Here is a 183,594-nt window from a genome sequence, read left to right on the forward strand (position 1 = left end):
GCACCGCGAACCGCATGCCGTGCTGCGCTTCTATCTTGTCTGGCCAAGGCTCGATCTGGCTGCCCGCTATGTCGTTGCCCGCTGGGGCGTCTGGGAGGGTGAGTTCTACGAGTTTCTTTTGCCTGCCGCCGAAGCGTTCGAAGCCGCCGATTATCCGGCGGCGGCAACCGCACTTTACCGTGCGCTTCTGGACCGTATCATCGGCCGGGGCCTGTCAGAGGCCTATGGGTATGGTGCCGATTATCTCGCACGGCTGTCAGCCCTGGCAAAACGCCCCCACGGCAATGACGGCCTGGTGTCCCACGCCGATTATGTCGCGGATCTGCGCAGGCAGCATATCCGCCGCCACGGTTTCTGGGACCGTATCCCGCCGGAAACCTACCGTTCCCAGTAGGGATCCGGCCCGTAGAGCCCGGCGAGGTAATCGATGAACAGCCGTACTTTGGCGGGCAGGAACTGGCGGCTGGGATAGAGCGCCGAGACGAACAGATTGCGGGAGCCCTCCCAGGCGGGCAGCACCTGCAAGAGCTTTCCCGATTTCAGGTCGCTGCCGACATCCCAGGTGGACCGGAGCGCGATGCCCGCGCCGGACAGCACCGCTTCGCGCACCACTTCGGAAGAATTGGTGATTAGTCTGCCTTGTGGCTTGTAGCTCATCGAGCCCGCCTCGCTTTCCAGCTTCCAGGTGTCGTGATTGTGCTGGCGCAGGCAGATGTGGTCGCCGAGATCGTCGATGGTCTCCGGCGTGCCGTAGCGTGCGATGTAGGCCGGTGAGGCGCAGAGGATACGCCTTACCGGCACCAGCTTGCGCGCCACCAGTGTCGAATCGCTGAGTTCGCCGATGCGGATGGCAAGGTCGAAACTCTCGGCGACGATGTCGGTGAACTCATCCGACAGCACGATATTCACAATGAGATCGGGATGGGCCTCGATGAAACGGGCGAGATGCGGCGCGACATGCATGCGGCCGAAGGAGGTGGGGGCGGTGATGCGCAGCGTGCCTTGCGGTTGGCCGGAGCGGCCGGAAGCAAAGGCCTCGGCTTCCTCGATCCCGGCCATGATCCCGAGCACGCGGTCATAAAAACCCTGTCCGGCTTCGGTCAGCGATATCTGCCGTGTGGTACGCTGGAAGAGCCGCGTTCCGAGCCGGTCTTCCAGCCGCTTGATGCGTTTGGAAATAACAGCTGGGGAAAACCCCAATGTCCGCCCCGCCGCCGACATACTGCCGGTGGATACGACACGCGTGAACACCTCAAGATCGCCCAGATTTGTCATCAATCTTGACCATTGTTTCGAAAACAGAAAAACTGATTAGCATTTGCTGCGTCGTCATGAAAGTGGTAAAGAAAAAATACCAATCATGCGCAGCGTGACTATGCCGGGAGGCCGATATGCCGGAAACGATTGCCTTTCTGGAGCCGAAACCATCCGTGCTTGCACGCCGCCAACAGATCGTCGAGGATCTGGCTGATATACTGCCACCCGGTTGTCTGATCAGTGAAAAACGTGGACTGGTTCCGTTTGAGACGGACGCCTTTATCGCCTATCGCCAGGTGCCGCTGGCCGTCGCGCTGCCGGAAACCACTGCGCAGGTGGCGGCCGTTCTGAAATATTGCAGCCGCTACGGCATTCCCGTCGTGCCGCGCGGGGCGGGCACCTCGCTGTCGGGCGGCGCCATTCCGCAATCCGACGCGGTGGTGATCGGCCTTTCGAAGATGTCGCGCATCCTCGATGTCGATTTTGCCAACCGCACCGCGACAGTGCAGGCGGGCGTCACCAATATCAATATTTCCGAAGCGGTCTCCGCTGACGGGTTTTTCTATGCGCCGGACCCGAGCTCGCAGCTTGCCTGCACCATCGGCGGCAATATCGGAATGAATTCCGGCGGCGCCCATTGCCTGAAATATGGCGTCACCACCAACAATCTGCTCGGCGTCAAGATGGTCCTCTTCGATGGCACGGTGATCGAGCTTGGCGGCAAGGCGCTGGATGCGCCGGGTTATGACCTGCTCGGCCTGGTCTGTGGCTCGGAAGGCCAGCTCGGTATCGTCACCGAGGCGACCGTGCGGCTGCTGGCCAAGCCGGAAGGGTCGCGGCCGGTTCTGTTCGGCTTCATGTCGTCGGAAGAGGCAGGGTCGTGCGTTGCCGAAGTCATCGGTTCCGGTATCATCCCGGTTGCCATCGAATTCATGGACAAGCCGGCGATCGGCATCTGCGAGGCGTTCGCGCAGGCAGGTTATCCGATGGATGTCGAGGCTCTTTTGATCGTCGAGGTCGAGGGATCGGAAGCCGAGATGGAGGCGATGCTGGCGAGCATCATCGCGATCGCCCGCCGCCATGGCGTCGCCACCATCCGCGAAAGCCAGTCGGCGGCGCAAGCGGCGCTGATCTGGAAAGGCCGCAAATCCGCCTTCGGCGCCACCGGCCGCATCGCCGATTATATCTGCATGGATGGCACGGTGCCGCTTGGGCAGCTGTCCTATGTCCTGAAGAAGACGAGTGAGATCATCGACAGCTATGGCCTGCGCGTCGCCAACGTCTTCCACGCCGGTGACGGCAACATGCACCCGCTGATCCTCTACAACATCAACGATCCGGAAGACGCCGCACGCGCCGAAGCGGCGGGCAATGACATTCTGAAGCTCTGCGTTGACGCTGGCGGTTGCCTGACCGGCGAACATGGCGTCGGCATCGAGAAACGTGACCTGATGCTGCACCAGTTCGAACAAGTCGATCTCAACCAGCAGATGGCGGCGCGCGCCGCCTTCGATCCGCAATGGATCATGAACCCTTCAAAGGTCTTTCCGCTGGAAGGACGCCCGGCCGCATGAGCATGAATTTCGAGCCGACATCAGAAGCGGAAGCCGCCGATATCATCCGGCAGGCCGCCGCACATGCAGTGCCGCTGGCAATAACCGGAGGCGGCACCCGTTCGGGCCTTGGAAATAGCGTCCGCGCAGAGAGGGGCCTCTCGACGCGAAGACTGTCTGGCATCCTCAGCTACAATCCCGCCGAGATGACGATGAGCGCCAGGGCGGGAACACCTATGCGGGAGATCGAGGCTGCACTTGCCGGCAATCGCCAGATGCTGGCGTTCGAGCCGATGGATCATCGCGGCGTCATGGGCACCAGCGGCGAGCCGACCATCGGCGGTGTGTTTGCCGCCAATGTCTCCGGCCCGCGCCGCATCACGGCCGGTGCCGCGCGCGATCATCTGCTTGGCATCCGTTTCATCAACGGTTCGGGCGAGGCGATCAAATCCGGCGGCCGGGTGATGAAAAATGTCACCGGGCTCGATCTGGTCAAGCTGCTCTGCGGCTCGCACGGCACGCTGGGGCTTCTGACCGAAGTCACGTTCAAGGTCCTGCCCCTGCCGCCCGCTGCGGCCACGATCGTGGCTTTTGGTCTCGACGATGCGCAGGCTGCCGCCGCCATGGCGCATGCGCTGGCGATGCCGGTCGAAGTATCCGGTGCCGCCCATCTGACGGAGAGCGTGCGGTACCGCTTTGTCGGCACCAGTCACCCGGAGGGCGCGGCAACGGTCCTGCGCCTTGAGGGGCTACCGGCCTCGGTCGCTGTCCGGGCGGAAAAGCTGAAAGCTGCCTTCGCCCAGGTCGCGCCCGCAACGGTGCTCGACCACGAGGCGACGGAAAAGCTGTGGCGGGATATCCGGGATGTCAAACCCTATGCTGACGGTACGCAAAAACCGCTCTGGCGCGTCTCGGTGGCGCCAACCGCCGGCCACCAGCTGGTCGCAGCTCTGCGGCTGCAAACCGGTGTCGATGCATTTTATGACTGGCAGGGCGGCCTTGTCTGGTTGCGCATGGAGGCCGACGCGGAGTCAGAGATGCTGCGCCGCTTCATCAAGGGTATCGGCGGCGGTCATGCGACACTGGTGCGCGCCTCGGATGCGGTTCGCGCGGCCACTCCGGCCTTCGAGCCGGAACCTGCTCCCGTTGCAGCGCTGTCGGTGCGGTTGAAGGAAAAATTTGATCCCAAGGGAATATTCAACCCGGGGAAGATGGGGTGATGATGAGTATGCAGCTTCCCCCCCTCTGTCACTGCGTGACATCTCCCCCACAAGGGGGGAGATCATTCTTTTCCCACGCCGGTTTCTCCGTAGGGCGGGCACAAAGCTTGCCGTCAATCTCCCCCCTTGTGGGGGAGATGTCCCGAAGGGACAGAGGGGGACTTGCCTCGGCACACTCGGAGCATCGCGCCTGATGCAGACCAATTTCACCCCCGAACAGCTCACCGATCCGCATGTTGCCGAATCCGAGGGGATCCTGCGAAAGTGCGTGCATTGCGGCTTCTGCACCGCCACCTGTCCGACCTATGTGACGCTCGGCAACGAGCTCGACAGTCCGCGCGGCCGGATTTATCTGATCAAGGACATGCTGGAAAACGGCCGTCCGGCCGATGAGGAAGTGGTCACCCATATCGACCGCTGCCTATCCTGCCTTGCCTGCATGACCACCTGTCCGTCCGGCGTCAACTACATGCACCTAGTCGATCATGCCCGTATTCATATTGAGCAGACTTACAAGCGCCCCTTGAAGGATCGGCTGGTGCGCAACGTGCTGGCGGCAGTCTTGCCCTATCCCGGGCGGTTCCGGCTCGCGCTGAAAGCAGCCCGGCTTGGCCAGCCACTTGCGGCGGCAATGAAGCGTGTGCCGTTTCTGAAAAGCTTCGGCATCATGCTGGATCTGGCGCCTGCAGGCATCGCCCCGGCATCCTCAGCTTCCACGCCCGGTATTCGCCCTGCCCAAACGGAGAAACGCGGCCGTGTCGCCATTCTCACCGGCTGCGCCCAGCCGGTGCTGAAACCCGGGATCAACGAGGCGACCATCCGCCTGTTGACACGGCTCGGCGTCGAGGTCGTGGTGCCGCAAGGCGAGGGTTGCTGCGGTGCGCTGGTGCATCATATGGGCCGCGAGGAACAGGCGCTTGCCGCCGCCCGCCGCAATGTCGATGTCTGGGGCAAGGCCGCAGATGCGGGCGGGCTTGATGCCATCATCATCACCGCGTCCGGCTGTGGCACCACCATTAAGGATTATGGCCATATGCTGCGGCTTGATCCGGCCTATGCGGAAAAGGCGGCGCGTGTCTCGGCGCTGGCCAAGGACATTACCGAATATCTGGCGACGCTCGACCTGCCGCGGCAGGAACCGAAGGCGATCATCGTCGCCTATCATTCCGCCTGCTCGATGCAGCACGGCCAGAAGATCACCATGGCACCGAAGATTCTGTTGAAGAATGCCGGCTTCACCGTGCGCGATCCGGCCGAGGGTCATCTCTGTTGCGGCTCGGCCGGCACCTACAATATCCTGCAGCCGGATATTTCAGCGACACTGAAGGCGCGAAAAGTGAAGAATATCGAGGCGACCAAGGCCGACATCATCGCCACCGGCAATATCGGCTGCATCACCCAGATCGCCACCGGCACTGACATGCCGATCCTGCACACGGTGGAACTGCTGGATTGGGCCTATGGCGGCGAAAAGCCGGCGGGCATTTTACCCTCCCCTTGAGGGTAGCCTATCGCTCCCCCTTCTCCCCAGCGGGGAGAAGGGGGAGCGAAGGGCCGGATGAGGGGGCGGTAGGCTCCGAATTTACCGAAGCATCCCCCTCATCGCCTCGCTACGCTCGGCACTTCTCCCCGCTGGGGAGAAGAGGGAGGCTGCGGTGACCCTCAGCCGCCAAAGATCGTCCGCAGGATATCGACGCCGCGGTCATTGTAGGACACGTTGCCCTGCTTGTTGCCGGGGCCGATGACGATCACCTTGGTGCCGATCGAAGCGCGTTCGTACAGATGCTCGACGTCCTTGTTCATCATGCGGATGCAGCCGGACGACATGTTGAGGCCGATCGTCCAGGGCTGGTTGGTGCCGTGGATACGGAAGCCGGAATCGTTCTTGCCCTTGTACAGATAGAGCGCGCGTGCGCCGAGCGGATTGTCGATGCCGCCTTCCTGGAAGGCCGGAAGGATATGGCCCTTCTTGGCCTCGCGGGCGATCATTTCCTTCGGCGGTGTCCAGCCCGGCCATTCGGCCTTGCGCTGTACCTTGACGACGCCCGACCAGCCAAAGCCTTCGCGGCCGACGCCGATACCGTAGCGGGTCGCCCGGTTCGGGCCTTCGATGTAATAGAGATACTTGTTATTGGTATCGACGATGATGGTGCCGGGCGCTTCATCCGTGCTCAGCCGCACCTTGGTGCGCCAGAACTTTTGGGCCGGCTTCTTCTCTGCCGCCACCAGCGTGACGTCGGAGTTGGACTTTGCCCCTGCCGGTTCGCCCGGCATGAAAGCCGATGCGCTTGAGGCGCCAAAAGTAACCGCGGCTGCAAACCCCATCGCGGCCAATGTCTGCAAGGCATATTTCATAGGCAGTTTCCCTCATCCTGTCCCCAGTTGCGAAACGCTATTGAATATCGCGTTTTACGCAAGTCTTACGGGTTCTGGTTAGGGCAAATGTGATCGGTCGGGCTGTAACCCAGGGAACCCCTGTTGCCGAAAGGCCACGATGTGGCCCTCCGGCGGGTCAACAAGAGCTTAGATGACGACGACTTTGGTGCCGACCTTCACGCGTTCGTAGAGATCGGTGACGTCCTCGTTACGCATGCGGATGCAACCCGAGGAAACAGCGTAGCCGATCGTCCAGGGCGCATTGGTTCCGTGGATGCGGTAGAGTGTCGAGCCGAGATACATGGCGCGTGCGCCGAGCGGGTTTTCCGGACCGCCGTCCATGCGGACAGGAAGGTAGTGCCCCTTGGCCGCCTCGCGGGCGCGCATTTCGGCTGGCGGCGTCCAGTTCGGCCACTCCGCCTTGCGGGTCACCTTGTGGGCGCCGGCCCATTCGAAACCCGGCTTGCCGACGCCGACGCCGTAGCGGCGGGCCTCGCCATTGCCGGTCACCAGATAAAGGAAGCGGTTGTTGGTATCGATGACGATCGTGCCGACCTTCTCCTTGCTGTCATAGGCAACGGTCTGCGGCAGGAATTGCGGATCCAGCTGGCGCACCGGCCGCTGGGCACGGGTCATCGCCACCGGCTGCGCGACACCGGCGCCGGAACGCTGGACACGCTTTTGAAACAGATACTGTTTTCGGGTGGCGGCCGGCTGTTGAACCGCGATAGGCCGCTGCTGGCGATAGACGACACGCTCGGGCTTGCCGCCCAGCTGGGTCACCCAGGGAGCGGTCAGGTCCGGGCTGATGACGACCGGGGGCCGGTTCTGGTAGCGGTCCTGCGCCTCGGCAAGACTGGTAAACGCAACGAGCATGGATGTGGCAAGGATCAGGGTTTTCTTCATCATCGGACGGACTCACTACCTTTCGCCGGAAACTCACAGCTTCGCCGTCCGCGGTGAAGGCGGATGACGAGCGGCATGGACGCCAAAAAAACATTGGCGGAATGGAGGGATCGTGGCACCCGGCAGCAACCGAATGGTAAATACCGGCTCATTAAAAGCCGCGCGTCCGGATAAAGCGTTGGGTAGGGTTATCGCCGGCTTTAGGACTATGGTTGGCAATTGGTAAAACGAGAGAATTCAGGGAGAAACGCATGACGGCAAAGGGTATCATCACCGGAGAGGACGGCGTTGACCGCTGCGGCTGGCATGCCAATCTGGCAGACTATCAGCGCTACCATGACGAGGAGTGGGGCAAGCCGATGGCCGATGATATCCGGCTGTTTGAAAAGATATGCCTCGAAGGCTTCCAGTCCGGTCTCTCCTGGCTGACCATCCTGCGCAAGCGCGAGGCGTTTCGCGCAGCCTTTGCCGGCTTTGATTTCGATGTTGTGGCACAATTTGGCGATGACGACATTGCCCGCTGCCTTGCCGATACCGGGATCGTGCGCCATCGCGGCAAGATCGTCTCGACCATCAACAATGCCAAACGGGCGCAGGAACTGAAGGCCGAGTTCGGCTCGCTGGCGCGCTATTTCTGGAGCCACGAGCCGGGCGGCAACGAGCGGCCGAAGGTCGTCACCTGGGAGGCGATCGCCGCCAACCCGACCACGCCGACCTCGACGCTGATATCAAAGGATTTGAAAAAGCGCGGCTGGACCTTTGTCGGGCCGACCACTGTCTATGCCTTCATGCAGGCGATGGGCCTCGTCAACGACCACATCGAGGGCTGCTACTGCCGCGGCAGGATTGAAGACCTGCGGCGGGCGTTCGTTCGGCCCTAGATATCTCGCCTCAGACGGACGTGACCTAAAAGAGATCGTCGGGCATGCCGTGCAGCCGGGTGGCGGGCCTGTTGTTCTGGTAGAGCAGCCCGATGGCGAAGATCACCAGCATGGCGCCGATCACCAGCCATTCGCCGTTGCCGGACATGGCCATGCCGGGAATGATGTTGGAACCTTGCAGCATCCAAAGGCCGCCGAGCAAGATGATGACGATGCCTGCGATATTCTTGAATACCTTCATGACGTCCTCCCACACACTGGAGGAAATTATGTGCCGAAGGATGCTTTCGGTCAATATTCGTCAAGCGGATGGTGGGTAGGCGCCGGAGACAGGCTCCGGCGCCCTGCTTCAGGGATCAGCCGCCGTTCTTGGCGAGCCACTCCGTCATCGTCTTGATCTCCGCTTCCTGGGCGGAAATGACGCCCTCTGCCAATTTACGCAGTTCGGCATCCTTGCCGTACTGAAGCTCGATCTTGGCCATGTCGATCGCGCCCTGATGATGGGCGATCATGCCGCGGACGAAGTCGACATCGGCGTTGCCGGTAAAGACAATATCCATGCCGCCGTGCATCTTCGCATTGGCCTCGGCAAAGGCCGTGCTGGAAGGGCCTGTGTCGCCCTTCGGCTGTGCCATGCCGTCCATTGTCATGGCGCCATGGTTCATCTTGCTGTGATCCATTTCCTGGGCGGCAAGGGGAGTGGTGAAGGTAATGGCCAGCAAGGTTGCAGCCGTGATCATTCTCAGAGACATGATGTGCTCTCTTTCATCTCTTGAAATCGCAATATGCGGGCTTTGGCCCGTATTCAGGAAAACGAGAGAGAGGTCTTGGGAGGCGGGAAACGCGGCTTGAGGGTCGTCGCCAGCATTGGCTTTTGCAATGCGGGAAGCACAGTACTGGCGGGAAGCTCGATCCGGTCGATGCCGTGCACATTCAGGACAACGGCAAAACAGGCCGAACAGGATATCGGATGCACCATTTTCGGCTGATGGGAGCAGGACTTTGCTGCCGCGCAACTATGCTCGCTGGCATGCGCCGAAACCGCGTGATGGGTCGAAGTCATCCCATGGTGACCCGTGCCATTGCCATTCAGGCCCTGGACCTGGGCAAGCGCGGCCGTCCAGCCGCTGATCAAGGCGCAGAAGAGAGCAAGGGTAAGGACGGCGAGACGCATAACACACAGATAGAGGCTGTCGATGTCGATTAAAAGGCTGGCGGCACAGACTTTTTTGGGCGGAGCGTCCAGTTAGCGCTCAAGGTTTGAAAATGCAAAGACGCCCTGCATACGGCCGGTAGCGGCCACCGCATCGATCGACGACGTTCCGATGCAGTAGAGCGGGCCAATGGAGGCATCCGCAATATCCGTGCAATAACAGAAGGATGATGCCGTAGCCGTGGCTTCTTCGAGAATAGCCAGCACGATCTTGCGATGGTTTTCCGCATATCCGCGAATGATGTCCAGCAACCCGCAAAGATTCTGCTCAAGCGCGTGAATATGCTGCGTCATCTCGCCGACGGAGAAGATGCCGGTTGAAAGATCACAGTGCCACCCTTCGATGACATAGTCATGGCCGGTGAGTTCGGCGATCCATCCTTCGTGGGCGCGAGCGTCCTCGGGAAGGATCGTACCGAAGCCCGGTTTCACGAATCTGAGCATGCTATTCCATTTTCAATGGCCGCCTGGATGCAGCATTTTCACGTCTGAGACACTTTCTGCACCGTGTTCGGCGCCCCCATCAAAAAGCGCTTTACCGGCAACCGGAAAAGCGCTGATCTCACGATGCGTCACAGCGTTGTAATCAGCAGAAATTGGTCTTCATGGTTTCAAAAAATAGTCGACAAAAGCTTTCGCCGAAACGGCGGCAATTGATCATTGATTCTCCCTTTAGCTCATAGAAATTACCGAATACAACTCTTGATTTCATGAAAGGGCGCATTCGGTGAATCTCATTCAGGGCGAATTGATCCAGCAATTACAGGCCTACCGGCTGAAGGCTGGGCTGACCCAGGCAGACATTGCCTGGAAGCTCGGCTTTTCTCTGCCAACGGTGTCCCGGTGGGAGCGCGGCGCGTGTACGCCTGACCTGCGCGCCATCGGCGCCATCGTCGATTTTCTGCGCCGTGCCGATGCGCATACGGAAAGGGCTCTGCTGCGATCGATCCTGTCAGCCAAGGACAGCCGCAATCTCTGGGAAGGGGAAGATATCCGCTATCTCGCCGGCTCCCGGCAGGAGTTTATCGATACACCGCTCATGCGGACGATGGTCGGCAAAAGCATCCGCCGCTACATGACCGGTCTCTACCACGATTTCATCGAGGATCAGGCAATCGTTGCGAGCCTAAAATCCGGCGAACTCGCCAGCATCGATTTCTACAGCGGTGCGGCGATGTCGGTGACCAGCATTCCCGATGGGTTCGTGCAATTCAAGCGGATGAGCTTCCAGTCGGAAGTCAGAGGCGTCATCCGCGGCGATAGCCATTCGATCCTCATTCCCGCGGCCGAAGCGCCGATGACAGAGGGCACGATCGTTCATACCTGGGATATGCTGTCACAGCCGCTTTAGGCCCGTGCCGTCAGCGCAAAGACTTGCCGCCTTGGCCTTGATCGGCTAGGGAAAGCGCCAATTGCCATGACGGATCGGACATGACCGATCGACGCTGAAAGTGCTGTTGCCATGAACGACAAAAAGAAGAAGCCACAGAAGCTGAAGGCCCGCCTGCCGCGTGGTTTCGTCGATCGCTCCGCCGCGGACATTCGCGCCGTCGATGAGATGACTGCGAAGATCCGCGAAGTCTACGAGCGTTACGGTTTCGATCCGGTCGAAACGCCGTTGTTCGAATATACCGACGCGCTCGGCAAATTCCTGCCCGACAGCGACCGTCCGAACGAAGGTGTGTTCTCGCTGCAGGATGACGACGAACAGTGGATGAGCGCCCGCTACGACCTGACGGCGCCGCTCGCCCGCCATGTTGCGGAAAATTTCAACGATATCCAGCTGCCCTACCGCACCTATCGCGCCGGCTACGTTTTCCGCAACGAAAAGCCAGGCCCCGGCCGCTTCCGTCAGTTCATGCAGTTTGACGCCGATACGGTTGGCGCCGCGGGTGTCCAGGCGGATGCCGAAATGTGCATGATGATGGCCGACACGATGGAAGCGCTGGGCATTGCCCGCGGCGACTATGTGATCCGGGTCAACAACCGCAAGGTACTTGATGGTGTGCTCGAAGCCATTGGTCTTGGCGGCGACGAAAATGCCAATGCACGGCTGACCGTGCTGCGTGCCATCGACAAGCTCGATAAGTTCGGTCCGGAGGGCGTCAAGCTGCTGCTCGGCCCTGGCCGCAAGGACGAGAGTGGCGATTTCACCAAGGGAGCTGGGCTGAATGAAGACCAGATCGCCAAGGTGATCTTCTTCATCGGCATCACCGACTATGCGGCAAGCGCCGCCGATCTGGCCGCGCTGGTTGCCGGAACGTCGAAAGGCGCTGAGGGCGTTGAAGAATTGAACCTAATCGGCAGCCTGGTGACAAGCGCCGGTTACGATTCCGGCCGCATCAAGATCGACCCATCCGTCGTCCGTGGTCTCGAATATTACACGGGACCCGTTTTCGAAGCCGAACTGCAGTTCGCCGTCACCAACGAAAAGGGTGAAAAGGTCGTCTTCGGCTCGGTCGGCGGCGGTGGCCGCTATGATGGGCTCGTCTCTCGCTTCATGGGCCAGCCGGTGCCGGCCACCGGCTTTTCCATCGGCGTCTCGCGCCTCATGACGGCGCTGAAGAACCTCGGCAAGCTCGGTATGGAAGAGGTCATTGCCCCGGTCGTTGTCTGCGTTATGGACCGCGACACCGAAAGCCTCGGCAAGTACCAGCAGTTCACACAGGCGCTGCGCCACGCTGGCATTCGGGCCGAAATGTATCAGGGCAACAAGAAGAACTTTGGCGACCAGCTGAAATATGCCGACCGCCGCGGCTCGCCGCTTGCCATCATCCAGGGCGGCGATGAACGCGCACAGGGCCTCGTGCAGATCAAGGACCTGATCGAAGGCAAGCGCCTGTCCGGCGAGATCGAGGACAACACCACCTGGCGCGAAGCCCGCGTGGCGCAGGTCTCGGTGCCGGAAGGTGACCTCGTCGCCAAGGTCCGTGAAATGCTGGCCGAGCAGGCGGAAGACCGGGCGCGCGGCTAAGATGTGTAAGGTTGCGCCGGTAATCAGACCCCTCCCCAACCCTCCCCACAAGGGGGAGGGAGTGGTTTTGTACGCGCCGACAATATCATTCACCACAACAACCGACCGCAAGTTGCCATCGAGAGCGAAGCTAGGTGACGGCTTGCGAGCTGTCATTCCCAGAGTTTTGGATATGCAGAACGGTCGGTTCAGCAAATTAACTCCCTCCCCCTTGTGGGGAGGGTTGGGGAGGGGCATTCCCGCACCCACCTGCGTTGCGAGTTTCCCATGCCCCTGATCAACCTCCCAGCCTTCGCCGCTGACCTTCTGGCCGATTTCGAGCGGCTGGGAACGCTGCGTGTCGACACCCCCGTTATCCAGCCGGCCGAACCCTTCCTCGACATGGCCGGGGAGGATCTGCGCCGCCGTATCTTCCTCACCCAGAGCGAGACCGGCGAAAACCTGTGCCTGCGCCCGGAATTCACCATTCCCGTCTGCATGCGCCATATCGAAACCGCGACCGGGACACCGAAGCGTTATTCCTATCTCGGCGAAGTCTTCCGCCAGCGCCGCGAAGGCGGCAGCGAGTTTTATCAGGCTGGCATCGAGGATCTCGGTACCCGCGATGCGGCGAGCGCCGATGCTCGCGCTGTGGCCGATGCCGTGACGATCCTCGGCCGGCTTCTGCCAGAGCGGCCGTTTGCCGTCACCATGGGTGATCAGGCGATGTTCGAAGCGGTCGTCGCAGCGCTCGGCCTGCCCGGCGGCTGGCAGAAACGCCTGATCCGTGCCTTCGGCGAGCAGACGCAGCTGGAAGCCCTGATGCTGCGGCTGGCAAAGCCCGAGCAGGTTGCCGGCCTTGGCGCCGAGGTCGAAGCGCTGCTCGCCAAGGGGGATGAGCAAGGTCTCGTTGCCCATATCGACGGTGTGATGGAGGCGACCGGCTATCTCACCAATGCCAGCCGCTCACCGAAGGAAATAGCCTTCCGGTTGAAGGAAAAGCTGGCGCTGGCCGGCACTTCGCTCGATCCCGGCAAGCTCGATGTGCTCCGGGAATTCCTGTCGCTCGATGTCAGCCTGCGCTACGCGCCGGGTGTACTTGCCGATTTCGCCAAGAGCACTGGACTGCCGCTGCAGGCTGCCGTCGATCGTTTCGATGCCCGCGTCGCGGCCTTCACCGCTGCCGGCGTCAAGCTGGCGGATATCACCTGGCGGGCCGCCTTCGGCCGTCCGCTCGATTATTACACCGGCCTCGTCTTCGAGGTCACCTTGCGCAACGATCACCGGGTACTGGCTGGTGGCGGCCGCTATGACGGCATGCTGACGCTGCTCGGTGCCGAGGAAAACATCCCGGCCGTCGGCTTCTCGCTGTGGCTCGACCGGATCGAGGCGGTGAGGGGAGAGCACTGATGATCACCATAGCCTTGCCCTCCAAGGGCCGGATGAAGGACGATGCCTCCGCCATCTTCGAAAAAGCGGGCCTGAAGATCGTCGCCGTCGGCAACGATCGCTCCTATCGCGGCCGTGTCGAAGGCCTTGATGACGTCGAGATCGCCTTTCTTTCTGCGTCGGAAATTTCCCGCGAAATCGGCAGCGGCTCGATCGATTTCGGCGTCACCGGCGAAGATCTGATCCGCGAGGGTCTGTCGGAGGCCGATGCGCGCGTTGAATTCTGCGCCCGGCTCGGCTTCGGCCATGCCGATGTCGTCGTTGCCGTGCCGGAAATCTGGCTCGATGTCGATACCATGGCCGATCTTGGCGATGTCGCTGCTGACTTTCGTGCCCGTCATGGCCGCCGCTTGGCGATCGCCACCAAATACTGGCGCCTGACCCAGCAGTTCTTCTCGTCGCAGCATGGGATACAGCTCTACCGCATCGTCGAAAGCCTCGGCGCTACAGAAGGTGCACCGGCCTCCGGTTCGGCCGATATCATCGTCGATATCACCTCGACCGGCTCGACGCTGAAGGCCAACCATCTGAAGATCCTGTCGGATGGCATCATCCTGCGGTCGCAGGCCTGCCTGGTGCGGGCACGCAAGGCCGAGCATACGGGTGATCCCCTGGTGGCAAAGATCATTGATGCGGTAAACGGCGCGCTCGCCTGAGGCCTGCGCGTCAGGGCCATGTATGGGCAGGTCCTAAAAAACCTCCGGCCAAATGCATGCGGCAGTCTAACATTCTGGACACATCTGTCCTATGTTCGAACTCCCACCACAAGGAGTTCCGCATGGCCGACCTCAGTGCTTTTCCGATCACCACCCGCTGGCCCGCCCAAAACCCTGATATCATTCAGCTCTACTCGTTGCCGACGCCCAACGGGGTGAAGGTTTCCATCGCTCTGGAAGAACTCGGCCTGGCGTACGAACCCCATCTGATTTCCTTCGGCACCAACGATCAGAAATCACCGGAATTCGTTTCGCTCAACCCGAATGGCCGCATTCCGGCGATCATCGATCCGAATGGTCCGGACGGAAAGCCGATCGGTCTGTTCGAATCCGGCGCCATTCTCGTCTATCTCGCCGAAAAGACCGGCAAGCTCATTCCGGCCGATGCGGCCGGACGTTACGAGACGCTCGCATGGGTGATGTTCCAGATGGGCGGCGTCGGGCCGATGTTCGGCCAGTTCGGCCATTTCTTCAAATTCGCAGCCGATAAGGTCGCCAACAATTCCTATCCGATGGAGCGCTACCGCGATGAGGCCAAGCGGCTTCTCGGCATTCTGGAGACGCGTCTTGAAGGCCGTCAGTGGCTGATGGGCGATCAGTACACCATCGCCGATATCGCCACCTATCCGTGGATCGAAGGTGCCCGCAAGTTCTACGGCGGCGCCGACGTGCTGGAATACAAGAGTTTCCCGAATGTCATGGCATGGGTCGATCGCGGCCTTGCCCGTCCGGCGGCACAGAAGGGCATGGAGATCCCCAAGCGCGACTGATCGCGTCAAATGCTGCCGTCCGTCCGAGTTGACGGCACTCGGGCGGACAGGCTACGTCTTGGGAAAAGAAGCATTTTCGACGGGTGAACACACGTGACAGGTAGACTTGTTGTGGTTGGCGGCGGTCAGGCCGCCTTTGCGTTGGTGGCCAAATTGCGGGCCTTGAAGGACGAGCGTCCGATCACGATCGTCGCGGCGGAAGCAAGCCATCCCTATCAACGCCCGCCTCTGTCGAAGAAATACCTGCTGCGCGAAATGGATCTGGACCGGCTGCTCTACCGGCCGGAAAGCTGGTACGCCGAACACAACATCGATATCCGCCTATCCACGTCGGTCACGGCGATTGACCGGCCTGCCAAGACCGTCACTCTCAGCGATGGCTCGATGCTGGACTATGACGTGCTGGCGCTCGCCACCGGCTCGACCCCGCGCAAACTGCCTGCCAGTGTTGGCGGAGATCTCGACGGTGTCTTCGTGGTGCGCGATTTTACTGATGCCGATCGCCTTGCCGATGAGATGAAGCCCGGCAAACGCGCGCTGATCATCGGCGGTGGTTATATCGGCCTCGAAGCAGCCGCCGTGGCGCGCTCGAGCGGGCTTGATGTGACCGTCATCGAAATGGCCGATCGTATCCTGCAGCGGGTTGCCTCCGTTGCCACCTCCTATCTCGTCAAGGACATCCATACATCGCGCGGCGTTGATATCCGCGAAGGCACTGGCCTCGTCCGCTTGGTCGGCACCAGTGGCCGGGTGACAGCGGCGGAACTGACGGATGGCTCGACCATTCCGGTTGACCTGGTGATTGTCGGTATCGGCGTGACGGCCAATGATGCGCTGGCTCACGGCGCCGATCTCGAAGTGGCCAACGGTATTGTCGTCGATTGCTTCGGGCGGACATCTGACCCGGCCATCCATGCGATGGGCGATTGTGCTGTGCTGCCGTGGAAAGACATGCGGATCCGGCTGGAATCCGTCCAGAACGCCGTCGATCAGGCCGAAGCGGTGGCCGCACTGCTGGCTGGCGGCGAGGCGCCCTATGCGCCGAAGCCGTGGTTCTGGTCGGATCAGTATGACGTGAAGCTGCAGATCGCCGGCTTTGGCCAGGGTCATGACGAGACGGTGGTGCGCAAGGGACAGCGCGAGGGCAGCATTTCGGTCTGGTATTTCACGGCGGGCAAGCTGGTGGCCGTCGATGCGCTCAACGACGCGAAAGCCTATGTCACCGGCAAGAAGCTGCTCGATCTCGGCCTGACGCCCGACCGGGCCCTTCTCGAAGACCCGCTGACCGATCTGAAGACGCTGCTGCCGTAATCTCCCGGCGTTTGTTGCCGGTTATTGATGGTGGGTGAAAACGTGTCTGCGTGCTTCCAGCTGGAAGCGCGGGAAGAAGAACACGCCGAGGATCGAGCCTGAATAGCGCTGTTCCAGTCCGGTGGATTCGCCAATGCAGAAAACCGGCTGTTTCTGGCCGGACGCCAGGATGATCGTCGTCGAAAAGCAGAAGGACGACGAGGTCGTGGCCGCCTGCTCGAAAAGCGCCAGCACGTGATTGCGGTCGGCGCTGTCATAGCAGCGGATCAGATTGAGCAGGCCGCATTCGGCCTGATTGAGGCCGTGCATGGCAGCTGCATTTTCGCCGAGACGGAACAGGCCGTTCGACAAGTCGCCGGACCAACCTTCGGAAGAGCAGAATTGAACGAGCATATCCAGCTCGCTTTCGCCACGGGCAAAAGAATCAGCGCCCCGGGGCTGTGAAAGGCCTGTTCTTGCAATTTTAAACAAGGCTGACCCCGGTATATTCACAAAATCCGAAATTCATTCGTCCGTTCCCGTAAGTGTTCACAAGAAACAGCTTCCATTTTTCAACAGAATTAGACGACACGACAAATACATGACGAGGCGTAGTTTACTGAGAAAGATAGAAAACTCAATTTTCAGGTCTTGGGCGTGTGTACCGGCAAGACAAAACAAATTGTAGGCAAGGAAAATCTATAGGCATTGCGGTCTGGAATCAAAACAATGTTGGGCAGACAGTTAATGCGGAAAAATTGAACTTCTTTATCGTCAATTCGTCCAAGTTCTTGATCCCTGTGAATCTGGGGTTCACTTGGAGCGTTGTTATAATTGCTTTTTCTCTGGCTTCAATGGTCTTTTGAGAAATATTTTGTGATCCGAGATAAATATTCCCGATTGCACCGGTTCGGTCACCGTACAATCAGAGCATGATATTGAGGTTCGTGCAATGCGCCTGAGGGGAGGGGCGTGATGTCGTCCGCAACTCTGTTTGGTGCGAACGAAAAAAGGGCAGACCTTGCGGCCTGCCCCTTCTCAATCCGGAAACCCGGAAAGATCGATGGTCGTCATTGGTAATAAGGCAAACGCCTTATTACATCATGCCGCCCATGCCACCCATGCCGCCCATGTCAGGCATGCCGCCGCCGGCAGCTTCCTTCTTCGGCAGTTCGGCAATCATGGCTTCCGTGGTGATCAGCAGCGAGGCAACCGAAGCTGCGTTCTGCAGAGCCGTACGGACAACCTTGACCGGATCGACGATACCCATGGCGATCATGTCGCCAAATTCGCCGGTCTGGGCGTTGTAGCCGAAGTTGTCGGTGTTGCTTTCGAGGATCTTGCCAACGATGATCGAGCCTTCGTCGCCTGCGTTTTCAGCGATCTGGCGAACCAGCGACTGAAGTGCCTTGCGGATGATGCTGATACCGGCGGTCTGATCGTCGTTTGCGCCCTTGAGGTCGAGAACGATCGAGGCGCGGAGCAGAGCCGTACCACCGCCAGGAACGATACCTTCCTGAACAGCGGCGCGCGTTGCGTTGAGCGCGTCGTCGATACGGTCCTTCTTTTCCTTGACTTCGATTTCAGTCGCACCGCCGACGCGGATGACGGCAACGCCACCAGCGAGCTTGGCAAGGCGTTCCTGCAGCTTTTCGCGGTCGTAGTCCGAAGTGGTTTCTTCGATCTGGCCCTTGATCTGGGCAACGCGGCCTTCGATTTCAGCCTTCTTGCCGGAACCGTCGACGATCGTGGTGTTTTCCTTCGAGATCGAAACCTTCTTCGCACGGCCGAGCATTTCGAGCGTGACGTTTTCCAGCTTGATGCCGATGTCTTCGGAGATGACCTGGCCACCGGTCAGGATCGCGATGTCTTCGAGCATGGCCTTGCGGCGATCGCCGAAGCCAGGAGCCTTGACGGCAGCGATCTTCAGGCCGCCACGCAGCTTGTTGACGACCAGCGTAGCAAGAGCTTCGCCTTCAACGTCTTCCGAGATGATGAGGAGCGGCTTGCCGGTCTGAACGACGGCTTCGAGAACCGGAAGCATCGCCTGCAGGTTGGAGAGCTTCTTCTCATGGAGAAGGATGTAAGCGTCTTCCAGTTCGGCAACCATCTTTTCCGGGTTGGTCACGAAGTAGGGCGAGAGGTAGCCGCGGTCGAACTGCATGCCTTCGACGACTTCGAGTTCGGTTTCGGCGGTCTTGGCTTCTTCAACCGTGATGACGCCTTCATTGCCGACCTTCTGCATCGCTTCAGCGATGTACTGGCCGATTTCCTTTTCGCCGTTGGCGGAGATCGTGCCGACCTGGGCCACTTCGTCCGAAGTGCTGATCTTCTTTGCCTTGGCAACGAGGTCCTTGACGATGGCTGCGACTGCGAGGTCGATGCCGCGCTTCAGGTCCATCGGGTTCATGCCGGCTGCAACGGCCTTGCCGCCTTCGCGAACGATGGCCTGCGCAAGAACGGTAGCAGTCGTGGTGCCGTCGCCGGCGATGTCGTTGGTCTTCGAAGCAACTTCACGGACCATCTGCGCGCCCATGTTCTCGAACTTGTCTTCAAGTTCGATTTCCTTGGCGACGGAAACGCCGTCCTTGGTGATGCGCGGTGCGCCGAAGGACTTGTCGATGATGACGTTGCGGCCCTTAGGACCCAGCGTTACCTTCACTGCGTCTGCGAGGATGTCGACGCCGCGCAGCATCTTTTCGCGCGCGGTACGGCCGAACTTAATTTCTTTGGCTGCCATGTTAAAAACTCCCGGGCTGGTGCCCAATTGGTTTTATGGAAAGTGAAAAGGCGGGAACCGGCTAAATCAGCCGATGATGCCCATGATGTCGGCTTCCTTCATGATCAGAAGGTCTTCGCCGTTGAGCTTGACTTCGGTGCCCGACCACTTGCCGAACAGAACGCGATCGCCAGCCTTGACGTCGAGCGCGATGAGCGTGCCCTTGTCGTCACGGGTACCGGTGCCAACAGCGACGATTTCGCCTTCCTGCGGCTTTTCCTTGGCGGTATCCGGAATGATGATGCCGCCCTTGGTCTTGGCTTCAGACTCGACGCGACGTACAACGACGCGGTCATGTAGCGGGCGGAAATTGGTGCTTGTCATTGTCTAATCCCTCGATCAAATGACTTCACGGACCGTCTTTGCGATCCGATGGATGGATGTTAGCACTCCTATTGCTTGAGTGCTAGCGGCTTGGAGATAAGGACGGCATCGAGGTGAGTCAAGAACGGCCCGGCAAGATTCTTTGCATCGGGAAATATGGTTGACTTGGTTTCCGCTTTTTTGTCTAACTTGCGCATGGGGTCTGCGAACTGCCCCACGAGGCGTCATGCCATCACTTCGCGTCCAATCCCACGAAAAGGACGTAAACCATGGCCTCGTATAACGCTATTTCCACCGAAAAACTTGCCCGCCTGATCGGCACGGCCAAAGGGCCGGTCGTCATAGATGTGCGCGACGATGAAGACTTCGCCGCCCAGCCGTTTCTTGTCCCATCGTCTTTCCGGCGTCCTTACGCCGACGTGCGGCGATGGGGGGCGGATTATCGCGGTCGCTGGGTGGTTGTGATTTGCCAGAAGGGTAAGAAGCTCTCCGAAGGCGTCGCTGCATGGCTCAGAAATGCCGGTGCCACGGCAGAGACGCTGGAAGGCGGATTCGAAGCCTGGCAGGCTGCTCGCCTGCCGCTCGTTCCAGTCGCTGCCCTACCGGGTGAAAACACGAATGGCGGAACAGTCTGGGTCACGCGCTCTCGCCCCAAGATCGATCGTATTGCTTGCCCGTGGCTGATTCGCCGCTTCGTCGATCCGGCCGCGACATTCCTCTTTGTCGCTGCCCCTGAGGTTGAGGCCGTAGCAGATCGTTTCGATGCAACACCGTTTGATGTGGAAAATGTCTTCTGGAGCCACAGGGGAGAGAACTGCACCTTCGATACGATGGTCAAGGAATTTGGTCTGGCATTTCCGGCACTTCAGCATCTCGCCCTGATCGTCCGCGCCGCCGACACCGACAGGCTCGATCTGGTTTCCGAAGCCGCCGGACTGCTCGCGGCGTCGCTCGGTTTCTCGCGGATGTTCGCCGACGATCTGGAACAGCTGGAAGCGGGCATGACGCTCTACGATGCCTTCTATCGCTGGGCGCGCGACGCCACACAGGAAAAGCACGAATGGGTGCAGCACATCGCGAAGAAGGCCAAAGGCCATGAATGAGGCGGTAACCGTCATCCTGCCGCCATCGCATCCGACATTCGGCGAAGCCACCAAAGTCTGGGCGAAGATCGGTTTGCTCAGTTTTGGCGGCCCGGCCGGGCAGATCGCATTGATGCATAGGGAGTTGGTGGAGGAACGCCGCTGGATCTCCGAGAGCCGGTTCCTGCATGCGCTGAATTTCTGCATGCTCCTGCCGGGGCCGGAGGCGCAGCAGCTTGCCACCTATATCGGCTGGCTGCTGCACGGCACACGCGGTGGCATCGTTGCCGGGTTGCTGTTCATTTTGCCGGGCTTTTTCGTCATCCTCGGCTTGTCGTCGGCCTATGCGCTGTTTCATGAGACCGACTGGCTGACAAGCCTGTTCTTCGGGCTGAAGGCGGCGGTGCTGGCCATCGTCGTCGAGGCGGTCATCCGCGTCGGCCGCCGCGCGCTCAAAACCCGCTTTGCGCTCATCGTTGCAGCGTTCGCCTTCGCAGCCCTGTTCTTTTTTGATCTGCCATTCCCGCTTGTCGTGCTGGCGGCCGGCATTGCCGGATATCTTGCCACGCGCCTGCAGCCCGCAACTGGCGAAAAAGCCATGGCGGCGGCGGCAAAGCAGATACTTGCCGATAAACCGTCGGTCATCGACAGCAGCTTTCCCGATGGTGCTTCAAGCTGGGGCCGCACGTTTCAGCTTCTTGCCACCTGGCTGGCGCTGTGGATCGCGCCGTTCGCCGTCATCGGTGTGATGCTTGGATTTGACACCGTTTACAGCGCCATCGGGCTGTTCTTCTCCAAGATGGCCGTGGTGACCTTCGGTGGGGCCTATGCGGTTCTTGCCTATGTCGCGCAGCAGGCGGTCGAGACCTATCATTGGCTCAAGCCCGGCGAGATGCTGGATGGTCTGGCGTTGGCCGAAACTACGCCGGGACCGTTGGTGCTGGTACTGTCCTTCGTCGGCTTCATGGCGGCCTTCCGTGCACCGCTCGGGCTCGATCCGCTTATGTCCGGCCTGCTCGGGGCGACGCTCGCCACATGGGTGACTTTCGTGCCCTGTTTCCTCTGGATTTTTCTGGGCGCTCCTTATGTCGAGGCCTTGCGCAACAACAGGGCTTTGTCCGGCGCGCTGGCGGCCATTTCGGCAGCGGTCACCGGCGTTATCCTCAATCTGGCCATCTGGTTCGGTCTGCACGTTCTCTTTTCCAGCGTGGAGCGCTTTGCTGCAGGGCCTGTTTCCATGCCGCTCCCCGTCTGGCAGACCTTCCAGCTACCGTCCTTCTGCCTGGCACTTCTGGCAGCCGCGCTGCTGTTTTTCTTCAAGCGCGGCGTCGTGACAACGCTTGTCCTCTGCGCGGCCGCCGGTTGGCTGATCCGCGGATTTTAGTGGTTCGATCCCGTTGCGCGCCGGAAACCTTGGAATTCCGCCGCCATTTTTCCCATGGAGACTTGTGTTTTTAACGTCTGCCTGCGATGTCAGCCCGACCATTTCTTTTCTGCGGGAAGCCAGCATGGCCGTTCGGATCAACAGTTTTCGCGACATTGCCAGCCGTTATGACGTCGTGCTCTGCGATGTCTGGGGCGTGCTGCACAATGGCGTCGAGGCGTTCAAAGGCGCCTGCGTGGCGCTGACGGAAGCGCGCGCCAAGGGGCTGACCGTCGTGTTGATCACCAACTCGCCCCGCCCGCATCCCGGCGTCATCGTCCAGATCCGCGGCCTTGGCGTGCCGGACAGCGCCTATGACCGGATCGTCACGTCAGGCGATGTCACCCGCGCACTGATTTCGGCCGGCCCGAAGAAGATCTATTTCATCGGCGCCGAAAAGGACCTGCCGCTGCTCGAAGGCCTGGGCGTCAGCATGGTTTCCTCCGAGGAGGCCGAGATCATTGTCTGCGCCGGCTTTTTTGACGACGAAAGCGAGACTGCCGAGGATTACCGCGCAACGCTGACCGGCCTTGCCAGGCGCAAGGTGCCGTTCATCTGCGCCAATCCGGATCTGGTGGTGGAGCGTGGCCACAAGCTCATTCCGTGCGCTGGCGCCATTGCCAAGGTTTACGAAGAACTTGGCGGCGAAACCCGGATTTCCGGAAAACCTTATGTGCCGATTTACCGGGCGTCCCTGACGGAAGCCAAGGCCGCGCGCGGCGGGCTCGACCTGTCACGGGTGATCGCGATTGGTGACGGCATGCCGACGGATGTCAAGGGCGCGCAGGATTTCGGTCTCGACGTCCTTTATATCAGCGCGGGCATTCACGCCGCCGAATATATGACCGGTGAAAAGACCGACGAATCCAAGCTGACGGCATTCTTGAAAAACGAAGGCGTCACGCCAAAATGGTGGATGCCGAGACTGGCTTGACGGATTGGCGCGATCGGCCCGCACGAGAGACGACTGGCGAACGGACATGACAGTTTTTCATCGCAACGAGACCCGCGAACCTCTTCCCGAAGCGCTGCGCGGCGGCGTCATCGCCATCGGTAATTTCGATGGCGTGCATCGTGGTCATCAATCGGTTCTGAACCGGGCGCTGGAAGAAGCGCAGGCGCGGGGCGTTCCGGCGCTGGTTCTCACCTTCGAGCCGCATCCCCGCAGCGTCTTCCGGCCGGACCAGCCGGTATTCCGGCTGACGCCGGCACCGCTGAAGGCACGCATCCTTGAAGGCATGGGTTTTTCCGCCGTCATCGAATATCCGTTCGACAAGACGTTCTCGCAGCTGTCCGCATCCGATTTCATCCGCTCCATCCTGATGGACTGGCTGCATGCGAGCCATGTGGTCACCGGTTTCGATTTCCATTTCGGCAAGGGCAGGGAAGGCGGCCCTGCCTTCCTCATGGCTGCCGGTGGCGAAAACGGCTTTGGCGTGACGCTGGTCGATGCGTTTCGGGATGAGAACGCCTCGGTGATCTCCTCCAGCCATATTCGCGGATTGCTGGGCGAGGGCGATGTCACCCAGGCGGCCGGTCTGCTCGGCTACCGCTATACGGTGGAAGCGGAAGTCATCGGCGGCAAGAAGCTTGGCCGCACGCTGGGTTATCCCACCGCCAACATGCAGCTGCCGCCGGAAGTTGAATTGCGCAACGGTATCTACGCCGTGCGCTTCCGCCGCGCCGATGGCAGCCTTCATGATGGTGTGGCGAGCTTCGGCAAGCGCCCGACGGTCGATAGCGACGGCATTGCCCTGCTCGAAACCTTCGTCTTCGATTTCTCCGGCGATCTCTATGGTGAAATCTGTTCGGTCTCCTTCTTCGGCCATCTGCGCGATGAGCTGAAGTTCGATGGTCTCGATCCGCTGGTGGTGCAGATGAAGCAGGATGATGCGGAAGCCCGCGCCTTGCTTTCCGGCGTCAAGCCGCTCAGTGTGATCGACAGCAAAATCGCATTCGGTCCGGATGCCAATTCCTAAAGGATAATGCCGATGGCTACCACGCCCCGCCGGCCCGTCAGCGCCATGGATGCTGCAGAGGCCCTGTTCAAACCGGCCAAGAAGGCACCGGCACCAGCCGTCGAAAAGCGCGCTCTGCCGGAAACCAAGGAACTGGTGTCGATCAAGCTCGACAGCGCCGTGTTGCATTATTTCCAGGACGATGGCCCCGGCTGGCAGGACCGCATCAACGATGCACTGCGCGCCGCAATGCAGGCGAATCCGAAGGACTGAGTCAGCTTATCCGATTTGTCCGATACGGTTCGCTTCGTCGCTTCCAGTGAGGCCGTATCAAAGCTTGCGGTCGGATCCCGCAGTCTTGAGAATGGCGTTCGCAGTATGGCGGCTTTTCAAATTTCGCGGAACGAGCACCATTTTACCGGTGGCACGCGATTGCCATTTCTCGTGTGAGCCTTTGGCATTTGTTAGATATTCGTAGCCGAGGGCAAGGAGGATATCACAGACCAGCCTGTAGTATCCTTGCACCATTATGCCGCCACCGGAAACGCTGGTCTCTGCCAGAGAATGGCTGGAATGAGGTCACGTAACGGCGTTCCGGCAAGGTCGGGCAGGCTGATATGGTTCGCCACAATCAGGTCGATCGCCGTACCGAAAATAATCTCTTCGAACTCGTCGATCGTGGTGGCTTCGATGTGGAAACCTTCGATGTCGCTTTCCGAATAAAACACCATTGCCTCAGGGTCCCAGACCGCCTTTACAAAAAATGTCCGCTTGACCATCTGTTGCTCCCGTTTCGACCTTGCTATCGGCGATGCGCTATCTGATCCAATATCATATAATGCAGTGGAAATTACGTTTCATCACAATGAACCATATCGTTCTTTGAAACTTTGCCGTTGTCATCTTCCTTTTCGCGCAAAAACCGCTTAAACAACCGGCCACCATGACCCGATATCGTCGATTGATACGTGATCAGCGAATTATTGGCCCGGCCTTCTGAGCGCTCTGACTGCAGCCGGAAGGTCCGGGTTTTCGGCGTTCGGCCTGAACGCCACCGTTTCCCTTATGATATCCCGTTCGCACGCGCGGCGACACGCGCCCAGATATGATTGCTGAAACCATGACCGATACCGTTGAAAAGCTCGATTATTCCAAGACCCTCTATCTGCCGGAAACCGAATTTCCGATGCGCGCCGGCCTGCCGCAGAAGGAGCCGGAAACGGTTGCCCGCTGGCGTGAGATGGACCTCTACAAGAAGCTGCGGGCTTCCGCCGCTGGCCGCGAAAAGTTCGTCCTGCATGACGGCCCTCCCTATGCCAACGGCAACATCCACATCGGCCACGCGCTGAACAAGATCCTGAAAGACGTCATCACCCGCTCGTTCCAGATGCGCGGCTATGATAGTAACTATGTTCCGGGCTGGGATTGCCACGGTCTGCCGATCGAGTGGAAGATCGAAGAGGAAAACTACCGGGCCAAGGGCAAGGCCAAGCCAGACCTGAAGCAGCCGGACGCGATGATCGAGTTCCGCAAGGAATGCCGCGCCTACGCTGAAAAATGGATCAAGATCCAGGGCGACGAGTTCAAGCGCCTCGGCATCATCGGCGATTTCGACAATCCGTACCTGACGATGAATTTTCACGCGGAAAGCCGCATCGCCGGCGAACTCCTGAAGATCGCCATGAGCGGCCAGCTCTACCGAGGCTCTAAGCCGATCATGTGGTCGGTTGTCGAGCGCACGGCGCTGGCGGAAGCCGAGGTCGAGTATCATGAATATGAGAGCGATGCGATCTGGGTGAAGTTCCCGGTGGCTGCCGGTGCGCCGGCTCTCGTCGGCGCCCATGTTGTCATCTGGACGACTACGCCCTGGACGATCCCGGGCAACCGCGCCGTCGCCTATTCGCCGAAGGTCTCCTATGGCCTGTACGAAGTGACGGCTGCCGAGAACGACTTTGGTCCGCGTCCGGGCGAGAAGCTGATCTTCGCCGATGCGCTTGCAGACGAATCCGCCGCCAAGTCCAAGCTGACGTTCAAGCGTCTGCTCGACGTGTCGGCAGACGATCTTGCGGGTCTCACGGCTGCCCACCCACTCAAGGATCTCGGCTACGACTTCGTCGTCCCACTCCTCCCAGGTGATCACGTCACTGACGATGCCGGTACTGGCTTCGTCCACACCGCGCCGTCGCACGGCCGCGAAGACTTCGAGGCCTGGATGTCGGGCGTCAAGGAACTCGAAGCCCGTGGCATCGACACGCGCATCCCGTTCCCGGTCGATGACTCGGGCACCTACACCGCCGACGCTCCCGGTTTTGAGGGCGCCCGCGTCATGGACGACAACGGCAAGAAGGGTGATGCCAACGACCGCGTCATCAAGGCGCTGATCGAGCGCAACGCGCTGTTTGCCCGCGGCCGCCTGAAGCACCAGTATCCGCACAGCTGGCGCTCCAAGAAGCCGATCATCTTCCGCAATACGCCGCAGTGGTTCGTCTATATGGACAAGGACCTGACGGACGGCACGACGCTGCGCACCCGCGCCCTGACCGCGATCGACGACACCCGTTTCGTGCCGGCTGCCGGCCAGAACCGCCTGCGCGCCATGATCGAACAGCGCCCGGACTGGGTTCTGTCGCGTCAGCGCGCCTGGGGCGTGCCGATCTGCGTCTTTGCCGACGAAGAAGGCAATGTCCTGCAGGATGCCGAGGTCAATGCCCGCATCCTCGAGGCCTTCGATGCCGAAGGTGCGGATGCCTGGTTTGCCGCCGGTGCCAAGGAGCGTTTCCTCGGCAACAAGCATGACGCATCCAAGTGGACACAGGTCATGGACATCCTTGACGTCTGGTTTGACAGTGGCTCGACCCACACCTTCACGCTGGAAGACCGCCCGGACCTGAAATGGCCGGCGGACGTCTATCTGGAAGGTTCCGACCAGCATCGCGGCTGGTTCCATTCCTCGCTGCTCGAATCCGCCGCCACCCGCGGCCGCGCGCCCTACGATACGGTCATCACCCATGGCTTCACCATGGACGAAAAGGGCCAGAAGATGTCGAAGTCGCTTGGCAACGTCGTCTCGCCGCAGGACGTGATGAAGGATTCTGGCGCCGATATCCTGCGTCTCTGGGTCATGACCACGGATTATTGGGAGGACCAGCGTCTCGGCAAGACGATCATCCAGACCAATGTCGATGCGTACCGCAAGCTACGCAACACCATCCGCTGGATGCTCGGCACGCTCGCCCATGACAAGGGCGAGGAGATCGCTCTCGCTGACATGCCCGAACTCGAACGCCTGATGCTGCATCGCCTGGCCGAACTCGACCAGTTGGTACGCGAGGGCTACGACGCCTTCGACTTCAAGAAGATCGCCCGCGCGCTGATCGACTTCTCGAATGTCGAGCTCTCGGCCTTCTACTTCGATATCCGCAAGGACGCGCTCTATTGCGACGCGCCGTCGAGCCTGCGTCGCCGTGCCTCGCTTGCGGTCATCCGCAAGCTGTTCGAGTGCCTCGTGACCTGGCTTGCGCCGATGCTGCCCTTCACCACGGAAGAGGCCTGGTTGTCGCGTGATCCGTCTGCGGTCTCCGTGCATCTGGAACAGTTCCCGATCGTGCCGGCCGAGTGGCGCGACGAGGCTCTGGCCGAGAAGTGGAAGAAGATCCGCGACGTTCGCCGCGCCGTCACCGGTGCTCTGGAAATCGAGCGCCGCGACAAGCGGATCGGCTCTTCGCTGGAAGCGGCCCCGGTGGTGCACGTTGCCGATGCGGATCTGATGCAGGCATTGGATGGTCAGGATTTTGCAGAAATCTGCATCACTTCCGGCGTCACCATCGTTGCGGGCATGGGACCGGCCGGCGCCTTCTCGCTTGGCGATCTGGCATCAGTCAGCGTCGAGCCCGTGCTTGCCGAAGGCGTCAAATGCGCCCGGTCCTGGCGCATCACGGCCGATGTCGGCTCCGATCCGGCATTCCCCGATGTCTCCGCCCGCGATGCCATTGCGCTTCGCGAGCTCGGATACGCTTCTTAAGGGATTGTTTACCGGATGAATTGCGTAATTGCGGTTCATCCGGTAAACCTGCCTGAAAATCGGCGGATTTATCCGTCATGGGCGCAGCAATGCCGCTCAAGTATCGATCGTGCCGGCACCGCTGGAAGGGTTTTCATGGGAATGACGCGAGAGTTTCGACTGTATGCCGGCCTGTTCGGCATTGTAACCGGCAGCTTTGTCTTGACCGGCTGCATCGGCGGCCCGACCTACGGCACGGACAAGACCGCCGGCGAGCATCTGGTCGATGACCTTGGCAGTGCAGTCAGCATCGCGCCGTCCAATCCCAACAACGTCAAGTATCAGCCGCGCCCCGGCCTGGTGTTGCCGCCCTCGAGCGAAACGGCGCAACTCGTGCAGCCGCAGCAAAACCTGGCGACCAAAGACAATCCGCAGTGGCTCGAATCGCCGGAAGACACGCGCCAGCGTCTGCGCGAGGAAGCCGACGCCAATGCCGATAATCCGAACTACGTTTCGCCGCTGGCCAAGGCGAGTGCCAACGGTCGGGCCTTGACCAAGAGCGAGCAGACACAGGCCTATCGCGAGGCCCGCAAGATCCAGATGGGCGCCTATGCCGACAAGCGCCGGTTCCTCAGCGACCCGCCGCTCGAATACCGCAAGCTGCCGGAAGAGGCGACGGCGGATCTGGGCGAGCCGGAACAGGTCAAGGAGCGCCGCCGCAAGAAGGAAGCCGCGATCAAGGGCAGCGGCAAGAAGTGGTACCAGGTTTTCTGATCCGGCATGTTCAAGATCCGCGCGGCCACACCTGACGACGCAGGCACGATCCTGCGTTTCATCACCGAATTGGCAATCTACGAGAAGGCCGGCCACGAGGTCGAGGCGACCGTTCAGTCGGTCACCTCTTCGCTGTTCGGCGAAAATTCCGTTTCGCATGCGGCGATCTGCGAGCGCGATGGCGTTCCCGTCGGTTTCGCCGTGTGGTTCTTCAGCTATTCCACATGGCTGGCGCGCAACGGGCTTTATCTCGAAGACCTGTATATCACGCCGGACCAGCGCGGATCGGGCGCCGGGCGCACGATGCTGCGCTATCTGGCGCAGATCGCGGTCGAGAAGGGATGCGGCCGCTTCGAGTGGAGCGTGCTCGACTGGAACGAGCCGGCGATCAAGGCCTATGAGGCAATCGGCGCCGAGCCGCTGTCGGAATGGACACGCTATCGCCTGTCCGGCGCGGCTCTTGAAAGCTTTGCTGCCGGATAGGATTTCCTGTTTGGCTGTTTAGCGTCTTCCGGCAAAGAACGCCCTGAGGATATCTGCCGCACTCTGACCGGAAAGACCGGAATACACATCCGGCGCATGATGGCAGGTCGGTTGATGGAAGAAGCGGACGCCATTGTCGACGCCGCCGCCCTTCGGATCTTCGGCGCCATAATATACCCGGCGCAGACGGGCAAACGAAATCGCTGCCGCGCACATGGTGCAGGGCTCCAGCGTGACGTAGAGATCGGCACCGTTCAGCCGTTCTGCCCCGATGGCGCCTGCTGCCGCGCGGATCACTTCGATTTCGGCATGCGCGGTGACATCGTTGCGCTCGCGCGTGCGGTTTCCGGCGCTGGCGATGACCGCGCCATTGACGACAAGGACGGCGCCGACCGGCACTTCGCCACGCGCCGCCGCCATTCTGGCTTCTTCCAAGGCCAAATCCATAAACCGGCTCGTTTCAGCCATCGTTAAGACCCGTGATAATTTCTCTTAACCCAAGGGCCGTGACCTGATAGGACAGCCCAAAAGGCAGGCAACACAAATGACATTCAAAGACAAGCCCCAGCGGCCTGGCGGCAAGCCCGTACGGTCCGACAAGAAGCCCCATACCGGCGCGCGCAAGACCGCTGCCGATCATTCGGGCGAAACGAACGAAACGGAAAAGCCGCGCAAGCCACGGCCGGCGGCGGCAGAAACCGTCGGCGCCGATGTGCCGCAGCGTATTTCCAAGATCATGGCGCGCGCTGGCGTGGCCTCGCGCCGCGATATCGAGCGCATGATCATGGAAGGCCGCGTTTCGCTGAACGGCAAGCTGCTCGACAGCCCGGTCGTCAACGCGACGCTCGCCGATCACATTGAAGTGGATGGCCAGCCGATCCGCGGCATCGAACGCACTCGCCTCTGGCTCTATCACAAGCCGTCTGGCCTGGTGACCACCAATTCCGATCCGGAAGGCCGCCCGACGGTTTTTGACAACTTGCCGGAAGACCTGCCGCGCGTCCTGTCCATCGGCCGTCTCGACATCAACACCGAAGGCCTGCTGCTGCTCACCAATGATGGCGGTCTGGCTCGTGTTCTCGAACTGCCCGCCACTGGCTGGCTGCGCCGCTACCGCGTCCGCGCGCATGGTTCGATCGACCAAGCGGCGCTCGACAAGCTGAAGGACGGCATTGCCGTCGACGGCGTGCTCTACGGCGCCATCGATGCGACGCTCGACAAGGTTCAGGGTTCCAACGTCTGGATCACCATGGGCCTGCGCGAAGGCAAGAACCGCGAAATCAAGAACGTCATGGGCGCGCTCGGCCTCGACGTGAACCGGTTGATCCGCATTTCCTACGGTCCGTTCCAGCTCGGCGAACTGCCGGAAGGCCAGGCGCAGGAAATCCGTGGCCGCACGCTGCGCGACCAGCTGGGTCCTCGCCTGATCGAGGATGCCAAGGCGAATTTCGATGCACCGATCTTCGACGCTGCCGCCGAAGACGAAAAGCCGCAGAAGAACGAATGGGCCGCCGGAAAGCCGGAAGCCCGCGAACGCGGTGGTTTCAAGGAAAAGGCCGGCGACAAGCGCGAGCGGGCGCTGTCGCGCCTCGATACAACACGGCGTGATGACCGCAGCGGCGGCCGTGGTGACCGCAATGACCGTGGCGGACGTGATGCGCCGGCTGCGAAATTCGACGAGCCGAAGCGTGAACCGGGTTTTCGCGCCCGCAAGGCCAATGTCTGGATGGCGCCCGGCGCCAAGCCGCTGGCGGAAAAGAAGCCGAAGGACGCACAGGCTGCCGATGGTGCCGAGAAGCCAGTCCGCCGCGAGCGCCCGGAAGGCGCGCCGACGAGCAAGCGCTACGGCCGCAACAAGGACGGCGTCGCGACCAAGTCCAACAGGAAGTTCGATCCGGACCGCAAGAAGGCGTCGGTCTACGACCGCCCCGACCGTGGCCCGCGTGTGATCGTGACCCGTGATTCCGACGACAACGATTGGATCCGCGCAACTGACGAGCCAAGCCGCGATGAAGGCCGTGGCAGCGACCGCAGGCGTTCCGGTGGTGATGATCGTGGTGGCCGCAGTTTTGGCGACCGCGCCCCGCGTGGCGATCGTCCTCAGGGGGATCGTCCGCCGCGTCGCGATGGCGACAAGCCGTTCGGTGCTCGCAAACCGCGTGCCGAAGGCGCCCGTTCGTTCTCCGACCGGCCCAGAAGCGATCGGCCTGCCGGTGATCGCCCGCAAGGCGACCGCCCGCGCAAGCCCTTTGGCGAAAAGTCGTTCTCGCGTGAGGATGGCGACCGCAAGCCGCGTGATTTCGGTGATCGTCCACCGCGTGGGGATCGTCCCCAGGGCGACCGCCCGCCGCGTCGCGACGGTGACCGTCCGTTCGGTGGCAAGCCCTCTGGCGACCGGCCTTCCGGTGGAAAATCGTTTGGCGGCAAGCCGGGTGGCGCAAAGCCGTTCGGCGCCAAGACCGGTGGTCCGCGCAAGCCCGGCACGGGCGGCGGCAAGCCTTCGGGGGGCCGTCCGGCCGGTGGTGGTAAGCCACGCGGACGCGGGAACTAAGCGCCGGTGCGGATCGTCGGTGGCGAGTTTCGCGGGCGCGGGCTCGCAACGCCCAATTCCAACGACATCCGGCCGACCACGGACCGGACGCGCGAAAGCCTGTTCAACATCCTGAGCCATTCCTATCCGGAAGCGCTCGGCGGCCGTGTTCTCGATCTCTTTGCCGGCACTGGCGCGGTCGGGCTTGAAGCCCTGTCGCGCGGCTGCCGACAGGCGCTGTTCGTTGAAATGGGCGCTGAGGGCAGGGGACTGCTGCGCACCAATATCGAAGCGTTCGGCCTGACCGGTCGGGCACGTGTCTTCCGTCGCGATGCGACCGATCTCGGTCCGGCCGGCACCGTCGAGCCGTTCAATTTCCTGTTTGCCGATCCGCCCTATGGCAAGGGCTTCGGAGAAAAGGCACTTGCGTCGGCTGCGAGTGGCGGCTGGCTGGTGCCGGGTGCACTTGCCGTGCTCGAAGAGCGGGCCGATGTGCATCCCGTCTTGCAGACTGGGTTCGACTTCATCGACGACCGCCTATTCGGCGAAACCAAGATGCATTTCTACCGTTACCGCGCCGCGTGATACCGGAAAGACGCTGAGCATGACGCAAGGCTTCGAAACATTGAAAAAATCGGCGGATCCGACCGTTGCCATCGCCTTTGGCGGTGGCGGCGCGCGCGGCCTCGCCCATATTCACGTCATCGAAACGCTGAACGAACTCGGTATTCGCCCGGTTGCCATTGCTGGCTCATCCATTGGGGCGATCATGGGGGCGGGCATGGCGGCGGGCCTCACAGGTGCCGACATCCGCGACCATACGCTTGCGACCGTTGGCCGCCGCAAGGAGATCGTCAACCGCCTCTGGAGTCTACGCCCGTCGAGCTTCACGCAGGCCGTGGCCGGTGGCTTCCGGTTCGGGCAGTTCAATCTGGAGAGAATTCTGCCCGCTTTCCTGCCGGAGGCGATCCCGAAAGACTTTGGCGAACTCGGTATTCCGCTGCAGATTGCCGTGACGGATTATTACGGGCAGGCGGAACATGTCTGCCAGAGCGGCGATCTTCATCAAGCTCTGGCTGCATCGGCGGCAATCCCGGCCATGTTCATGCCCGTCCGGATTAACGGGCGTGTGATGATCGATGGTGGCATCTACAATCCGGTTCCCTTCGATCACCTGATGGGCCGTGCCGATATCGTCATTGGCGTCGACGTGGTCGGCGGCCCGGATGGCGACGGCGAGACCATGCCGAGCCGCATCGACAGTCTGTTCGGGGCAAGCCAGCTGATGATGCAATCGATCATTGCCATGAAGGTGAAGGCGCATCCGCCGCACATTCTGCTGCGCCCGGAGGTCAACCGTTTCCGGGTGATGGATTTCTTGAAGGCGCAGGAAGTGCTGACCGCGACTGTTGCGGTGAAGGATCAGCTGAAGACAGCGCTTGATGCCGCCTTCAGCGCGAGAGCCCGGGGCTGAGACGGATCAATCGGCTCCGGCCAGAGCGTCGTTTGCAGGCTTTGCCTTGCTGGCAGGGCCTGACGGCAGGATGTCGTCATCGGCTGCCAGCGAGGATGCTGTCTCGCGCTTCGGCTTGATCAGTGGCTCTGGCTTGACCGGTTCGAAATGCAGCATGTCGCGCCCGGCGGTGATGCCCTCCGCTTCCTGCACCACCAGCCGGGCCTCGTCGCGACGGCGAATATCGTTCATGATTTCTTGCGTCTCGTTGTCGGCGATCCCCAATCCTTCCAGCGTCTTGCGGCCGAACACCAGGCCGGACTCGAACGTCTCGCGCAACTCGTAATCGACGCCGCGGGCGCGCAGCGACAGGGTGTGCAGCCGGTCATAGGCGCGTGCGTAAATCCGGGCATTCGGATATTCCGCCTGCACCATATCGACGATCCTGTCGGTGATTGCCTGTTTCTGGGTGCAGACGGCGACGATCTTGGCTCGCTCGATCCCGGCCGCGCGCAGCACGTCCAGCCGTGTTCCATCGCCGAAATAGATGCGGAATCCGAAAGTTGCCGCCTGCCGGACGCGGGCGGCGGAATGATCGATGATTGTCACTTCTCGGCCACCTGCCAGAAGGATCTGCGAGGCGATCTGGCCGAAGCGGGAAAACCCGATCATCAGCACATCGGCACCGGCGCCGTCGAAATCCTCTTCCAGCTCTTCCGTTGCTTCTTCCTGATCCTGCATGAGCAGCCCGGCCAAGGCGGAGGCTGCAGGCGTCAGCGCCATCGACAGGGTAACGACGACGATCAGGAGCGAGGCCCAGCTGTCGGGAAACACGCCTGCAGTGGCCGCCGCCGTGAACAGCACGAAACCGAATTCGCCTCCCTGTGGCAGGAGCAGGCCGATGCGCACGGCATCATTATGCGGCGAGCCAGTGATCCGGCAGAGCGTATAGATGGCCACGGCCTTGACCAGCATCAGCAAGGGGACGGCGATCAGGATCAGCACATAGTTTCCGGTGATGACACGCAGGTCCAGTGACAGCCCGACCGCCATGAAAAACAGGGCGAGCAGCAGTCCGCGGAAAGGCTCGATATCGGCTTCGAGCTCATGCCGATAGGACGACTCCGCCAGAAGCACGCCGGCGAGAAAGGCTCCCATCGCCATGGAAAGCCCTGCGAGCTGCATCAGCGTGGCGGCCCCCAGGACGATAAGCAGCGCTGCTGCGATCATGACTTCGCGCGCCCCGGTGCGGGCAATGACCTGGAAGAGTGGGTTGAGCAGATAGCGGCCGGCAATGACCAGGATCAGGATTGCGCCAATGGCTACGGCGAAATCCTGAAGCGGCGGTGTCGTATCTTCAGGGGCCTGTAGCGCGACCAGTGGGATGAGTGCCAAAAGCGGCACGATCGCCAGATCCTGCAAGAGGAGGACGGAAAAGGCACGCTGACCGTAGCGCGTATTGGTATCGCCCTTTTCATCGAGAATCTGCAGCGCAAAGGCCGTCGATGACAGCGCCAGTCCGAAACCGGTGATGATGCTGCCGCTCCAGTCCAACAGGCCGCTGCAGAAAACGATCGCCGAGATCACGGTGCCGGTCACAAGGACCTGTGCGGTGCCAAGCCCAAAGATATCGCGCCGCATCTGCCAGAGCCGGGATGGCTTCAGCTCCAGTCCGATGAGGAAAAGCAGGAAGACAACGCCGAGCTCGGCAAATCCGAGGATCTGCTCGCCATCGCTGATCTGGTGGAGCAGCGGGCCGATGATGATACCGGCCGCAAGATAGCCGAGAACGGTGCCGAGCCCGAGTTTCTTGAAGATCGGCGCTGCCGCGACGGCGCCGCCGAGCAAGAGCAGAGCCTGTGAGGTAAGGGCGGGTGTCGTCGACATTACGTGTTCTTTCCTGGCGCGCAGCTGCATGTTGCAGCTCTGGCGTGTCTGGGCGGGCAGGAGTCGCCCTAAATTCGGCATTTGGCCGGAGGCGGCGATCAAGAATCAGGATATGCCCTTGATGCCGGTCCTACTGCACAATAAATGGAGCGGGAATGAAAGGCTAAATCATGTCCGATATTATCGATTCCGGTGTTCTGCAGACAAGGGCGGCAGCGCTCATCGATTTGGCGCTGAAAGCGGGGGCCGACCAGGCGGATGCCGTGGTGGTCCGGGGACGCTCACGGTCCGTTTCCGTTCGCCTCGGCAAGGTCGAGGGCACCGATGCCTCGGAAAGTGATGATTTCTCGTTGCGGGTTTTCGTTGGCCGTCGTGTCGCCAGCGTTTCTGCCAATCCGGGGTTCGATCTCAAGGTCTTGGCCGAGCGTGCCGTGGCGATGGCCAAGGCCTCTCCTGAAGACCCGTATGCAAGCCTTGCAGACAGCGAGCGGCTGGCAAAATCCTACCCTGACCTCGAACTTTACGATTCAACGGAAGTCTCGACGGAAACGTTGACCGCTGCAGCACTCGAGGCTGAAGAGGCAGCGCTTGCCGTCAGCGGCGTTACCAACTCCAGCGGTGCAGGCGCCTCCGCCGGCATGGGCGGCCTAGTACTGGTCACGTCGCATGGTTTTTCCGGTGCCTATATGGGCACGCGTTTCGGCCGTTCCGTCAGCGCCATTGCCGGCGACGGCACCAAGATGGAGCGCGACTACGACTTCGACAGCCGCCTTTATTTCGCCGACCTGAAATCCGCAGCCGAGATCGGCCGCACGGCTGGCGAACGGGCAGTTGCGCGCATTGGTCCGCGCCAGGTGCCGACGCAGAAAAACGTCACTGTCGTGTTTGATCCGCGCATGTCGCGCGGTTTTGCCGGACACATTGCCGGTGCGATCAATGGTGCGTCGGTTGCCCGCAAGACCTCGTTCCTGCGCGACATGATGGGAAAGCCGGTGATGAAGGCCGGGATTACGGTCACCGATGATCCGTTGGTGGTGCGCGGTTCGTCGTCCCGCCCGTTCGACGGCGAAGGTGTCACCGGGCAGAAATTGTCGATGATCGAGGATGGCGTGCTGCAGCAGTGGTTCCTGTCCACATCGACCGGCCGGGAATTGGGTCTGGAGACCAACGGGCGCGGCGTGCGCGGCGGCACCGCGGTCTCCCCTTCTGCGACCAACTTTGCGCTGGAACCCGGCAATATCTCGCGCGAAGACCTGATCCGCAGCATCGGAACGGGTTTTTATGTGACCGAACTGATCGGTCAGGGCGTCAATATGCTGACCGGCGAATACAGCCGTGGTGCATCCGGTTTCTGGATCGAGAATGGCGAATTGACCTTCCCGGTCTCGGAGGTAACGATTGCTTCCAATCTCAAGCAGATGTTCTTTGCCATCACGCTTGCCGACGATATTGACCGCAAGTTCGGCATAGCTGCCCCGACGCTTGCTATTGAAGGCATGACGCTCGCCGGTAAGTAAGCGCTACTACACGCATCTTTAACGCGGCGGATGCCGCGGGAAACGGAAGTTTGACATGAATGCCGTTCGCCCATCGCCGGAGCAATGGTCCAGTGATCTGGAGTTGATCACGATGGCGGCGAAGGCTGCGGGTGAAAAGGCGATGTCCTACTTCCGCAAGGATCCGGACGTCCAGTGGAAGAACGGCGGCCGCTCGCCTGTCAGCGAGGCGGATTTCGCTGCCAACGATATCCTCAAGGAAAAGCTTCTGGCAGCCCGGCCAAACTATGGCTGGCTGTCGGAGGAAACCGACGATGACGAGGCGAGGCTCGGCTGCGATACCGTCTTCGTTGTCGATCCGATCGATGGCACTCGCGCCTTTATCGCCGGCAAGGATGTCTGGTGCGTCAGCGTCGCTGTCGTGCATCTTGGCCGGCCTGTCGCTGGCGTTCTTTTCGCTCCGGCGCTTGGCGAACTGTTTCAGGCGACAGCGTCGGGCGAGGTGCTGAAGAACGGCGAACCGATTACCGTCAGGCCGATGGGCGCGGAGATGTTGCGGATTGCACTTGCCGAAGAAACCGTCGGCTTGCTGGAGCCCGGCTTCCGGGCCAGCGTGTCGCGCATCCCCCATGTGCCGTCGCTGGCCTACCGGATTGCGATGATCGCCGATGGCCGGATCGACGGCACTGTCGTCAAGAAGAATTCGCATGATTGGGATCTGGCAGCGGCCGATCTGATCCTGGAGCGGGCGGGTGGGGCAGTTTTTAACCTGGACGGACAGCCGCTTTCCTACAATCGCCCCAATGTTCGCCATACGGTCCTGTGTGCGGCGGCAAAGCCTGCATTACCGGCGTTGATTGCCGCGTCACGGGGGCTGGAGGGCCATTGACCTTTCCGGCTGAATGCCGCAAACCACAAGAAAATACGACAAGAAAATTGGAAGGTCTGATGGCTCAGAATTTGGAAACTAAGCAGCGTCTGCATCTGGTGTTCGGCGGTGAACTGACAACGCTGACCGGTGTTGAGTTCCGCGATCTGGAAAAACTCGATGTCGTCGGCATCTACCCTGACTATGACAGTGCCCTCACGGCCTGGAAGTCCAAGGCCCAGTTGACCGTCGACAACGCCCATATGCGCTATTTCATCGTGCACATGCACCGGCTGCTGGATCCGGAACAGGCTTGATGCCAAGGCGTTTTGGGCAGGTAAACCGCGCGGCTGAACGGGCCGCCGCCGCACACGCGGATAGCCTTCGTGGCCGCCGCTGCGCGGGGGGCCTGTCCATATGACCCGTATGCTCGCCCGGCTGGCGCTGTCCAGCTATCGCTGGATCGGCACCGCGGTCTATCCGTTGGTCTGGGGCTACCTCGCCGCCCGGGCCGCCAAGGGCAAGGAAGACAGTGCCCGCCGCCAGGAGCGCTATGGCCATGCCAGCGCACCACGCCCGCAAGGGCCGCTGGTCTGGTTTCATGCGGCCAGCGTCGGCGAAACCACTGCCATCATCCCGCTGATCAATGAAGTCGCGCGCCGCGGCATCTCGGTGGTCTTGACCACGGGTACGAAGACATCGGCGCGCATTGTCGCCGATCGGCTCGGCTCACGCGTCATTCATCAATATGTGCCGCTCGATTTCAAACCGGCTGTCAGCCGGTTCCTCGATTATTGGGAGCCGGATCTGGCAATCATCGCGGAGTCGGAGATCTGGCCGATGACGATGATGGAGCTTGGTCGGCGCCATATTCCACAGGTTCTCGTCAACGGCCGCCTGTCGGACCGGACCTTCGGCCGCTGGAAGAAGCGCCTCTGGCTGGCTGACGCGCTCTTTGAAAACCTGGCGCTTGTCATTGCCCAGTCCGAGGCCGATGCTGAACGCTTCCGCACGCTCGGCGCGCTGCCGGTCATGGTGTCGGGTAATCTGAAGGTCGATACCGATGCGCCGCCGTATGACAACCAGGCGCTGAAGCACTACCGCCAGCAAATTCGTGACCGCAAGACCTGGGCTGCCATCTCCACGTTCGAGGGCGAGGAAAATGCCGCCGGTATCGTTCATCGCGCCCTGAAGGAACGCACCGGCCTCCTGACCATCATTGTACCCCGCCATCCCGAGCGCTGCGATGCGATCGAGGCGATGCTCACGTCCAAGGGGCTGACGGTCGCGCGGCGCACCCGCAACGACCCGATCACGCCGGAAACCGATATCTTTCTCGGAGATACGATCGGGGAGATGGGGCTCTATCTGCGTTTGACCGAGGTTGCCTTTGTCGGCCGCTCGTTGTTTGGCGAAGGCGGGCAGAACCCGCTGGAGCCGGCCATGCTTGGCTGCGCCATCCTTTCGGGCGGCAATGTCCAGAATTTCCGCGATACCTACCAGATGCTCGCCAAGAACGGCAGCGCCAAGATCATCCGTGATGTCGAGATGTTGGCCAAGGGCGTGAATTATCTTCTCGTCAACGACGAGGTTCGTCGCAAGATGATCGATGCCGGGCTCGAAACCGTGCATGAAATGCGCGGAGCGCTGTCGGCGACGATCCGGGGCCTGGAGCCTTATATCAATCCGCTGACGGTGAAGGCGCGGCTGCAGCCACGCGGTGATAACTGACACTTTCTTCCGGTGGGGCATCCATGACGACCGACAAGACCATTTCCGGCATTCTCTTCGACAAGGACGGGACGCTGCTCGACTATGTGAAGAGCTGGGTGCCGGTGAACTATGAAGTCGCCAGCATCGCCGCCAATGGCGACGCCGAACTGGCAAAGCGACTGCTGGTCGCCGGTGGCATGGATCCCGACACCGGCCACGTCCTGCCCGACAGCCTGCTGGCCGCAGGCAATACCGTGGAGATTGCCACCGGCATGGTCGCGGCGGGCGCGCCCTATACGGTTGAGGCACTGACGGTGAAGCTCGACGGACTGTTTTCCAATTCGGCTGGATATGCGGTGCCGGTCACCGATCTCGCCACGTTCTTTGCCAATCTGCATGCCAAGGGCTATCGTCTTGGCGTCGCCTCCAGCGACAATGAACGCTCGATCCGCGAAACCGCCAAGCGTTTCGGTTTCGACGGGTACCTGCACTATGTCGCAGGTTATGACAGCGGGTTCGGCACCAAGCCCCAGCCGGGCATGGTGCACGGTTTCTGCGCGGCGACGGGGCTTGAGCCCCACCAGGTCGCCGTCGTCGGTGATAACAATCACGACCTGCACATGGGCCGCAATGCTGGTGTCGGCCTGACGGTTGCCGTTCTGACTGGCACCGGCTCGCCGCAATCGCTCGCGGCGGCATCGGATCATTGCTTGAACGACATCACCGAACTTGAGACGGTACTGGTCTAACGCCCACCCCAGCCGTCAGCGGAACAGCTGCATCAGCAGTGACGGCGCGTTGTTGGCGATGTTGAGCGCCTGAACCGCCAGCTGGACCTGTGCCTGGACGGCCTTGAGCTTGGTCGAGGCATCGCTCATGTCGGCGTCCACCAGGCGGCCGATACCCTTCTGGATCGTCGCGGTCAGGGTCCTGTTGAAATCCGTCTGCATGTCGATGCGCATGCTGAGCGATCCAAGCGTTGCTGCCCGGTCGGTCAGCGTCTTGTGGATATCGTCATAGCGCTTCAGCAGCAGATCGGTTGCTGTTTCAACGAGATCGGCAGGGACCTCGCCCATATGCGAGGCGCTGAACATATCGTCGGTGCCAAGGCCGATCTGGGTGCGGCCGTTGAAGGCTGGCAGCCATGCGGTGGTCTTGGCCGGGTCCGGGTGCGGCACGCCGCCGGTCATGCCGTCGGCTTGCGGGGTATCGACCAACCCGTTCTGCGCCGACGTGCTGCCGTCGGCGTTCTTGTAGGTGGCAGGGCCGAACACATTGAGGTTGCTGTCGCCATAGATGTTGATGATGCCGACCGTGCCTTTGGTATAGCTTGCAACGATGCCGCCAAAGGCGACATTGGTGTCCGGGGGGCTCATCTCGATATAGTTCAACGTCTTGCCGTTGCCGTCGACATAGCTTTTCTCGGTATAGTGCAGTTCGCCGGGCGCCAGAAGGTTGCGCCCGTTGAATGACGACGACTGCGTCGTCGAGAGAAACTGTTTTTCCAGTTCGTAAATCTCGGCGCTGACCTTGTAGCGATCGACGCCAGGCTCCTTCATCGCCATGATCTTGGTCTTGATCTCGGATGTGATGGAGATCAGGTCCTCCATCCCCTGATAGGACACATCGACCAGCGCGGCACCCAGTTCAAGTGCGTCGATTACGGTGCTCGTGGCCTTGGTGGTGTTGCGCATATCGGTGGCGATCGACCAATAGGCAGCATTGTCGGCGGCTTCCGATATCCGCATGCCGGTGGTGATGACATCCTGCATCTTGGCATGAGTGCTGTCATTATGGCGCAGAATCGCCAAAGCGGCGGTGGCCGCCGAGTTGAAACTTATATTCATTTTTAGATCCGCTACGAAAAACAAGAAAACGGAGGGCACCAAACCTGGTTAATCGAGAGTGCCGTAGTCTGGTTAATACTCGGTATACCGCCTGGGTTGTGGCAGGCGCCGCAGGCATGCTTGGCAGTGCTGCGTCAACAGCCGATCGGGCCTGCTGGTACGCCCGCGGCTTGCAATTCCCGGCGATCTGACGTTTGGTGTCGCGGATCGGGAGTGTTTTCTCTGCTGAGAAAATGTTTTCGATAGGACACGAATTTGCCGCGCAGAAGATTGCGAAAACCGGGAGTGACCGGCCGGCGCGGGAGGCCTGGAAGGACTGATGGTTTCTGATGCACCGCCATTCTGGTGGACAAAAGCGGATTGGCGCGCCTACGGACTCTGGCCGTTTTCCTGGATTTACGGGCGTATTTCCGGCTCGCGCATGGATCACGCGCGGCGCGCATCCGTGCCAGTTCCGGTCATTTGCGTGGGCAATTTCACCGTTGGTGGAGCAGGCAAGACGCCGACCGCAATCGCGCTTGCCCGGGCTGCCCGTCAGCGCGGGTTGAAACCCGGCTTCCTCAGCCGCGGTTATGGCGGTTCGCTTGATGTCACGACCGTGGTCGATCCGGCGCATCACCGGGCCCGCGACGTCGGCGACGAACCGCTGCTTCTCGCCCGCGAGGGGCTGGCCGTGGTTTGCCGCAAACGCGTCGAAGGCGCGCGCCGGCTGGTGGCTGAGGGCGCCGACCTCATCATCATGGACGACGGTTTTCAGAGCGCCCGGCTGACATTCGATTTTTCCCTGCTGGTGATCGATAGCCGCCGTGGCATCGGCAACGGCTTCCTGATCCCTGCCGGTCCTGTGCGGGCGCCGATCCCCCAGCAGATCCGTCATGCCTCCGCGCTGTTGAAGATCGGCAACGGCGATCGCGCCGATGCCCTGATCCGCCGCTCCGCCCGCGCCGGCAAGCAGATTTATGCCGCCAATGTCGAACATCTCGATGATGGTGGGCTGAAGGATGTGCAGGTTTTGGCTTGGGCCGGTATTGCCGATCCGGAAAAATTCTTCCGTACGGTTCGCGAAACGGGGGCGGTCATCGCCGAAACCCGCAGCTTTCCCGATCATCATCATTTTACCGAGGACGAGATCGGCGATCTTCTCGACCATGCCGCCGCCCACGGCTATCAGTTGGTGACCACTGCCAAGGACATGGTGCGACTGGAACCCGGGCATGGACGTGCCGGAGAACTGATGGAAAAAAGCCGGGTGATCGAAGTGGAAGTCCGTTTCGACGATCCCGGATCACCGGCTAAGATCATCGACGCAGCCGTCAACGCGGCCCGCACCCGAAACCTGCGCAAGTCGTAAGCGCAGGCTGCAAGAGGTGATCCGGTAGGAATGAAGCAGATTTACTTCTGGTTTGGCAGGATGCCGGCACGCTTGTCGGCCTCATAGGAGGCTTCGGCGTCGGCATAGGGCTCTTGCCGCGCAACGCTCCAGTAACGCAACTCATCGACGGGGATGACCGCGCCGGTCATCGCGCAGATGACATGCGATCCGGGCAGCACGATCTGGAAGTCGCCGTCGAGATAGCGGATTTTGGCTTCCCGGTTGCTGTTGCCCTCAAATCTGTTCATCGTCCTGCGACCCCGCATCACTTGTCGTCCGCTCTTTGGTGGCGCTGTCTCGACGGGCATCCGGATGAACGCGTCAAGACGAGCGTTCCAGCGTCATCTGTTGTGACCATGCTCTAGCGCGACATTGCCGAGATTTCCAGCGCAATTGACGGACTGGCTGCTTAACTGCGCCCGAACAGCCGTTCGATATCGGAAAGCTTCAGCTCGATATAGGTCGGTCGTCCGTGGTTGCACTGGCCAGAACCGGGCGTCGCCTCCATCTGCCTGAGCAGCGCGTTCATTTCCTCGGGGCGCAGCCGCCGTCCGGAACGCACCGAGCCGTGGCAGGCCATCGTAGCAGCGAGATAATCGAGCCGGCTGGCAAGACCGTTGGCGGTATCCCATTCGGCCAGTTCGTCGGCCAGTTGCCGTACCAGCCCAACCGCATCCATCTCGCCGAGCATGGAAGGTGTCTCGCGGATGGCGATGGCACCCGGGCCGAACCGTTCGATGCCGAGCCCGAGCCTTGAGAATTCGGCCGAATGGCTGATCAACCGGTCGCAATCGTCTTCCGGCAGATCGACGATCTCGGGAATGAGCAGGGCCTGGGCCGGGATCGGCCGCGAATTCAGGCCCTTGCGCAATTCCTCGAACACCAGCCGTTCATGGGCGGCATGCTGATCGACGATGACGAGGCCGTCTTCGGTCTGGGCAACGATGTAGTTTTCGTGCAGCTGTGCCCGCGCCGCACCCAGCGGGTGGGCTTTATCCGGTTGCGGAGCCGCCGCCAGTTCGGGTTCGCTCATTGGGGCGCGAGCGGACGGTATCGCCATTTCGGCAAAGGCTGCCTGCGGCCGTTCGCTGAAGCCATTGGACTCCGAGCCGAAATCCATAGGCCGGTAGGGGGAGGAGGCGGCCGTCCAGTTTGCGTTTTGCCTTTGCGGCTCCGGCCGGAAGGCTCGCATCAGCCCGCTGGCACCGGTGGTCGAAGCCCGGTCGCCATCTTGAGCCAGCGCCTGGCGGATCGCGCCGATGATCAGGCCGCGTATCATTCCCGGATCACGGAAGCGGACGTCGGACTTTGCCGGGTGCACGTTGACATCGACGACATCCGGATCGATCGTCAGTGACAATACGGCCACCGGATAGCGCCCCTGCGGGATGGTCTCGGCATAGGCGGCCCGCAATGCCGACCAGATCAGTTTGTCCTGTACCGGACGGCCATTGACGAAGGCATATTGCTGCAATGAATTGCCACGATTGAAAGTCGGTACTCCGGCAAAGCCGGTCAGCCGCGCGCCCTCGCGCTCGGCATCGATCTCGATCGCATTGTCGCGGAAATCCCGGCCCAGCACCTGGGCGATGCGGGCCAGCCGGTCATCACCGGTAGAAGCGAATTCCAGCGTCGTGCGATCAGAGCCGGACAGCACGAAACGCACCTCCGGAAAGGCGATCGCCATGCGCCGCACGACCTCGGAGATGGCGGATGCTTCCGCCCGTTCGGTCTTCATGAAGTTGAGCCGTGCCGGCGTCGCGAAAAAGAGATCGCGGACTTCGACCACGGTACCCTGGTTGACGGCGGCGGGTTTCACCGGCTGCAGCTTGCCACCGAAAACGCCGATCTCGGCACCGTGGCTGGCACCACCAGGCCGGCTGGTGATCGTCAGCCGGGCAACCGAACCGATCGATGGCAGAGCTTCGCCACGAAACCCGAGCGTGCGGATATCGAGAAGATTGTCATCGAGCTTGGACGTGCAATGGCGACGCACCGCCAGTTCCAGATCGTCCGGCCCCATGCCGCAGCCATTGTCAGTCACCCGCAACAAGGTCTTGCCGCCGCCCGCAGTGGCGATTTCGATACGGGTGGCGCCCGCATCGAGCGCATTCTCGATCAGTTCCTTGGCCGCGCTGGCAGGGCGTTCAATGACCTCACCGGCGGCGATCTGATTGATGAGGGTTTCCGAAAGTTGCTTGATGGCCATGGTCTATTGTCGGGGATTCGGCTGCACATGGAAAGTGTGATCGAGGGTCTATCCCCGGCTGTGTCGAGGTGTAGGCCCCATGACAAATTTAGCCGGGTTTAATCTGGCCTTAATACAAAGCTGCGAGGTTCGGCGACAGCCTGAATGAGCACAGGTTTTGTCATTTGGAGCCTGTGGCGCAGCTGTCCGCCCGGGAACGGAACCCCAGATACGGCCTGATCGGCGCGTTCGTCAGCATGTCCCCGGAAAAAGAAGCCGCCAAGGTTATATGAGGGCTATGCAATGAATGATGTAGCGTCTTTCGGCGCGAACATCCAGAAAACGGTGCTTGAGGCGACGTCTGACGCGCTCGGCTTGGCCATTCTTGTCTGCGACAAGAATGATGAGATTGTTTTTGCCACACGCCCCATTCTCCAGTTCTATCCCATTCCGGCGCATTTTCTGGAGGCTGGAACACGGCTGAAGGATTTTCTCGGCGCGATCTTCGATTCCGGCGTTCGCAGCGGCACGGCGCCCGAGAGCAGCCGCCGCCATGCCAATCGTGAGGAATGGATTTCCGAACATCTGTCGCACCATTGGCGCGAGCGTTTCGATGTGGTCGAACGCATCGGCCGCCACCGCTGGATCAACGTGCGCACGCGGCGCTTGTCGAACGGTCTCGGCATCGTCGCAATCAACGATGTTTCCGAGCAGAAAAAGCGCGACGAGCAGATGCAGCTCGATATGGAACGCGTCGAACTGACCGAGGGCATTCTCGATTGCCTGCCCAACCCGCTCTGCGTGAAAGATCGCAACCTCAGCTATATCGCCGTCAACAAGGCCTTCTGTGACCTCCACGGCATGACCCCGGACGCCATCCTTGGTCGGTCCGTCTGGGATCTTCTCGAGCCGGATCTGGCCGAAAAATTCGAACGCTCCGACCGCGTAACGCTGGAGAGCGGCGTTATCCATTGCCAGCCGGAGCAGATTGTGAAGGCGGATGGCGAGGATCTCTGGGTCGTCACCCGCAAGTTCCGTGTCGGCGATCCCGGCAAACATCTGCTGGTCACCTGCATGAACGACGTGACCGATCTGGTCGTGGGATATGACGGGCTGGATGGCATCACGTCCGGCCGGTCGCCGTTGCAAGTCAAGGATTACAGCACCTTTGCCCCGGCGCAGAATTGCTACGACCCCTTCCGCTCGATTGACATGCAGCATCTGGTCGAGGCGGGTGCCATCATCGACCCCGACATGAGGGGCAGGCAGAAAATCCTCTTGATGACGGCCGCCGCTGCTCTTGAAATCAACCTGGTGCCGCAGCTGCGCCGCTGGGGTTTTGATGCCTGCGCGGTCAGAAACGCCACTGAGCTTGCAGCGTTCAAGGATGCGTGTACAGCGCGCGGGATCACGATCGATGCCCTTCTGATCGACGGCACGATGGCCCATGCACTGGCGACGCTTGCGAACTGGACGGTGTCTCCCTCCCTGTTGATCGCCAAGGATTGGAAAGCCGTCGAATTGCGCGCCAGCATTACGGCGTTATGCGAACACGGCATCGGCGCGTTGCCGTCGGTGGAAGCCGAAGGCCCTGCCGATTGGGATATTATTGTGCCGGAAGCCAACCTGACCGGCCGGCCCATGCCGGAAGTCGAAGTCGTGGTCGCCGAGGACAACGAAATCAACCAGTTCGTCTTTGCCCAGATTCTCGAAGGGATCGGCATATCCTATCGTATCGCCGCCAACGGCGAGGAGGCCGTCAAGCTGTGGCAGCAATACCGGCCGAACCTTGTGCTGATGGACGTCTCGATGCCGGTGATGAATGGATTTGACGCGACACGCGCCATCCGCGCTCTTGAGAAAAATGCAGTGTTCCAGACGCCCATCATCGCCGTCACGGCGCAGGCGCTCGACATCGATATAGAACAAAGCAAGCTGGCCGGCATGGATGACTATATCACCAAGCCGATCAGCCCAGACATGATCGAGGCCGTCTACCGCAAGTTCGTCAACGCGAAAACTGAACGCATGGCGGGGTAATCGCTCACCAAGTTTGCAATCTCTAAAATAAGGCGGGAAAGCCAAGCAAAAGCACGGGTTTGAACCATATTTATGTCAACTCCCTAGAATTAGGGAGAAGGATGCGGAAAGAGGGCAAGAGGCGCTTTCGAAATTTTAACTCTCCATGCCCATCGTCTGTTCCTGAGACTGCCTGAATCCAAATCCTGGGAATGCGTTTATGAATTCTGCTGAAACACCGTCTCAGCACATCAGCCGGAATGACCTGCATGCAATGGCCTATACCGATCCGCTGACCGGGCTGGGCAATTCCTACAGACTGCGTGACAAGGTGCGTGAAATCGCCGCCGATCGCGCCAGCGATCCCGCGCCGTTCACGATCGGCCTTGCCAATCTCGACGGATTCAAGCCTATCAACGATCTCTTCGGTCCCAATGCCGGCGATGAAATCCTGTGCCAGGTGGCAAGCCGCCTTCTGGCCTGCGTACCGGATGGTGCAACGGTCATCCGCGCTGGCGGCGACGAGTTCGCCTTCGTCTTGCCGCTGGTCTTCGAGCGCAAGGCCGCCGAAAAGATCGGCCAGATGCTGAAAGAGGTTTTGTCGGCCCCCTTTGATCTGGGCGAGCGCAATGTTCGCCTGTCCGCCTCCTTCGGATTCGCCGTTTATCCGTTCGCCGGTGAGGAATTCGAGGACCTCTTGAAAAGCGCCGATACGGCGCTCTACCGTTCCAAACGTCGCGGCCGTGGCCAGATCACCGTCTATTCCCAGGAAATCGCCCAGGAGATGAAGCGCGCGACGCAGCTGGAGCAGGCGCTGCGCAATGCAATCATCGCCGATGAGGTCGATGTCCATTTTCAGCCGATCGTCAATTTGAAGACTGAAATGGTGGTGGGTTTCGAAGCGCTCGCCCGCTGGTGTGATCCGGATCTGGGCTATGTCTCTCCCGCCGTTTTCGTGCCGCTCGCCGAAGAGCGCGGCTTCATCGATTCCCTGTCCGAGACCCTGCTGCGCAAGGCGGCTGAGACGGCACTGCTCTGGCCGAAGGAGCTGTTTTTATCCTTCAATCTGTCGTCGGCGCAGCTGATGGACCCGATGACGGCCACCAATGTCCTGTCGATCATCCAGCGTGCGGGACTTGATCCACGTCGGCTGGAACTCGAAATCACCGAGACCGCTGTGATGACCGATGCGGATGTTGCCCAGAGGATCGTCACCGAACTGCGCGCCGCCGGCGTTCGCATCTCGCTCGACGATTTCGGCACGGGGCAATCAAGTCTTGGGCGCCTGCGGGATTTCTCCTTCGACAAGGTCAAGGTCGATCGCGCCTTCGTTTCGCGCATCTCCGCCGACCGCGCGTCCGAGCATATCGTCAAGGCGATCATCGCCATGTGCGAGGGGCTCAACCTCGAGGTCGTTGCCGAGGGGATCGAGGATTTCTCCGAGGCGCTGAAGCTCAAAGGGCTTGGCTGCGGCATGGGGCAGGGCTATTTTTACGGCAAGCCAGCAGACTCTGTCACGACGCTGCGTTATCTCGCTGAGAAATATCGCGAGACCAGCCCCGCACTCTCCGTCGCGGTCTGAGCCTTCAACTCTCCCGCTCCCGGCGTCCTTCCTCCAGGAGCCAATCGCGCACCCGGCGTGCCTGTTGGTTGAGTTCGCGTGAGCGCGGCCAGACGACGTAAAAGGCCAGATCGGTCTTCAGCACATGATTGCCGACCGGAACCAGCGCGCCCGAGCGAACCTGCCGCTCGATCAGATGGTTCCATCCAAGCGCGACGCCTTCACCGGCCAGCACCGCCTGGATCACCAGGACATAATCGTTCAGCGTCAACCGCCGTGCCTTGGCGGGGTAGGAAACGCCGGCACTGGCAAACCATTCCTGCCAGCTGTAGGCTTGCCTGACTGGTTCTTCCAGATGGATCAACGGGTGCTTCAACAAATCGGCCGGCCGTTGCGGCATGCCGTTGGCCTCGACGAAGGCGGGTGATGCGACGGCGCAGATCACCTCGGGCGCCAGAAGTGCGGTATGGTAGCGCGGCCAGTTGACCGGATCGCCGCCGCCGCGGATGGCAAGCGGGATCGGCTCTTCCTCAAGATCGAGATCGCGCACGCTGGTCTGGATGCGCAGGTCGATCTCGGGCAGGTCTTCACGCAGTTTCGTCAGCCGTGGCAGCATCCACATCGAGGCAAAGGCTGTGGATGCGGCGAGCGTCACATTGGTCTCGCGCCGCTTGGCCCGGATTTCTTCGGCCGATTTCTGGATGCGCGACAGTCCGAGCGACACGTCGGCATGGAACTTTTCGCCCGCTTCCGTCAATTGCACCGCGCGATGAACCCGGTGAAACAACGGCACGCCCAGTTGTTCCTCCAGGCCACGAATGGCATAGGAAACGGCGGCCTGCGTCATTGCCAGCTCATTGGCGGCACGCGTGAAGTTCTGATGTCGCCCGGCCGCCTCAAAGACGATCAGACTGGAGGCAGAAGGCAGCAGGCGGCGCAGAGTTTCCATAAATACAGCTTATATCATGTCTCCAATTTTTCCAGCGTTACACTGATCTTTTTCGCGGCTAGCCTCGACTGAGAAAAGGGGAGGCATCCGATGGAAACGCTTGTGGCTAACGAAGCAGAACCGGCAAGACGTTCACGCTCGGCGCGACCGGCAAGGCGTGACAATTCGGCCAGGATTACGGGCGTCCCCTATATCGCCCGCAACATCCCGACCTATGATATCCTCAGCGAGGAAAACCTTCAGAAGATCGAGCGGGTCGCCGATCGCATCCTGTCTGAGGTTGGCATCGAGTTCCGCGACGATCCCGCATCGATCGACCACTGGAAGCGGGCAGGGGCGAAGGTCGATGGTCTGCTTGTCCGCTTCGAGCCCGGCATGCTGAACGAGATCGTTTCCACTGCACCCGCCCAGTTTACCCAGCACGCCCGCAATCCCGCCCATAATGTCGAGATCGGCGGCAGGAATGTTGTCTTCTCCCCGGCCTATGGCTCGCCCTTCGTCATGGACCTCGACAAGGGCCGCCGTTACGGCACGCTGGAAGATTTCCGCAATTTCATCAAGCTCGCCCAGTCGAGCCCCTGGCTGCACCATTCCGGCGGTACGATCTGCGAGCCGGTCGATGTGCCGGTCAATAAGCGCCATCTCGACATGGTCTACAGCCATATCAAATATTCCGATCGCGCCTTCATGGGGTCGATCACCGCCGAAGACCGGGCGGAGGATTCGATCGACATGGCGCGGATCGTCTTCGGCCGTGATTTCGTCGATCAGAACTGCGTCATCCTTGGCAATGTCAACGTCAACTCGCCGCTCGTCTGGGATGGCACCATGACGAAATCGCTGCGCGCCTATGCCCGTGCCAATCAGGCTGCCGTCATCGTGCCGTTCATTCTCGGTGGCGCCATGGGGCCGGTCACCAATGCCGGAGCGATTGCCCAGTCTTACGCTGAGACGCTGGCCGGCTGTGCGTTGACCCAGCTGGAGCGCAAGGGCGCGCCGGTGATCTTCGGCAATTTCCTGTCGTCCATGTCGCTGCGCTCGGGATCGCCGACCTTCGGCACACCGGAACCGGCCATAGGCTCGATGGTGATCGGCCAACTCGCCCGGCGGCTGAAATTGCCGCTGCGCTGCGCCGGCAATTTCTCCAATTCGAAGCTGCCGGATGCACAGGCAATGCAGGAAGGCGTCATGTCGATGCTGTCTGCCGTGCATTGCGGCGCCAACTTCATCCTGCATTCCGCCGGCTTCCTCGATGGGCTGCTGGCGATGTCCTACGAGAAATTCGTCATGGACACGGATTTTTGCGGCGCATTGCATTCCTACCTCGCGGGTGTCGTGGTGGACGACAATACGCTGGCCATGGACGCCTTCCTGCAGGTGGGACCGGGTAGCCATTTTCTCGGCTGCGATCACACCATGCGCAACTATCAAACCGCATTTTGGGATTCCGCTCTCTCCGACAACGAACCTTTTGAAAAATGGAGCGAGGAGGGCGGCTCGACCGACATGGCGGCGCGCGCCAACAAGCGCTGGAAAAAGACGCTGGCCGAATATGAAGCGCCGCCGCTGGATGTGGCAATCGACGAGGCGTTGGACGACTATATGACACGACGCAAGAGCAGCATGGCCGATGCCTGGTATTGATACCGGGCATCTCGCCTCCCGGGAAAACAGAATGACCTCGACGAAAGATCCGTTGCTCCAGCCCTATCAGCTCAGGCATCTGACATTGAAAAACCGGATCATGTCGACCTCGCATGAGCCGGCCTATTCCGAAGACGGCATGCCGAAAGACCGCTACCGGCTCTATCATCTCGAAAAGGCCAAGGGCGGCATCGCGCTGACCATGACGGCGGGTTCGGCGATCGTCTCGGAGGATTCGCCGCCGGCCTTTGGCAATCTCTATGCCTATTCCGATGAGATCGTGCCATGGCTGAAGAAGATTGCTGACGACTGTCATGAGCACGGCGCCGCCGTGATGATCCAGCTTACCCATCTGGGCCGCCGCACCGGCTGGAACAAGGGCGACTGGCTGCCGGTGCTGTCGCCGTCACCCGTGCGCGAAGCCGCCCATCGGGCGTTTCCAAAGGAGATCGAGGATTGGGATATCGAGCGCATCGTTGGCGATTATGCCAGCGCCGCTCAGCGCATGCAGGCGGCAGGGCTGGACGGCATAGAGTTCGAAGCCTACGGCCATCTGATGGATGGTTTCTGGTCTCCCGCGACCAACCATCGCGACGACGAATTCGGCGGTTCGCTCGATAACCGCATGCGCTTTTCCGACATGGTTCTCGATGCGGTGCGCAAGGCTGTCGGCCCGGATTTCATCGTCGGTATCCGCATGGTGGCGGATGAGCAATGGGATATCGGCCTCTCGCGCGAGGAAGGCGTCGCGATCGCCAAACGGCTGGCCGGGTCCGGCAAGGTCGATTTCCTGAACATCATCCGCGGTCATATCGATCACGATGCGCATCTGACCAATGTTATCCCGATCCAGGGCATGGTCGCATCGCCGCATCTGGATTTCGCAGGCGAGGTTCGCACCGCCACCAAATTCCCGGTCTTCCACGCCGCCCGCATTGCCGATGTCGCGACCGCCCGCCATGCGATCGCCGAAGGCAAGCTCGATATGGTGGGCATGACGCGCGCCCATATCGCCGATCCGCATATCGTCAAGAAAATCATCGAAGGCCGCGAAAACCAGATCCGCCCATGCGTCGGCGCCACGTATTGTCTTGATCGCATTTACGAGGGCGGCGGTGCGCTCTGTATTCACAATGCGGCGACAGGCCGTGAGGCAACCATCCCGCATGTGATTTCGAAGACAATCGGACCTCTGCGGAAAGCCGTCGTGGTCGGAGCGGGGCCGGCGGGACTTGAGGCCGCACGGGTTCTGGCGGAGCGTGGTCATTCCGTCGAAGTGCTCGAGGCGACCGGGGAGGCCGGGGGCCAGATCCTGCTCGCAGCCCGCAATCCGCGCCGCAAGGAAATGATCGGCATCGTTGACTGGCGCCTGTCCGAGCTGGAGCGTCTCGGCGTTCCTATTCATTTCAATGTCTTTGCCGAAGCTGAGGATATCGTGGAGCGAAAGCCGGATCTGGTGGTCATCGCCACCGGCGGCATCGCACAAAATCCGGTTCTCGAAGCGGGCGAAGACCTGGTGGTCTCCAGCTGGGATATCATCGCCGGTGTTATCAAGCCGGAAGGTCCCGTCCTGCTCTACGATGACAATGGCGCCCATACCGGCATGACAGCGGCGGAATTGATTGCGGCAAGTGGTGCCGAACTGGAGATCGTCTCCCCGGAACGCATGTTCGCCCCGGAAATCGGCGGCATGAACCATGTTCCCTATGCCAAGGCATTTGCCGAAAAGAATGTCCGGGTGACGATCAATACAAGGCTGAAATCGGTGCGCCGCGAGGGCAACCAATTGGTTGCTGTGCTTGGCTCTGACTATTCGGAAAGGGCCGCGGTCGAACGGCGGGTGGCGCAGGTCGTGGTCGAACACGGAACCCTGCCGATGGCCGACCTCTATCTCGCGCTGAAGCCGCTGTCGCGCAATCTCGGTGCGGTGGACTACAAGGCGCTGATCCGCCAGGAAAATCCGATCAAGACTCGTAATCCGGACGGGGAGTTCGATCTTTTCCGCATCGGCGACGCCGTTGCCAGCCGCAATATTCACGCGGGCATCTATGACGCGCTTCGCTACGGGGTACTGTTCTAAACAGAAACGGCGGCGCTTTCGCACCGCCGTTTCGCCTCACCCAGCCCTCTACGGGATTACGGGTTGGTCGCAGGCTGTTCAGCCGGCTTCATTGCAGGATCCGCTGCCGGAGCCGTTGACGACGTGGTTGTCGTATCAACCGGCGTATTGGCATTCTGTTCAGCTACCTGCTGCGACTTGGTCTTGAATTCCGGCGCTGCCTTCAGCGTATCGGCGGTTTCCGCCGTGGTCAGCTTCAGGTCGTCGGAGTTCGGTACATCGGCAACCGTAATCGTATCCAGCGGAACGGCGACGTTCTTTTCACCGATCCCCAGGAAGCCACCAACGCCGATGACAGCCGCTTCGACCGAGCCGTCCTTGGTGAAGATCACGTCATTGATCTCACCGATGCTTTCATCCGAAGCATTGTAGACGGACTGGCCGATATAGGTGCTGGCCGCAATCTGGTCTGCTCCCTGTTCGGTCAGGTAACCGGAACCTGCGGCTGGCGTGGTTGCGGCCGCCTGGTCCATCGGCTTCTTCATCGCGTCAGCCGGCTGCTCGGTGCCGCTCATTGGCGTTTCCATGGTCTGCGGCTGAGCCGACGGCTGTGTTGTTTCCTGAGCAAAACTCATGGGTGCGAATACGGTGACGCCAGCAAAAAGTGCACCTGCGGCGACGGAAGCTACGAGTTTCTTGGTCATTGTAAACCTACCTTTTCGTTCTCTTTGTCGATCAAAGCGCGGGGTTCAAATCCTTGCCGCCGCACCGGTGATGCAAACACAACGGCTCAGGTGGAGGGTGGTTCCGTAAAAAAATATGCAATTGGAGGAGGAACTTTTCGTTTTATAAGCAGGCTACGGAAGCTGGCTTCAGCCAGAACGGAAAGGAATTCGGCCAATACGCTTGAACCAGGTAATGCTGGCTACTTCTATTTTGGCGGGAATTTTTCGGCGTTTTTATCTCATCGCACTTCTTTTGGCAGGAAAAAGTAACCAAGTCCTGCAACTGTGCGCTGCAGATTGGGCGTGTCATTCCAGCGGCAAGACTGGAATTCACGCTCCGCTCAAACACTAAAATTAAAAATTTTTACCGGCTTGGGGCTGTGCTGCAAAGACGGCCGTTTTTTGATCCCCGCTATGGAGTTGTATCAATTGAAGTGGATGTTGTTGGAGCGCGTGTTGCAGTTGCATGTGTTGCGCATGGGCATTGTCTCGCTCGCCGTGATGGCTGCCATGTTCGTTTATGAACACGCCTTTCTCGGTGTCAGCTACAACACCGAAAGGGCGCCGCGCCTGCACCCCTATGATCTTTTCCGGTCGTTCGTCGCCTTTCTCCTGTCGACGGCTTTGGTCCGCGCGCTTTGGAAAGATGGCGTGCCGCATGGGGGACCGGCTGTGCCGCGGCTGCCACTGGAATCGATTTTGATCAGCGCTGGGGTGACGGTTTTTGCCCTCTGGTGCGCCTGGTTGTTCTCGCGTAACCCTCAGCGTTTCAATGCTTTATCGCTGGAAGATGGTCCTTTCGAATGGCTGTCGGCGCTCTTCCTCTTCATTGCGTCAGCCTTTTTCGTGCTTGTTGCGATCGGACAATTGGCTGGAACACGACCCGGCGGCGGGCGTCCGGTCTGGCTCGCCGGTTTTGCTGGTATGTTCGCTCTGGTTTTCTTCGTCATCGGTATGGAAGAGATTTCGTGGATGCAGCGCGTCTTCAATGTGGCGACACCGCAGGCATTCGCGGCCCTGAACGACCAGAAGGAATTCAACTTCCACAACATAGCAACCGGAGCATCCGAGCTCATCTATTATAGTGGCGCTTTTTTCCTTTTGGTGTTTGTTCCTTTCGTTGGCCTGTTTTTGCGGCGGTGGTTGAAGGGCAGCACTGGTGCTGCGGTGATGCCCAGCGTCTTCGTGCTCGCGGCCAGTGCCCCCATGGTCGCGTTCAACAGCGGACGATGGGGTGTGCTGCCAACACAGATATCGGTGATGATGACCGTGATCATCCTTCTCGTTCTGGTCAATCTGGCGCTGCGGCATGGTCTGTGGAAAGAGTTTCTACTGTATGCCATTCTGGCAATCTCGATCGTTGCGGTGCAGCAACTGTTCCTGGCCGAATCCGACCGCCTGCTGCGGCTCTGGGATCCGACTGAGTACAAGGAACTCTTCATCGCCGCAGGCCTGGCGATTTATGCCGGCGAGACCTGGTGGCGGCTGCGGCCGTCTCGACCGGCCGCTTCACACGCCTGACATGCTGATAACAAAGAAAAAGCCGGGCAAATGTCCGGCTTTTTCGTTCACTCTTCAAGCAAAACAGGAGTTCCGCTTCAGAGCTTGTAGCCCGGCTCGAAACGGCCATTGACCGCCACGCCGAGTTCGAACGTCTTGCCGGCATTCGGATCGGCCTTGCGGGCGGCGTCATCCATGTCCTGCCAGGCGGATGTCACCAGCAGGCGGTCTGCCTTGGCACCGATGAAGGCGGGGCAGCTCGACTGGGTGGCGGGCAGTGCATGGCGGGCAACCCGCGTGCCGTCAGGCGTATAGACATCGACGGCGCCCTGACCCCAGCGTGCATTCCAGATCCGGCCATCGGCGTCACAGACGGAACCATCGACATCGCCAGGGTTGTCGCTCTGGTCGCTGAACACGGTTGCTTCGCCGACCGGCAGACCTGTCGCCGGATCGAGATCGACCCGCATGATGTGGTTGATAGCGCTATCGACGAAATAGCCGATACTGCCGTCGGGCGAAAAGCAGATGCCGTTGGGAATGCTGATACCGCCGTAAAGCCGTGTCACCGCGCCCTTGGCGACGTGATAGATGGCACCGGCTTCCTTTTCGGCCTTGCGGCCCATGGTGCTGACCCAAATGCTGCCGGATGGATGTACGCGGCCGTCATTCGAGCGGTTGCCCGGGTTGCTTTCCAGAGCTGCGTAGGCGCTCAGCTCTCCGGTTTTGGTGTCGCGGATGAACAGGCCTTTGTCCGATGCGATCAACTGGCGTTGCGGATCGATGACCGCCAGCACGCTGCCCATGAAGGGCAGGACATGCAGGGTTTTGCGGCCGCTTTCCAGATGCAGTTCATGCAGTTCGCGGCCCTTGATGTTGAACCACCAGGCGGTGCCGGTGGCGGGGTCGAAGGTCGGGCCTTCGCCGAGTTCGAGTGTCAACTCGCTGAGGATCCGGCCGGAAAAGGGAATAGTTTCGCTCATGCTCCGTACACCGCATCATAGGCCTTGATCGTCACCCGCGCCCGCTCCGCAACCTCGGCAGCGGTCATACCGGCCTTGTAGAGGCTGGAACCGAGGCCGAAGCTCTTGATGCCGATCGCGGCATAGTCGCCGAAATTGGTATCGGAAACGCCACCGACGGCGGCGATTTCGAGGTCTGTTGGCAGGATGGTGCGGATCGCCGCGATGCCGGCCGGGCCAAGCACGCTGGCCGGAAAAAACTTGAGGCCGGTTGCGCCGGCATGGGCGGCAGCGAGCGCTTCGGTCGGAGTGAGGACGCCCGGCATGGTGACCATGCCGCGTGCCGCAGCAAGGGCGATCACGTCGGTCTCGACATTCGGACTGACCATAAGCTTGCCGCCGACGCCATCGAGCTTTTCAACCTGCTCGGTGGTCAAGACTGTACCTGCGCCGATCAGGCAACCGGCCGGCGCCATCTTTACGGCAATCTCGATCGACCGGAACGGATCGGGTGAATTGAGCGGAATCTCGATGGCGGTAAATCCGGCTTCGATCAGCGCGCCGACGACGCCCTGCGTTTCCTCGGGCTTCAGGCCGCGCAGGATGGCGATCAGCGGATATTTCATTGGTGGAAAGGGTATGCGGTTCATGCGGGTCGTCCTTCAGGCTGGCCAGATGGCGTTGGCCGCGGCGGCAAGGCCGTGGCGAACGGCTTCATCGGCATCGATGATAACGGGATTGAGAGTGAGAGCGGTCAGCGCCGATTGATACAGCCCTGCAAGGCCGCCCGACGCCACCAGGCAGACGCTGCTGCCGGGTTTGGCGGTGGCAAGCGCACCGGCGATTTCCAGGCCGATCAGCGTGCCGGACAAGCGAGCCTTGGCATCACCAGCAGGCAGGCCATGCAGCAGCTGGCCGCTGCGCACGGTAAAGACCAGATTGGTGGCAAGGGCCGGGTTTTTCACCGTCTTGGCAACCGCGCCAAGAAAGGCCGGGTCATCATTGGCAAAGGAACCGGCATCGGCGATGGCGTGGCTGAGGATCGAATGCTTGGCGATGACGTCGAACAATTCGCCGGTCATGAAGGTCGAGAAACCATCGACAATGCCGCCGGTCACGCGCACCCATTTGCTGTGTGTACCAGGCATGCAGACGAGATGGCTGCCGCCCCCGAGCTGCGAGATCGCGCCGAGCAGCTGGGTTTCCTCACCGCGAATCACGTCCGGCGCCTCCTCGCTTCTTTGGGCAAGGCCAGGCAGGATGCGAATATCGCGGTTGGCATCGGGCACGGTAACGGCCGCCTTGACGATGGCGCTGAGTGGGGCAGGTGTATCCAGATAACCTGCCTCGACCCAGCCCTGACGGGCACCGGCCATGCCGCAGACGATCACCGGCAGATGCGGCGGTGCTGCAACGGCGGCAAGGTGGGATTCAAGTATGCCGGAAAAACCTGTCTTTACGGCGGTCGTCATGCCTTCGCTGCTACGGCGCTCCGCCAGAACCGCGCCGCTCTCGCTGATGACCCAGAGGCGGAAACTCGAGGTTCCCCAATCCACTGCCGCATAGGATGCTGCCGTCATTAAAATACTCCTCCGTCGATGATCATGGCCTGTGCCGTCATCCGCGCCGAACAGTCGGAAGCGAGATACAGGCAGGGGCCAACCATGTCGTCCGCGACGAGCATGTTTTTCAGGCATTGTTTTTCGATCATGCCGGCAATCGCGGCATCGCTGATCCAGAGCTTCTTCTGCCGCTCGGTCACCACCATGCCCGGCAAAACCGCGTTGACGCGGATATTGTCGGGACCAAGCTTGCCGGCAAGCGACTTGGTCAGGCCGACAATCCCGGCCTTGGCGGTCGCGTAGGCCGGGATTTCGCCCATGTTGAGCATGAAGGCGATCGACGAGAAATTGACGATCGAGCCGCCGCCCGCCCGGCGCATATGCGGGGCAGCGGCCTGGCAGGTGAAAAACACATGCCGCAGATTGACCGCCTGGCTTTCGTCCCAGCTCGCTTCGGTGACGTCCTCAAGCTGCTGGCGGTCGTCGCGCGCGGCATTGTTGATGAGGATACTGAGTGACCCCATTGCGCTGGCAGCCTGATCGACGGCGGACTTTATCGCCGCAATGTCGCGCAGATCGGCCTGGATGAAAACCGGGACATGATCGACAGTGGGAGCGAGCCGTTCCACCAGCGCCCGGCTATCGGTTTCGGCAATGTCGAGAAAGGCAACACGCGCACCCTGCCGGGCAAAGCCTTCGACCAAAGCGGCGCCGATGCCCGAACCGCCACCGGTGATCAGGACGCCACGCCCTTTAAGGTCGTGAAATTGCGCGGCTGGCAAGGCCATGATGGTGTGCTCTCCCGAATGCAAGCCATCTGAAGGCTGCTTGATTTTATATCCGTCTTGTTCCACAATATGGAACTGACTCTTATTATTTGGAATTATCGCGCTGGAGGCGTTGGCTTGTCAAGGTCGAAGCCGGGGCGTGCGGCAAATGGACAGCAATGATGAAACAGGATCTGCCGGATATTTCTTCGTCCGCTTTTGCACACAATAGCGGCACCGGTACGCTGGGCAAGGTTCTTTCCGTGCTGGAGACGGTCGTGACATCCGACCGGCCGCTCCGGTTCAGCGATATTCTGGCACTATCGGGTCAGCCGCGCGGCACTCTGCACAGGCAACTTTCCCATCTCGTCGAGGAAGGACTTCTGACGCAAGGGCGCGACCTTTGCTACGAACCCGGCCTGCGGCTGCTGAAATTTGCCTACCGGTCCTGGTCTAAAAACCAGTTCCGCACAGTCGCGGCGCCGCATCTGCGCCGGTTGCATGAAGAAACCGGCGAGACGGTTCATTTGGGCGTGTTGCGCGGCACCGAGATCATCTATGTCGACAAGGTGGAAAGCCGCCAGACGGTGCGGATGGAATCGCAGATCGGCAATGCTTCTCCGGTTTACTGCACCGGCCTTGGGAAAGCGGCGCTGTCCGTGCTGCCGCCGGAACGGCTCGCCGATACACTGAGCCAACTGACATTCCATCGTTTTACCGCCAATACACATCTTTCCGTAGCGTCTTTGACACGTGATCTGGACGAGGCCCGCTTGCAGGGCTATGCCTTTGATCGCGAGGAACATGAAACGGAAATCCGCTGTGTTGCCGCTCCGATCCATGATGCCGGGTTCGATCTTGTCGCCGGTATCTCGGTTACGGGGCCGGCATATCGGGTGACGATGGAGCAGCTGGAAAACTGGGCGCGCCCGGTTCGACAGGTGGCGATGGCCATCAGCGAAGACGTCGAAATCCGTCTCGGTCCTGGCCGTTAGACTTTCGTGATACCTTTACGGTTAATTAGGTGAATCGACTGGACGTGGGAAAATCGGAGCTGTAGTTTTAATATATCAGATTCTGTGCCTGCCGACGCTCGAACTCCCGCCTCGAAAGACGGGTCGCTGGGATTTGACCGGTGAGAATGCCTGGGGTGGTGTCGCAACGGGTTTTCGTGACGCCTGATCCATTGGGCGCGAGCCTGGAAGAGGTAGAAAATGGTGGATTTCAGCGGACATCTATCACCCGGAACGGTTGCCGTTGGCCAGCGGGGAACTGAGGAGATGACGCGTGAAGCGGATATCCGCCAGGCGCTGGAGAAAGTCTCGCGTCTGTATGGTTTTCAAGGTTTTCTAGTGATGGTCGTGCCGGGGAAAACATGCGCCAGTCTGTCCGATACAGTCGTCATGACCAACTGGCCCACTGATTTCCTGATCAACTACGATGCGGCCAACATGATGGCAGGCAGCCCGGTCATCGCACGTCTGCGCAAAAGCACCATTCCCTTTACCTACGATACCACTCTTGATTCCCATCGGCGCTCCGACGGCAAGGGAAACGAGGTCCTTAGCTTGTTCGAACGGGTCAACCTGCGGCGCGGTGTCTACATTCCGGTTCATGATGTGCATGGCACCTGCGGTGCGATCGCTTTCGGCGGCAATCGCGACGTGGTCAGTTCCGCCGAGTTGAAGGAACTGACCTACGAGGCCGGTTACCTGTTCGGCCGGCTGAGTGAAATCAAGGAGATCCGCTCGCCCATGCCCGCAGTGCTGTCGCGCCGTGAAGTCGAATGCCTGCATTGGGCAGCGGCCGGCAAGACGACCACGGAAATGGCGAAAATCCTGGATCTGTCGGAATATACAGTCAATCACTACCTCAGCCGCGCCACCCGCAAACTGGATTCTGTCAATCGCGTGCAAACCGTGGCAAAAGCGATACGGGCCGGGTTGATCAATTGAGAAATGTTTATGAATGCAAGCAGGAAACCGGCATGATGAATAGAGTGAAATATCGGGCAAGCCTCGGGGCGCTTGGCCGGCAACGCACTCGGATGTGCGGTGGAGTTTGTGAATGCGCGATACGTTGATGGCTGAACCGGTTGAAAAAGAGCAGTCGCGCGGCGGCGATTTCGCCTCGGATATCGCAGCACTGGAAACCCAGTTCGACGCGATCCGCTATATGAAGAAGATCACGCAGGCCTTCGGCTTCAAGGCGTTCCTTGTCTGCATGGTTCCGTCTTTCGATGCGGAAAAGCTGTCCAGCACCTCGATCCTGTCCAATATGCCGGCCGATCTGGTCAATGCATATGACAGTATCTCGCTCCTGAAGCATTCGACCGGCATTCGCCGTCTGAGGGAGACTACGACACCCTTCCAGTTGACAGTGGATGAGTGGGAGAAAGAGAGCGGCCGCCTGCCTCAGACAAATGGCTATATCACCCTGTTGCGCGAGCACGGGATTTTGCAGGCCAACTATTTCCCGGTCCACGACGCCGACGGCAGCCGGGCGACCGTCATCTGGATGGGACGGCGGGCTGACTTGCCGATGTCTGTGATGATGGAACTGCAGATGATCGCCATCCACGTCTACAATCGCCTGACCGAAATCGGTTCGTTCTGGAAGGGGGCTCCCGTCACCCTGTCGGAGCGTGAAATCCAATGTCTCAACTGGACCGCCGCCGGCAAGACGAGTTCTGAGATTGCGGGGATCCTCGGTCTGTCCGAGCACACGGTCAATCATTACCTCAACCATGTCAGCAAAAAGCTGGATGCGGTCAACCGTACTCAGGCTGTCGTTAAGGCCATGAAGAAGGGTTACATCAGCTGAGTGCAATCCTTCGCCTGCCGCGAAGAATTAAGCAGCGGTTGCAATTATCACTGGCATTTTAGATGAACATTAAGATTTGCGGCGCACTTTTACTGCCGGTGAAATGATTTCACTGGGAGGGTGCGTGAACATTCCTGTCTCCGATCTTTATCGGGGAGGGATCGTGAAACGCTTTTACGTTGCCGGCATTGTTCGTCTGGAAGGACGAACTTTACTGTCGCATGAACGATATCCTCCGCACCTTTTTTCCAGAATGATATTCATGTGACGTAGCAACACTTGAGGCATTCGCCCGTTGCCGTCGCGCTTGCGAGGATACGAGATGCTGTTCAAGACTGCGACCTCCCGTAATATATTCTCCGTTGTTGCTACCGGGCTTTTTGCCACGGTGGTAACGGCGGGCACCCTGTTCTGGATCTCCTATTCCGAAGTCAAACGGCGCAGTGTCGATGAAATGAACGCTGCGGCTGCGCTGACGGCTGCTGATCTGAAGGGGCAGATGTCGCAGGGACTGCAACTCGTCGCCACCTTCCAGAGCGTTTTTTCAGCGCTCGAAACATCCGGTACCGCGAACCGGACCTCGGCGGATGCGATGATGAAGAAGGCGCTGGAGGATAGTCCGTTTGCGCTTGGCGTCTGGACTGGCTGGGAGCCGAATGCCTTCGACGGCAAGGATGCGGATTACGTCAACAAGCCGGGACATGATGCGACCGGCCGCTTCGTACCGTACTGGGTGCGCTCCGGCGGCAAGATCGAGGTGACGCCGCTGGTCGATTACGACAAGCCAGGCCCCGGCGATTATTACCAGTTGCCCTTCAAGGCACAGAAGATGGTGGTGATCGAGCCCTACAAATACGTCATCGACGGCAAGGACGTGATGATGACCACGCTCGTCGGTCCCGTCACCGTCGATGGCAAGCCGCTCGGCGTGACCGGTATCGACATTGCGCTCGACAGCCTGACATCGAAACTCGCCGACATGAAGCCACTGGGTGATGGTAATGTCGCGTTGATCTCGCAAGGTGGACACTTCCTCAGTCATGTCAACGCCGCCAATCTTGGCAAGGCCTTCAAGGATAGCAGCATCGATGCCGCCACCTGGCAGCAGATGATCGACAATCCGGGCAAGCCGGTCGATGTCACAGGCGAGGATGGGACCGCTTTCCTTTCCGTCGCGGTTCCCGTGCAACTGCTGCCGGATACCGCCTGGTACGCGATCGTCTCCGTTCCGAAATCGACAGTCTTTGCCTACCTCACCCATATGGCCTGGATCTCCGTCATCATCATTGGCGTCGCCTCGGTTCTGCTCGTGTTGCTTGGCGTAATGATCTCCAACCGCTTCCGGCGCCGTCTCGAGGCCATCGTCAATGCAACCGGCGAAATCGCACGGGGTAATACAGGCATCGTTATTGCCGACGCCGAGCGCAACGACGAGATCGGCGACATGGCCCGCTCGCTTGCCATTCTGCGTGACGCGACGATCGCCAAGCAGCGTCTGGAGGCTGAAGCTGCCGAAACCCGCACGCTTGGCGAGGAAGAACGCCAGCGCCGCGCTGCGGAGACACAGGAAAACGAACGCCAGATGCGCTTTGCTGTCACCGAACTTGGTACAGGCCTACAGCGGTTGGCCGATGGCGACGTGACGTTCCGCCTGATGACGCCGTTCATCGGCTCGCTCGATGCGCTGCGCGAAGACTTCAACAGTTCAATGGGCACCCTGCAGCAGACCCTGCAATCGGTTGGCAACAATGCACTCGGCATTCAGGCCGGGTCGGCAGAAATCCGCACCTCGGCCGACGATCTGGCCCGACGCACGGAACAGCAGGCTGCCTCTGTCGAGGAAACAGCCGCGGCCCTCGACCAGATCACCGCTTCGGTGCGCGATTCGACGGTGCGGGCCGAGGAGGCAGGCCAGCTGGTTGCCAAGGCGAAATCCGGCGCGCAGACATCGAGCGCTGTCGTCAAAAGCGCTATTGATGCCGTCGGCCAGATTGAAACGTCGTCGCAGGAAATCTCCAGCATCATCGGCGTGATCGATGAGATCGCTTTCCAGACCAATCTGCTTGCGCTCAACGCCGGTGTCGAAGCCGCGCGTGCAGGCGATGCGGGCAAGGGCTTTGCGGTCGTTGCCCAGGAAGTGCGTGAACTGGCTCAGCGCTCGGCCAATGCCGCCAAGGAAATCAAGGCGTTGATTTCGAAGTCCGGCCAGCAGGTCAAGACCGGTGTCGAGTTGGTCGGGCAGGCCGGCAAGGCGCTGGAAGTGATCGTCCATGAGGTCGACGAGATCAATCTGCGCGTTTCCTCGATCGTCGAGGCGGCCCGCGAACAGTCGATCGGCCTCAACGACATCAACCGTGCTGTCAACGTCATGGATCAGGGTACACAGCAGAATGCCGCCATGGTCGAGGAATCGACCGCTGCCAGCCACACGCTTGCGGCGGAAGCTTCGGCACTGACGGCGCTCTTGGCGAACTTCCAGCTTGGAGAGGTGTCGCAGGCGAACATGCACCGCGCTGCGGCCGAGGCGGGCTCGCACCGGGCTCCGGCCGCTCCGATCCGCAGTTCCTCCCTGTCAAAGCCCGGCATCCGCCCGGCCTCGGTGACAACACCGGCTGTGCAATCACCGGCCCGGTCGCTCGGTCAAAAGCTCGCCGGCGCGTTTCAGGGGCATGGTAGTGCTGCAGCGGCGCCAGCCAATGACGGCTGGGATGAATTCTGAATGAAAACAGGGGCGCCGCCCGCCGGCGCTCCTGTCGCAAAATCCGGCAATGCGGAAATCTGGACAACGCAACTGCACAATAAGTAGTCGAAATCGATGCTGCATCGCAGTGGTGCTGATCATCAAACGCTGGTTTTCAGCGGCTTTCCCAAACTGGCACGGTTCCTGCTTTGTAAAAAGCATGTCCAGAGGGGACTGCAATAAAGACTGCGCCCAAGAAGGTCGCGACAGGTAAGGCCGCTCTCCGCCAAAGGTGATCCCGGATGTACGGACACCCCCCGGCAGAGAGCGGCCTTTTCTTTTGTGCCGGTTTTTCTGATCCACCTCATTGGCGAAACACTCCGGCTCGATTATCTAATACCAAGTTTCGATGATGGGCTTTCATCAGCGCGGCTTCGTATGAACGTCAGCGCATAACGCATGGCAGAGACAGCAGGGCGAACCAGCCGCGCTGGCGGCAGGAGTGAATGACATGACCGACGTGACCAAGGAACAGGTTCTCGACAAGCTCAGAGGCGTTCGCGGACCGGATATGGACGGCAATATCGTCGATATGGGCCTGGTCTCGGATGTCTTCATCTCTGATTCCAAGGTCTATTTCTCGATCACGGTTCCGGCCGAGCGCGCCCGCGAACTGGATCCCTTGCGGGCAGCAGCCGAGCGGGTGGTCAAGGATATGCCGGGCGTCAAGGGTGCCATGGTAGCCCTGACCGCCGACAAGAAGGGCGCTTCGTCTTCCGCCCCGGTTCAACGGCCTGCCGCTGCACCATCCCAGACCGGCCATTCGCATGCCGGTCATTCCCATGCGGGCCATAGCCATGCGCCCGCCGCCCCGCGCACACCGACGGCTGCGGCAAAAGCCGGCATTCCGGGTGTCGGCGCGATCATTGCGGTTGCCTCGGGCAAGGGCGGTGTCGGCAAGTCCACCACATCGGTCAACCTTGCCCTTGCCCTGAAGGCCAACGGCCTGCGCGTCGGCATTCTCGACGCTGATATCTACGGCCCGTCGATGCCGCGCCTCATGAAGATTTCCGGGCGGCCGCAGCAGATCGAGGGCCGGATGATCCGGCCAATGGAAAATTATGGCCTGAAGGTCATGTCGATGGGTTTCCTCGTTGATGAGGAGGTCGCGATGATCTGGCGCGGCCCGATGATCCAATCGGCACTTCTGCAGATGCTGCGCGAAGTCGCCTGGGGCGATCTCGACGTGCTGGTGGTCGATATGCCGCCGGGTACGGGCGATGCGCAGCTGACCATGGCGCAGCAGGTGCCGCTGGCTGGCGCCGTCATCGTCTCGACGCCGCAGGACCTGGCACTGATCGATGCCCGCAAGGGGCTGGCGATGTTCCGCAAGGTTGAGGTGCCGGTGCTCGGCATCGTCGAGAACATGAGTTATTTCATCGCGCCCGATACGGGTAAGCGCTACGACATCTTCGGTCATGGTGGTGCCCGCAAGGAGGCCGAGCGTATCGGTGTGCCGTTCCTCGGTGAAGTGCCGTTGACCATGGGCATCCGCGAGACATCCGATGCAGGAACACCCGTCGTTGCGTCGGAGCCCGACAGCGAAATCACCCGCGTCTATCGCGAGATCGCCAAGAAGGTCTGGGAACAGGTTGGCGCCCACCAGGGGGATAAGGCCCGGACCATGCCGAACATCGTGTTCGAGTAGATGCCGAAGAAACCAGTCGGTCTCCCATATCTGTTGTAACACTGAGTGAAAACAGCGCTGACAAACGCTCGCTGTTGACATTCGGGCGGGGAGCGTCGTTAAGTCTTTAGGCGAGAATGTGGCGTCGTGCCACTTTCTGCATTGATTTTGAACGTGCCTTGCTCCATATGCCTCCCCGCATCCGAAAGGATGCACCAGCGGTGCTGCCCTCCGTCGGGCTCCGCATGACCGTGATGACCGTTTGAGGGTTTGTCGTTAACGACGAGAGTTTCCATATGGATCTGCCGCGCGCAGCTTTGATGTCATACGGCCGGTTGATTCTGGTTCGCCACAATCCGGCTCTTTCTACCGACTGTCTCCACAGCGCTGCGGTCATGGGCCGTGCCTGGGCCGATGGCGCCCATGCAAGGGCCGCAGCATGATCACTGCCTATCGTGAGAATGGTGAAGCCGTGGTCATCAGCGCGGCGACGCCGCCTGCATCCCTGCCGTCCGGTGTGGTCTGGATCGACATGCTGCGCCCGGACAAGGCGGAGGATCTGCTTGTCGAAGGTTTTCTCGGCATCGAAGTACCCACCCGCGACGACCTGAAGGATATTGAGCCCTCCAGCCGCCTTTACACGGCGAAGGACGCAGTGTTCATGACCGCCTCGCTCGTCTGCAAGGCTGAAAGCGGTCATCCGGAACTGACGGATGTGGCCTTCGTTCTGGCGCGCGGCATGCTGATCACGATCCGCTATGATGAGCCCAAGGCCTTTGATCTGTTCACGGCAGCGATGCACCGCATTCCCGGCGGTTGCGCCACTGGAACGGTTCTGGTGACGCGATTGTTTGAAACGATCGTCGATCGCACCGCGGAAATCCTTGAGATCGCTGTTGCCCGGATCGACGGCCTGTCGTTGCAGGTTTTTGGTGACCGCCCCGTCGGCAAACGCCGGCCGCCGCATTATCTGGAAGCCAAGCTGATGGATGTGGCGTCGCATCACCGGCTGGTGGCCAAGACCCGAGACAGCCTTGCGTCGCTCTCCCGCGTCCTGACATTCCTCTATACCGTCCCGTCGGTGCAGGAAAACCGCGAGACCAAGGAACTTTGCCGGACGATTTCGCGCGATATCCAGTCGCTGTCGGAACATGCTTCGTTCATCTCTGGAAACATCACCTTCCTGCTCGATGCTTCGCTCGGGCTGATCAATGTCGAGCAGAACGCCATTATCAAGATTTTCTCGATTGCGGCCGTCGTGTTTCTTCCGCCGACCCTGGTCGCTTCGCTCTACGGCATGAACTTCGATTTCATGCCTGAACTGAAATGGGCATTTGGTTATCCCATGGCCGTGATCGGCATGGTGATTTCGGCCATCGTCCCCTACTACTTCTTTCGCTGGAAAGGCTGGCTCTGAGAGCCCGAAAATATTCAGATGTCTCATTCTGCAGCTAAACCAGAGACGCGCGACAAGGAGATACGGAAGCTTCTGGCTCTGTCCCTGGGGTCGATCGGCGTCGTCTATGGTGATATCGGCACCAGCCCGCTTTACGCCTTTCGCGAAGCCTTGCGTCCGGTCGCCGCCGACGGGGTAACGCGCCTGGAGATCATCGGGTTGATCTCGCTGATGATCTGGACGCTGACGATTATCGTCACCTTGAAATACGTGCTGTTCCTGCTGCGCGCCGACAACAATGGCGAAGGCGGGACGCTGTCGCTCCTGGCGCTGTTGATGAAATATTCCAGCAAGCGTGCAAACCGACTGTTCTTCCTCGGTATTGCCGGCGCAGCCCTGTTCATCGGCGATGCGATCATTGCACCAGCGCTGTCGGTTCTGTCCGCTGTCGAAGGCCTGAAACTCGTCACCCCAACGCTCTCGCCCTATGTGGTGCCGATCTCGGTGGTCATTCTGCTGCTGCTGTTTGCCGTCCAGTCGCGCGGTACGGCGGCGGTGTCAAAATTCTTCGGCCCGATCATGGCTCTGTGGTTCATCGTTCTCGCCGTTGCCGGCCTCAGCCACATTACCGATGACTACGGCATTCTAGCCGCGTTTAACCCCTATTATGCCGTTCATTTCCTCATTCATGCCGGTTATGTCGGCATTGTCGTGCTCGGTGCGGTGTTCCTGACGGTCACCGGTGCCGAGGCGCTTTATGCTGACCTTGGCCATTTCGGCCGCAAGCCCATCCAATGGGCGTGGATCGGCCTCGTCTTTCCGGCGCTGGCTCTGAACTATCTGGGGCAGGGGGCTCTGGTTCTGAAACATCCGGAAGCGATGTCCGATCCATTCTATCTGATGTTTCCGGAATGGGCTCTGCTGCCGGTCGTTATCCTCGCCACCTGCGCGACGATCATCGCCGCCCAGGCGGTCATCACCGGTGCGTTCTCGCTGACCCGTCAGGCGATCCACCTCGGCTTCCTGCCGCGCATGGCTATTTTCCACACGTCGGAAACCCAGACCGGCCAGATCTATCTTCCCAACGTCAACATGCTGTTGATGTTCGGCGTCATGTTGCTGGTCTTCGTCTTCGGCTCGTCCGAATCGCTGGCCACCGCCTATGGCATCTCGGTCACTGGTGCGATGGTCGTCGATACGTTCTTGGCCTACGAGTTCGTCCGGGTGCGCTGGCGCTGGCCGCTCTATCTGGCGATCGCGACATTGCTGCCGCTGCTTGCTCTGGAAATGATCTTCTTCGGCGCCAATATGCTGAAGATCCATGATGGTGGTTATGTGCCGGTGCTGATTGCGGCTGCGATCATCGTCATCATGTGGACATGGCGGCGCGGCACCAAGATCCTGCACGACAAGACGCGCCATACCGATATCCCGCTTGCCTCCTTCGTCAAGTCGATCGAGCGCAAGAGCGAGCACGCGCCGGTTTCAGTGCCGGGAACGGCGATCTTCCTGACCAGCGATCCTGAATCGACGCCGGCGGCGCTGCTGCATAATATCAAACACAACCATGTGCTTCATTCGCAGAACTTCATCCTGACGATCCGCACGCTCAACACGCCTGTTGTGTCCAAGGATCAGCGCGTCACGGCCAGCAGCCTGTCCGAGCGCTTCAGCCTGCTCGAAATGCGGTTCGGTTACATGGAGACCCAGAATGTCTCCCAGGCGCTCGGCCTGTTCCGCAAGACCGGTCTGAAATTCGATATCATGTCGACCTCGTTCTATCTCGGACGGCGCAAACTCGTGCCGGATGCGCAATCGGGGATGCCGCACTGGCAAGACAGGCTTTTCATCGGCCTTGCCAACGCTGCCATCGACCCGTCCGACTATTTCCGCCTGCCGACCAACCGCGTGGTGGAACTGGGCTCGCACGTCATCATCTGACGAGGCCCTTGTCTCAAAAAGCCTCCCGCGCCTGACGGCCGGGAGGCTTTTTGCGTTCTGGTCCCACATTCCCGGCAGATGCCATTAACCAACCATCAAGGTTAATGCTTCATTGTCAGGGCAGTTGAAGCGGTAAACGCGCGATTGAGTGCGACATCACTGCTTGTCCGATTCACTTCCGCGGGAAAAGACGGTCCGGGTATTTTTGCCGGATGGAGACCCGCGTCTATCAGTGCGTGGAGTACGGTTGGTGCGTAAGAGTAAAGTGTTGCGTTTCCCGTCCGGTTTGCCGTCCGCGCGCTGGGCTGCCCCCTTGATGCTTGGCATCGGCCTCTTCGCCGGTTTTCCCTCGGTGGCCGCTCATTCCGACCTCGCAACCTTCCTCTCCGGTATCAACCGCGGCGGCGAGCGCTGGCGCATGCACATGACCCGCTCGCCGGCGGGCTCGCTGCATCAGGTGGAGATGACCTTCAATGATCCGGTCATTACCGGTGCGATCGGTGATGGAGCAGGGATCGAATTGCCCGGCGGCGGCAAGGTGTCCCTGACGGCCGAGCAGAAGCGGGCCGATCCGCGCCCGGATGAAGACCGCGTCAACCGCAAGGACAAGAAAGGCCGCATCATCGCCGTGGCGCCGGTGACGCCGCCTAAGGATTTTACCGCAGGCTCAATCCTGCAGCGCACCAGTTCGCTCACTGACCCGCTGTTCGATACCGAGGAGCGGATGGTCTTTTCCAAGTCCAAGATCAAGGGCAAGGAAATCAAGATCGCCACGGCCTTCTACAAGAAGAAGGCCCCGAAAGCCGATCCCGGCGTGTCGCCCATGCTGGCAAGCCTGGTGACCAACCCGTCCGCCGATGTCCTTGCGACTGCCTATGCACCGGCCGAGCCGGATTATGCCCGCCAGTCGCCGTTTGATTCGATCCTGCGGGAAAACAAGTCTGCCGGCCGCTTCATTCCCGATATAGCGCCAGAGGACCATGCCTGGGCCGCCAATCCGCTGCCCGCCACGGTCTTTTCCGAAGCCGAACAAAAATGCCTGACATCGGGCATCTATTTCGAATCGCGCGGTGAAACGTTGAAGGGACAGGCAGCCGTCGCCCAGGTCATTCTCAACCGCGTCCGCAATCCCGCCTATCCGTCGACTGTCTGCGGTGTCGTCTATCAGAACAAGGATTGGTATAACCGTTGCCAGTTCTCGTTTGCCTGCGACCGCATTCCTGATATCGTCTGGTCGCGTTCCGCGTGGGCGACGGCCAAGGAGATTGCCTTGGCCGTTACCGCCGGCAAGATCTGGTTTCCCGAAGTCGGTTCGGCGACACATTATCACGCGACGTATGTGAAGCCCGACTGGGGTCCGACGATGAAGCGGGTCTCCAAGATCGGCAAGCACATCTTCTACCGCACCTATGGCGGCGGATGGAGCTGATAGCCTGCCAAGCGGCAGCAGTGGGCCGGACTCATTCCCGCGATCACCGAGTAAAGCCCCGCGGTGATTCCCTCAGAATCCGGCCAAGCGTTCGCTTTTATACAGTAAGATATTGTTTTAATTCATTAATATTGTGGCCTAACAAGGCCTGCAGGTGCCTTGACTATACAGGCCCCTAAAACTATGTTGCGGCCGACTTCAGAACGGGCCGTGCGGGTGGCTTCAAATCCGGCCTTTGTATGACCAAGCTCATGGTTTATCACCGTGACGGGCAGCAAAAGGGAGGATGCCACATGACGGATAACCGGAAAGAGGGTCTGGAAGACCGGCTAAAACGCCTCGGGTCCGAGCTGTCTGAAAAGCGCAAGGAAGATCCGAAATACGCTGCGGATGAGGCGCGCGCTGCGCAGAACCGCAAGGGTTATCAGGTCGCAATAAAGCTTTCGAGCGAATTTGTGGCGGCGATCATTGTCGGTGCACTTCTGGGCTATCTTTTGGACCATTTTGCGGGTACAGGGCCGTGGGGGATGATTGTGCTTCTCCTGCTTGGTTTTTGTGCCGGTGTGCTGAACGTCCTGCGTTCGGCGGGCATGGTGGCAGCGCCTCATCCCGCAGATCAGCTGGGCAAGGGCATCAGGAACAAGAGTGACGACGCGTAAGCGCGCTGTTTGTCGCAGGTTTAAATGTTCGCCTCATGGGCGGTAAGTAACGAGAGAGAGCGGCTGTGGCAGGCGATAAGGTAGATCCGGTACACCAGTTTGTGGTCAACAAGATCGTTCCGATCGAAATTGGCGGTATTGATTTCTCTTTCACCAATGCATCGCTGTTCATGGTGGCAACGCTCGCGGTTGCGACCTGCTTCCTCTACTTCACGACGTCGACGCGCAGCCTGGTTCCGGGCCGCATGCAGTCCGTCTCCGAGATTTCCTATGAATTCATCGCCTCGATGCTGCGCGAAGGCGCAGGCTCCCACGGCATGAAATTCTTCCCGATGGTGTTCTCGCTGTTCATGTTCATCCTGACAGCAAACATGCTCGGCATGGTTCCCTACTTCTTCACCGTCACCAGCCAGATCATCGTGACCTTTGCGCTTGCGCTCTTCGTCATCGGTACTGTGGTGTTCTACGGTTTCTATAAGCACGGCCTTGGCTTCCTCAATGTGTTCGTGCCCTCTGGCGTACCTGGTATCCTTCTGCCTTTGGTTATTGCAATCGAAGTGATCTCCTTCCTGTCCCGTCCGATCAGCCTTTCCGTTCGTCTCTTCGCGAACATGCTGGCCGGCCACATCACGCTGAAAGTGTTCGCAGGCTTCGTTGCCTCGCTTGGAACCCTCGGCGCGCTGGGTATCGGTGGTGCGATCCTTCCGCTCATCATGACCGTTGCCCTCACGGGTCTCGAATTCCTCGTATCCTTCCTCCAGGCCTATGTCTTTGCGGTGCTGACTTGCATGTACCTCAACGACGCAGTGCATCCGGGTGGCCACTAAGGAATAAAGTCGTGGGGCTTTCTCGCTCCGGATCGTTCTTCGGTCCTGATCGGTGAAAGTACCAAAGTTAGCCGCAACAACCATTTCAAGGAGAAAATCATGGACGCGGAAGCAGCAAAGTACATCGGCGCAGGTCTCGCTTGCCTCGGTATGGCCGGCACGGCTCTCGGCCTCGGCAACATTTTCGGTAGCTACCTGTCGGGCGCCCTGCGCAACCCGTCGGCAGCAGACAGCCAGTTCGGCCGTCTCGTATTCGGCTTCGCCGTTACGGAAGCTCTGGGCATCTTCTCGCTGCTCGTAGCTCTGCTTCTCCTTTTCGCGGTCTAAGACCGGCTTGAAGGCAGGGCCGCGGTTTCGGTCGCGGCCCGCATCTTTTCTGAATGCACCTGGAGGTGAGCATGTTTGTGACCGCGGCATACGCCCAGTCAACCACCACCGAAGGCGCAGAGACCCACGACGCCGCTGCCGGCGAGGTCCACACCGAAACCGGTGTTGCCCAAGAAGGCGGACATGGCTCGGGAGTGTTCCCGCCCTTCGATTCTTCGACATTTGCGTCGCAGCTGCTTTGGCTGGCGATTACTTTCGGTCTTTTCTACCTTCTGATGTCGAAGGTCGTCATGCCGCGCATCGGTGGTATCCTCGAAACGCGTAACGATACGATCGCACGCGACCTCGATGATGCATCCCGTTCGAAGGCAGAGGCGGACGCCGCCATTGCTGCCTACGAGCAGGAACTGGCCGCTGCCAAGGCCAAGGGCAACGCGATCGCCTCCGAGGCGCGCGAAGCTGCAAAGACAAAGGCTGCTGCCGATCGTACTGCGGTCGAAGCCAGCCTGAACAACAAGATTTCCGCTGCGGAAGCCCGCATCGCCGATATCAAGACGAAGGCTCTGGCCGACGTCGGCGCAATCGCTGAAGAAACTGCGGCAGCCGTTGTCGAGCAGTTGATCGGCGGCAAGGCATCGAAGGCCGAGATCGCTTCTGCGGTCAAGGCAACGGCGAAGTAAGGAGAGCATCATGGATTTGACCTCACTGGCCACATTCTGGGCCACCGTCGGCTTGGTGCTTTTCCTCGCTCTCGTCGTCTACCTCAAGGTTCCGGGCATGCTGGCAAAGTCGCTCGACGAGCGCGCTGGCCGTATCACCAACGAACTGGCCGAAGCCAAGCGCCTGCGCGCCGAAGCCCAGGCTCTGCTGGTCGAATACCAGAAGAAGCGCAAGGACGCTGAAGCTGAAGCCGCCAACATCGTTGCCGCTGCTGAACGCGAAGCCGAAATGCTGACTGCCGAAGCCAAGCAGAAGACCGACGAATTCGTCGCTCGCCGCACGGCCCTGTCGGAACAGAAGATCAAGCAGGCCGAAACCGACGCGATCAATTCGGTTCGCGCCACTGCCGTCGACATCGCCATTGCTGCCGCCGAAAGCGTCATCACGGCAAAGTCGGACGCGGCAACACAGGCAGCGCTGTTCGCCAAGGCGCTCAGCGACGTCAAGACCCGCCTGAACTGATTGTCTGCACAATAGAGATTTGAAAAGGCTGGCTCGCGCCGGCCTTTTTTGTGTCTGCTGACGGGATCGTCTGCGGATATTGATCCGGGTAAGCGACCCCGCAGGCGTGCCGCCGCCAGCGAAGTTTCTTCGGGGCGGATGCTTGCCGGTCAAAAAGTGAAACGTTGCGGGATAAACCTTTTAGTTATCCATGCTCGCAGTCGGTGCCATCGTCAGGCAGGCCTGCGCGAACTCCTGCATCGTCTCAGGGCTGTTGTCCTCAGCCAGGACTGCGTCGGTAGCCATATTGCCTGCATCATCCGGCGTCGCGTCATCATAGACGAATGACTGGATGTAATAGGCAAGCCCACCCTTCCAGACCTTGCGGCCGTCGATATCCTTGCAGCTATAGGCGGTCTGCAGATCCAATTGGAGGGCGTCCGCGGTTGGTTCCGGCGTTGCTGGAATGCTGGCCCCTGCTGTCGCAGCGATGAAAATCAGTCCAAAAAACACGGTTCGAACCTTTCACGGGAATCGCGGGTAGATATTGTTCTTGGTTCTATAACCCGTCCGCCCGGTTGTTTGTTACCCGCGGCACGCCGCACACAAGAAAAACCGCGGCTGTGTCTTTTTATGTCAATGACCGGTGTATTAAACGCTGGACACGCGGTGTTGTTCCAAGCCGGTGCAGTCACGTTTTCAGGCGGGCAACTCTTCATTCGGTATTTCAGCGCCGTCTTGCCGCAATGGCCTGAAACTCATCCGGTGGAGCGGGCAGGGGCCATGATCGCCGATGGCATTGCGATGGCGCTGCGTGGCGTAACCGGCATGGGTGGCAAAACCGTAGGCGGGGAAAACCAGGTCGGCACGGGTCATCATGCGGTCGCGTGCTACCTTGGCAATGATCGATGCGGCCGCAATCGACAGCGACCGGGCATCGCCCTTGACGACAGCCTTGCCCATGCAAGCAAGGCCAGGTGGTATGTCGCGGCCGTCGGCCAGCACCAGCGCCGGTGCCTGTGACAGGCCCGCTACAGCCCGGCGCATCGCGTCGAGGCTTGCCTTGCGGATATCCGTGTCGTCAATCCTGCCTGCTCCGGACGAGGCGATCGAGACGATGGAAGTGCACAGGATGATCTCGAACAATTCCTCGCGGCGGGCGATCGACAGCTGCTTGCTGTCGTTCAGGCCTTCGGGAATGTTGTCGGGGTCGAGGATGACGGCGGCGGCAACGACCGGGCCTGCGAGGGGACCGCGTCCGGCTTCATCGGTTCCTGCGACTGGCCACAATCCATCGCGGCGTCCAGCCAGCTCGAAGCTGAAATCGGGGCCTTCAATGGTGTCGAAAAGAAAGGGGGAATCGGGCGGTGTGCGTCGTGACATGCGGCGAAACTCGCATACAAGCCCGATTCCCTGCAAGTCCTTCGGCAATGAGGCGGTTGCCGGAGGATGACCCATGCTGCCTCGGGGCAAGAAGCAGCATCGGTATTCGATCTTCGGGATTGCGCCCGGATCAATCCTGTTGCCCGTCAGAGAAGTGACAGTTGAACACCGGTCCCCAACGGCGGCACAAACAGATCGCAGTTCAGCGGGCGCCGGGTGAAATTCAGTTCCAGCCGCTTGGCGGCCAGCTCGAAACGGCGGCCGATCTGCCAGGCATAGGGACCGGCACCCTTCATGCGCTTGCCAAATTCCGCGTCGTAATCCTTGCCGCCGCGCATCGAGCGGACCAGCGACATGACGTGGCGGTAGCGATCCGGATAATTGCGCAGCAGCCAATCGCGAAACAGCGGGCTGACTTCGATCGGTAGGCGCAACAGCACGTAGCTCGCACTCGTTGCTCCAGCGGTCTTGCCCGCATCCAGCACCCGTTCGATCTCATGGTCGTTGAGGGCCGGAATGACCGGCGCCATCATCACCGTTGAGGGAATGCCGGCTTCGGACAGCGCCTTGATGGCTTCCAGCCGCTTGGATGGCGTCGAGGCCCGTGGCTCCATCAGGCGGGCAAGCTTGCGGTCGAGCGTCGTCACCGACAGACCGACTTTCGCCAGGCCTTTCTCAGCCATCGGGGCCAGGATATCGATGTCACGCATCACCATCGCCGATTTGGTGACGATCATCACCGGATGATCAGCGGCTTTCAAAACTTCGAGAATCTGGCGCATGATCCGCCATTCCTTCTCGACCGGCTGGTAGGGATCGGTATTCGTGCCGATGGCGATCGGACGGACCTTGTAGCCGGGCTTGGCCAGTTCCCGCTCCAGCAGCTTTGCAGCGTCCGGCTTGGCAAACAGCTTTGCCTCGAAATCGAGCCCCGGCGACAGGCCCATATAGGCGTGGGTCGGGCGGGCGAAGCAATAGATGCAGCCATGCTCGCATCCCCGATAGGGGTTGACGGAGCGGTCGAAAGGAATGTCGGGTGAATCGTTGCGGCTGATGATCGAACGCGGTTTCTCCACTTGGACTTCGGTCTTGAAGACCGGCAGGTCCTCCAGTGAATCCCAGCCGTCATCTTCGAGCTGCCGCGACACCTGTTCGAACCGGCCGGACGAATTGATCGCCGCGCCACGTCCACGCCGCCGGTCGATCTCGATGCGCAGCCCGGAGCTGGCAATCATCGCTTCGGCCATATCTGCCGTATTGGCAGGCGCCAAAGCGCCCTGCCTGATCTGAGACAGCTCGTTCATGGGTTTCTCCGGGAGACAGTCGGTACAGACTCTCCGATGTCCTCTGATTATTTTCCTATCGCGAAAATGAGAACAATGCAAGAACAAAAATCCGATGCATGGCTCGGATACGGGTAATCGTTCCTGGGTGCGAATGCCGGTGCATTCATCATGAATCAAAAGTTAATCGCCCGGGGAAGAAGGGCGTGTGGAAAATTTGTGTGCAATGCGGTATGGACGGCAATGCTGACGATCATCACCGAAACCCGCGATAATGAAGCTGAACTGGCGCAGACACTTTCGGCGCTGGTGGCGGGTGCCGTGGAAGGGCTGGTGAGCGACGTGATTATTCTCGATCATGCCTCACAGGATGGTTCGAGCCGTGTGGCAGATGCTGCGGGCGCCCGTTTCTGTACGAGCTGGGACATGACCGACATCGTCCGTTCCGCGCGTGGCAATTGGCTGCTTTTGCTTGAAGCAGGCGCCAGGCCGGCGGGGCGCTGGATCGACGACGTGGCGGAATATATGTCGCTGAACAAGATGCCGGCGCGTTTCTCACCTTCGAGGCAGTATCGCCGGCCATTCCTGCAGCGCATCGTCACCCGTCCGGCACCGCTGGAACAGGGATTGCTGCTATCGAAACAGCAGGCGGCAGCGATCGCCAAAACATCGATGCAGCTTGCTGATTTTGCCAATGGCCGGGCGGCACGCAAGCTTGGCAGCGAACTGGTGCCGGCATGGGTGGCCATCGCCAACCGCCCGGGTGCGGAAAACCTGTAGGCGCGGCCCACCGCAAAAAGAGCAGGCCCTTTCGGACCTGCCCTGCCGTCATGAAAAAATGAACCGTTAAAATGGCTTGCCGCGTCAAACCCAGCCGCCGCGTCGTATCGCTTTGCGGGACGGCTTTCGAAACGTGAAATCCGCCGCCTTCATGCTGTCTGCCGAGATCTGGATGGGGAGGGAGGTCGCATCACCGGTGGGTGAGCCTGCCATTCTGTCCTCCTCATTCCGTCTCCCGATGAGGACAGTTCTACGATGCTGCATCGTGGCGCGCTGTTACGAATGGAACAGGAAGGATTGGGCCGTTTGAAAAGTGGCGGTCAGCCGCGTTTCAGGTGCTCGTCCAGCCGGGGCATGATCTCGACGAAGTTGCACGGCATGTGCCGGTAGTCGAGCTGCTGCTTGAGGATGCCGTCCCAGGCGTCCTTGCAGGCGCCGGGCGAGCCCGGCAGCACGAAGATGAAGGTGGCATTGGCAACGCCGCCGGTGGCGCGTGACTGGATCGTCGAGGTGCCGATCTTGTCATAGGAAATCCGGTGGAAGACCTCGGAAAAGCCGTCCATGCGCTTTTCAAACAGAGGCTCCAGCGCCTCAGGCGTCACGTCGCGTCCGGTAAAACCCGTGCCGCCGGTGGTGATCACCACGTCGATCGTGTCGGTCAACGTCCAGGCCTTCACCTGTGCCGCGATCCTCTGCTTGTCGTCCGGAACGATGGCGCGGGCCTCGAGCCGGTGTCCGGCATCGGTGATGCGGGCGGCCAGCGTATCGCCGGAACGGTCGTCAGCCAGCGTGCGGGTATCGGAGACGGTGAGCACCGCGATCCCGACCGGAACGAAAGGTCTTGGCGATTTAGCCTCGGTCATCGTGGTCTCCATCAACGCTGTTGCAGGCCAGAACGTACCAGTTAGGGTGTTGCCTGGAAAGAACAGCTGCCGCTTCGTCCCGGGCTTCAGTGCTTGCGTAAAGGCCGAAGCAGGAGGCACCCGATCCGGACATCCGGACAAGACAGGCCTCCGTCAGACCAAGCGCCTCAGAGACTGAAGTGATGTCCGGCTCGAGTTCGCGGGCGGGCGGCTCCAGATCGTTGCGCAGGCCTGTCAGCGCATCGATCCAGCCGTCACGCGATCGCCTGCCCGGCGGCATCAAAAGCGGCGGCTTGGTCTTGTCCTTCAAGAGCTTGAAAATCACCGGCGTCGAGACCGCCTTCAGCGGGTTGACGATCAGCATCGGGAAGGCCGGAAATTCGGCAATCGCATCGATGTCTTCCCCGATGCGGCGCGCAACCAGCGGTCGGCCATGAAGACACATCGGCACATCGGCGCCAAGCTTTAGCGCGATCTCCTGCAGGCTCCCTGGATTGATGGACGCCTGCCACAATTCAAGCAACCCAAGAAGCGTGGCAGCCGCATCGGCCGAGCCGCCGCCGATACCAGAAGCGACCGGCAGGTTCTTTTCGAGATGCAGGTGAACTGGGCCCGCCTTGATGCCCTTTTCGCTGAGATGGCCCCGCAACAGGTCACGCGCCTTAAGCACCAGGTTCCCCGCCGCAGCCTCGCCGGCAAGCGGCAGATCGGCGGAAAAGCGGCCGGAGATGGTAAACCGGTCTTCATCTGAAAGGGAAAAGCCGATGCGGTCTCCCGCATCGGCAAAGGTCACGAGGCTTTCCAGCAGATGATAACCGTCGGCCCGCTGGCCAACGACGTGCAAAGCCAGATTGATTTTCGCCGGCGCGGTCCGCGTCAGCGAAAATCCTAAAATTCCATCCTCACTTGCCATTGAAAGGCGAAATCAGGATTTCTTGCCGGCAGCGACGTCCGGAGCCACTTTCTTCGGCTGGGTATCGCCTGCCTCGGCGGCGGCCGGCACCTTGACCTCAACCGGCGGCAAGCCGCTTTCGATCTTCGCCTTGATCTTCGGGATTTCCGCTTCCTCGGGCTTCAGCGCCAGGGCCTGGTTCCACTGGAACACGGCTTCGAGCTTGCGGCCGACGCGCCAATAGGCATCGCCCAGATGGTCGTTGATGGTCGCATCACCCGCCATCAGCTCGACCGCGCGCTCCAGCTCGACCGCAGCGTCGTCAAAACGGCCCATCCGGAAATAGGCCCAGCCGAGCGAATCGACGATGTAGCCGTCGTCCGGCTTCAGATCGACGGCCTTGCGGATCATGCCGAGGCCTTCCTCGAGATTGATGTTCATATCGACCCAGGAATAGCCGAGATAGTTCAGCACCTGCGGCTGGTCAGGATTGAGGTCGAGCGCCTTCTTGAAGCTCGGCTCGGCCTTGTCCCACATTTTCTGGCGCTCATAGGCGATGCCGCGCTGGAAGAAGATCGTCCAGTCGCTGCGCTGCGGCACCGGGCCGATCGCCGCGACGGCACGGTCATAGACCAGGCCCATCTCCTTGTAGTCCTTGGCGTCCGACAGCACGCTGCCATAGGCGAGGTAGCTGCGCACGTCCTTCGGGTCGAGGTCGATCAGTTCCTTCAGATGCTGCTTGGCTTCATCGACCTTGCCGATCGAGGCAAGGCTGAGACCCAGCTGCATTTCCGACAGGCGCCGCATCGGCGAATTTTCCGGCACGCTCTTGTAGAGCGCGATGGCCCGCTCGGGCTTTTTCAGGTTTTCCGCGATACCGCCGAGCATGACGAGGATATCGGCGCTTTCCGGATCCAGCGCCCGCGCGGTCTGCAGATAGAGCGAAACAATGTCTTCCGCGCCATCGCGGTTCAGTGCCGCGCCGATCGAAAACAGCACGGCGGCGGCTCCTTGGGTGGCGCTGCGAACCTGCTGCTCCTGCGGCTTGCCTTCTTCAATGCTGGTGCGCAGCGCCTTCAGCGGCGCATAATTGCTGATGAAGCCTTCGCCGACCGAAACCGCATCAAGCGCCTTCTGCTTGTTGCCGTCGCGGGCCTCAAGCTTTGCCAGCGCGACGACGGCACGCATGAAGGTATCGGGGGCAGCACTGCCGCCTTCACGGTCTAGAACGGCGTCGTTCAACTTCGAGCGGGCCGTCGACTTGTCGCCGGCGGCCAGCGCAATGGCGCCCTGATGGTAGGATTTGAAGATGCGGAACCACTCCGGCCCTTCCATCGCCTGGATTTCAGCGATCGCGTCCTTGGGCTTGCCTTCGCCGGCTTTCGCCCATCCGAGAAGGAGGCCGTTCATCAGCCGGTCGAGATCGTTCGGGCCTTCGTAATTGAGGATTTTCTGCGCGTGGCGATATTCCCGCTTGCGGATGGCCTCGACGGCGCGGGTGATCGTGGTGATCCGCTCGACGGAGCTGTCAGACTTCAATTCTTCGGCAATCTTGGCGCCGCCCTCGAAATCGCCGTTCATCAGCGACGTGATCATCAGTCGCTGCTTGACGTCGACATTGTCAGGTTCGAATTCAAGCGCCGTGCGGTAGAGCTTGGTCGCGGTATCGAGATCGTGATCGACATCCGCAGTGCGGGCAGCGAGAAACGCGCCGGAAAAGCTGTTGACCGAATTCAGATCGAATGGCTTGCTTTCTTCGACCGCAGGCTTTTCCTCGGCAAAGCTTGGGGCTGCGCCGGAAAAGGACGCCAAGGCGAGGAAGGCAGCACCGCTGAGCAGGCGAAGAAGGTGTTTTTGCCGCATGACAAGCCTTTCGTTACGGGCGACGCCCCTTGGCGCCGGCGCCGGATTCGCGCGGAATCAATCCTAAATCAATAACGCATAACCCGGCAAACCGGAATCGGTTTGAACGCAAGGCAAAACGCAATTCGACATCCCGCCGTCAATTTCCGCTCACTCGATCGTGAGCGCTTTCGACGGCAGCCGGAGCATGAATGGATAGAATGGCTTTTTTGGCGCAGTGCGGCAAGAAATTCCTCAAGCCTACAGCTGGTCCTTGCAAAGACCGGTCAGCTGACCCGGTCGATGCAGAAATCGATGACCTCGAGAAGCGCGTCCTTCCAGGGGGATTCCGGCAACGGTGCAAGCGCATCTCGGGCAATCGTGCCGTAATGCTGGGCCCGGGCGATAGTGTCGGTCAAGCCGCCATAGCGGGTGATCAACCCCAGTGCCTTTTCCAGGTTCTGGTCGTTGCTCTCACCGCCTTCGATCGCCTGCCGCCAGAAGCTGCGCTCATCGGCCGTGCCGCGGCGGTAGGACAGAATGACGGGCAGGGTGATCTTGCCTTCGCGGAAATCGTCGCCGGTGTTCTTGCCGAGATCGGCGGCCTTGCCACCATAATCGAGCACGTCATCGACCAGCTGGAAGGCAAGGCCAAGATTCATGCCGTAGGATTTCAGCGCGTTGCGGCTGGCCTTGTCTGTCTTGGCGACGATCGGGCCGACTTCGGAGGCCGCTGCAAACAGGGCGGCCGTCTTGGCGCGAATGACGGAAAGGTAATCGTCTTCCGTCGTTTCCATGTTCTTGGCGACGGAAAGCTGCAGCACTTCGCCTTCGGCAATGACGGACGCGGCGGTGGAAAGCACGTCGAGCGCATCGAGCGAACCGACATCGACCATCATGCGGAAAGCCTGGCCAAGCAGGAAATCGCCGACAAGCACGCTGGCCTGGTTGCCCCAGATCATCCGTGCCGTTGATTTGCCGCGGCGCAGATCGCTCTCGTCGACCACATCGTCATGCAGCAGGGTGGCCGTGTGCATGAACTCGACTGCGGTCGCAAGCTTGATATGCGCATCGCCGGTAAAGCCGAACATGGCGGCGGAGGCCAGCGTCAGCATCGGGCGCAGGCGCTTCCCGCCGGAGGAGATCAGGTGGTTGGCCACTTCCGGAATCATCTGGACGTCGGAGCCGGCCTTGGACAGGATCAGCTGGTTGACGCGCTCCATGTCCGCCTTCGTCAGGTCGACGAGCGGCTTGACCGATGCTTGTTTGTTTTTGCTGTCTTCCAGCGGTATCACTACGCCCAACACAAGGGACTCCTGTTCAAATTCCAGTTCGGACAATAGAAAGGGGGGCTTGTGGCGGCAAGAGGCGAATTGTCCCGCTTGCTCAAATAAGGCAGGAAAACGACCCGGAATGAAGGAATTGATCCGTACCAATGACGCCGTCGTACTCTCGTTTGCTCAAAGTCTCATGAAGGATGCCGGTATCGGCTGCTTCATCGCCGATCAGGGCATGAGCATTCTTGAAGGGTCTCTCGGCCTGTTACCCCGCCGACTTCTGGTCGATGAGGACGATGAACAAGAGGCAAGGCAGGTCCTGATCGATGCCGGACTAGAGGCGGAATTGCGCGACGCATGACGACGACGGCCACCGAAACCATCGATAGCTTTCACCGCGGTCAATTTCAGGTGATCCAGCCGTTAGGGCAGGGGCATCGATCCGGCATGGATGCGATGTTGCTTGCCTCGCTGGTCGTCTCGGAAAAGCCCTGCCGTGTCGCCGACCTCGGCGCTGGCGCCGGAGCAGCCGGCATGGCCGTTGCCTCGCGGCTGGAAAAGGCCGAAGTGGTTCTGGTCGAGCGGTCGCCACTGATGGCGCAGTTTGCCAGGCGAAGCCTGGAGCTTGCGGACAATGCCCGGTTTGGCGGCCGGATATCCGTTCTCGAAGCCGACGTGTCGCTGACCGGCCGGGCCAGGGTTGCGGCGGGTCTCGCCGACTACAGTTTCGATCACGTCATCATGAACCCGCCCTTCAACGATGCCTCGGACCGCAAGACGCCGGATGCCTTGAAGGCCGAGGCGCATGCGATGACCGAAGGCCTGTTCGATACCTGGATCCGGACGGCAGGCGCGATTTCAAGGCCGGGTGGGCAATTGTCGCTGATCGCCCGGCCCGAATCGATTGCCGAGATCATTTCGGCCTGCGGCGGCCGTTTTGGCGGTATGGAAATTACGCCCCTGCATCCGCGCGCTGGTGAAAATGCGGTGCGTATTCTTGTGACGGCGATCAAACAGAGCCGCGCGCGGTTGACGCTGCGGGCGCCGCTGATCGTGCATGAGGCGGAGACGCACAGGTTCGCCACCGTCGTCGACGATATGAACAATGGCCGCGCCGCCTATCACCGCAATCGATGATTTTCATGGCATCGCCATTGCGTTTGCCGCGCCAGTGCATACATGCCAACACGCATAATGATTGCCAATACGTACAATGAATGCAGGGAGTTCAGATGGCCGGACTGTTCAGGAAGCTGTTGCCGAAACGTTTTCGCAAAGAAGGCGTGACGATCCCGGTTGTCCGGCTGCATGGTGCGATCATGGCAGGCGGCAGCCAGTTCCGCCCGGCGCTCAATCTGGCGGCGGTGGCACCCGTGCTTGAAAAAGCCTTTTCGGTGAAAGGCGCCCCAGCGGTTGCCATTTCGATCAATTCTCCCGGCGGCTCGCCCGTTCAGTCACGGCTGATCTACCAGCGCATCCGAGACCTGGCCGAGGAAAAGAAGAAGCGCGTCATCATCTTTGTTGAGGATGTGGCGGCGTCCGGCGGCTACATGATCGCGCTTGCCGGCGACGAGATCATTGCCGACCCCACCTCGATCGTCGGATCCATCGGCGTCGTGTCCGGCGGCTTTGGCTTTCCGGAACTCCTGAAGAAGATCGGCGTCGAGCGGCGGGTCTATACGGCCGGTTCCAACAAGGTGATGCTCGATCCCTTCCAGCCGGAAAAGGAGAGGGACATCGAGTTCCTGAAAGGGTTGCAGCTCGAAATCCACGACATTTTCATCAGCATGGTCAAGGCGCGGCGCGGCCATCTTTTGGCCGATACGCCTGACATTTTCTCCGGCCTGTTCTGGACCGGTAAGCGCGGTCAGGAGCTGGGTCTGGTCGACAGCCTTGGCGACATGCGTGGTGAGTTGAAGAAGCGGTTTGGTGCAAAGGCCCAACTGCAACTGATCTCCGCTTCGCGCGGCCTGTTCGGCCGCCGCCAGCCGGGCGCGTCTGTGGCCAGCGGCATGGCCGAACGCTTTGCTGTATCAGCCGTTTCCGGACTTGCCGAGGTGGCCGAGGAAAGAGCATTATGGGGTCGCTTCGGTCTTTGATAATCTAGCGGAAACGGGGGAGAGCGCATGCCGCAATTGATTTTACTGCTGCTGTTTGCAGCCATCGCCTGGTTCGGCTACCGCAAATTCGTGGCCGACGCGGAAAAGCTGAGCCGCCGCCAGCAGGAAGCCCGCCGCCGCGAGGAAACCGGCACGCAAGGCACGCTGGTCAAGGATCCGGTAACAGGCGAATACCGGCTGAAGAAACCGGAGTGATGGCTTCAATTTATTGAGCGTTCATCCTGTCTATGATATACATTATTTTCCGTAGATCATGGAGTCGGCGATGCAGGTCTCTAAATGGGGTAACAGTCTGGCAATTCGCATTCCTTCCTCGGTTGTGGAGGTTTTGCAGCTGAAGGAGGGCGACGAGGTGGCCGTGCGCATCGCCGGCGAACGTACCTTCGAGCTGGAGCGCAATACCGCACGTGAGGACGCGCTTGAGCGTATCAAGGCGTTTGCGAGGCCTTTGCCTGCTGATTGGAAATTCGACCGCGACGAGGCAAATGCGCGGTGACTGCGCCCCTGCTTGATACCAACATTCTCTTCTATGCTTTCACCAACGATGCCCGGGCTGCCAAGGCGCAGAAACTTCTTTCTGAACCTTTTATTTTGAGCGTTCAGGCTCTCAATGAGTTTGCCAATGTCGCTCCTCGCAAACTCAGGATGAGTTGGCCGGAAGTGCGAAGCGCCATAGAGGACGTAAGCGGACTTGCCGTTGCCATCCAACCTATTGATCGCGAATGTAATTTACAGGCGCTCAATTTGGTCGAGCGGTTCAATTTTTCTTTCTACGATGCTTTAATGATTGCCGCTGCCCTTCTGGCGGGTTCGAAGCACGTTTTTTCCGAAGATATGCAGCATGAGCTGATTGTTGACGGACGGATGACGATCCTCAACCCTTTCACGGGTATGAGCGGATAATTTTTGCAAAGGTAATCCTTACGCCACCGGGGTCTTCTGCCCTTGACCCTCTTCGCCCATCATGGCACCAGACAGCCAGATATCTTCAATCTGGACTGATGCCATGACCGCCGCCGCTCTCCCGGACCATATGAACCCCCAGCGCTCCTTTCAGGCGCTGATCCTGACGCTGCACGCTTACTGGGCGGACAAGGGATGCGCGGTTCTGCAGCCTTATGATATGGAGGTCGGCGCCGGCACCTTTCATCCGGCAACGACATTGCGCGCGCTTGGTCCCAAGCCGTGGCGGGCTGCCTATGTACAGCCGTCGCGCCGGCCGTCCGATGGCCGCTATGGCGAAAACCCCAACCGGCTGCAGCACTATTATCAGTATCAGGTCATCCTGAAGCCCAATCCGCCGAACCTGCAGGAACTCTATCTCGGTTCGCTCGCCGCCATCGGTCTCGATCCGCTGCTGCATGATATCCGCTTTGTCGAGGACGACTGGGCAAGCCCGACGCTGGGCGCCTGGGGTCTTGGCTGGGAATGCTGGTGTGACGGCATGGAAGTCTCGCAGTTCACCTATTTCCAGCAGGTCTGCGGCATTGAGTGCTCGCCTGTCTCCGGCGAGTTGACTTACGGCCTCGAGCGCCTCGCCATGTATGTCCAGGGCGTCGATAACGTCTATGACCTGAACTTCAACGGCCGCGAAGGTGACGAGAAGATCAGCTATGGCGATGTCTTCCTGCAGGCCGAGCAGGAATATTCGCGGCACAATTTCGAATTTGCCAATACGGCCATGCTGCAGCAGCATTTCGTCGATGCCGAAAAGGAATGCATGGCGCTTCTGGCCGCCGGTGCGCCTGATACCAGCGCCAATGCGGTCCTGCACAAATGCGTCTTTCCGGCCTATGACCAGTGCATCAAGGCCAGCCATGTCTTCAACCTGCTCGATGCGCGCGGCGTGATTTCCGTGACCGAGCGCCAGAGCTACATTCTGCGCGTGCGCACGCTGGCGACAGCCTGTGGCGAAGCCTTCCTGCTGACCGATGCCGGTGGCATCAATCTGGCGAAAGACGCCGCCTAAACCCAGCAGCGGGCGGACCCGATCCGTTGTATGAAACGGCCGTGATCGGCCGCCGGGCCACTCTGCTGTCAGTTCCGGACTAGCACGCCCGGTCTCGTCATCAGATGCCGTATGGCTGGCGTATGACCGGCGTGCCGTCTGAACGCAGTGATCTGCCGCGAAATTGCAGCTTTTGAGTGAAGTGTCATATGCCTCTCCTTCAAGGCGTAAAATCAATTGCTTGATCCCGCTTGGTTGTTCAGTAAGCGTTTAAGGAGTTTGTTCTAGGCTTTGTCCAAGTGACTAAGTTCAGGACGCATGATGGACGACGAGGATATTCTGCCCCCGGAAGTGTTGGCTTCGATGTTGATGCGAATGTTCGAGTTCGCGCCGATTGCGATGGCGATTACCACCAGTGATACCAAGACCTCGAGCTATGCCAAGGTCAACGATGCCTATCTGAAGCTGACGGGCCTGAAATGGGAAAACATCCGCGGCAAAAAACTGACATCGGATGGCGCCGCGATCGATAATCCGGCGCGTGATCGCCGCCACCGTCTGCTTGCAGAAGTGGGCTCCTATGAACTGGAGGAAGTCGATCTCGTCTACGCCGACGGTACGATCATCCCGACACTGATTTCGGCGCAGAGAACCTGGGTCGATGGCGTTTCCTTTGATGTCGAAGTTATCGTCGACGTCTCGGCGCGTGTCCGGCAGCAGCGGGAAATCGAGAACGCTTTGCGCGCATCGGCGCGCACCGACGCCCTGTCCGGCCTTCCGAACCGGGCCTGTTTCGATGAAGTGGTCGTTGATGCCGTCGAACGCAGCATGCAGAATGACCGTAAGCTCGCGCTGGCCTTCATCGACCTTAACGGCTTCAAGACGGTCAATGACAAGCTGGGACATGCCGCCGGCGATGAGGTTTTGAGAACCATCGCCAGCCGCCTTCGTGAAAGCTTTCGCGCCACGGATTTCATCGCCAGAATTGGCGGCGACGAATTCGTGGTGCTGCTCGATATTGACCTGAAGCTGGCGGCCGATGTTCAGCAGAATGTCCAGGATGCCATGGAGCGGGTTTTCAAACCGATCGCGATAGAGGGCAAGGTGACCTATACCGGCGCGGCCGTCGGCGTCACGTTCCTGCAACCGGACGATACAGTCGCATCCTTTGTGCGCCGGGCCGACGAGTATATGTATATCGCCAAGACCAGCGAACAACGGGTGGCGGTTGTCTGTTTCGGGCAGATCCTGGAGACGGTCCCTTCGGCGGAAGATACGGTCGAATGGGCTAGATTAGGCCGGTCTTGAAAGGTAACCTTCGAGGTTTGAGGCGCCGATGAGCGGATATCCTCATTTTGCAAAATCGCAAAGTGCTCTTGACCTGAACTTTACTTGAGGTCCTAGAACTGCATCTGCGGGGTCGCGCTGGGCGTCCTCTATTGAAGAGAGATGCAGATGGATATTCACCACGCAAGCGGCAAGGCGCTTTATCGCATTAACAAATTTTCGGTTCCGGCAGAAAACCGTGATGCCTTCCTTGAACTGATGGCAAAGACGCATGCGGTCTTGCGGCGGCAGGAAGGCGTGGTGACGGATCAGATTCTGGAGCAGCACTCCGGACCGGGCGTGTTCAATTTCGTCGCGATCATCGCCTTTACCGGGCCTGCTGTGATCGATTCTGTGGTCTCCGGCGTGGCTGCGTATGACCGGGAGACCGGCATCGATCGTCAGCAGATAATGACTGCACTCAACATCAAGACCGACATGGGGCTCTATCACAATCTGGATATCTGACGGCTGGCGAGGAGAGTTCATCCAGTGCCGTGTCAGGAATGGTGCCGCGGCTTAAATCAAGTCGCCCGCCTCAGCGCCAATCTGCCAGATCGGCTTGGCGGTTGGAAACGCGCCGGTTGAAAGCTGGCCGGCATAGGTCTGCAAGGCACGGCGAACACCGGCAGGTTTCTCGACGGTGCCTACGCTCGCATAGGCAAAAAACAAAGCCGAAAAGGCGATGACGTTGATGAGGGCTGCGAGCGTTTTCATGGGGCCGGTACTTTTCGGGTTCAGCGTTGATTTGATGCCCCACTATCGATCAGGCGCAGCCATTGCGCGGTTCCCCCAGGAACAGGCTGGTGCAGCCGGAACGGGAAAACCGGCAGGGTGAAGCGGGTGGCTGAAATTTGTCTTTCAACGGCGGCGTTCGATCCCTAAGCTGCGGCAAAATCAAGCGGCGGAGGGAAAACTGATGATTGGTCTGGCCATTGGTGCGGTGGTGATCCTGTACCTGATTTTCATCTATAACGGCCTGGTCAAGGCGCGGCAGGTGAAGGAGGAGGCATGGTCCGGCATCGACGTGCAGTTGAAGCGGCGGGCAGACCTGATCCCCAATCTGATCGAGACCGTCAAAGGCTATGCCGCCCACGAAAAAGGCACGCTGGAAGAGGTTATCGCCCTTCGAAACAAGGCGCAGGCGCTGCCGGCAGGCGATGTTGCCGGACGCGCTGCAACCGAAGGCATGCTGAGTCAGGCGCTCGGCAAGCTGTTCGCGCTGGCGGAAGCCTATCCAGACCTCAAGGCCAACCAGAACTTTTCCGAGTTGCAGCAATCGCTGGAAAGCATCGAGGGGGAAGTGCAGATGGCCCGCCGCTACTACAATGGTGCGGCCCGCGACTTGAACGTCAAGGTCGAGAGTTTCCCGTCGAATTTCATCGCCGGCCCCTTCGGTTTTACCAAGGCGGCCTTCTTCGAGATCACCAACGAGACTGATCGCGCCGTGCCGGTGGTGAAGTTTTAATCTAGCCGGAAAAGCCATTCCGTCGTAGACGGCTATCCACTATCGACAAGTGTGCACGGCCGTGGACAGGCGGTGCTGAAGGCATGAAGAGACAAGAGCATGAACGCCGCAGACCAGAAACTGACCATTCTTCCGCCCGGCCATCCGCTTGAAGGGCGCGTCAGTCCGCCCGGCTCGAAGTCGATCACCAACCGGGCGCTGCTGCTGGCGGGTCTTGCCAAAGGCACCAGCCGCCTGACGGGCGCGCTGAAAAGCGATGATACCCGCTATATGGCCGACGCCCTGCGCGCCATGGGCGTGGAGATTTCCGAGCCGGACGATACCACGTTCATCGTCACCGGATCCGGCAAACTCCTGCCACCCGAAAAGCCGCTTTTCCTCGGCAATGCCGGGACTGCGACCCGCTTTCTGACCGCGGCTGCGGCTCTCGTCGATGGCATGGTGATCGTCGATGGCGACCAGCATATGCGCAAGCGGCCGATCGCGCCGCTTGTGACTGCGCTGCGCTCGCTCGGCGTCACGGTGGAAGCCGAAACCGGTTGTCCGCCGGTCACCGTCTCCGGGACTGGCGATTTTGCCAGGGACCACGTCACCATCGATGCTGGCCTTTCCAGCCAGTATGTATCGGCCCTGCTGATGGCGGCTGCCGGCTCGTCCCACCCTATCAATATCGAGCTGGCCGGCGAAGAGATCGGTGCGCGCGGCTATATCGATCTGACAGTTGCCGCCATGAAGGCTTTCGGTGCGCAGGTGACGCAAATCAGCCCGTCGATCTGGCAAGTGGCCCCGACCGGTTATCACGCCATCGACTATCTGATCGAGCCGGATGCATCCGCTGCGACCTATCTCTGGGCGGCGGAAGTGCTGACCGGCGGCCGGATCGATCTCGGCGTCGCGGCAACATCGTTCTCGCAGCCGGATGCGAAGGCCTATGAGGTAATCGCTACGTTCCCGCATATGCCGGCCGTCATCGATGGCTCGCAGATGCAGGATGCGATCCCGACGCTTGCCGTGCTTGCGGCCTTCAACGAGACGCCGGTGCGGTTCGTCGGCATAGAGAACCTGCGCGTCAAGGAATGCGACCGCATCCGTGCGCTGTCCACCGGCCTCACCAATATTCGCCCCGGTCTCGGCATCGAGGAGGGCGACGATCTGCTGGTTGCGTCGGATCCGGCGCTGGTCGGCCAGACACTGCCTGCCGACATCGACACATTCGCCGATCACCGCATCGCCATGAGCTTTGCGCTGGCGGGGTTGAAGATCAACGGCATAACCATTCTCGACCCCGGCTGTGTTGCAAAAACCTATCCGCGCTATTGGGACGAGCTTGCCTCGCTCGGCGTCGGTCTTGAGGGCGACCGGCCTTAACCGGACGGAACATACGGCGCAGCGCCGAGGAGGGATCGATCGCATGAAACGTGTGTTTGCGGCGCTGGGATGGCTCTCTCTCTTCCTCACCCTCCTGCTCGTCACGGGTGGGGTTGCGCGGGCCGAAGAGGTGTTTACCGCCTACCGCTCCGAGATCGATGTTGCCAAAAGCGGCGTGCTGAGCGTCACCGAGACGATCACTGCCAATGTCGAGGGAGACCGCATCAAGCGTGGCATCTACCGCGATTTTCCGCTGACCGTGACCGACGCAGGCGGCCGTGCTGTCCGGGTCGATTTCAAGCTGGTTTCCGTCGAGCGGGACGGTGCCGCAGAACCATACCGTACCGAAAACATCAGCGGCGGTATCCGCATCTATACCGGCGACAAGGACGTGTTTCTGGCCGATGGTCAACATACATTCCAGTTCACCTATGAGACTGCCCGCCAGATCCGGTTCTTTCCCGATCATGATGAGCTCTACTGGAATGTGACAGGCAACCAATGGGCGCTTCCGATCGAGGAGGCCTCCGCCACGGTTGCCTTGCCTTCAGGCGTGAAGGCCGAAGCGCTCAATGTCTTCACCGGTGGCCAGGGGGCGACCGGCAAGAATGCCCGCTCACTTGAAGATGGCGACCGGCTGGTCTTCACCACGACGCGCCGGCTCGAGGCCAATGAAGGGCTGACCATCGCCGTCAAGATGCCGAAGGGCAGCATCGATCCGCCATCGATATCGCAGCAAAGGACCTGGTGGTTTTTCGATCATCTGCCGCCGATCCTCGCCATGACCGGCTTCGTCGTCGCCGCGCTTTACTATTCGCGCATGTGGCTGAAGGTCGGCCGCGATCCGGCTCGTGGTGTCATCGTGCCGCGCTGGGACGCGCCGGACGGGATCTCCCCGGCGCTGGTCAACTATATCGACAACAAGGGGTTTTCCGGCCAGGGCTGGACGGCGCTATCCGCTGCTGCGCTCAATCTCGCCGTCGGCGGCTATGTCGTCCTGAAGGATTTCAAGAATTCGCTGGTGATCACCCGCACCGACAAGCCAAAGCCGCCGTCCTTGCCGACCGGCGAGGCCACGGTGCTGGCGGCGGTGCAGCGCAATGGCGGTGAATTGACGATCGACAGGACGAATGGCCCGGCGGTACAGAAGGCCGGAGCCGATTTCCGCACGGCCATGGAAAAGGAACATCGCAACAAATACTATCATGCCAACACCGCCTATGTGGTTGGCGGCATCGCGATCTCGATGCTGTTTCTGCTGGCCATTTGCATCGCAGGCGTTGCCGACGGCGCGACCGTCGCGCTGGTCATCGTGCCGGTTTTCGCTTCGATCGTCATCTCGGTGTTTGCGCTTGCCATCGGCAAGGTGTTCAACAAGAAGGGCAGCCTGTTTGTCCGCATCGGCTCGCTGATTGCGGCCGCCTTTCTGACGTTCTTCGTTATCGCCGTCGCGCTCAGCGTTCTGGCTGTCCTTGTCAGTATGGCGCTGGAGGCGCATCAGGTGCCGCTTTTGATCGGCGTCGGCGGCATCGTGCTCGTCAACATGCTGTTCTTCCATCTGATGGGTGCTCCGACGCCGATTGGCTCGAAGATGATGGATGGCATCGATGGCCTGCGGCAATATCTGACGCTTGCGGAAAAAGAACGCATGAACATGGCCGACGCACCGGAGATGTCGCCGCAGCATTTCGAAAAGCTTCTGCCCTATGCCGTGGCGCTGGGCGTCGAAAAACCCTGGTCGGAAACCTTCGACCGCTGGCTTCTGGCCGCTGCCGCTGGTGCTGCCGCCTACCAGCCGGCCTGGTATACCGGCAACAATTTCGCCGCCGGCTCCTTCGGTGACCGTATGGGCGGATTTGCAGGCTCGATGGCCAGCACTATGTCCTCTTCGCTACCCCCGCCACCCAGCTCCTCATCCTCCGGCTTTTCCTCCGGCGGCGGCTTTTCGGGCGGCGGCGGCGGCGGCGGTGGCGGAGGGGGATGGTAACCCTTTCACCTCCCCCTTGAGGGGGGAGGTCGCGACGCAGTCGCGGGTGGGGGTGATTACCGCGAATACTACGGTCAATTGCATATGCCGCAAGTCACCCCACCCCGTCGCTTCGCGCCGACCCTCCCCCTCAAGGGGAGGGTGTTGCCATCCGGCATGCTTCTCTTCAATCTAGGCGGGAGGAGAAGCGCATGACAAAGCCACCGTCAAAACTGGATCGCTTCAGAATTGCCAACAGCCGTCGCCTGCGCAATGGCGCGACGGGTGCCGAGATAAAACTCTGGCGCCATCTCGAACGCATTCCGCTCGAAGGAACCCATTTCCGCCGTCAGGTCCCCATCGGTCCGTATTTTTGCTGATTTCGCATGCCATCAGATCGGCTTGATCATTGAGCTCGACGGAAGCCAGCACGCATCTGATGCTGGGCTCCAGCGAGACGAAAGAAGAACCGCTTTTCTGGAGAACGAAGGTTATCATGTGCTTCGCTTCTGGAATTCCGATGTCTTTGAGGACCTCAATGCGGTGCTCGACACGATTTTTGCCATTGTGCAGCAACGTCAAATTTTGCTAGCAGAAGCCAACCATTTTCACCCCACCCCGGCACGTCGTGCCGCCCCTCTCCATCGAGGAGAGGGTGAGGAAGAAATCTGATGCCCGATCTTCTGCTTGAACTCCGCTCCGAGGAAATCCCGGCCCGTATGCAGCGCAAGGCTGCCGGTGATCTGAAGAAGCTCTTGACCGATGCGCTGGTCGAGGCGGGGCTGACCTATGAGGGCGCCAGGGAATACTGGACGCCGCGCCGGCTGACGCTCGATATCCGTGGTTTGAACACCCGCTCCGCCGATGTGCGCGAAGACCGAAAGGGCCCGCGCACCGATGCCAATGAAAAGGCCATCGAAGGCTTTTTGCGCGGTGCCGGTCTCACATCAATCGATCAGGCGCATGTCCATAGCGACCCGAAGAAGGGCGATTTCTATGTTGCCCACATCGTCAAGCCTGGCCGTCCGGCAGAAGAGATCATTGCCGAGGTGATGCCCGGCATCATCCGCACGTTCCCCTGGGGCAACCCGATGCGTTGGGGTGCAGCTTCAGCCAAGCCTGGTTCGTTGCGCTGGGTGCGGCCGCTGCAGACGATCGTCTGCCTGTTCGGCCCCGAACATGAGGAAACCCATGTCATCCCGTTCGAGGTCGATGGCATCGTTGCCTCCAACGTCACCTATGGACACCGTTTCCACGCGCCGGAAGCCATCACCGTGCGCCGCTTTGCCGATTACATCGAGAAGCTGGAAAAGGCCAAGGTCATCCTCGATGCCGAGCGCCGCAAGCAGATCATCGCTGCCGACGCCGCCAATATCGCCTTTGCCAGCGGCCTCGAACTCGTCGAGGACGAGGCGCTGCTGGAGGAAGTCTCCGGTCTCGTCGAATGGCCGCAGGTGCTGATGGGCGCCTTCGAGGAGGATTATCTAGCGATCCCGTCGGAAATCATCCGGCTCACCATCAAGACCAACCAGAAGTGTTTCGTCACCCGCCGGCCGGGCGAGGAAACCCTGTCGAACAAGTTCATCCTCGTCGCCAATATCGAGGCCAAGGACGGCGGCAAGGAAATCATCCACGGCAACGGCAAGGTTGTTCGCGCGCGTCTTTCGGACGCCAAGCACTTCTGGACCCGCGACCAGGGCAACCTGCCGGACCTCGAAACGCTGGAAGCGTCGGCGGCAAAATTCGATCTGGACCTGAAGAAGCCGCTCGACCAGCGCATGGCCAAGCTCGACGCACTAAACGTCACCTTCCATGCCAAGCTCGGCTCGCAGGGCGAACGCGTCCAGCGCATCCGCACACTGGCCGCCGAACTGGCCAAGGTCACTGGTGCAGACGCAGCTCTCGTCGACCGCGCCGTGGTGCTGGCGAAAGCCGACCTGCGCACCGAAGCCGTCGGCGAATTCCCCGAGCTTCAGGGCATCATGGGCCGCAAATATGCCGTCCTGCAGGGCGAAGACGCCTCCGTCGCTGCCGCGATTGAAGACCACTGGAAGCCGCAAGGCCCGTCCGATCGTCTTCCCGCCGATGCCGTTGGCCTGACGGTCGCGCTTGCGGACAAGCTCGACACCCTGATCGGCTTCTGGGCCATCGACGAGAAGCCGACAGGCTCGAAGGATCCCTATGCGCTGCGCCGCGCGGCATTGGGTGTCGTGCGGGTATTGCTGGAGCGGAAGGCGCGCCTGCCGCTTTCCGCGGTTGTGAAGGATGGCGACCTCGTCTCCTTCTTCCACGACCGCCTGAAAGTCTACCTTCGCGATCTCGGCGCCCGCCATGACCTGATCGATGCCGTTCTGACCCCGGATGCCGACGACCTGCTGATGGTCGCCCGCCGCGTCGAAGCGCTGACGGCCTTCGTCACCTCGGAAGAGGGGCTCAACCTGCTCGCCGGCGCCAAGCGCGCCACGCAGCTCCTGGCAGCGGAAGAAAAGAAGGGCACGCAGGTCGCTGCAACCGTCGATCCGGCTCTCTTGAAGCTTGATGCCGAAAAGGCGCTCTATGCCGCCGTAACGCAAGCCTCCGCCGAGGCAAGCGCTGCCATCGCCAGCGAAGACTTCCGCTCGGCCATGGAGGCCTTGTCGAAGCTGCGCGGCCCGGTCGACGAATTCTTCGCCGACGTCCTCGTCAATGATGACGACCCGGCCATCCGCGCCAATCGTCTTGCCCTGCTCGGCTTGATCCGCGCGGCGACCGGAACAGTTGCGGATTTCTCGAAGATTTCGGGCTGAGAGGGGGGCGATGAGGGCAAAAATCCTCGTCAGTGCCTGTCTCATGGGCCATGCCGTCCGCTATGACGGGCAGGCCAAGCCGCTTGTGCATCCGGCGCTCGACCGTTGGCGCGAGGAGGGGCGGCTGGTGACGATCTGTCCGGAGATGTCGGCGGGCATGCCCGTGCCGCGTCTGCCGGCGGAGATTGCGGCGGGAAGAGTAGGTGCCGACGTCCTGTCCGGGGCGGCGCGCGTGCTGGAAAGCCATGGCGGTGATGTCACGGATGCATTTCGTCAAGCCGCTGAAAACGCGCTTGCACTGGCTCGTGAGGCCGGCTGCTCTTATGCTCTGTTGATCGACGGTAGCCCGTCCTGCGGCTCGGGCTTCATCTATGACGGCAGTTTTACCGGCCGCCGCCTGAAGGGCGAGGGTGTTACGGCTGCGCTGCTGCGGCAGAACGGTATCCAGGTGTTTTCCGACCGGCAGGTCGATGAACTGGTGGCCGCCGCCGGCGCGTGAACGCGATCCCGAAAATTGCCTGGCCTGCTCAACCCTTATAGTCGAGGGTGAGAGTGGTGATGCCAAGGAAGGCGATCCAGGAGACGATAAAGGCTAAGACCGTTAGCGCCGCCGAGGTCCCGCTCGATTTCCCGACTTGCCCCCTGAAGAAAAAGAAGTTTGATACGAGTAGCCAGATCTGGGCGGCAATCAATGCCACCAGATAGGCGATGTTGCCGGTATGCGGGTAGAGAATGAAGCTCAGCGATGTGACCAGCGTAAATGGCGCGCAGATATAGCATTGCTGGTTGAATGGTATTTTCAGGCTATTGCGGGTCACCTGCCCGGGTGTGATCAGATCGTAGATCAGGGCGAAGGTGATCGGGAAGATCGAAAAAACCGCCATCCGGAAGAACAGGAGATTGATCCAGGACTGGGTGATGTATTGTCCTGTCTGGCTGCCCTTGATCGTTGCAAGATCCGCCGGCGCGAGCGGAGCGAAAAAGGCGGCAATGACGATCGACAGAAATAGGAAGATCGACGGCTTCATGCCGCTGTCGAACGACACATCCTCGTCCCTGACGGTTTCCTGCCGTGCATATTCGAGCATGTAGCCGGGCTGGAAGATGACCCTAAACAGCGTGTAGGGATAAAAGATCAGCCACATCAGAAGCTCGAAGATGAACTTCTCGATGGATTTGGCGATGTTGAAGACGTCCATACTATCCCCGCTGGACCATGTTACAGGACGTGGCCGCAGTGCCAGCAGACCGGATCAAGCCCGGGAATGTCAAGTGCAGCAGGTAGAAGGGTACCCCACAAAAAATTGCGCCCCTGCTTCTCTCAGGGACGCAATCTTTCGCCTGGAGGGCGAATACCCGGTCAACCTTCTTGCGTGCGGCTGGTTAGGGCAGGGACAGGAACTTCACGGTTATTTTAGCCGAAGTTGGAAATTTTCCAGATCAACTTCTTGTGATCGACTGTCTTGCGGCGTGACTGCTGTCATTGCAGCCGGCGATCCCATGTCGAGAGAGGCAGTTTTCGCAGCCATATCGACGATCTCAAGAGTGGCCGTTGCCTGGGCTTCCACAGGCGGCGCGTCCACCGTTGCGGCCTTCGCCAGATCGCCTGCAGCGGGCTTTTGAGCTTGAGCCTGCTTGATGTCTGCATCCGTCGCCTTGCTGATGAAGACGACCGGCGAGCCGCCAAGCCAGGCTTCAGTACGAACCAGTTTCATTTCACCGTTGATTTCCTTCAACTCGACCCGGTCAGTCCCCGGCACCATGTCCGGAACGACGTAGCTGGTTTTCTTCTTGACCACCAATGGCGGGCACTGATCACAGGAAAGCTGCGAAATACTCTTGTCGATATTTTTGCCGGAGATGATGTTTTCGAGCGAAGATGCGCCGGCTGTGCTGGCTGCTACCAGGCTGGTGAGCGTGAACAAAAGGGCGCGCATCGGCTTTCTCCTCTGAAATCGCTACGGCGCCGCGGGTCAATCATGACGCGCAAGGGTCGCAGTAGCACTTATTCAGTCAGGGAAAATAGCCGTTCTCCGTTACGTTCCCGTCAGGAGAATTGGTAAAAATTGAATGACTCCCGCGATTGGAGCGCCGTGGCCGCTCAGACCTTTTCGCGCTCGACCGCCTGCCAGCCGATGTCGCGGCGGCAAAAGCCGTTGTCCCACTCCACCTTATCAAGCGCCGCATAGGCCTTGTCTTTTGCCGCGCTGACGCTGCCGCCCATCGCTGTAACGTTGAGCACACGGCCGCCAGTGGCAACCAGTTGCCCGTCCTTCAGCGCTGTTCCGGCATGGAACACCTTGGTTCCGGCGTCCGCCTGCGGGATTGCGGCTATGGGCGTGTTCTTCTCGTAGGCAGCCGGATATCCCTTCGAGGCCATGACCACGGTCAGCGCCGCCTCGTCGCGCCATTCGGCGCTGACGGTGGCGAGCGTGCCGGTGGCGGCAGCATGGAGCAGCGGCAGGAGATCGCTTTTCAGCCGCATCATCAGAACCTGGCATTCCGGATCGCCGAAGCGGACATTGTATTCGATCAGTTCCGGGCCTTTGGCGGTGATCATCAGGCCGGCAAACAGCACGCCGGTGAAAGGGTGGCCGCTATCGGCCATGCCTGAAATCGTCGGTTCGATGATCTCGCGCATGGTGCGCTCGACCATATCAGGCGTCATCACGGGGGCTGGCGAATAGGCGCCCATGCCGCCGGTGTTCGGGCCGGTGTCGCCATCGCCGACGCGCTTGTGATCCTGCGCTGACGCCAGAGCCAGAGCCGTCTTGCCATCGCAAAGGCAGAAGAAGCTGGCTTCCTCGCCGTCAAGGTAAGCTTCCACCACCACCTCGGCTCCAGCTGCGCCGAAGGCGCCGGAAAAGCAGCTGTCGACGGCGTCAAGCGCCTCGTCGAGTGTCATGGCAACGGTGACGCCCTTGCCCGCAGCCAGCCCGTCGGCCTTGATGACGATGGGCGCGCCCTGCTCGCGAATATAGGCCTTGGCCGGTTCCGCCGACGTGAAGCGCTGATAGGCGCCGGTCGGGATGTTGTATTTGGCGCAGATGTCCTTGGTAAAACCCTTGGAGCCTTCCAGTTGCGCGGCGGCCGCAGACGGGCCGAAGACAGCGATGCCAGCGTCGCGCAAAGTATCGGCAAGACCCGCAACGAGTGGCGCTTCCGGGCCGACGACGACAAAATCGATTGTTTCCGTGCGGCAGAAATCCAGAACGGCGGCGTTATCCGCGGTATCGATATCGACAAGCGTTGCCTCTTCGGCGATGCCCGGATTGCCGGGAGCGGCATAGAGTGCCGTCAGGCGTGGCGATTGTCTTAGCTTCCATGCCAGCGCATGTTCACGCCCGCCCGATCCGATCAACAGAACTTTCATCGCCTACTCCCGCAATCCGCAGTGTTGAGGTGCGGTTAAGGCGAGGGCGCCCCAAGGTCAAGGCGAAATCTCTGCAAGGATCGCGATACCGGCGTTTCAGGGGAGGCTTGAGGCTTCGGCGAGGAGGCTGGCGTCAGTGAAGGCGATGCCATCGTTGGCACAAGCGGCCATTTTCACCGTCTGCTTCAGTGCCCAGATGGCAAGGTCTGCGGGTACCAGTGGCTTGCTGATCAGGTAGCCCTGAAAATGATCGCAGCCGGCCGCCGTCAGCATCGCGAGCTTTTCGGGCGTATCCACCCCTTCGCCAACCACGGCCATGTTCTGCGCGTGGCAGAGGGCAATCATTGCCTTCAGGGCCGGCAGGGATTCCTCGTTGGCAAGGTTTTGCACCAGTGCCCGGTCGAGTTTGATGGTGTCGGCGGTATATTCGATGATCTGCTGCACGGAGGTATAACCGGCGCCGAAATCATCGATGGAGATACGGAAGCCCCGTTCGCGCAGGGTCTCGATGTTCCGGTGCACCTGGTCGCCAAGCTTGACGGCATAGGTTTCCGTCAGTTCGATCTCGATGGTGCGCGCATCCAGCCCATGCCGGGCAAGGCAGTCGCAGAAATAATCGCTGATCGACTTGGAATGCAGTTCCGCCGACGAGATGTTGATCGCAAGAATGGTTTCCGGTCCGAACAGCTGTTTCAGCCGGTTGTGTTCCGACATCGCCCGGTTGATCACCCACCAGTCGATTTTGGTGAAAAGGCCGGTGCTTTCGGCGATCGGGACGAATTCGTCGGGCGTGACGTTGCCAAGCATTGGCGAGACCCAGCGCAACAGGGCCTCGCAACCGATTACCTTGCCGCCGGTATTGACGATCGGCATGTAGACCAGATGGAACTGCTCGTCGGGATCGACCTGTTGCAACTCCTCCTGAATATGGCGGATGCGGTCGCGCTTGTCCTGAAGCGCCCGCGAGAAGCGCGAGGAACGGTTCTTGCCGTTGGTCTTGGCCTGATACATCGCCGCGTCGGCATTGGAGATCAATTCGGCAAGGTTGGTGGCATCCGTCGGGCAGATGGCGACGCCGATGCTGGCGGTGACCGGATAATATTTCCCGCGCACTTCGAAACCGTTTGAAAACAAGGCAAGGATCGCCGCACACATTTCCCGGATGGTGCCGTCTCCCGGCTTTGATTGTATGAGAACAGCAAATTCGTCGCCGGACAGGCGGGCAAAAACGGCCGGTGTCATCTGCCGCCGCGCTGCGATCACGCTGATAGCAGCCTCGATCCGCAGCGCTAGCGTCTTCAACAGGTCGTCGCCGACCTCATGGCCATACTTGTCGTTGACGAACTTGAAGTGGTCGATGTCAATGAAGAGAAGACTGCAATGGCCACCCTGCGTCGAGACCTGTTGGATGACATCCGCAGCCAGCATGTTGAAATGAGCGCGATTGCTGATGCCGGTCAGCGTATCGGTCCAGGACGTCTGCTGCACCAGTTTCAATGCCCGCTGCGACTGATCGTGCAATTGCTTGATATTGCCGGTCAACCGGCCGATTTCGCCCTCGGCGCCGGTTTCCTTGATGCCTTCGTTTTCACCGCTCATCACCTTGGTCACCTGACGATCAAGAGCCGAGATCGGGTTGGTGATGAACCGGCGGATCAACGCGATCATCAGCCCGACGGAGATAAAGCTCATCACCAGTGCGCCAAAGATCAGGAGCAGTTTCAATTGGCCCATATTGCCGGATCCGTGGGATGGCGGCACGGTCAGCGTTGCAAACAGGGATGGCGCCATCCGGACGGATGCGGAAAGGTCGCCAGGCGGTTGCAGCTGTGGCGCGGTCTCGAAATTGAGTTCTGTTTCATACTCGTTCTGCAATGCGCGCTGCATGCCGAGGAACTGTGTCGGCTCGATCGCCACTTGCACCAGAAGCGCGTCTGCCTTGGCGCTTGGCAGCGGGCGGCTGAAGGTTATGGGATCGATAAACTCCGAATAGACGATCAGCTGGCGTGTCTCGGCATCGTGCAGAAAAGTCCAATCCCGCAACTGGCTGCCACCGGCAAGCCGGCTGGCCAGGGCAAACTGCGGCGCGCCGATCTCCGCGAACGGATCATCGCTGTTCTCGAAATAATAGCCGGGCGTCAGGTCGGGATTGAGAATCGCGAAGGAGATGAATTTCTTCGGATCGTCAGACAGCGAGCGCACACTCTGCTGTAGCCGCAGGCCAAGCGCATTGTTGCGGTAGGCCTCGTCCGGTTCCGACACGAACAGGCGGACGGCGTTGCCTTCCAGGATCGAATAGAGAAAGCTCCGGCTCTGGCTGACCTCGTTGCGAAACAGCGCGGCCATGTGGTCGAGCTGTTGCGAAAGCCGTGTCCGCTCCAAAGCCAGAACAGAGTGTCCCTGAACAAAATAGACCGAAAGGGCAGCCAGCAGATAACCCGCCAGAACGACCGGAAAGATCAGGAAAAACGCGCGTTTGCCAAGTGTCACTGGAAGTTTGCCATCGAGCTGATGATGCGGCGGCGCGTCTGTATCGATTGGATCGACAGTTCCTTCTGGTACTGGCTCTTGGCCAGGATGTCGGCCGGCGGATATATTTCCTGGTTGGACCGCATCTCGGCGGGGATGAGTTCAAGCGCCTTTTCGCTGGCGGTGGGCATCGTCAAGGCGGCGGCGTTATCAGCAGCACTTTGCGGCGAGCCAATAAAGTCGACCAGCTGCAGCGCGAGCGCCTTGCGCGGCGAGGCAGCGGTGACGGCCATGCAATCGAGCCAGGAAAGGGTGCCTTCCTTCGGCACCGCGTAGCGCCAGACGCCGGGCGTGCCTGCCTTGTCGTTGAGCACGTGCTGATCGCCGCTATAGGCAAGCGCCATGTAGATATTCTTGCCGTTTTCAGGGCTCTGGATCGAGGTGATCACATAATCGTAGGTGAGAACGAAGGGCGCCTGCTTCTTCATGACCTCAAAGGCCGCTTTCAGCGTCTCGTTGTCATTGGCGTTGATGGATTTGCCCAGCATGGACAGCGGCGCAACAAAGGCCTCGTTGTGATCGTCATACATGGCGATATGTTTTGTCAGGGCCGGATCCGGCGACATCAGGTCGTTCCACGACGTCGGCGTGGTCTTGACCATGTCCGAGCGGTAGACGATGCCCATCGTGCCCCAGAGATAGGGCATGGCATAGCCGGCGCAGCGGGACGTCCAGGCGGGCTTGTAATCCTTCATCGAGGCGACGTTCTTGTCTGACAACGGCTCGAGCACGCCACGCTTGCCAAACAGCTCTGCTCCGTTTTCGCCGATCACGGCAATATCGATATTGCTGCCGGGATCCGAAAGCACCTCGTCGCGCGCATCGCCGCTATCATAATAGACCTGATGCACCCCAACGCCGGTCTTTTCGGTCCAGCGATCGAGGATCTTCTGATCGATATAGGATTCCCAGATCAACAGGTTCAGCGTTTCCGCATGTGCGGGCGCTGACGCGATCGATACGCCGAGCGCAGTAGAAACTGCAACGAACGTTTTGCGCATTGAATTTACCCCGATAGTCCCCAGGGTGAACCTTAGCGTTCAATGCTTGACGAATACTTACAATGAGATGCGCTGGGTTGCAGTTTGGCCGGGATGCCACCGCTCCGAATGCTTTGCCGGAGCAGGGCATGTCGCTGCGACCCGGCGAGGGACTTGCCGCCCCTCGTCGGGTTGTCGAGTTACCGGTGGCTTGGAAGCTTCGGCAGGAAGATCGTCAAGAGGCCCAGCAGCGGCATGTAGGAGCAGAGCTTATAGACGAACTCGATGCCGTTGCGATCTGCGAAGATACCGAGGACTGCAGCGCCGATGCCGCCGAAGCCGAAGGCAAAGCCGAAGAACATGCCGGCGATCAGACCGACGCGGCCGGGCACCAGTTCCTGCGCAAAGACCACGATGGCCGAGAACGCCGAGGAGAAGATGAAGCCAATGATGATCACCAGCGCCGCCGTCCAGAACAGGTTGGCATAGGGCAAAAGCAGCGCGAAGGGGATGACGCCGAGGATAGAGAACCAGATAACGAAGCGAGCGCCAAAACGGTCGCCGATCGGTCCGCCGAAGATCACACCGGCAGCCGATGCGCCAAGGAACAGGAACAGCAGCATCTGCGCTTCCTGAACGCCAACACCGAACTTCTCGATGGTGAAGAAGGTGAAGTAGCTGGACAGGCTGGAGAGATAGGCGTTCTTCGTCGCGGTCAGGATGACGAGAACGATCAGGGTCCAGATAACCTGGTTGCGCGGCAATGGCAGCGTCCGGCTGACCGGCTTGCGGCCGGCCGAGCTGCGGCGATGACGGGTATACCAGACACTCACCCAGGACAGCACCATGAAGCCGGTCAATGCAACGACGGAGAACCAGCTGAGGCTGCCCTGGCCCTGCGGAATGACGATGAAGGCGGCGAGCAACGGCCCGATTGCCGTGCCGGTATTGCCGCCGACCTGGAACAGCGACTGGGCAAGGCCGTGGCGTCCGCCAGAGGCCAACCGCGCGACGCGCGATGCTTCCGGATGGAAGATCGCCGAGCCGATGCCGATCAGGCAAGCGCCGAGGACCAGAACATAGAAATGATGGGCATTGGCAAGCGTGATCAGGCCGGCGCAGGTCGACAGCATCGCCGCCGGAAGCGAAAATGGCATCGGCCAGCGATCGGTGACGACACCGACGGCGGGTTGCAGCAGCGATGCGGTGACCTGGAATGCGAAGGTCAGAAGGCCGATCTGTACGAAATCGAGCGCATAGTTTTCCTTCAGCAGCGGATAGAGCGAGGTGAGCAGCGACTGCATGATATCGTTCAGCATATGGCAGAAGCTGACGGCCACGATGACGGAAACCGCAGTCTTTTCCGGGCTGATGCCTGTAGGTGATGTGATGCTCGCCATGCTGTCTTCCTCGCCGGACGGATAGTGTAAACACGAATATGCGTTGTCTCTACATCGCTTGAGTATGGCCTGCTTTTGTGCTCTGGTCGCATTCTTTCGAGAGTGGGCCAAATGCAGAAGAACGACGTGAAATCGGGGGATCCTGCAGGCGATGATATGCATCGCGCGAACCTTTTGTGGATCGACCTGAATGACGATCCCATTACGGCGCTTGGGCGACATTATCCGGCCGGCTCCCGGGGGCTGCCGCACAGCCATACCAAGACACAGCTCTGGTGTGCCCGCCGGGGGGTGGTTCTGGTCAATACCGCAGGCGGGCGCTGGATGATCCCGCCCGGTCACGGTTTGCTCATCCCTGCCGGCCTCGAGCATTTCAGCGAGATGATCAGCGATGTCGAGATGCACTCTATTTACGCCGACCCTTCGGTGATTTCTGCCGAGCAGCCGCGCGTTCTGGAAGTGACGCCACTCGCCTCCAGCCTGATGGAAGAATTGGTGCTATCGGACGAAAAACCACTGACCCCGCGCCGCAAACGGCTGATCATCGAGCTTTTGCTGGACGAAATCAGCCAACTGCCGGAGCGGCCGCTTGGCCTGCCGTTCCCGGTTGACGCGCGGCTGGGGCGCCTGTGCCGGCATTTTCTGCAGTCACCCGACGCCAATGCCGGTATTGACGAATGGGCGAGTGGCCTAGGAATGAGCCGCCGCTCCTTCACCCGGTTGTTTCGTGCCGAAACCGGCGTCAGTTTCGTCACCTGGCGCCAGCAGGCCTGCATTTTTGCCTCGCTGCCGCGTCTGGCCGAGGGAGAACCGGTGACCAATGTTGCGCTCGATGCCGGTTATGAAAATATCGCCGCGTTCACCACGATGTTCCGGCGGATGCTGGGCAGTTCACCCAGTACCTATCTGAAGTCACGGATGGCGTGATATCCGCCCTGCCGCTTTCGAGTGAAAATACGTTTCCAATTCGCCGTAATCTGCGGTCGAATATCGGAAAATCTGTCGAGCGTGTAGTGCTGGATTTTTATAAGGTATTGTAAAATATAGATATTGCCTTGAAATCACCGTCCCGTATGGAAAACAAAGGCTGAAATCTCCTGGTTAACGAGATGGTAGTGAGGCGGCGCCTATAAGGCCCGGAACGAACCGTTTTTTGTCTGGAGTTCCAACGTGTTCAACCGATCCTTGTTTGCCCTTTCCGCCGGGCTGTTTCTTGCCGCTTCCGTTTCCGCCCAGGCGCAGGAGCGCCAGCATTTCTGGTCCGGGGACTGGTACCTGAAAGTCGGCGCCACCGGCTTCATCGGCCCCAAATATGACGGCTCATCCGATCGCCTTTTCCAGGCTGCGCCTCTGATTTCGCTCGGCCGGGCCGGCAGCACGGTGCGGTTTTCGTCGCGCAACGACAATCCGGCCTTCGCCTTCGTCGACAAGGGAGCGTTTCGCGCCGGTGTCGTCGGCAAGCTGATCTTTGACCGGGACGAGGATACTTCGTCCGACCTCAAGGGGCTCGATCCCGTGAAGTTTGGCGGCGAACTCGGCGGTTTCGCCGAAGTCTATCCAACCGACTGGCTGCGCATCCGCGCGGAGTTGCGCCAGGGTATCCGCAGCCATCACGGTCTGGTCGCGGATGTTGCCGCCGATGGTTTCGTTGACGTCAGCAGCAATGTCCGCGTCTCCGCCGGTCCGCGCCTGTCGGCTGCGACAAGCGACTATTTCGATGCTTATTATGGCGTCAGTTCATCGGAGGCGGCCAAGTCAAGCTATTCGAAATATACGCCATCCGGTGGCCTGAATTCGATTGGAGCGGGTGCGGCGATTACGTGGCAAGCGACCGAAAAACTCGAAACCAGCGCCTTTGCCGAATACAAGCGGCTGATGGGCCCGGCGGCGGATTCAAGCCTCGTCAAGGAAGGTGGCAGCCGCAACCAGCTCCTGTTCGGCCTGTCCGCCACCTACCGTTTCGATTTCACGCTGGAATAGCCGTTCGCTTGCCGTGCGGCGGTCTGTCGGCTTGACCGCGGACCGCTTGCGCTGCAAACAAACGGTATGAACACACGTCCAGCCGATTCCGGGCGCGTCTTTGATGCGCCGTCCAACAACTGGGTTTATCGCGTGCTGCCAAGGCCGCTCTGGCCCTATGCGCAGCTTGCCCGCTGGGACAGGCCGATCGGCTGGCAATTGCTGATGTGGCCCTGCTTCTGGTCGGCAGCGCTGGCTGCCAATGCGGCCGCGGCGCTCAGCACGTTTTCGCCCGGCCGCTTCGCCCTTCATCTTCTGTTGTTCTTCATCGGCGCTGTCGCCATGCGCGGTGCCGGCTGTACCTATAACGATATTGTCGACCACGACATCGACATGGAAGTGGCGCGCACTCGCTCGCGGCCATTGCCGTCGGGCCGTGTCACACGGCTTCAGGCCAAGATCTTCATGGTATTGCAAGCGCTTGCCGGTTTGATCGTGCTGTTGCAGTTCAACGGATTTTCCATTTTCCTTGGCGTCTTCTCGCTGGTCTTCGTCGCCATCTATCCGTTCGCCAAGCGGTTTACCGACTGGCCGCAGTTCTTCCTCGGGCTCGCCTTTTCCTGGGGCGCGATCATGGGCTGGTCGGCGGAGTTCGGGACGATCACATGGGCATCGATCATGCTTTATGCTGCAGCCATCGCATGGACGGTCGGCTACGACACGATCTATGCCTATCAGGACAAGGAGGATGACGAGCTGATCGGCGTTCGCTCGACGGCGCGGCGGTTCGGTGATCACCCGCGGCCATGGCTGTTTGGCCTTTATGGGCTGACGATCCTGTTGTTGTTTGTCTCGTTTGCGCTCGCGGGGGCGGGGCTGTTGGCCTATATCGGCCTGCTGGTTGCAGCGATCCTGCTGTTTTACCAGATCCTCGTGCTCGACATTCACGATGCCGCACAGTGCCTGGCCCTGTTCAAGTTCAACAATGTTGTCGGACTGATTCTCTTTGTTGGTCTTTGCGCGGCGCTACTGGTCCGGTTGGCATAAAAAAGCCCTCCGGATGGCCGGAGGGCAGGGGTCCACCGCAGTAAAACGGTCAATCGCGCCGCGCTTTGAAGCGCAAGGCCAGCGAGCTTTGAAAACTCAAGCCCAGCTCAGTTTCTCGTCGCGGTTCTTCTTTGTCTTGGCAAAACGTGCGGAAAAGGCGGCAATGGCCGCAAGAACGAATGTGCGCATGGTCTGTCTCCTTCTCGTGCCGGCAATGTGCTAGCTGCCTGTGGCATCAAAAAGGCGCTTCCAAGGTTTTCCAAAGGCTCGATTAAGAGGCTGAAAACACAAACAAAAAACCGGCCGCAGGGACAGCCGGTCTTTTGCACTGGAGGAAGGCTTGGAGAATGTGTCGAAAATCAGTTGCGGGCGATGATTTCGCGGCCGCCGATCTTCATGTTGACACCCAGACTGCCAGTCGCGCGGCGCATCAGGAAGCGCGGGCGGCGATCGTTGAACAGCGAGTGACGGCGGCGCGGCTTGATATCGCGGGTGCGGACTTCACCGAGATGATCTTCCAACGGGCGGGCGACGCCGTCTGCTTCGACCATCAGCATGGGAATCCGGTAGGCTTCCGACCACGTGCGCCAGTCGGCGGCAATGTCGGCAAGATCGTGGGCGACCAGAAGCGGGATGCAGAGATCCGGGTCGTCATGATGCAGTTCTAGCGTCACGGTTACTTCTCCGTCTCCATGGTCTATCGCGCGGGCCGCCACACCTTTGAAAGCGCGTGCCGGTAGCGCGATCGACAGTGGCAGGCCGCTGGATGGCAGAACCTTGCGCAGCACCGCTCCACGTTCGTCCAAGCTTATGGTGACATTGCTGGACTGTCCGTGCAAGGTGTAGCTTGCCTGCTGGGGAAAGCGTTTCGGGTCCATTCGCAGTGTGTTTTCAACCCAAGCCGGTTGTGAAAGTGTTTTCAGCATTTCAATCGCCCTTGTTTTCCTTGAGAGCCGGTTCCCGGTCTTCTCGTCGGGACTTTTCGTCCTCTGTGGCCCAAGGATAGGCGGGGCGAGTTTGAGACCACTTAAAAATCGCAGTTAAAAAACTTTGCATTTCCTGATGGTTAGCAAAAGCCGACGCAGCAGGGTTTCTCAAATCTGAAGAAAATCGGCAGAATTTTGCCAATCCCCCGACCCTGCGCACCCGGGTTGAGGAAAAGCCACGCGCAAGCAAGACCAGCGATTGTATCGCGGATTATGGCCGCACTGCGCGGCTTTGCGTCCATTCGGGCGCCTTAGCGTCGGGCAATTTCAGGCGATCGGCAGAGCGGCAATGGTTTCCACATATATCGACTATAATCTCCTCACGCGCGATATGAAGACGAGCCTTCAGCGCACGGCGCAGCAGACGCTGGTCGCCCGCGAAACCGAGTATTACAAGGCCAATATCGGCAACGTCACCTCGATCGACGAGTTTCTGGGAGACTACCGGCTCTATGCCTATGCCATGAAGGCACACGGCCTTGAAGACATGACTTATGCCAAGGCCTTCATGCGAAAGGTGCTGGAGAGCGACCTCAGCGACGACAACAGCTACGCCAATATGCTGACGGACGAGCGCTACCAGAATTTCGCCAGGGCGTTCAGTTTCTCCCAGTCGACCGAGGTGGTCCAAAGTGGTGCACAGGAAGATGCGCTGATCGGCCTGTATAACCAGACCATCGCCAACGTCGATTCGAAAATGGCCGAGGAGACGCGCTACTACGATACAATGATGGACACGATCACCAACGTGGATCAGTTCCTGCAGAACGATAGGTTACGATCCTATGCGTTCCGGGTGTTCGGCGTTGACGAGAAGTATTTCAATTTTGCAGACGTGCGCGGCGCGCTGGTCAGCGATCTCAATGATCCGAACAGCTACTTCAATACAAAATTTGAGCCTGCTCTCACGGAGGCTCTGGCGACCAAGGCCTCGTCCGATCAGGCTCTTTCCGCCCTGTCGAGCCGTGTTCAGTCGCAGTCGCGCATAACGGCGATCGACGCCCTCATGGCACTGCCTGAGACGTCGGACGAGGACAAGGTAACGCTGCAGGCGGAAAAGACGACCCTGCAGAACAACATTGCCACGATCAATGCCGCCTTCCCGGAAATGACCAGCAACATCGATGCATATGCCGGTGTCGAGGCCGAGATCAGTGGTCTCCGGACGCAGATGGCCGATCCGGATCTCACCGAGGCGGAGCGGGCCGCATTGCAGGCGCAGATCGATCAGCGTCAGACCACGCTCAGTACCATGAAGGGCGTAAACTTCTACGCCGCCGATTTAAAGACCAAGCAGTCGGAGAGTACTGCCACGATCGGGCGGCTCGCCGTTTTCAAGGATTTGGCCCTGATGTACGATTTCGCGGCGGATGGCTCTGTGCCAGCTGGCGGAACGGCACAGGCTGAAGACAGCCGGAAGGCAACCAAGGAAGTCTACGCCTACAAGGCGCCGCGTGCCACAACGTCGGTCGCCCTGCTGCACAAGGCCTATTACGAGGATACGATCGGGACCATTACCACGGTTGCGCAGATCAAGAGCGACAGCCGGCTGTATTCCTACATCCTCACGGCTGCCGGCCTGCCGTCCAGCACCACGGTGGCGACGCTCGAAAGCATTCTCACGAGTGATCCGAACGACCCGGCGAGCTTCGTGAACACAAAGGGGGGGGAATACAACGCTGCCTACAAGGAGTTGAGGGCGGCGTTCAATTTCCAGACCGATGGTACATTGGCGGCCGGCGATAAACCGCAGACGGCGGCGCAAACCAAATGGACCTCGGACAACTACATGGTGCGTTACAACGACGCCGATGAAGCTGCCGATGCGAGCCTGATCAAGTCCTTCAAGAGCCTGATGAGCGTTGTCTCGAATGTTGACGACCTGCTCTCCGACACCAAGATCATGAAACTGGCGCTCACTGCTGTCGGCCTCGAAAACGAGGGCGACACCGTGCGCAAGATGAAAAAGGTGCTGACCAGCGATCTCACCGATCCGAAGAGCTATGTCTATACGCTGAAGGACGACCGTTATCTTCAGCTGGCAAAGGCGTTCAACTTCAATGCGGACGGGTCCGCCGGTGTGCCGATGCTGGCGCAGGCTGAATCGGAAATCCTCAACACTGCCAAATCCTATGTCATCGAAAAGAGCCGTTTCGCTACGGAGGATGAAAAGACCAAGGCGACTGCGGAATCGAAATATTACAGCGCCGAAATCGAAAAGATCAAATCGCTCGATGATCTCCTGTCCAACCGCCGGCTGGTCGATTTCGTTCTTGTCGCCGCCAAGCTCGACCCGGAAACGGTGACGACCGACTATCTGCGCAAGATGTTCGAAGCGGATCCGAACGATCCGAACAGCTTCATCAATACCGAGCCGAACACGACGATCTACAAGGAGCTTGTCGCTTCCTACAACTTCGGCAATACGGGCGATCTCGTCCGCCCGGAATTTGGCATACAGACCAAGCGCGGATTGCTGGAGACCGAGGATCTCTACCTCAACCAGACCCTTGAGCAGCAAAGGGGCGAGGAAAACGCAGGCGTCCGTCTCGCGCTCTATTTCCGCCGTCAGGCGTCAACTATCAACACGGCCTACGATCTCCTGGCCGACAGCGCGCTGATGCAGGTCGTCCGGACGACGTTCAGCATCCCGGAAGCCATGTCGACGGCCGATGTCGATATCCAATATGCCTATATCAACCGCGTGCTCGACGTGAAGGATCTGCAGGATCCGGAAAAGCTGGAGAAGCTGCTGCTGCGCTTTACGGCTCTTTATGACGTGGAAAACAATGTCGATATGTCCGGCGCCCAGATTATCCTGTCGGGCGGCGGTGGCGGTATCAGTGCCGACACGTTGTTCAGCCTGTCACAATTGCGCCTTGGCGGCTTCTGACCCTGGCCTTTCAGGCCTTCAACACCTTGCCGGGGTTCATGATCCCGGCGGGATCGAAGGCATGCTTGATCCGCTGCATCAGGTCGATCTCGATCGGTGAGCGGACCTCTGCCAGTTCATCGCGCTTCAATTGGCCGATACCGTGCTCGGCCGAGATCGAGCCGTTGTATTTCAGGACGATGCCATGAACGATGGTGTTCATCTCGCGCCAGCGGCCGATGAACTGATCCTTGTTGGCCCCGACGGGCTGAGAGATGTTGTAGTGGATATTGCCGTCGCCCATGTGACCGAACGAGCAGATGCGGGCCCCCGGAATGGCTTTCATCACCGCCGCATCGGCCTCCGCCATGAAGGCCGGAATGCTGGAAACCGGCACCGATACGTCGTGCTTGATCGACCCACCCTCCGGCTTCTGCGCCTGTGACATGCTTTCGCGCATATGCCAGAGGCTCTTGCGCTGGGCTTCGCTGGCCGCCACCACGGCATTTTCGATGAGGCCGCTGGAAATCTCCGTCTCGAGCAGTGACTGCATCATCCGCTCGGCACTTTCGGCCGAATCCGAGGTCGAGATATCGATCAGCGCATACCACGCGTGAACCGTCTCCATCGGATCGCGGACGCCGGGAATATGCTTTGCGGTGAATTCGACGCCGAGGCGCGGCATCAGTTCAAAACCGGTCAGCGCCGGGCCGCAGAGGCTTGAGGCCTTGTCGAACAAGGCAAGTGCATCGCCAACACTTTTCAAGCCGGCAAAGGCGACCTGGTGGCCGCGCGGCTGTGGAAACAGTTTGAGAACCGCGCCGGTGATGATGCCCAGCGTGCCTTCGGCGCCGATGAACAGGTCGCGCAGGTCGTAGCCGGTATTGTCCTTCTTCAGCCGCCGCAGCCCGTCCCAGATCTCGCCGGTCGGTAGAACGACTTCGAGGCCAAGGCAGAGCTGCCGCATGTTGCCATAGGCCAGCACCGCGGTGCCGCCGGCATTGGTGGAGAGATTGCCGCCGATCCGGCAGGAGCCCTCTGAGCCGAGCGACAGCGGAAACAGCCGGTCATGCGCTTCCGCCGCCTTCTGGATATCGGCAAGAATGCAGCCGGCATCAGCGACGATGACATTGCCGACGGGATCGATATCGCGAATGCGGTTGAGCCGTTGCAGCGACAGGACGATATCGGCTGCTCCGGTGCGCGGGATTTGCCCTGCCACATGGCCGGTATTGCCGCCCTGCGGCACGATCGCCACGCCGGTTTCGCTGGCAAGCCTGAGGATTTGCGAGACCTCTTCGACACTGCCGGGCCGGAGCACCAGCGGGGCATTGCCCGTGTAGAGGCCGCGGGATTCGACGAGATAGGGCGCAATGTCGGCCTGGTCCGTCAATGCATTCGCGCCACCGACGATGGCAGCGAAGCGGGCGATCAGGTCAGCAGAGGGGAGGGCATTGGTCATAGGGTCATTCCCGTGGAGCAGCAGCGCGTTCGATCCGGTCGAGGATTGCTTCGCCAAGCCCCTCGTTCGGGATCGTACCGAAGGCAATGGTTTTGGCGCCGGACGCATCGGCCTGTTTCATAAAGGCAAACAGATTGGCAGCCGCTTCGCGCAGGTTTGCGGACGGGCTGAGGTCGAGGATAACAACCGCGTTTTCCTCGCCGGCCAAGGGCTTCCCGCCGAAACGGATCAGCGCTTCTCCCGGTTTGACATCCGTCGCATTCAGCCGCACTGCAGCACCCGGTGCATAATGCGACGCCAGCATGCCCGGCGCTTCGATCACTGCACCCGCAGTTTCGGGACGCAAAACCGTCTTGCCGGTCAGTGCCTCGATGTCGGCGACGTCCAGACCGCCTGGACGCAACAGCCGGATGTCATCGCCATCGACCTTGATGATGGTTGATTCCAGTCCAATTTCGGCTGAGCCGGCGTCAAGGATGAGCGCCAGCTTGCCGCCAAGATCTGCTTCGACATGGGCTGCGCTGGTCGGGCTGATCTTGCCTGAGGTATTGGCGCTCGGTGCTGCCAGCGGTCTGCCAAAACGGGCGATCACCTGGCGGGAAAACCCTTCCGGCATGCGGAGGCCGAGCGTGTCGAGGCCAGCGGATGCCAGCGGATGCACGCTGCTCTCCAGCTTGATCGGCAGGATCAGCGTCAGCGGTCCCGGCCAGAAGGCCTCGGCCAGCTTTCGCGACAACGGATCGAAGCTGACATGTGCCTCGGCCATCGCAAAATCGGCGACGTGGCAGATCAATGGATTGAAGCGAGGACGGCCCTTCATTTCATAAATGCGGCTGATCGCATCGGGATTGGTGGCATCGGCCGCCAGCCCGTAGACCGTCTCGGTCGGGATCGCCACCGGCAGACCTTCGCCAAGCGTCTCGCAGGCAATCGCCAGGGCACGCTCCGGCTCGGTCCGTGTGTCTATGATCAGCGCCATCAAGCTTCCAAACGTCAATGCGCCCTCACCGGGAGGCAGGCGGGCGCTCCGGCGTTTCCTTTACAGGGCGAAGCCGGACATTGCCAAGCGCATTTGAAATGCACGTGCCAACTGTCCCTCTTTGCAACACCCAAAATTAAGCTTTCTTAAAATGCGACAGGTCCGGTTAGCGGCGGAGAAAGTTGCCTATGCTAGCTGTCTGATCCTGCACCTAGCCGGAGCCCCTATGGCCAACAAGAAATCCATGCCGACCGACCTTGCCCTGCGCATCGCCACCGCCATGCATCAGATGGGCATCGATGCCATCCCCCGGAATTACGAACTGGTCTACGAAGCCTATGGTGGCGCCAATCCGGACCTGGTGCGCGACTTCATTGCGCTCGGCAAATACAAGTCGCAATCGGCGCTCGACGAACTTGGCCGCAAATATCTGCCGCATCATCATGAAGCCAGCGTATTGGCGCGGTCGACGACGATCGTGCGCGACGAGATGAGCAATTTCATGAACCTCTTGTCGCGTGAAAAAGACCAGCTCGATGATTATGGGCGGCTGATCAGCGAGGCAACCAAGGCGCTGGTCGTTTCCGGCGGCGAAAGCCAGATGGCGCTGCAGAACTCCATTCAGGCTCTGAAGCGGGCCACCGAGCGGCAGGTGTCGCACAATGCCGAAATGGAGCAGAGCGTCACCGCGCAATCCACCGTGATCGCCGGAGTGCAGAAAGACCTTGCCGATTTCGAGGCGCGGAAATTTTCCGATGCGGTCACCGGGCTCGCCAATCGCCGGGCCTTCAACAAGGCGCTCGCCAAGGTCTACGCTGATCCCGATCTGCCGCTTGCTTGTGGTATTGCCGTTGCCGAGCCCGATACCAGCCGGCGGCTGTCGGGAGAACAGGCGGCCGCATTGGCCGAACCGCTTGCCCGGCATATCGGTGGCATTATCCAGCAAGCGTTTCCCTCAAGCGAACTGGTCGCCCGTTTCGACGGAACCCGTTTCGGTTTTCTGGTGGGGACGGGTGAGGAACGGGAAGTGGTGCGGCTCGTGGCGCTGCTGCGCTCGGCCCTGCGCAGCACGCATTTTACGCATCCGAAAACCGGGCGCGATCTCGGCTGTGTCACGCTATCGGTCGGCATCTGCATGTCGGATGACGCCACCAATGCCTTCGATCTCGTTAATACGGCCGAAAAGGCGCTCGCCAGGGCGCAGGGCAAAGGTGGCGATCAGACGATCGTGCATGGCGCCGAGAGTGAGCCGCTGCCCGGGCGAGACTGGCTGATCTACAAGCAGTGATCAAAGGCTACCGATGATCTTGCGGAGCTCTGCATTGCGGGCGCCGAGCAGAAGCACGTTCTTCAATGCCTCCTTGGGGTCGCGGGTGCGAAACAGCAGTCCGTTGTCATGCACCGCACGGTTGACGGTCAACTTGCCGGCCTCTGCGTCCATCTCCGTCGCCACCGCGAAATACATCCGTGAATAGCCAAGCTTGATCTTCTCGAAGAAGTGCTGGTCGTCGCCGATATCGGAAAAGAAATTGGCAATATAGAACGACCAGCGGACGTCCTCGAACTTGGCGAATTTCGTCCGCGCGGCCGTGACATGGCAATAGCCGAGATGCGGGCTATCGGCCAGCGTCCGGTGAAAAAGCAGTTTTGGGAAGCGGATCGACCGGTGAAAGCTGTTGATCCGGTCATGTGTGACGGAGCCGGCCGTTTCCAGTTTCTTGCCGGTGCGGGCAGCGACTTCCTGGTGGGTCAGGTAGCGCTTCTCGGCCGCGCTCCATTGCTGCTGGTGCCGGTTGATCCGTCCTGTGCGCAGGAATTCGGTATAGACCGCGGCCTTCGGCGATGGTTCCGGCTTCTTGACCACAGCGGTATCGAAATATCTCAAGTTTGACATCGGCCTGTACCAGACTGCGGGTGTGTCGACAAAACACACCGGGACGGAATCGCTTATGAGCCAAAGCTACTGCGTTATGGTTAATGCAGTCTTGCTGGCTGTCAGCCTTTTGCCTCGACCGTGTGCGATGGCGATGGCAGTGTTTTCGCCGTGAAGTGTCGCAAAAGGGCTGCATCCGTGCCGATTGCCGAAGCGCTGGGCGGAAAACCGGATTTTTGCTTCAAATTCAGCCGATCACATTGTTTCTGCTTATAAAATAGTCAGGTTGACGGCGACGCCACGCAATATTTTCCGTGTCGTCTTTCTGGAATCGGATGTCGTTAACTGGCGGCTGTTTTCCAAGGTCTGAGGATTAGATGAAGACACTCAAGGTGCCGCCTTTATAGGGAAGGGCGGAGAATTGGGAAGCCGGTCGAAATCCGGCGCTGCCCCCGCAACGGTGGTGGAGCGAAACCTCGGCAAAAGGCCACTGGAGAAATCCGGGAAGGCGCCGGGACAGTCCGCAAGGACAGCTCCAGAGCCCGGAAACCAGCCTTGTGATGAAATTGATATCTGGGTTGCGGCGGGCAGCCGGAAGGAGAACCACATTAACCACGCGCTCTCCCGGCGCGGCGGTGGTTCCTTTCCTGCCTGCTGCCACCGTAAAAGTTGGCGAGCACAAGGAAATGACCATGGATCTCCGCAGCGAAGTCCTCCGAAAATTGATGAACCGCCGTGACACACATAGTCTCGAGCAGGCCTTCTATACCGATCCCGATCTGTACAAGCTCGACATGGAGCAGATCTGGTACAAGGACTGGCTGTTCATCGGCCACGATTGTGAAATCCCGAAGGCGGGCAATTATTTCACCGCCCAGGTCGGCGAATATCCGGTTGTTATCGTACGCGACCGCACCGGCACCGTCCGCGCGTTGCACAATTCCTGCCGCCATCGCGGCTCGCGCGTCTGCGCCGGCGCCAAGGGCTCATCGGCCAAGCTTGTCTGTCCCTATCACCAGTGGACCTACGAACTGGACGGCAAGCTCCTGTTTGCGCGCCAGATGGGCGAAGACTTCGACAAGAACCAGCACGGCCTGAAACCGATCCATTGTGAAACCATCGGCGGCTACATTTTTATCTGCCTGGCCGACGAGGCGATGGACTTCCAGCCGATGCGCGACATGGTCTCGTCCTATCTGACGCCGCACAATCTCAAGGACACCAAGGTGGCCTTCGAAAGCACGATCATCGAGAAGGGCAACTGGAAGCTCGTCTGGGAAAACAACCGCGAGTGCTATCACTGTGCGGCGAACCATCCGGAACTCTGCCGCACCTATCCGGAGGCGCCGACGGCGACCGGCGTGCAGGGCGCCAAGGACGATCCGGTCATCGCCGCCCATTGGGCGCATTGCGAAGCGTCGGGTTTGCCAAGCGAGTTCAAGATGGATCAGAGCGGCCAGTTCCGCGTCGCCCGCATGCCGCTAATCGAGGGTGCGGAAAGCTACACCATGTCCGGCAAGCGCGCCGTCAAGCGCCAGCTTTCCGACGATGTCAGTCAGAGCCATATCGGCACGCTGCTGCTGTTCCATTACCCTAGTACCTGGAACCATGTGCTGGCCGATCACGCCATCACCTTCCGCGTCCTGCCGCTTGGTCCGGAACTGACCCAGGTCACCACAAAGTGGCTGGTGCACAAGGATGCCGTCGAGGGAGTCGATTACAACCTTGAAGAATTGACCCATGTCTGGACGGAAACCAACGACCAGGACCGCCAAATCGTAGAGGAAAACGCCTTCGGCATCCGCTCGCCCGCCTATCAGCCCGGACCCTATTCGCCGGAGCACGAAGGTGGCGTGATGCAGTTCGTCGAATGGTACACCAACTTCATGCAGGGCCGGCTCAAGGGCATTGCGACGTCGCCATCTCTGGTTCGGGTTGCTTGACATGACGATTGTTTCCTCCTTCCGGCACTTCGACGAGCTGCAGCCGTTCAACGATCGCCAGCAATTGCTGGAGTGCATTTCCGTTACCGCGGAAGGGCCGGACGTGATGACGTTCGGCTTCAAGGCGGACAAGGACAGCTGGTTCCGTTATCTGCCGGGCCAGTTCGTCACACTCGAACTGCCGGTGACGCCGGACGATCCGGTGATGCGCACCTACACCCTGTCCTCGACGCCGTCGCGGCCGTTTTCGGTGGCCGTGACCGTCAAGGCCCAGGCATCCAGCATTGGTACACGCTGGATGTTCGACCACCTAAAGCCGGGCATGAAGCTGAAGGCTTTCGGGCCGCTCGGCGATTTTTCCTTCGTGCGTCATCCCGGTGAAAAATATCTGTTCATCTCCGCCGGTTCCGGGATCACGCCGATGATGTCGATGACCCGCTGGATGGCCGATTGCGCGCCGCAGACGGATGTCTCGTTCCTGTCCTGCGCCCGCCAGCCGGATGATCTGCTGTTCCGCGACGAGCTGGAAAACATCTCGCGCAACATGCCGAACCTCAATCTCGGCTTCATCGTCGAGACCCATGCGCCGCGTCACAGCTGGCACGGGCTGCGCGGCCGCATCGAGACGTCCAAGCTGGCACTGCTGGCGCCGGATTTCCGCGACCGCACCGTCTTCTGCTGTGGTCCCGAGCCGTTCATGCGCGGCGTCAAATCGATGCTGGAAAGCGTCGGCTTCGACATGAACCGCTATCATGAGGAGAGCTTTCAGCCAGCCAGCGCGCCGGATCCGGCCGAGCTTGCCATCCGGGCCGGTGCGGGCGAGGCGGATGCTTCCGCTGTGTCCACCATCACGTTTACGATGGCGGGCAAGGACGCCAAGTGCCAGCCCGGCCAGACCATCCTGCAAACGGCGCGCGCCGCAGGTGTGCGTATCGGGGCTGCCTGCGAGGGCGGGTTGTGCGGCACCTGCCGGGTGATGAAGATTTCGGGCGAGGTCGAGATGAACCACAATGGCGGCATCCTCGATGATGAAATCGATGAGGGCTACATCCTCGCCTGCTGTTCGCGCCCGATCGGGGACGTGCAAATCGAGGCATGACGGTCTGTAAATACGCAGTTTGAACGGCCGCTGCTCCTCACGCCCGGCCGGGCGTGAGGAGCAGCCAATCGTACAAGGGGCATGCCCTGAAAGGCCGACGCGGCCGAGTTCGTCTATCGGCTGAAATACCCCTGGATCAGGATTCCGGCACGACCGGGTTTGCCACTGCGGCCGAGCGGCAGGCTGCAAACACGTCAAGCGCCGGATTGTAGACCTTGGTGATGACGTTCATCATTCCCAGGACGGTATGAAACAGGTTGTCATGCGAAGTCGGGGCGTCGGCATAGGTTTGGAGGCAGCTCCGATCGAGGTTTGTCAGCTGAGCATACTGGTCTGAGAACCAGGCGATGAAGGGTACGTGCGTCTGCTCCGCTGGCGCGAACATGTAAGGCGCGCCATGAAGGAACAAGCCGTTCTCGCCGAGCGACTCGCCGTGGTCCGACATGTAGATCATCGCGCCATCGACAGTGCCCTGATGCTTCTTCAGAAGCTTGATCACTTCGGCGAGGTTATGATCGGTGTAGAGGATCGAGTTGTCATAGGCATTGACGATCTCCTCGCGTGAACAGTCGGAGAGCTGCGCGGTGCGGCAATCGGGCGTGAAGCGGCGGAATTTTTCCGGATAGCGCTGATAATAGGCCGGGCCATGGCTGCCGAGCTGGTGCAGAACGATGACGGTATTCTTGGTGATGCCGGCAAGTTTTTCATCGAGTTTGCCGAGGAAAATATCGTCCAGGCATCCATCGTCCTTGCACAGCGGGCTGTTCTTCTGCTTGGTCAGGCTGGCAAAGCTGACGAGATCGGCAATGCCCTTGCTGCCGGTATTGTTGTCCCACCAATAGCCGTCAACACCAGCGCGGCGCAGAACATCCATCAGCGTATCGGTAGAGCGGGCCTTGCGGTCGGAATAGTTTTGCCTGCCATAGACGGAAAACATGCAAGGCAGCGAAACGGCCGTTGCGGTTCCGCAGCTGGTCGTCTTGGTAAAATTCGTCACGCCAAGCGTTTTCAGTTCCGGATTGGTCTCCCTGTCATAGCCATTGAGCGAAAAGTTCATGGCCCGGGCAGTTTCGCCAGCGACGATGATGGTGACGACAGGTTTCTTCGTTTGCGCGTACATGGGGCCGAGTTTGGCGTCTGTGCCGAGCGGAGCCCGCACGATGCCGATATCGCGATAGGTGCTGACCCCAAGGCCGATCGCGGAGGTGATGGCTGCAAACGGCGTCAGCTTCGCCATCATGTCGCGATGTTCGCGGATATTCGAAGAAATTCCCGAATAGTTCGAGACAATCAGCCCGATGCACAGGGACAGGCAGATGGAAATGACCGCGAGGTTGACAAAGAACTTGCCGATGAAAGGACGGTGAGTGATCCGTGTCAGGCAGACCAAAATGGCCGGCACAATTCCGTAGAAGAAGACATGCAGGACGAACGTGACCGTGATCAGAGGGCCGGCTTCCGCCGGCGTTGTTACCACGGCGTTGCGGATCATTTCCTTGTCGATCACCACACCGAAGAAATCCGTGTAGTAGGAGGCCATCGCACCAGCGATCAGGAGGAAGACCAGAAACGGTTTGATCAGGTACTTGACCGAGAACAGCACGACGCCTGCGAAGACAAGCAGGGCGATGGCCGCCACGAACGTATAGAAGCCCAGGTGGAAGCCGCCGAACACATAGAAGGCTTCATTCCAGAACGTCAAATTCTGGAGGCTCAGGATGAAGAGGACGACCAGCAGGCTGAGCGGTATGCTGCCCATGGTGGGCCGCTTGATAGAGCGAAAATTCAAAACAGGCTCCGGCAATCAAGGCAGGGATGATGACTATTCCCTTCTCTTGCGCTCGCCGGCTGACAGGAGGCTGAACGTCTGCAACAGGTGTATTCTGGCCTGAAAAACCCGCAGACGTGGCGATGGAAGCCGTGGCCGGATCGTTTTGGGGGCGGAAACCAGTTGGCGCGGCGCACTGCTCAGTGCCCCGCCCTTATCCCTCAGAACAGAAAATCACCGGCATCCAGTGCGGCCATCTTCACATTCTTCAAGAGGATACTATCGCCGTGCAGTCCATCGATGAAGACGTCCTTGCCGACCTGCTTCATGTGGTGCTGCACCAGATCCTTGTAATCGGTGATGCTGGCCAGGCCGCTGAGGTCGAGGATGTCGTGGCTTGAACCGGTGGCGGCAAAGTCTGTGATCGTGTCCTTGCCGTCTCCGGTGGCAAAGACGAACTGGTCGGCGCCGGCGCCGCCGGTCAGGATATCGGCGCCGCCATGACCCCAGATCATGTCATTGCCTGCCTTGCCGTCGATAATGTTCTTGCCGTTATTGCCGTGCAACTGGTTTGCCAGCGCATTGCCGGTGCCATTGATGGCCGCCGTGCCGTTCAGCGTCAGGTTTTCGAAGTAGTTGCCGAGCGTAAAGGAAACCATTGTTTTGACGAGATCGGTGCCGCCGCGGGCAGCCTCCGAGAGTTTGATCTTGGCATCGCTGATCACATAGACGTCGTTGCCGTTGCCGCCGTAGATCGTGCCGTTGACCTTGCCGCCCGTGCCGTCGAAATAGTCGTTGCCGTTGCCGAGCTTGATCGCGCCAGTGATCGTGCCTTTGTTGAACAGCGTATCCGCACTATTGCCGCCCAGAAATGCGGTTCCAGCCGATTTGATCAGGCCGCTGTTTTGCAGGATTGCTTTGCTCGCACCGGAAAAATCGATCGTGGCCAGCGATGCAACCGTGCCGGTGACGGTGCCGTAATTGGTCACCGTCTCGCCGGCTCCGGCCACCTTGATACCGCCGCCTGCCGTGATCGTCTTATTGTTGGTAATGATCGTATCGTCGGCCGAGACCGCAATGGCGTATCCGGAGGTCTTGATCAGGCCGTTATTGGTGATCGTTCCGCCATCACCAGCAACTGTGATCGCGTTCTTCAGTGCCGTGACCGTGCCGCTATTGGTGATGATGGCCGCAATGCCGGTTGCGAGGATCGCGCCAGCCTTCGCCGAGATGACTGCCCCATCATTGGTGATCGTCGCGTTGGCACCGGAAGAGGAGATGGTTGTTCCATAACCGGTCGCGGTACCGTGATTGGTCAACACCGCAGCCTTGCCGCTGGAAACGATCGCCGAGGCCTTGTCGGAGCGAAGTTCACCATTGTTGGTCAAAAGTGCCGAGGCGCCGCTCAGGGTCACCGCATTCGACGCTGCGCGCGCCGTTCCATGGTTGATGATTTCGGCGCTGCTGCCGGAAGAGGCGATGGCGATGCCGGCCGTGGATTCGATCAGGCCGGTATTGACGAGTTTGGTGGCCTGTCCAGCAGCCGTGACCGCAGTCAGGCGTGCAGCGACGGTGCCGTCATTGATCAGTTCCAGGCCGCCGCTATCGATCCTCAGGCCATATCCCTTGCCGGAAACATTTCCTGATTTGCTGACGACGAACGTACTCTTGCTATCAGCCACCGCGGTCGTGCCGAACTGGAAAGCATATCCGGATGCCGAAAGCACCGTGCCGTTGATATAGAAGTCACGCGCCGTCGCTGTGCCGGTGGCCAGAATGGCAGTCGCAGCCGTGCTGAGCGTGATCCCCTTGTTCAGGATAAACATGCTGCCTGTTTCAAGCACCGGCACCGGTTCGGTGCGGTTGCTGCTGATTACGATTTTTTCGGTCATCTGCCCATCATGTGCAGTGTCATTGCCTTGGTTTCAGGTTCTCATACGGCAAAGAGGTAAACAGGCTACCCCCGACACGGCATTTCCAGCCTTATGGTAAATTCGTGGCGGCATCGCAATGGCGATTTCTAGCGAAGGCCGAGCGGAATTGACATTTTGGCGATCGATCCCGTCACGGTCATATCGACGCCTATGCCAGCGCCCGAAAAAGAAACTGCTTTGCCCGAGGCGATCATGACCGGTCTTTCCAACGGTTTTTCCGGCAGCAGTTCGCCCTTGGCCCAGACCGCCTTGAGCGCCGTGGCACTCATCGCTGCGACGTTGACGTCGATATCCGTCAACGTCCCCGCGACGCGATAGGGGCAGCGCCGCTTGCCGCAGTTGGATGCTGCTGAGAACTGCCAGAGCGCGTAGCTATCCCAGTTTCCCATCGGAAAGACATTGCGGATTCCTGGCTTGTAACGGGCATACCAGAGCGGCAGACGCGACAGGATCGGGAAGCGGTCGCGATTGGCAGCAATATATCTGGCAGTGGCGTGATTGGTGTAGAGCATCGGGTAACGGCCGGTGCGGGTCCTGATATGACCGGCGAAAATGGCCGCATCCTCCAGCGACATGTATTTTTCCGGGTCGATCCCCTCGATATCGAGCACCATCAGTTCGTCGTCGCGCGGCTGGGCATAGTCGAGGAAGTGATTGGCCTGGTCGACTGGATTGCCGGGACGGGCGAGATGGTAGGCCCCCCAGAGCAGGCCGCTTGCCCGGGCAATCAGCCGCCGTGTCTGGTAAAGTTCGCGGCTGACGGCATATTTGCGCCACATCGTCTTGCAGTGGGCCACCGTGTCGCCCGCGTGATCGCCGGTACAGGCAAAGCTTTCCGGTAGTCCGTCGGATGCCTTGGAGATGAAACCGGCAATGCGCTTGTCCTTCAGCATTGCATCCCAGTCGATAATGTTGAGTTCGTAGGCGTCGATCACCAGGGCATGGTCCGGTGATTTCCACGGGGTGACGTCGCGGGCCAGTGTTTTGGGGATCAGGCCGCCGCCAGAAAACAGCGCGACGCCGAGGCAAGCGGCGAGGCGGAAAAACTTGCCCAAGCGTGCTGTCCGGCGCTTTTCCATCTGAAGAGGGTGCGCAAAGATGGTTAACGGAGGATTAAGCCTCAAACCTCTTCACCGCGACCCGGGCATAACACATCTGGCGCGTGTGCGCCGGACATGCTTAGTTGTGGTGCCGTGGAACAAAACCAGGCGCAAAGCGTTCTACCGGCAAGACAATATTGTCCGAAAGCAGTTGATGGAGGAGCCCCGCATGGGTGTTTTCAAATTAAAGGTGGCATCGTTGGCGCTGTCTGCCGTTTTGCTGGCAACGTCGTTTACGCCATCGCAGGCCTTTACCCAGATCCCGGTTCCGGTCGCCGCTGAACGGTCGAATGTTGAAGCCGTGCAATATAATCGCTACGGTGAGCGCCACTACAACAACCGGCCGCGCTACAACAACAACAGGCGCTACTACAATAACAACAGGCATGGCTATTATCGCCATGGCGGATATTCTTATTACAACGGTCATCGCGGCTATAACTATTATCGCCCCGGATACCGCGAATATAACGGCTTCTGGTTCCCGCTGGGTGCCTTTGCCGCCGGTGCCGTGATCGGTGGGGCTATTGCCCAGCCGCCAGTCCGGTATGGCGGCAGCCATGTCGAGTGGTGCTACAATCGCTATCGCAGCTACCGTGCTTACGACAATACCTATCAGCCGAACAACGGCCCACGCAGGCAGTGCAATTCACCCTACTGACGGGACGCGTTGATCAGCACAGACTATCGGCCGGGGACCTCGTCTCCGGCTTTTTTTGTCAGAGAATTCCGATCCGCTTCAATATCGTCCAGGCCACGCCCATCGACATCATGATCAGGAAACCTGCCAGAAGGGTGCCGTGAATGCCTTCGGCAAAAGGCAGGCCGCTGGTGTTCATGCCGAAAAAGCCGGTGACAAGCGTCGGCGGCAGGAGGAAGGCCGTCATCAGCGACAGGATGTAGAGATGGCGGTTTGTCTCTGACGACAGCTTGCTGTCGATCTCTTCATGCAACAGGCGGGCGCGTTCCTGCAACGCGAAGACATCGCGGTCGACCGCTTCCAGCCTGTCAGACAGGCGTTCGGCAACGTCAATGAAGCCTTCCGGCACTTCGTCCTCCTCAGAGGTTCCAGCCCGGCGTAGCAGCGCCAGCAATGTGCGCAAATGCCGGTGCAGCCGAACGGCGGTGCGTCGCAGCGGCGCCAGCCGCGGCTGATGATTATGCCCGGCCTCGCCATAAACATCATCCTCGATGATGTTGAGGTCTTCCGTTAATTCCAGAACCAGGCTGATCAGCGTGCGCTGGAATTCGACCACCATCATCTCGAACAGATCGATCGGCCGGCCGCAGCGGGCATTCTTTTCAATTGCGGCCTTGACCCTGTCGATACTGCGCAGCGGGTGCAGCCGCGTGGTAATGATGATTTTTTCGGTGACGGCAAAATGCAGCCAGCCAATGGTTTTCGTCTCCGTATCGAACGTGCGTTCGAAATCGACCAGTGTGCCATAGACGATATCGTCGGATATCGTCACTGCCGCTTGCGTGTCATGGCTGGTCAGCGTTGAAAGCGCATTTGCGGGCAAGGTGGTGATGCGTTCGATCAGGCCGGGGGTGCGCGCATCGCTCAGTGCCAGATGCAGCCACACCCAGCCGTCGCCTTCCATCAGAGCGTCGATGGACGAATCAGCGGCGATCCGCACGCAGCGGCTGTCGCCCGGCAGGAAGCGATAGGCCCAGACGAGCCCCGGTATTTCGGACGAGATCAGGTTCATGCTGCATTGTTCCGGCAAAGGGCCAGACTTCGCTGTATGCGGGTTTCATGACAGTTTTGTTACGGTGCGATCTGAAGGGCAGGGAGAGCGTGAGCAGATCGAATATTGACGTTTACGTAAAAATCAATAATTTCTCGGTCCAACGACGACGCCGCTGCTGGACTGCCATGCAGCAATGTTATCATGTAAGTGCGGGAGGAGACCAATATGTACAAGGCGCCGGTTGACGAAGTTCTGTTCACGCTGAAGCATGTGGCCGGGCTTGGCGAGGATCTGGCTGCAGGTATTTTCGGCGACCTCGACGAGGATCTCGTTGATGCGATCGTTGGTGAAGCTGGGCGCTTTGCCACCGAAGAAGTGGCACCGCTGGCCGATGTCGGCGATCGACAGGGCTCGAAGCTCGTTGATGGCAAGGTGCAGGTGCCGGACGGCTGGGCCGGTCTCTATCGCGACTGGGCGGCCGGCGGCTGGAACAGCCTGACGGCCCCGGAAGAATTCGGCGGCCAGGCGCTGCCGCATATGCTGCATATTGCCGCCATGGAATTCTGGAATGCCGGCTCGATGGCCTTCGCTCTGGCCCCGATGCTGACCATGGGCGCCGTTGATGCGCTTGAAAAACATGGGTCACCGGCACTCAAGGCCACCTTCCTCACCAAGATGATCTCGGGTGAATGGACCGGCACGATGAACCTGACCGAGCCGCATGCCGGTTCCGACCTCGGCGTGCTCAAGACCCGTGCCGAGCGCCGGGACGATGGCACCTACCGGATTTTCGGCCAGAAGATCTTCATCACCTGGGGCGATCATGAGGTTACAGACAATATCATTCACCTGGTGCTGGCGCGGATCGCCGGGGCTCCCGAAGGGACGCGCGGCATCTCGCTGTTCCTGGTGCCGAAATTCCTCGTTAACGCGGATGGTTCGCTCGGCGCCCGCAATGATTTGTTCTGCCATTCGCTGGAGCACAAGCTTGGCATCCATGCCTCGCCGACCTGCACCATGGTCTATGGCGATGGCCGCTTCGGTGATGACAAGGGCGCCGTCGGTTATCTCATCGGCGAGGAGAACAAGGGCCTCAACTGCATGTTCACGATGATGAACAATGCCCGTCTTGCCGTCGGTATCCAGGGCGTGGCGATGGCCGATGCTGCCACCCAGCATGCTTTGAACTATGCCCGCGAGCGCACGCAGGGCAAGGCGCCGGGCTGGAAGGGCACGGGTATGAGCCCGATCATCGAGCACCCGGATATCGCCCGCACGCTTTTGACCATGAAGGCGCTGACACAGGGCGCCCGCGCCATCGCGCTGAGCTGCGCCCATGCGGTCGATCGGGCGCATGTCTCTGAAGGCGACGAGGCCCGTCACTGGCAGGAACGCTCCAGTCTCCTGACGCCGATCGCCAAGTCCTTCGGCACCGATGTCGGCGTCGATGCTGCCTCCATGGGCATCCAGGTACATGGCGGCATGGGCTTCATCGAGGAGACCGGTGCGGCGCGCTATCTGCGCGATGCCCGGATCGCGCCGATCTATGAAGGCACCAACGGCATTCAGGCGATCGATCTCGTCACCCGCAAGCTGCCCCTGTCGGATGGCGGCCATGTGCGCGGCTTCATTGCCGAGTTGAAGGCGGTGGCTGAAGAGGCCGGTTCCTCCAATCTTGCCGATTTCGGGGAAACCGGCAGCCGTCTCGATGATGCGATCGCCGATCTGGAAGAGACGACGGAATGGCTTTTGGCGCGTCTTGCCGAAGGCAAATCCGCCGAAGCGCTTTCCGGTGCCACCGCCTATCAGCGGCTGTTCGGCTTGACATTGACGGGTGTCTATCTCGCCAAGGGCGGATTGGCAGAGGTGGACGACGGTGGCCGCGATGTCCGCATCGCGCTCTGCCGGTTTGCCGCTGAAAACCTTCTATCCGAAACGCGCGCGCTCAAAGACAGCATTGTCACCGGTGCAGCAAGCCTTGCCAGCGCCCGTATCGCTCTTGCCTAATTGAACACTGGCCTGATCAAAGGAGATGACCATGACCGATGATGTGCTGATCGAGCGGCCCGAGGCCTATGCGGGCGTTCAGGTCATCCGCTTCAACCGGCCGGCCAAAAAGAACGCCATCACCCGGGCGATGTACGCGAAGATGGCCAATGCACTTACTGTCGCCGGAACCGACGAGGCCATCCGCGTCACGGCTTTTCTCGGCACCGAAGGCTGCTTTTCGGCCGGTAACGACATGGCTGATTTCATGGCCTTTGCCATGGGCGGATCGATGGGGCAGGAAGTCATCGAGTTCCTGAAGGCGCTGGCGAGTGCGGCGAAACCTGTTGTTTCCGGCGTCGATGGCCTGGCGATCGGCATCGGCACGACCATCCATCTCCATTGCGATCTGACGATCGCCTCTGAGCGCTCGACCTTCAAGACGCCCTTCGTCGATCTGGCCCTGGTGCCGGAGGCAGCCTCCAGCCTGATCGTGCCGCGCATCGCCGGTCATCAGCGCGCCTTTGCGCTTCTCGCCGCCGGTGAACCCTTCACCGCCGCAGAGGCGCAGGAAGCGGGGCTGATCTGGAAGATCGCCGGTGCCGATGCCATCGAGGAGGAGGTGCTGGCGCTGGCCGCAAGCCTGGCGAAAAAGCCACCGGAAGCCCTGCGCATCGCCCGCGACCTTATTCGGGGTGACCGCTCCGATGTGCTGGCGCGAATCGACGAGGAGGCCAAACATTTTGCCGCGCAGTTGAAGAGTGCCGAAGCCCGCGCTGCTTTCGAGGCTTTCATGCGGCGTTGATTGGGCTTCAAAGATTAAGTTTAGTGCTTTCCGCATCCCCCTCTGTCGGCGACGCCGACATCTCCCCCACAAGGGGGGAGATTAGCCGCAGGCTTTTAGGCTTTTTGGGAAAAGAATGATCTCCCCCCCTTGTGGGGGAGATGTCACGAAGTGACAGAGGGGGGTACTCCGCGCCGGAAGCCGACCGTAGGAATAATCCCTCACAACCTTGCCGGATCGCGGGACAGGCCCATATAATCTCTGTGCGTGGAGGAATTTCGGCATCGGAGGCATGCCGCCAACCGAGGATTCGTCCATGCGGTCTCGTTTCATGTTTTCCCTGTCCGATATGTTCAAGCAACATCGGCGTTGGGAGAAGACCATTGCCAAGGCCGTCAAGGTCACGCGCAAGGCGCTCGCGTCCCCAGCCTCCACCAAGCTGCCGTCAGCACGGCCAACCGCAATGCCGCGCTCAACCACCCGTCTGGAAGAGGTCAAGGCTTTCGGCAGCAATCCCGGCCGTCTGCGGATGTTTCGCTACGTGCCGGCGGACCTGCCGAAAAAGTCGCCGCTCGTTGTCGTCCTGCATGGCTGTCACCAGAGCGCCGAAGCCTATGATAAGGGCAGCGGCTGGTCGACTTTGGCTCGGGAACGCGGTTTTGCCGTCGTCTATGCCGAGCAGAAGCGTTCCAACAATGCCAATCTCTGTTTCAACTGGTTCCGCCCGAGCAATGTCACACGCGACCGCGGCGAGGTGATGTCGATCCGCCAGATGGTCGCGAAGATGGCGTCGGCGCACGGCATCGACCACAAGCGTGTCTTCGTCACCGGCCTGTCCGCGGGCGGGGCGATGACTGCGGCGATGCTTGCAACCTACCCGGATATCTTTCGCGGTGGCGGCGTTATCGCCGGGCTGCCCTATGGCGCCGCGCGTGACGTGCACCGGGCGCTGGCCGCGATGAAGTCCGCACCGGAACGGTCCGGTCAGGAATGGGGTGATCTCGTGCGGGCCGCATCGCCGGTGGTGCGCGGTTTTCCCACCGTATCGATCTGGCATGGAACCAAGGATCACACGGTATCCCTCAACAATGCGGATGCGCTCGTGCAGCAATGGCTGGATGTGCATGACCTGGACAGCGGCGCCTACGCGCAAAACGAAGTCGATGGCCACCTTCACCGCGTCTGGAAGGATGCCTCCGGCAAGCTTGCCGTCGAACTCTACCTGATCGACGGCATGGGCCACGGAACGCCGCTGAAGCCGCGGCCGTCATCGCGGGTCAAGGCGGATACGCCCGGCCCCTACATGCTGGACGCCGGTATTTCCTCGTCCATGCATCTGGCGACTGCCTGGGGTCTGAAGAAATCACCGCCGCTTTCCGCGCTGAAACCGGCGAAGAACCCTTAAAGCCCTCACTTTTCCTGCAATGAAAATTTAACCCTGCTTTAAGTGGCCATCCGTATGGTCCGGGCAATCAGGGGCCCAGTCTGCCGGCCTTTGCCGGGCGCATGAGGCGCGCCGTCTGCGCCCCCGTGGCATGTCATCCCATCCCCGCATTCTGGAACGGTCTCGCGCTATAGCGCCGGCCGCCGGTCCCGCGCGCGGATACGTTCAAGCCTCCGCCCGGCGTCATCGCCGGTGCGCATTAGGGAAGTCTGCCTTGAAAAGATCCAATCTCATGACGCGTATCCTTGTCGCCGCGTCCCTTGTCGTCGTTGCCGCCTTTGCCGGCTTTTCCGTCTATATCGACAGCCTCCAGCATGACACGACGACCCGCGCCGTCGAGGAGAACATTTCTTCCTCCGGCAAGCAGGCCGCCCAGAGTGTTGCCAACTGGCTGAACGGCCGCGTCACGCTCACTGCGATGGTGGCTGATGCTGCAGGAGACACCGCCGATCAGGCCGGGCTCGAAGCCACGCTCAACAACGATGTACTCGTCAAGGAGTTCATCAGCACCTATGTCGGCGACGAAACCGGAAAATTCACCACGTGGCCGATTAACCCGATGCCGGAAGGCTACGATCCGCGCAAACGCCCATGGTATCAGGATGCTGTCAAGGCTGGTGGCAATGTGCTGACCGACCCCTATATCGATGCATCGAGCGGCGATCTCATCATCAGCGCTGCAGCGCCGGTCAAGAAAGATGGCAAGCTGATCGGCGTTGCCGGCAGCGATTTCTCGCTGAAGACGTTGGTCTCGATGGTCAAGGACATCGATGTCGGCGGCGAAGGCTTTGCCTTCCTCGTCAACAAATCCGGCCAGATCCTGGTTCATCCGGATGCCAAGCTGGTCACCAAGACACTCGCCGATGCTTTCCCGGTGGAGACACCTTCGATCGCTTCGACGATTATGCAGACCGAGCTGGACGGCAAGCCGCAGCTCGTCAGCTTCGTACCCGTCGCCGGTCTGCCAACGGTTGAATGGTATGTTGGTTTCGTCGTCGATGCCGACGTCGCCTATTCCGCCATCGGCAAGTTCCGGATTGCCGCCACCGTTGCCACGCTTCTGGCCGTCGGTGTGATGATCGCCTTCCTCGCAACCCTGCTCAGCCGTCTCGTCATCCGCCCGGTCACCGATATGACCGGCGCCATGGAGCATCTTGCCGCCGGTGACCTGGAGGCCGACATTCCCGGCCAGGAACGCCGCGACCAGATCGGTTCGATGGCCGCTGCCGTTGCCGTCTTCCGCGCCAACGCCATCGAGCGCGCGCGCCTCGAAGGCGAAGCCGAAACCGGCCGTTCGCTGTCTGAGCAGGAGCGCCGCGAGCGCGAAGCGTTGAAGGCAAAAGAAACCGCCGACATCCAGCAGGCCGTCGAGGCCTTGGCAACCGGTCTTGGCCGTCTTGCCGATGGCGATCTCGGATACCGCATCTCGGTTCCGTTCGTCATGCATCTCGATCGTCTGCGCGCCGACTTCAACAATTCGGTGACCAAGCTGCACCAGACGCTGCAGGCCGTTGGCGCCAATGCTCGCGCCATCGATGCCGGTGCCATGGAAATCCGCACGGCCGCCGACGATCTTGCCCGCCGCACCGAACAGCAGGCAGCTTCCGTCGAAGAGACAGCCGCAGCTCTCGAGCAGATCACCACGACGGTCAAGGACAGCGCCCGCCGCGCCGAAGAGGTCGGCCAGCTGGTTGCCCGCACCCGCGCCGGTGCCGAAAAGTCCGGTGAAGTGGTCCGCAATGCCGTTAACGCCATGCAGGGTATCGAAAAATCCTCCGGCGAGATTTCCAACATCATCGGCGTCATCGACGATATCGCGTTCCAAACCAACCTGTTGGCCCTGAATGCTGGCGTCGAGGCCGCCCGTGCAGGCGATGCCGGTAAGGGTTTCGCCGTCGTTGCTCAGGAAGTGCGCGAGCTTGCCCAGCGCTCGGCCAATGCGGCCAAGGAGATCAAGGCACTGATCACCACCTCGGGCGATCAGGTCCGTGCCGGTGTGACACTGGTCGGCGAAACCGGCCAGTCGTTGGAAGCCATCGTCTCCGAGGTTCAGGAAATCAACACGCATATCAGCGCCATCGTCACCTCCACCCGCGAACAATCGACCGGGTTGCAGGAGATCAACACGGCGGTCAACACGATGGACCAGGGCACCCAGCAGAATGCCGCCATGGTCGAGGAACAGACCGCAGCAAGCCATGGCCTTGCCTCGGAAGCGGCAGCGCTCAACGACCTGCTCGCGCAGTTCAACATGGGTGACACGCAGTCGTCGGCTCCGGTTGTAAGGCACGCAAACTACGCCCGCCGCGCCGCCTGATCAGCGAAGCGATCGTATCTGAAAACACCCGCACCGGTCCTCCGGTGCGGGTGTTTGTGTATTCAGCCGCATCCGCGATCCGTCTTGAATATAGTTTCATATTAAACTATATAGTTCTCCATTAAACCAAATGGAGGTTGGTATGGCAGTGACACGGCGGCGGTTTATCAACATAGTCGGGGGAGGCGTGGTGTTGGCGGCGGCGAGTGGTGGCCTCTGGGCAGCCACCCGCGATCCGCTTGCGGCAAGAAGGCCGTGGCAGGATGCAGGTCAGGGGGAAACCGATCTGCGGCGCAGGCTGTTGTCCTTCGCCATATTGGCGCCCAACCCGCACAACCGGCAGCCCTGGCTTGCCAACCTGTCAACCAGCGACGAAATCACGCTCTATTGCCAAAGCGATCGCCGCCTGCCGCAAACTGACCCGTATGACCGGCAGATCACCATTGGCCTTGGCTGCTTCCTCGAACTGTTGGCACAAGCGGCCGCTGAAGAAGGTTATCATGCCGAGATCACGCTGTTTCCCGAGGGCGAGCCACAACCCCGGCTGGATGCCCGCCCGGTAGCCCACATCCGGCTTGTTCAGGATGATGCGATCAAAGCAGATCCGCTGTTCGCACAGGTCCTGTCGCGCCGTTCGAACAAGGAGCCCTATGATACCGCCCGGCCCGTCGCTGCCGGCAAGCTGGTTGAGATCGCTTCAGCCGCCCGCACCGCATCTATTGCCTATACCAATGATCCCGCCCGGGTTGCAGCGTTGCGAAGACTTGCGTGGGACGCCTATCATACGGAGATCACCACGCCGAGGACGCTGAAAGAGAGTATCGATCTCGTCCGGGTCGGCCGCACCGCGATCGAAGCCAATCCGGATGGTATTGATCTGTCCGGTCCGTTGATCGAGGGACTGTCGATGGCCGGCCTCCTGTCGCGCCAAGCCATGCTCGACCAGACGTCAACGGCGTTCCAGCAGCAGATTCCGGTCTTGAAGGAGCCGGTCGATACGGCGAGGGCATTCCTGTGGTTGAAGACCGCCGGAAACAGCCGCGCCGATCAGATCGCCGCCGGGCGCGATTACATCCGCCTCAACCTGGCTGCGACAGCGGCGGGCGTGTCGATGCACCCGCTCAGCCAGGCACTGCAGGAATTCGCAGAAATGCGTCCGCTCTTTCTTGCCATGCGTGAAGCGCTTGTGGTGCGGGACAATGAAACGCTTCAAATGTTTGCGCGTCTCGGTTACGGTCCGGCCGTTGAGGGCGCACCCCGCTGGCCCGTGGATACCCGGATCAGGAGCGTATGACGGCAAGCGAAAACGATCTGCAAACGCTGTTCCGGTTCCTCAACGAAATCGGCATCGTCGCGCAATTGTCAGCCACTGCCTTTGAGAAGGTTATGCCTGCGGGCATGACCTTGCCGCAATTCGTTGTGCTCAATCATCTCGTCCGGTTGGGGGATGGGCGCACGCCTTTGTCGATTGCGCAGGCTATGCAGGTGACCAAGGGCGCCATGACCAATACGCTCGGCCATCTTGAGGGTAAGCGTTTCATCGCTATCGCACCGGATGCGCATGATGGCCGCTCGAAGCGGGTTTCATTGACAGAAGAGGGCAGGGCTGCCCGCGATGCGGCAATCAAGGCTCTCGGACCGGAACTCGCCGGCATCGCCGGTGAAATCGCGATGGCGGGGATTATCGAAGCGCTTCCAGCTATTGAAAGCCTGCGCAAGGTGCTGGATACAAGGCGCAATCCGAAGACCTGACGTCTCCGGATCCGCTCCATATTCACTTTTCCAGCGTTGCCACGACTTCCACGTGCGATGACCAGAGGAACTGGTCGATCGGCGTCACCGAGGTGATCCGGTATCCGGCATCAACCAAAATGCGCAGGTCGCGCACCAGCGTCACCGGATTGCAGGAAACGGCGACGATCTTCTTGGCGCCGGAGCGCGCCATTTCCTTCGTCTGGACTTCGGCACCCGCGCGCGGCGGGTCGAAGACGATCGCGTCATAGGCCTTCAGTTCCGAAGCCATCATCGGGCGGCGGAAGAGATCGCGTTTCTCGACGGTAACGGGCTTCAGGCCTTGGGTGTTGCGCGCCGCAAAATCCAGCGCCTTCAGCGGCTTGTCTTCACCTTCGACGGCGTGAACGCGCGCCTTGCGGGCGATACGCAGCGAGAATGTGCCGGAGCCTGCAAAAAGATCGACGACGCGTTTCGATTTGCCGAGATGCGCCATCACCAGCTCCGCCATCGCCTCTTCGGCGGGTTTCGTCGCCTGGGTGAAACTGCCGGGCGGCGGGGAGACGGAAACACCCCCGAAATCGATCACCGGCTTGACGGGTTCGACGAGGATTTCGCCATTGAGGCTGAGGCGGGCAATGCTCTTCAGGCCGAGAACAGTCTCCACCGCCATGCGCCGCTGCCGGTCGTCCATTTTCTTGATGCCGTCGAAGGCCAGATCAAGGCCGGAGAGCGTTTCAAGCACGGTGATGCGGAACGGCTCGGCATTGACGGCCATGGCGTTGGCAATCGTCCGGATGGTTGCAAGCCGCGACACGATGCCGGGGCTTGCGATGGGACATTCCGATATCGCCACGATGTGATGGCTTTCGGCCTGGTTGTAACCAAGCAGCAGTTCCTTTTCGGTGCGCCGGGCGGTGAACACCGTGCGCCGCCGCTCACCGGGATAGGCAAGCACCAGCGGCGCGACCTCGGCCTGCAACGCTTTCGATTTCAACGCGTCGAGAACCAGCTGCCGCTTGAAGTGCTGGTAAAGGCTGTCGCTGGCATGTTGCAGGCTGCAGCCGCCGCAGGTGCCGTTCTCGCCGTCCGGTCCGAAATGCCGGCATTTCGGCTCGACACGCTCGGGCGAGATCTCGGACATCGACATGACCGTGCCCTTGTCGCGGTTGACCGCCAGCGCCACGGTTTCGCCCGGCAGTGTAAACGATACATAGACAGGGCCGAATGGACCTCTGGTGATACCGTCGCCCGACTGGCCCAGCTTCTCGATGGTCAGCGTTTCCGTGCTCATGCGTCTTCGTCCGCATCGTCATCCAGAGGCTTGTAACCGGCCAGCAGATATTCCTCGTTGCCGTCACCGCCTGAGATCGGCGAGGGGATGAGGCCAAGGCTCGTCCAGCCCATGTCCTCGACGAGCCAGCGTTCCAACTCGGCTGCAACCGCAGGCGCGGTTGTAGGGTCCTTGAGCAGGCCAGCCTTGCTGATCGCCTCGCGGCCGGCTTCGAACTGCGGCTTGACGAGCAGGATGCAATGGGCGCCGGGTGCCGCGAGATCGAGCGCGGGCGGCAGTGCCAGTTTCAGCGAGATGAACGAGACGTCGGAAACGACGAAACCGATCTCGCGGTCTTCCAGGTGATCCTCATCCAGCACGCGGGCATTCAGGCCCTCGATATTGGTGACGCGGGGATCGGCGTCCAGGCGTGGATGAAACTGGCCATGGCCGACGTCGATGGAGATGACGTGCTCAGCACCCGCGTGCAGCAGGACTTCGGTAAAGCCGCCGGTCGAGGCGCCGATATCCAGACAGTCCAGGCCTTCCGGCGAAAGTTTGAAATGTTCAAGTCCCGCTTTCAGCTTCAGCGCCGCGCGCGAAACATAGGGCTGGACCGGATCGTCGATGGCGATCGTCACATCCTCGGGAAAGGTGGAGCTTGCCTTGGTGACGACACGGCCATTGACGGTGACGGTGCCACGCTGGATCGCATCGCGCGCGCGCGAACGGCTGGCGACAAGCCCCAGGTTCAAAAGCAGCTGATCGAGACGGACGGAGGTTTTTGGTTCGTTTGACATGGGTTCTCATGGCGCGTCAGGCCCGTGATGGCAAGGGCCATGCGGCCGGCTACGCTCAAATAGTGCCGAAAGAGGCTGCCCAGCCAGTCCGTAAGGGATGCGGCGGACAAAAGGTCCAGTCTGCTGCGCGGTATTCACCAGTAAAGGTGTATGGGTTTTTTACCGATATTTAATTGGCGCGCCCTAATCCGGCGAGCCTTACGTCACACATTTTCGGATGTGCGATACCGGGCATGCAGCACCGGTGAATTTGCTTGAAGAGTTCGCTTCACCGGCATGTTCCAAGGCCCATCCCGCATCACGGGATCAGGCATATATCCAGATTTTTTCACACTGTTTGCGTCCCGGCCAGTCTGGCCGGGCAATATGGAGTCCCTATGCGTCTTAGGTTGTCCCACAAGATTGGCCTGCTCGTCCCGATCGCTGTTGCCGGCATTCTGTCGATCGTTGCCATTTTCATCGTCGAACAGGCAATCGAGCAATCCTTCCGGGAAAAGGAGCGCATGATTGAGGCATCGGACAAGGCGCTCTTGGTCCTTGAAAACAAGATGCTTGAAGAGCGGGCTGCGGAAAAGGATTTCCTGCTGCAACAGAGCGAGGAGGCCGTCCTGCACCACGAGGAGTTTTCCGTTGAAACCCGCGAACAGCTGGAACTGTTGCGGCTGACGGTTCCAGATGCCTCGGTCCAGCAGAAACTGCAGGCCATTGGCGCCGGGCTCGATGTGTATCTTGATCAATTCAAGTCGCTCGTGGCAGTCCATACGGAGCTCGGGCTCGATCCTTCGAAGGGCCGCGAAGGCGAAATGCGCAGGGCCGTGCATTCCATCGAACAGCTGCTGACCGATGTTGAAGACACCGGATTGAAGGCGAGCATGCTGACGATGCGGCGGCATGAGAAGGATTTCATCATGCGCCGCGAGGCCAAATATGTGGCGGGCCATGCGGCGGAGGCCAAGGTTTTTGCTTCCTTTACACCTGCACGTTTCGGGTCAGAGGAAGCCTATGATTCCGTCATGAAGGCTCTGCAAATGTATCAGGCGGCATTCAACGCCTATGCTACGACAGCCGGGATCGAGAGCAGCACACGGCTGAATGTTTCCAAGGCCTTCGCAGATATGGAACCGCTTCTGGCGGGACTGGCACAGGACCTTACCGGCCTGCGCCACTCGGGCGAAGCAGAGAATGCACAGATGATAGCACGCACGCAGAACGTTGGAATTGCGGCGGTGATTGTTGCGATCTTGCTGCTGGCACTCACCGTCTATTTTGTCGGGCGCGGCATCTCCAGGCCGATTGCCGCAACCACCCGGGCGATGACCGGCCTTGCCGGTGGCGATACCACGAGCACCATCCCCTTTACAGACCGCAAGGATGAGATCGGCGAAATGGCCGGTGCCGTCGAGATTTTCCGCCAGGCTGCGATTGCCAACCACCGGCTGGAGCAAGAAGCGCAGGAAGCGCGGAGGCAGGCCGAAGCCGACCGTGTTCGCCTGACGCAGGAAGCCGAAGCAGCAGCGCAAGCGCGTCTGCAGCAGGCGACATCAGGCCTGGCTGCCGGTCTGCGCCGTCTTGCTGCCGGGGACCTGTCCTTCCAGCTCCACGATGCCTTCGCCCCGGATTTTGAGGCTCTGCGTCACGATTTGAACGCGGCCATCAAGCAATTGGGCAATACGCTGACCGCGGTCACCCAGTCGGCCGGTTCGATCGATGACGGCACACGCGAGATCAGCCAGAGCTCGGACGATCTGTCCCGCCGCACCGAACAGCAGGCGGCGTCGCTGGAGGAAACCGCGGCAGCCCTTGATCAGATCACGGTCAATGTCTCCAACGCCTCCAAGCGCGCCGACGAGGCCCGCAGTGTTGCGGTACAGGCCAATGCCAGTGCCGCCCAGTCCGGCGCAGTCGTTGCCAATGCGGTCGAAGCAATGCGCCGGATCGAGGATTCTGCAAGCCAGATTTCCAATATCATCGGCGTCATCGACGAGATCGCCTTCCAGACCAATCTGCTGGCGTTGAATGCCGGCGTCGAGGCTGCGCGTGCCGGCGATGCCGGCAAGGGTTTTGCCGTTGTTGCCCAGGAGGTGCGTGAACTGGCACAGCGCTCGGCAAGGGCTGCCAAGGAAATCAAGGAATTGATCCGCAATTCCAGCGTCGAGGTCGAAGGCGGCGTCAAGCTGGTGCGGGAAACCGGCGATGCCCTCAAGACCATCGAAACCTATGTCGTGACCATCAATCAGCATATGGACGCAATTGCCACATCGGCCCGCGAACAGTCGGTCGGTCTTGCCGAGGTCAATACCGCAGTCAACCAGATGGATCAGGTGACCCAGCAGAACGCCGCCATGGTCGAGGAAACCAACGCGGCAAGCGCTACGCTTGCCAACGAGGCCAGCCGCCTGCGCGAACTGATCGCCGAGTTCCAGCTCGACAGCGGCAGGGGGGCGCTCGCGATGGCAGCGTACAACCTACGCCGCGCAGCGTAAGACTGCGGAAGAAGCCTGGACGGAGAACCCCGGGACTTTGCCGGGGTTCAGTCCATCGGCAAGACCAGGCATCATGAGCGGCAGGTCATTGGGCCGAAAGGAACGTTGACCCGGCGGCGGCCGGGGCTGGATGCCTGTCACAAGGTGGGCATGAGGGAAAGTGATACCGGCCTCCACGGAGTGGTCGATTTAAAATGATCAATCGCTAAAATTGTACCGGTGATATCAGGCGGGAGAGTAACGGTTTTGCTTTAGGACGGGTTGATCGCGCCTGCCGCGATGGTGGCAACCTGGAACCCAGAGATGAACGGCGAACGGGAGAACAGAATAGACCTGCTGCGGGGCTTGTCGCTTCTGCTCATTTTCATCGGTCATGCAGAGTTCACGTTTTCGCCAACGTTCCAGCAGTCGCGCGGATTTTCCGACGCCTCCGAAGTCTTCGTACTATTGGCCGGCATGTCCTGCGCGCTCGCCTATTATCGTCCGTATGCCAGCCTGCAGCTGGAGCGGCCATGGAAGCGGGCCTTGCGCCTCTACTTCGTGCATCTCATACTTTTCGCGATCATGATGACAATATCGGCTTTTGTCATCGGAACCTTTGACCAGACTGCGTGGCCTGCCGACATGACGGATTTTTGGCTGGATCCGCTCCATCATGGTCTTCAGGCCCTGTCGCTGAGTTATATGCCTGGCAATCTCGATATCCTGCCGATGTACGTCGTCCTGCTGTTGATCGCTCCTTTCGCGTTTCTGCTGCATGACCGGTCGAAAAGTGCGCTTTTGGGGCTTTCCTGCCTCATCTGGTTCGTTGCGGGCCTTGGCCATATCAATTTCCCCAACGCAGCCCTCGAAGGAGAGGCCTGGTTTTTCGATCCTCTGTCGTGGCAGTTCATCTTCGTGATCGGCATATATTTGGGGGCACGCATGAAATGCGGCCAGTCCGTCTTGTCTTACAATGGCCCGGTATTCGCAGCCGCCGCAGTTTTTGCTATCGCTGCCATTCCGCTCAATCTGGCTTTTCATCTCGGGGCCGTGGATTCGCCGTTTGGTGAACTTCACCATCAGCTGGTGTCCAAGATCAATGACGGCCCTTTGCGGATCATCAATGTTCTGGCGATCCTTTATCTCGCCTGGAATATTCGCGCCGTCAAAGCCACCGCCGATCATCCGGCCATGAGGCTCGTCTGTGCCGCCGGGCGGCACAGCCTGGCCGTCTTTTCTGCCGGTATCCTTCTGTCGTTCGGTGCCGTGGTGTTGATGACACTCGATCCCGGCATGCCGATCGCGCTGCAACTGTTGTTGCTTGCCATCGGTTGTGCGCTGCAGCTGGCAATCGGCTGGATGCTCGAAGTCCGAAGGACTGCCCGGGTTGGAGCCGCATCTTATGGCTTGCGCCGCGCCATCTGAATTCAGCGCCTGTGGGGACCTGCTTTATCGCGGTGCGGTCAGTGCGTCCCAGGCGGCCATTGCCGCATCTGCCGTGCTTTGGAGCGAAGCCAGAGTCGCGCCGTCGCGCGCGGTAATCGACATGCCGTGCTGGACCGTTGCATAAAAATCGGCGATTTTCTGGCAATCTGCCGTAGGCGCAATCTCGCCGTCGCGGACGCCTTCCTCCAGCCGCGCGCGCAGCAGGGTGGCGTTTTCCAACCGGCAATGCCGCAACAATTCACAGGTGGAAACGGCGTCCGTGTCGCCATTCAGGACACCAAGCGCAATCATGCAGCCGCGTGGCGTATCCGGCTGGGCATAGGCCAGGGCAGTCTGCTGCAGGAAATCGGCAAAGGCCTGCCGTGCCGTCACAGCCTTTGACAGGGCGTTCCATATCTCCAGCCCGATCTCGGCCTTGTAGGTCTTGAGAGCTGCTGCGAACAGATCGGCCTTGTTGCCGAAGGCTGCATAAAGGCTCGGCGCACCGATCTGCATCGCCGCCGTCAGATCGGCCATGGATGTCGCCTCATAGCCTTTTTCCCAGAAGACCAGCATTGCCCGCCTCAGTGCTGCATCGCTGTCGAAGGTGCGCGGGCGGCCTCTTTGAGACATCGAAATTCCTTTCTGTATCATTCGATACATAAATCAATTGACGACGGCAGGCAATGCTGACTACATATATGTATCGATCGTTACAAAAGGAAATGTCGTGTCTCGCTTGAACAATAAAGTTGCTTTCGTCACCGGTGGTAGCCGGGGGATCGGTGCGGCCATTGCGCTGGCACTTGCCAGGGATGGTGCCGATGTCGCCATCACCTATGCAAGCGCTCCCGGCAAGGCAGAGGAAGTCGTCAGCGCTATCGAGAAACTCGGGCGCAGGGCGCTTGCCATCAAGGCCGACAATCTCGATGCGGCAGCCGTCGAGGCGGCCGTGGCAGAGGCTCACGCGAGGCTTGGCAGTCTCGATATTCTCGTCAACAGCGCCGGCGTCTTCTCGGTCGATACGATCGATACCGCGACGCTGGAAGAGTTTGACCGCGTCATGAGCATTCACGTCCGCGCCAGCTTCGTCGCCTCCAAGGCGGCAGCAGCGGTGATGGGGCAGGGCGGCCGCATCATCTTCATCGGCAGCAATCTCGGAGAACAGGTGCCATTCTCCGGCCTCAGTATCTATTCAACCAGCAAGTTCGCGCTGGTCGGGCTGACCAAGGCCTTGGCACGCGATCTCGGGCCGCAAGAGATCACTGTCAACATCGTCCAGCCTGGCTCCACCGACACCGACATGAATCCGGCCCATGGTGATCACGCCGAACCGCAGCTTGCCCTGATGGCCATTCCTCGCTTCGGCAAGGCCCAGGACATCGCTGCTCTGGTGACATTTCTTGCTGGAGAGGAAAGCCGCTTCATCACCGGCTCAAGCATTACCATTGATGGTGGTGCCAATATCTGATCGGTGCGACCCTTTGCGCTGAACCAAAAAAAAGACCAGCCCTGCGTATGTCGCGCAGGGCTGGTATCGTTGATATCGGTAAAACCGGTCGTGTGAGCCAATGCCCAGCAATCAGCCTGCGACGCTTGAGCCGATCTGCTGCTTCTGCCCGAGCGTCTTGAACACGGTCGAAACGATGCCGGCGCGGTCGAGGCCCGACCTGGCATACATGGCTTCAGGCTTGGCCTGTTCCATCCAGATATCCGGAAGAACCAGCGGCCGGATTTTCAGGCCGTTGTCGAGCAGGCCTTCATGGGCGAGGAATTGCAGCACATGGCTGCCGAAGCCGCCGACGGCGCCTTCCTCGATAGTGATCAGCACTTCGTGATGCCTGGCCAACTGGCGGATCAGATCGTGGTCGAGCGGTTTTGCAAAGCGGGCATCGACGACCGTCGTCGAAAGCCCGGCGGCATCGAGATCTTCGGCGGCAAGCAGGCAATCGGCGAGACGCGTACCGAACGAAAGCAGCGCCACCTTCGAGCCCTGCTTCATCACTCGGCCCTTGCCGATTTCAAGGATCTGGCCACGCTCCGGCATTTCCACGCCAACGCCCTCGCCACGTGGATAACGGAACGAGATCGGACCTGCGTCATAGGCTGCGGCGGTGCGCACCATATGCTTGAGTTCCGCTTCGTCGGCGGCCGCCATCACGACGAAGCCGGGCAGGGTGGCGAGATAGGTCGTATCGAACGAACCGGCATGGGTCGGGCCATCGGCGCCGACAAAGCCGGCACGGTCGATCGGGAAACGGACCGGCAGGCCCTGGATCGCCACGTCATGCACCACCTGGTCATACCCGCGCTGCAGGAAGGTGGAATAGAGCGCACAGAACGGCCTGTAGCCTTCAGACGCCAGCCCCGCCGCAAAGGTGACCGCATGCTGCTCGGCAATGCCGACATCGAAACAGCGGGAGGGATGGGCCAGCGCAAACTTGTCGAGGCCGGTGCCGGACGGCATGGCGGCGGTAACCGCGACGATCTTGTCGTCATAGCCCGCTTCCTGCGTCAGCGCCTCGGCAAAGACGGATGTATAGGCCGGGGCATTCGGCTTGGCTTTCGCCTGCGCGCCGGTGATGACGTCGAATGTGTTGACGCCGTGATACTTGTCCGCTGCAGCTTCGGCGGGCGGGTAACCCTTGCCCTTCTGTGTCACCACATGGATCAGCACCGGACCATTGGAATTGTCGCGCACATTGCGCAGCACCGGCAACAGATGCTCGAAGGAATGGCCGTCAATCGGGCCGATATGGTAAAAGCCCATCTCTTCGAATAGTGTTCCGCCCGTGACATAACCGCGCGCGTGCTCGACGGCGCGGGTAATCGCCCGGTCGACCTTCTTGCCGAGATAGGCCGTCAGCTTTTTGCCGAGATCGCGAAAGCCCATGTAGGTGCGGCCGGAGGCAAGGCGGGCCAGATAGGCGCTCATCGCGCCTGTCGGCGGGGCGATCGACATGTCGTTGTCATTGAGAATGACGATCAGCCGCGCATCCAGCGCGCCGGCATTGTTGAGTGCCTCGTAGGCCATGCCGGCCGACATTGCGCCATCGCCGATGACGGAAATGACATTGCGATGCTCGCCGGAGAGATCGGCTGCCACCGCCATGCCGAGACCGGCGGAAATCGAGGTCGAGGAATGGGCCGCGCCAAAGGGGTCGTATTCGCTTTCGGCGCGCCGTGTGAAGCCGGACAAGCCGTCCTCCTGGCGCAACGTGCGGATACGGTCACGGCGGCCGGTGAGGATCTTGTGCGGATAACATTGATGACCGACATCGAAGATCAGCCGGTCATGCGGTGTGTTGAAGACCTTGTGGATGGCGATGGTCAGTTCGACGACGCCAAGACCGGCACCCAGATGGCCGCCGGTACGCGACACCGCATCGATCATCTCCGAGCGCAGTTCGGCTGCCAGTTGCGGCAAGTCCTTGTCTTCGATCCTCTTCAAATCATCGGGATAAACAACCTGATCGAGAAGAGGGGTCGCCGGCATTGGATGGACTGGCAATTGTGTCACGCTAAGGCCTTCGTTCTCGCGCCTTCAAGGGAACCGCGATGTCTAGTGTTGGTGTCCGCTGGGAACCGCGTCTTTAAACAGAATCGTTATGGATTGCAAAAACCGGTTTTCTTGCGGCACGCTGCGAGTTTAACCAATATTACCGCTCCGGCAAAGGGATAAACTCTTCCTCGTCCCCCGGGACGATGTCGAAACGGCCCGTTCGCCATTCCTCCTTGGCCTGTTCGATCCGCTCCTTGGACGAGGAAACGAAATTCCACCAGATATGCCGGGCAGAGCCAAGGGCGGCACCCCCGAACAGCATGATATGACAGCCCGCTAGGCCCGCCGTGATCGTGATCGCATCGCCCGCCCGCAAAACCAGCAGTTGATTGTCGGCAAAATGATCGCCCGCAATGATCGCCTCGCCCTCAAGGATATAGAGCGCGCGCTCTTCCCACTCGGCAGCAAACGGCGCGCTCCGGCCAGGCTCGATCCGCAGATCGACATAGATCGTGTCGGAAAACACCGAAACCGGCGACCTCATCCCTTCGAACTGGCCGATGACGACCCGACCTTCCAGCCCGTCCATGTTGAAGGAGGGCAGGTCGCGTTTTTCGGTATGGGCAAAGATCGGATCGATTTCCTCGTATTGGTCGGGCAGGGCAAGCCAGGTCTGCAGGCCGGAGATCGATTGCGGTTTGCCGCGCAGGTTTTCGGGCGAGCGCTCGGAGTGCACGATACCGCGCCCCGCCGTCATCAGGTTGAGGTCGCCGGGCGCGATAACCATTTCGGTGCCGAGGCTATCGCGATGCTTGATCTCACCGTCGAACAGGTAGGTGACCGTCGAAAGCCCGATATGCGGATGCGGCCGCACGTCCAGCGCTTGTCCTGCCTTGAGAAGCGCCGGTCCCATCCGGTCAAAGAAGATGAACGGCCCGACCAGCCGCCGCTTTGCCGTCGGCAACGCCCGGCGTACCTGCAGATTGCCGATGTCGCTGGTGCGCGGAATGATCAGATGCTCGATCGCATCACAGGCCGGTGCATCACCAGCTTCGGGGTCTGGTCCGGGAAAGAAGCTCATGGGCTGGTCCTCGTCGGTTCATATTGACCCTAAGGTAGGCCCGCAGCAGGAAAACTACCAGTGTCCTCTCACGTATTTATGGCGCTTGACGCCATATGGCGTCACATGACATATTTTGAAGAATGAAAGCGACATTGATCATCCGTGATCGGCTAATTTTTCAGGATGGTGCGATCCTTGAGATCAAGGTTTGGCACGTGCCGGTATCCGTTCCGCCAGCGTCGCACTTTCTCAAATATTCTCTGTTTTACGGCCGCCCAGGCGAGAGAATTGTTGGATATGACAACGAGCGCGGCAAGGGCGATCATCGCCACTATGATGACCGCGAAGAGGGTTATGCGTTTGTTTCCATTGAACAGCTGCTGGCCGATTTCCGGCTGGATGTCGAAAAAGTAAGAGGAGAACGGATATGAGCAAGGACGTACAGCTTCATATTGGCGGCTCTTTTGATGACCTTCAGAAGAGGGTCGCGGACGCATGGCATCGCGCGGAAAAGGGCGAGGCTGTTTCGGAAGATCACCTGACCTTTGTGAACTGGGATGCGTTGTCACAGACAATGACGACAAAACGTCTTGAGCTGCTGCGTCATCTGCGCCGTCATCCACAGGCCAGCATTGCCGCACTGGCGCGCAGCCTGGGCCGGGACTATCGGCGTGTTCACGAGGATGTGGAGATTTTGTCGAAAGCCGGCCTGATCGAACACGATGCCAAAGGCCTGCATGCAGGCTATGATGAAATCAGAACGACAATCGCCCTATAGCTTGGGAACCGCTTACTCCCCGTCAAGCGGCTCGACGCCCTGCGGCTTTCCGGCCCGGTCGAGCCTGATCTTTTCGATGCGGTTTTCGGCGGCGCCGAGTAGCGCCTCGCAATGTTTCTTCAGCGCTTCGCCGCGCTCGTAGATCTCGATCGACTTGTCGAGCGCCACGTCACCGCGCTCCAGTGCCGAGACGATGGCTTCGAGTTCTTCGACGGCCTTTTCGAAGGAGAGGGTGGATACGTCGGTTTGTGCAGCGGTGGTCATGGTCATCCTCTCATCAGGCGGTAGATGTGGGTCGCGGCCGATTCGGCCAGCCCTTGAAGATCGTAGCCGCCTTCCAGCAAGCTGACGATGCGGTTGTTTGCGGTTTTTCCAGCGACGTCGAGCAGGCGCCCGGTCGCCCAGTCGAAATCCTCGGCGGTGAGATTGATCTGTGCCAAGGGGTCGCGGTGATGGGCGTCGAACCCGGCCGAGATCAGAATGAAATCCGGGCGGAAATCATCCAGCGCCGTCAGGACGCGCGACTTGAACGCCTCGCGAAAATGCTCGCTGCCGGTGTCGGGCGACAGTGGCGCATTGACGATATTGCCGGCACCCGTCTCGGTCTTGGCGCCGCTGCCGGGATAAAGCGGCATCTGGTGCGTCGAGCAGAACAGCACCGATGGATCATCCCAGAAGATGTCCTGCGTGCCGTTGCCGTGATGCACGTCCCAGTCAACGATCGCGATACGCTCGGCCCCATATCTCTGCTGGGCATGGCGGGCGGCGATGGCGATGTTGTTGAAGAAGCAGAAGCCCATCGCCTTGTTCTTCTCGGCATGATGGCCGGGCGGGCGCGAGGCGACGAAGACATTGTCGGCCTTGCCGGAAAACACCGCATCGACTGCCGCGACAGCGCCACCAATCCCGCTCAGTGCGGCCTGCAGGCTGGCGGGACTGGCATAGGTGTCGGCCTCTACGGCGTTGATGCCTTCTTCTGGTATGGCGGACATGACGGTGCGCAGATGCTGCTCCGGATGGGCAAGCAGCACCAGATCCTCATTGCCCTGCGGCGCCTCAAGCCGCGACAGCGGCGAAAACCGCTCATGCTCCAGCGCAAGGTTGAGCGCCTTCAGCCGGTCGGGCCGCTCCGGATGGCCTTCCGGAACCTTGTGTTCCAGAAAGATCGGGTTTTCGAACAGGATCGTGGTCATGGCGGGAACCTATGGCTTCAGGGGGTCGAGGTCCATGCTTTAGGTAGGGCGTTTGCGGTGTTTTCAACAGCGCGGGTCAAGGAGGATCTTGCCGCGCCGGTCTGGGGCGCTCTGGTGGACAAGTGCCTCGTCAAGCCGCGACAACGGATAGGTCGCGGCGATGTGGCTCACCATCGAGCCGTCGCGGATCCCGTCAAAACACTGGGCAAGCGCATTGGAAATTGCCTGTCTTCCAGCCGCGTGAATGAAGGAGCGCAGCCAAAGGAAGGAGAAGCGCACATCCGGCCGCGCCGAAATGGCTGACTGGGCAATCGGTGCGCCGCTGAGCGCGCCATATTGCAGGAAGGCTCCGCCGGGAGAGAGATGATGCCGGAGCAGGTGGCCGCCGGTCTCGCCTCCGACGGCATCGACGAGCGCGTCGAAAACCACATCCTTGCCGGCCAGTTGCTGCCCGGTCACCCAGGTTTGAAGACCCGGCAGGGCTGGCAGACGGGCAGCGGTTGCTTCACTGCGAACGATGGCGATCACCTCGGCACCCTCGGCAGACAGTGTCATTAGCAGCATCCGCCCGATCGCGGAGCCGGCCGCTGTGACGCCGATCCTGCGGCCCGAAAGTCCGTAAGAACCACCAAAATGAGCCTTCAATTCCGCGATCAGCCGCAACGTGGTCATCGGATTGATATAGGCGGTTGTGGCCTGGTCGGCCGAAAGGTCATCCGGAACAGCAAAACACCACTCTGCCGGGCGCTGGACATAGCTCTGCCACAGGCCACTCGCCCCGAGCGGCAGCACGCGGTCGCCGGATTTCAGGCCGCTGACACCGGCGCCGATGCGGCTAACGGTGCCGACGCCCTCGAAGCCGGGAACGAACGGCAGTACGGTGCGATTGCTATAGGCGCCGGTCACGGGGATCAGATCGGAAGGATTGACCGCCGCACGTTCGATGGCGATTTCCACCATGCCCGGTGCAAGGTCCGGGCGCGGCCGTCTGGCAAGCCGGATTACATCCTCCGGCCGACCATAATTTTCCACAACGGCTGCAAGATGAACGGCCACGGCGCTCAGGCGCGTGCGTGCAGCAGCGGATAACCGGCGAGAACCGCGCGGGCGGCCAATGTTGCAATCACGGCCTTGACGATGTCGCCCGGAATGAAGGCAAGCGAACCCGTAGCGACGGCTGACAGCGGCGTACCGGTGACGGCAGTCACCCAGGGCATGCCGATGGCATAGAGCACGCCAATGCCGCCGATGACTGAGGCAATGAAGAAGCCGGCAAACTGCCTGACTTCGCTCTGGCCTTCCTTGACCAGCCGCTCGGCGATCAGGCCGGTAACGAAGGTGGCAACGATCCAGCCAAGCACGAAGCCGCCGGTCGGACCCTGGATGATGGCCAAGCCGCCACGGCCGCCGGAGAGAACCGGCAGCCCGATCGCGACCAGCAGCACCAGAAGCACATAGGCGAGCGCGCCGCGCTTGGCGCCGATGATGCAGCCTGCCAGCATCACGCCCATCGACTGAGCGGTGATCGGCACGGGAATGAAGCCCAGCGTCACCGGCGGAATGAGGCCGAGAACGACGATGATGGCGGTGAATAGGGCAATGAGAACGAGGTCTCTGGTGGTCATGGCAGGTCCTTTGTCTATCGATATATGTGCATGCGTGCGGCCATCGCCGGATCGGGACAGAGACGGAAGAATGCGTTCTCCATCAACGAAGCCTCTCGCGCGGCCGCCGGAAACCGCGGGCGTCGATCGCCATGGCGATCGTGTCGGCGTCCTTCAGCGTCAGGATGATCAACGGCGCCAGAATCGTCAACGGCCGCACCTTCAGCCCGCGCGCCCGGTGCGCCTCGCGTATCGACTGGTAGTGGTTGAAAATATCCGGAACGAAGCGCAGCACCAGCCCGAAGGCAAGCCCGACATCGGCGGCCCGCACCAGGCCGAGCCTGTCGAGCGGCTGCAGCAGCCGGGTGATCTCGTCGATGAATGCACCGGTCGCCGTCGTCGCGGTCACAGCACCTGCAAACAGCACGATCGCCATCAACCGGAAAAAGCTTTCGGCCGCCTCGCGTATCGACGTGAGGTAGGCGGTGGCTATCAACAGGATCAGAATGGTGAAGAGGATGGGTTTTAGCCGCGACACGGCCTCGCGGAAGGCGAGGCCGGTGGTGAAGTAGATGACGGCAGCAATGACGAAAGCCGGGACAAGGACGAAGAACGAGGACACGGCATAAAGCGCAAGCCCGCAGACGAGCAGGATGGCGAGCTTCATCCGCACCGACATCCGGTGCAGCGGCGTCGTGCCTTCGATGTCCAGCCCGTTCAGCAACCGGCCACCTCATGGTAGGCACGGATGCTTTCATTCGCCGGGCCATCGGCGATCAACCTGCCGTCGTGGAACAGAAGAACGCGGTCGAATTTTTCGATCAGCGGCAGGTCATGGCTGATGACGATCGTGTGCTCGTCAAGCCCGGCAATGGTACGTTCCACCAGTCCACGGTTCTTAAGGTCCAACTGGTTGGTTGGCTCGTCGAGAATGAGGATGCCGGGGCCGGTGACGAGCACGCTGGCGATGGCGGCAAGCTGCGTTTCGCCGCCCGAGAGTTCATGCACGCGCCGCTTGGCCAGATGGCTGATGCCGAACCGTTCGAGCACGGCGGCTGTGCGTCGCTCGATCTCGTCCGCCTTCAATCCGCGGTTCTTCAAGCCAAACGCGATATCCTCATGCACGATCGGCATGATGATCTGGTGCTGTGGGTTCTGGAAGATGAAGCCGGCCTCAGCCAGCGCTGCGCTTGCATCGTTGACGGTATCAAGACCGTTCACGGTCACGGTGCCGGTGGCCGGCTTGACCAACCCGTTGATCAGCCGCGCAAATGTGGTCTTGCCCGAGCCGTTCAGCCCGACAATGCCGATACGGCGCTCGGTCAGCGACAGCGTCAGCGGCTGAAGAACCGTGCGTCCGCCAAAACTGACGGACACGCTGGAAAAGCGTATGTCCAATCCGCGTCCCCCGCGTTCGAATGTCGAGGCTCTATAGGACGATTTCTTGGCGGATGGAAAGAGGCTCCGGTTTTGGGCTTGAACAAAGTGTGAACATTTGCCTAGATTGTTGCATGGCGATTCCTGTTTCAAACCGTGATGCCCGGCGCATCTTCCTCAACAAGCAAGGCCTAGCCGCTGCTCCAAACCGGTCGCTCGGCAAGCAGGGCTTACTCGATCTCATCCACGAAATCGGCTTTGTCCAGGTCGACAGCATCTCGACCGTCGAGCGCGCCCATCACCAGATCCTGTTTTCGCGCAACCAGACCTATAGGCGCGAGCACCTGACGGAGCTTTTGGAAAAGGACGGGGCGCTGTTCGAACACTGGACGCATGACGCCTCGATCCTGCCGTCGGAGTTTTTCCGCTACTGGAAGCACCGCTTTGTACGGCGCGAGGCGGTTATGCGCGAGCGCTGGCTGAAATGGCGCGGCGAAGGCTTCGACAGTACTTTCGAAGAAACATTCCAGCGCATCGCCCAGGGCGGCGCAAAGCTGTCGCGGGACTTGAAGGCCGACGACCACAAATCGGGCGGCTGGTGGAACTGGCATCCCAACAAGACGGCGCTCGAATACTACTGGCATACCGGCAAGCTCGCTATCGCCGGCCGCCAGAATTTCCAGAAAATCTACGATCTCACCGAGCGCGTCATTCCCGGCCACCACTATGAGCCGGAGGTCAGTCACGATGCCTTCCTCGACTGGGCCTGCCGCGCAGCGCTCGACCGGCTGGGCTTTGCCACACACGGCGAAATCGCCGCCTTCTTCGATCTGGTCTCGCCAGACGAGGCAAAGGCCTGGGTTATGCAGCATCGCGACGAACTGACCGAAGTGATGATCGAGCCTGCCGATGGCGACAAGCCGCGCCTTTCCTATGCCTTCGCCGGTTTCCCCGAAAACCTCGGCGACCTCGCAGAGGCGCCCGCCCGCATCCGTGTGCTCAGCCCCTTTGACCCGCTGATCCGCAACCGCAATCGCACCGAACGCCTGTTCGGCTTCTATTACCGCATCGAGGTTTTCGTTCCCGAACCGAAACGGGAATACGGCTATTACGTTTTCCCGCTGCTGGAGGGTGACAGACTTGTCGGCCGGATCGACATGAAGGCGGACCGCAAGACAGGGACGCTCGCCGTCAAGCGGCTCTGGTGGGAAAAGGGTGTGCGCTCATCCACCGGCCGCATGGAGCGGCTGGAGGCGGAACTGGCACGGCTGGCGAAATTTGCTGGTGTTGAGAAGGTGGTGTTTTTAGAGGGGTGGGACGGTTAGCCACCGCTCCATTCCGAGCGCGTCAGCTCGTACCAGACCTCGCCATGCTCGCTGCCCACGATAGGGTCCGGCCCGTCGTACATGACTGTGCGTGCATAGCTCAGGCCGATCTTTTCCATGACGCGGCGCGATCCGAGGTTAATTGCCATCGTCGTTGCAGCAATCCTGTCGTACTGACCGCTTTCAAAGCCCCAGTTGACCAGGGCCAGCGCCCCCTCCGAGGCAAGCCCCTGACCCCACTCCATCCGGCGCAGGCGGTATCCGAGTTCGGCCAGCCTCTCACCCTCCGGCCATAGACAGAACCACCCGACGAACGCACCGTTTGCAGTACGGCGCGCCGTCCAGATATAGGGCTCCATCCCTGTCGGCATGAGGAATGTCGCATCCGGACTCGTCGTCTCACGATTGACCGCATACCCGCCGTTCAGAAAGCGCATGACCTCCGGGTCACGCTCAAGATCGATGAAATCGGCGCGGTCACTTGGGGTGCATGGACTGAGCGTCAGCCGCATCGTCTGCAAAACAGTCATTGTCGAATATCCATCCATCACTGAAGCAGGCATGGCCTGATTTGCCGGTCGTCTTACACCGGAAACCTGTGCCGGTTATTCTATCGATAAAACAAGAAAGGCCACCGGTCATGTCCTGACCGGTGGCCTTGAAAATTCAGTGGGCGCAGGCGCTCAGATAATCTCGGTCGCCGCGATCTCGATGCCGAAACCTTCCAGGCCGACATAGTGGCGTTCGCGTGAGGAGAGCAGCCGGATCGAGGTGATGCCGAGATCTTTGAGGATCTGGGCGCCGAGGCCGATTTCCAGCCATTCGCTTTCGCGGGCCTGTGCTTCGCTATGCTCTTCGCGCTCATGCTTGCCGGTGCGCGCCGTTGTCGAGACGCCAACGCCGACCGAACCTTCACGCAGGTAAACGATGACGCCGCGGCCCTGTTCGGACATGCGCTGCATAATCGGATCGAGCTGGCAAGCCTTGCCGAAGACGTCTGCGGCAACGTTTTCGAGGTGCAGGCGCACCGGAATATCGATGCCATCCCGGATATCGCCGAAAACAACAGCGAGATGCTGCATAGGATCCCAGGGCAGGGAATAGGCATGCGCCTTGGCCTTGCCATAGGCGGTATCGACATCGAACGTTGCCTCAAGGTTGATTAGCGTTTCCTTGCGCTGGCGGTAGGCGATGAGATCGGCGACCGAGACCTGCTTCAGGCCGTGTTTTTCGGCAAACTCGGTGACCTGCGGGCCGCGGGTGACCGTGCCGTCGTCGTTGACCAGTTCGCAGATAACGCCGATCGGCGGCAGGCTGGCAAGGCGGCAGAGGTCGACGGCAGCTTCCGTATGGCCGGACCGCATCAACACGCCGCCTTCGCGGGCAACCAGCGGGAAGATGTGGCCGGGACGGGTGAAGTCGGCAGCGCCGACATTCGGGTTGGCAAGGTTGCGCACCGTCAGCGTCCGGTCTTCGGCCGAAATGCCGGTCGTCGTGCCGTGCTTGAAATCGACGGTGACGGTGAAGGCCGTCGTATGGGCCGAATCGTTTTCTGCCACCATGGCGTTGAGGTTGAGGCGCTTGGCCTCTTCCTTTGGCATCGGAGTGCAGACGATGCCAGAGGTGTGGCGCACGATGAAGGCCATCTTTTCCGGCGTGCAATGCACGGCCGCGACGATCAGGTCGCCTTCGTTCTCACGGCCGTCATCATCGGTGACGACAACGATTTCGCCGGCCTCGAAGGCCCGGATGGCATCGGCAACGCGCTTCTGGTCAAAGGGCATGGGGTTCTTCCTTGAATTTACTTCAACCGGCCGGTCTGGCCACGGTCACGCAGGTAATGATCGGCAATGGTGCAGGCAAGCATCGCTTCGCCGATCGGCACGGCGCGGATGCCGACGCAGGGGTCATGGCGGCCCTTGGTGCGGATATCGACATTGTTGCCGTCGCTATCGATCGACTGACGCTCGGTCAGGATCGAAGAGGTCGGCTTGATGGCGAAGCGGGCGATCACCGGCTGGCCGGTCGAGATGCCGCCCAGGATGCCGCCGGCATGGTTCGACAGGAAGATCGGGTTGCCGTCATTGCCCATGCGCATCTCGTCGGCATTTTCCTCGCCGGTGATTTCGGCAGCGCCAAAGCCGTTGCCGATCTCCACGCCCTTGACGGCGTTGATCGACATCAGGTTGGAGGCGATGTCCTGATCGAGCTTGGCATAGATCGGCGCGCCGATGCCGGCCGGTACACCTTCTGCTATCACCTCGACGACGGCGCCGACCGACGAACCCGACTTGCGGATGCTGTCGAGATATTCTTCCCAGACCGGGACGATGGCCGGATCGGGTGCGAAGAACGGATTGTTGCCGACTTCGTTCCAGTCCCAGTTGTCGCGATTGATCTTGTGCTTGCCGATCTGCACCAGCGCGCCGCGCACCAGAAGCCCCGGGACCACCTTGCGGGCAAGGCCGCCGGCTGCCACACGAGCGGCAGTTTCACGCGCCGACGAGCGGCCGCCGCCGCGATAGTCGCGGATGCCGTATTTGACATCATAGGTATAGTCGGCATGGCCCGGCCGGTAGCTCTTGGAAATTTCAGAGTAATCCTTGGAGCGCTGGTCGGTGTTTTCGATCATCATCGAGACCGGCGTGCCAGTGGTGATCATTGTCTCGCCGTCCGCGTCCAGCATCACGCCGGAGAGGATCTTCACCAGATCGTCCTCGCGGCGCTGGGTGACGAAGCGCGACTGGCCGGGCTTGCGCTTGTCGAGCCAGGCCTGCAGCTCGGGCAGGGTGAAACGGATGCCGGGAGGGCAGCCGTCGATGACGCAGCCGAGCGCCGGACCGTGGCTTTCGCCCCAGGTGGTAACGCGGAAAAGATGACCGAAAGTATTGTGCGACATGGATCAGGCAACCGGATATGAGGCCAAGCGCATCCGGGCGAGCCGCTGCGCCATTCAGTAGCGCACTCATAGTGGAAAACGCCGGAAAGGGAAAACCTTTCTGGCGAAATATCATGATTGCGTCGTGAACAGTGTGTCCTGTCGCGAAAGCCAATCAGGACGCCAGTTGCAGGGCATCCTTGTTGGCGAATTCCACGAACTTGTCGAAGCTCAAGGGCTTGGCGAAAGCATAACCCTGCAGGAGATCACAACCGAGCAGGCCGAGCATTTCCGCATGTTCCATGGTTTCGACGCCCTCGGCGACCGTTTCGATGCCGAGTGAGCGGCCGATCTCGATGATCGAACGGATCAATGCCTGTTCGTTGCGGGAGTTGAGAATGGGCGCAACCAGCTGCCTGTCGATCTTCAGCCGCTTCGGCTTGATCTTCAGCAGGCTGACGATCGAGGTATGGCCGGTGCCGAAATCGTCGATTTCGATATCGATGCCGAGCTTCTTGATGCCCTCGATATTGGCGGTAACGATATCGTCGCTCTCGTCGAGGAAGATCGATTCCACCAGTTCGAACGACAGCTGACCCGGTTTGAACGACAGGCCTTGCAGCGAGTTCAACAGCAGGTCGTCGCTAAGCCGCTTGGCCGAGACGTTGACGGAGATCTTCGGAACGTCGATACCCAGCGCTGCCCAGCGCATCGCGTCGATCAGCGACCGGTCGAGCACGATACGGTCGATCGTTGCCACCACATTCAGCTCCTCGGCGATATGCAGGAACTTGTCTGGCGTCAGAACGCCCTCGCGCGGATGGTTCCAGCGTACCAGTGCCTCGACGCCGGAAAGGCGCAGCGTACCGGCGTCGAACTGCGGCTGATACCAGGCAACGAACTGGTTCTGCTCAATGCCTTCAAGAATCTCATCGGCAATCCGCTTGGTCGTGATGATTTCGGCCTGCAGCGCTTCGGTGAAGAATTCATGCCGGTTGCGGCCGCTTTCCTTGGCCCGGTAGAGTGCGATATCGGCGTTGACCAGCAGCTGGCGTTCGTCGATCGCCATGTTACCGGCACAGGCAATGCCGATGCTGACACCGAAGCGGCAGGGAAAGCCGTTGTAATCGACGGGCTGGCGCATCTGGGCAATGATGCGCTCGGACAAACTGGACAGGAAAATCTTGCTCGGCGGATTGGCGGCCAGCACGACGAACTCGTCGCCACCGATGCGCGCCACGATGTCGCCGGCACGCACGTTTGCGCGCAGGATCTTCGAGGCATGCACCAGCATCGCGTCACCCGCCGCATGGCCGAGCGTATCGTTGATCTGCTTGAAGCGATCGAGGTCGATATGGAGGATCGCGATGTTCTGCAGACCATCCTTGCGGGCGGCCGACAGCGCTTCAAGTTCCTTGTCGAGCATGCGGCGATTGCCAAGGCCCGTCAGCGGATCGTGCAGGGCATTGTGTTCGATACGGTCCTTGGCATCGGCCAGTTCGCCGTTCTTGGCTTCGGCCATTGCCTTTGCGGTGCGCAGTTCATCGGTCAAAAGCACGTCATCGCTGATATCGAAGGCAATGCCGATCAGCTTCCGGTTACCGCCGGGCGCCTCGTGGATCTTGCCGACGGAGCGGATATGCCGGATTGTTCCGTCTGTCAGCACCACCCTGGAGGCCTGCACATAAGGGAGGCCGGTCGAAATGGTGTGGCCCACGCTTGAAAGTGTCTCTTCGCGGTCATCGGGATGGATCGTGTTGATCCAGGTTTCATGTGACGTTATGCCGTCGACATAGGTCAGCCCGTAAAGCTGATGCATGCGCTCGTCCCAGTAGGTGACGCCCGCGTCGAGATCGGCTTCCCACATGCCACACTGATAGGAATCGAGCGCCAGATCGAGGCGTCTGGTGATCGCCTCCAGCTGTTGTTCGCGTTCCGACAGACCGGTAAGGGCATCTTCCAGTTCGGCGTTCTTTTGGTCGGCAACGGCTTTTGCCGTTCGCAGCTGCTCCGTCATCATGACGTCGTCGGTGACATCCCAGCTGATGCCGGTGATCTTGGCTTTGCCATCGGCACCCACATGCGTGGAGCCGGCATTGCGGACGTGATGGATTCTGCCGTCGGCCATGACGACGCGATACTGCGACCGATATTCCAGATCTTCATCCAACGCCCTGAACAGGGTCAGGGATGCCGCCCTGATATCGTCCTGATGCACCGAGCCGCGCCATTCCGCGTAGCTTGGATCCCCGCCGCCCGGTGGCAGGCCATGCAGATGGTACATGCGCTCATCCCAGGAGCGTGTCTGCGTGTCGAGGTCAATTTCCCAGATGCCGATCTTGGAGGATTCAAGCGCCAGATTGAGCCGATGTGACACGGTCAGCAGTTCCCGCTCGCGTGCGCGAAGCTTGGCGATGTTGCGCTGGCGCTCGTTGACGAAACCGCCGGTCAGAAAGATCGGGATGATGATGATCGCGGCAGCGATGAAGATCGCGGTTTCCAGCCATGTGCTGTTGGCGGGCTCCTGCGCCCAGCCGTCGGCTGGGATCGCCGCCAGTTCCCATGTTCCGCCGGGCAGCTGCAATTGGCGGATGACAGGCGATTTTTCGAAGAGATCGGTATCGCCGAAGAATGCATCCTGGATGCTGTTTTTCACCGAGACATCGCGGATTGCCAGCTGGATATTGGTATGCCGGTGGCCGCCATCAGCTTCGTCACTATGCTTGCCTGCGTCGATGAGGCCCGCATTGGTGTAGATATCCCGTTCGTCGATGACGGCTTCCATGAAGCCCCAAAAGACCAGGCTGTTGTCAGTCCTGGTGAAGACCGGCGAAAACAGATTGAAGCCGGTCCGGCCGCTCGGAAGCCTGACTGGGCCGGCCAGAATGGGCTTGGCCCTCGATTCGGCCCGGTCGATGGCGACCCGGGAGGAACGGAATTTCTTGAAGTCGGTGCCGATCATCCGCTCGTTTCCTTTGAGGGGAAATGTCATTCGGATGACGGCATCGGGTGCAGCGCTGACGCGCACCATCTGCGGATTCTGGATCAGCAGCTTGGTCGCCAACTGGTCGAAAAGCGGCTGGGCCATGTTCGGATCGACGGCGAAACTGTTGGCAAAACCGCGTAGCGCCGTGATGTTGTTGTTGATCTCGCTCTGCAGGCGCAGGGAAACAAGATTGAGCTCGTTCTGGACGTTGCTATTCAGCTCGTTGCGGAAGTTTTCGCGGTTCTGCTGCTCGAAGAAGTAGCCGCCGGTGAAAACGACGGCAACGGCGATGAAGGCGGGAAAAAGCGACGGTTTCGCCAGCCTGGCAAGCGCCCAGGCGCGATGACGGATTGTAGCGCTTTTAGTCAACGGCCATGCACCCCATATTCCCCGGCCTCACGGTAGAGAGGGAGTCTTAAGATTGGCTTTAGAGGCTGTTCCTGCTATGAAATCGGCTCTTCGGCGGGAGGGACGCTGTCGATCAGGATTTGGTTAACCATGAGCTTTCTAAAGAGCGGTCCAAATTCGGTAAAATTTTAAATGACACGGCAGCGGGCGATTTTTGCCACAATCGGAGATCAAACAGTGGGCACAACAAAATTGAATGAATCACTGAAGAGGGCAAGACAGATGCGTTTCATCGTTGCTACGTTGATGGCCGCAGCCGGTTTCTTTTCGCCGCTTGCCGCGTTCGCCGAGAGTGCCGATGTCGAGGCCGTGATCACCGGCGTCGATACCGACAAGCTGAGCCTGTCGCTGGACGACGGCAAGAACTACCAGGCACCGGAAGAATTCAACTTTGATGGCCTGAAGCAGGGCGTCAAGGTTCTGGTTTTCTACACCGAAGTCGATGGCAAGCGCGTCATCAATGATCTGGAAATCGTGCAGTAAGACTGCAGTCGCGGCACTGGCTCAGTGCCGCATCATTCGGGTGGCGGGCTGATTGAACAATCCGCCGCTTTTCCCACCTTCGGCCAAAGGCAGCCTAGAGCCAGCCGATTGTGCCGTTCTCAATTTTCAAGATTCGATCCTGTGGAATGGCGCCGAGTGCTGCTTCCTCCGCATCCATGGCGCCGCATAGCTTGAACAGCGTGCGGATGACGCCGCCATGGCTGACACAGACGGTCGGCCCGGACACGCTGGAAAGCCAGGCGCCGATGCGCCAGGACAGGATTTCATAACTTTCAGCATCCGCCCCCGGCGGGATGAAATCCCACTTCGCCAATTCACGTTCCGCCACCCGTTCGGGCATCTCCCGCTCGAGTTCGGCCATCGTGTAACCCTCCCAATCACCGAAGGAGACTTCCTTCAGCCGGTCGTCCATGCGGTAGCCGTTGCGGGCAAGCCCCATGGCTTCGCGAATGAGTTCCATGGTCTCGCGGGTGCGGTGAAGCGGGCTGGCGACGAAGTCGAATTTTTCAACATCCTGCCCGAGAATGGCAAGAAGTGACCGGCCATTGCCGCTCGCCTGGCGGCGGCCGGTATCGTTGAGCGGAATGTCCTTCTGGCCCTGCATGCGGATTTGCGCATTCCAGTCGGTCTGTCCGTGGCGGATCATGTAAATGGTCACGGAGAAACTCCGGGGCAGGGGGCTTGGCCCCAAGGCAGGAGCCGGGGCGCCCGCTACACGAGAGCCCCGGAATTCTTTCGGAGGCGTATCAGTCCTTGACGACGGCGATATCCGGCGCATCGACGGCCTTCATGCCGATGACATGGTAGCCGCTGTCGGCGTGATGAACTTCACCGGTGACCGAACGCGACAGGTCCGACAGCATGTAGAGGCCGACATCACCGACTTCCTCGATGGTGACGGTGCGGCGCAGTGGCGCGTTGTATTCGTTCCACTTCAGGATATAGCGGAAATCGCCGATGCCGGACGCAGCAAGCGTCTTGATCGGGCCAGCCGAAATCGCGTTGACGCGGATGTTCTTCGGGCCGAGATCGACGGCAAGATACTTGACGCTGGCTTCCAAGGCCGCCTTGGCAACACCCATGACGTTATAGTTCGGCATGACCTTTTCGGCGCCGTAATAGGTCATGGTCAGCATCGAGCCGCCATCGGTCATCAGCTTTTCCGCACGCCGCGCGACGGCGGTGAAGGAATAGACCGAGATGTTCATCGTCAGGGCGAAGTTTGCGGCCGACGTATCGACATAACGGCCGGTCAACTCGTCCTTGTCGGAAAAGCCGATGGCGTGCACGATGAAGTCGATCTTGCCCCAGATTTTTTCCAGGTTGTCGAAAACGGCGTCGATCGTGGATTCGTCACTGACATCACAATGGCCGGCCATGACGGCACCGAGTTCTTCGGCCAGCGGTTCGACCCGCTTCTTCAAGGCGTCGCCCTGATAGGTGAATGCCAGTTCGCCGCCCTGTGCGCGAATTGCCTTGGCAATGCCCCATGCGATCGACCGGTTGTTTGCGACACCCATGATAAGGCCGCGTTTGCCCTTCATCAGACCGGATGTTTGCGACATGATGTTATGCCCCCAATAAAGCCTATGCTTTCGTCAGTCAGGCATTGGCCGACTGGAAATTCGCATATGTTGAACCTGCCGGAGCCTTCGCGCCCCTTGCGGTCGCGTCGGCTCTGAATTTTTCGAGCATTGGCTATGACATAGCCGTCCCGGTGGTTCAAGCGCGGGGGAGATCAGGAAGTGTTAGTCCCCGTAATATTGGGTCAGTGGCCATATTGCTGGCAGCGATCCACGGCGTTTGTCGCAAAATCTTTACAGAAACAGGCCATTGCGCAGGCTGCGCATCAGGTCGGTGATCTTTTCATCCGGCTTTTCCCACAGCATCAGCCGCAGTTCCACCAGTAGATCGCCGCGTTTGCCCTCCGCTGTCGGCAGGCCGTGACCCTCAAGCCGGATCACATGGTCGGAGCCGGACCATGCCGGGATGGTTACCCTGATGGCCCCGGTAAGGGTCTCGACCGTCATCTCGCATCCGAGGATGGCATCCTGGATATTGACTGGCAAAGTGGTCCGCAGGTCGGTCCCGTCGCTGCGGAAGCGGCCGTCCTCCAGCACGCGCACGGTAACAACGACATCGCCGCGCTGCATGCCGTTCAAGCGGTAACCCATTTCCTTGAGACGGACGACGCTGCCGTCGGTCGTGCCGGCGGGCAGAGTGACCTTCAATGTCTGTCCGTCGGGCAGCGTTGCCGTTGCCTTTTCACGGCGGAAGATCTCCTCGATCGAGACCGTGACGTCGCAGAAGATATCGGGCACCTTTTCCAGTGCGGGTTTGCTGGCCGCGCCGCGGATGCGCCGGACGATCGCCGAAACAAGGTCTGCTGCCGGTGCTGCGGCGCGTGGGAAGCCGCCGAACATGGGCGTCCTGTCGCCCTCGACTTTCTGTTCCGGCTTGGCTTCGGATTCCGGCACAGCTTCTGCCTTGGGCTCCGGTCGGGCTTCCGGCGCCGGTTCGGCCTTTGCCTGCGGCGCAGCCGTTGCCGGCTTCTTCTCTGGCGGCTTTGCGTTCTGCGCCCGTGCCCTGTCCTTGGTCTCGAAAATGCGCGAAATCATCTCTTCGGCGGTTTCCGGGTCGATGGTTTCCTCTTCCGGTCCCCGCGCCTTGCGCTTCATTTCTTCCATGCGGCGCAGTTCAGCCTCACGGCGGGCGTGGTCGTAGCGGTTGCGCAGCTTCGGGTCCTTCAGCACCTCGTAGGCGCGTCCAGCCTCGGCAAAGCGCTGGGTGGCGAGCGGATCATCCTTGTTCTGGTCGGGATGCACGGCTTTTGCCACGGACCGCCAGGCGGCCTTGATCTCGTCCGGTCCGGCATTGCGTCTGACGCCGAGCACTGAATAGGGATCACGCATGCCTGTCACCGCCCTTGAAGACTGAGGTGCCGCATTTCGCGGTTCGTTTCAGCCTGTTGAAACAATCGGGGAGCCGCGTCCCGGCGGTCTTCTCCCTATGCCGGTGATGATGAGAAGCTGCTGCTTAAATTACGGTTAGCTGTGGGCGTGCGCCGGTTGTGTTCGTGGCTTCGCGCCGCGTCTTTGTTGTGGCGTGGTTAATACGCGGTAGCGAAGCGTGCCAATCCCGATATCAGCTGCGGGGGCCAAAGCTGGTGAGATACCATTGGCCATTGCCGAGCAGGCAGGTATTGCCGTCAAACTTGGCGATGCCCTGATAGGAATGGCGGGTGGTGGTGAACCGGCGGCAGGTGGTGCCGTTCACCTGTTCCTCGGAGATGCTGCTGATCACACCGGTGCTGCCCGAACTGGAGTTCGCCCAGGGAATGGGGTTTCCGGCAATCCGTGTCACATCGGCTGACGACACCGCATTTTTGACGGTGAGTGCGTCGGAATTGTCTTCGTCACTCCGGACGGAGGGCACGGAATTTGTCGAGACGGTTCGGTCGACCTCGGGTGTTCCGGAAAAATCGAGACCGCCAAGGCATCCCGAAAGAATGGTCGCGGCCAGGCACACTGCGGCAATGCCGCTCAACCGGGATAAACCCTTTGTGTCCTTGATCCACTTTGCTATGTCTTGCAACGGCATACCTGTCAGACTGGAAAGAGCGGCTTCAAGGTCCTAAGACGCAACGTGCAAGCTCTGACATTTTTCGTTCGGCGGGCGGAAACTGCGTTCGCGCCACACATTACGGCATTGGATGGCAATATGAGTGAGACTGGGTTAACAACTGGTGACTTCACGCAAGAGAATGAGCCCTTTTCCCTTTTTGGCACGTGGCTGAAAGAGGCGCAGGCCGCAGAAATCAACGATCCCAATGCCTTGGCACTGGCGACGGTAGATGCAGATGGCCTGCCGGATGTGCGTATGGTGCTGCTGAAGGATTTCGACGAGCGCGGCTTCGTCTTCTACACCAATTTCGAAAGCCACAAGGGCCAGGAAATTCTTGGCAGCATGAAGGCTGCGATGTGCTTTCACTGGAAAACGCTGCGCCGCCAAGTGCGCGTGCGCGGCCCGGTGGAGATCGTCAGCAATGAAGAGGCCGACGAATATTACAAGACCCGTGCGCGCGGCAGCCGGATCGGCGCCTGGGCGTCAAAACAGTCGCGGCCGCTGGAAAGCCGGTTTGCGCTGGAAAAGGCCGTTGCCGAATATACGCTGAAATATGCCATCGGCGAGATTCCGCGCCCCGATCACTGGTCGGGTTTCCGCATCAAGCCGACGTCGATCGAGTTCTGGAAGGATGGCGCTTTTCGCCTGCACGACCGGATCGAGTTCCGCCGCGATGCGCCGGAAGGCGATTGGTCGAAGGTGCGCATGTATCCCTGATCGAAGGTGCTCAGCGCGCGCCCATCAACCTGAAGGCAATGCCCGAGGCAAGCGCGCTGACATATCCAGCCTTTTGAAAATGACCGTTCAGCGAAATGCGAGGCAGAGCGGCGGTGTTGACCGCATTGGACAGCGTTCCTGGCTGCGTCGTCACGGCGGTGCTGAAGCCAAGACCGGCGGCCAAACGGTGATCGCGGGCCGAGACGGCGGTGGCAAAGCCATAGGGATAGGCAAGCGATGTCGGCCGGCGTCCGGTGATTTGTTCCACCCTGCGGGCCGAAAGGTCCATTTCAGCGCTTGCCGTTTCGTCGCTGAGGCGTGTGACCGAACGATGGCTGATCGTGTGCGCGCCAAGGCTGGCGAGCGGGTTTTCGATCAGTGTTTTGAGGCCTGCCTCGTCCAGCGTCAAAGCAGTGGTGATCCCTATGGCATCGATGCCGGATGCCTGCGCTATCCGGTTCAGCCGGTCGATCGCCGTGGCTTCGTCGATAGAATGCAGGAAGGCGGCAAACCGGTCGAAGGTGCTCTGCTTCTGCGGCAGGCTGCCAAGCGGCAGGGTTTCGTCACCTGCACCGAAATCGAAGGTCAGGCTTGACTGCTGTTCCAGAAGATCGGCAAGCGTTTCCCACCAGAGCGTATGGGTGCGATCGATGAAGCCGCCGGCAACAAATACCGTGAAGGGTACACTGTGTCTGGAAAACACCGGCGCGGCATGGTCGAGATTGTTGCGATAGCCGTCATCCAGCGTGAAAACGGCAGCCGGTTGGGGATCCTTCGAGGCAAGATGGGCAGCCAGCGCATCGAGGGCAATAAACCGGTAGCCATCGCGTTTCAATGTCGAGATCGCTGTATCCAGAAATTCCGGGGTGATCTCCAGATGGGCGTTGGGATCAAAGGTGCGAGGCCGTTTCGGGCGAACATGATGCAGCGTGAAGATCGCGCCGCGACCGCGCGCCTGCCGCATCAGCCCGCCAGCATGCAGCAACCCGGCAACGGTCAAGCCACCCGTAATGGCCGTGCGTTTGACGGCTTGTCGCAGCATGTTTTTCAAGTGCATCCCCTAGCGCAAAATCGACCGCGACATTAGCCATCCTGGCGTTAACACCGGCTGAATGGCAGATTGGGCAACGAAAAGGCGGATCGCTTTCGCGGCCCGCCTTATAATATTATTCCAATGGTTGTTGGCAGTTAACGCGGCAACACCCCATCGACTTCATCACGCTGGCGGCCGCCGAGTGCCGCACCGACTGCGGCGACAAAGCCACCGATCAACAGGGACAGCGCGCCAAACAGCGCGACGGATGCGCTGGCCTTGCGTGCCGTCTCGGCCGCTTCCGTCGCAGCCACCTTGGCTTCATCGACGCTTTTCAAAACGGCATCGACGCGGGCCTTGGCATCCGGTTCCGACAAGCCCGTTTTGGCAGCAACGAGCTGATCGAGGTAAGTTCGGTCACCGGTCGACATTTCGCCGTTGGCAGCGCTGGTGAGGAGGATACGGGACACCTGACCTGCCGTATCGTCCGCCCCCGCGCCAGCCTGTGCTGCAGCAGGTGTGGCCGGGCGCAGCAGGTTATCGACAAAGTAGGACGTCGCATTGCTGCCCGCATCTGACGAGGCTGCCGCGGCACCCGCCGCTGTCGCGCCTGCTGTCACCGTCGCCGTGGCCTGCACACCAGTGCCGACTGCGGATGATACAGCTGAACCCAATGCACCGGCGACGATCAACGTTGCGAGCGCCCAGGCGAGCACACCATGGGCTGTGTCGCGAAAGAACACCTCGTCGCGGTTAACGCCGGTCCATTTCGTCCGCAGGCGGCCGGCAATATATCCGCCGAATGCGGCAGAGGCCCATTGCACGACGATGAACCAGATCGCCGCGGTGACGGCAAAGGTTGTCAAGGATGCGCCCTGTGACGAAAAGGGGGAGGCCATGCTCAGCCCGATGCCGGAGCCGAGCAGCGAGAGAACGATCGTAATCGCCGCCGCCGCCACGGCACCTGCGATGATCGCGCCCCAGCTGACGGCGGAATCCGAGGATTCGATGGTGGTGCCTGACGGTACCGTTGAAACCGGGATTGTCATCGCGCCACCTATCGGAAGAAGAGGGCGAGTAGGATGATAATGGGGATCGGAACCCCCAGCAGCCAGAGTAGAATTCCGCGTCCCATGATGTAACTCCCTTGCATTGAACCGGCCGCTTTTTCAAACGGTTATGCGGCGTGTCCGGTAAACGCGGGCAGGGGGGATTGGTTCCGTAACGGCCATGCCCGGTTACTGAGGTGCAGTGTTAGAGCGCCTGTTGCCTTTGGCCGGCCGGCCGGCGGCAACGTTAATTCTTCGTTTACCACTGCGATAAAAGTAGTGCCGGATAGGCGCATTCCGCCGCAAAGTTGCAGCAAAGACACGGCTCTGTCGCAAAATGACGCAAAACCGCGCCCGCTCAAGGGTGCCAGCGAATGGGGACCGGCATGACAACTTTTCGATGCCTGCTTTGGGCAATGTTTACTTTTGCCTTCGGACCGGCGGTGGCCTTTGCAGGCAGCGCCTCGATCATTCTCGATGCCCGCACGGGCAAGGTGCTGTCGGCGGAAAATCCCGACACGCTCAACCATCCAGCCTCGCTGACCAAGATGATGTCGCTCTACCTCACCTTCGAGGCGCTTCACCGCGGCACCATCAAATGGGACAGCCAAATCAAGGTGTCGAAGACGGCGGCGGCCAAACCACCGATGCGGCTGGGGCTCAAGGCGGGGATGAAGCTGACGGTACGCGAGGCGGTCCTCGGCATGATCGTGCGCTCGGGCAATGATGCGGCAGCCGCGATGGCAGAGAAGCTCGGTGGAACGGAAGCCAAATTCGCCCAGATGATGACGAAGAAGGCGCGCCAGCTCGGTATGAGCCGGACCGTCTTCATCAACGCGTCCGGCCTGCCGGCACGCGCCCAGGTGACGACGGCGCGCGACATGTCGACGCTCGCGATCGCACTGATGCGTGACTTTCCCAAGGAGTACAGGCTGTTTGCCACCGAGAGCTTTGTGTTCCGTGGCCGCAAGGTCCGCGGCCACAACAACCTGATGTACCGCTATGACGGCATGGACGGGATCAAGACCGGCTATACCAATGCCTCGGGTTTCAATCTCGTCAGCGCCGTCCGGGACGGCAATCGGCGGGTCATCGGCGTCGTGCTTGGCGGCCGCACTGCTCGAAGCCGCGACGACAAGATGGCTGCGTTGCTCGATCGCCATATCGGCAAGGCGTCGCGCACGGGCAGCCGTGCGCTGGTGGCTGCCGCAAAGACCCGCGGCCCTGTGGAGGTCGCCGCCCTCGGCGCGTCCGATGTGCCACTGCCTTTTGCGGCGCCGGAGCGCCGGAGCAGCGATGCGGTCGCCGCACTGATCGCCAGCTCGTCGTCGCATTCAGCAATCCCAGCCGAGCGCCCGGCGGCGATGAATGAGCTCGAAAACACCGCGGATGTTCTTCCGGCCGGTGCCTGGCAGATCCAGATTTCAGCAGCGCCGTCTCAAGAGGCAGCGCGTGCCCTGCTGGCGCAGGCGAGTGTTGCTGCAGGCCACACGCTGCAGTCAGCCTCGCCGTATACCGAGGCCGTCGGCAACGGTGCCGGCCGGGTCTATCGCGCCCGCTTCGTCGGTTTTTCCAGCCGGGAGGACGCTGCCGCTGCTTGCAGCAGGCTGAAACAGCGCTCGTATGACTGCATGCTGTTGCCGTCCCGCGGCTGAGGCGGGAAGGCGCCTGGCGGCCGCAGGGCCGTTCTTGGACGATCAGGCCTGCGTGCCGCCCACAGTCATGTCGTTCATGCGCAAATGCGGCTGGCCGACGCCGACAGGCACCCACTGGCCGCCCTTGCCGCAATTGCCCATGCCGGTATCGAGCTTCATGTCGTTACCGATCATGGTGATGCGCTGCATGGCGTCGGGCCCGTTACCGATCAACATCGCGCCCTTGACCGGCGCGCCGATCTTGCCGTTATCGATCAGATAAGCCTCGGTGCAGCCGAAGACGAACTTGCCGGAGGTGATATCCACCTGGCCGCCACCGAAGGAGACGGCATAGATGCCCTTCTTGACCGAGGCGATGATTTCTTCCGGGCTCTTGTCGCCGCCGAGCATGTAGGTGTTGGTCATGCGCGGCATCGGCACATGCGCATAGGATTCGCGCCGACCGTTGCCGGTCGCCTTCATGCCCATCAGCCGGGCGTTCTGGCGGTCCTGCATGTAACCAACCAACTTGCCGTCATCGATCAGGACGTTGTAGCCGGATGGCGTGCCTTCGTCGTCGATGGTCAGCGAACCGCGGCGGCTTTCGATCGTACCGTCATCAACGACGGTCACGCCCTTGGCCGCAACCGTCTGGCCCATCAGGCCGGCAAAGGCTGAGGTCTTCTTGCGATTGAAATCGCCTTCCAGTCCGTGACCGACCGCCTCATGCAGCATCACACCCGGCCATCCCGATGAGAGAACGACATCCATGGTGCCGGCCGGAGCATCGACGGCTTCGAGATTGACAAGCGCTTGCCGAAGAGCTTCGTCAGCGCCGCGCCGCCAGTTGTCCACGGTGACAAAATCGCCAAAACCGCGGCGGCCGCCGACACCGTAGGATCCGGCCTCCTGCCGGTCGCCTTCGCCGACGACGACGGAAATGTTGAGGCGCGTCATCGGCCGGATATCATGCATGCGTTCGCCATCGGCGCGCAGGATATCGACCACCTGCCAGCTGGCGGCGATCGAGGCGGTCACCTGCCGGACCTTGGGATCCTTGGCCCGCAGATAGACGTCGATTTCCTGCAGCAACGAAACCTTGGCCTCAAAACTCGGCTCACCGATCGGGTTTTCGTCGCCATAGAGTTTCTTGTTGGTGCGCTGCGGGGCTGCAGCATAGGTGCCGGAATAGCCGCGTGTGACGGCGCCGACCGCATCGGCTGCCCGTTTCAGCGCGGAGAGCGATAGATCGCCCGCATGCGCATAGCCGACCGCTTCGCCAGCCACCGCCCGCAGGCCAAACCCCTGGTCGGTATTGAAACTGCCGCCCTTCAGGCGGCCATTGTCGAAGGACAGCGATTCCGACTGGCTGTGTTCGATGAACAGTTCGCCATCATCAGCACCCGACAAGGTCTGCGCCAGAACTTCGCGAATGGCAGCCTCGTCGCTGTCGAACAGTTTGATGAGATCGGTGTTCATGGGCGAGGGCTCCAGATACGAAGGAATATGGTGCTTTATGTAGGGACAGGTGCGGTGAGGGGCAAGCGCAGATGTCAAGACGCTCCCGCCAGGAAGCATCGGTTTGCCAATGTGTGCAAAGGTCTGCGGTTTTTCTTCTCCCCGGCGGGGAGAAGGTGGCGCGTCGCGCCGGATGAGGGGAGCCACACAGGCGGTCCGTACTGTTGGCCCCTCATCGCCTCACTTACGTTCGGCACTTCTCCCCCGTTGGGGAGAAGTGGAAGGGAAACCGCTTACGGCAGCGCGTCGTAGCCTTCGCCAAAACCCTTCAAGTCGACCGGAATGCCGATGCCTTCTTCCGGAGACTGGAAGACGATGAAGGTTGCCTGTGCGCCGGACCGGAAGGTTTTCAAGAGCTCGTCTTCCAGAACCACTTCCGCATAGCAGCCGTCGGAGAAGCAGCGGACGAAATAGGCGCGGCCGATATCCTTGCCGTCTACATTCAGGCCAAGACCGTTTGGCAAGAGAACGCCGAGCGGGGCCAGAACGCGCAGGATTTTTGCCTTGCGGTCTGCGGTCTTGAGGACGACAACCGAAAGGCCGACCTCCGGCCGGTCCTCGGCAATAACGTTCTGCATCAGGGCGCACTGTTCGGCCGTTGCTCCTGCCGGCTGGTCGCAGACGATCGACCACGCGCCATGGTTCGACTTCACCGTGCCGGGTGTGCCTGGCTGTTGTGCTCCGGGTTGCTGGGCCGCCGCCGTATGGGAAAGAAGGGCGGCAGCTAGTCCGAACGCCGCGATCGGCAGCCGGGAAAGGAGGGACAGGCCCATGAAAACCTCAAACTTAAGAATCAGTCTGGCTATTCTTGAAGCGCGTAGCCGCAAATGAAAAGCCCCGCGCGGTACATTCCAGCCCGGTGTGGCGGAAATGGGGCTTCTAAACTGGACCAAAACGGCAAATCAGCCGCAAAACTCCGGTGTATGCGCGCCGGCGGAGTGCCGGTCGTCTCTTATGTATGGTATAGGGGGCGGGGAGAGTGGAGTAAATGTCGGGTGCCTCGGCGTGCTTTTGCGGCTGCCGGCATCTCTAAGGCCTGCGAGGCCTTAACAGTTTGTGTGAAAAGCGTCATTTGCGCAAAATGCCGCATGGGCTTGAATGGACAGATGTTGCGGCCATCATCAAACTGTGGTTTGAAGCGCTTCAGTATGGCTAAGGATTCTGCGTTACGGTTTGATCCTGATCAAGCGCCCAGGGAGACACTATAGTGAAAAACAAGGCTTTTGCAGTTTTGGCATCGACTGCCTGTCTGCTCTTTGCTTCGAATGCTTTGGCTGACAAGCCGGTCGCATGGCAGACCAACTTTCAGACCGCAGCAACCGGAATCATGGAAGAAATTACATGGTTCGAGCATTACACGCTCTGGTTCATCATTCCGATCACGCTTTTTGTCCTGGCGCTGCTGATCTGGATCGTGGTCCGTTTCCGCGAAAGCAAGAATCCGGTTCCATCCAAGACCAGCCATAACACGGCAATCGAAATCGTCTGGACGCTCGGTCCGGTGATTGTTCTGTTGTTTCTGGCGATCCCATCCTTCCAGCTGCTGACTGCGCAGCTGACGCCGCCGGAAAATCCGGATATCACCCTGAAGGCGACCGGTAACCAGTGGTATTGGTCCTACGAATACGAAGTCGGCGAAACCCCGCTCTCCTTCGACAGCCTGATGATGAAGGAAGAAGACCGCGCCTCGCTCGGCAAGGAAGACAAGCACGAATATCCGCGTCTTCTCGCCGTCGACAACGAGGTCGTCGTTCCCGTTGGCAAGACGGTTCGCGTTCTGGTCACCGCTGCCGACGTCATCCACGCCTTCGCCATGCCGGCCTTCGGTGTGAAGATCGACGCTGTTCCTGGCCGTCTCAACGAAACCTGGTTCAAGGCTGAGCGCGAAGGTCTCTACTACGGCCAGTGTTCCGAGCTCTGCGGCAAGGATCACGCCTATATGCCGATCGCCATCCGGGTCGTCAGCGAAGACAAGTACAACACTTGGCTCGCTGCCGCCGCCACCAATGTTGGTGAGGCGAACAAGGCACTCATGGCTTCCATCGACGGCGCGGCTAAGACCGTAGACGTCGCTGAAAACGCCGCACAGTAATTCGAAGGGGAGCTCGACCCAATGGCCGGAACAACCGCGCAACACGATCACCTTCATGACCATGCCCACGATCACGGGCACGACCATGACCACGCACACAAGCCGCTGACCTTCTTTCAGCGCTGGTTCCTCTCGACCAACCACAAGGATATCGGCACGCTCTACCTGATCTTCGCGATTTTCGCGGGCATCATCGGCGGCACGCTGTCGGTCTTCATGCGCGCCGAGCTGCAGGAGCCGGGCATCCAGATCTTCCACGGTCTGGCGCAGATGGTTTACGGCTTCGAAGGCGATGCTGCCATCGATGGCGGCAAGCAGATGTTCAACGTCTTCACGACAGCACATGCTCTGATCATGATCTTCTTCATGGTCATGCCCGCGCTGATCGGCGGCTTTGCCAACTGGATGGTTCCGATCATGATCGGCGCGCCGGACATGGCGTTCCCGCGCATGAACAACATCTCCTTCTGGCTGATCATCCCGGCCTTCCTGCTGGTTCTGCTCTCGATGTTCGTCGAAGGTCCTGCAGGCGGTTATGGCGCGGGTGGCGGTTGGACGATCTATCCACCGTTCTCGACATCGGGTCAGCCGGGGCCTGCCATGGACCTTGTGATCCTGGGCCTGCACATTGCCGGTGCCTCGTCGATCCTCGGTGCGATCAACTTCATCACCACGATCCTCAACATGCGCGCTCCGGGCATGACGCTGCACAAGATGCCGCTGTTTGCCTGGTCCGTTCTGATCACTGCCTTCCTGCTGCTTCTGTCGCTGCCGGTTCTGGCAGGCGGCATCACCATGCTGCTCACCGACCGCAACTTCGGCACGGCCTTCTTCGCGCCTGAAGGCGGCGGCGACCCAATCCTGTTCCAGCACCTGTTCTGGTTCTTCGGTCACCCGGAAGTGTACATCCTGATCCTGCCCGGTTTCGGCATCGTCAGCCACATCGTCTCGACCTTCTCGCGCAAGCCGATCTTCGGTTACCTCGGCATGGCCTATGCCATGGTTGCGATCGGCGCCGTCGGCTTCATCGTCTGGGCGCACCACATGTACACCGTTGGCATGTCGCTCGACACGCAGCGCTACTTCGTCTTCGCCACGATGGTTATCGCGGTTCCGACCGGCGTGAAGATCTTCTCCTGGATCGCGACGATGTGGGGTGGTTCGATCCGCTTCACCACGCCGATGGTCTGGGCGATCGGCTTCATCTTCCTGTTCACCGTGGGCGGCGTCACCGGCGTTCAGCTCGCCAATGCCGGCCTCGACCGTTCGCTGCACGACACCTATTACGTGGTTGCCCACTTCCACTACGTTCTGTCGCTCGGCGCCGTGTTCGCGATCTTCGCCGGCTGGTACTACTGGTTCCCGAAGATGACCGGCTACATGTATTCGGAATTCGTCGGCAAGCTGCACTTCTGGGTCATGTTCATCGGCGTCAACCTGGTGTTCTTCCCGCAGCACTTCCTCGGCCTTGCCGGTATGCCGCGCCGTTACATCGACTATCCGGATGCCTATGCAGGCTGGAATGCCGTGTCGTCCTACGGTTCGTACATCTCGGCCTTTGCCGTGCTGATCTTCCTGTTCGGCGTCTTCGAAGCCTTCTCCAAGAAGCGCGTTGCCGGCAACAACCCATGGGGCGAGGGCGCAAACACGCTCGAATGGCAGCTCACATCGCCGCCGCCATTCCACCAGTGGGAACAGCTGCCGCGCATCAAGTAAGCGTCGCAATCGATCCGAAGCCGCCGGAAACGGCGGCTTCGTTCAACGTCGGGCCGAAGCCGCCCGCAAAGGCGGCTTCTCTCAACGCCGGGTATGCCCGGCAACACGGCGCATGGATGCGCCGGATAAATCCAAGGACTGGACATGCGGGTTATCGACAATCACGAAGCAAGCGGCACGGAAGGCGTCGTTCGTCTCTCTGAAGCCTCTGCGCGCGATTACTTCGAGCTGCTGAAGCCGCGCGTTATGTCGCTGGTGGTGTTTACGGGCCTCGCCGGCATGGTGATGGCACCCGGGCACATCAACCCTTTCATCGGTTTCATTGCGATACTCTGTATCGCCGTGGGTGCTGGAGCTTCCGGTGCCCTCAACATGTGGTACGACGCGGATATCGACGCGATCATGACCCGCACGGCAAAGCGGCCGATCCCGGCTGGCAAGATCACGGCGCAGGAAGCGCTGTCGTTCGGATTGACGCTGTCGGCTTTCTCGGTCTGCATCCTCGGCATCGTCGTCAACTGGCTGTCGGCCGGTCTGCTCGCCTTCACGATTTTCTTCTACGCCGTCATCTATACGATGTGGCTGAAGCGCTCGACGCCGCAGAACATCGTCATCGGCGGCGCGGCCGGCGCTTTCCCGCCGATGATCGGCTGGGCCTGCGTCACCAATGGCATCGCCGTCGAAAGCATCGTGCTTTTCCTGATTACCTTCCTGTGGACGCCGGCCCATTTTTGGGCGCTGGCTCTGTTCAAGATGCGCGATTATGAGGCGGTCGGCGTGCCGATGCTGCCGAATGTCTCGGGCGAGGCGACCACCAAGACGCAGATTGTCATCTATGCCGTCCTGACCGCGATCATCGGCGTCGTGCCGACGATCCTCGGTTTCTCAAGCTACTATTACGGCGCTTTTGCCGCAGCGCTGGGCCTCGGCTTCATCTGGTATTCTATCGGCGTCCATCGCATGCCGGAGGGTGACGAGAAGATGATCCCTGCCAAGAAGCTGTTTGCGTTCTCGATCCTCTATCTCTTCGCGATCTTCTCCGCGCTGATGGTCGATCATCTGATTGCCACGCTGTGGCTCACTGCCGGAAAGGTTGCCTGATGGAACTCGTGACACTCACGGACGCCCAGAAGAAGTCGCGCCGCGGCCGTAATATCGCGCTTTGTGCCGTTCTCTTCGGTCTCGTTGCCATTTTCTATGTCGTGACGCTGATCAAGTTCAGCAACGGCATGGTCCAGTAAGGAGCGATCATGGCACCGATCAAAACGCCAGAACAGAAGAAGGAACGGGCAAACGGCGTCATCGTGGCGTCCTGTCTCGCCTTCGTCGTCGGCATGACCGGCATGGCCTATGCCGCCGTGCCGCTCTACGACATGTTCTGCCGGGTAACCGGCTATAACGGCACGACCAAGCGGGTCGAGCAGGCTTCCGATGTTATCCTCGACAAGAAGATCAAGGTGACGTTCGATGCCAATATCGCATCCGACCTGCCCTGGAGCTTCAAGCCGGTGCAGCGTGAGATCGAACTGAAGATCGGCGAAACCGTGCAGATCGAGTTCGAAGCAACCAACATGGCGAAAACGGCGACGACCGGTCAGGCGGTCTTCAACGTGACGCCAATGGCGGCTGGCGCCTATTTCAACAAGGTCGAGTGCTTCTGCTTTACCGAGACGACATTGCAGCCGGGGGAAGACATGAAGATGCCGGTGGTGTTCTTCGTCGATCCGGAAATCGTCAAGGCGGTCGAGACCAAGGGGATCAACACACTGACCTTGTCCTACACGTTCTACGCCCGCGAACCATCAAAGCCGGTCGCGGCGCTGACGGGAAAGCCTGCTGAAACTGACAACAAACTTTGACAGATCACAGTTTTCGGCTAAGCCGGAAATGACGACATGAGAAAGACTTATCGGGGATAGTCCACATGGCCGATGCGCACCAGAAAAACCACGACTACCACATTATTGATCCGAGCCCATGGCCGCTGCTTGCCTCGATCGGCGCCTTCGTCATGGCCTTCGGCGGTGTCGGCTATATGCGATACCTGTCGGGCGGCACGCTGCACCTGTTCGGTCTCGACTGGGCGCATCCGTGGTTCTTCTTCATCGGTCTCGCCGTCGTTCTCTACACGATGTACGGCTGGTGGTCGGATACCATCAAGGAAGCGCATGAGGGCCATCATACCCGCGTCGTGTCGCTGCATCTGCGCTATGGCATGATCATGTTCATCGCTTCGGAAGTGATGTTCTTCGTCGCCTGGTTCTGGGCCTATTTCGATGCCAGCCTGTTCCCGGGCGAAGCGATCCAGGCAACCCGCGCCGCGTTCACCGGCGGTGTCTGGCCGCCGAAGGGCATCGAGGTTCTCGATCCGTGGCACCTGCCGCTCTACAACACCGTTATCCTGCTGCTGTCCGGCACCACCGTCACCTGGGCACACCACGCGCTGCTGCACGGTGACCGCAAGGGCCTGATCAACGGCCTGACGCTGACCGTGCTGCTCGGCGCCCTGTTCTCCTATGTTCAGGTCTACGAATACATGCACGCTCCGTTCGCCTTCAAGGATTCGATCTACGGCGCGACCTTCTTCATGGCGACCGGTTTCCACGGCTTCCACGTCCTGGTCGGCACGATCTTCCTCCTGGTCTGCCTCATCCGCGCAGTGAAGGGCGACTTTACCCCGAAGCAGCATTTCGGCTTCGAAGCCGCCGCCTGGTACTGGCACTTCGTCGACGTGGTCTGGCTGTTCCTGTTCTTCTCGATCTACATCTGGGGTGGCTGGGGTGCCCCGGTCGCTCATATGTGATCGGGCTCTGAACCGAAAAATTGTGAAGGCGGGTGCATATGCGCCCGCCTTTTTCTTTGCCGGAACGACGGCGTGCCGATGGGCCCAAAGGTCGCGGTGGCCGATATATCGCTGCTGGTGCGAATGGGTTATGGAAAAGCAGCGCAAGAAGGAACACGACGACATGCACGCAGACAGCGCACATTTCCCGCCGGTCGAGCCGGTCAAGGCCGGGCTTAAAGGGCTTTGCCCGCGATGCGGTCAGGGTAAGCTGTTCGACGGATTTTTGACGATGAAACCGTCCTGCGCCAACTGCGGTCTTGATTATGGTTTTGCCGATGCGGGCGATGGTCCGGTGGTCTTTGTCATCCTGATTGTCGGTTTCATCGTGGTTGGGGCGGCACTCTGGATGGAGGTCAATATCAATCCACCGCTCTGGGTGCATTTCCTGTTGTGGATACCGCTCGCCATCGCCTTCAGCCTGGTTCTCATGCGCATGCTCAAGGGCGTTCTGATCAATGTGCAATTCCGCAACAATGCACGCCAGGGCGAGATCGATCGTGGCTGATACGGTATCGGATAAAAAGCGCGGCGGGCTGGTTGGCCGCGTCGTCGGCATCGTTTTGGTTCTCATCGCGCTCGCGATCCTTCTGGGCCTCGGCACATGGCAGATGGAACGGCTGGCCTGGAAGGAAGGGCTGTTGGCATCGATCGCCGAACGCCGCGCCGCGCCGCCTGCCGATTTGGCTGCCATCGAGGCTCTGGCAAAGGCGGGGGAGGATGTCGACTATCGCACCGTGCGCGTCACCGGCATCTATCTCAACAACAAGGAACGGCATTTCTTCGCCACCTATGGCGGCCGCACCGGCTATTACGTCTACACGCCCCTGCAACTGGCCGACGGCCAGATCGTCCTTGTCAACCGCGGCTTCGTCACCTTCGAAGCCAAAGAGCCGGAAATGCGCAAGCTGGGCCAGTTGACCGATGAGCAGACCGTTACCGGGCTTTCCCGCGCCAAGCTGCTGCAAAAGCCATCCTGGGCGGTACCAGACAACGATATCGCCAAGAACATCTTCTATTGGAAGGACCTCGATGTCATGGCCTCGAGCGTTGGCCTTGATCCGGCAAAGGTCGTGCCCTTCTTCATCGATGCCGACGCAACGTCACATGAGGGCGGCATGCCGATTGGTGGCGTGACGCAGTTCGACCTGCCGAACAGCCATCTGCAATACGCGATGACCTGGTACGGACTGGCTGCCGCACTGGTCGTCATCAGCGGGATTTTCATCTTTCGCAGAAAGCCATAGGGTCGGCGCAATAGCATTCTTGGGGACATCGAATGGCCATTCTCGCAAACATCCTGATCGCCCTGACGGCTCTGATGCATATCGGTTTTCTGGTGCTCGAAATGTTTCTCTGGACTGGACCACAGGGGCGGAAAGTGTTCCGGATGACGCCGGAACAGGCTGAAGCAACCAAGGCTCTGGCGGCCAATCAGGGGCTCTATAATGGCTTCCTCGCGGCTGGACTTGTCTGGTCGCTGATCGCCTCTCCACCGGAATTTGCATTCCAGTTGAAGCTGTTCTTCCTTGTGTGCGTGATCGTTGCCGCTATATATGGCGCATGGTCGGTCAAGCCGCGCATCCTTCTGGTGCAGGGCGGCCCGGCAATTCTCGCCCTCGTGTTTACTCTACTGGCATTCTGATAAATGGCGGCTTCCCTTCCAGCAAAGATCCCGATCACCCTGCGCCTCTGCGGCCCGCGCGGCTTTTGCGCCGGTGTCGACCGGGCGATCCAGATCGTCGTTCTGGCGCTGAAGGAATATGGCGCCCCGGTCTATGTCCGCCACGAGATCGTCCACAATCGCTATGTCGTCGAAGGGCTCGAGGCCAAAGGCGCGATCTTCGTCGAAGAATTGGATGAGATCCCGCCGGAGCACCGCAAGCAGCCGGTGGTCTTCTCGGCTCATGGCGTGCCGAAATCCGTGCCTGCCGATGCCACCGAGCGTAACCTGTTTTACCTCGACGCGACATGCCCGCTGGTCTCCAAGGTGCACAAGCAGGCGATGCGCCACCAGAAGCTCGGCCGTCATGTCGTGCTGATCGGCCATGCCGGGCATCCGGAGGTCATCGGCACGATGGGACAATTGCCCGAAGGCGCGGTGTCGCTGGTCGAGACGGTCGAGGACGCCGAAACCTACATGCCGCCGGACACGGAAAACCTTGGCTTCGTCACCCAGACGACGCTGTCGGTCGATGATACCGCCGGTGTCATCAAGCGGCTGCACGAACGCTTCCCGAACCTGACGGCGCCTGCCGCCGATTCGATCTGCTATGCGACGACCAACCGTCAGGAAGCCGTGAAACAGGCAGCGCCCGGCTGTGACCATTTCATCATCGTCGGTGCTCCCAATTCGTCGAACTCCAAGCGTCTGGTCGAAGTGGCGCTGCGGGCCGGTGCAAAAAAATCGGTGCTGGTCCAGCGCGCGTCGGAAATCGACTGGGATGATTTCGCCGATATCTCTACGGTTGGCCTGTCGGCCGGTGCGTCGGCGCCGGAGGTCATCGTCAACGAGATCATCGAGGCTTTTCGCGCGCGTTATGATGCCGCCGTGGAGCTTGCCGATACGGTCGAGGAAACCGAAAACTTCCTCGTCAACCGCGAACTCCGCCATGTGCCGCTGACGACGCAGGACATGGCATTCGTGAACGGCGATTGAAACGCGCTGCACCTCCCAGTTTCCCCGCGCTCAGCCGGGTGCGATAGAATAACAAATCCCGAAAAAGAGTGGAACGATCGTGGCAGTTTACACCGACATCACCGAAGACGATCTCGCCCGCTTTCTGACCGCCTATGACGTCGGCACGCTGACGTCCTACAAGGGCATTGCCGAAGGCGTCGAAAACACCAACTTCCTGCTGCACACGACCAAGGGCTCCTACATCCTGACGCTTTATGAAAAGCGCGTGGACCAGAACGACCTGCCGTTCTTCCTCGGCCTGATGCACCATCTCGCAGACAAGGGACTTTCCTGCCCACTGCCGCTGCCGCGCGCTGATGGCAAGCTGCTCGGCCACCTGTCCGGCCGTTCAGCCGCTGTCATTTCCTTCCTTGAAGGCATGTGGCTGCGCAAGCCCGACGCCAATCACTGCCGTGAAGTCGGCAAGGCGCTGGCGGCCATGCACGTGGCAAGCGAGGGGTTCGAGATCCGCCGCACAAATGCGCTCTCCGTCGGCGGCTGGCGGCCGCTGTGGAATAATTCAAGCGCCCGCGCCGACGAGGTGCAGCCGGGCTTGCAGACCGAGATTGCAGCCGAGCTGGATTTCCTCGAAGCCAACTGGCCAAAGGACCTGCCGGAAGGCGTCATCCATGCCGATCTCTTCCCCGACAACGTCTTCTTCCTTGGTGACGAGCTTTCCGGCCTGATCGACTTCTACTTCGCCTGCAACGATCTGCTCGCCTATGACGTTTCCGTCTGCCTGAACGCCTGGTGCTTCGAAAAGGATGGCGCCTTCAACATCACCAAGGGTATGGCGCTGCTGTCGGGTTATCAGAGCGTGCGGCCCCTGACCGCGGGCGAGATCGAAGCCCTGCCGCTGCTTGCCCGCGGCTCCGCCCTGCGTTTCTTCCTGACCCGGCTCTACGATTGGCTGATGACACCGGCGGGCGCCCTGGTGGTCAAAAAAGACCCGCTCGAATACCTGAAAAAACTGCAATTCCACCGCTCCGTTGCAACCGCTGCGGAATATGGCTTGACCAACGAGACACTGCCCGCATGAAACATGTCGATATCTTCACCGATGGTGCCTGCTCCGGAAATCCAGGACCGGGCGGCTGGGGCGCTGTGCTGCGCTATGGCGAGACTGAGAAGGACCTGTGCGGCGGCGAAGCCGAAACCACCAACAACCGCATGGAGCTTCTGGCCGCGATCACCGCGCTGACCAGCCTGAAGACCCCATGCGAGGTCGATCTCTACACCGACAGCAAATATGTCATGGACGGCATCTCGAAGTGGATCCATGGCTGGAAGAAGAATGGCTGGAAGACCGCCGACAAGAAACCGGTGAAGAACGGCGAACTATGGCAGGCGCTCGATGCCGCAAACCGGACCCACAAAGTCACCTGGCACTGGGTCAAGGGCCATGCAGGCCATCCGGAGAACGAACGCGCTGATGAGCTTGCCCGCAAGGGCATGGAGCCGTTCAAGAAGAAGCGCTGAAGCTCAACGGCCGTCCGTGAACTGCACCAGATCCCACAGGGTTCCGTAGAGATCTTCGAACACGGCGACGATGCCGTAGGGTGCCTCCTTCGGCTCGCGGGTGAAACGGATGCCGGTCTCGATCATCTTGTTGTAATCCCGCCAGAAATCGTCCGTCTGGAGAAACAGGGAGACCCGGCCGCCTGCCTGGTTGCCGATGAATGTTTCCTGATGCTCCGAAGAGGCGCGCGCTATGAGCAGGGATGTGCTGCCTTCACCGGGCGGGCGGACGACCACCCATCGCTTGTCCTGCTCCGGCTGATAGCTATCCTCAACCAGCACAAATCCAAGCTTGGTGACATAGAAGTCGATCGCTTCGTCATAGTCGCGAACGACAAGGGCGATCAGGGCGATGCTCTGTTTCATGGGGCCTTTTTATGAAATCACTTGACCGTGCAAATGCCGTTGGCGCCGCCTTTGCCGGTATAGCTGACAGAGGCCGATCCATCGGGATTGATGCTGATCGAGATTGTCACGCCACTGCCCTTGGCCTCGTAATAGTTTTCGTTGAAGATCTTCAGCTTGCCTTCCTTGCCGTTGATATAGACCGGCCCGCCCTGATCGGCGTGAACCTCGATCTTGCCGGGGCAGGTGGCGTTGATCAGTGGAATTTTGGCGGCGGCCTGTCCCGCCAGCAACAGCGCGGCGGCCGGGGCTGCAATCCGCAAAAACGCATTCATCGTAATCTCCCGAACTCTTGGCGTAAATGCCGAGTGCAGCCGCAGGTAGCGGCGGTCTCAACGTGACAGGATGTCTGTCCAAGTCAAGGCTGCCGGCACATCGAATTACTTAGCCATTGCGCTAAGTAATTCGATGTGATACTTAGCTTTATGGATCAGTATTCTAGTCAACTCGACAGCATTTTCCAGGCTCTGGCAGACCCCACCCGCCGTGCTGTTCTAGCGCGGTTGGGCACAGGACCAGCTAGCATCAGCGACCTTGCCGAGCCTTTCGATATGGCCCTGCCGTCGTTCATGAAACACATCCATTTTCTCGAAGGCAGCGGCCTGATCCAAACCCACAAGCAGGGCCGGGTCCGGACCTGCACTATCGAGAAGCAGCAGTTCACGGCTGTGGAAGCCTGGCTGTCACAACAGCGCTCGCTGTGGGAAGGCCGCACAGACAGGCTCGAGCAATTCGTCACCAAGGCACAGGCAGAAGGAGATTGATCATGACCGCATCACCCAATCCCGAACTCGATCTGACGATTTCGCGCATAATCAAGGCACCGCGATCGCTGATCTGGAGCGCCTGGACTGATCCGGCTCGCTTCGAAAAATGGTGGGTTCCGGAACCTGCCCGCTGTAAGGTCGCTGAAATGGAGTTGCGCCCGGGCGGCACGTTCAAGACGCGGATCAGCGAAAATGGCGGCGCGTTCCAGCCGCATCTGGATGCCTGTTTTCTTGCTGTCGAAGAAGGCCGGAAAATCGTCTTCACCAATGCGCTGACCGGTGGCTGGCGTCCTGCCGAACAACCCTTCATGACGGCGGTCATCACGCTCACCGATCACCCGGAAGGCACCGATTACCACGCCCATGTCATGCACAAGAGCAATGCCGACCGGAACATGCATGAGGAGGCGGGTTTCTTCGACGGCTGGGGAACTGTTATCGGGCAACTTGCGCGGCTCGTTGAGCATCGCGTGAAGTAGCGGAGGGTATACAAAAGCCCGCATGTGTTCCAACAGGCGGGCTTTCTGGTCGCTATCTGTTATTTGGCTGGCTTTCGCTCAGATCTGCTCGAGCATCGCCGCAGCGGCCGAAACAGTCGCCTGGCCAGGGCTCTCTTCAACATTCAGCGTCTTGACCACGCCGTCTTCCACCAGCATCGAATAACGCTTCGAGCGCAGGCCGAGCGTACCGGCGGAGAGGTCGATATCCATGCCGAGCGCCTTGGTGAAGGCGGCGTTCCAGTCGGAGAGAAAGTGGATCTTGCCCATGCCGCCCGATTGGGTTGCCCAGGCGCCCATCACGTGCAGGTCGTTGACCGCAACAACAGCGATATCGTCGACGCCGCGGGCAAGGATCGCATCGCGGTTTTCAAGATAGCCCGGCAGATGGTTGAGCGAGCAGGTTGGCGTGAAGGCGCCGGGAACGGCGAACAGAACGACCTTCTTTCCGGCAAACAGCTGGTCTGTGGTAATTTCGACCGGGCCATCGGCGGTCTTTTCCTTGAAGGTGGCGGCTGGCAGCTTGTCTCCGACGGAAATGGTCACGGTCTTAACTCCTTGAGGTCGTTTGGGGAAAGCGTGAGCATCGCGGCTCAGCAGGGATCGGATGGGAATATAGATTTGGTTCAGTCAAAGGCAAGCGGGGTTTCCATGCTCTGGTCGCCGGACCGGGCAACAAGCATGACCGTACCACTTTTCAAAGCGCCGCCCTTTGCCGGAACGCGTACCGGAATCTCCGCGGTGACCTTACCGTTTTCCACCGTGACATTCTCCGCCTTGCCAAAACTGAAACCGGGAGGACCGGACAGGAAAAACTCCGCCGGTTTTGCTGCCACTGGCGTTTGCAGCGACAGGTGCAGGCGTTTTTCAGCGGCATCGAAGGAGGCGCCCGTCACTCTGAACGCGCCGGATGGCTGCATCGGCAGGGCTGCGACCGCGTCGTCGATCCGCGCCCGGTCGAGCGGGTTTTCCGCAAGCCCTTCCGGCAGGGAAAGATGGATATCGGCCTGAACCGGAATGCAGATATCCTTGCAGATACCGAGGAAAACCGAGGCTTTCAGGTTGAGGTCTCCGCTCTTTTCGCGCTTTAGCGACAACGGAAACGCGACTGAACGGTCGTAGCCGGTATAGCTTGCAATCCCGTCGTGAAAGGCCTTCGGAGCGGGAAAGCGTAGCCCGGAAAAAGAGATGCCGTCCTGTGGATCGACGGTGATCTGTGGTGGGATGCCACTGGCGCCGGGCTCGACCCAATAGGTCTTCCAGCCGGGTTTCAACCGGATATCGAGAATGGCCGGGATTGTTCCGTCCGGCTCGGGTCTGTCGGCAACGATGCGGACAGCGCCACCCTCCGACTGCACCCATTCGCTCTGCGCGGCGTTGGCGGCAGGGGCGATAAAAAAATACGCTGAAAGGGTTGCCAGCGCAGCCAAATGAGGCACATTCTCTAGGAGGCGATGATGTTTCATGATGCTGAGGCTTATCGGTTTTGGGGCAGGGTTGAAAGATGTAGGCTTTCACCCCGCGATCATTTTCTCTTGATGTCACGCGGCTTCGAGGGCCGGTAGAAATCTTCAAAACAACAGACCAGGGTGGAAACGCTTTTCATTTGAACCTGAGTTGAGAGGCTAAGACCATGATGGCAACGTTTCAGAAGAAACGCGAACGCGGAATATTGGACGGTCAGTTCCTGATCGCCATGCCAGGCATGTTCGACAGCAACTTTTCCCGCACGGTCATTTTTGTCTGCGCCCATTCGGAGGATGGTGCGATGGGATTCGTGCTTAACCGGCCGCAGCAACTGACATTCCCGGATGTTCTTCTGCATCTGCATATCATCGATCAGGATCAGGCGATCCGGCTACCCGGCGTCACCCGCGACTTCCAGATCCAGACCGGTGGTCCGGTCGAAACCGGACGCGGCTTTGTGCTGCATTCGGATGATTACCTCAGCGAATCCAGTATTCCCGTCAATGACGACATCTGCCTGACCGCAACGCTCGATATCGTGCGCGCCATTTCGCGCGGCGAGGGGCCTGAAAAGGCGATGATGATGCTCGGTTATGCCGGCTGGGGCGCCGGCCAGCTCGAAAACGAGATCGCCAACAATGGCTGGCTGAATTGCCCGGCCAGTGAAGAGCTGATCTTCGATCGCGACCTCGGCGATAAATACGACCGGGCGCTGGCATTGATGGGCGTTGCGCCGGCGATGCTCTCGGTCGATGCCGGTCACGCATAGACAAATCTATTTTCCCTCTTTCTGATGTTGCGCCGGAACAATTTCAGCCGCGCCCCGTTTTCCAGTCGCAAGGACAGGACTCTTTGTTCCTATCCTCAACCTCTCAAGGAGACTGTTCATGGGTAGCACTTCCGACAAGATTTCCGGCGCCGCCAATCAGGCCGCAGGCAAGGTCAAGCAGGCTGCTGGCAAGGCAACCGGCAGCGAAAAACTGCAGGCTGAAGGCAAGGGGCAGGAAATCAAGGGAAAGGTCCAAACGGCCACCGGCAAGGCCAAGGACGCCGTCAAGGGTGCCGTTGATCGCATGTAGTCACAGTTTGCCACCGCTATCGGCATAAGCGATGGCGGTGGCTCCAGAGTGCGCGAATCGACTGTCCTGACGGGTTCAACTGGATGGAAGATTTCAGCGCCGATGCCCGCTGTGCCTTGTGCCAGCGGGCATTTCTCTGTGAGACAAGTCATTGAACATCCCTTCCCTTGGCAGAATTCGGGCGAGCCATGAGACTTTACGAATGCGGCACCTGCGGTAATCCCGTTCATTTCGACAATCGCGTCTGCATCAATTGCGGCTCGCAACTCGGTTTCCTGCCCGACGCCATGTCGGTCCAGGCGCTCACTTCGGCGGGAGATGGCTTGTGGCAGGCATCCTCTCGCTCGGTGGCAGATGTCCGCTTCTGCGCCAATGCGGCTGACGATATCTGCAACTGGCTGATCTCGACAAATGACGATCACGTCTATTGCCAGGCCTGCCGCTATAACCGCATCGTGCCGGTCACAGACAATCCGGAAGGCCTCGCGCGTTGGCAGAAGATTGGCCAGGCTCAACGCCATCTGTTCTATTCTCTGCTGCGCTGGAACCTGCCGCGTCCCGGCCGCGATGCCGATCCGCAAGGCGGCCTGGTTTTTGATTTTCTCGCTGATGAAGTGGATGCCAACGGTAATATCGTCCCCGCCATGACCGGTCATGAGGACGGCCTCATCAGCCTGCGGGCGGCCGAGGCCAATGATGTGACGCGGGAAAGCGTGCGCGTATCGATGAACGAGCCCTACCGGACGCTGCTTGGCCATTTCCGCCATGAGATCGGCCATTTCTATTGGGCGCAGCTGGTCCGTGACGACCAGACGCTTGCTGAAGCAAGGACGCTGTTCGGCGACGAGCGGGAGGACTATGCCGAGGCTCTGAAGCGAAACTACGAACAAGGCCCATCAGCCGGCTGGCAGGCCAGTTTCATCAGCACCTATGCCAGCGCCCATCCGGCCGAGGATTTTGCCGAATGCTGGGCGCATTTCTTCCACATCGTCGATACGCTGGAAACCGCTCGCTCGTTCGGCCTGACGACCGAACCGCGCCGCCACGAGGAAATGGCGGCAGAAGTCGATTTCGATCCTTATGGGGCCGTGGACGCGCAAACACTCGTGGATGCCTGGATACCCCTCAGCGTGGCCCTGAACAGCATCCAGCGCAGCATGGGCCAGCCTGACAGCTACCCCTTCGTGCTGTCGGCGCCGGTGGTGCAAAAACTCGATTTCATCAATCGGCTGATCCGGCGGGCAGGGGCGGCGTACGGGCCGTAGGAACTCTGCCGGCGGGCAGACGGCGGTTATCCGGAGGATGCGAAGGCCGTCGTTTGAGGCGAGCCTTTCGGCTGCGCTGCGCCGGAGGGGGACAACAATGAGGGGGATATGAGCGACGTTGCGCCTTTCATATCCCCCTGAGGTCCGGGCATATTTTCTGCCATTGAGCGTTGCCGGCTCAGATCGCGAGCCGGCAAGCAATCTTAGTGACGGTTACTGTGCAGCCATGGAATCGAATGACTTTTTCATCGTTTCCTGGATCTGGTCGATGGAGAAGCTTGCTGCACGTTGGGCTGGCGGATAGTCCTTGAACGTACCAAGGAACTGGCCAGCCAATGCCTGCGCCGGGACCAGCAGATAGGCACGATCGAGCACCCAATCATAGTAGACGTTCGAGGTTATGTCGGCGCGTTCATAGGGGTCGGAGCGGAGATCGAATATCTTGGGAACACGAAGCTGTGTGAACGGTTCTGCCCAAATCCGCAGGGTTCCGGTCGCGCGCTGTTCGGAAAAGACGATTTTCCAGTTTTCATAACGCATGGCCACCATGTCGCCATCGTCGTTGAAATAGAAGAACTCCTTGCGCGCGCTCTGATCGGTTTTGCCGGTCAGATAGTCGAGCTGGTTATAGCCATCGAGATGGTTCTTGTACTGCTTTCCGGCAACCGTTGTGCCTTTGAGAAGGCGATCCTTGATGTCGGTATCGCCGGCAGCGGCCAGAAGGGTCGGCAGCCAGTCAAGGCCCGAGAACATGCCGGTGGCAATCGAGTTGGGCTTGATGTGGCCGGGCCAGCGGATCAGCGCCGGAACGCGGAAAGCACCTTCCCAGTTGGTGTTCTTCTCACTGCGGAACGCCGTTGTACCGGCATCCGGCCAGGAATTCTGGTGCGGGCCGTTGTCCGTCGTGTAGATGACGATGGTGTTATCGGAAATGCCGAGATCATCAATCTTGTTGAGGATCGTGCCGATGAGCTTGTCGGTCTCGATCATGCCGTCGGCATATTCGGTCAGGGCAGTCAGGCCCGGTTTGCTGCGATTTTCCGCACGGACATGGGTGCGGAAGTGCATGCGGGTGGTGTTCATCCAGGTGAAGAACGGCTTCTTGGCCTTTACCTGACGGTCGATGAAGTCGATCGCGGCGGCCGATGTCTCGTCATCCACGGTCTCCATGCGCTTTTTCGTCAGCGGGCCGGTATCCTCGATCTTGCCGTCGGCCTTTGACTTGATGACGCCACGGGGGCCGAACTTCTTGCGGAACTCGGGGTCCTGCGGATAGTTGAAGTTTTCCGGCTCTTCCTCGGCATTCAGGTGATAGAGGTTGCCGAAGAATTCGTCGAAGCCGTGTGCCGTCGGCAGGAATTCATCGCGGTCGCCAAGATGGTTCTTGCCGAACTGGCCGGTTGCGTAACCCTGATCCTTGAGGGCGGAGGCGATCGTCATATCAGACGCCTGCAGGCCGACATCGGCACCGGGCAGACCGACCTTGGAAAGGCCGGTGCGCAATGTTGCCTGCCCGGTCAGGAAGGTGGAGCGGCCCGCGGTGCAACTCTGTTCCGCATAATAGTCTGTGAACTTCATGCCCTCGTTGGCGATCCGGTCGATGTTGGGCGTGGTGTAGCCCATCAGGCCAAAGCTGTATGTGGACAGGTTCGTCTGTCCGATGTCATCGCCGAAGATCACGAGAATATTCGGCTTTCCGGCGTCAGGTGGCGTTGTCGTCGCTTCCTGCGCCAGCGCCGACGTGCTGAGCAGCGTCAGCGTCAGCACCAGTGCTGTTAATTTTCCGGTTAAATTCATTGCCTGAGCCTCCATTGCCAAAAGTGGCATGTGTGCCGCTTTGAACGTGAACAGTGTTCGAGGTTGAGAAAGCTCGCTTGAGCTTGCCCGCGGCAACAGACTATTGGAACGAAAGAAGCTGAGAAGTAGGGGATGCGGACGAAAACTTGGACCACCAGGAGGTAGTTCATGTATTCCCATGCAGACAGGGTTCGCGCGGTCGAGCTTTATATTAAGCTCGGCAAGCGGGTTAAGGCGACGATCCGCCAATTGGGTTATCCGACCAAGAATGCGCTGAGGAACTGGTACCGCGAATACGAGCAGCATCGAGAT

Annotated in this window: 177 protein-coding genes and 1 riboswitch (1 of these 178 cut by a window edge); of the genes, 105 read left to right on the top strand and 72 right to left on the bottom strand. The window is 60.1% G+C overall.

What is annotated here, in order from left to right; all coding sequences use genetic code 11:
* A protein-coding gene (locus ASC96_RS19165) for a DUF6880 family protein (protein WP_060504724.1) crosses the window boundary here: on the top strand, positions 1–394 show its 3' end. It extends 1,058 nt beyond the left edge of the window; 394 of the gene's 1,452 nt are visible here — the last part of the coding sequence; its start codon lies beyond the left edge, outside the window; it ends in the stop codon at positions 392–394.
* On the opposite strand, the gene ASC96_RS19170 is transcribed toward ASC96_RS19165, so the two are convergent.
* Positions 379–1,275: a LysR family transcriptional regulator gene (locus tag ASC96_RS19170; RefSeq protein ID WP_060504725.1), complete on the bottom strand. Its 897-nt coding sequence runs from the start codon at positions 1,273–1,275 to the stop codon at positions 379–381. The genes ASC96_RS19165 and ASC96_RS19170 overlap by 16 nt on opposite strands.
* Positions 1,276–1,391: 116 nt before the next feature.
* Between ASC96_RS19170 and ASC96_RS19175 the strand changes: the two genes are divergently transcribed.
* The 3 genes from ASC96_RS19175 to glcF all read left to right on the top strand — a co-directional run bounded on the left by ASC96_RS19175 (position 1,392) and on the right by glcF (position 5,531).
* Entirely contained in the window at positions 1,392–2,831 is a 1,440-nt protein-coding gene (locus ASC96_RS19175; protein WP_060504726.1) for an FAD-linked oxidase C-terminal domain-containing protein, read from the top strand.
* Positions 2,828–4,030 carry a glycolate oxidase subunit GlcE gene (glcE, locus tag ASC96_RS19180; protein ID WP_060504727.1) on the top strand — a complete coding sequence of 401 codons (1,203 nt, stop codon included), beginning with the start codon at positions 2,828–2,830 and terminating at the stop codon, positions 4,028–4,030. Before ASC96_RS19175 ends, glcE begins: the two co-directional genes overlap by 4 nt.
* A 193-nt stretch (positions 4,031–4,223) precedes the next feature.
* Positions 4,224–5,531 carry a glycolate oxidase subunit GlcF gene (gene glcF / locus ASC96_RS19185; protein ID WP_060504728.1) on the top strand — a complete coding sequence of 436 codons (1,308 nt, stop codon included), beginning with the start codon at positions 4,224–4,226 and terminating at the stop codon, positions 5,529–5,531.
* A gap of 161 nt (positions 5,532–5,692) precedes the next feature.
* Here the strand turns inward: glcF and ASC96_RS19190 are convergent, their stop codons facing one another.
* On the bottom strand, positions 5,693–6,385 hold the full coding sequence (locus tag ASC96_RS19190; RefSeq protein WP_060504729.1) for a L,D-transpeptidase: 693 nt from the start codon (positions 6,383–6,385) through the stop codon (positions 5,693–5,695).
* Positions 6,386–6,553: 168 nt separating this feature from the next.
* Positions 6,554–7,315 carry a L,D-transpeptidase gene (locus ASC96_RS19195; RefSeq protein ID WP_060504730.1) on the bottom strand — a complete coding sequence of 254 codons (762 nt, stop codon included), beginning with the start codon at positions 7,313–7,315 and terminating at the stop codon, positions 6,554–6,556.
* A 248-nt stretch (positions 7,316–7,563) separates the two neighbouring features.
* Between ASC96_RS19195 and ASC96_RS19200 the strand changes: the two genes are divergently transcribed.
* Positions 7,564–8,193 (top strand): DNA-3-methyladenine glycosylase I, encoded by a 630-nt coding sequence (locus tag ASC96_RS19200; RefSeq protein ID WP_060504731.1) that lies wholly within the window; start codon positions 7,564–7,566, stop codon positions 8,191–8,193.
* Between the two features lie 25 nt (positions 8,194–8,218).
* Here the strand turns inward: ASC96_RS19200 and ASC96_RS19205 are convergent, their stop codons facing one another.
* Entirely contained in the window at positions 8,219–8,434 is a 216-nt protein-coding gene (locus ASC96_RS19205) for a hypothetical protein (protein ID WP_060504732.1), read from the bottom strand.
* Positions 8,435–8,549: 115 nt separating this feature from the next.
* Complete coding sequence (locus ASC96_RS19210) at positions 8,550–8,933, bottom strand: DUF305 domain-containing protein (RefSeq protein ID WP_244482200.1); 384 nt, start codon at positions 8,931–8,933, stop codon at positions 8,550–8,552.
* 326 nt (positions 8,934–9,259) lie between these two features.
* On the opposite strand from ASC96_RS19210, the gene ASC96_RS32830 reads away from it, so the two are divergent.
* Positions 9,260–9,400: a hypothetical protein gene (locus tag ASC96_RS32830; RefSeq protein WP_156393799.1), complete on the top strand. Its 141-nt coding sequence runs from the start codon at positions 9,260–9,262 to the stop codon at positions 9,398–9,400.
* A gap of 39 nt (positions 9,401–9,439) precedes the next feature.
* Here the strand turns inward: ASC96_RS32830 and ASC96_RS19220 are convergent, their stop codons facing one another.
* Positions 9,440–9,850, bottom strand: coding sequence for a hypothetical protein (locus ASC96_RS19220; protein ID WP_060504735.1), 411 nt, complete (start codon positions 9,848–9,850; stop codon positions 9,440–9,442).
* 283 nt (positions 9,851–10,133) lie between these two features.
* On the opposite strand from ASC96_RS19220, the gene ASC96_RS19225 reads away from it, so the two are divergent.
* From ASC96_RS19225 to ASC96_RS19250, 6 genes are all read left to right on the top strand, one after another.
* Positions 10,134–10,757: a helix-turn-helix transcriptional regulator gene (locus ASC96_RS19225; RefSeq protein ID WP_060504736.1), complete on the top strand. Its 624-nt coding sequence runs from the start codon at positions 10,134–10,136 to the stop codon at positions 10,755–10,757.
* A gap of 111 nt (positions 10,758–10,868) precedes the next feature.
* Positions 10,869–12,380, top strand: a complete 1,512-nt coding sequence (hisS, locus tag ASC96_RS19230; protein ID WP_060504737.1) for a histidine--tRNA ligase — start codon at positions 10,869–10,871, stop codon at positions 12,378–12,380.
* Positions 12,381–12,647: 267 nt separating this feature from the next.
* Positions 12,648–13,769, top strand: coding sequence for an ATP phosphoribosyltransferase regulatory subunit (locus tag ASC96_RS19235; protein ID WP_060504738.1), 1,122 nt, complete (start codon positions 12,648–12,650; stop codon positions 13,767–13,769).
* Positions 13,766–14,464 carry an ATP phosphoribosyltransferase gene (gene hisG / locus ASC96_RS19240; protein ID WP_060504883.1) on the top strand — a complete coding sequence of 233 codons (699 nt, stop codon included), beginning with the start codon at positions 13,766–13,768 and terminating at the stop codon, positions 14,462–14,464. Before ASC96_RS19235 ends, hisG begins: the two co-directional genes overlap by 4 nt.
* Positions 14,465–14,586: 122 nt before the next feature.
* Positions 14,587–15,294 (top strand): glutathione binding-like protein, encoded by a 708-nt coding sequence (locus ASC96_RS19245; protein WP_060504739.1) that lies wholly within the window; start codon positions 14,587–14,589, stop codon positions 15,292–15,294.
* Positions 15,295–15,387: 93 nt separating this feature from the next.
* Entirely contained in the window at positions 15,388–16,605 is a 1,218-nt protein-coding gene (locus tag ASC96_RS19250) for an FAD-dependent oxidoreductase (RefSeq protein WP_060504740.1), read from the top strand.
* 21 nt (positions 16,606–16,626) lie between these two features.
* Here ASC96_RS19250 and ASC96_RS19255 read toward each other — a convergent pair whose 3' ends face one another.
* The 3 genes from ASC96_RS19255 to groES all read right to left on the bottom strand — a co-directional run bounded on the left by ASC96_RS19255 (position 16,627) and on the right by groES (position 19,687).
* Positions 16,627–17,076 (bottom strand): hypothetical protein, encoded by a 450-nt coding sequence (locus ASC96_RS19255; protein WP_060504741.1) that lies wholly within the window; start codon positions 17,074–17,076, stop codon positions 16,627–16,629.
* A 604-nt stretch (positions 17,077–17,680) separates the two neighbouring features.
* The gene (groL, locus tag ASC96_RS19260; RefSeq protein ID WP_060504742.1) at positions 17,681–19,324 is read right to left on the bottom strand and encodes a chaperonin GroEL; all 1,644 of its coding nucleotides are present in this window, start codon (positions 19,322–19,324) and stop codon (positions 17,681–17,683) included.
* Positions 19,325–19,390: 66 nt separating this feature from the next.
* On the bottom strand, positions 19,391–19,687 hold the full coding sequence (gene groES, locus ASC96_RS19265; protein WP_037105991.1) for a co-chaperone GroES: 297 nt from the start codon (positions 19,685–19,687) through the stop codon (positions 19,391–19,393).
* A 269-nt stretch (positions 19,688–19,956) separates the two neighbouring features.
* Here groES and ASC96_RS19270 point away from each other — a divergent pair, with 269 nt between their 5' ends.
* The 5 genes from ASC96_RS19270 (at position 19,957) to ASC96_RS19290 (ending at position 24,423) form a co-directional block, all read left to right on the top strand.
* The gene (locus ASC96_RS19270) at positions 19,957–20,790 is read left to right on the top strand and encodes a sulfurtransferase/chromate resistance protein (RefSeq protein WP_060504743.1); all 834 of its coding nucleotides are present in this window, start codon (positions 19,957–19,959) and stop codon (positions 20,788–20,790) included.
* Positions 20,783–22,153 carry a chromate efflux transporter gene (gene chrA, locus ASC96_RS19275; protein ID WP_060504744.1) on the top strand — a complete coding sequence of 457 codons (1,371 nt, stop codon included), beginning with the start codon at positions 20,783–20,785 and terminating at the stop codon, positions 22,151–22,153. The genes ASC96_RS19270 and chrA overlap by 8 nt, the downstream gene beginning before the upstream one ends.
* 124 nt (positions 22,154–22,277) lie before the next feature.
* Positions 22,278–23,126 carry a TIGR01459 family HAD-type hydrolase gene (locus ASC96_RS19280; protein ID WP_060504745.1) on the top strand — a complete coding sequence of 283 codons (849 nt, stop codon included), beginning with the start codon at positions 22,278–22,280 and terminating at the stop codon, positions 23,124–23,126.
* 46 nt (positions 23,127–23,172) lie between these two features.
* On the top strand, positions 23,173–24,171 hold the full coding sequence (locus ASC96_RS19285) for a bifunctional riboflavin kinase/FAD synthetase (protein WP_060504746.1): 999 nt from the start codon (positions 23,173–23,175) through the stop codon (positions 24,169–24,171).
* Between the two features lie 12 nt (positions 24,172–24,183).
* The gene (locus ASC96_RS19290; protein WP_060504747.1) at positions 24,184–24,423 is read left to right on the top strand and encodes a BrnA antitoxin family protein; all 240 of its coding nucleotides are present in this window, start codon (positions 24,184–24,186) and stop codon (positions 24,421–24,423) included.
* Positions 24,424–24,677: 254 nt separating this feature from the next.
* Here ASC96_RS19290 and ASC96_RS19300 read toward each other — a convergent pair whose 3' ends face one another.
* Positions 24,678–24,929, bottom strand: coding sequence for a DUF1902 domain-containing protein (locus ASC96_RS19300; protein WP_060504749.1), 252 nt, complete (start codon positions 24,927–24,929; stop codon positions 24,678–24,680).
* A 341-nt stretch (positions 24,930–25,270) separates the two neighbouring features.
* Between ASC96_RS19300 and ileS the strand changes: the two genes are divergently transcribed.
* The 3 genes from ileS (at position 25,271) to ASC96_RS19315 (ending at position 29,407) form a co-directional block, all read left to right on the top strand.
* Complete coding sequence (gene ileS, locus ASC96_RS19305) at positions 25,271–28,171, top strand: isoleucine--tRNA ligase (RefSeq protein WP_060504884.1); 2,901 nt, start codon at positions 25,271–25,273, stop codon at positions 28,169–28,171.
* 135 nt (positions 28,172–28,306) lie between these two features.
* Positions 28,307–28,924: a hypothetical protein gene (locus ASC96_RS19310; RefSeq protein ID WP_060504750.1), complete on the top strand. Its 618-nt coding sequence runs from the start codon at positions 28,307–28,309 to the stop codon at positions 28,922–28,924.
* Positions 28,925–28,930: 6 nt separating this feature from the next.
* Positions 28,931–29,407, top strand: coding sequence for a GNAT family N-acetyltransferase (locus ASC96_RS19315; protein WP_060504751.1), 477 nt, complete (start codon positions 28,931–28,933; stop codon positions 29,405–29,407).
* A gap of 18 nt (positions 29,408–29,425) precedes the next feature.
* Here ASC96_RS19315 and ASC96_RS19320 read toward each other — a convergent pair whose 3' ends face one another.
* The gene (locus ASC96_RS19320; protein WP_060504752.1) at positions 29,426–29,875 is read right to left on the bottom strand and encodes a nucleoside deaminase; all 450 of its coding nucleotides are present in this window, start codon (positions 29,873–29,875) and stop codon (positions 29,426–29,428) included.
* Positions 29,876–29,951: 76 nt separating this feature from the next.
* Here ASC96_RS19320 and ASC96_RS19325 point away from each other — a divergent pair, with 76 nt between their 5' ends.
* From ASC96_RS19325 to ASC96_RS19335, 3 genes are read left to right on the top strand one after another with little or no spacing between them, the layout of a single operon-like run.
* A complete protein-coding gene (locus ASC96_RS19325; protein WP_060504753.1) occupies positions 29,952–31,958 on the top strand; it encodes a pseudouridine synthase in 2,007 nt (668 codons plus the stop codon).
* A gap of 6 nt (positions 31,959–31,964) precedes the next feature.
* Complete coding sequence (rsmD, locus tag ASC96_RS19330) at positions 31,965–32,522, top strand: 16S rRNA (guanine(966)-N(2))-methyltransferase RsmD (RefSeq protein WP_060504754.1); 558 nt, start codon at positions 31,965–31,967, stop codon at positions 32,520–32,522.
* Positions 32,523–32,541: 19 nt separating this feature from the next.
* Complete coding sequence (locus ASC96_RS19335) at positions 32,542–33,411, top strand: patatin-like phospholipase family protein (RefSeq protein ID WP_060504755.1); 870 nt, start codon at positions 32,542–32,544, stop codon at positions 33,409–33,411.
* Between the two features lie 6 nt (positions 33,412–33,417).
* Here the strand turns inward: ASC96_RS19335 and ASC96_RS19340 are convergent, their stop codons facing one another.
* On the bottom strand, positions 33,418–35,277 hold the full coding sequence (locus tag ASC96_RS19340; protein ID WP_060504756.1) for a monovalent cation:proton antiporter-2 (CPA2) family protein: 1,860 nt from the start codon (positions 35,275–35,277) through the stop codon (positions 33,418–33,420).
* A gap of 170 nt (positions 35,278–35,447) precedes the next feature.
* On the opposite strand from ASC96_RS19340, the gene ASC96_RS19345 reads away from it, so the two are divergent.
* From ASC96_RS19345 to ASC96_RS19365, 5 genes are all read left to right on the top strand, one after another.
* On the top strand, positions 35,448–36,794 hold the full coding sequence (locus ASC96_RS19345) for a TldD/PmbA family protein (protein ID WP_060504757.1): 1,347 nt from the start codon (positions 35,448–35,450) through the stop codon (positions 36,792–36,794).
* A 55-nt stretch (positions 36,795–36,849) separates the two neighbouring features.
* Complete coding sequence (locus ASC96_RS19350) at positions 36,850–37,662, top strand: 3'(2'),5'-bisphosphate nucleotidase CysQ (protein ID WP_060504758.1); 813 nt, start codon at positions 36,850–36,852, stop codon at positions 37,660–37,662.
* 59 nt (positions 37,663–37,721) lie between these two features.
* Positions 37,722–37,958 carry a DUF4170 domain-containing protein gene (locus tag ASC96_RS19355; RefSeq protein ID WP_060504759.1) on the top strand — a complete coding sequence of 79 codons (237 nt, stop codon included), beginning with the start codon at positions 37,722–37,724 and terminating at the stop codon, positions 37,956–37,958.
* 100 nt (positions 37,959–38,058) lie between these two features.
* A complete protein-coding gene (gene waaA / locus ASC96_RS19360; RefSeq protein ID WP_060504760.1) occupies positions 38,059–39,372 on the top strand; it encodes a lipid IV(A) 3-deoxy-D-manno-octulosonic acid transferase in 1,314 nt (437 codons plus the stop codon).
* 23 nt (positions 39,373–39,395) lie between these two features.
* On the top strand, positions 39,396–40,103 hold the full coding sequence (locus ASC96_RS19365) for an HAD family hydrolase (RefSeq protein ID WP_060504761.1): 708 nt from the start codon (positions 39,396–39,398) through the stop codon (positions 40,101–40,103).
* A 15-nt stretch (positions 40,104–40,118) separates the two neighbouring features.
* On the opposite strand, the gene ASC96_RS19370 is transcribed toward ASC96_RS19365, so the two are convergent.
* Positions 40,119–41,201, bottom strand: coding sequence for a flagellin (locus ASC96_RS19370; RefSeq protein ID WP_060504762.1), 1,083 nt, complete (start codon positions 41,199–41,201; stop codon positions 40,119–40,121).
* 319 nt (positions 41,202–41,520) lie between these two features.
* Here ASC96_RS19370 and lpxK point away from each other — a divergent pair, with 319 nt between their 5' ends.
* A complete protein-coding gene (lpxK, locus tag ASC96_RS19375; protein WP_060504763.1) occupies positions 41,521–42,552 on the top strand; it encodes a tetraacyldisaccharide 4'-kinase in 1,032 nt (343 codons plus the stop codon).
* 41 nt (positions 42,553–42,593) lie between these two features.
* Here lpxK and ASC96_RS19380 read toward each other — a convergent pair whose 3' ends face one another.
* A complete protein-coding gene (locus tag ASC96_RS19380) occupies positions 42,594–42,821 on the bottom strand; it encodes a DUF2093 domain-containing protein (RefSeq protein WP_060504764.1) in 228 nt (75 codons plus the stop codon).
* A 161-nt stretch (positions 42,822–42,982) separates the two neighbouring features.
* Entirely contained in the window at positions 42,983–44,782 is a 1,800-nt protein-coding gene (mutL, locus tag ASC96_RS19385; protein WP_060504765.1) for a DNA mismatch repair endonuclease MutL, read from the bottom strand.
* Positions 44,783–45,064: 282 nt separating this feature from the next.
* Between mutL and ASC96_RS19390 the strand changes: the two genes are divergently transcribed.
* On the top strand, positions 45,065–46,801 hold the full coding sequence (locus ASC96_RS19390; RefSeq protein ID WP_060504766.1) for a response regulator: 1,737 nt from the start codon (positions 45,065–45,067) through the stop codon (positions 46,799–46,801).
* A gap of 199 nt (positions 46,802–47,000) precedes the next feature.
* On the top strand, positions 47,001–48,362 hold the full coding sequence (locus tag ASC96_RS19395) for an EAL domain-containing protein (protein WP_060504767.1): 1,362 nt from the start codon (positions 47,001–47,003) through the stop codon (positions 48,360–48,362).
* A 4-nt stretch (positions 48,363–48,366) separates the two neighbouring features.
* Here the strand turns inward: ASC96_RS19395 and ASC96_RS19400 are convergent, their stop codons facing one another.
* The gene (locus ASC96_RS19400) at positions 48,367–49,290 is read right to left on the bottom strand and encodes a LysR substrate-binding domain-containing protein (RefSeq protein WP_060504768.1); all 924 of its coding nucleotides are present in this window, start codon (positions 49,288–49,290) and stop codon (positions 48,367–48,369) included.
* A 90-nt stretch (positions 49,291–49,380) separates the two neighbouring features.
* On the opposite strand from ASC96_RS19400, the gene ASC96_RS19405 reads away from it, so the two are divergent.
* Positions 49,381–50,934, top strand: a complete 1,554-nt coding sequence (locus ASC96_RS19405; RefSeq protein ID WP_060504769.1) for a trimethylamine methyltransferase family protein — start codon at positions 49,381–49,383, stop codon at positions 50,932–50,934.
* Between the two features lie 31 nt (positions 50,935–50,965).
* A complete protein-coding gene (locus tag ASC96_RS19410) occupies positions 50,966–53,014 on the top strand; it encodes an NADH:flavin oxidoreductase (protein ID WP_060504770.1) in 2,049 nt (682 codons plus the stop codon).
* A gap of 56 nt (positions 53,015–53,070) precedes the next feature.
* On the opposite strand, the gene ASC96_RS19415 is transcribed toward ASC96_RS19410, so the two are convergent.
* Positions 53,071–53,697: a PRC-barrel domain-containing protein gene (locus tag ASC96_RS19415; protein ID WP_060504771.1), complete on the bottom strand. Its 627-nt coding sequence runs from the start codon at positions 53,695–53,697 to the stop codon at positions 53,071–53,073.
* 324 nt (positions 53,698–54,021) lie between these two features.
* On the opposite strand from ASC96_RS19415, the gene ASC96_RS19420 reads away from it, so the two are divergent.
* Positions 54,022–55,239 (top strand): hypothetical protein, encoded by a 1,218-nt coding sequence (locus tag ASC96_RS19420; protein ID WP_156393798.1) that lies wholly within the window; start codon positions 54,022–54,024, stop codon positions 55,237–55,239.
* A gap of 77 nt (positions 55,240–55,316) precedes the next feature.
* On the opposite strand, the gene ASC96_RS19425 is transcribed toward ASC96_RS19420, so the two are convergent.
* The 4 genes from ASC96_RS19425 to ASC96_RS19440 are packed head-to-tail and all read right to left on the bottom strand — an operon-like array spanning position 55,317 to position 58,530.
* A complete protein-coding gene (locus ASC96_RS19425) occupies positions 55,317–56,201 on the bottom strand; it encodes an SMP-30/gluconolactonase/LRE family protein (protein WP_060504773.1) in 885 nt (294 codons plus the stop codon).
* The gene (locus ASC96_RS19430; protein ID WP_060504774.1) at positions 56,198–56,830 is read right to left on the bottom strand and encodes a 2-dehydro-3-deoxy-6-phosphogalactonate aldolase; all 633 of its coding nucleotides are present in this window, start codon (positions 56,828–56,830) and stop codon (positions 56,198–56,200) included. Before ASC96_RS19430 ends, ASC96_RS19425 begins: the two co-directional genes overlap by 4 nt.
* Positions 56,831–56,842: 12 nt before the next feature.
* Entirely contained in the window at positions 56,843–57,760 is a 918-nt protein-coding gene (locus ASC96_RS19435; protein WP_060504775.1) for a 2-dehydro-3-deoxygalactonokinase, read from the bottom strand.
* A complete protein-coding gene (locus tag ASC96_RS19440; protein WP_060504776.1) occupies positions 57,760–58,530 on the bottom strand; it encodes an SDR family oxidoreductase in 771 nt (256 codons plus the stop codon). The genes ASC96_RS19435 and ASC96_RS19440 overlap by 1 nt, the downstream gene beginning before the upstream one ends.
* A 161-nt stretch (positions 58,531–58,691) precedes the next feature.
* On the opposite strand from ASC96_RS19440, the gene ASC96_RS19445 reads away from it, so the two are divergent.
* The 13 genes from ASC96_RS19445 to ASC96_RS19505 all read left to right on the top strand — a co-directional run bounded on the left by ASC96_RS19445 (position 58,692) and on the right by ASC96_RS19505 (position 73,460).
* Positions 58,692–59,504, top strand: a complete 813-nt coding sequence (locus ASC96_RS19445) for an IclR family transcriptional regulator (protein ID WP_112834570.1) — start codon at positions 58,692–58,694, stop codon at positions 59,502–59,504.
* 285 nt (positions 59,505–59,789) lie between these two features.
* Positions 59,790–60,464, top strand: coding sequence for a LuxR family transcriptional regulator (locus ASC96_RS19450; RefSeq protein WP_244482186.1), 675 nt, complete (start codon positions 59,790–59,792; stop codon positions 60,462–60,464).
* A 112-nt stretch (positions 60,465–60,576) separates the two neighbouring features.
* Positions 60,577–61,332 carry a LuxR family transcriptional regulator gene (locus tag ASC96_RS19455; RefSeq protein WP_060504779.1) on the top strand — a complete coding sequence of 252 codons (756 nt, stop codon included), beginning with the start codon at positions 60,577–60,579 and terminating at the stop codon, positions 61,330–61,332.
* A 322-nt stretch (positions 61,333–61,654) separates the two neighbouring features.
* Complete coding sequence (locus ASC96_RS19460; RefSeq protein ID WP_060504780.1) at positions 61,655–64,051, top strand: methyl-accepting chemotaxis protein; 2,397 nt, start codon at positions 61,655–61,657, stop codon at positions 64,049–64,051.
* 472 nt (positions 64,052–64,523) lie between these two features.
* The gene (gene apbC / locus ASC96_RS19465) at positions 64,524–65,720 is read left to right on the top strand and encodes an iron-sulfur cluster carrier protein ApbC (RefSeq protein ID WP_060504781.1); all 1,197 of its coding nucleotides are present in this window, start codon (positions 64,524–64,526) and stop codon (positions 65,718–65,720) included.
* 418 nt (positions 65,721–66,138) lie between these two features.
* The gene (locus ASC96_RS19470) at positions 66,139–67,116 is read left to right on the top strand and encodes a magnesium transporter CorA family protein (RefSeq protein WP_060504782.1); all 978 of its coding nucleotides are present in this window, start codon (positions 66,139–66,141) and stop codon (positions 67,114–67,116) included.
* 18 nt (positions 67,117–67,134) lie between these two features.
* Entirely contained in the window at positions 67,135–69,036 is a 1,902-nt protein-coding gene (locus ASC96_RS19475) for a potassium transporter Kup (protein ID WP_060504783.1), read from the top strand.
* A 316-nt stretch (positions 69,037–69,352) separates the two neighbouring features.
* The gene (locus tag ASC96_RS19480; protein WP_060504885.1) at positions 69,353–70,465 is read left to right on the top strand and encodes a cell wall hydrolase; all 1,113 of its coding nucleotides are present in this window, start codon (positions 69,353–69,355) and stop codon (positions 70,463–70,465) included.
* A gap of 293 nt (positions 70,466–70,758) precedes the next feature.
* Positions 70,759–71,124, top strand: a complete 366-nt coding sequence (locus ASC96_RS19485) for an AtpZ/AtpI family protein (protein WP_060504784.1) — start codon at positions 70,759–70,761, stop codon at positions 71,122–71,124.
* Positions 71,125–71,189: 65 nt separating this feature from the next.
* The gene (locus ASC96_RS19490) at positions 71,190–71,951 is read left to right on the top strand and encodes a F0F1 ATP synthase subunit A (protein WP_037106135.1); all 762 of its coding nucleotides are present in this window, start codon (positions 71,190–71,192) and stop codon (positions 71,949–71,951) included.
* A gap of 99 nt (positions 71,952–72,050) precedes the next feature.
* Entirely contained in the window at positions 72,051–72,278 is a 228-nt protein-coding gene (locus ASC96_RS19495; RefSeq protein WP_037106138.1) for a F0F1 ATP synthase subunit C, read from the top strand.
* Positions 72,279–72,349: 71 nt separating this feature from the next.
* Positions 72,350–72,958, top strand: coding sequence for a F0F1 ATP synthase subunit B (locus ASC96_RS19500; RefSeq protein WP_060504785.1), 609 nt, complete (start codon positions 72,350–72,352; stop codon positions 72,956–72,958).
* Positions 72,959–72,974: 16 nt separating this feature from the next.
* Entirely contained in the window at positions 72,975–73,460 is a 486-nt protein-coding gene (locus ASC96_RS19505) for a F0F1 ATP synthase subunit B (protein WP_200954877.1), read from the top strand.
* Positions 73,461–73,640: 180 nt separating this feature from the next.
* Here ASC96_RS19505 and ASC96_RS19510 read toward each other — a convergent pair whose 3' ends face one another.
* From ASC96_RS19510 to ASC96_RS19520, 3 genes are all read right to left on the bottom strand, one after another.
* On the bottom strand, positions 73,641–73,868 hold the full coding sequence (locus ASC96_RS19510; RefSeq protein ID WP_156393797.1) for a hypothetical protein: 228 nt from the start codon (positions 73,866–73,868) through the stop codon (positions 73,641–73,643).
* 270 nt (positions 73,869–74,138) lie between these two features.
* Complete coding sequence (locus tag ASC96_RS19515) at positions 74,139–74,822, bottom strand: ribonuclease HII (RefSeq protein WP_060504788.1); 684 nt, start codon at positions 74,820–74,822, stop codon at positions 74,139–74,141.
* Between the two features lie 146 nt (positions 74,823–74,968).
* Entirely contained in the window at positions 74,969–76,126 is a 1,158-nt protein-coding gene (locus ASC96_RS19520; RefSeq protein ID WP_060504789.1) for a PA0069 family radical SAM protein, read from the bottom strand.
* A 222-nt stretch (positions 76,127–76,348) separates the two neighbouring features.
* Here ASC96_RS19520 and ASC96_RS19525 point away from each other — a divergent pair, with 222 nt between their 5' ends.
* Positions 76,349–76,885 carry a hypothetical protein gene (locus ASC96_RS19525; protein ID WP_060504790.1) on the top strand — a complete coding sequence of 179 codons (537 nt, stop codon included), beginning with the start codon at positions 76,349–76,351 and terminating at the stop codon, positions 76,883–76,885.
* 84 nt (positions 76,886–76,969) lie between these two features.
* On the opposite strand, the gene ASC96_RS34290 is transcribed toward ASC96_RS19525, so the two are convergent.
* The 5 genes from ASC96_RS34290 to ASC96_RS19545 form a co-directional block, all read right to left on the bottom strand.
* Positions 76,970–77,098, bottom strand: a complete 129-nt coding sequence (locus ASC96_RS34290; protein ID WP_277995986.1) for a hypothetical protein — start codon at positions 77,096–77,098, stop codon at positions 76,970–76,972.
* 107 nt (positions 77,099–77,205) lie between these two features.
* Positions 77,206–77,748 carry a molybdenum cofactor biosynthesis protein B gene (moaB, locus tag ASC96_RS19530; protein ID WP_060504791.1) on the bottom strand — a complete coding sequence of 181 codons (543 nt, stop codon included), beginning with the start codon at positions 77,746–77,748 and terminating at the stop codon, positions 77,206–77,208.
* Positions 77,735–78,661 (bottom strand): 4-(cytidine 5'-diphospho)-2-C-methyl-D-erythritol kinase, encoded by a 927-nt coding sequence (locus ASC96_RS19535; RefSeq protein ID WP_060504792.1) that lies wholly within the window; start codon positions 78,659–78,661, stop codon positions 77,735–77,737. Before ASC96_RS19535 ends, moaB begins: the two co-directional genes overlap by 14 nt.
* Positions 78,662–78,673: 12 nt before the next feature.
* Entirely contained in the window at positions 78,674–80,503 is a 1,830-nt protein-coding gene (locus tag ASC96_RS19540; RefSeq protein ID WP_060504793.1) for a tetratricopeptide repeat protein, read from the bottom strand.
* Positions 80,504–80,769: 266 nt separating this feature from the next.
* Positions 80,770–81,786 (bottom strand): polyprenyl synthetase family protein, encoded by a 1,017-nt coding sequence (locus tag ASC96_RS19545; protein WP_060504886.1) that lies wholly within the window; start codon positions 81,784–81,786, stop codon positions 80,770–80,772.
* Between the two features lie 109 nt (positions 81,787–81,895).
* On the opposite strand from ASC96_RS19545, the gene ASC96_RS19550 reads away from it, so the two are divergent.
* From ASC96_RS19550 to ASC96_RS19590, 9 genes are all read left to right on the top strand, one after another.
* On the top strand, positions 81,896–82,120 hold the full coding sequence (locus ASC96_RS19550; protein WP_060504794.1) for a DUF2007 domain-containing protein: 225 nt from the start codon (positions 81,896–81,898) through the stop codon (positions 82,118–82,120).
* A complete protein-coding gene (locus ASC96_RS19555) occupies positions 82,117–82,896 on the top strand; it encodes a methyltransferase (RefSeq protein WP_060504795.1) in 780 nt (259 codons plus the stop codon). Before ASC96_RS19550 ends, ASC96_RS19555 begins: the two co-directional genes overlap by 4 nt.
* Positions 82,897–82,991: 95 nt before the next feature.
* Positions 82,992–83,858 carry a S49 family peptidase gene (locus ASC96_RS19560; RefSeq protein ID WP_060504796.1) on the top strand — a complete coding sequence of 289 codons (867 nt, stop codon included), beginning with the start codon at positions 82,992–82,994 and terminating at the stop codon, positions 83,856–83,858.
* Between the two features lie 27 nt (positions 83,859–83,885).
* Positions 83,886–84,074, top strand: a complete 189-nt coding sequence (locus tag ASC96_RS19565; RefSeq protein WP_060504797.1) for a hypothetical protein — start codon at positions 83,886–83,888, stop codon at positions 84,072–84,074.
* A 70-nt stretch (positions 84,075–84,144) separates the two neighbouring features.
* Positions 84,145–84,375 carry an AbrB/MazE/SpoVT family DNA-binding domain-containing protein gene (locus ASC96_RS19570; protein WP_060504887.1) on the top strand — a complete coding sequence of 77 codons (231 nt, stop codon included), beginning with the start codon at positions 84,145–84,147 and terminating at the stop codon, positions 84,373–84,375.
* Positions 84,372–84,782 carry a PIN domain-containing protein gene (locus ASC96_RS19575; RefSeq protein WP_060504798.1) on the top strand — a complete coding sequence of 137 codons (411 nt, stop codon included), beginning with the start codon at positions 84,372–84,374 and terminating at the stop codon, positions 84,780–84,782. Before ASC96_RS19570 ends, ASC96_RS19575 begins: the two co-directional genes overlap by 4 nt.
* A gap of 103 nt (positions 84,783–84,885) precedes the next feature.
* Positions 84,886–85,848, top strand: a complete 963-nt coding sequence (locus ASC96_RS19580; protein ID WP_060504799.1) for a glycine--tRNA ligase subunit alpha — start codon at positions 84,886–84,888, stop codon at positions 85,846–85,848.
* A 300-nt stretch (positions 85,849–86,148) separates the two neighbouring features.
* Positions 86,149–87,135, top strand: a complete 987-nt coding sequence (locus tag ASC96_RS19585) for a sensor domain-containing diguanylate cyclase (RefSeq protein WP_244482188.1) — start codon at positions 86,149–86,151, stop codon at positions 87,133–87,135.
* Between the two features lie 147 nt (positions 87,136–87,282).
* Positions 87,283–87,621 carry an antibiotic biosynthesis monooxygenase gene (locus ASC96_RS19590; RefSeq protein WP_156393796.1) on the top strand — a complete coding sequence of 113 codons (339 nt, stop codon included), beginning with the start codon at positions 87,283–87,285 and terminating at the stop codon, positions 87,619–87,621.
* Between the two features lie 51 nt (positions 87,622–87,672).
* Here the strand turns inward: ASC96_RS19590 and ASC96_RS19595 are convergent, their stop codons facing one another.
* Positions 87,673–87,870, bottom strand: coding sequence for a hypothetical protein (locus ASC96_RS19595; RefSeq protein ID WP_060504801.1), 198 nt, complete (start codon positions 87,868–87,870; stop codon positions 87,673–87,675).
* Between the two features lie 202 nt (positions 87,871–88,072).
* Between ASC96_RS19595 and ASC96_RS19600 the strand changes: the two genes are divergently transcribed.
* The 7 genes from ASC96_RS19600 (at position 88,073) to ASC96_RS19625 (ending at position 95,240) form a co-directional block, all read left to right on the top strand.
* Positions 88,073–88,621, top strand: coding sequence for a LemA family protein (locus tag ASC96_RS19600; RefSeq protein WP_112834557.1), 549 nt, complete (start codon positions 88,073–88,075; stop codon positions 88,619–88,621).
* Positions 88,622–88,720: 99 nt separating this feature from the next.
* Complete coding sequence (locus ASC96_RS19605; RefSeq protein ID WP_060504803.1) at positions 88,721–89,989, top strand: 3-phosphoshikimate 1-carboxyvinyltransferase; 1,269 nt, start codon at positions 88,721–88,723, stop codon at positions 89,987–89,989.
* A gap of 43 nt (positions 89,990–90,032) precedes the next feature.
* Positions 90,033–91,976 carry a DUF2207 domain-containing protein gene (locus ASC96_RS19610; protein WP_060504804.1) on the top strand — a complete coding sequence of 648 codons (1,944 nt, stop codon included), beginning with the start codon at positions 90,033–90,035 and terminating at the stop codon, positions 91,974–91,976.
* 191 nt (positions 91,977–92,167) lie between these two features.
* Positions 92,168–92,335, top strand: a complete 168-nt coding sequence (locus ASC96_RS34295; protein ID WP_244489756.1) for a DUF559 domain-containing protein — start codon at positions 92,168–92,170, stop codon at positions 92,333–92,335.
* A 22-nt stretch (positions 92,336–92,357) separates the two neighbouring features.
* A complete protein-coding gene (locus ASC96_RS34300; protein WP_244489755.1) occupies positions 92,358–92,627 on the top strand; it encodes a DUF559 domain-containing protein in 270 nt (89 codons plus the stop codon).
* Positions 92,627–94,741: a glycine--tRNA ligase subunit beta gene (glyS, locus tag ASC96_RS19620; protein ID WP_060504805.1), complete on the top strand. Its 2,115-nt coding sequence runs from the start codon at positions 92,627–92,629 to the stop codon at positions 94,739–94,741. Before ASC96_RS34300 ends, glyS begins: the two co-directional genes overlap by 1 nt.
* Before the next feature lie 10 nt (positions 94,742–94,751).
* A complete protein-coding gene (locus tag ASC96_RS19625; protein WP_060504806.1) occupies positions 94,752–95,240 on the top strand; it encodes a DUF523 domain-containing protein in 489 nt (162 codons plus the stop codon).
* 28 nt (positions 95,241–95,268) lie between these two features.
* On the opposite strand, the gene ASC96_RS19630 is transcribed toward ASC96_RS19625, so the two are convergent.
* From ASC96_RS19630 to ASC96_RS19655, 6 genes are all read right to left on the bottom strand, one after another.
* Positions 95,269–95,940: a hypothetical protein gene (locus ASC96_RS19630; RefSeq protein WP_060504807.1), complete on the bottom strand. Its 672-nt coding sequence runs from the start codon at positions 95,938–95,940 to the stop codon at positions 95,269–95,271.
* 210 nt (positions 95,941–96,150) lie between these two features.
* Positions 96,151–96,666 carry a plant virulence effector HPE1-like domain-containing protein gene (locus ASC96_RS19635; protein WP_244482190.1) on the bottom strand — a complete coding sequence of 172 codons (516 nt, stop codon included), beginning with the start codon at positions 96,664–96,666 and terminating at the stop codon, positions 96,151–96,153.
* A 176-nt stretch (positions 96,667–96,842) separates the two neighbouring features.
* Positions 96,843–98,114, bottom strand: a complete 1,272-nt coding sequence (gene purD / locus ASC96_RS19640; protein ID WP_060504809.1) for a phosphoribosylamine--glycine ligase — start codon at positions 98,112–98,114, stop codon at positions 96,843–96,845.
* A 96-nt stretch (positions 98,115–98,210) separates the two neighbouring features.
* Positions 98,211–100,604 (bottom strand): bifunctional diguanylate cyclase/phosphodiesterase, encoded by a 2,394-nt coding sequence (locus ASC96_RS19645; protein ID WP_082512170.1) that lies wholly within the window; start codon positions 100,602–100,604, stop codon positions 98,211–98,213.
* Positions 100,601–101,644, bottom strand: a complete 1,044-nt coding sequence (locus tag ASC96_RS19650) for a spermidine/putrescine ABC transporter substrate-binding protein (protein WP_060504810.1) — start codon at positions 101,642–101,644, stop codon at positions 100,601–100,603. Before ASC96_RS19650 ends, ASC96_RS19645 begins: the two co-directional genes overlap by 4 nt.
* A 179-nt stretch (positions 101,645–101,823) precedes the next feature.
* Positions 101,824–103,023, bottom strand: a complete 1,200-nt coding sequence (locus ASC96_RS19655) for an MFS transporter (protein ID WP_060504811.1) — start codon at positions 103,021–103,023, stop codon at positions 101,824–101,826.
* Positions 103,024–103,134: 111 nt separating this feature from the next.
* Between ASC96_RS19655 and ASC96_RS19660 the strand changes: the two genes are divergently transcribed.
* The 3 genes from ASC96_RS19660 to ubiA all read left to right on the top strand — a co-directional run bounded on the left by ASC96_RS19660 (position 103,135) and on the right by ubiA (position 106,029).
* Entirely contained in the window at positions 103,135–103,950 is an 816-nt protein-coding gene (locus ASC96_RS19660; protein WP_060504812.1) for a helix-turn-helix transcriptional regulator, read from the top strand.
* Positions 103,951–104,193: 243 nt separating this feature from the next.
* Positions 104,194–105,003, top strand: a complete 810-nt coding sequence (locus ASC96_RS19665; RefSeq protein WP_060504813.1) for a MipA/OmpV family protein — start codon at positions 104,194–104,196, stop codon at positions 105,001–105,003.
* 66 nt (positions 105,004–105,069) lie between these two features.
* A complete protein-coding gene (gene ubiA / locus ASC96_RS19670; RefSeq protein WP_060504814.1) occupies positions 105,070–106,029 on the top strand; it encodes a 4-hydroxybenzoate octaprenyltransferase in 960 nt (319 codons plus the stop codon).
* 359 nt (positions 106,030–106,388) lie between these two features.
* Here the strand turns inward: ubiA and ASC96_RS19675 are convergent, their stop codons facing one another.
* Positions 106,389–106,955, bottom strand: a complete 567-nt coding sequence (locus ASC96_RS19675; RefSeq protein WP_060504815.1) for a DUF6101 family protein — start codon at positions 106,953–106,955, stop codon at positions 106,389–106,391.
* Between the two features lie 349 nt (positions 106,956–107,304).
* Here ASC96_RS19675 and ASC96_RS19680 point away from each other — a divergent pair, with 349 nt between their 5' ends.
* On the top strand, positions 107,305–109,908 hold the full coding sequence (locus ASC96_RS19680) for a DUF1217 domain-containing protein (RefSeq protein WP_060504816.1): 2,604 nt from the start codon (positions 107,305–107,307) through the stop codon (positions 109,906–109,908).
* A 10-nt stretch (positions 109,909–109,918) separates the two neighbouring features.
* On the opposite strand, the gene ASC96_RS19685 is transcribed toward ASC96_RS19680, so the two are convergent.
* Positions 109,919–111,349, bottom strand: coding sequence for an FAD-binding oxidoreductase (locus ASC96_RS19685; RefSeq protein ID WP_060504817.1), 1,431 nt, complete (start codon positions 111,347–111,349; stop codon positions 109,919–109,921).
* A 4-nt stretch (positions 111,350–111,353) separates the two neighbouring features.
* Positions 111,354–112,328 (bottom strand): L-threonylcarbamoyladenylate synthase, encoded by a 975-nt coding sequence (locus ASC96_RS19690; protein WP_060504818.1) that lies wholly within the window; start codon positions 112,326–112,328, stop codon positions 111,354–111,356.
* A gap of 226 nt (positions 112,329–112,554) precedes the next feature.
* On the opposite strand from ASC96_RS19690, the gene ASC96_RS19695 reads away from it, so the two are divergent.
* A complete protein-coding gene (locus ASC96_RS19695; protein WP_060504819.1) occupies positions 112,555–113,616 on the top strand; it encodes a diguanylate cyclase in 1,062 nt (353 codons plus the stop codon).
* Here ASC96_RS19695 and ASC96_RS19700 read toward each other — a convergent pair whose 3' ends face one another.
* Positions 113,617–114,222, bottom strand: coding sequence for a DUF6656 family protein (locus ASC96_RS19700; protein WP_060504820.1), 606 nt, complete (start codon positions 114,220–114,222; stop codon positions 113,617–113,619).
* A gap of 352 nt (positions 114,223–114,574) precedes the next feature.
* Positions 114,575–114,774: riboswitch (cobalamin riboswitch) on the top strand.
* Positions 114,775–114,893: 119 nt separating this feature from the next.
* On the opposite strand from ASC96_RS19700, the gene ASC96_RS19705 reads away from it, so the two are divergent.
* A complete protein-coding gene (locus ASC96_RS19705; protein WP_060504888.1) occupies positions 114,894–116,144 on the top strand; it encodes an aromatic ring-hydroxylating dioxygenase subunit alpha in 1,251 nt (416 codons plus the stop codon).
* 1 nt (position 116,145) lies between these two features.
* Complete coding sequence (locus ASC96_RS19710; protein ID WP_060504821.1) at positions 116,146–117,243, top strand: hybrid-cluster NAD(P)-dependent oxidoreductase; 1,098 nt, start codon at positions 116,146–116,148, stop codon at positions 117,241–117,243.
* 136 nt (positions 117,244–117,379) lie between these two features.
* Here ASC96_RS19710 and ASC96_RS19715 read toward each other — a convergent pair whose 3' ends face one another.
* From ASC96_RS19715 to ASC96_RS19725, 3 genes are all read right to left on the bottom strand, one after another.
* A complete protein-coding gene (locus ASC96_RS19715; RefSeq protein WP_244482192.1) occupies positions 117,380–119,032 on the bottom strand; it encodes a phosphoethanolamine--lipid A transferase in 1,653 nt (550 codons plus the stop codon).
* A gap of 200 nt (positions 119,033–119,232) precedes the next feature.
* On the bottom strand, positions 119,233–120,903 hold the full coding sequence (locus ASC96_RS19720; protein WP_060504823.1) for a calcium-binding protein: 1,671 nt from the start codon (positions 120,901–120,903) through the stop codon (positions 119,233–119,235).
* Positions 120,904–121,031: 128 nt separating this feature from the next.
* Complete coding sequence (locus tag ASC96_RS19725; protein WP_060504824.1) at positions 121,032–122,024, bottom strand: GH25 family lysozyme; 993 nt, start codon at positions 122,022–122,024, stop codon at positions 121,032–121,034.
* A 190-nt stretch (positions 122,025–122,214) separates the two neighbouring features.
* On the opposite strand from ASC96_RS19725, the gene ASC96_RS19730 reads away from it, so the two are divergent.
* Positions 122,215–122,706, top strand: a complete 492-nt coding sequence (locus tag ASC96_RS19730) for a BA14K family protein (protein ID WP_060504825.1) — start codon at positions 122,215–122,217, stop codon at positions 122,704–122,706.
* 58 nt (positions 122,707–122,764) lie between these two features.
* Here ASC96_RS19730 and ASC96_RS19735 read toward each other — a convergent pair whose 3' ends face one another.
* The gene (locus tag ASC96_RS19735) at positions 122,765–123,757 is read right to left on the bottom strand and encodes a transporter (protein ID WP_060504826.1); all 993 of its coding nucleotides are present in this window, start codon (positions 123,755–123,757) and stop codon (positions 122,765–122,767) included.
* A 207-nt stretch (positions 123,758–123,964) separates the two neighbouring features.
* On the opposite strand from ASC96_RS19735, the gene ASC96_RS19740 reads away from it, so the two are divergent.
* The 6 genes from ASC96_RS19740 to ASC96_RS19765 all read left to right on the top strand — a co-directional run bounded on the left by ASC96_RS19740 (position 123,965) and on the right by ASC96_RS19765 (position 132,022).
* The gene (locus tag ASC96_RS19740; RefSeq protein ID WP_060504827.1) at positions 123,965–125,746 is read left to right on the top strand and encodes an acyl-CoA dehydrogenase; all 1,782 of its coding nucleotides are present in this window, start codon (positions 123,965–123,967) and stop codon (positions 125,744–125,746) included.
* Positions 125,747–125,777: 31 nt separating this feature from the next.
* Positions 125,778–126,530 (top strand): crotonase/enoyl-CoA hydratase family protein, encoded by a 753-nt coding sequence (locus ASC96_RS19745; RefSeq protein ID WP_060504828.1) that lies wholly within the window; start codon positions 125,778–125,780, stop codon positions 126,528–126,530.
* Positions 126,531–126,825: 295 nt separating this feature from the next.
* On the top strand, positions 126,826–127,914 hold the full coding sequence (locus tag ASC96_RS19750; RefSeq protein ID WP_060504889.1) for a PHB depolymerase family esterase: 1,089 nt from the start codon (positions 126,826–126,828) through the stop codon (positions 127,912–127,914).
* A gap of 271 nt (positions 127,915–128,185) precedes the next feature.
* Positions 128,186–130,270, top strand: a complete 2,085-nt coding sequence (mcpU, locus tag ASC96_RS19755) for a methyl-accepting chemotaxis protein McpU (protein ID WP_060504829.1) — start codon at positions 128,186–128,188, stop codon at positions 130,268–130,270.
* 142 nt (positions 130,271–130,412) lie between these two features.
* Positions 130,413–131,564 (top strand): twin-arginine translocation pathway signal protein, encoded by a 1,152-nt coding sequence (locus ASC96_RS19760; protein WP_244482194.1) that lies wholly within the window; start codon positions 130,413–130,415, stop codon positions 131,562–131,564.
* Entirely contained in the window at positions 131,561–132,022 is a 462-nt protein-coding gene (locus ASC96_RS19765) for a MarR family transcriptional regulator (RefSeq protein ID WP_060504830.1), read from the top strand. Before ASC96_RS19760 ends, ASC96_RS19765 begins: the two co-directional genes overlap by 4 nt.
* A 22-nt stretch (positions 132,023–132,044) precedes the next feature.
* Here ASC96_RS19765 and ASC96_RS19770 read toward each other — a convergent pair whose 3' ends face one another.
* Positions 132,045–133,295 carry a class I SAM-dependent RNA methyltransferase gene (locus ASC96_RS19770; RefSeq protein ID WP_060504831.1) on the bottom strand — a complete coding sequence of 417 codons (1,251 nt, stop codon included), beginning with the start codon at positions 133,293–133,295 and terminating at the stop codon, positions 132,045–132,047.
* On the bottom strand, positions 133,292–134,074 hold the full coding sequence (locus ASC96_RS19775; protein ID WP_060504832.1) for a TlyA family RNA methyltransferase: 783 nt from the start codon (positions 134,072–134,074) through the stop codon (positions 133,292–133,294). The genes ASC96_RS19770 and ASC96_RS19775 overlap by 4 nt, the downstream gene beginning before the upstream one ends.
* A gap of 377 nt (positions 134,075–134,451) precedes the next feature.
* On the opposite strand from ASC96_RS19775, the gene ASC96_RS19780 reads away from it, so the two are divergent.
* Complete coding sequence (locus ASC96_RS19780) at positions 134,452–136,557, top strand: HAMP domain-containing methyl-accepting chemotaxis protein (RefSeq protein ID WP_244482196.1); 2,106 nt, start codon at positions 134,452–134,454, stop codon at positions 136,555–136,557.
* Positions 136,558–136,860: 303 nt separating this feature from the next.
* Positions 136,861–137,964, top strand: coding sequence for an OpgC domain-containing protein (opgC, locus tag ASC96_RS19785; RefSeq protein ID WP_162246374.1), 1,104 nt, complete (start codon positions 136,861–136,863; stop codon positions 137,962–137,964).
* Between the two features lie 24 nt (positions 137,965–137,988).
* Here opgC and ASC96_RS19790 read toward each other — a convergent pair whose 3' ends face one another.
* On the bottom strand, positions 137,989–138,597 hold the full coding sequence (locus ASC96_RS19790) for a TetR/AcrR family transcriptional regulator (RefSeq protein WP_060504834.1): 609 nt from the start codon (positions 138,595–138,597) through the stop codon (positions 137,989–137,991).
* 97 nt (positions 138,598–138,694) lie between these two features.
* Here ASC96_RS19790 and ASC96_RS19795 point away from each other — a divergent pair, with 97 nt between their 5' ends.
* A complete protein-coding gene (locus ASC96_RS19795; protein ID WP_060504835.1) occupies positions 138,695–139,435 on the top strand; it encodes an SDR family oxidoreductase in 741 nt (246 codons plus the stop codon).
* Between the two features lie 111 nt (positions 139,436–139,546).
* On the opposite strand, the gene dxs is transcribed toward ASC96_RS19795, so the two are convergent.
* Both dxs and ASC96_RS19805 read right to left on the bottom strand, forming a co-directional pair.
* Complete coding sequence (gene dxs, locus ASC96_RS19800; protein WP_060504836.1) at positions 139,547–141,460, bottom strand: 1-deoxy-D-xylulose-5-phosphate synthase; 1,914 nt, start codon at positions 141,458–141,460, stop codon at positions 139,547–139,549.
* Between the two features lie 163 nt (positions 141,461–141,623).
* On the bottom strand, positions 141,624–142,547 hold the full coding sequence (locus tag ASC96_RS19805; protein WP_060504837.1) for a pirin family protein: 924 nt from the start codon (positions 142,545–142,547) through the stop codon (positions 141,624–141,626).
* Positions 142,548–142,669: 122 nt separating this feature from the next.
* Between ASC96_RS19805 and ASC96_RS19810 the strand changes: the two genes are divergently transcribed.
* Both ASC96_RS19810 and ASC96_RS19815 read left to right on the top strand, forming a co-directional pair.
* Positions 142,670–142,960 carry a DUF6516 family protein gene (locus ASC96_RS19810; protein WP_060504838.1) on the top strand — a complete coding sequence of 97 codons (291 nt, stop codon included), beginning with the start codon at positions 142,670–142,672 and terminating at the stop codon, positions 142,958–142,960.
* Positions 142,957–143,307, top strand: a complete 351-nt coding sequence (locus tag ASC96_RS19815; RefSeq protein ID WP_060504839.1) for a hypothetical protein — start codon at positions 142,957–142,959, stop codon at positions 143,305–143,307. Before ASC96_RS19810 ends, ASC96_RS19815 begins: the two co-directional genes overlap by 4 nt.
* Positions 143,308–143,319: 12 nt before the next feature.
* Here the strand turns inward: ASC96_RS19815 and ASC96_RS19820 are convergent, their stop codons facing one another.
* From ASC96_RS19820 to ASC96_RS19845, 6 genes are all read right to left on the bottom strand, one after another.
* The gene (locus ASC96_RS19820) at positions 143,320–143,571 is read right to left on the bottom strand and encodes an exodeoxyribonuclease VII small subunit (protein WP_037106350.1); all 252 of its coding nucleotides are present in this window, start codon (positions 143,569–143,571) and stop codon (positions 143,320–143,322) included.
* 2 nt (positions 143,572–143,573) lie between these two features.
* Positions 143,574–144,500: a histone deacetylase family protein gene (locus ASC96_RS19825; protein ID WP_060504840.1), complete on the bottom strand. Its 927-nt coding sequence runs from the start codon at positions 144,498–144,500 to the stop codon at positions 143,574–143,576.
* 63 nt (positions 144,501–144,563) lie between these two features.
* Positions 144,564–145,532: a zinc-dependent alcohol dehydrogenase family protein gene (locus ASC96_RS19830; protein WP_244482197.1), complete on the bottom strand. Its 969-nt coding sequence runs from the start codon at positions 145,530–145,532 to the stop codon at positions 144,564–144,566.
* Positions 145,533–145,561: 29 nt separating this feature from the next.
* A complete protein-coding gene (locus ASC96_RS19835; RefSeq protein ID WP_060504842.1) occupies positions 145,562–146,125 on the bottom strand; it encodes a biotin transporter BioY in 564 nt (187 codons plus the stop codon).
* Positions 146,126–146,207: 82 nt separating this feature from the next.
* The gene (locus tag ASC96_RS19840; RefSeq protein ID WP_082512172.1) at positions 146,208–146,828 is read right to left on the bottom strand and encodes an energy-coupling factor transporter transmembrane protein EcfT; all 621 of its coding nucleotides are present in this window, start codon (positions 146,826–146,828) and stop codon (positions 146,208–146,210) included.
* Positions 146,822–147,502 carry an ABC transporter ATP-binding protein gene (locus tag ASC96_RS19845; protein WP_060504843.1) on the bottom strand — a complete coding sequence of 227 codons (681 nt, stop codon included), beginning with the start codon at positions 147,500–147,502 and terminating at the stop codon, positions 146,822–146,824. Before ASC96_RS19845 ends, ASC96_RS19840 begins: the two co-directional genes overlap by 7 nt.
* Positions 147,503–147,615: 113 nt before the next feature.
* Between ASC96_RS19845 and ASC96_RS19850 the strand changes: the two genes are divergently transcribed.
* Positions 147,616–148,806 carry a winged helix-turn-helix domain-containing protein gene (locus tag ASC96_RS19850; protein ID WP_060504844.1) on the top strand — a complete coding sequence of 397 codons (1,191 nt, stop codon included), beginning with the start codon at positions 147,616–147,618 and terminating at the stop codon, positions 148,804–148,806.
* Here ASC96_RS19850 and ASC96_RS19855 read toward each other — a convergent pair.
* The 4 genes from ASC96_RS19855 to ASC96_RS19870 form a co-directional block, all read right to left on the bottom strand.
* On the bottom strand, positions 148,803–149,336 hold the full coding sequence (locus ASC96_RS19855) for a GNAT family N-acetyltransferase (protein WP_060504892.1): 534 nt from the start codon (positions 149,334–149,336) through the stop codon (positions 148,803–148,805). The two genes, ASC96_RS19850 and ASC96_RS19855, sit on opposite strands and share 4 nt — an antisense overlap.
* 153 nt (positions 149,337–149,489) lie before the next feature.
* On the bottom strand, positions 149,490–150,590 hold the full coding sequence (ribB, locus tag ASC96_RS19860) for a 3,4-dihydroxy-2-butanone-4-phosphate synthase (RefSeq protein ID WP_060504845.1): 1,101 nt from the start codon (positions 150,588–150,590) through the stop codon (positions 149,490–149,492).
* 17 nt (positions 150,591–150,607) lie between these two features.
* Positions 150,608–151,705 (bottom strand): chorismate synthase, encoded by a 1,098-nt coding sequence (gene aroC, locus ASC96_RS19865; protein WP_060504846.1) that lies wholly within the window; start codon positions 151,703–151,705, stop codon positions 150,608–150,610.
* Positions 151,706–151,859: 154 nt separating this feature from the next.
* Positions 151,860–155,039: an EAL domain-containing protein gene (locus ASC96_RS19870; RefSeq protein ID WP_112834555.1), complete on the bottom strand. Its 3,180-nt coding sequence runs from the start codon at positions 155,037–155,039 to the stop codon at positions 151,860–151,862.
* A gap of 261 nt (positions 155,040–155,300) precedes the next feature.
* Here ASC96_RS19870 and ASC96_RS19875 point away from each other — a divergent pair, with 261 nt between their 5' ends.
* Entirely contained in the window at positions 155,301–155,561 is a 261-nt protein-coding gene (locus ASC96_RS19875) for a DUF1344 domain-containing protein (protein WP_037106378.1), read from the top strand.
* Between the two features lie 94 nt (positions 155,562–155,655).
* Here the strand turns inward: ASC96_RS19875 and ASC96_RS19880 are convergent, their stop codons facing one another.
* From ASC96_RS19880 to ASC96_RS19895, 4 genes are all read right to left on the bottom strand, one after another.
* Positions 155,656–156,240: a histidine phosphatase family protein gene (locus ASC96_RS19880; protein ID WP_060504847.1), complete on the bottom strand. Its 585-nt coding sequence runs from the start codon at positions 156,238–156,240 to the stop codon at positions 155,656–155,658.
* An 88-nt stretch (positions 156,241–156,328) separates the two neighbouring features.
* The gene (fabI, locus tag ASC96_RS19885) at positions 156,329–157,147 is read right to left on the bottom strand and encodes an enoyl-ACP reductase FabI (RefSeq protein ID WP_060504848.1); all 819 of its coding nucleotides are present in this window, start codon (positions 157,145–157,147) and stop codon (positions 156,329–156,331) included.
* A gap of 252 nt (positions 157,148–157,399) precedes the next feature.
* Entirely contained in the window at positions 157,400–158,494 is a 1,095-nt protein-coding gene (locus ASC96_RS19890; protein WP_060504849.1) for a DnaJ C-terminal domain-containing protein, read from the bottom strand.
* Between the two features lie 232 nt (positions 158,495–158,726).
* The gene (locus tag ASC96_RS19895; RefSeq protein ID WP_060504894.1) at positions 158,727–159,176 is read right to left on the bottom strand and encodes an RT0821/Lpp0805 family surface protein; all 450 of its coding nucleotides are present in this window, start codon (positions 159,174–159,176) and stop codon (positions 158,727–158,729) included.
* A gap of 126 nt (positions 159,177–159,302) precedes the next feature.
* Here ASC96_RS19895 and pdxH point away from each other — a divergent pair, with 126 nt between their 5' ends.
* The gene (pdxH, locus tag ASC96_RS19900) at positions 159,303–159,923 is read left to right on the top strand and encodes a pyridoxamine 5'-phosphate oxidase (RefSeq protein ID WP_060504895.1); all 621 of its coding nucleotides are present in this window, start codon (positions 159,303–159,305) and stop codon (positions 159,921–159,923) included.
* Positions 159,924–159,933: 10 nt separating this feature from the next.
* Here the strand turns inward: pdxH and ASC96_RS19905 are convergent, their stop codons facing one another.
* Both ASC96_RS19905 and ASC96_RS19910 read right to left on the bottom strand, forming a co-directional pair.
* Complete coding sequence (locus tag ASC96_RS19905) at positions 159,934–160,965, bottom strand: polysaccharide deacetylase family protein (RefSeq protein ID WP_112834553.1); 1,032 nt, start codon at positions 160,963–160,965, stop codon at positions 159,934–159,936.
* Positions 160,966–161,111: 146 nt separating this feature from the next.
* Positions 161,112–162,005, bottom strand: coding sequence for a hypothetical protein (locus ASC96_RS19910; RefSeq protein WP_060504850.1), 894 nt, complete (start codon positions 162,003–162,005; stop codon positions 161,112–161,114).
* 416 nt (positions 162,006–162,421) lie between these two features.
* Here ASC96_RS19910 and ASC96_RS19915 point away from each other — a divergent pair, with 416 nt between their 5' ends.
* Positions 162,422–163,660 (top strand): D-alanyl-D-alanine carboxypeptidase, encoded by a 1,239-nt coding sequence (locus tag ASC96_RS19915; protein WP_244482202.1) that lies wholly within the window; start codon positions 162,422–162,424, stop codon positions 163,658–163,660.
* A gap of 42 nt (positions 163,661–163,702) precedes the next feature.
* Here ASC96_RS19915 and tldD read toward each other — a convergent pair whose 3' ends face one another.
* Positions 163,703–165,118, bottom strand: coding sequence for a metalloprotease TldD (gene tldD, locus ASC96_RS19920; protein WP_060504851.1), 1,416 nt, complete (start codon positions 165,116–165,118; stop codon positions 163,703–163,705).
* A gap of 272 nt (positions 165,119–165,390) precedes the next feature.
* Positions 165,391–165,930 (bottom strand): invasion associated locus B family protein, encoded by a 540-nt coding sequence (locus ASC96_RS19925; RefSeq protein ID WP_037106408.1) that lies wholly within the window; start codon positions 165,928–165,930, stop codon positions 165,391–165,393.
* Positions 165,931–166,364: 434 nt separating this feature from the next.
* Between ASC96_RS19925 and coxB the strand changes: the two genes are divergently transcribed.
* The 12 genes from coxB (at position 166,365) to rnhA (ending at position 175,966) form a co-directional block, all read left to right on the top strand.
* Entirely contained in the window at positions 166,365–167,249 is an 885-nt protein-coding gene (coxB, locus tag ASC96_RS19930) for a cytochrome c oxidase subunit II (RefSeq protein ID WP_060504852.1), read from the top strand.
* A gap of 21 nt (positions 167,250–167,270) precedes the next feature.
* Complete coding sequence (ctaD, locus tag ASC96_RS19935; protein WP_060504853.1) at positions 167,271–168,965, top strand: cytochrome c oxidase subunit I; 1,695 nt, start codon at positions 167,271–167,273, stop codon at positions 168,963–168,965.
* A gap of 144 nt (positions 168,966–169,109) precedes the next feature.
* Positions 169,110–170,066, top strand: a complete 957-nt coding sequence (locus ASC96_RS19940; RefSeq protein ID WP_060504854.1) for a heme o synthase — start codon at positions 169,110–169,112, stop codon at positions 170,064–170,066.
* Positions 170,066–170,206 carry a hypothetical protein gene (locus ASC96_RS33440; RefSeq protein WP_060504855.1) on the top strand — a complete coding sequence of 47 codons (141 nt, stop codon included), beginning with the start codon at positions 170,066–170,068 and terminating at the stop codon, positions 170,204–170,206. Before ASC96_RS19940 ends, ASC96_RS33440 begins: the two co-directional genes overlap by 1 nt.
* 9 nt (positions 170,207–170,215) lie before the next feature.
* Positions 170,216–170,824, top strand: a complete 609-nt coding sequence (locus tag ASC96_RS19950; protein WP_060504856.1) for a cytochrome c oxidase assembly protein — start codon at positions 170,216–170,218, stop codon at positions 170,822–170,824.
* A 65-nt stretch (positions 170,825–170,889) separates the two neighbouring features.
* Entirely contained in the window at positions 170,890–171,768 is an 879-nt protein-coding gene (locus ASC96_RS19955; protein WP_060504857.1) for a cytochrome c oxidase subunit 3, read from the top strand.
* A 163-nt stretch (positions 171,769–171,931) separates the two neighbouring features.
* A complete protein-coding gene (locus tag ASC96_RS19960; RefSeq protein WP_060504898.1) occupies positions 171,932–172,315 on the top strand; it encodes a DUF983 domain-containing protein in 384 nt (127 codons plus the stop codon).
* A complete protein-coding gene (locus ASC96_RS19965; RefSeq protein WP_082512173.1) occupies positions 172,284–173,054 on the top strand; it encodes an SURF1 family protein in 771 nt (256 codons plus the stop codon). The genes ASC96_RS19960 and ASC96_RS19965 overlap by 32 nt, the downstream gene beginning before the upstream one ends.
* Before the next feature lie 32 nt (positions 173,055–173,086).
* Entirely contained in the window at positions 173,087–173,452 is a 366-nt protein-coding gene (locus ASC96_RS19970; protein ID WP_060504858.1) for a DUF1304 domain-containing protein, read from the top strand.
* A gap of 3 nt (positions 173,453–173,455) precedes the next feature.
* Complete coding sequence (gene ispH / locus ASC96_RS19975; RefSeq protein ID WP_060504859.1) at positions 173,456–174,466, top strand: 4-hydroxy-3-methylbut-2-enyl diphosphate reductase; 1,011 nt, start codon at positions 173,456–173,458, stop codon at positions 174,464–174,466.
* A 79-nt stretch (positions 174,467–174,545) separates the two neighbouring features.
* Positions 174,546–175,526, top strand: a complete 981-nt coding sequence (locus ASC96_RS19980; RefSeq protein WP_060504860.1) for a homoserine kinase — start codon at positions 174,546–174,548, stop codon at positions 175,524–175,526.
* Complete coding sequence (gene rnhA / locus ASC96_RS19985; protein WP_060504861.1) at positions 175,523–175,966, top strand: ribonuclease HI; 444 nt, start codon at positions 175,523–175,525, stop codon at positions 175,964–175,966. The genes ASC96_RS19980 and rnhA overlap by 4 nt, the downstream gene beginning before the upstream one ends.
* Positions 175,967–175,969: 3 nt before the next feature.
* Here rnhA and ASC96_RS19990 read toward each other — a convergent pair whose 3' ends face one another.
* Both ASC96_RS19990 and ASC96_RS19995 read right to left on the bottom strand, forming a co-directional pair.
* Positions 175,970–176,371 carry a VOC family protein gene (locus tag ASC96_RS19990; protein WP_060504862.1) on the bottom strand — a complete coding sequence of 134 codons (402 nt, stop codon included), beginning with the start codon at positions 176,369–176,371 and terminating at the stop codon, positions 175,970–175,972.
* 17 nt (positions 176,372–176,388) lie between these two features.
* Positions 176,389–176,685: a hypothetical protein gene (locus ASC96_RS19995; protein WP_060504863.1), complete on the bottom strand. Its 297-nt coding sequence runs from the start codon at positions 176,683–176,685 to the stop codon at positions 176,389–176,391.
* 150 nt (positions 176,686–176,835) lie between these two features.
* On the opposite strand from ASC96_RS19995, the gene ASC96_RS20000 reads away from it, so the two are divergent.
* Together ASC96_RS20000 and ASC96_RS20005 are read left to right on the top strand one after the other, a co-directional pair.
* A complete protein-coding gene (locus ASC96_RS20000; protein ID WP_060504864.1) occupies positions 176,836–177,174 on the top strand; it encodes a metalloregulator ArsR/SmtB family transcription factor in 339 nt (112 codons plus the stop codon).
* Between the two features lie 2 nt (positions 177,175–177,176).
* A complete protein-coding gene (locus ASC96_RS20005; RefSeq protein WP_060504865.1) occupies positions 177,177–177,656 on the top strand; it encodes an SRPBCC family protein in 480 nt (159 codons plus the stop codon).
* A gap of 78 nt (positions 177,657–177,734) precedes the next feature.
* Here ASC96_RS20005 and ASC96_RS20010 read toward each other — a convergent pair whose 3' ends face one another.
* Complete coding sequence (locus tag ASC96_RS20010) at positions 177,735–178,220, bottom strand: peroxiredoxin (RefSeq protein ID WP_060504866.1); 486 nt, start codon at positions 178,218–178,220, stop codon at positions 177,735–177,737.
* Positions 178,221–178,300: 80 nt separating this feature from the next.
* On the bottom strand, positions 178,301–179,104 hold the full coding sequence (locus tag ASC96_RS20015) for a protein-disulfide reductase DsbD domain-containing protein (RefSeq protein WP_112834552.1): 804 nt from the start codon (positions 179,102–179,104) through the stop codon (positions 178,301–178,303).
* A 206-nt stretch (positions 179,105–179,310) separates the two neighbouring features.
* Between ASC96_RS20015 and ASC96_RS20020 the strand changes: the two genes are divergently transcribed.
* The 3 genes from ASC96_RS20020 (at position 179,311) to ASC96_RS20030 (ending at position 181,485) form a co-directional block, all read left to right on the top strand.
* On the top strand, positions 179,311–179,910 hold the full coding sequence (locus tag ASC96_RS20020; protein ID WP_060504900.1) for a YqgE/AlgH family protein: 600 nt from the start codon (positions 179,311–179,313) through the stop codon (positions 179,908–179,910).
* 118 nt (positions 179,911–180,028) lie between these two features.
* Entirely contained in the window at positions 180,029–180,220 is a 192-nt protein-coding gene (locus ASC96_RS20025) for a CsbD family protein (protein ID WP_060504868.1), read from the top strand.
* Between the two features lie 188 nt (positions 180,221–180,408).
* A complete protein-coding gene (locus ASC96_RS20030; RefSeq protein ID WP_060504869.1) occupies positions 180,409–181,485 on the top strand; it encodes a putative zinc-binding peptidase in 1,077 nt (358 codons plus the stop codon).
* Positions 181,486–181,698: 213 nt separating this feature from the next.
* Here ASC96_RS20030 and ASC96_RS20035 read toward each other — a convergent pair whose 3' ends face one another.
* A complete protein-coding gene (locus tag ASC96_RS20035; protein WP_082512174.1) occupies positions 181,699–183,282 on the bottom strand; it encodes an arylsulfatase in 1,584 nt (527 codons plus the stop codon).
* A gap of 168 nt (positions 183,283–183,450) precedes the next feature.
* Here ASC96_RS20035 and ASC96_RS31985 point away from each other — a divergent pair.
* On the top strand, positions 183,451–183,594 hold a 144-nt coding region (locus ASC96_RS31985), incomplete at its 3' end, for a transposase (RefSeq protein WP_156397673.1).

The organism is Rhizobium sp. Root1204 (assembly GCF_001424965.1).
Lineage (GTDB): Bacteria > Pseudomonadota > Alphaproteobacteria > Rhizobiales > Rhizobiaceae > Pararhizobium.

Bases quoted from the DNA above. Each gene is read 5' to 3' on its own strand.
- ASC96_RS19170 (WP_060504725.1), bottom strand. From the start codon at position 1,275: ATGACAAATCTGGGCGATCTTGAGGTGTTCACGCGTGTCGTATCCACC.
- ASC96_RS19175 (WP_060504726.1), top strand. From the start codon at position 1,392: ATGCCGGAAACGATTGCCTTTCTGGAGCCGAAACCATCCGTGCTTGCA.
- glcE (WP_060504727.1), top strand. From the start codon at position 2,828: ATGAGCATGAATTTCGAGCCGACATCAGAAGCGGAAGCCGCCGATATC.
- glcF (WP_060504728.1), top strand. From the start codon at position 4,224: ATGCAGACCAATTTCACCCCCGAACAGCTCACCGATCCGCATGTTGCC.
- ASC96_RS19190 (WP_060504729.1), bottom strand. From the start codon at position 6,385: ATGAAATATGCCTTGCAGACATTGGCCGCGATGGGGTTTGCAGCCGCG.
- ASC96_RS19195 (WP_060504730.1), bottom strand. From the start codon at position 7,315: ATGATGAAGAAAACCCTGATCCTTGCCACATCCATGCTCGTTGCGTTT.
- ASC96_RS19200 (WP_060504731.1), top strand. From the start codon at position 7,564: ATGACGGCAAAGGGTATCATCACCGGAGAGGACGGCGTTGACCGCTGC.
- ASC96_RS19205 (WP_060504732.1), bottom strand. From the start codon at position 8,434: ATGAAGGTATTCAAGAATATCGCAGGCATCGTCATCATCTTGCTCGGC.
- ASC96_RS19210 (WP_244482200.1), bottom strand. From the start codon at position 8,933: ATGATCACGGCTGCAACCTTGCTGGCCATTACCTTCACCACTCCCCTT.
- ASC96_RS32830 (WP_156393799.1), top strand. From the start codon at position 9,260: ATGGTGACCCGTGCCATTGCCATTCAGGCCCTGGACCTGGGCAAGCGC.
- ASC96_RS19220 (WP_060504735.1), bottom strand. From the start codon at position 9,850: ATGCTCAGATTCGTGAAACCGGGCTTCGGTACGATCCTTCCCGAGGAC.
- hisS (WP_060504737.1), top strand. From the start codon at position 10,869: ATGAACGACAAAAAGAAGAAGCCACAGAAGCTGAAGGCCCGCCTGCCG.
- ASC96_RS19235 (WP_060504738.1), top strand. From the start codon at position 12,648: ATGCCCCTGATCAACCTCCCAGCCTTCGCCGCTGACCTTCTGGCCGAT.
- ASC96_RS19245 (WP_060504739.1), top strand. From the start codon at position 14,587: ATGGCCGACCTCAGTGCTTTTCCGATCACCACCCGCTGGCCCGCCCAA.
- groL (WP_060504742.1), bottom strand. From the start codon at position 19,324: ATGGCAGCCAAAGAAATTAAGTTCGGCCGTACCGCGCGCGAAAAGATG.
- groES (WP_037105991.1), bottom strand. From the start codon at position 19,687: ATGACAAGCACCAATTTCCGCCCGCTACATGACCGCGTCGTTGTACGT.
- ASC96_RS19270 (WP_060504743.1), top strand. From the start codon at position 19,957: ATGGCCTCGTATAACGCTATTTCCACCGAAAAACTTGCCCGCCTGATC.
- chrA (WP_060504744.1), top strand. From the start codon at position 20,783: ATGAATGAGGCGGTAACCGTCATCCTGCCGCCATCGCATCCGACATTC.
- ASC96_RS19280 (WP_060504745.1), top strand. From the start codon at position 22,278: ATGGCCGTTCGGATCAACAGTTTTCGCGACATTGCCAGCCGTTATGAC.
- ASC96_RS19285 (WP_060504746.1), top strand. From the start codon at position 23,173: ATGACAGTTTTTCATCGCAACGAGACCCGCGAACCTCTTCCCGAAGCG.
- ASC96_RS19290 (WP_060504747.1), top strand. From the start codon at position 24,184: ATGGCTACCACGCCCCGCCGGCCCGTCAGCGCCATGGATGCTGCAGAG.
- ASC96_RS19300 (WP_060504749.1), bottom strand. From the start codon at position 24,929: ATGGTCAAGCGGACATTTTTTGTAAAGGCGGTCTGGGACCCTGAGGCA.
- ileS (WP_060504884.1), top strand. From the start codon at position 25,271: ATGACCGATACCGTTGAAAAGCTCGATTATTCCAAGACCCTCTATCTG.
- ASC96_RS19310 (WP_060504750.1), top strand. From the start codon at position 28,307: ATGGGAATGACGCGAGAGTTTCGACTGTATGCCGGCCTGTTCGGCATT.
- ASC96_RS19315 (WP_060504751.1), top strand. From the start codon at position 28,931: ATGTTCAAGATCCGCGCGGCCACACCTGACGACGCAGGCACGATCCTG.
- ASC96_RS19320 (WP_060504752.1), bottom strand. From the start codon at position 29,875: ATGGCTGAAACGAGCCGGTTTATGGATTTGGCCTTGGAAGAAGCCAGA.
- ASC96_RS19325 (WP_060504753.1), top strand. From the start codon at position 29,952: ATGACATTCAAAGACAAGCCCCAGCGGCCTGGCGGCAAGCCCGTACGG.
- ASC96_RS19335 (WP_060504755.1), top strand. From the start codon at position 32,542: ATGACGCAAGGCTTCGAAACATTGAAAAAATCGGCGGATCCGACCGTT.
- ASC96_RS19340 (WP_060504756.1), bottom strand. From the start codon at position 35,277: ATGTCGACGACACCCGCCCTTACCTCACAGGCTCTGCTCTTGCTCGGC.
- ASC96_RS19345 (WP_060504757.1), top strand. From the start codon at position 35,448: ATGTCCGATATTATCGATTCCGGTGTTCTGCAGACAAGGGCGGCAGCG.
- ASC96_RS19350 (WP_060504758.1), top strand. From the start codon at position 36,850: ATGAATGCCGTTCGCCCATCGCCGGAGCAATGGTCCAGTGATCTGGAG.
- ASC96_RS19355 (WP_060504759.1), top strand. From the start codon at position 37,722: ATGGCTCAGAATTTGGAAACTAAGCAGCGTCTGCATCTGGTGTTCGGC.
- waaA (WP_060504760.1), top strand. From the start codon at position 38,059: ATGACCCGTATGCTCGCCCGGCTGGCGCTGTCCAGCTATCGCTGGATC.
- ASC96_RS19365 (WP_060504761.1), top strand. From the start codon at position 39,396: ATGACGACCGACAAGACCATTTCCGGCATTCTCTTCGACAAGGACGGG.
- ASC96_RS19370 (WP_060504762.1), bottom strand. From the start codon at position 41,201: ATGAATATAAGTTTCAACTCGGCGGCCACCGCCGCTTTGGCGATTCTG.
- lpxK (WP_060504763.1), top strand. From the start codon at position 41,521: ATGGTTTCTGATGCACCGCCATTCTGGTGGACAAAAGCGGATTGGCGC.
- ASC96_RS19380 (WP_060504764.1), bottom strand. From the start codon at position 42,821: ATGAACAGATTTGAGGGCAACAGCAACCGGGAAGCCAAAATCCGCTAT.
- mutL (WP_060504765.1), bottom strand. From the start codon at position 44,782: ATGGCCATCAAGCAACTTTCGGAAACCCTCATCAATCAGATCGCCGCC.
- ASC96_RS19390 (WP_060504766.1), top strand. From the start codon at position 45,065: ATGAATGATGTAGCGTCTTTCGGCGCGAACATCCAGAAAACGGTGCTT.
- ASC96_RS19395 (WP_060504767.1), top strand. From the start codon at position 47,001: ATGAATTCTGCTGAAACACCGTCTCAGCACATCAGCCGGAATGACCTG.
- ASC96_RS19400 (WP_060504768.1), bottom strand. From the start codon at position 49,290: ATGGAAACTCTGCGCCGCCTGCTGCCTTCTGCCTCCAGTCTGATCGTC.
- ASC96_RS19405 (WP_060504769.1), top strand. From the start codon at position 49,381: ATGGAAACGCTTGTGGCTAACGAAGCAGAACCGGCAAGACGTTCACGC.
- ASC96_RS19410 (WP_060504770.1), top strand. From the start codon at position 50,966: ATGACCTCGACGAAAGATCCGTTGCTCCAGCCCTATCAGCTCAGGCAT.
- ASC96_RS19415 (WP_060504771.1), bottom strand. From the start codon at position 53,697: ATGACCAAGAAACTCGTAGCTTCCGTCGCCGCAGGTGCACTTTTTGCT.
- ASC96_RS19425 (WP_060504773.1), bottom strand. From the start codon at position 56,201: ATGAGCGAAACTATTCCCTTTTCCGGCCGGATCCTCAGCGAGTTGACA.
- ASC96_RS19430 (WP_060504774.1), bottom strand. From the start codon at position 56,830: ATGAACCGCATACCCTTTCCACCAATGAAATATCCGCTGATCGCCATC.
- ASC96_RS19435 (WP_060504775.1), bottom strand. From the start codon at position 57,760: ATGACGGCAGCATCCTATGCGGCAGTGGATTGGGGAACCTCGAGTTTC.
- ASC96_RS19440 (WP_060504776.1), bottom strand. From the start codon at position 58,530: ATGGCCTTGCCAGCCGCGCAATTTCACGACCTTAAAGGGCGTGGCGTC.
- ASC96_RS19445 (WP_112834570.1), top strand. From the start codon at position 58,692: ATGAAACAGGATCTGCCGGATATTTCTTCGTCCGCTTTTGCACACAAT.
- ASC96_RS19450 (WP_244482186.1), top strand. From the start codon at position 59,790: ATGACGCGTGAAGCGGATATCCGCCAGGCGCTGGAGAAAGTCTCGCGT.
- ASC96_RS19455 (WP_060504779.1), top strand. From the start codon at position 60,577: ATGCGCGATACGTTGATGGCTGAACCGGTTGAAAAAGAGCAGTCGCGC.
- ASC96_RS19460 (WP_060504780.1), top strand. From the start codon at position 61,655: ATGCTGTTCAAGACTGCGACCTCCCGTAATATATTCTCCGTTGTTGCT.
- apbC (WP_060504781.1), top strand. From the start codon at position 64,524: ATGACCGACGTGACCAAGGAACAGGTTCTCGACAAGCTCAGAGGCGTT.
- ASC96_RS19470 (WP_060504782.1), top strand. From the start codon at position 66,139: ATGATCACTGCCTATCGTGAGAATGGTGAAGCCGTGGTCATCAGCGCG.
- ASC96_RS19475 (WP_060504783.1), top strand. From the start codon at position 67,135: ATGTCTCATTCTGCAGCTAAACCAGAGACGCGCGACAAGGAGATACGG.
- ASC96_RS19480 (WP_060504885.1), top strand. From the start codon at position 69,353: ATGCTTGGCATCGGCCTCTTCGCCGGTTTTCCCTCGGTGGCCGCTCAT.
- ASC96_RS19485 (WP_060504784.1), top strand. From the start codon at position 70,759: ATGACGGATAACCGGAAAGAGGGTCTGGAAGACCGGCTAAAACGCCTC.
- ASC96_RS19495 (WP_037106138.1), top strand. From the start codon at position 72,051: ATGGACGCGGAAGCAGCAAAGTACATCGGCGCAGGTCTCGCTTGCCTC.
- ASC96_RS19500 (WP_060504785.1), top strand. From the start codon at position 72,350: ATGTTTGTGACCGCGGCATACGCCCAGTCAACCACCACCGAAGGCGCA.
- ASC96_RS19515 (WP_060504788.1), bottom strand. From the start codon at position 74,822: ATGTCACGACGCACACCGCCCGATTCCCCCTTTCTTTTCGACACCATT.
- ASC96_RS19520 (WP_060504789.1), bottom strand. From the start codon at position 76,126: ATGAACGAGCTGTCTCAGATCAGGCAGGGCGCTTTGGCGCCTGCCAAT.
- ASC96_RS19525 (WP_060504790.1), top strand. From the start codon at position 76,349: ATGCTGACGATCATCACCGAAACCCGCGATAATGAAGCTGAACTGGCG.
- ASC96_RS34290 (WP_277995986.1), bottom strand. From the start codon at position 77,098: ATGGCAGGCTCACCCACCGGTGATGCGACCTCCCTCCCCATCCAGATC.
- moaB (WP_060504791.1), bottom strand. From the start codon at position 77,748: ATGACCGAGGCTAAATCGCCAAGACCTTTCGTTCCGGTCGGGATCGCG.
- ASC96_RS19535 (WP_060504792.1), bottom strand. From the start codon at position 78,661: ATGGCAAGTGAGGATGGAATTTTAGGATTTTCGCTGACGCGGACCGCG.
- ASC96_RS19540 (WP_060504793.1), bottom strand. From the start codon at position 80,503: ATGCGGCAAAAACACCTTCTTCGCCTGCTCAGCGGTGCTGCCTTCCTC.
- ASC96_RS19550 (WP_060504794.1), top strand. From the start codon at position 81,896: ATGAAGGAATTGATCCGTACCAATGACGCCGTCGTACTCTCGTTTGCT.
- ASC96_RS19555 (WP_060504795.1), top strand. From the start codon at position 82,117: ATGACGACGACGGCCACCGAAACCATCGATAGCTTTCACCGCGGTCAA.
- ASC96_RS19560 (WP_060504796.1), top strand. From the start codon at position 82,992: ATGGCCGGACTGTTCAGGAAGCTGTTGCCGAAACGTTTTCGCAAAGAA.
- ASC96_RS19565 (WP_060504797.1), top strand. From the start codon at position 83,886: ATGCCGCAATTGATTTTACTGCTGCTGTTTGCAGCCATCGCCTGGTTC.
- ASC96_RS19570 (WP_060504887.1), top strand. From the start codon at position 84,145: ATGCAGGTCTCTAAATGGGGTAACAGTCTGGCAATTCGCATTCCTTCC.
- ASC96_RS19580 (WP_060504799.1), top strand. From the start codon at position 84,886: ATGACCGCCGCCGCTCTCCCGGACCATATGAACCCCCAGCGCTCCTTT.
- ASC96_RS19585 (WP_244482188.1), top strand. From the start codon at position 86,149: ATGGACGACGAGGATATTCTGCCCCCGGAAGTGTTGGCTTCGATGTTG.
- ASC96_RS19590 (WP_156393796.1), top strand. From the start codon at position 87,283: ATGGATATTCACCACGCAAGCGGCAAGGCGCTTTATCGCATTAACAAA.
- ASC96_RS19595 (WP_060504801.1), bottom strand. From the start codon at position 87,870: ATGAAAACGCTCGCAGCCCTCATCAACGTCATCGCCTTTTCGGCTTTG.
- ASC96_RS19600 (WP_112834557.1), top strand. From the start codon at position 88,073: ATGATTGGTCTGGCCATTGGTGCGGTGGTGATCCTGTACCTGATTTTC.
- ASC96_RS19605 (WP_060504803.1), top strand. From the start codon at position 88,721: ATGAACGCCGCAGACCAGAAACTGACCATTCTTCCGCCCGGCCATCCG.
- ASC96_RS19610 (WP_060504804.1), top strand. From the start codon at position 90,033: ATGAAACGTGTGTTTGCGGCGCTGGGATGGCTCTCTCTCTTCCTCACC.
- ASC96_RS34295 (WP_244489756.1), top strand. From the start codon at position 92,168: ATGACAAAGCCACCGTCAAAACTGGATCGCTTCAGAATTGCCAACAGC.
- glyS (WP_060504805.1), top strand. From the start codon at position 92,627: ATGCCCGATCTTCTGCTTGAACTCCGCTCCGAGGAAATCCCGGCCCGT.
- ASC96_RS19625 (WP_060504806.1), top strand. From the start codon at position 94,752: ATGAGGGCAAAAATCCTCGTCAGTGCCTGTCTCATGGGCCATGCCGTC.
- ASC96_RS19630 (WP_060504807.1), bottom strand. From the start codon at position 95,940: ATGGACGTCTTCAACATCGCCAAATCCATCGAGAAGTTCATCTTCGAG.
- purD (WP_060504809.1), bottom strand. From the start codon at position 98,114: ATGAAAGTTCTGTTGATCGGATCGGGCGGGCGTGAACATGCGCTGGCA.
- ASC96_RS19650 (WP_060504810.1), bottom strand. From the start codon at position 101,644: ATGCGCAAAACGTTCGTTGCAGTTTCTACTGCGCTCGGCGTATCGATC.
- ASC96_RS19655 (WP_060504811.1), bottom strand. From the start codon at position 103,023: ATGGCGAGCATCACATCACCTACAGGCATCAGCCCGGAAAAGACTGCG.
- ASC96_RS19660 (WP_060504812.1), top strand. From the start codon at position 103,135: ATGCAGAAGAACGACGTGAAATCGGGGGATCCTGCAGGCGATGATATG.
- ubiA (WP_060504814.1), top strand. From the start codon at position 105,070: ATGAACACACGTCCAGCCGATTCCGGGCGCGTCTTTGATGCGCCGTCC.
- ASC96_RS19675 (WP_060504815.1), bottom strand. From the start codon at position 106,955: ATGCTGAAAACACTTTCACAACCGGCTTGGGTTGAAAACACACTGCGA.
- ASC96_RS19680 (WP_060504816.1), top strand. From the start codon at position 107,305: ATGGTTTCCACATATATCGACTATAATCTCCTCACGCGCGATATGAAG.
- ASC96_RS19685 (WP_060504817.1), bottom strand. From the start codon at position 111,349: ATGACCAATGCCCTCCCCTCTGCTGACCTGATCGCCCGCTTCGCTGCC.
- ASC96_RS19690 (WP_060504818.1), bottom strand. From the start codon at position 112,328: ATGGCGCTGATCATAGACACACGGACCGAGCCGGAGCGTGCCCTGGCG.
- ASC96_RS19695 (WP_060504819.1), top strand. From the start codon at position 112,555: ATGGCCAACAAGAAATCCATGCCGACCGACCTTGCCCTGCGCATCGCC.
- ASC96_RS19700 (WP_060504820.1), bottom strand. From the start codon at position 114,222: ATGTCAAACTTGAGATATTTCGATACCGCTGTGGTCAAGAAGCCGGAA.
- ASC96_RS19705 (WP_060504888.1), top strand. From the start codon at position 114,894: ATGGATCTCCGCAGCGAAGTCCTCCGAAAATTGATGAACCGCCGTGAC.
- ASC96_RS19710 (WP_060504821.1), top strand. From the start codon at position 116,146: ATGACGATTGTTTCCTCCTTCCGGCACTTCGACGAGCTGCAGCCGTTC.
- ASC96_RS19720 (WP_060504823.1), bottom strand. From the start codon at position 120,903: ATGACCGAAAAAATCGTAATCAGCAGCAACCGCACCGAACCGGTGCCG.
- ASC96_RS19725 (WP_060504824.1), bottom strand. From the start codon at position 122,024: ATGGAAAAGCGCCGGACAGCACGCTTGGGCAAGTTTTTCCGCCTCGCC.
- ASC96_RS19730 (WP_060504825.1), top strand. From the start codon at position 122,215: ATGGGTGTTTTCAAATTAAAGGTGGCATCGTTGGCGCTGTCTGCCGTT.
- ASC96_RS19735 (WP_060504826.1), bottom strand. From the start codon at position 123,757: ATGAACCTGATCTCGTCCGAAATACCGGGGCTCGTCTGGGCCTATCGC.
- ASC96_RS19740 (WP_060504827.1), top strand. From the start codon at position 123,965: ATGTACAAGGCGCCGGTTGACGAAGTTCTGTTCACGCTGAAGCATGTG.
- ASC96_RS19745 (WP_060504828.1), top strand. From the start codon at position 125,778: ATGACCGATGATGTGCTGATCGAGCGGCCCGAGGCCTATGCGGGCGTT.
- ASC96_RS19750 (WP_060504889.1), top strand. From the start codon at position 126,826: ATGCGGTCTCGTTTCATGTTTTCCCTGTCCGATATGTTCAAGCAACAT.
- mcpU (WP_060504829.1), top strand. From the start codon at position 128,186: ATGACGCGTATCCTTGTCGCCGCGTCCCTTGTCGTCGTTGCCGCCTTT.
- ASC96_RS19760 (WP_244482194.1), top strand. From the start codon at position 130,413: ATGGCAGTGACACGGCGGCGGTTTATCAACATAGTCGGGGGAGGCGTG.
- ASC96_RS19765 (WP_060504830.1), top strand. From the start codon at position 131,561: ATGACGGCAAGCGAAAACGATCTGCAAACGCTGTTCCGGTTCCTCAAC.
- ASC96_RS19770 (WP_060504831.1), bottom strand. From the start codon at position 133,295: ATGAGCACGGAAACGCTGACCATCGAGAAGCTGGGCCAGTCGGGCGAC.
- ASC96_RS19775 (WP_060504832.1), bottom strand. From the start codon at position 134,074: ATGTCAAACGAACCAAAAACCTCCGTCCGTCTCGATCAGCTGCTTTTG.
- ASC96_RS19780 (WP_244482196.1), top strand. From the start codon at position 134,452: ATGCGTCTTAGGTTGTCCCACAAGATTGGCCTGCTCGTCCCGATCGCT.
- opgC (WP_162246374.1), top strand. From the start codon at position 136,861: ATGAACGGCGAACGGGAGAACAGAATAGACCTGCTGCGGGGCTTGTCG.
- ASC96_RS19790 (WP_060504834.1), bottom strand. From the start codon at position 138,597: ATGTCTCAAAGAGGCCGCCCGCGCACCTTCGACAGCGATGCAGCACTG.
- dxs (WP_060504836.1), bottom strand. From the start codon at position 141,460: ATGCCGGCGACCCCTCTTCTCGATCAGGTTGTTTATCCCGATGATTTG.
- ASC96_RS19805 (WP_060504837.1), bottom strand. From the start codon at position 142,547: ATGAGCTTCTTTCCCGGACCAGACCCCGAAGCTGGTGATGCACCGGCC.
- ASC96_RS19810 (WP_060504838.1), top strand. From the start codon at position 142,670: ATGAAAGCGACATTGATCATCCGTGATCGGCTAATTTTTCAGGATGGT.
- ASC96_RS19815 (WP_060504839.1), top strand. From the start codon at position 142,957: ATGAGCAAGGACGTACAGCTTCATATTGGCGGCTCTTTTGATGACCTT.
- ASC96_RS19820 (WP_037106350.1), bottom strand. From the start codon at position 143,571: ATGACCACCGCTGCACAAACCGACGTATCCACCCTCTCCTTCGAAAAG.
- ASC96_RS19825 (WP_060504840.1), bottom strand. From the start codon at position 144,500: ATGACCACGATCCTGTTCGAAAACCCGATCTTTCTGGAACACAAGGTT.
- ASC96_RS19835 (WP_060504842.1), bottom strand. From the start codon at position 146,125: ATGACCACCAGAGACCTCGTTCTCATTGCCCTATTCACCGCCATCATC.
- ASC96_RS19850 (WP_060504844.1), top strand. From the start codon at position 147,616: ATGGCGATTCCTGTTTCAAACCGTGATGCCCGGCGCATCTTCCTCAAC.
- ASC96_RS19855 (WP_060504892.1), bottom strand. From the start codon at position 149,336: ATGACTGTTTTGCAGACGATGCGGCTGACGCTCAGTCCATGCACCCCA.
- ribB (WP_060504845.1), bottom strand. From the start codon at position 150,590: ATGCCCTTTGACCAGAAGCGCGTTGCCGATGCCATCCGGGCCTTCGAG.
- aroC (WP_060504846.1), bottom strand. From the start codon at position 151,705: ATGTCGCACAATACTTTCGGTCATCTTTTCCGCGTTACCACCTGGGGC.
- ASC96_RS19875 (WP_037106378.1), top strand. From the start codon at position 155,301: ATGCGTTTCATCGTTGCTACGTTGATGGCCGCAGCCGGTTTCTTTTCG.
- fabI (WP_060504848.1), bottom strand. From the start codon at position 157,147: ATGTCGCAAACATCCGGTCTGATGAAGGGCAAACGCGGCCTTATCATG.
- ASC96_RS19890 (WP_060504849.1), bottom strand. From the start codon at position 158,494: ATGCGTGATCCCTATTCAGTGCTCGGCGTCAGACGCAATGCCGGACCG.
- pdxH (WP_060504895.1), top strand. From the start codon at position 159,303: ATGAGTGAGACTGGGTTAACAACTGGTGACTTCACGCAAGAGAATGAG.
- ASC96_RS19905 (WP_112834553.1), bottom strand. From the start codon at position 160,965: ATGCTGCGACAAGCCGTCAAACGCACGGCCATTACGGGTGGCTTGACC.
- ASC96_RS19910 (WP_060504850.1), bottom strand. From the start codon at position 162,005: ATGACAATCCCGGTTTCAACGGTACCGTCAGGCACCACCATCGAATCC.
- ASC96_RS19915 (WP_244482202.1), top strand. From the start codon at position 162,422: ATGTTTACTTTTGCCTTCGGACCGGCGGTGGCCTTTGCAGGCAGCGCC.
- tldD (WP_060504851.1), bottom strand. From the start codon at position 165,118: ATGAACACCGATCTCATCAAACTGTTCGACAGCGACGAGGCTGCCATT.
- ASC96_RS19925 (WP_037106408.1), bottom strand. From the start codon at position 165,930: ATGGGCCTGTCCCTCCTTTCCCGGCTGCCGATCGCGGCGTTCGGACTA.
- ctaD (WP_060504853.1), top strand. From the start codon at position 167,271: ATGGCCGGAACAACCGCGCAACACGATCACCTTCATGACCATGCCCAC.
- ASC96_RS19940 (WP_060504854.1), top strand. From the start codon at position 169,110: ATGCGGGTTATCGACAATCACGAAGCAAGCGGCACGGAAGGCGTCGTT.
- ASC96_RS33440 (WP_060504855.1), top strand. From the start codon at position 170,066: ATGGAACTCGTGACACTCACGGACGCCCAGAAGAAGTCGCGCCGCGGC.
- ASC96_RS19950 (WP_060504856.1), top strand. From the start codon at position 170,216: ATGGCACCGATCAAAACGCCAGAACAGAAGAAGGAACGGGCAAACGGC.
- ASC96_RS19955 (WP_060504857.1), top strand. From the start codon at position 170,890: ATGGCCGATGCGCACCAGAAAAACCACGACTACCACATTATTGATCCG.
- ASC96_RS19960 (WP_060504898.1), top strand. From the start codon at position 171,932: ATGCACGCAGACAGCGCACATTTCCCGCCGGTCGAGCCGGTCAAGGCC.
- ASC96_RS19965 (WP_082512173.1), top strand. From the start codon at position 172,284: ATGCACGCCAGGGCGAGATCGATCGTGGCTGATACGGTATCGGATAAA.
- ASC96_RS19970 (WP_060504858.1), top strand. From the start codon at position 173,087: ATGGCCATTCTCGCAAACATCCTGATCGCCCTGACGGCTCTGATGCAT.
- ispH (WP_060504859.1), top strand. From the start codon at position 173,456: ATGGCGGCTTCCCTTCCAGCAAAGATCCCGATCACCCTGCGCCTCTGC.
- rnhA (WP_060504861.1), top strand. From the start codon at position 175,523: ATGAAACATGTCGATATCTTCACCGATGGTGCCTGCTCCGGAAATCCA.
- ASC96_RS19990 (WP_060504862.1), bottom strand. From the start codon at position 176,371: ATGAAACAGAGCATCGCCCTGATCGCCCTTGTCGTTCGCGACTATGAC.
- ASC96_RS19995 (WP_060504863.1), bottom strand. From the start codon at position 176,685: ATGAATGCGTTTTTGCGGATTGCAGCCCCGGCCGCCGCGCTGTTGCTG.
- ASC96_RS20000 (WP_060504864.1), top strand. From the start codon at position 176,836: ATGGATCAGTATTCTAGTCAACTCGACAGCATTTTCCAGGCTCTGGCA.
- ASC96_RS20005 (WP_060504865.1), top strand. From the start codon at position 177,177: ATGACCGCATCACCCAATCCCGAACTCGATCTGACGATTTCGCGCATA.
- ASC96_RS20020 (WP_060504900.1), top strand. From the start codon at position 179,311: ATGGCAACGTTTCAGAAGAAACGCGAACGCGGAATATTGGACGGTCAG.
- ASC96_RS20025 (WP_060504868.1), top strand. From the start codon at position 180,029: ATGGGTAGCACTTCCGACAAGATTTCCGGCGCCGCCAATCAGGCCGCA.
- ASC96_RS20030 (WP_060504869.1), top strand. From the start codon at position 180,409: ATGAGACTTTACGAATGCGGCACCTGCGGTAATCCCGTTCATTTCGAC.
- ASC96_RS20035 (WP_082512174.1), bottom strand. From the start codon at position 183,282: ATGAATTTAACCGGAAAATTAACAGCACTGGTGCTGACGCTGACGCTG.